The sequence below is a fragment of the Plesiomonas sp. PI-19 genome, assembly GCF_021368255.1.
GTDB lineage: Bacteria > Pseudomonadota > Gammaproteobacteria > Enterobacterales > CAMTGL01 > Plesiomonas > Plesiomonas shigelloides.
This window is the reverse complement of sequence record NZ_JAJNMQ010000001.1, coordinates 3186888-3384982: the sequence shown is the minus strand read 5'-3', so window position 1 is coordinate 3384982 and position 198095 is coordinate 3186888. Positions and strand designations below refer to the sequence as shown.

The 198095-nt window shown below is 54.5% G+C and carries 165 protein-coding genes, 1 tRNA gene, 6 rRNA genes and 1 riboswitch (1 of these 173 only partly in view); of the genes, 85 read left to right on the top strand and 87 right to left on the bottom strand.

The genetic code is table 11. From position 1 onward, the window contains the following. Positions 1–399 precede the first annotated feature (399 nt). Positions 400–3882, bottom strand: a complete 3483-nt coding sequence (locus LQ901_RS15000) for a PAS domain-containing hybrid sensor histidine kinase/response regulator (protein ID WP_233672375.1) — start codon at positions 3880–3882, stop codon at positions 400–402. Between the two features lie 75 nt (positions 3883–3957). Continuing rightward, positions 3958–5091, bottom strand: a complete 1134-nt coding sequence (locus tag LQ901_RS14995) for a 3-phenylpropionate MFS transporter (RefSeq protein WP_233672374.1) — start codon at positions 5089–5091, stop codon at positions 3958–3960. A gap of 234 nt (positions 5092–5325) precedes the next feature. On the opposite strand from LQ901_RS14995, the gene LQ901_RS14990 reads away from it, so the two are divergent. The 5 genes from LQ901_RS14990 (at position 5326) to LQ901_RS14970 (ending at position 11876) form a co-directional block, all read left to right on the top strand. Continuing rightward, on the top strand, positions 5326–7176 hold the full coding sequence (locus tag LQ901_RS14990; protein ID WP_233672373.1) for a DUF294 nucleotidyltransferase-like domain-containing protein: 1851 nt from the start codon (positions 5326–5328) through the stop codon (positions 7174–7176). Positions 7177–7181: 5 nt separating this feature from the next. After that, positions 7182–7805 (top strand): 3'-5' exonuclease, encoded by a 624-nt coding sequence (locus LQ901_RS14985; protein WP_233672372.1) that lies wholly within the window; start codon positions 7182–7184, stop codon positions 7803–7805. Positions 7806–7875: 70 nt separating this feature from the next. Continuing rightward, positions 7876–9837, top strand: coding sequence for an acetate--CoA ligase (gene acs, locus LQ901_RS14980; RefSeq protein ID WP_010864836.1), 1962 nt, complete (start codon positions 7876–7878; stop codon positions 9835–9837). Between the two features lie 72 nt (positions 9838–9909). Then, on the top strand, positions 9910–10221 hold the full coding sequence (locus tag LQ901_RS14975; protein WP_010864837.1) for a DUF485 domain-containing protein: 312 nt from the start codon (positions 9910–9912) through the stop codon (positions 10219–10221). Beyond that, entirely contained in the window at positions 10218–11876 is a 1659-nt protein-coding gene (locus LQ901_RS14970; RefSeq protein WP_047707603.1) for a cation acetate symporter, read from the top strand. The genes LQ901_RS14975 and LQ901_RS14970 overlap by 4 nt, the downstream gene beginning before the upstream one ends. Positions 11877–12214: 338 nt before the next feature. Here the strand turns inward: LQ901_RS14970 and rrf (LQ901_RS14965) are convergent. From rrf (LQ901_RS14965) to btuB, 5 genes are all read right to left on the bottom strand, one after another. Beyond that, a 5S ribosomal RNA gene (gene rrf, locus LQ901_RS14965) occupies positions 12215–12330 on the bottom strand. Positions 12331–12469: 139 nt separating this feature from the next. After that, positions 12470–15373: ribosomal RNA gene (locus LQ901_RS14960) — 23S ribosomal RNA — on the bottom strand. Positions 15374–15564: 191 nt separating this feature from the next. Further along, a 16S ribosomal RNA gene (locus tag LQ901_RS14955) occupies positions 15565–17106 on the bottom strand. Together the 16S, 23S and 5S rRNA genes form the textbook arrangement of a ribosomal RNA operon. A gap of 378 nt (positions 17107–17484) precedes the next feature. Next, positions 17485–18306 carry a glutamate racemase gene (gene murI, locus LQ901_RS14950; RefSeq protein ID WP_064978271.1) on the bottom strand — a complete coding sequence of 274 codons (822 nt, stop codon included), beginning with the start codon at positions 18304–18306 and terminating at the stop codon, positions 17485–17487. Beyond that, positions 18296–20167 (bottom strand): TonB-dependent vitamin B12 receptor, encoded by a 1872-nt coding sequence (btuB, locus tag LQ901_RS14945; RefSeq protein WP_233672371.1) that lies wholly within the window; start codon positions 20165–20167, stop codon positions 18296–18298. The genes murI and btuB overlap by 11 nt, the downstream gene beginning before the upstream one ends. 71 nt (positions 20168–20238) lie before the next feature. Further along, positions 20239–20464, bottom strand: a riboswitch (cobalamin riboswitch). A 105-nt stretch (positions 20465–20569) separates the two neighbouring features. On the opposite strand from btuB, the gene trmA reads away from it, so the two are divergent. After that, positions 20570–21679, top strand: a complete 1110-nt coding sequence (trmA, locus tag LQ901_RS14940) for a tRNA (uridine(54)-C5)-methyltransferase TrmA (protein WP_047709338.1) — start codon at positions 20570–20572, stop codon at positions 21677–21679. Positions 21680–21801: 122 nt separating this feature from the next. Here the strand turns inward: trmA and LQ901_RS14935 are convergent, their stop codons facing one another. Then, positions 21802–22161, bottom strand: coding sequence for a YijD family membrane protein (locus tag LQ901_RS14935; protein WP_010864842.1), 360 nt, complete (start codon positions 22159–22161; stop codon positions 21802–21804). Between the two features lie 90 nt (positions 22162–22251). After that, positions 22252–22878 (bottom strand): HTH-type transcriptional repressor FabR, encoded by a 627-nt coding sequence (gene fabR, locus LQ901_RS14930; protein WP_010864843.1) that lies wholly within the window; start codon positions 22876–22878, stop codon positions 22252–22254. A 258-nt stretch (positions 22879–23136) separates the two neighbouring features. Between fabR and sthA the strand changes: the two genes are divergently transcribed. Next, positions 23137–24546 (top strand): Si-specific NAD(P)(+) transhydrogenase, encoded by a 1410-nt coding sequence (sthA, locus tag LQ901_RS14925; protein WP_064978273.1) that lies wholly within the window; start codon positions 23137–23139, stop codon positions 24544–24546. Between the two features lie 99 nt (positions 24547–24645). On the opposite strand, the gene oxyR is transcribed toward sthA, so the two are convergent. Beyond that, positions 24646–25554, bottom strand: a complete 909-nt coding sequence (gene oxyR, locus LQ901_RS14920; protein ID WP_010864845.1) for a DNA-binding transcriptional regulator OxyR — start codon at positions 25552–25554, stop codon at positions 24646–24648. Positions 25555–25711: 157 nt separating this feature from the next. On the opposite strand from oxyR, the gene LQ901_RS14915 reads away from it, so the two are divergent. The 3 genes from LQ901_RS14915 to LQ901_RS14905 all read left to right on the top strand — a co-directional run bounded on the left by LQ901_RS14915 (position 25712) and on the right by LQ901_RS14905 (position 28614). Beyond that, positions 25712–26443: a glutathione peroxidase gene (locus LQ901_RS14915; RefSeq protein WP_010864846.1), complete on the top strand. Its 732-nt coding sequence runs from the start codon at positions 25712–25714 to the stop codon at positions 26441–26443. 133 nt (positions 26444–26576) lie between these two features. Next, a complete protein-coding gene (locus tag LQ901_RS14910) occupies positions 26577–28025 on the top strand; it encodes a dihydrolipoyl dehydrogenase (RefSeq protein ID WP_152135651.1) in 1449 nt (482 codons plus the stop codon). A gap of 289 nt (positions 28026–28314) precedes the next feature. Further along, positions 28315–28614, top strand: a complete 300-nt coding sequence (locus LQ901_RS14905) for a hypothetical protein (RefSeq protein WP_010864848.1) — start codon at positions 28315–28317, stop codon at positions 28612–28614. A 196-nt stretch (positions 28615–28810) separates the two neighbouring features. On the opposite strand, the gene argH is transcribed toward LQ901_RS14905, so the two are convergent. From argH to argC, 4 genes are all read right to left on the bottom strand, one after another. After that, on the bottom strand, positions 28811–30205 hold the full coding sequence (gene argH / locus LQ901_RS14900) for an argininosuccinate lyase (RefSeq protein ID WP_152135652.1): 1395 nt from the start codon (positions 30203–30205) through the stop codon (positions 28811–28813). Positions 30206–30327: 122 nt separating this feature from the next. Next, complete coding sequence (locus LQ901_RS14895; RefSeq protein ID WP_010864850.1) at positions 30328–31536, bottom strand: argininosuccinate synthase; 1209 nt, start codon at positions 31534–31536, stop codon at positions 30328–30330. A gap of 155 nt (positions 31537–31691) precedes the next feature. Next, positions 31692–32486, bottom strand: a complete 795-nt coding sequence (gene argB, locus LQ901_RS14890) for an acetylglutamate kinase (protein WP_039046822.1) — start codon at positions 32484–32486, stop codon at positions 31692–31694. Positions 32487–32554: 68 nt separating this feature from the next. After that, positions 32555–33559 carry an N-acetyl-gamma-glutamyl-phosphate reductase gene (gene argC / locus LQ901_RS14885; RefSeq protein WP_152136687.1) on the bottom strand — a complete coding sequence of 335 codons (1005 nt, stop codon included), beginning with the start codon at positions 33557–33559 and terminating at the stop codon, positions 32555–32557. Positions 33560–33930: 371 nt separating this feature from the next. On the opposite strand from argC, the gene argE reads away from it, so the two are divergent. The 3 genes from argE to LQ901_RS14870 all read left to right on the top strand — a co-directional run bounded on the left by argE (position 33931) and on the right by LQ901_RS14870 (position 39146). Next, on the top strand, positions 33931–35106 hold the full coding sequence (gene argE, locus LQ901_RS14880; RefSeq protein ID WP_152136680.1) for an acetylornithine deacetylase: 1176 nt from the start codon (positions 33931–33933) through the stop codon (positions 35104–35106). Positions 35107–35250: 144 nt separating this feature from the next. Beyond that, positions 35251–37884 (top strand): phosphoenolpyruvate carboxylase, encoded by a 2634-nt coding sequence (ppc, locus tag LQ901_RS14875; RefSeq protein ID WP_152135653.1) that lies wholly within the window; start codon positions 35251–35253, stop codon positions 37882–37884. A 671-nt stretch (positions 37885–38555) separates the two neighbouring features. After that, the gene (locus LQ901_RS14870) at positions 38556–39146 is read left to right on the top strand and encodes a PadR family transcriptional regulator (RefSeq protein ID WP_010864855.1); all 591 of its coding nucleotides are present in this window, start codon (positions 38556–38558) and stop codon (positions 39144–39146) included. 220 nt (positions 39147–39366) lie between these two features. Here the strand turns inward: LQ901_RS14870 and metF are convergent, their stop codons facing one another. From metF to metB, 3 genes are all read right to left on the bottom strand, one after another. After that, positions 39367–40254 (bottom strand): methylenetetrahydrofolate reductase, encoded by an 888-nt coding sequence (gene metF / locus LQ901_RS14865; RefSeq protein ID WP_010864856.1) that lies wholly within the window; start codon positions 40252–40254, stop codon positions 39367–39369. A 326-nt stretch (positions 40255–40580) separates the two neighbouring features. Further along, on the bottom strand, positions 40581–43022 hold the full coding sequence (locus LQ901_RS14860; RefSeq protein ID WP_152136681.1) for a bifunctional aspartate kinase/homoserine dehydrogenase II: 2442 nt from the start codon (positions 43020–43022) through the stop codon (positions 40581–40583). Positions 43023–43026: 4 nt separating this feature from the next. Then, positions 43027–44184 carry a cystathionine gamma-synthase gene (gene metB / locus LQ901_RS14855; RefSeq protein ID WP_106912124.1) on the bottom strand — a complete coding sequence of 386 codons (1158 nt, stop codon included), beginning with the start codon at positions 44182–44184 and terminating at the stop codon, positions 43027–43029. A gap of 279 nt (positions 44185–44463) precedes the next feature. Between metB and metJ the strand changes: the two genes are divergently transcribed. Further along, positions 44464–44781, top strand: a complete 318-nt coding sequence (gene metJ, locus LQ901_RS14850; RefSeq protein WP_010864860.1) for a met regulon transcriptional regulator MetJ — start codon at positions 44464–44466, stop codon at positions 44779–44781. 133 nt (positions 44782–44914) lie between these two features. Here the strand turns inward: metJ and LQ901_RS14845 are convergent, their stop codons facing one another. Together LQ901_RS14845 and rpmE are read right to left on the bottom strand one after the other, a co-directional pair. Further along, positions 44915–46186 carry a malic enzyme-like NAD(P)-binding protein gene (locus tag LQ901_RS14845; protein WP_152105978.1) on the bottom strand — a complete coding sequence of 424 codons (1272 nt, stop codon included), beginning with the start codon at positions 46184–46186 and terminating at the stop codon, positions 44915–44917. Between the two features lie 205 nt (positions 46187–46391). Next, positions 46392–46601: a 50S ribosomal protein L31 gene (gene rpmE, locus LQ901_RS14840; protein WP_010864862.1), complete on the bottom strand. Its 210-nt coding sequence runs from the start codon at positions 46599–46601 to the stop codon at positions 46392–46394. Between the two features lie 280 nt (positions 46602–46881). On the opposite strand from rpmE, the gene priA reads away from it, so the two are divergent. The 7 genes from priA (at position 46882) to rraA (ending at position 55202) form a co-directional block, all read left to right on the top strand. Beyond that, a complete protein-coding gene (gene priA, locus LQ901_RS14835; protein ID WP_233672370.1) occupies positions 46882–49128 on the top strand; it encodes a primosomal protein N' in 2247 nt (748 codons plus the stop codon). Between the two features lie 211 nt (positions 49129–49339). Further along, entirely contained in the window at positions 49340–50344 is a 1005-nt protein-coding gene (cytR, locus tag LQ901_RS14830) for a DNA-binding transcriptional regulator CytR (RefSeq protein WP_010864866.1), read from the top strand. A gap of 268 nt (positions 50345–50612) precedes the next feature. Then, positions 50613–51521, top strand: a complete 909-nt coding sequence (gene ftsN / locus LQ901_RS14825) for a cell division protein FtsN (RefSeq protein ID WP_010864868.1) — start codon at positions 50613–50615, stop codon at positions 51519–51521. Between the two features lie 85 nt (positions 51522–51606). Next, on the top strand, positions 51607–52137 hold the full coding sequence (hslV, locus tag LQ901_RS14820) for an ATP-dependent protease subunit HslV (RefSeq protein ID WP_047709348.1): 531 nt from the start codon (positions 51607–51609) through the stop codon (positions 52135–52137). 10 nt (positions 52138–52147) lie between these two features. Further along, positions 52148–53482, top strand: a complete 1335-nt coding sequence (hslU, locus tag LQ901_RS14815; RefSeq protein WP_010864870.1) for an HslU--HslV peptidase ATPase subunit — start codon at positions 52148–52150, stop codon at positions 53480–53482. A 208-nt stretch (positions 53483–53690) separates the two neighbouring features. Beyond that, a complete protein-coding gene (locus tag LQ901_RS14810) occupies positions 53691–54593 on the top strand; it encodes a 1,4-dihydroxy-2-naphthoate polyprenyltransferase (protein ID WP_039046057.1) in 903 nt (300 codons plus the stop codon). Positions 54594–54716: 123 nt separating this feature from the next. Further along, positions 54717–55202 (top strand): ribonuclease E activity regulator RraA, encoded by a 486-nt coding sequence (gene rraA, locus LQ901_RS14805; protein WP_010864872.1) that lies wholly within the window; start codon positions 54717–54719, stop codon positions 55200–55202. A 165-nt stretch (positions 55203–55367) separates the two neighbouring features. Here the strand turns inward: rraA and zapB are convergent, their stop codons facing one another. Next, on the bottom strand, positions 55368–55607 hold the full coding sequence (gene zapB, locus LQ901_RS14800; RefSeq protein WP_010864873.1) for a cell division protein ZapB: 240 nt from the start codon (positions 55605–55607) through the stop codon (positions 55368–55370). A gap of 529 nt (positions 55608–56136) precedes the next feature. Between zapB and LQ901_RS14795 the strand changes: the two genes are divergently transcribed. The 3 genes from LQ901_RS14795 (at position 56137) to glpX (ending at position 59914) form a co-directional block, all read left to right on the top strand. Next, on the top strand, positions 56137–56979 hold the full coding sequence (locus LQ901_RS14795) for an MIP/aquaporin family protein (RefSeq protein WP_064978281.1): 843 nt from the start codon (positions 56137–56139) through the stop codon (positions 56977–56979). Between the two features lie 93 nt (positions 56980–57072). Then, positions 57073–58575 (top strand): glycerol kinase GlpK, encoded by a 1503-nt coding sequence (gene glpK / locus LQ901_RS14790; protein WP_036770049.1) that lies wholly within the window; start codon positions 57073–57075, stop codon positions 58573–58575. A gap of 328 nt (positions 58576–58903) precedes the next feature. Further along, positions 58904–59914, top strand: coding sequence for a class II fructose-bisphosphatase (glpX, locus tag LQ901_RS14785; protein WP_010864876.1), 1011 nt, complete (start codon positions 58904–58906; stop codon positions 59912–59914). A gap of 114 nt (positions 59915–60028) precedes the next feature. On the opposite strand, the gene emrD is transcribed toward glpX, so the two are convergent. After that, positions 60029–61237 carry a multidrug efflux MFS transporter EmrD gene (emrD, locus tag LQ901_RS14780; RefSeq protein WP_010864877.1) on the bottom strand — a complete coding sequence of 403 codons (1209 nt, stop codon included), beginning with the start codon at positions 61235–61237 and terminating at the stop codon, positions 60029–60031. A 382-nt stretch (positions 61238–61619) separates the two neighbouring features. On the opposite strand from emrD, the gene LQ901_RS14775 reads away from it, so the two are divergent. Further along, positions 61620–62267: a metalloregulator ArsR/SmtB family transcription factor gene (locus tag LQ901_RS14775; protein WP_064978282.1), complete on the top strand. Its 648-nt coding sequence runs from the start codon at positions 61620–61622 to the stop codon at positions 62265–62267. A gap of 10 nt (positions 62268–62277) precedes the next feature. Further along, entirely contained in the window at positions 62278–63024 is a 747-nt protein-coding gene (locus LQ901_RS14770) for an FAD-binding oxidoreductase (RefSeq protein ID WP_064978283.1), read from the top strand. Between the two features lie 106 nt (positions 63025–63130). Here the strand turns inward: LQ901_RS14770 and LQ901_RS14765 are convergent, their stop codons facing one another. Further along, the gene (locus LQ901_RS14765) at positions 63131–63544 is read right to left on the bottom strand and encodes a DUF805 domain-containing protein (protein ID WP_112866217.1); all 414 of its coding nucleotides are present in this window, start codon (positions 63542–63544) and stop codon (positions 63131–63133) included. A gap of 151 nt (positions 63545–63695) precedes the next feature. After that, positions 63696–64139, bottom strand: coding sequence for a GNAT family N-acetyltransferase (locus tag LQ901_RS14760; protein WP_233672369.1), 444 nt, complete (start codon positions 64137–64139; stop codon positions 63696–63698). A gap of 363 nt (positions 64140–64502) precedes the next feature. Here LQ901_RS14760 and tpiA point away from each other — a divergent pair, with 363 nt between their 5' ends. Then, positions 64503–65267: a triose-phosphate isomerase gene (gene tpiA / locus LQ901_RS14755; RefSeq protein WP_039046063.1), complete on the top strand. Its 765-nt coding sequence runs from the start codon at positions 64503–64505 to the stop codon at positions 65265–65267. Positions 65268–65590: 323 nt separating this feature from the next. On the opposite strand, the gene pfkA is transcribed toward tpiA, so the two are convergent. The 3 genes from pfkA to LQ901_RS14740 all read right to left on the bottom strand — a co-directional run bounded on the left by pfkA (position 65591) and on the right by LQ901_RS14740 (position 68400). Further along, entirely contained in the window at positions 65591–66553 is a 963-nt protein-coding gene (pfkA, locus tag LQ901_RS14750; RefSeq protein ID WP_010864884.1) for a 6-phosphofructokinase, read from the bottom strand. Between the two features lie 276 nt (positions 66554–66829). Beyond that, positions 66830–67741, bottom strand: a complete 912-nt coding sequence (gene fieF, locus LQ901_RS14745; protein WP_010864885.1) for a CDF family cation-efflux transporter FieF — start codon at positions 67739–67741, stop codon at positions 66830–66832. Positions 67742–67887: 146 nt separating this feature from the next. Continuing rightward, positions 67888–68400, bottom strand: coding sequence for a Spy/CpxP family protein refolding chaperone (locus tag LQ901_RS14740; RefSeq protein WP_010864886.1), 513 nt, complete (start codon positions 68398–68400; stop codon positions 67888–67890). A 202-nt stretch (positions 68401–68602) separates the two neighbouring features. Between LQ901_RS14740 and cpxR the strand changes: the two genes are divergently transcribed. The 3 genes from cpxR (at position 68603) to trmL (ending at position 71347) form a co-directional block, all read left to right on the top strand. Beyond that, on the top strand, positions 68603–69289 hold the full coding sequence (gene cpxR, locus LQ901_RS14735; protein WP_010864887.1) for an envelope stress response regulator transcription factor CpxR: 687 nt from the start codon (positions 68603–68605) through the stop codon (positions 69287–69289). Between the two features lie 32 nt (positions 69290–69321). Continuing rightward, complete coding sequence (gene cpxA, locus LQ901_RS14730) at positions 69322–70695, top strand: envelope stress sensor histidine kinase CpxA (protein WP_152136688.1); 1374 nt, start codon at positions 69322–69324, stop codon at positions 70693–70695. Positions 70696–70879: 184 nt separating this feature from the next. Beyond that, the gene (gene trmL, locus LQ901_RS14725) at positions 70880–71347 is read left to right on the top strand and encodes a tRNA (uridine(34)/cytosine(34)/5-carboxymethylaminomethyluridine(34)-2'-O)-methyltransferase TrmL (protein ID WP_010864889.1); all 468 of its coding nucleotides are present in this window, start codon (positions 70880–70882) and stop codon (positions 71345–71347) included. Positions 71348–71506: 159 nt separating this feature from the next. Here trmL and cysE read toward each other — a convergent pair whose 3' ends face one another. The 5 genes from cysE to LQ901_RS14700 form a co-directional block, all read right to left on the bottom strand. Beyond that, entirely contained in the window at positions 71507–72328 is an 822-nt protein-coding gene (gene cysE / locus LQ901_RS14720; RefSeq protein WP_010864890.1) for a serine O-acetyltransferase, read from the bottom strand. Between the two features lie 34 nt (positions 72329–72362). After that, the gene (gpsA, locus tag LQ901_RS14715) at positions 72363–73367 is read right to left on the bottom strand and encodes an NAD(P)H-dependent glycerol-3-phosphate dehydrogenase (protein ID WP_152136683.1); all 1005 of its coding nucleotides are present in this window, start codon (positions 73365–73367) and stop codon (positions 72363–72365) included. Between the two features lie 21 nt (positions 73368–73388). Continuing rightward, positions 73389–73853, bottom strand: a complete 465-nt coding sequence (secB, locus tag LQ901_RS14710) for a protein-export chaperone SecB (RefSeq protein WP_010864892.1) — start codon at positions 73851–73853, stop codon at positions 73389–73391. Between the two features lie 197 nt (positions 73854–74050). Beyond that, the gene (gene grxC, locus LQ901_RS14705) at positions 74051–74305 is read right to left on the bottom strand and encodes a glutaredoxin 3 (RefSeq protein WP_047708939.1); all 255 of its coding nucleotides are present in this window, start codon (positions 74303–74305) and stop codon (positions 74051–74053) included. A 92-nt stretch (positions 74306–74397) separates the two neighbouring features. Next, a complete protein-coding gene (locus tag LQ901_RS14700) occupies positions 74398–74832 on the bottom strand; it encodes a rhodanese-like domain-containing protein (RefSeq protein WP_010864894.1) in 435 nt (144 codons plus the stop codon). A 286-nt stretch (positions 74833–75118) separates the two neighbouring features. Here LQ901_RS14700 and gpmM point away from each other — a divergent pair, with 286 nt between their 5' ends. From gpmM to LQ901_RS14685, 3 genes are all read left to right on the top strand, one after another. Next, the gene (gene gpmM / locus LQ901_RS14695; RefSeq protein ID WP_039046068.1) at positions 75119–76663 is read left to right on the top strand and encodes a 2,3-bisphosphoglycerate-independent phosphoglycerate mutase; all 1545 of its coding nucleotides are present in this window, start codon (positions 75119–75121) and stop codon (positions 76661–76663) included. A gap of 7 nt (positions 76664–76670) precedes the next feature. Continuing rightward, positions 76671–77912 carry a murein hydrolase activator EnvC gene (envC, locus tag LQ901_RS14690; RefSeq protein WP_064978287.1) on the top strand — a complete coding sequence of 414 codons (1242 nt, stop codon included), beginning with the start codon at positions 76671–76673 and terminating at the stop codon, positions 77910–77912. A gap of 122 nt (positions 77913–78034) precedes the next feature. Beyond that, a complete protein-coding gene (locus LQ901_RS14685; protein WP_233672368.1) occupies positions 78035–79129 on the top strand; it encodes a divergent polysaccharide deacetylase family protein in 1095 nt (364 codons plus the stop codon). A gap of 29 nt (positions 79130–79158) precedes the next feature. On the opposite strand, the gene LQ901_RS14680 is transcribed toward LQ901_RS14685, so the two are convergent. Both LQ901_RS14680 and LQ901_RS14675 read right to left on the bottom strand, forming a co-directional pair. After that, positions 79159–79626, bottom strand: coding sequence for a GyrI-like domain-containing protein (locus tag LQ901_RS14680; RefSeq protein WP_152135658.1), 468 nt, complete (start codon positions 79624–79626; stop codon positions 79159–79161). Between the two features lie 141 nt (positions 79627–79767). Further along, positions 79768–80418, bottom strand: a complete 651-nt coding sequence (locus LQ901_RS14675; protein ID WP_010864900.1) for a TetR/AcrR family transcriptional regulator — start codon at positions 80416–80418, stop codon at positions 79768–79770. 107 nt (positions 80419–80525) lie between these two features. On the opposite strand from LQ901_RS14675, the gene rfaD reads away from it, so the two are divergent. The 7 genes from rfaD (at position 80526) to LQ901_RS14640 (ending at position 88055) form a co-directional block, all read left to right on the top strand. Then, entirely contained in the window at positions 80526–81473 is a 948-nt protein-coding gene (gene rfaD, locus LQ901_RS14670) for an ADP-glyceromanno-heptose 6-epimerase (protein ID WP_010864901.1), read from the top strand. Between the two features lie 96 nt (positions 81474–81569). Next, positions 81570–82625 (top strand): ADP-heptose--LPS heptosyltransferase RfaF, encoded by a 1056-nt coding sequence (rfaF, locus tag LQ901_RS14665; RefSeq protein WP_064978289.1) that lies wholly within the window; start codon positions 81570–81572, stop codon positions 82623–82625. After that, positions 82613–83572 carry a lipopolysaccharide heptosyltransferase RfaC gene (rfaC, locus tag LQ901_RS14660; protein WP_064978290.1) on the top strand — a complete coding sequence of 320 codons (960 nt, stop codon included), beginning with the start codon at positions 82613–82615 and terminating at the stop codon, positions 83570–83572. The genes rfaF and rfaC overlap by 13 nt, the downstream gene beginning before the upstream one ends. Positions 83573–83580: 8 nt before the next feature. Next, positions 83581–84519 (top strand): glycosyltransferase family 2 protein, encoded by a 939-nt coding sequence (locus LQ901_RS14655; RefSeq protein WP_178088314.1) that lies wholly within the window; start codon positions 83581–83583, stop codon positions 84517–84519. Then, a complete protein-coding gene (locus LQ901_RS14650; protein ID WP_115150188.1) occupies positions 84516–85739 on the top strand; it encodes an O-antigen ligase in 1224 nt (407 codons plus the stop codon). Before LQ901_RS14655 ends, LQ901_RS14650 begins: the two co-directional genes overlap by 4 nt. After that, entirely contained in the window at positions 85720–86826 is a 1107-nt protein-coding gene (locus LQ901_RS14645; protein ID WP_233672367.1) for a glycosyltransferase family 4 protein, read from the top strand. Before LQ901_RS14650 ends, LQ901_RS14645 begins: the two co-directional genes overlap by 20 nt. Next, positions 86823–88055, top strand: coding sequence for a glycosyltransferase (locus tag LQ901_RS14640; RefSeq protein WP_233672366.1), 1233 nt, complete (start codon positions 86823–86825; stop codon positions 88053–88055). The genes LQ901_RS14645 and LQ901_RS14640 overlap by 4 nt, the downstream gene beginning before the upstream one ends. A 61-nt stretch (positions 88056–88116) precedes the next feature. On the opposite strand, the gene LQ901_RS14635 is transcribed toward LQ901_RS14640, so the two are convergent. Further along, complete coding sequence (locus tag LQ901_RS14635; protein WP_152109725.1) at positions 88117–89076, bottom strand: polysaccharide deacetylase family protein; 960 nt, start codon at positions 89074–89076, stop codon at positions 88117–88119. 156 nt (positions 89077–89232) lie between these two features. On the opposite strand from LQ901_RS14635, the gene rfaQ reads away from it, so the two are divergent. Genes rfaQ through LQ901_RS14620 form a run of 3 tightly spaced genes read left to right on the top strand, consistent with a single transcriptional unit; the run spans position 89233 to position 92550 of the window. Beyond that, positions 89233–90333 carry a putative lipopolysaccharide heptosyltransferase III gene (gene rfaQ / locus LQ901_RS14630; RefSeq protein WP_233672365.1) on the top strand — a complete coding sequence of 367 codons (1101 nt, stop codon included), beginning with the start codon at positions 89233–89235 and terminating at the stop codon, positions 90331–90333. Next, positions 90326–91456 (top strand): glycosyltransferase family 4 protein, encoded by a 1131-nt coding sequence (locus tag LQ901_RS14625; RefSeq protein ID WP_233672364.1) that lies wholly within the window; start codon positions 90326–90328, stop codon positions 91454–91456. Before rfaQ ends, LQ901_RS14625 begins: the two co-directional genes overlap by 8 nt. After that, on the top strand, positions 91453–92550 hold the full coding sequence (locus LQ901_RS14620; RefSeq protein ID WP_233672363.1) for a glycosyltransferase: 1098 nt from the start codon (positions 91453–91455) through the stop codon (positions 92548–92550). Before LQ901_RS14625 ends, LQ901_RS14620 begins: the two co-directional genes overlap by 4 nt. A gap of 125 nt (positions 92551–92675) precedes the next feature. On the opposite strand, the gene LQ901_RS14615 is transcribed toward LQ901_RS14620, so the two are convergent. Then, positions 92676–93440, bottom strand: a complete 765-nt coding sequence (locus LQ901_RS14615) for a glycosyltransferase family 2 protein (RefSeq protein WP_233672362.1) — start codon at positions 93438–93440, stop codon at positions 92676–92678. A 196-nt stretch (positions 93441–93636) separates the two neighbouring features. On the opposite strand from LQ901_RS14615, the gene waaA reads away from it, so the two are divergent. Together waaA and coaD are read left to right on the top strand one after the other, a co-directional pair. Next, positions 93637–94914: a lipid IV(A) 3-deoxy-D-manno-octulosonic acid transferase gene (waaA, locus tag LQ901_RS14610; RefSeq protein WP_233672361.1), complete on the top strand. Its 1278-nt coding sequence runs from the start codon at positions 93637–93639 to the stop codon at positions 94912–94914. Positions 94915–94917: 3 nt separating this feature from the next. Beyond that, positions 94918–95403, top strand: coding sequence for a pantetheine-phosphate adenylyltransferase (gene coaD / locus LQ901_RS14605; protein ID WP_010864914.1), 486 nt, complete (start codon positions 94918–94920; stop codon positions 95401–95403). A gap of 176 nt (positions 95404–95579) precedes the next feature. Here the strand turns inward: coaD and mutM are convergent, their stop codons facing one another. The 5 genes from mutM to radC all read right to left on the bottom strand — a co-directional run bounded on the left by mutM (position 95580) and on the right by radC (position 98805). Further along, complete coding sequence (gene mutM, locus LQ901_RS14600) at positions 95580–96467, bottom strand: bifunctional DNA-formamidopyrimidine glycosylase/DNA-(apurinic or apyrimidinic site) lyase (RefSeq protein ID WP_233672360.1); 888 nt, start codon at positions 96465–96467, stop codon at positions 95580–95582. A 190-nt stretch (positions 96468–96657) separates the two neighbouring features. Continuing rightward, positions 96658–96825, bottom strand: a complete 168-nt coding sequence (gene rpmG / locus LQ901_RS14595; protein WP_010864916.1) for a 50S ribosomal protein L33 — start codon at positions 96823–96825, stop codon at positions 96658–96660. 11 nt (positions 96826–96836) lie between these two features. Next, complete coding sequence (gene rpmB / locus LQ901_RS14590) at positions 96837–97073, bottom strand: 50S ribosomal protein L28 (RefSeq protein ID WP_010864917.1); 237 nt, start codon at positions 97071–97073, stop codon at positions 96837–96839. Between the two features lie 161 nt (positions 97074–97234). Next, entirely contained in the window at positions 97235–98086 is an 852-nt protein-coding gene (locus LQ901_RS14585) for a glycosyltransferase family A protein (protein WP_152135670.1), read from the bottom strand. A gap of 35 nt (positions 98087–98121) precedes the next feature. Then, on the bottom strand, positions 98122–98805 hold the full coding sequence (radC, locus tag LQ901_RS14580; RefSeq protein WP_010864919.1) for a DNA repair protein RadC: 684 nt from the start codon (positions 98803–98805) through the stop codon (positions 98122–98124). A gap of 282 nt (positions 98806–99087) precedes the next feature. On the opposite strand from radC, the gene coaBC reads away from it, so the two are divergent. From coaBC to LQ901_RS14550, 6 genes are all read left to right on the top strand, one after another. Then, positions 99088–100311 (top strand): bifunctional phosphopantothenoylcysteine decarboxylase/phosphopantothenate--cysteine ligase CoaBC, encoded by a 1224-nt coding sequence (gene coaBC / locus LQ901_RS14575; protein ID WP_152135671.1) that lies wholly within the window; start codon positions 99088–99090, stop codon positions 100309–100311. Then, on the top strand, positions 100308–100763 hold the full coding sequence (dut, locus tag LQ901_RS14570) for a dUTP diphosphatase (RefSeq protein WP_152135672.1): 456 nt from the start codon (positions 100308–100310) through the stop codon (positions 100761–100763). Before coaBC ends, dut begins: the two co-directional genes overlap by 4 nt. 96 nt (positions 100764–100859) lie before the next feature. Further along, positions 100860–101450, top strand: a complete 591-nt coding sequence (gene slmA / locus LQ901_RS14565; RefSeq protein WP_010864922.1) for a nucleoid occlusion factor SlmA — start codon at positions 100860–100862, stop codon at positions 101448–101450. A gap of 365 nt (positions 101451–101815) precedes the next feature. Further along, a complete protein-coding gene (gene crcB, locus LQ901_RS14560) occupies positions 101816–102199 on the top strand; it encodes a fluoride efflux transporter CrcB (RefSeq protein ID WP_152135673.1) in 384 nt (127 codons plus the stop codon). Positions 102200–102214: 15 nt separating this feature from the next. After that, positions 102215–102613 carry a CrcB family protein gene (locus tag LQ901_RS14555; protein WP_152135674.1) on the top strand — a complete coding sequence of 133 codons (399 nt, stop codon included), beginning with the start codon at positions 102215–102217 and terminating at the stop codon, positions 102611–102613. An 80-nt stretch (positions 102614–102693) separates the two neighbouring features. Next, positions 102694–103638, top strand: a complete 945-nt coding sequence (locus LQ901_RS14550; RefSeq protein ID WP_178088315.1) for an urea transporter — start codon at positions 102694–102696, stop codon at positions 103636–103638. Between the two features lie 259 nt (positions 103639–103897). Here the strand turns inward: LQ901_RS14550 and pyrE are convergent, their stop codons facing one another. Further along, positions 103898–104551, bottom strand: coding sequence for an orotate phosphoribosyltransferase (gene pyrE, locus LQ901_RS14545; RefSeq protein ID WP_047708917.1), 654 nt, complete (start codon positions 104549–104551; stop codon positions 103898–103900). Between the two features lie 246 nt (positions 104552–104797). Then, the gene (gene rph / locus LQ901_RS14540; protein WP_039046090.1) at positions 104798–105514 is read right to left on the bottom strand and encodes a ribonuclease PH; all 717 of its coding nucleotides are present in this window, start codon (positions 105512–105514) and stop codon (positions 104798–104800) included. 166 nt (positions 105515–105680) lie between these two features. Between rph and LQ901_RS14535 the strand changes: the two genes are divergently transcribed. Together LQ901_RS14535 and LQ901_RS14530 are read left to right on the top strand one after the other, a co-directional pair. Beyond that, the gene (locus tag LQ901_RS14535) at positions 105681–106544 is read left to right on the top strand and encodes a YicC/YloC family endoribonuclease (RefSeq protein WP_010864928.1); all 864 of its coding nucleotides are present in this window, start codon (positions 105681–105683) and stop codon (positions 106542–106544) included. 584 nt (positions 106545–107128) lie between these two features. After that, positions 107129–107332 (top strand): hypothetical protein, encoded by a 204-nt coding sequence (locus LQ901_RS14530; RefSeq protein WP_152135676.1) that lies wholly within the window; start codon positions 107129–107131, stop codon positions 107330–107332. 169 nt (positions 107333–107501) lie between these two features. On the opposite strand, the gene LQ901_RS14525 is transcribed toward LQ901_RS14530, so the two are convergent. Further along, entirely contained in the window at positions 107502–108374 is an 873-nt protein-coding gene (locus tag LQ901_RS14525) for a LysR family transcriptional regulator (RefSeq protein WP_039046092.1), read from the bottom strand. Positions 108375–108508: 134 nt separating this feature from the next. Here LQ901_RS14525 and LQ901_RS14520 point away from each other — a divergent pair, with 134 nt between their 5' ends. After that, on the top strand, positions 108509–109585 hold the full coding sequence (locus LQ901_RS14520; protein ID WP_082935571.1) for an NAD(P)H-quinone oxidoreductase: 1077 nt from the start codon (positions 108509–108511) through the stop codon (positions 109583–109585). A gap of 104 nt (positions 109586–109689) precedes the next feature. Here LQ901_RS14520 and LQ901_RS14515 read toward each other — a convergent pair whose 3' ends face one another. Further along, a complete protein-coding gene (locus tag LQ901_RS14515) occupies positions 109690–111141 on the bottom strand; it encodes a glycoside hydrolase family 1 protein (protein WP_064978303.1) in 1452 nt (483 codons plus the stop codon). Between the two features lie 119 nt (positions 111142–111260). Here LQ901_RS14515 and LQ901_RS14510 point away from each other — a divergent pair, with 119 nt between their 5' ends. From LQ901_RS14510 to LQ901_RS14460, 11 genes are all read left to right on the top strand, one after another. Further along, entirely contained in the window at positions 111261–112139 is an 879-nt protein-coding gene (locus LQ901_RS14510; RefSeq protein ID WP_197665217.1) for a LysR family transcriptional regulator, read from the top strand. 245 nt (positions 112140–112384) lie between these two features. After that, the gene (locus LQ901_RS14505; protein WP_064978304.1) at positions 112385–114268 is read left to right on the top strand and encodes a methyl-accepting chemotaxis protein; all 1884 of its coding nucleotides are present in this window, start codon (positions 112385–112387) and stop codon (positions 114266–114268) included. Between the two features lie 560 nt (positions 114269–114828). Next, positions 114829–115188 carry a YgiW/YdeI family stress tolerance OB fold protein gene (locus LQ901_RS14500; protein ID WP_010864935.1) on the top strand — a complete coding sequence of 120 codons (360 nt, stop codon included), beginning with the start codon at positions 114829–114831 and terminating at the stop codon, positions 115186–115188. Positions 115189–115577: 389 nt separating this feature from the next. Further along, on the top strand, positions 115578–116201 hold the full coding sequence (gene gmk / locus LQ901_RS14495) for a guanylate kinase (protein ID WP_010864936.1): 624 nt from the start codon (positions 115578–115580) through the stop codon (positions 116199–116201). 63 nt (positions 116202–116264) lie between these two features. Then, on the top strand, positions 116265–116540 hold the full coding sequence (gene rpoZ / locus LQ901_RS14490) for a DNA-directed RNA polymerase subunit omega (RefSeq protein ID WP_010864937.1): 276 nt from the start codon (positions 116265–116267) through the stop codon (positions 116538–116540). Positions 116541–116566: 26 nt separating this feature from the next. Continuing rightward, on the top strand, positions 116567–118687 hold the full coding sequence (spoT, locus tag LQ901_RS14485) for a bifunctional GTP diphosphokinase/guanosine-3',5'-bis pyrophosphate 3'-pyrophosphohydrolase (protein ID WP_010864938.1): 2121 nt from the start codon (positions 116567–116569) through the stop codon (positions 118685–118687). A 6-nt stretch (positions 118688–118693) separates the two neighbouring features. After that, positions 118694–119389 (top strand): tRNA (guanosine(18)-2'-O)-methyltransferase TrmH, encoded by a 696-nt coding sequence (gene trmH, locus LQ901_RS14480; protein WP_152135677.1) that lies wholly within the window; start codon positions 118694–118696, stop codon positions 119387–119389. A 3-nt stretch (positions 119390–119392) separates the two neighbouring features. Then, positions 119393–121480 (top strand): ATP-dependent DNA helicase RecG, encoded by a 2088-nt coding sequence (recG, locus tag LQ901_RS14475; RefSeq protein WP_152136695.1) that lies wholly within the window; start codon positions 119393–119395, stop codon positions 121478–121480. Positions 121481–121918: 438 nt separating this feature from the next. Next, positions 121919–123313 carry a uracil-xanthine permease family protein gene (locus tag LQ901_RS14470; RefSeq protein ID WP_039046096.1) on the top strand — a complete coding sequence of 465 codons (1395 nt, stop codon included), beginning with the start codon at positions 121919–121921 and terminating at the stop codon, positions 123311–123313. A 148-nt stretch (positions 123314–123461) separates the two neighbouring features. After that, entirely contained in the window at positions 123462–123755 is a 294-nt protein-coding gene (locus tag LQ901_RS14465; protein WP_010864942.1) for a hypothetical protein, read from the top strand. Between the two features lie 45 nt (positions 123756–123800). Beyond that, complete coding sequence (locus LQ901_RS14460; protein ID WP_152136697.1) at positions 123801–125867, top strand: AsmA family protein; 2067 nt, start codon at positions 123801–123803, stop codon at positions 125865–125867. Here the strand turns inward: LQ901_RS14460 and fabY are convergent. The 6 genes from fabY to typA form a co-directional block, all read right to left on the bottom strand. Next, the gene (gene fabY, locus LQ901_RS14455) at positions 125801–126745 is read right to left on the bottom strand and encodes a fatty acid biosynthesis protein FabY (protein ID WP_010864944.1); all 945 of its coding nucleotides are present in this window, start codon (positions 126743–126745) and stop codon (positions 125801–125803) included. The genes LQ901_RS14460 and fabY overlap by 67 nt on opposite strands. Positions 126746–126856: 111 nt before the next feature. Continuing rightward, positions 126857–127291, bottom strand: a complete 435-nt coding sequence (gene dtd / locus LQ901_RS14450; RefSeq protein ID WP_047706580.1) for a D-aminoacyl-tRNA deacylase — start codon at positions 127289–127291, stop codon at positions 126857–126859. Between the two features lie 46 nt (positions 127292–127337). Continuing rightward, positions 127338–128321, bottom strand: coding sequence for a prolyl aminopeptidase (gene pip / locus LQ901_RS14445; protein ID WP_152144531.1), 984 nt, complete (start codon positions 128319–128321; stop codon positions 127338–127340). Positions 128322–128390: 69 nt separating this feature from the next. Beyond that, positions 128391–129257, bottom strand: a complete 867-nt coding sequence (locus tag LQ901_RS14440; RefSeq protein ID WP_010864947.1) for a virulence factor BrkB family protein — start codon at positions 129255–129257, stop codon at positions 128391–128393. 71 nt (positions 129258–129328) lie between these two features. Continuing rightward, the gene (locus LQ901_RS14435) at positions 129329–129934 is read right to left on the bottom strand and encodes an HAD-IA family hydrolase (protein ID WP_010864948.1); all 606 of its coding nucleotides are present in this window, start codon (positions 129932–129934) and stop codon (positions 129329–129331) included. Positions 129935–130120: 186 nt separating this feature from the next. Next, positions 130121–131941, bottom strand: coding sequence for a translational GTPase TypA (typA, locus tag LQ901_RS14430; protein WP_010864949.1), 1821 nt, complete (start codon positions 131939–131941; stop codon positions 130121–130123). A 536-nt stretch (positions 131942–132477) separates the two neighbouring features. Between typA and glnA the strand changes: the two genes are divergently transcribed. The 5 genes from glnA to add all read left to right on the top strand — a co-directional run bounded on the left by glnA (position 132478) and on the right by add (position 138612). After that, positions 132478–133887 carry a glutamate--ammonia ligase gene (gene glnA, locus LQ901_RS14425; protein WP_010864950.1) on the top strand — a complete coding sequence of 470 codons (1410 nt, stop codon included), beginning with the start codon at positions 132478–132480 and terminating at the stop codon, positions 133885–133887. A gap of 276 nt (positions 133888–134163) precedes the next feature. After that, complete coding sequence (locus tag LQ901_RS14420) at positions 134164–134766, top strand: hypothetical protein (protein ID WP_233672359.1); 603 nt, start codon at positions 134164–134166, stop codon at positions 134764–134766. A gap of 130 nt (positions 134767–134896) precedes the next feature. Further along, on the top strand, positions 134897–135949 hold the full coding sequence (gene glnL, locus LQ901_RS14415) for a nitrogen regulation protein NR(II) (protein ID WP_233672358.1): 1053 nt from the start codon (positions 134897–134899) through the stop codon (positions 135947–135949). 126 nt (positions 135950–136075) lie between these two features. Next, positions 136076–137491 carry a nitrogen regulation protein NR(I) gene (glnG, locus tag LQ901_RS14410; RefSeq protein WP_152113046.1) on the top strand — a complete coding sequence of 472 codons (1416 nt, stop codon included), beginning with the start codon at positions 136076–136078 and terminating at the stop codon, positions 137489–137491. Positions 137492–137604: 113 nt separating this feature from the next. Beyond that, positions 137605–138612 (top strand): adenosine deaminase, encoded by a 1008-nt coding sequence (add, locus tag LQ901_RS14405; protein ID WP_233672357.1) that lies wholly within the window; start codon positions 137605–137607, stop codon positions 138610–138612. 141 nt (positions 138613–138753) lie between these two features. Here add and hemN read toward each other — a convergent pair whose 3' ends face one another. The 4 genes from hemN to LQ901_RS14385 form a co-directional block, all read right to left on the bottom strand. After that, positions 138754–140142, bottom strand: a complete 1389-nt coding sequence (gene hemN, locus LQ901_RS14400; RefSeq protein WP_233672356.1) for an oxygen-independent coproporphyrinogen III oxidase — start codon at positions 140140–140142, stop codon at positions 138754–138756. A gap of 43 nt (positions 140143–140185) precedes the next feature. Then, on the bottom strand, positions 140186–140656 hold the full coding sequence (locus tag LQ901_RS14395) for a DUF2489 domain-containing protein (RefSeq protein ID WP_052242262.1): 471 nt from the start codon (positions 140654–140656) through the stop codon (positions 140186–140188). Continuing rightward, complete coding sequence (yihI, locus tag LQ901_RS14390) at positions 140656–141210, bottom strand: Der GTPase-activating protein YihI (RefSeq protein ID WP_230432871.1); 555 nt, start codon at positions 141208–141210, stop codon at positions 140656–140658. Before yihI ends, LQ901_RS14395 begins: the two co-directional genes overlap by 1 nt. A 535-nt stretch (positions 141211–141745) precedes the next feature. Further along, positions 141746–142372 (bottom strand): cytochrome c, encoded by a 627-nt coding sequence (locus LQ901_RS14385; protein WP_010864958.1) that lies wholly within the window; start codon positions 142370–142372, stop codon positions 141746–141748. A 175-nt stretch (positions 142373–142547) separates the two neighbouring features. On the opposite strand from LQ901_RS14385, the gene yihA reads away from it, so the two are divergent. After that, the gene (gene yihA / locus LQ901_RS14380) at positions 142548–143201 is read left to right on the top strand and encodes a ribosome biogenesis GTP-binding protein YihA/YsxC (protein WP_010864959.1); all 654 of its coding nucleotides are present in this window, start codon (positions 142548–142550) and stop codon (positions 143199–143201) included. A 337-nt stretch (positions 143202–143538) separates the two neighbouring features. Beyond that, positions 143539–143901 carry a hypothetical protein gene (locus tag LQ901_RS14375; RefSeq protein WP_233672355.1) on the top strand — a complete coding sequence of 121 codons (363 nt, stop codon included), beginning with the start codon at positions 143539–143541 and terminating at the stop codon, positions 143899–143901. A gap of 471 nt (positions 143902–144372) precedes the next feature. On the opposite strand, the gene polA is transcribed toward LQ901_RS14375, so the two are convergent. Then, the gene (gene polA / locus LQ901_RS14370) at positions 144373–147174 is read right to left on the bottom strand and encodes a DNA polymerase I (RefSeq protein WP_233672354.1); all 2802 of its coding nucleotides are present in this window, start codon (positions 147172–147174) and stop codon (positions 144373–144375) included. A gap of 569 nt (positions 147175–147743) precedes the next feature. After that, on the bottom strand, positions 147744–148958 hold the full coding sequence (locus tag LQ901_RS14365) for an NAD(P)/FAD-dependent oxidoreductase (protein ID WP_064978316.1): 1215 nt from the start codon (positions 148956–148958) through the stop codon (positions 147744–147746). A 404-nt stretch (positions 148959–149362) separates the two neighbouring features. Here LQ901_RS14365 and LQ901_RS14360 point away from each other — a divergent pair, with 404 nt between their 5' ends. Continuing rightward, positions 149363–150841, top strand: a complete 1479-nt coding sequence (locus LQ901_RS14360; protein ID WP_010864963.1) for an inorganic phosphate transporter — start codon at positions 149363–149365, stop codon at positions 150839–150841. Positions 150842–150896: 55 nt separating this feature from the next. Here the strand turns inward: LQ901_RS14360 and uspB are convergent, their stop codons facing one another. The 4 genes from uspB to fabG form a co-directional block, all read right to left on the bottom strand. After that, positions 150897–151241 (bottom strand): universal stress protein UspB, encoded by a 345-nt coding sequence (gene uspB, locus LQ901_RS14355; protein ID WP_010864964.1) that lies wholly within the window; start codon positions 151239–151241, stop codon positions 150897–150899. Positions 151242–151297: 56 nt separating this feature from the next. After that, complete coding sequence (ftnA, locus tag LQ901_RS14350; protein ID WP_010864965.1) at positions 151298–151825, bottom strand: non-heme ferritin; 528 nt, start codon at positions 151823–151825, stop codon at positions 151298–151300. Positions 151826–151926: 101 nt separating this feature from the next. After that, entirely contained in the window at positions 151927–152967 is a 1041-nt protein-coding gene (locus tag LQ901_RS14345) for an extracellular solute-binding protein (protein ID WP_233672353.1), read from the bottom strand. 348 nt (positions 152968–153315) lie between these two features. Next, positions 153316–154047, bottom strand: coding sequence for a 3-oxoacyl-ACP reductase FabG (gene fabG, locus LQ901_RS14340; protein WP_010864967.1), 732 nt, complete (start codon positions 154045–154047; stop codon positions 153316–153318). Between fabG and LQ901_RS14335 the strand changes: the two genes are divergently transcribed. Beyond that, positions 154042–154272 carry a hypothetical protein gene (locus tag LQ901_RS14335; protein ID WP_152144517.1) on the top strand — a complete coding sequence of 77 codons (231 nt, stop codon included), beginning with the start codon at positions 154042–154044 and terminating at the stop codon, positions 154270–154272. The two genes, fabG and LQ901_RS14335, sit on opposite strands and share 6 nt — an antisense overlap. 241 nt (positions 154273–154513) lie before the next feature. Continuing rightward, on the top strand, positions 154514–154945 hold the full coding sequence (gene uspA / locus LQ901_RS14330) for a universal stress protein UspA (protein ID WP_010864969.1): 432 nt from the start codon (positions 154514–154516) through the stop codon (positions 154943–154945). A 98-nt stretch (positions 154946–155043) separates the two neighbouring features. On the opposite strand, the gene LQ901_RS14325 is transcribed toward uspA, so the two are convergent. From LQ901_RS14325 to prlC, 3 genes are all read right to left on the bottom strand, one after another. After that, positions 155044–155205 (bottom strand): hypothetical protein, encoded by a 162-nt coding sequence (locus LQ901_RS14325; protein ID WP_010864970.1) that lies wholly within the window; start codon positions 155203–155205, stop codon positions 155044–155046. An 89-nt stretch (positions 155206–155294) separates the two neighbouring features. Continuing rightward, on the bottom strand, positions 155295–156044 hold the full coding sequence (rsmJ, locus tag LQ901_RS14320; protein ID WP_052021690.1) for a 16S rRNA (guanine(1516)-N(2))-methyltransferase RsmJ: 750 nt from the start codon (positions 156042–156044) through the stop codon (positions 155295–155297). A 138-nt stretch (positions 156045–156182) separates the two neighbouring features. After that, positions 156183–158246 carry an oligopeptidase A gene (gene prlC, locus LQ901_RS14315; protein WP_047706603.1) on the bottom strand — a complete coding sequence of 688 codons (2064 nt, stop codon included), beginning with the start codon at positions 158244–158246 and terminating at the stop codon, positions 156183–156185. 104 nt (positions 158247–158350) lie between these two features. Between prlC and LQ901_RS14310 the strand changes: the two genes are divergently transcribed. The 3 genes from LQ901_RS14310 to gorA all read left to right on the top strand — a co-directional run bounded on the left by LQ901_RS14310 (position 158351) and on the right by gorA (position 162550). After that, complete coding sequence (locus LQ901_RS14310) at positions 158351–159193, top strand: 23S rRNA (adenine(2030)-N(6))-methyltransferase RlmJ (protein ID WP_010864973.1); 843 nt, start codon at positions 158351–158353, stop codon at positions 159191–159193. 360 nt (positions 159194–159553) lie between these two features. Further along, positions 159554–161167, top strand: coding sequence for an EAL domain-containing protein (locus tag LQ901_RS14305; protein ID WP_152118085.1), 1614 nt, complete (start codon positions 159554–159556; stop codon positions 161165–161167). A gap of 30 nt (positions 161168–161197) precedes the next feature. Continuing rightward, complete coding sequence (gorA, locus tag LQ901_RS14300; protein WP_064978322.1) at positions 161198–162550, top strand: glutathione-disulfide reductase; 1353 nt, start codon at positions 161198–161200, stop codon at positions 162548–162550. A 94-nt stretch (positions 162551–162644) separates the two neighbouring features. On the opposite strand, the gene LQ901_RS14295 is transcribed toward gorA, so the two are convergent. From LQ901_RS14295 to pepT, 4 genes are all read right to left on the bottom strand, one after another. After that, positions 162645–162836 carry a hypothetical protein gene (locus LQ901_RS14295; protein ID WP_039046110.1) on the bottom strand — a complete coding sequence of 64 codons (192 nt, stop codon included), beginning with the start codon at positions 162834–162836 and terminating at the stop codon, positions 162645–162647. Between the two features lie 498 nt (positions 162837–163334). Then, positions 163335–164192, bottom strand: coding sequence for a DUF4396 domain-containing protein (locus LQ901_RS14290; protein ID WP_233672352.1), 858 nt, complete (start codon positions 164190–164192; stop codon positions 163335–163337). A gap of 271 nt (positions 164193–164463) precedes the next feature. Beyond that, positions 164464–165822: a C4-dicarboxylate transporter DcuC gene (gene dcuC / locus LQ901_RS14285; RefSeq protein WP_064978324.1), complete on the bottom strand. Its 1359-nt coding sequence runs from the start codon at positions 165820–165822 to the stop codon at positions 164464–164466. Next, positions 165822–167072, bottom strand: coding sequence for a peptidase T (pepT, locus tag LQ901_RS14280; protein WP_152136705.1), 1251 nt, complete (start codon positions 167070–167072; stop codon positions 165822–165824). Before pepT ends, dcuC begins: the two co-directional genes overlap by 1 nt. Positions 167073–167317: 245 nt before the next feature. Here pepT and LQ901_RS14275 point away from each other — a divergent pair, with 245 nt between their 5' ends. After that, positions 167318–167899, top strand: coding sequence for a hypothetical protein (locus LQ901_RS14275; protein ID WP_156669273.1), 582 nt, complete (start codon positions 167318–167320; stop codon positions 167897–167899). A gap of 91 nt (positions 167900–167990) precedes the next feature. Here LQ901_RS14275 and corA read toward each other — a convergent pair whose 3' ends face one another. From corA to LQ901_RS14235, 8 genes are all read right to left on the bottom strand, one after another. Beyond that, complete coding sequence (corA, locus tag LQ901_RS14270; protein WP_010864982.1) at positions 167991–168941, bottom strand: magnesium/cobalt transporter CorA; 951 nt, start codon at positions 168939–168941, stop codon at positions 167991–167993. Between the two features lie 602 nt (positions 168942–169543). Beyond that, positions 169544–171715: a DNA helicase II gene (gene uvrD, locus LQ901_RS14265; RefSeq protein ID WP_233672351.1), complete on the bottom strand. Its 2172-nt coding sequence runs from the start codon at positions 171713–171715 to the stop codon at positions 169544–169546. Between the two features lie 36 nt (positions 171716–171751). Continuing rightward, complete coding sequence (yigB, locus tag LQ901_RS14260) at positions 171752–172468, bottom strand: 5-amino-6-(5-phospho-D-ribitylamino)uracil phosphatase YigB (RefSeq protein ID WP_233672350.1); 717 nt, start codon at positions 172466–172468, stop codon at positions 171752–171754. Positions 172469–172557: 89 nt separating this feature from the next. Next, the gene (gene xerC, locus LQ901_RS14255; RefSeq protein WP_084977792.1) at positions 172558–173472 is read right to left on the bottom strand and encodes a tyrosine recombinase XerC; all 915 of its coding nucleotides are present in this window, start codon (positions 173470–173472) and stop codon (positions 172558–172560) included. A 111-nt stretch (positions 173473–173583) separates the two neighbouring features. Next, entirely contained in the window at positions 173584–174318 is a 735-nt protein-coding gene (locus tag LQ901_RS14250; protein WP_064978328.1) for a DUF484 family protein, read from the bottom strand. Positions 174319–174345: 27 nt separating this feature from the next. Next, positions 174346–175170 (bottom strand): diaminopimelate epimerase, encoded by an 825-nt coding sequence (gene dapF, locus LQ901_RS14245; RefSeq protein ID WP_039046787.1) that lies wholly within the window; start codon positions 175168–175170, stop codon positions 174346–174348. A 14-nt stretch (positions 175171–175184) separates the two neighbouring features. Beyond that, positions 175185–176438 (bottom strand): diaminopimelate decarboxylase, encoded by a 1254-nt coding sequence (lysA, locus tag LQ901_RS14240; protein ID WP_064978330.1) that lies wholly within the window; start codon positions 176436–176438, stop codon positions 175185–175187. Positions 176439–176530: 92 nt separating this feature from the next. Beyond that, positions 176531–176686: a lipoprotein gene (locus tag LQ901_RS14235; RefSeq protein WP_152135689.1), complete on the bottom strand. Its 156-nt coding sequence runs from the start codon at positions 176684–176686 to the stop codon at positions 176531–176533. 75 nt (positions 176687–176761) lie between these two features. On the opposite strand from LQ901_RS14235, the gene cyaY reads away from it, so the two are divergent. After that, the gene (gene cyaY, locus LQ901_RS14230) at positions 176762–177076 is read left to right on the top strand and encodes an iron donor protein CyaY (RefSeq protein WP_152135690.1); all 315 of its coding nucleotides are present in this window, start codon (positions 176762–176764) and stop codon (positions 177074–177076) included. Between the two features lie 87 nt (positions 177077–177163). Here the strand turns inward: cyaY and LQ901_RS14225 are convergent, their stop codons facing one another. Beyond that, positions 177164–179716: a class I adenylate cyclase gene (locus tag LQ901_RS14225; protein WP_081632909.1), complete on the bottom strand. Its 2553-nt coding sequence runs from the start codon at positions 179714–179716 to the stop codon at positions 177164–177166. A 389-nt stretch (positions 179717–180105) separates the two neighbouring features. Between LQ901_RS14225 and hemC the strand changes: the two genes are divergently transcribed. Genes hemC through LQ901_RS14205 form a run of 4 tightly spaced genes read left to right on the top strand, consistent with a single transcriptional unit; the run spans position 180106 to position 184252 of the window. After that, the gene (gene hemC, locus LQ901_RS14220) at positions 180106–181044 is read left to right on the top strand and encodes a hydroxymethylbilane synthase (RefSeq protein WP_233672349.1); all 939 of its coding nucleotides are present in this window, start codon (positions 180106–180108) and stop codon (positions 181042–181044) included. Positions 181045–181062: 18 nt separating this feature from the next. Beyond that, positions 181063–181806 carry a uroporphyrinogen-III synthase gene (locus LQ901_RS14215; protein ID WP_047708262.1) on the top strand — a complete coding sequence of 248 codons (744 nt, stop codon included), beginning with the start codon at positions 181063–181065 and terminating at the stop codon, positions 181804–181806. A gap of 16 nt (positions 181807–181822) precedes the next feature. Then, positions 181823–183046: a uroporphyrinogen-III C-methyltransferase gene (gene hemX, locus LQ901_RS14210; protein ID WP_052242482.1), complete on the top strand. Its 1224-nt coding sequence runs from the start codon at positions 181823–181825 to the stop codon at positions 183044–183046. A gap of 12 nt (positions 183047–183058) precedes the next feature. Continuing rightward, positions 183059–184252, top strand: coding sequence for a heme biosynthesis HemY N-terminal domain-containing protein (locus LQ901_RS14205; RefSeq protein ID WP_010864997.1), 1194 nt, complete (start codon positions 183059–183061; stop codon positions 184250–184252). Between the two features lie 96 nt (positions 184253–184348). Here LQ901_RS14205 and fre read toward each other — a convergent pair whose 3' ends face one another. The 4 genes from fre to LQ901_RS14185 form a co-directional block, all read right to left on the bottom strand. Further along, a complete protein-coding gene (gene fre / locus LQ901_RS14200) occupies positions 184349–185050 on the bottom strand; it encodes an NAD(P)H-flavin reductase (protein ID WP_010864998.1) in 702 nt (233 codons plus the stop codon). A 163-nt stretch (positions 185051–185213) separates the two neighbouring features. Beyond that, positions 185214–186710, bottom strand: a complete 1497-nt coding sequence (gene ubiD, locus LQ901_RS14195) for a 4-hydroxy-3-polyprenylbenzoate decarboxylase (protein WP_010864999.1) — start codon at positions 186708–186710, stop codon at positions 185214–185216. Positions 186711–186874: 164 nt separating this feature from the next. Then, the gene (gene udp, locus LQ901_RS14190; RefSeq protein ID WP_039046783.1) at positions 186875–187639 is read right to left on the bottom strand and encodes a uridine phosphorylase; all 765 of its coding nucleotides are present in this window, start codon (positions 187637–187639) and stop codon (positions 186875–186877) included. Between the two features lie 165 nt (positions 187640–187804). After that, positions 187805–189376: a sensor domain-containing diguanylate cyclase gene (locus LQ901_RS14185; protein WP_233672348.1), complete on the bottom strand. Its 1572-nt coding sequence runs from the start codon at positions 189374–189376 to the stop codon at positions 187805–187807. A 187-nt stretch (positions 189377–189563) separates the two neighbouring features. On the opposite strand from LQ901_RS14185, the gene LQ901_RS14180 reads away from it, so the two are divergent. After that, complete coding sequence (locus tag LQ901_RS14180; RefSeq protein ID WP_010865002.1) at positions 189564–190934, top strand: sodium-dependent transporter; 1371 nt, start codon at positions 189564–189566, stop codon at positions 190932–190934. Positions 190935–191022: 88 nt separating this feature from the next. Here LQ901_RS14180 and LQ901_RS14175 read toward each other — a convergent pair whose 3' ends face one another. From LQ901_RS14175 to LQ901_RS14145, 7 genes are all read right to left on the bottom strand, one after another. Continuing rightward, positions 191023–192108, bottom strand: a complete 1086-nt coding sequence (locus LQ901_RS14175) for a DUF4056 domain-containing protein (RefSeq protein ID WP_064978336.1) — start codon at positions 192106–192108, stop codon at positions 191023–191025. Further along, complete coding sequence (locus tag LQ901_RS14170; RefSeq protein WP_230405843.1) at positions 192108–193229, bottom strand: BamA/TamA family outer membrane protein; 1122 nt, start codon at positions 193227–193229, stop codon at positions 192108–192110. The genes LQ901_RS14175 and LQ901_RS14170 overlap by 1 nt, the downstream gene beginning before the upstream one ends. A gap of 15 nt (positions 193230–193244) precedes the next feature. Continuing rightward, positions 193245–194174 (bottom strand): hypothetical protein, encoded by a 930-nt coding sequence (locus LQ901_RS14165; protein WP_064978337.1) that lies wholly within the window; start codon positions 194172–194174, stop codon positions 193245–193247. 284 nt (positions 194175–194458) lie between these two features. Then, positions 194459–194574 (bottom strand): 5S ribosomal RNA (rrf, locus tag LQ901_RS14160). A 141-nt stretch (positions 194575–194715) separates the two neighbouring features. Beyond that, positions 194716–197619: ribosomal RNA gene (locus tag LQ901_RS14155) — 23S ribosomal RNA — on the bottom strand. A 129-nt stretch (positions 197620–197748) separates the two neighbouring features. After that, a tRNA-Glu gene (locus LQ901_RS14150) sits at positions 197749–197824 on the bottom strand. Positions 197825–197881: 57 nt separating this feature from the next. Then, positions 197882–198095: ribosomal RNA gene (locus LQ901_RS14145) — 16S ribosomal RNA — on the bottom strand; it runs 1328 nt beyond the window's last position.

The window sequence follows — 198095 nt, the reverse complement described above, 5'->3', positions numbered from 1 at the left end:
GTTTCGCTTCGGGCTTCACCCTTAGCGACAGGACGCGTATTATTCCGCTTTCCTGTTGTGCCGTCAAGCATTTTTTATCATGCTCAACTGCGTTGTTTCGTTGACCACCGACCACTGTGATTTGCATCACTGCTGCCGTGTCAGTGGGGTCGCATTATAGGGATGCTACGGATCTTCGCAAGTAGAAATCTTCGATTTATGATGCGTTTGCACAAATAAACAGCAAGATAGATCCTTTCCCCTCTAGTTCAGGCCTTTTACGCTGTGTTTTGGATCTTTTTTAACCGACACACACTCTCTTCCCTCTCCAATAAGATCTTTTATTGCTTCGCTTTTTTGTCTGCGATCTCCCAAACACCATCCGATCATGCTGAGTATGCACAGTGTTAAGTAGCCAGATCATCGCAGATCGCTCGATTGGTGAAAGCTCTGTTGATAAAAGCTGTTGAGCAGAAGACGCAATTTAAGGGGTTTAAGCGGTTTGGCCAAAAATGGATAACCCGCTTGCTGTACAGCCGTTAATACCTGTTGTGAGCGATCGGCACTTAAGACGGCACCACAGCGAACCGGAAACTGGGCGTTGATGTGGTGTAGTACATCTAACCCGCTTAAGTTTTCCGCCAGATGGTAATCGGTCAGGATCACCTGCGGCTGCCAGCCACTTTGTAGTAACGCTTGGACTTGGTGCAGATCTTCGGCCAAACGCACTTCACATCCCCAGCGGCTTAATAGCGCTTGGAGCGCATCTAAAATGCTGACCTCATTATCAACGCACAAAATACGCATGCCTTGAAATTCAGGCAGTGGCATTTGCTCGGTTGGTTGACGACCGACGACAGTGGCTGCGGGCAGTAATTGGCGGATCCGCGGCACTCGAATACTGAATACCGACCCCTTACCCAACTCGGAGTGCACGGTGATGCCGTGTTCCAATACGCTGGCCATCCCTTTGGCAATCGCTAAGCCTAAGCCCAGTCCATTTTCTTTGGCGGTTCGGCTGTGATCCAAACGGGAGAACTCTTCGAAGATGATCTCCACTTTATCAGGCGGGATCCCTTGCCCGTTATCCCAGACTTGGATCCACACATCTTTGCCTTGGCGACGACAGCCCAAGACCACCCGACCACAGGGCGCGTAACGAAAAGCATTGGTGAGAAAGTTTTGTAAAATGCGGCGCAAAAGCTTTTTATCACTGTTAACCCACATCTGCGTATCCACCACCTCTAAACGCATCTGCTGCGCTTGCGCCAAAATGGTGAATTCACTGCGCAGGTTATCCAGCACATCAAACAGATTAAAATCGGTGCGCCGAACGCTCAGTTTACCGGCCTCAATGCGCGACATATCCAGCAAATCACTGATCAGCTCTTCGGCGGAGGTCATTGCCTCTTCCACTTGCGCCGCCAAGCGCCGTGCTTCACCGGCCGGTAAAATCTCTAATAAAGATGCGTTGAATAACTTGGCGGCATTCAGTGGCTGCATCAAGTCATGGCTAACGGCAGCCAGAAAACGACTTTTGGAGTGCGCGGCTTGATGCGCCGCTTGGGTCGCCGCCACCAGCTGCTGATTGAGTAAGGTCAGCTCGCGAGTACGATCTTGCACCCGCGCTTCCAGTGTTTCGTTGGCCTCCAACAGGGCATTTTCCGCTTCGATGAATGGGGTGATATCGGTAAAACTCATGACAAAGCCGCCGCCGGGCATCGGATTACCTTGCAGCTCGATAACCCGCCCATCGCTGCGGCGGCGGGCCGAGCGATGTGAAGTGCCTTGCTGCATATGCGCGACTCGTCGACGCACTTGGGTTTCAACATCCCCAGAGCCACATAACCCTTGCTGCGCGTTATAGCGAATAATATCTTCAATTGGGCGGCCAACTTGAATTAGACCTACAGGAAAGTTAAACAGCTCCAGATAACGCCGGTTCCATGCCACCAGCCGCAACTGCTTATCTATAACACTTAAGCCCAAATCAATGTGCTCAATCGCGCCTTGTAATAAGGTGCGCGAAAAATCAAACAGCTCGGAGGCTTCATCCACGATGGTGGCCACCTCTTCCAGCTGCATATCACGTCCTTGTAAGGCCGAGGATAAAACCAAGCGTGCTGAGGAGGCCCCAAACACCCCAGCTAATAAACGCTCGCTGTGGCGGATCAAATCCGCCGAAGCCAACGAAGAAGGAGTCAAAATTTGCTGATGTTGATCGGCAAAACGCATAAAGGCGCGCCGCGCGCGAAACTGGCCAAGAAAACGCGCCACCAGCGTTTCCAACTCTTCCACCGAGACTCGGCTCTGGTACAGAGTCTGCGTATCTTCTTCTTGTACCGGCACACCGGTAAAGCCCGCCGCTTGCAAACGCTCACTCAGTGATGCACGCGTCATCAGTGAAACCGCAATATATAAGCAGCTATTCACCAGCAAACTGAGCAATGCGCCCCAATCGGCCAGTGACAGATGCTCTAAATAAGGGATGGCCGGCGGTGTAACCAGCCGCAATAAGATGTTAGTTTCCGCGGTACCGGCTAATAACTGGGTTTGTGCCATCAACGCCAACAGCCAGAGTAAAAAACCACTGCACAAGCCGGCGTACACCCCTTTGCGGTTACCCAAGCGCCAATACAGGCCGCCAATCAATGCCGGCATAAACTGCGCCACGGCCGATAGCGATAAATAGCCAATTTCCGCCAACGCCGGAATGGGATCAATGGTGAGGTAGCACAGCCAAGCCAGTAAAAACAGTACGGCAATGGTCAAGCGGCGGACATTCAGCAGTAAACCAGCAAACTGATGATAGCTACGATGGGAAAAACGTTTTTGCCGCAACAGCAGCGGCAAAATCAGGTCATTGCTGACCATGATAGCCAGCGCAATGCTCGATACGATCACCATCCCCGCCGCCGCCGACGCGCCGCCCAAAAAGGCCAGCAACGCCAAACCGGAATGACCAAATGCCAGTGGCAGATTGATGACGTAAGTATCGGCCGCCACTTGCCCGGGCAACACTGCGGCGCCAATCAAGGCAATCGGCACCACAAACAGACTCATCAACAACAAATACAACGGGAACACCCAGCGTGCCACATGCAAATCTTGCGGATGGCTGTTTTCCACCACCGTGGTATGAAACTGGCGTGGCAAGCAAATCACGGCGCTAACGGCCAACAACAGATGGATCGCAAAACTGCTGAAATTGGTCGGCAGGCTCTGAGTCACTGTCGGCCACTGCCAAGCAATCTCTTGCTTGGCGGCTAACCAGACAATACCAGCCCCTACACCAAGGAAGGCCACCAACTTGACCAGCGATTCAAACGCAATAGCCAAGACCACGCCACGATGGTGCTCGGTAGCATCAATATGTCGAGTGCCAAACAAGATAGCGAACAAGCTCAGTGCAATACCCACCAACAAGGAGAGCTGCCGATCGCTGAGGCTAGCTCGCGCAATCAGATCCGGCGCTAAAATGGTTAAACCGCTGCTGATGGCTTTGAGTTGCAAAGCGATATAAGGCAGCACGCCAGCCACACAAATCAAGGTGACCAACACGCCAATGGTCTGCGCTTTGCCGTAACGAGCAGCAATAAAATCAGCAATCGAGGTGATGTGTTCGCGTTTTGCAATCAGGATCATGCGCCCCAATAAGCGCCAACCAAACACAAACACCAAAATGGGGCCAAGATAGATAGGAATAAAAGACCACAAATCGCGACTGGCCTGCCCGACCGTACCGAAGAAGGTCCACGACGTGCAGTACACGGCGATGGAAAAGCTGTACACCCACGGTCGCCAAGCCGTATTACCGCGGTAGAAGCGGTCACCTAGCCAAGCCACCAGAAACAGCACGCCGAGCCAACCCAGCGTGACCAGTATGACGCCCCATCCCTGCATTGCGCATCCTGCAACATATCAATAACAAACCCCGCCATTGTGGCGGGGTTTCGGCAGGACAACAATCGCTTTTACTTACCCACGTGACGGGCGAAGCATTATCGCCGGAATAGCCAACAAGGCCATGCACCAGAAGACGTTACTGCCCAGACTTTCATACAGATAACCGGAGATGACCGTCATCACCGCAATACCACCACCGGTAACCAGCGCAGCATAAATGGCCTGCAAACGGATCGTATGGCTCTCGGGCTGCTCGCGGATAAACCGAATTGACGCCACGTGACATAAGGCAAACGTAATGCCGTGCATCAATTGCACCAAAATCAGTGCGCCCAAGCTTTGTACTTCAGCCAGCATGCCCCAGCGGATAAACACGCCGATGGCGGAAATCAGCAGCAAAGTACGAATCGCCCAACTGCTGACCACTCGACCGGAGAAGGCAAACACTAAGATTTCGGCCACCACACCAATCGACCACAACATACTGATGGTCGCCGTGCTGTATCCCAACGAACTCCAATAGATAGTGCTAAATGCGTAATAGGCTGCGTGCGAGCCTTGCAGCAAAGTTACGCAGAGCATAAAACGCACGACATTGGACGATTGTAAAACATCCGCGAAACTGACTTGGCTACCGTGGCGCGTCGCCACATCAGCCGGCGCGGTACGTGGACGCATCCACCAGCACAGATTCAACACCACTAAGCTAATCAGTAAGCCCCACAATGCGGCGCGATAGTCGGTGAGCTGAATAACCCAACCAATCAACGTCGAACCGACAATAAAGGCCAGCGAGCCCCACAAGCGGGCGCGGCCATAATCCAACCCCACCTGACGTTGCCAAGTATTTGCCAGCGCATCGCCCAGCGGGATCAGCGGGCCATTGATCAGGTTAAACAGCACCATCACTATAAACAGCCACCACAGGTGCTGCTGGCCGAAGACAAAGCCGCCGGCGGTCACCAAACTCAACCCGCCGAGTAAACGCAGCGCATGGATCAGTAAACCGGCATGCTTAACTCGCGGTGTCAGGCACAGGTTACCGGTGAAACGCGCCGCCAGCCCCGCGCCCAGCAATAAGCCGATACTGTCTGGAGACTGGCCGATGCCGGATAGCCACAGCGACCAAAACGGTAAATAGATGCCATAGGTGAAAAAATAGGTAAAAAAGTAGACTCCCAGCCATAAAGGCGACGACAGCGTCATCGGTGCTCTCCTAGCACAAAATAAACTCGCCCAACAAAGACCGCTACTCTGACAAAGCGCTACTGGGGTTGCAACGTTTTGCGAAGGCTTGCTTCGATTCAGCTCAGCTTTGCGACTAAAGTCGCCTATTCAGCTGCGGTGAAATTGCTCAAACTGAAAAACATTCACCGTTGACCGGTGTCGGATTACCCGCCTCAACAGGTGGTAACGGCACCTGCTGCAGGGATGTATGCCATGACCGATATTCTCAATTTGGCGCGACCACCTTTTGATGTACTCAGCCCCGCGCAGCAACAGATACTGCAACAACATGTGGATCTGACCTATTTTCGCGCCGGTGACGAAATCACGCGCAGCGACCGTCTCCTAGATACACAATCACTGTATGTGATCCTTAAAGGCCGCGTGGCCGAATACAGTGCCGCCCATAGCGAGCCGCACAACGACTATACTGGGGAAGATATTTTCGCCGCCTTTATCCGACCCGATCCCCATACCCTGACCCGTTTTCAGGCCGAAGAAGATACCATCTGCTTTACGCTGCCCTATCGGATCTTCCAGCAGCTGTGCAGCGACAATCCGGATTTCAGCCATTACTTTACCGCGATGCTCACCGCTCGCTCTCCGGATCACGACCCCGCGCTGCCGCCCAGTATGGCGGAATTTATCTTACAACCGATCCAACCGGCCATGCTCAGTGAAGTGCTGACCGTTGACGAACAACAAACCCTTCAAGCAGTCAGCCAGCTGATGTTTGCCCGTAAAACAGACTGCGCCCTGCGCCAGCATCAAGGTCAATGGTATATCCTGACCCGCACCACCTTGCTGCAAGCCCTCACGCAGGAGAATCGACAACTCACCGATCCCATCGCTTTACTGCCGCGCCCAACGCTACAAAAAGTTCAGTTGGGCGATTCGCTGTTTAACGCCATGCAACGTATGATGCGGCATAACATTAAACGGATCGTGGTGGTCGATGAGCAGCAGCAACCGTGCGGGATCTTACACCTGACCCAAATTTTGAGTCTGTTCTCTACCCATACCCACGCACTCGCGCTGCGTATCCGCCGAGCACGCACACTGGAGGAGTTAATCCTCATCAGTGCCCAGCTGCCGATGCTACTCAATACGCTGCACCATAACGATGTGCATATTCGGGTGCTATGCCAGCTGATAAGCGGCTTAAATGAGTTATTAATAGAAAAGACCTTTGCACTCACCATCCCCGAAATCATCCAAACGCAGGTTTGCTTGTTTGTGCTGGGCTCGGAAGGGCGGCGCGAACAGCTGCTCAAAACCGATCAAGACAATGCGCTAGTGATCGCCGATGATCTTAATTGGCCAACCCAGCAGGCCGATCTGGCACGTTTCACCACGGCGCTGTGCCAACTCGGTTATCCGCCCTGTCCTGGCCATGTCATGGTCAACAACCCGCAGTGGGTTAAAACAGTCAGTGCGTGGCAACAGGCCATTCAGCAAGCGGCAGCGCGCGGACAAGCCGATGATTTGCTGTGGCTGGCCATCTTATGTGACATGCAGGCAATTGCCGGTGAAGCAACCTTACTGACGCCAGTACAACAAACACTGCATGAACAATTTCGGACTTACCCTTTATTACCTGCCGGCCTGTGCCGCACCGCGTTGATGTTTGAACCGCCGCTGAATCTGTTCGGACAATTGCGCACCAATGAACAGGGCGTGGATCTCAAACGGCGTGGGCTGTTTCCATTGATGCATGGGGTACGCGTACTGGCAGCAGAAGCCGGATTGGAAAGCCACAACACTCTTGAACGATTGCAAGCGCTCACCAGTCTTAGCGTGCTGTCGGCCGATTTTGCCGATGATATAGCGGCCGCCTTTCGCTTACTGTTGCGTTTACGCCTGCATGCCCAGCTGCACGCCGCGTCATCCTCCTCGGCCGAACAGAGCACAGAGCTGGCATCCCCACACACTGCAACCTCACTTTCCACCGCGCTCCAACCGGCACAATTGCGCCATCGCGAGCGTGATCTGCTGCGCCATGCCTTTCAGGTCGTGCATCTTTTTCAACAGTGGCTGGCTCGCCGCTATGCCATTCAGGTCTGACGATCATGGGTTTGTTGCAGCGCTTGTGGTTACAACACCGATTCCGATATAGCGAGCATGCACAACTGTTCGCGCCGCCACTGCCGGATGAATGGGTTGCGCTGGATTTTGAAACCACCGGCCTCAATCCCCAGCGCGCCGAAATCGTGGCTATCGGTGCGCTGCGTATCCGGCATAACCATATTTTACTCAGCGAATCGCTGAATCTACGCCTGACGCCACCGGCCAGTTTGCAGGCCGATTCGGTGGTGATCCACCAACTGCGCCATCAAGATTTGCAGCAAGGCTGCAGTATCGAGCAAGCCTTAGCCCAGCTGCTGGCCTTTATCGGCAATCGCCCCTTGGTCGGTTATCACATTCGTTATGATGCGCATATTCTCAATCGCTACTGCCGCGAGCTGTACGGTTTTAGCTTGCCGCACCAACAAATCGAAGTCAGTACCCTGTATCACGATCGCGTCTTTCACCAATTACCGGATGCGTTGATCGATTTGGGGCTCGACAACATCTGCCGTCATCTGGGTTTACCTCTGCTGGCTAAGCACGATGCGCTGAATGATGCGCTGACCGCCGCGCTGATTTTCTTGCGCCTGCGCTACGGTAGCCGGATCTCTCATCCCAAAGTCTAATTGTCTAAGCGCGCCTTTAAGTTCACATTTTATTAACACGCAGTATGTGAATGTTGCCAAGGAGAGCGTTATGAGTCAGGTCCAGATCCATCCGGTTATTCCCGAGTTCGCCCGCACCGCACTGGTTACCCGTGCGGATTATGAGACCCTGTATCGCCAGTCCGTGAGCAATCCGGACAGTTTCTGGCGTGAGCAAGGCAAAATCCTGGACTGGATCCGTCCATACCAGCAGGTCAAAAATACCTCCTATGACTCCGGCCATATCAGCATTCGCTGGTTCGAGGATGGCACCCTGAATTTGGCCGCCAACTGTCTGGATCGGCACTTAGCCGAGCGTGGCGACCAAACCGCGATCATCTGGGAAGGCGACAACCCAGCCGAAGACAAAAAAGTCACCTATCGCGAACTGCACCAACAAGTCTGCCGCTTTGCCAACGCCCTGAAAGCACAAGGGATCCGCAAAGGCGATGTGGTCACCATTTACATGCCGATGGTCGTCGAAGCCGCAGTTGCCATGCTGGCCTGCGCCCGCATTGGTGCCATTCACTCCATCGTGTTTGGTGGGTTTTCGCCAGAAGCTCTGTCAGGACGCATCATTGACTGCGGCGCGAAGCTGGTGATCACCGCCGACGAAGGCGTGCGTGCCGGTCGCAGTGTGCCGCTGAAAAAAAATGTCGATGAAGCACTGACCCATCCAGATGTCAAAACGGTGGAAAAAGTGATTGTTTACCGCCGTACCGGTAACCCCATCGCTTGGCACGAACACCGTGATTTGTGGTGGGATGCGCTGACCCAACAAGCGTCCGATGACTGCCCGCCAGAAGAGATGAATGCCGAAGATCCGCTGTTTATCCTCTACACCTCCGGCTCCACCGGCAAGCCCAAAGGCGTACTGCACACCACCGGTGGTTACTTGGTGTATGCCGCGATGACCTTCAAATACGTCTTTGACTATCACCATGACGAGATTTACTGGTGTACCGCCGATGTGGGTTGGGTCACTGGCCACTCCTATCTGGTCTATGGCCCCTTGGCCAATGGCGCGACAACATTAATGTTTGAAGGGGTGCCCAACTACCCTGCGGTCAACCGCATGGCGCAGATTGTGGATAAACACCAAGTCAATATTCTGTACACCGCGCCAACCGCTATCCGCGCTCTGATGGCCAAAGGTACAGCCGCTGTAGAAGGCACGTCGCGTCAAAGTCTGCGTCTGCTCGGCTCGGTCGGTGAGCCCATTAACCCAGAAGCGTGGGAGTGGTATTCCCGTACCATCGGCGACAACCGTTGCCCGATTGTCGATACTTGGTGGCAAACCGAAACCGGTGGCATCCTGATCACCCCATTGCCAGGAGCAACCGATCTCAAGCCCGGCTCCGCCACCCGTCCGTTTTTCGGCGTGCAACCGGCTATCGTCGATAACATGGGCAATATTCAAGATGGTGAGTGCGAAGGCAATCTGGTGCTGTTAGATGCATGGCCAGGCCAAGCCCGTACCCTGTATGGCGATCATGACCGTTTCGAACAAACCTACTTCTCCACCTTCAAAGGTATGTACTTCACCGGTGACGGTGCGCGCCGTGATGCCGATGGCTATTACTGGATCACCGGACGAGTCGATGACGTACTGAACGTTTCCGGCCACCGTTTGGGTACCGCCGAGATTGAATCGGCACTGGTCTCACATCCAAAAATTGCGGAAGCCGCAGTCGTAGGTGTGCCGCATGACATCAAAGGCCAAGCCATTTACGCCTACATCACCCTGAATGCCGGCGAAAACCCCAGCACAGCCCTGCACGCGGAAGTTCGTGATTGGGTACGCAAAGAGATTGGTCCGATTGCCACCCCAGATGTCCTGCATTGGACCGATGGGCTCCCCAAAACCCGCTCCGGCAAAATCATGCGCCGGATCTTGCGCAAAATCGCCGCCGGTGAAACCAGTAATTTGGGGGATACCTCCACACTGGCCGATCCAAGTGTTGTTGAGCGCTTAATCGAACAAAAACAGGCGCTGTACGCCGAAGCACAATAACTGACCAGCCCTGTCGTCGATAGCCTCCGCGCTCGGCAGGGCAATCCCCCTACAACAAGAAGAGCAAACACCATGAACGATAACATCTACCAGAAAATTGAAAGCAACCCACGCTTTCAGGAGTTGGTCAGCAAACGGCAACGCTTCGCCTGGTTGCTGTCAGCCATCATGCTCGGCTTTTACCTCGGCTTTATTTTACTGATCGCCTTTGAGCCAACCTGGCTTGGCGCACCGATCAGTGAAGGATCCAGTATCACTCGCGGGATCCCCATTGGCATGGGCATCATCATCGCCGCGTTCGTATTAACGGGTATTTATGTCAAACGCGCCAATGGCGAATTTGATCAACTGAATCAGGAAATTATCCGTGAGGTGCAATCATGATCCTGCGCCCAATCCTACTGCTGGCCGCGCTCGGTTTACCGACGCTCAGTCAAGCCGCCGATGCCATTACCGGCGACGTACAGCGTCAACCAATCAATGTCTCGGCCATTGTCATGTTCTTGGTGTTCGTTGGCGCAACACTGATGATCACTTACTGGGCCTCGAAACGTAACCGCTCCGCATCTGACTATTACGCCGCAGGCGGCCGGATCACCGGCTTTCAAAACGGGTTAGCCATTGCCGGCGACTACATGTCTGCCGCCTCATTTCTGGGAATTTCCGCACTGGTGTACACCTCCGGCTATGATGGCCTGATTTACTCCATCGGCTTTCTGGTTGGCTGGCCGTTGATCCTGTTCCTGATCGCCGAACGTCTGCGTAACTTGGGGAAATACACCTTTGCGGATGTGGCCTCATACCGCCTCAAGCAAAAAGACGTACGTATTTTGTCGGCCTGTGGCTCTCTGGTTGTCGTGTCGTTATACCTGATTGCCCAAATGGTAGGAGCCGGTAAGCTGATCGAGCTGTTATTCGGTCTGAACTATCACGTCGCCGTGATCTTAGTCGGCGTGTTGATGGTGATGTACGTACTGTTTGGCGGCATGCTAGCGACCACCTGGGTGCAGATTATTAAAGCGGTTATGCTGCTCTCCGGTGCTAGCTTTATGGCCATCATGGTACTCAAGCACGTAAACTTCGATTTTGCCTCTTTGTTCAGCGAAGCGATCAAAGTGCATCCAAAGAGTACCGCAATCATGAGCCCGGGCGGTCTGGTCGCCGATCCTATCTCTGCCATCTCACTGGGTCTGGCATTGATGTTTGGTACTGCCGGTTTACCGCATATTTTGATGCGTTTCTTTACCGTCAGTGATGCGAAAGAAGCACGTAAGAGCGTGTTCTACGCCACCGGTTTTATCGGTTACTTCTATATCCTGACCTTTATCATCGGTTTTGGCGCGATTTTGTTAGTCAGCACCAATCCGCAATTTAAAGATGCCACCGGCGCACTGATTGGCGGTAACAACATGGCCGCTATCCATCTGGCTGATGCCGTCGGCGGTAGCTTGTTCCTCGGCTTTATCTCCGCAGTCGCCTTTGCCACGATTCTGGCTGTGGTCGCCGGTCTGACGCTGGCCGGTGCCTCTGCGGTTTCCCATGACCTGTATGCCAACGTGCTGCATAAAGGGCAAGCGAACGAAGCTGAAGAGATCAAAGTCTCCAAACTGACCACGTTAGTACTGGGCTTAGTCGCCATTGGGCTGGGAATTTTGTTTGAAAAACAAAATATTGCCTTCATGGTAGGTCTGGCATTCTCCATCGCCGCCAGCTGTAACTTCCCAGTACTGTTCCTGTCCATGTACTGGTCAAAACTGACCACCCGTGGTGCTGTAATCGGTGGTTGGGCCGGCTTAATCACCGCTGTCACCTTAATGATCTTAGGCCCAACCGTCTGGGTAAAAGTACTCGGCCACGCCGAAGCGATTTTCCCGTACGAATATCCGGCACTGTTCTCCATGGCGGTCGCGTTTATCGGGATCTTCTTCTTCTCCATCACCGATAAATCACGCTCGGCACAAGAAGAGCATGCTAAATTCCTGCCCCAGTTTGTGCGCTCACAAACCGGTATTGGCGCAGCGAAAGCCAGCTCGCATTAATCATGTAGCGCAACACGCTAACATCCCTTATCAAAACCCGCTTCGGCGGGTTTTTTATTTGCCGCTTAAGTTGATTCTGCAGTTCAAGATGGCTCGTTTTACGAGGAAATTTGCGAATATGGGCTATCTAAGTAAGAGAAATGAGCAAAATAAATGAGCGCTGAGGGATAGAAAAAGAATCCGCATAGTCGAGAAGAATAGCCGGAACAGAAAAACACGTGGGGAAGGTAAGAAAAGCAAAAGATAAATAAGGAAAAATACAGGGAAGGAAGACGAAAATACAAAACCTAAAAACGAAAAAAGCCCATCCGTTAGGATGGGCTTCTCACTTATTTGATGCCTGGCAGTTCCCTACTCTCGCATGGGGAGACCCCACACTACCATCGGCGCTACGGCGTTTCACTTCTGAGTTCGGCATGGGGTCAGGTGGGACCACCGCGCTATCGCCGCCAGGCAAATTCTGTTTCTCTATCGCGTACACTACTTGTGTCTCGCGCCAGAGTTAAAATCTAAAAACAAGCTAAATAACTGATGTATTGTTCTTTGAACAAGTAACTCGTGACTTCATTCATCCAACATCACTTTGGCGTTGTATGGTTAAGCCTCACGGGCAATTAGTACAGGTTAGCTCAACGTATCGCTACGCTTACACACCCTGCCTATCTACGTCGTAGTCTCCAACAACCCTTTAGGAGGCTTTAAGCCTCAGGGATGACTCATCTCGGGGCAAGTTTCGCGCTTAGATGCTTTCAGCGCTTATCTCTTCCGCATTTAGCTACCCGGCAATGCCACTGGCGTGACAACCGGAACACCAGAGATGCGTCCACTCCGGTCCTCTCGTACTAGGAGCAGCCCCCCTCAATCATCCAACGCCCACGACAGATAGGGACCGAACTGTCTCACGACGTTCTAAACCCAGCTCGCGTACCACTTTAAATGGCGAACAGCCATACCCTTGGGACCAACTTCAGCCCCAGGATGTGATGAGCCGACATCGAGGTGCCAAACACCGCCGTCGATATGAACTCTTGGGCGGTATCAGCCTGTTATCCCCGGAGTACCTTTTATCCGTTGAGCGATGGCCCTTCCATTCAGAACCACCGGATCACTAAGACCTACTTTCGTATCTGCTCGACCTGTCCGTCTCGCAGTTAAGCTAGCTTCTGCCTTTGCACTAACCGCATGATGTCCGACCATGCTTAGCTAACCTTCGTGCTCCTCCGTTACTCTTTAGGAGGAGACCGCCCCAGTCAAACTACCCACCAGACACTGTCCGTATCCCGGATTACGGGACAACGTTAGAACATCAAACATTAAAGGGTGGTATTTCAAGGTCGGCTCCACGCAAACTGGCGTTCACGTTTCAATGCCTCCCACCTATCCTACACATCAAGGCTCAATGTTCAGTGTCAAGCTATAGTAAAGGTTCACGGGGTCTTTCCGTCTTGCCGCGGGTACACTGCATCTTCACAGCGATTTCAATTTCACTGAGTCTCGGGTGGAGACAGCCTGGCCATCATTACGCCATTCGTGCAGGTCGGAACTTACCCGACAAGGAATTTCGCTACCTTAGGACCGTTATAGTTACGGCCGCCGTTTACCGGGGCTTCGATCAAGAGCTTCGCTTTCGCTAACCCCATCAATTAACCTTCCGGCACCGGGCAGGCGTCACACCGTATACGTCCACTTTCGTGTTTGCACAGTGCTGTGTTTTTAATAAACAGTTGCAGCCAGCTGGTATCTTCGACTGATTTCAGCTCCATCCGCGAGGGACTTCACCTACCATCAGCGTGCCTTCTCCCGAAGTTACGGCACCATTTTGCCTAGTTCCTTCACCCGAGTTCTCTCAAGCGCCTGAGTATTCTCTACCTGACCACCTGTGTCGGTTTGGGGTACGATTTCTGGTAACCTGATGCTTAGAGGCTTTTCCTGGAAGCGTAGTATCAGCTACTTCAGCACCGTAGTGCTTCGTCATCACGCCTCAGTGTTAATGAAAGACCGGATTTGCCTAGTCTCTCCACCTTCACGCTTAAACCGGGACAACCGTCGCCCGGATAGCCTAACTTTCTCCGTCCCCCCTTCGCAGTTACCACAAGTACGGGAATATTAACCCGTTTCCCATCGACTACGCTTTTCAGCCTCGCCTTAGGGGTCGACTCACCCTGCTCCGATTAACGTTGAACAGGAACCCTTGGTCTTCCGGCGAGCGGGCTTTTCACCCGCTTTATCGTTACTTATGTCAGCATTCGCACTTCTGATACGTCCAGCATACCTCACAGTACACCTTCAACCGCTTACAGAACGCTCCCCTACCCAATAACACCTAAATGTCATTGCCGCAGCTTCGGTGCATGGTTTAGCCCCGTTACATCTTCCGCGCAGGCCGACTCGACTAGTGAGCTATTACGCTTTCTTTAAATGATGGCTGCTTCTAAGCCAACATCCTAGCTGTCTAAGCCTTCCCACATCGTTTCCCACTTAACCATGACTTTGGGACCTTAGCTGGCGGTCTGGGTTGTTTCCCTCTTCACGACGGACGTTAGCACCCGCCGTGTGTCTCCCGGATAGCACTCTACGGTATTCGGAGTTTGCAAAGGGTTGGTAAGTCGGGATGACCCCCTAGCCTTAACAGTGCTCTACCCCCGTAGGTGTTCGTCCGAGGCGCTACCTAAATAGCTTTCGGGGAGAACCAGCTATCTCCCGGTTTGATTGGCCTTTCACCCCCAGCCACAAGTCATCCGCTAATTTTTCAACATTAGTCGGTTCGGTCCTCCAGTTAGTGTTACCCAACCTTCAACCTGCCCATGGCTAGATCACCGGGTTTCGGGTCTACACCTTGCAACTAATTCGCCCTATTAAGACTCGGTTTCCCTACGGCTCCCCTATTCGGTTAACCTCGCTACAAAATGTAAGTCGCTGACCCATTATACAAAAGGTACGCAGTCACACCACGAAGGTGCTCCCACTGCTTGTACGTACACGGTTTCAGGTTCTATTTCACTCCCCTCACAGGGGTTCTTTTCGCCTTTCCCTCACGGTACTGGTTCGCTATCGGTCAGTCAGGAGTATTTAGCCTTGGAGGATGGTCCCCCCATCTTCAAACAGGATACCACGTGTCCCGTCCTACTCATCGAGCTCACAGCAATGCGTCTTCGTGTACGGGGCTATCACCCTGTATCGCCGGACTTTCCAATCCGTTCCACTAACGCATCCACTGATTCAGACTCTGGGCTGCTCCGCGTTCGCTCGCCGCTACTAACGGAATCTCGGTTGATTTCTTTTCCTCGGGGTACTTAGATGTTTCAGTTCTCCCGGTTCGCCTCGTTAAGCTATGGATTCACTTAACGATACCTAAGTTATCTTAGGTGGGTTTCCCCATTCGGACATGGTTGGCTATAGCGCTCCATCCCAGCTCACCAACCCTTTTCGCAGGGTAGCACGTCCTTCATCGCCTCTGACTGCCAAGGCATCCACCGTGTACGCTTAGTCACTTAACCATACAACCCAAAATAATGTCGGGCTGAATGTCAGTCACTAAACTGGTCGTTGCCAGTTTCTCAAGTCGCTTGTTCTCAAGAACTTCAGTTATTTTTCAGCTTGTTTTCAAATTTTTAAAGAGCAGTTGTGCATCCGAAGATACATCAAACAATCTGTGTGAACACTCAGCTTAAGCGCCAAATATCTCAGGTAAGGAGGTGATCCAACCGCAGGTTCCCCTACGGTTACCTTGTTACGACTTCACCCCAGTCATGAATCACAAAGTGGTAAGCGCCCTCCCGAAGGTTAAGCTACCTACTTCTTTTGCAACCCACTCCCATGGTGTGACGGGCGGTGTGTACAAGGCCCGGGAACGTATTCACCGCGGCATTCTGATCCGCGATTACTAGCGATTCCGACTTCATGGAGTCGAGTTGCAGACTCCAATCCGGACTACGACATACTTTATGGGATTCGCTCACTATCGCTAGCTTGCCGCCCTTTGTATATGCCATTGTAGCACGTGTGTAGCCCTACTCGTAAGGGCCATGATGACTTGACGTCATCCCCACCTTCCTCCGGTTTATCACCGGCAGTCTCCTTTGAGTTCCCGACCGAATCGCTGGCAACAAAGGATAAGGGTTGCGCTCGTTGCGGGACTTAACCCAACATTTCACAACACGAGCTGACGACAGCCATGCAGCACCTGTCTCAGAGTTCCCGAAGGCACCAATCCATCTCTGGAAAGTTCTCTGGATGTCAAGAGTAGGTAAGGTTCTTCGCGTTGCATCGAATTAAACCACATGCTCCACCGCTTGTGCGGGCCCCCGTCAATTCATTTGAGTTTTAACCTTGCGGCCGTACTCCCCAGGCGGTCGATTTAACGCGTTAGCTCCGGAAGCCACGCCTCAAGGGCACAACCTCCAAATCGACATCGTTTACAGCGTGGACTACCAGGGTATCTAATCCTGTTTGCTCCCCACGCTTTCGCACCTGAGCGTCAGTCTTTGTCCAGGGGGCCGCCTTCGCCACCGGTATTCCTCCAGATCTCTACGCATTTCACCGCTACACCTGGAATTCTACCCCCCTCTACAAGACTCTAGCTTGCCAGTTTCAAATGCAGTTCCCAAGTTGAGCTCGGGGATTTCACATCTGACTTAACAAACCGCCTGCGTGCGCTTTACGCCCAGTAATTCCGATTAACGCTTGCACCCTCCGTATTACCGCGGCTGCTGGCACGGAGTTAGCCGGTGCTTCTTCTGCGAGTAACGTCAATGCCACTAGGTATTAACTAGTGACCCTTCCTCCCCGCTGAAAGTGCTTTACAACCCGAAGGCCTTCTTCACACACGCGGCATGGCTGCATCAGGCTTGCGCCCATTGTGCAATATTCCCCACTGCTGCCTCCCGTAGGAGTCTGGACCGTGTCTCAGTTCCAGTGTGACTGGTCATTCTCTCAAACCAGTTAGAGATCGTCGCCTTGGTGAGCCATTACCTCACCAACTAGCTAATCCCACCTGGGTTCATCCGATAGCATGAGGTCCGAAGAGCCCCCACTTTGGTCCGTAGACGTTATGCGGTATTAGCTACAGTTTCCCGTAGTTATCCCCCTCTATCGGGCAGATCCCCAGGCATTACTCACCCGTCCGCCGCTCGTCACCCAAGGAGCAAGCTCCTCTGTGTTACCGCTCGACTTGCATGTGTTAGGCCTGCCGCCAGCGTTCAATCTGAGCCATGATCAAACTCTTCAATTTAAAGTTTGTCGCTCGAATAAACTGGCAAATAAATTGTTCAGTCACTCGTTTAACTTAATATCTTTTGGATATCAGCATTCTCAAACGAGTGCCCACACAGATTGTCTGATTAACTTTTTAAAGAGCGTTTCGCTACCGAAGCAGCGACAGGAAGTGAATTATTCCGCAATCCTGTTTCGCTGTCAAGAAAATGTTTTGCATTTTCTCAAGAGCCGATATTCATTACTGCAGGTCAATCAGTGATTTGCATCACAGCTGCCGTGTCAGTGGGGTCGCATTATAGGGCGTTAGGCGCGCTTAGCAAGGATAAATTAGACCTTTTAGTTCAAGCGCGTGTTTTTACATCGATCCGAGTGATAATGCGGCGATTATTGCCGTTTATACCGGCAGTAGCTGTAATTGCCCCAGATTTTCACGGGCAAACAAGCTGGCTAAGGTCGCGGTTTTATCATCCCAATGGGTGCAATAGGCGCGATTAGGCTCAGGCAGCCCCTGCGCAGCAGCCAGCAACTCATCACTGAACAAGCTTTTTACCCGGCGCGCGACTGCTTGCCCGGAATCAATCAGTTGCACACCAGTAGGCGCTAGTTGCTGTAGCTCGGCTTTTAATAAAGGAAAGTGGGTGCACGCCAGTACCCAGACATCCGGACACGGCCTGGCATCTAACCACGGTTGCAATACTGCGCGCAGACGCTCTTTATCGATTTCCTTTCCCTGCATCTTCTCTTCCGCCAGCTGTACCAACTCCGCAGAACCAAGCAAGCGCACATCACAAGTACTGGCAAACTGCTTTATTAAGGTATGCGTATACGGACGCTTGACGGTAGCCCGAGTAGCCAGCAACCCGACCACACCATTACGGGTAGCAGCGGCTGCCGGTTTAATGGCCGGTACGACGCCGACAATGGGGAAACTGAAGGTTTTACGCAGCGCCGGTAAGCTAATGGTGCTGGCAGTATTGCAGGCAATCACGGCCATGCACAGCGGATGACGCTGATGCACCGCAGCGACGGTGCGCAGTACGCGCTCTACAATCAGCTCTTGCGGCTGCTCACCATAGGGGAAACAGGCATTATCAAAGGCATAGATATAGGGTAAATCCGGCAGTAACTGCCGGATTTCCTGATACACGGAAAGACCGCCGACGCCCGAATCAAAAATCAGAACGCGGGGGATCAGCGGATGTTCATCAGAAGTCATAACTCAAGGTCAGATAGTAGGCGCGCTCAGCCGCCGGATAACCGTACGCAGTTTCGTACTTTTTATCAAACAGGTTGGCGATTCTACCACGGGCGGTCAGGCTTTGCGTAATAGGATATGACGCGGCCAAATCCCACAGGCTGTAGCTTGGCAACTCACGCTTATTGGCATAATCGTCATAGCGCTTGCCAACATAGTTGTAGGCCACATCGATTTGCGTATTGGCAATCGCGAAATCCAGCGCATAGCGGAAATTATGCTTAGCGCGGCGCGGCAACTGCTTGCCATCAGAGCGTGTCGGGTCAAGGTAATCAAACGACAGCGTATGCATGAAGGCCGCGGTACTGAAGCTGGCTTCCGTTTCAATGCCTTTAATAGTGGCAGCTTCAATATTTCGATACTGATTCACATCGTAGTCAATCAGGTTATCGATCTGGTTACGATAGGCCGATACACGCCAGTTGAGGGCCTGAACCTGTCCGCTAAAAGCCAGCTCCAGATTGCGTGAGGTTTCCGGTTGCAGATCTGGGTTACCCACGGTGTAACCGGCACCATACAGTTGCCCTAAGGTTGGCGCTTTGAACGCGGTGCCATAGGACAAAATGGCCTGGGTGCTATCAATAAAGCGCCAGCCGAGTCCCCCTTGCCAAGTAAAGTTATCACCGTAGTCTTGGTTGTGATCTTGGCGCACCGCACCTTCGAGGGTCCAATCCCCCACTTGCTGCTGAGTGGTCAGGTACACACCGGTATTATCCACCTCACGGCCGACATCAGCGCCCTGCTGTACTGGCTCAATGCGGTTGCGATACCAATCAACACCTGCGCCCACTTGACCATAGCCAACCTGATAGTTGTTCATCCACTGCAAAGAGGTCTGGTTATAACGCGCACGACGCTCGTTGCTCTGCTGCACGTTGGCACCAAAGTTATGGCTATCCGTATCTTGGTAGCTACCCAGCAGCTGTGAGGAGTACTTATCCTGATGATAACGCGCCCCAGCATCATACTGGCGAGTATAGAAGCGACTTTCGTTCGGATAGTAAGTAGCCCCCGGCGCTGGAATGCCCGCATCGTAATCGGTGTGGTTTGCGGTAACGGAGGTACGCGCAAACGCGGTCATCGCCTCGGAGAAATCATGCTCCAATGCGGCCCAACCAAAACGACCACGGAATCCGTCGCGATCGGTTTCCGCACCAGAGTAGGCATTCGGATAACCGGCCACAGCATCATAACCACGGGTTTCAGCAAATTGGCCCGCCAATGAGACGCGGGTATGCTCGCCTAAGGTTTGGCGCACGCTACCTTGATAGTTCTGATAGCGATTGCTGCCAAAACTCGTTTGTAACGTGCCGCCATCCGTTTCACGACCGGTAATGATGTTAATCACCCCGCCAATCGCATCCGCACCAAAGGTCGAGGAGCGAGGGCCGCGAATATATTCGATGCGTTGTACCAAACCTAATGGGATCTGACTGAAATCCACCGAGCCGGTGAGATCTGCCGCTTGTGATACGCGAATGCCATCAATCAGGATCAGCACATGCTTGGATTCGGTGCCGCGGATAAACACACTGGATTTTTGTCCCATGCCACCGTTTTGTGCAATCTGCAGCCCTGGTAGGCGACGCAGCGCTTCGGTCACGGTGGTCACTTGCCAGCGCGCCAGCTCTTTTTGCGTCACCACTTCCACCGGTGCCAACACTGAAGAGACGGGCTGAGCAAAACGGTTGGCACTGGTGATCACAATGATCGGTGAGCCATCGGCGGTGGTTTTTTCGCTGGAGGAGAAAGTTTGCGCGTAAGTCGCACCAGAAAACAGCACAGCCGCAATCGCGCTGGCTAACAACGTTGGGTTATTCATCTAATTATCTGCCTTGCAAATCGAGCAATTGCCGCCGTTAGCAGGCCGCATCCCGCGGCGTACCTGATAACAACAGGCTCGTCAGTTCCGGCAGGTCTTCGGACTTGAGGGCTGTCTGCCTACAGTAGCCGACTTCCCATTGTTACGCGGGGTGAGAAAGTGTCACCCGACATAAGAAACAGTGTCTGCAGTTCATCTGCTTGCTACCTTCGTTCCCTCTTACCGCTGCGCGTCAGTTTTGGATTTGCACCAAATTCCCTTTTCACTCAGGTAGAGACCGGAGGCGCTATACTACTGGCTGTCAGTTTAGATGTCTAGATTGCTAAATGCGGCGCGGCTGGACTTCAAGCCCCGTTTGCCTACAATTCCCTCCTAATATAGAGATGTCTTCGGAGATACAGCATGACCCCCGGTACTTTACCCGTCGAACAATACGATGCGCAGCTAGCGGAGAAAACCTCGCGCCTGCAGGCGCTGATGGCCGAATTTACCCCGCCGGCACCGGAGGTGTTTGCCTCGGAGCATCAACACTATCGCATGCGGGCAGAGTTTCGGATCTGGCATGACGGTGATGATCTGTACCACATCGTCTTTGATCAAGAGACCAAACAGCGTATTCGGGTGGATCAATTTCCTGCCGCCAGTAAGCTGATCAATCGCTTGATGCCAGCGCTACTGGATCAGCTACGCCACAATCCGGTGCTACGCAATAAGCTGTTCCAGATTGACTACCTGTCCACCTTAAGCAATCAGGTGGTGGTGTCTTTGCTGTATCACAAAAAACTGGATGAGCAGTGGCAACATGACGCACGTCATCTGCGCGATGCACTGCGCTGTGAAGGCTTTAACCTGCAATTGATTGGCCGCGCCACCAAGCAAAAAATCATGCTGGATCACGACTACGTAGACGAAACCCTGCTGGTGAAGGGCAAAGAGATGATCTACCGTCAGGTGGAAAACAGCTTTACCCAGCCGAACGCGGTCGTGAACATGCACATGCTGGATTGGGCGGTGGATGTCACTGCGGGCGCACAAGGTGATTTGCTGGAGCTGTACTGCGGCAACGGTAATTTCTCTTTGGCCTTAGCACGCAACTTCAACCGCGTACTGGCGACCGAGATTGCCAAGCCGTCAGTAGAAGCGGCGCAGTTCAATATCGCGGCTAATAAGCTGGATAATGTGCAGATTATCCGGATGTCGGCGGAAGACTTTACCCAAGCGATGCAGGGCGTGCGTGAATTTAACCGCCTTAAAGGCATCGACCTGAAAAGCTATCAGTGCAACACCATTTTCGTCGACCCACCGCGTAGCGGACTGGACGATGAAACAGTGAAGCTGGTGCAAGGGTATGAGCGGATCTTGTATATCTCCTGCAATCCAGAAACCTTGCGCGATAACCTGCGCGTACTGAGCCAAACCCATGAGATCCAACGTTTGGCCCTGTTTGATCAGTTCCCGTATACCCATCATATGGAAAGTGGGGTGCTGTTGGTGCGCCGTAGCGCAGCATAAAGCGCGGCCTTTTAACCACAACAATAAAAACCCGATAAAAAAATGCCGGCAGATGCCGGCATTTTCTCAATTGATGATTCACTGGTATGCGCGCGTAAGTTCAGCAGAACGTGTCACAGCGCTTATTTTTTACGGTTAATCAAACCCATCTTGTACAAAATCCAGAACAGCAGTGCCATGCACAGCATCAGCGGGACAAAGTTCGAGCCAATCTGCGGATGCTCAACCCGCACCACCACGGAATAGGCCAGCACGCCGAACAGGAAGCTCAAGCCACTCAGCAGCGGGGTCTCATTTTGCAGCGGCGCCGCTACATAACGCTGATACAGGCAATACACGGACAAGCCCAGCGCAATCAGCGGAAACAGGCTAAAGGTCACATGGCTGTTAAACAGAACGCCCACTGACGCATTGCCGCAAAATCCGGTCAGTAACGCAAAAAGCAACGGTTTCAGTTCTTTCTTCTGAGTTTGCTCGTTCATTGTTCTACCCTATTTTCTCTTCGGCTTTTTCTTCGGCATCCGCGTTATGCGTTCTTTTGCCTACTTAGCATAGCGTAATTGGTAGCAGGCTTACTGTGCGGCAGCACGCTTTTCCTGCTCCTTACGATACCAGTATGCACCTTTAGCGATCATGCGCAATTGCAGTACCAAACGCTCTTCCAGCAAATCGCGGTGATGCTCATCCATGTCCAGCGCATCCGCGCCGGCGGTAAATACCAAGGTCACCATCGCCTCGGCCTGCGCATTGGCAAACGGAATCGGCATCTTGGTGTGCTGCACAATGTATTCCGACAGCTCGGCAATAAAGTGCTGAATTTCGCGCGCCACTGCCGCACGAAATGCAGCCGAGGTCCCGGAACGTTCTCGTAATAACAAGCGAAAGACGTTCGGGCTGTTGCAGATAAACTCCATAAAGGTTTCCACCGAAGTGCGCACCACACTGCCGCCGGTGGCAATGCGCTGACGCGCCTGACGCATCAGCTGACGCAGCATCAGACCGCTTTCGTCCACCATGGTCAGCCCCAGCTCATCCATGTCACGAAAATGGCGATAAAACGAGGTCGGCGCAATGCCGGCTTCACGCGCCACTTCGCGCAAACTGAGGCTGGAAAAACTGCGCTCGACACTGAGCTGGCTGAAAGCCGCATCAATCAATGCACGGCGGGTACGTTCTTTTTGTTCGGCGCGAACACCCATAATCGGTTTATCTACTTTGGTCATGATGCAAATCGTTCACTCTTGGTCTTTTCAGTCTACCGTGATCCGCCGAAGCTGCCCATCCGCTTTGTCGGGTTTTCTCCCACCGCGTCATCTTGGTACGGCCGTACAGGCAGCGCGGCCAACAAAAATGCCATTTTGCTCACGCTTTGCTCGTCCTCCCACAAAAGGATGTTGGGCAGGGGTTCGCAACACGTTACCATATTGTTACAACAACCAAAGGATGCGGACGCGGCGATGCAAACAATAACTTCAAGCTGTGATGTGGATGTGGTGGTGATCGGCTCCGGCCCAGCCGGCGAAGGTGCGGCGATGGGGCTGGTCAAACAGGGCTTACAGGTGGCGGTGGTAGAGCGCCACCCCAGTGTCGGCGGTGGTTGCACCCATTGGGGGACCATCCCTTCCAAAGCACTGCGCCAAGCGGTCAGCCGGATCATCGAATTCAACCACAATCCGCTGTACTGCGACAATACCGTGCCACTACGCAGCAGTTTCGCCCGTATTCTAGCCCACGCCCAGCAGGTGATTGGCCAGCAAACACGGATGCGCCAAGGCTTTTATGATCGCAACCACTGCCGATTGTTCTTTGGACAAGCCTCGTTTCTCGATCCGCACACCATTCAGGTGCAACCGACCTCGGGCGCGCCGCAGGTGCTGCGCACCCGCTATGTGGTGATTGCCACCGGCTCCCGCCCGTACCATCCGCAAGGGGTCGACTTTAACCATCCGCGTATTTATGACAGCGATTCGATCCTTTCTTTGCAACACGATCCGCGCCACGTGATCGTGTACGGTGCTGGGGTGATCGGCTGCGAATATGCGTCAATCTTTCGTGGATTAGGGGTCAAGGTGGATTTGATCAACACCCGCGATCGTCTGCTGGCGTTTCTCGATCAGGAGATCTCCGACTCACTCTCCTACCACTTTTGGAATAGCGGCATTTTAATTCGCCACCAAGAGGAGTTTTCCCATATCGAAGGCACTGACGATGGGGTGATTCTGCACCTGCAATCAGGCAAAAAGATGAAAGCCGACTGCCTGCTGTATGCCAACGGACGCACCGGCAATACCGAAGCGCTGGCACTGGAAAATACGGGCCTCAGCGCCGATAGCCGCGGTCAGTTGGCGGTGGATGATAGCTACTGCACCGCCACCGAGCATATCTACGCGGTGGGCGATGTGATTGGCTACCCGAGCCTCGCCTCCGCCGCCTACGACCAAGGGCGCTTAGTGGCACAAGCGATTGGTAAGCATCCTATTCGGCGCAAACGGGCCGAGAACATTCCTACCGGCATCTACACCATCCCCGAAATCAGTTCGGTGGGGAAAACCGAGCAGGAGCTGACCGCGCAGCAGATCCCGTATGAGGTGGGGCGCGCCCAGTTTAAACATCTGGCTCGCGCGCAGATTGCCGGTATGAATGTCGGCAGCCTGAAAATCCTGTTTCACCGTGAGACCAAAGCGATTTTGGGCATTCACTGCTTTGGCGAGCGGGCCTCAGAGATTATCCACATCGGACAAGCGATCATGGAGCAAGAAGGTAGCGCCAACAGTGTGGAGTATTTTATCAATACCACCTTCAACTACCCGACCATGGCCGAAGCCTATCGGGTGGCGGCGCTCAATGGTTTGAACCGATTGTTTTAAGCGTCATAAATTTAAGAATGGCCAAGGCGTGCAGCCACTGCGCTGCACGCGGTTAAACCCCATTTTTAGCTACAACCGTTCTTTGCTTATGAGCGCGGCTTACGAGCGCGACTGCGCTATCACCGTTTGCATCTGCTGGCTGATGGCCTCGGCCAGTTTTTCATAGCGCGCCTTGAGCGGCGAGCCCGGACGATAGACCAAACCGATGGTACGACGCGGCTCAGGATTGTGGCACGGCAAGTAGCAAACCCCGTCGCGCTTGCGCTCCGGCGGCACAGCCAATTGCGGCAGCAAAGTCATCCCCGTACCGGCGGCGACCATGTTACGCAACGTCTCCAAACTGGTGGCGCGAAAATGGGTATCTTCATCAGCGCCGGCGGCAAAGCAAAAGCCCATCGCCTGATCGCGCAAGCAGTGGCCATCTTCCAGCATCAGGATATGTTCACCGGACAAATCGCGCATGTTGATGCTGTCTCGGCTAGACCACGGGTGATCGCAGCACACAGCCAGTTGCATCGGCTCATCAAACAGCGGAATTTCCACAAACGCTTCGGTCTCTTTGACCAACGCCAGCAACACGCAATCCACCTGACCGGCATCCAGTTGCGCCAGCAATTGATGGGTCTGGGCTTCGTGCAGATACAGCTCTAATTTCGGGAAGGTGTGACGCAGCATCGGCACGATGTGCGGTAACAGATAGGGGCCGAGCGTTGGGATCACGCCCATATGCAGCGGGCCGGACATATCTTCGCCCTGCACGCTGGCCATCTCCTTGAGCACTTTCACTTGCCGCAATACCTTGCGCGCCTGCTCCACCAGCAGCAAACCGGACTGGGTAAACAACACCTTACGGCTGGTTCGCTCCAGCAGCATCACGCCCAGTTCATCTTCCAACTTACGGATTTGTCCACTCAAGGTGGGCTGACTGACATAACAGGCCTCGGCCGCTTTGCGAAAGTGTTTATGCTCCGCCAGAGCCACCAGATATTCCAGATCACGAATGTTCATGCGCTTCCAGTTGATAGTGAGAACCTATCGGTAGAATAGCGACAAGTAATTAGATCTATCAATCACCGGATCACATAATGCAACACATCAGATGACGGACACACCGTCATACACCAGAACAGTAAAAGACACACCACGTTATTAGGGGAACTACCGTATGTTTACTGCACGCGAAGGACAAGCTGTACCACAGGTTACATTCCACACCCGTCAAGGCGATCAGTGGGTGAATGTCACCACCGATGAACTGTTTAAGAACAAGACCGTGATTGTGTTCTCGTTGCCAGGCGCATTCACACCAACTTGCTCTTCCAGCCATCTGCCACGCTACAACGAGCTGGCTCCGGTATTTGCCCGTCTGGGTGTGGATGACATCCTGTGTGTTTCCGTCAACGATACCTTCGTGATGAACGCCTGGAAAGATGACCAGAAAGCCGATCGCATCACCTTCATTCCTGATGGTAACGGTGAATTCACCGCGGGCATGGGCATGCTGGTCGAGAAAGAAGAGCTGGGCTTTGGCAAGCGTTCATGGCGTTACTCCATGCTGGTGCGTAACGGCGTGGTTGAGAAGATGTTTGTTGAGCCAGAAGAGCCGGGCGATCCGTTCAAAGTTTCTGATGCAGACACCATGCTGAAGTACCTGTCACCGGAGTATAAAGTACAAGAATCCGTATCCATCATCACCAAGCCAGGCTGTCCATACTGCGCCAAGGCCAAGCAGATGCTGATGGATAAAGGCATCGCCTTTGAAGAGATTATTCTGGGTAAAGACGCGACCACCGTTAGCCTGCGCGCCATCTCTGGCCGCACCACGGTTCCGCAAGTCTTTATCGGCGGTAAGCACATCGGCGGCAGCGACGATTTGGAAACTTACCTGTTCAAGTAATTCCTATAACTCCATACCCGAAAAGCCAACGTAAACTTTTGGCGGGGATTTATCCCCGCCTTTTTTTACCCGCTATTTCGGTAATGCCCCGAATTACCAAGAATAAATACAGCATTAAGGCAAGGATATTTCCATGAAACAATTACAGGTTGATGTGGCTGTGATTGGCGGCGGTACCGCCGGTTTAGGCGCCTATCGCGCCGCTAAAGCGCATACCGCAAGCGTAGTGATGATTGAAGGTGGCCCATACGGCACCACCTGTGCGCGCGTTGGCTGCATGCCATCCAAATTGTTGATTGCCGCAGCAGAAGCGGTACACCACATTGAAAAAGCGCCGGGCTTTGGGATTCACCCTAACGGCAAGCCGCAGATTAACGGCGTGGAAGTGATGGATCGCGTTAAGCGCGAGCGTGACCGCTTCGTCGGTTTCGTGCTGGAAGGCGTCGACAGTATTCCGGCCGAAGACAAAATTGCTGGCTATGCACGCTTTATCGATGCGCACACGTTGCAAGTCGATGACCACACCCAGATTCAGGCCAAGCGGATTGTGATTGCGACCGGTTCACGTCCAAGCTGGCCGGCGGCGTGGAATAGCTTAGGCGATCGCCTGATCATCAACGATGACGTGTTCAACTGGGATACTCTGCCACGTTCGGTGGCCGTGTTTGGTCCGGGCGTGATTGGGCTGGAGATCGGTCAGGCGCTGCACCGTCTGGGCGTGAACGTGGTGATGTTTGGCATGGGCGGTCTGGTGGGCCCACTGACCGACAGCGCGATCCGAGATTATGCTGAGCGTGCGCTGAATCAAGAGTTCTATCTGGACGCCGATGCCAAGGTCGAGCGTATGGAGCGTGAAGGCGAGCAAGTGTTTATCCGCTATCAGGATAAGCAAGGCCAGATGCAGGAAATCCTGGTCGATTACGTGCTGGCCGCCACCGGTCGTCGTCCTAATGTGGATAATCTGGGGCTGGAAAATACCGCGCTGGAATTAGACAGCCGCGGCGTGCCACAGGCCGATCGCTACACCATGCAAACCAGCGTCCCGCACATCTTTATTGCCGGCGATGCCAGCAACCAGCTACCGCTGCTGCATGAAGCATCCGATCAGGCCAAGATTGCCGGTGACAACGCCGGACGCTTCCCAGATCTGCGCGCTGGCCTGCGCCGCAGCGCCATCTCGGTGGTGTTCTCCGATCCGCAAATTGCGATGGTCGGTAGCACCCACCGTGAGCTGACCGCCCGTTACGGCAGCTGCGGCTGCTTTGCCACCGGTGAAGTGTCCTTTGAAAATCAGGGCCGCTCACGGGTGATGCTGCGTAACAAAGGGATGCTGCACGTCTATGGCGAACAAGGCACCGGCCGCTTCCTCGGCGCCGAGATGATGGGCCCCGATGCTGAGCATATCGCGCACCTGCTGGCGTGGGCACATCAACAGCAGATGACCGTAAGCCAAATGCTGGATATGCCGTTCTACCATCCGGTGATTGAAGAAGGGCTGCGCACCGCTCTGCGTGATCTGCAAGCCAAACTGAAACTGGGCCCAGAGATGGTGGCGCACTGCCAGACCTGCCCAGGCGAGTAAGCCTCTGCCCGCCAGCGGGTCAAGTAAGTTAAGACCGTGGCCTACCGACGTTATCCCCTCACTGACGTGGGTAGGCCTCTGAATCAACAGCTGAAATGACCCGTACGGCACTCGCCACTTGCAACCCAACGGTCGGATTTCCCCTAATCTGGCCGTTTTTTCTTATCTACGCCCTGTTATTTCTCATTCAAAAGACTTGAACTGCGCTGTCAGAATTCCTGAATAGCCGCACTGCCAGCCCTTTGCCACAATAGGCATGTCTTAAAAATATTCACTTCGGGGGCACGTCATGATCCCAGCTGCTCATGCACTGATTTATTCCCTGCAACGCTGTCAGAAATTTCAACCCGGCGATCGTTTAGGGATTTTCAGTTTCAAAAAAGACCGCGGCTACTGGCTGGAAAAGTTGGATGACGCTGACGGCTGCTTCAGTTTGGAAGTGTTTGGCTTTATGGATCAGAAAATCCGCTGTCCGTATTCCCAGCTGCGAACAGTGTTAAAACCGGTCATTGCCCGCGAGTTTCCACGCAGCAATAAACTGCACGTTAAGTTTATCCCGGCAGAAGCGCAGCTCGCTTTAGCGTTATAAATTGACGTCATAAGTTGGCCTGAGCGCGCATCAACATAACTCACCGTCTGCCCTGACCTGTCGTAAACCTAACCACAGCAGATCAGCCAATAAAAAAACACGCCCTCTCTTACGCGACGGCGTGTTGTTCGTTGCTTAGTTGCTCGACAGTGCTGTCTATCGTTTTCTTTACTCTTAGCGCGTGACGAATAACGCGTTACTCACTCATAAAGACACGACTGCGCGCTTCTGCAAGCGCGGCTTGAATTTGTGCCGCCGAGACTCCGCCTTTGGCCACGCGCTGATTCAAGCATGCATCCAACGACAACGCAGGATAAACATCGGCGCCAATCAGCGGACAAAAACGCTGTAACTGCACCAACGCCATCTCTTCCAGCGGTACCCCAGCGGCAATGGCCGCCAGCACCACTTCGCCCACGATATGGTGCGCTTCACGAAACGCTATGCCCTTCGCCACCAGATAATCGGCCAGCTCGGTGGCATTGGCATAACCTTGCTGCGCCGCCTCAGCGGTGCGCACCGCGCGCACATGAATGTCTTCCAGCACCAATGCGGCCATATCCAAGCACGTCAGCCAAGTATCTAAAGCATCAAACAGGCCTTCTTTGTCCTCTTGCATGTCTTTGTTGTAGGCCAGCGGTAAGCCCTTGATGGTCATTAAAAAAGCATTGAGCGCGCCACATACCCGACCGGTTTTGCCGCGGATCAGCTCCAAGGCATCGGGGTTTTTCTTTTGTGGCATCAGCGAAGAGCCAGAAGTGACTTTATCGGCCAACTCCACAAAACCGGCCTCTCCACTATTAAAGAAAATCAGATCTTCGGCAAAGCGCGACAGATGCACCATGCTCAGAGCCGCAATCGAGAGCAGCTCCACCACATGATCGCGATCGGCCACCGTGTCCAAACTGTTACGAGTGGCACTGGCAAAGCCCATCAACTGCGCTAACTGCTCACGATCAATGGCATAAGCGGTACCGGCCAGCGCCCCACACCCCAGCGGACTGACATCCATCCGACGCAGTGCATCGCCCAAACGGCTGTGGTCGCGCTCCAACATTTCGACATACGCCAAACACCAATGACCAAAGGTCACCGGCTGCGCGCGCTGTAAATGGGTATAGCCCGGCATCACGGTGTGGGCGTACTGCTCGGCAGTCACTACCAGCGCCTGTTGCAGATGGCGTACCGATTGCTGCAGCAAGGTCGTTTGTTGCTTACACCACAGTTTCAGATCGGTAGCAACCTGATCGTTACGGCTGCGTCCAGTATGCAGTTTTTTGCCCAGATCGCCCACCGCTGCAATCAGCTCCCCTTCCACCCAGCTGTGGATATCCTCGGCGCCAGACGCCAAGATTTGCTTGGGATCAGCTTGTACCCGCGCTTTGAGCGTGCGCAGTGCGCTGTCTAAACGCTGCTGCTCTGCGGGAGTCAGCACGCCAACCCACACCAGTGCCTGCGCCCACGCCAGCGAGCCGTCGATATCCTGCTCGGCTAAGCGATAATCAAAACGCAGGGAATCATTAAACTGTTTAAAGCGCTGATCGGCGCCCTGACTAAAACGTCCGCCCCATAATGCGCCGGTCTGCGTCATCGTCGGTTCCTTTTCCAATGGTCGGTTCTGCTGTGCGATGTGCTGCACTCGTTATTCTCATCGCTATTCTCATCGTTCGCCCAACCTACGTCGGGCGAACGGTCCAGACTCACGCGCCGAACTTACTGGCCGCTCAGAGCCTTGATGCGCGCCGAGAGCGAGTACAGACGGATAAAGCCATCGGCATCACTGTGGTCATACACCTGATCGGCGCCAAAGGTGGCATAGTCTTCGGAATACAGGCTGTTCGGTGAGCGTTTTTGAATGGCGCTGCAGTTGCCTTTATACAGCTTCAGCACCACTTCACCGTTCACATCTTCGGCCAGCACTTTAGCTGCCGCCACCAGCGATTTACGCAGTGGCGTAAACCAACGGCCGTCATACACTACGTGTGACATCTCCAGCCCCAACTGCTCACGCCACTTGAAGCTGTCTTTGTTCAGCACCAGTTGCTCCACCGCGCGCAGTGCCGTCACCATGATGGTGCCGCCCGGGGTTTCATAGCAGCCACGGGACTTCATCCCCACCAGACGGTTTTCCACGATATCCACTCGGCCGATGCCGTGCGGAGCGCCTTTATCATTCAGGTAAGTCAGGCACTGATACGGGCTCATGGCTTTACCATCGACCGCCACCACTTCACCTTTTTCTACCTGCACGGTGACATATTCAGCTTTTTCTGGCGCTTGCTCAGGATCGGTCGTCCATACCCAGCAATCGGCGTTCGATGGATTCCAAGTGCTTTCCAGCACGCCGCCTTCGGTCGAGATGTGCCACGCGTTGGCGTCACGGCTATAAATTTTGGTCAGTGATGCGGTGGTTGGAATATTACGCTCCGCCAGATAGTCAAGCAGCGCTTCCCGTGAGCGCAGATCCCACTCCCGCCATGGCGCCACCACTTTCAGTTGTGGTGCCAGTGCAGCAAAGGTGGTTTCAAAACGCACTTGGTCGTTACCTTTACCGGTACAGCCGTGTGACAGCGCATCGGCGCCAATTTCTAGCGCCAGCTCGACCTGCGCCTTGGCAATGATCGGACGTGCCATCGAGGTACCGAGCAAATAAGTGCCTTCATACAGCGCGCCGGTTTGCAGCGTTGGATAGACATACTCTTTGATGAACTCTTCGCGCAAATCTTTGATGTAGCAGGCAGACGCGCCAGATTTCAGCGCTTTTTCTTCAATCCCGACCAGATCTTCACGCTCTTGGCCGACATCGGCCACAAACGCGATCACTTCGCAGTCATAGTGCTCTTTAAGCCATGGGATGATCGCCGAAGTGTCTAAACCACCGGAGTACGCCAGAACAATCTTGTTGATGCCGCTCTTTTTCATGCTGAATTTCCTTCCGTTGAATTGGCAAAAATCGTGAGTTTTCATCGTGTGGCCACGCCGTGCGCCGCCGGCCACCCGCTAAAGCAAATCTGGTGACGCAGGAAATGCGTCTTATCTGTTCTTACTCTTTGGGCTTGCGCCCTGTGATTAGTCGGCTATGACTCGGCGCTGATCCGAGTACCAATCGCCTCACCATCAAACAGGGCAGGCAGCAGCTCTGGGTAGCGCCAGCTGGCGATATCTACCGGACGCCCCAGTGTTTGCGCCGCGTCCAGCGCGGCACGCACTTTCACGATCATGCCGTCAGTGATGATGCCTTGAGTGATCAGATCCTGCGCCTTCTTGCTCGACAGGTGCGCGATGCGCTGGCCCTTACCATCGAGAATGCCGCTCACATCCGACAGCATCACCAGATCGGCGTGCAGCGTTTCGGCAATCGCGGTAGCCGCTTGGTCAGCATTCACATTCATCAGCTGGCCGCTGGCATCAATACCAATCGAGCTGATGATCGGCAGATAACCGCCACCGAGCAGCAGGTGCAGTAGCGCCGGTGAGCCGGGTTTGGCATCACCCACGCAGCCCAACTCTTCGGCCAACTGGGTCACTTGAGTGATCCCGCCATCGGCGAGGCTCAAGCCCACCGCCGGTAGCTGCTTTTTCACCGCCCATGCCAGTAAGGTCTTATTGGCGGTACCGGCTAACGCGCCGGTGATAATGCCAATTTGCTCCGGCGGGGTGACCCGCAGCCCTTGTTTTTTCTGCACGGGCAGCGCCAGCTTTTTCATCAGGTCATCCACCAAATAACCGCCACCATGCACAATCACCAGCGGACGCGGATGAGTCTGGTGGTAGGTCACCAAGGCGGAAAACAGTTTTTGCAGGGCTTCTTCGCTATCGAGAAGTACGCCGCCTAATTTAATCACTAGCGGGGTTGTGACCGGTGCCGTCATGCTGTGCTCCTTGCTCTCTAAACTGGGTCAATAATTACCGGGAATGGGTCATCGTTAACCGCGACCGGTTACAACAAAGCCTGCGTCTGGCTAAAGCCATAACGCAGATTCAGACACTGCATGGCTTGCGCCGCGGCGCCTTTCAATAAATTGTCTTCGGCCGCCACCACAATCAGATGCTCACCACCACGGGCATAGCCGATATCGCAGTACGGAGTACCAGCCACTGCGCGCACTGACGGCCAACCGCTGTCATACAGCCGCACTAACGGCTGCGCGGCATAGGCGCGATTAAAGGCATCGGCAATCTGCGCATCACTCACCTGCGGCAACAAACGCGCCGTAATAGTGGCGACAATCCCGCGTGGGAAATTGCCCAAATGCGGGGTAAAAATCACCGGAATGCCCAAATGCGCGGCGATCTCCGGTTGATGGCGGTGAGTAAACACGCCATAGGGCTGCAAACTGACCTCACACACATTGCTGCCCAGCGCCGCTTTGCGCCCCGCGCCACTGACCCCACTCACCGCATTAATCACCGGCCACATCTGTGGGTCTAACAGCCCCGCTTCCACCAACGGTTTTAATGCCAATTGCGACGCGGTAGGATAACAGCCCGGCACGGCAATTAACTGCGCGCCAACCAATTCACTGGCCTGCCACTCGGCCAAGCCATACACCGCCTGCTCCAGCCACTGCGAATGCTGATGCTCAAAGCCGTAATAACGGGGATAAAACCCGCTGGCACGCACCCGAAACGCCCCCGACAAATCCAGCACCACACAACCGGCGGCTAAAAATTGCGGCGCTAAGTCATGGCTCACCTCGTGGGCGGTGGCCAAGAACACCACATCGGCGCTGGCCGCCACTGCGGCGACATCACTCAGTGGTTGTAATGGCACATCCAGCACGCCTTTAAACTGCGGATGCAGCGACGACAACAGGCGACCGGCATCTCGGCTGCCCTCAGACACAAATAAACCACCTAAAGTGAGATTTGGATGGCGCAGCACCATGGCTGCCAGCTCTGCACCGGTGTACCCGCTGGCACCGATAATCAGGGTGTTAAGCATCACAACGTTTTCCTGTATCGAAAGAGAAAAAAACAGATTAGCTGGCTGCGGAAGGGATCAATTTCATCGTGCAGAAAATAAGCTGCCGAGGTAAGTTAACGGTATGCACCGTTAGATCCTGCCGCACGAACGGGCTGACTCATCGTCGGAGCGAAGGGAAGGAAATAGACAGTGGTGAGGAGAAAACAGTCCCTATCATAGTCGCGGTCATCCACAAAAAAAGCATTCGGGTTATGACGGTGCCGCACCGGTTTGCCTGTCCTTTTTAGGCTCACCTTGCTTGGCGCATTATCGATTCACATCGAATTTATATTCACATATAGTGCATTAATATATCGATACCATTCAATCAAAGGACTGTCAATCACTGTATGAAATTTCCCCATTTTCTTGAAACGTACCGGGCTCTGATCGCCACGCCGTCCATCAGTGCCAACGACAGTACGCAGGACCAAAGCAACCACCAGTTGATCAGTTTGCTGGCCGACTGGTTCAGTCATTTAGGCTTTACCGTTGAGGTGCAGCCGGTTCCTAATACCCGGCATAAATTCAACCTGCTGGCCACCCTCGGTAGCGGCCCGGGCGGGCTACTGCTGGCCGGTCATACCGATACCGTACCGTTTGATGATGGGCGCTGGAGTAAAGATCCGTTCACCTTAACGGAGGAAAATGGTCGTTTGTATGGATTAGGTACCGCCGACATGAAAGGCTTTTTTGCCTTTATTCTGGAAGCGGTGCGCGAGCTGGATCGCTCGGCGTTGCAGCGCCCACTGCGCGTATTGGCCACCGCCGATGAAGAAACCTCGATGGCCGGTGCTCAGCTGTTTGCCGCCACCACCCAGATCCGCCCGGATTATGCCGTGATTGGTGAGCCGACCTCACTGCGCCCAATTCGCGCCCATAAAGGTCATCTGTCGAACGCCATTCGCATAACTGGGCAATCGGGCCACTCTAGCGATCCCGATCGCGGCGTAAATGCCATTGAATTGATGCATGAAGTGATTGCCTGCCTGTTACCGCTGCGCGATCGGCTGCGTGAGCGTTTTCAGCATCCGCTGTTCACCATTCCCTACCCAACCATGAACCTCGGCCATATTCATGGCGGCGATGCGGCCAACCGCATTTGTGGCTGCTGCGAACTGCATATGGATATTCGCCCGCTGCCGGGGCTGAGTTTGGGTGAGCTGGATGCCTTGTTGCTAGAAGCGCTGCAACCGGTGCAAGCACGCTGGCCGGGACGCTTGTCGATCAGCGCCTTGCACGATCCAATCCCCGGCTACGAATGCCCACCGGACGCGGAGATTGTACGTAGCGTGGAGCGGCTGCTCGGAGAGCCATGCGATAGCGTCAATTATTGTACCGAGGCACCGTTTATCCAGCAGGTTTGTCCAACGCTGGTGCTGGGCCCCGGCTCTATCGAACAAGCGCATCAACCGGATGAATATCTGTCGACCGACTTTATTCTGCCAACCAAAACCTTACTGACGCGCCTGATCACCGAGTTTTGTATCAGTGCCGGCCCCAAGGTAGAAGATGGCGTAATTTAATTTCACATTACCTTGATTTAGCACAAAAGTATGACCTAAGTACGGGCGACGGGCTATTTGACGAACGCCCGACTTCATGGCTAGATAACAGACAGCGCTGTCTGCGTAACGGATGTAGTAAAATTACCAAATGGATGGAGAGCCATGAACGCACAATATGCCGCCATGCGCAGCAACGTGAGTATGCTGGGCAAGCTGTTGGGGGAGACAATCCGCGAGGCCGGAGGTGAATCCCTGCTGGAGCGGGTAGAGACTATCCGCAAATTATCCAAATCCTCTCGTGCCGGCAATGAGCAAGACCGCCGTCAGCTGCTGGAGACCTTGCAAAATCTGTCCAACGACGAATTACTGCCGGTCGCCCGCGCGTTCAGCCAGTTTCTGAATCTGGCCAACATCGCCGAGCAGTACCACACCATTTCACGTAACTGTGAAGCCAATATTTTCTGTCCTGATGCCTTCGATACCCTGTTCAATCATCTGAAAACCGAAGGGATCAGCGAAGACAAGATCCAAGCTGCCGTGGCCCAGCTCTCTATCGAACTGGTGCTGACCGCGCACCCGACCGAGATCACCCGCCGCACCCTCATCCACAAGCATGTGCAGATCAACCGCTGCTTAGATCGCTTAGAGCACGACGATCTTTCCGAGCGTGAGCAAAGCAAAATGCAAAAGCGCCTGATGCAGCTGATTGCACAGGCATGGTACACCGATGAGATCCGCAAAGAGCGTCCAACCCCGCTGGACGAAGCCAAATGGGGTTACGCCGTGGTGGAAAACAGTCTGTGGCAAGGGGTGCCGGAATTCCTGCGTGAATTCGACAGCCGCCTGAAAGAAGCCTTTGGCAGCGGTTTGCCCATTGACGCTATCCCGATCCGCTTTAGCTCGTGGATGGGCGGCGACCGTGACGGTAACCCGTTTGTGACCGCTGACATCACCCGCAAAGCGATGCTGCTCAGCCGCTGGAAAGCCGCCGATCTGTTCTTGCGCGATGTGAATGACCTGATTTCTGAGCTGTCGATGACCGAGTGCAGCCCAGCGCTGCGCGCCGAAGTAGGAGCCGAGGCCGCCGAGCCGTACCGCGTACTGCTCAAGCAGCTGCGTCGCCGTCTGCAAAACACCTTGGATTATCTGGATGCGCGCCTCAAAGGCCAACACGCGACCCCAGATGACATCATCGATTGCAACGAACAGCTGTGGACGCCGCTGTACGCCTGTTACCAGTCACTGAAAGACAGTGGCATGGCCATTATTGCCGACGGCCTGCTGCTGGATACCCTGCGCCGGATCCGCTGCTTTGGCATCCATCTGGTGCGCCTCGATATTCGCCAAGAGAGCACCCGCCACACCGATGCAGTAGCCGAAATTACCCGCTACTTAGGTCTGGGCGACTATGCCCAGTGGAGCGAAGAGGACAAACAAGCGTTCCTGATTAAGGAGCTGACCTCGAAGCGTCCACTGCTGCCACACAGCTGGCAGCCAAGCGCCGACACCGCAGAAGTGATTGAGACTTGCCGCGCGATTGCCGAACAACCGGCCGGTGCGCTGGCCTCCTACGTGATCTCGATGGCCCGTCAGCCATCTGATGTACTGGCCGTCCACCTGCTACAAAAAGAAGCCGGTTGCGCCGTGCACCTGCCGGTCGCGCCGCTGTTCGAAACCCTCGACGATCTGAACCGTGCCGATGAAGTGGTGCGTGCGCTGCTGAATATCGGCTGGTATCGCGGCTTTATTCAAGGCCGTCAGATGGTGATGATTGGCTACTCTGACTCAGCCAAAGATGCTGGCGTGATGGCCGCCTCGTGGGCGCAGTACCGCGCACAAGAAGCCTTGATCAAAACCTGTGAAGAAGCCGGTATCGAGCTGACCTTGTTCCACGGCCGTGGCGGTACCATTGGCCGCGGCGGTGCGCCAGCCCATGCCGCATTGCTGTCGCAGCCGCCAGGCTCGCTCAAAGGCGGCCTGCGCGTGACCGAACAAGGCGAGATGATCCGCTTTAAACTCGGTCTGCCGGAAGTGGCGGTGAACAGCTTGTCGCTGTACACCAGTGCCATTTTGCAAGCCAACTTGTTGCCGCCGCCAGAGCCGAAGCAAAACTGGCGCGACACCATGGATGTGCTGTCAGACGAGTCTTGCCGTGTGTATCGCAGTATCGTGCGTGAACAGCCTGACTTCGTACCGTACTTCCGCGCCGCCACGCCGGAAGGGGAGCTGGCTAAGCTGCCACTGGGCTCGCGCCCATCCAAACGTCGCCCTGATGGTGGCGTAGAAAGTCTGCGCGCGATCCCGTGGATCTTTGCCTGGACCCAGAACCGTCTGATGCTGCCCGCTTGGTTGGGTGCCGGTGACGCACTGCAAAAAGTGATCGACCAAGGCCAGCAAGGCATTCTGGAAGAGATGTGCCGCGATTGGCCATTCTTCTCCACCCGTATCGGCATGCTGGAGATGGTGTTCGGTAAAACCGATTTGTGGCTGACCGAATACTACGATCAACGCTTGGTGGAGCCAGCATTGTGGCCGCTCGGCGAGCAACTGCGTCGTATGCTTAAGCATGACATCGGGGTGGTGCTGGCGATTGCCAATGATGACCATCCGATGGCCGATCAGCCGTGGCTGAAAGAGTCCATCGGCCTGCGTAACATCTATACCGACCCACTGAACGTGTTGCAGGCTGAATTGCTGCATCGCTCGCGTCAGCTGACCGAGTCCGATCCGCAAGTGGAGCAAGCGCTGATGGTGACCATTGCCGGTATTGCCGCCGGTATGCGTAACACCGGTTAAACGCTCGCCGCAGAGCCTGTGGCATTAATCGCTAACCCCGGCATTTTTATCGCCGGGGTTATTTTTTATATATTATTTTATTCCTAGCAATCCCTCGCTTTAGGCAGAAAATTATTCTCTGCTAAAACGCTGCTTATTTCATCACACGATTTTGAGCGTAAAAATATATATCGTTTAAAACGTAATATGTAATATAAATATTTTAATAAATATGCACTGCATTCCAAACTTAGCGCGAATAAACAACGTAAAATAGCCGTAAAAAACAGTTCGATTTTAAACAACACCTTGTAAACAGCGGTTTTCACAGCCTTGTGACGCAATGACAATTATTTGTCGGCACAGTCTCATTTTGTTATCTACAATATATTTTATAGATGAATATCTAATAACTTCATGCTATATCACACGCTGTGCTGTGCATATTCTACATAACACCCATTGCTAAGATTTTGCAATTCGTTGTATGTCATCCTAGTTGCTTATTGACGGAATAACCGATAACCGGCGGTGGATGCTGGTCGGCCAGTTTCGCAATAGGATTTTGTCTACTCAGCATGTTGCCAGACGGGAAGTATCTCGTCCTTCCACGCCAGGGATTTTGTGGAAGTTATTCATAGATATAAGTTGCAGTCAGCGACAGGGAAGCACCAAGAGCAAATGAGGAAATTATGGCTCTCTCACAGGTTATTCTGACACTCCTGAGTCGTCAGGACGCCAGTGGCTATGACATTACCAAAGAATTCAGCCGAGTGGTTGGATTGGTATGGACAGCCAGCCACCAGCAAGTGTATCGCGAACTCAGCCGTCTTGCCGAACAAGGCATGGTGACCAGCCAACTGATCCCGCAAGAAGGCAAACCTGATCGCAAAGTTTACAGCATTACCGATTCTGGCCGTCAGTGCCTGCAAAACTGGCTCAGCACCGCGGTGGAAGAGCGTCCACAGCGCGATGAGTTGCTGGTGCGGATGTTGGCCTGCAGCCACTACCCGATTGCGCCGGTACGTCAGTCACTGACTCAGCAAACGCATCTGCATAACGAGCGTCTGGAGAAATACCAGCTGCTGGCCAACGAGCAATTTGCCGATCCGGACAGCCTCAGCTTGGAAGACAAGCTGACCTATCTGACCCTGCGTCGTGGCATGCTGCAAGAGCAAGCATGGTTGATGTGGGCGGAAGAGGCGCAAAACCTGTTGGCGGAGCTGGAGCTCAATGCCACTCGCGCCCGTCTGGAAAAAGAGTTGGAAGAAAGCTGCTACTAAGCACGGCTGCTACTAAGTACGAAGGGTGCGATGCCCTGTGCTCGCTGATTGCTGCATCCCTCTCTGATCTCGTCCCCTCCGGCAGTTGCTTTAGCAACTGCCGGTTGTTTTATCCGCAGGCAGGATAATTCCCTCTATCTATAATAGCTTGTCTATTAGATCAGCGATTAGATTAGCTATTGGCTCAGCAATTATGTTAGCGCCCCGCGTCACATCCTGTTCACGCCGCAGGACGCACGCCCAGCGTGTGGCAGATGGCGTAGCTGAGCTCAGCACGGTTTAGCGTGTAGAAATGAAAATCCTTCACCCCTTCACGGGACAGCACTTTCACCATGTCCATCGCAATGCTCGCGCCCACCAGATTGCGGGTCGCCGGATCGTTATCCAGCCCGTCATACATCCGCTGCATCCAGTTCGGTACTCGCACGTTGGTCAGGGCGGCAAATTTGGTCAACTGCTTGAAGTTGGAGACCGGCAAAATCCCCGGCACGATTTCCACATCAATGCCGATCGCCGCGCAGCGGTCGCGAAAACGCAAGTAGCTGTCAACATCAAAGAAAAACTGGGTAATGGCGCGGCTAGCACCGGCATCAATCTTGCGCTTTAAATGCAGCAGATCGGCCTGCGCACTTTTCGCCTCTGGATGCACTTCCGGATAGGCCGCCACCGAAATATCAAAATCCGCCACCTCGCGCAGCAAGGCCACCAGATCGCTGGCATACAGCGCCGGTTTTTCCTGTCCGGCCGGTAAATCACCGCGCAGGGCGACAATCTGACGGATCCCGTTGTTCCAGTAATCTTTGGCAATGCAGCGCAGCTCTTGCTCGCTGGCATCGATACAGGTCAGATGCGGCGCGGCGCACAGGCCGGTTTGCTCTTTGATGGCTTTGATGATGGAGTGGGTGCGATCGCGCTCACCAGAGTTAGCCCCGTAGGTCACCGACACAAACTTCGGCCGCAGCACGCTTAAGCGCTGAATCGACTGCCACAGGGTGTTTTCCATCTCTTCACTGCGCGGTGGGAAAAACTCAAACGAGACATTAATGCGCCCGTCGAGCTCGGCCACGCTCTGATTTAAGGCTTCCAGTTGATGGGCATGGTAACTCATGGGCGCTCCTTGTCGGCCCTGCTGGCCGCTCGTGCAGGCCACCGTAAGCGGTGGCTAATTAATCCGTTAATTGACGTCCATACGTTTAGATGGCTAAACACAAGATGACCCAAGTCTACGCCCCTGTCAACGCTCAAATCAAGCAACCAAGGTATCCACTGCCAATGCGGCAATTAGCTGGTTTATCCTGCGTTATTTGCTCACCTCGCCACGATAAAATTATGCCTTCCCACCAAACCCTGCTCGCCTCGTCGGGCTGGCAAACGCGCATAAAAAAAGGAAGACCCGACGGTCTTCCCTTGCTGATTCGTGCTGCGTTTCGCGGATTACAGCAGCTGTGCCAAGCGATTAAGATCGGATTGAATCGCCCCCGCGGTCACATCGCGACCCGCACCTGGGCCACGGATCACCAGCGGATTATCCCGATACCAACGGCTTTCGATGGCAAAGATATTGTCGCCCGGCAGCAAGAAGGCCAATGGATGATCGGGGCGCAACGCCTCAATCCCCACCCGCGCCTTACCGCCGGCTTCAAAACGGGCCACGTAGCGCAGCACCAAGCCCGCTTCGCGCGCCGCCGCCAAACGCTGCGCCATGTGCTGATTGAGCGTCTCGCCCTGATCAAAGAAGTTATCCAGCGACAACTCAACCAACTCGGCGGGCACCAGTGACTCCACCCGCACCTGCTCAGGCTCCAGCGGATAACCGGCCTCGCGAGCCAAGATCACCAGCTTGCGCATCACATCTTGCCCAGACAAATCTTCACGTGGATCGGGCTCAGTTAACCCTTGCTGCCACGCTTGCTCCACCAGCGCAGTAAACGGACGGCTACCATCATATTGCTGGAACAGCCACGACAGCGTGCCGGAGAAAATCCCGCTCAGCGACAGCAGAGTATCGCCACTTTCGCGCAGGTCACGCACCGCATAGTTAATTGGCAACCCCGCCCCGACCGTGGCGTTATACAGCCAATGGCGACCGGTTTTTTCAAATGCATCGCGAATGCGGCGGTACTCGCCCGCGCCCGAGGCACCGGCTAACTTATTGGCGCTGATCACATGGAAACCATACTCGGCAAACTGGCGGTAACGACCGGCCACCTGCTCGCTGGCGGTCACATCCAACACCACCAGATCGTCATACGGATGCTGACTCATCCACTGCACCAGAGCATCATCTTCATGCGCCACCGCTTCATCGTGGAAGAAGGCCAACGCACGGCTGGCATCAAGGCCATCATAGTGCAACCAGCTGCGGCTACTATCGACTACCCCAGCCAGCACAAACTCAAAGCCGGAGCGCGCCGACAAGTTACGCTGCTCACGGGCAAACAGCTCCAGCCAACGTGAGCCGATATTGCCTTTACCAAACAGCACCAATCCGATGCGTTTTTGCGCTTGGAACAGACGGCGATGCAGCCCTTGGATCAAATACGCGGTTGGCCCTTGGCGCAATACCGCCAGCAAGCTGATCCCTTCTGGAGACTGCCAGACAAACTCCACCGGCTGATCTTGCAGTTGTTGGTAGAAACGGTGGCTGTGTAGCGGGTTGTTACACACGCCAGCCCCCACCAGCGCCACCATCGCTAACCCTTCGCGCAGGCGTAATTCCGCCGGTAAGGTGGCTTCTTGCAGCAGCAAAAAGGCGCTATTGACCACTTCGGCGGTGTAGCACAGTTGCAGCAAGTTACGATCATGGTGCGCCATGTAGGCAATCGGCTGCACTTGGACGCGGTTGAGCAAACGCAGCACATCATCACGCAGCGCCTCAAAACGTGCACTCTCTTGGGTACTCACTTCAATCAAGCACACATCATCGTGACTGGTGACGATTTTGGCGCCAGTACCGCTCGCCAGTACCCGTTCGATTTTAGTCGAGCCTTGATCCGGCTGATAACTGCAACGCAACTGCAAGTCCAGCTCGCTGCCAGACACCGGCTGCAAAGTACGGGCGTGCAGCACCGGCGCGGCCAGACGGGCCAGCTCGCTGGCTTCATCCAAACGCAGCAATGGCAACAGGCAAGCATCACTGACTTTGCGCGGATCTGCGCTGTACACCCCGGCCACATCACTCCAGATAGTCACCCGTTGCACACCGGCTAAGGCGCCGATTTGGGTCGCGGAGTAATCCGAGCCGTTACGACCGAGCAAGACGGTTTCGCCAGCTTCATTGCGGCAGATAAAACCGGTCACCACCAGACGGCGCTGCGGATGCTGCTCCAGTAAGGCTTGTAGCAGTGGCCAAGAGCGCCCTTCATCCACCTGCGGCTGAGCGGCACGCTCGGCGCGCATAAATTGACGCGCATCCAGCCAAGCAGCATCCACATCGCGCTGGTTTAAATACGCCGCCATCAGACGCGCCGACCAAATTTCACCGTGGCCGACCACTTCGGCATACACCGCTTCGCTGTAAGGGGTTTGCAGCAAGCGCGCGAGCGTGTCTAAATCGGCCAGCAGTGCTTGGCGCAGTACTTCGGCATGCGCCTCCGGCAGCAGACCGTCAATCAGGCTGCACTGGTAACGGCGCAATTCCTGCTGCGCCTGATGGGCGGCCAGCGTATCGCTATACGCCAACTTCAACCACGCAATCAGCTGATTGGTGGTGCTACCGGCCGCCGATACCACCATCAGGTCACCGGGCTGGCTGTGTTCAATCATGATGTTGGCGACCCGCTGATAACAGCTCGGATCGGCCAGACTGCTGCCACCAAATTTGTGCAGCTGTCGCAGTGGACGCCGCTCCTGCCCAGCTCCGCTGTATACGCTCATTCGGTTACCTCTCCGCCACGACCCGGAACGCCTGCTCCAGATCGGCAATTAAATCTTGTGCATCCTCAATGCCCACGGAAATGCGCAGCAACTGATCGCTGATCCCCGCAGTACGGCGCGCTTCCGGCGCCATCCCGGCATGGGTCATGGTCGCCGCATGGGAAATCAGACTCTCCACACCGCCCAGTGACTCTGCCAGAGTAAACAGCTGCAATTGTGCCACAAAATCGGCCACATCCCCTGCCAATTCAAAGCTCAGCATGGCGCCAAAACGCTGCTGCTGCCGGCAAGCAATTGCATGGCCGGGATTTTCGGGTAAAGAAGGATGATATAAACGACTCACCAACGGCTGTTGGCGCAAATATTCCACCAACGCATCGGCATTTTCTTGGTGCTGGCGCATACGCGGCGCCAAGGTGCGTAAACCGCGCAGTAATAGGTAGCTGTCAAACGCCGAACCGGTGACACCGATATTGTTGCCCCACCACGCCAGTTCGGTATACAGCGCCGGATCGGCAGCGATCACGCATCCAGCCACCACATCGGAGTGCCCATTGAGGTATTTGGTACACGAGTGCACCACCAAATCGGCGCCCAATGCCAAAGGTTGTTGGCCCAGCGGAGTCATGAAGGTGTTATCCGCCACCACCAGCGCCCCCACCGCATGAGCTTGCTGACAGATCTGGGCAATATCCACCACCCGCAGCAGAGGATTGCTCGGCGTTTCCACCAATACCAGTTTCGGTTTTTCGGCCAGTGCCGCAGCCAGCGCCTCGGGATCCGCTTGGTCGACAAAAATCACGCGGTACGCGCCGCGCTGATGCTGGCTGGCAAACAGCCGATAGCTGCCGCCATAGCAATCATGCGGAGCAACCAGCACATCGCCCGGGCGCAGCAGTAACGTGCAGACTAAGTGGATGGCCGCCATGCCGCTGGCGGTCATCACCGCACCCACACCGCCTTCGAGCTCAGCCAGCGCCTGCTGCACCACATCGCGGCTGGGGTTACCGCGCCGTGAATAATCGTGTACCCGCGGCTGGTTGAATCCGGTAAAATTGTAGGTGGATGACAAGTGGATCGGCGGCACCACGCAGCCGAACTGATCATCGTTATTCAGCCCGCTACGAATGGCGGCGGTGGCCGGTTGGTAGTGTTTGCTCATGCTGGTCATGCTCTCCCTGCGAAAACCCAACACATGCCTACGATTTCCCTCGTGCATGCGATGCTTCAATGTAGCGGCTTTTATATATAGCCGTCAATACATCTGGATGTCTAAACATCTTTGCGTTTAGATTGTAAGACCTTACATAACCCGTTAGAATTATGCGCAGGTATATCTCAATCTTCTCTGATAGCACGACCACGCTGACTTTACGCGAGAACTGTACGCGAAAACTTTACGCGCTAAGTGTCGTGCCGCGACCCAAGTACAAGGTGTTTTATGGCTAAGTGGAACGGCGAATACATCAGCCCTTATGCAGAACATGGTAAAAAAAGCGAACAAGTAAAGAAAATTACCGTGTCGATCCCGCTTAAAGTCCTGAAAATTCTGACCGATGAGCGCACCCGCCGTCAGGTCAACAACCTGCGTCATGCCACCAACAGCGAGCTGCTGTGTGAGGCCTTTTTGCACGCCTTTACCGGTCAGCCGCTGCCGACCGATGATGATCTGGGCAAAGAGCGCCATGACGAAATCCCAGTCGAAGCCAAAGAGCTGATGCGTCAGATGGGGATCAACCCCGATGAGTGGGAATATTGATGACCATTGCCGGTCAGTGGCTAGCGCGCAACTAAACGCGCGCGCTGTTCAGGCCACGTAATACCGAGAAAAATACCGACATAAAAAAACGCCGCGATTGCGGCGTTTTTTATGACTCAGAGGAGAGCAGAGCTTAAGCACTCGCCGCTTCAGTGTGACGCGCGCGCTCCGCAGCCGATACGGCCTGTGCACTGGCCACGCCTGATGCAATTGCCGCATTGGCCACCGCCTGCGACACTTTTTCCAGCAAACGGGAATCCATCGGTTTTGGAATGATGTAATCACGACCAAACGCCAAGGCCGCAACACCAGCCGCTTGCAACACGTCTTGTGGCACTGGCTCTTTCGCCAGCTGACGAATCGCCTCAACGGCGGCCAGTTTCATCGCATCGTTAATGGCACGTGCACGCACATCCAGCGCGCCACGGAACAGGAACGGGAAGCACAATACGTTGTTAATCTGGTTCGGATAATCTGAGCGGCCGGTGGCCATGATCAGATCGCTGCGAGTAGCAAACGCCAGCTCCGGCGTGATCTCAGGATCTGGGTTAGCACAAGCAAACACCACTGGATTTGGCGCCATCAGTGCCAACGCATCGGCTGGCAACAAATTCGGGCCCGATACGCCCAAGAACACATCGGCATCGGTCAGCGCATCATGCAAAGTGCGCTTATCGGTTTGACGCGCAAAGCGCGCTTTAAATTCGTTGAGATCGCCGCGATCGCTGTGGATCACGCCTTTACGATCCAGCATCAGCATGTTGTCCGGCTGTGCGCCGCATTTAACCAACATATCCATGCAGGCGGTGGCCGCCGCGCCCGCGCCCAAGCACACAATGCGCGCTTGGCCCAAGGTTTTGCCCTGAATTTCCAAGGCGTTGAGCACACCGGCCGCCGTCACAATCGCGGTACCGTGCTGATCATCATGGAAGACCGGAATATTGCAGCGCTCAATCAAACGCTGTTCAATCTCAAAACACTCCGGCGCTTTAATATCTTCAAGGTTAATACCGCCAAACGAGTCGGCAATGCGCGCCACAGTATCGACAAACTCATCGACCGTATCATGGGTCACTTCGATATCAATCGCATCGACCCCAGCAAAACGTTTGAACAGTAAGGCTTTTCCTTCCATCACCGGCTTTGACGCCAGCGGGCCGAGGTTGCCCAAACCCAAAATTGCGGTACCGTTGGAAATTACCGCCACCAGATTGCCTTTACCGGTATAGCGGTAGGCATTTTCTGGATCGCGAGCAATCTCGCGCACCGGCTCAGCCACACCTGGGCTGTAAGCCAGCGCCAGATCGTGCGCCGTATCGGCAGGTTTGGTCAGTGCGATGGTGATTTTGCCCGGCATCGGGTAGGCGTGGTAATCCAGTGCTTGTTGACGTAAATCGGCAGACATCAAAATTTCCTGCATTTATAACATTATAATTAGATGAGGGTAGTGGAGCACAGGGGATGATAATCAATCTCAGGCGGGATGCCCAGCATAACCGTGGCCGGATAATGCAGATCCGATCAGCGCACGATCGTCAGATCCGTGCCCAGATCACAGAAACAAAAAAAGCACCCGTAGGTGCTTTTTTTCGTGGTCGTCCGAGTAAAAATTACTTGGAAGCCAGTGCGCCGAAACGCTTGTTGAAACGGTCAACACGGCCGCCGGTAGACACTTCACGCTGCTTACCAGTGTAGAACGGGTGGCATTTGCCGCACACGTCCAGGTTCAGGTCGTGACCGGTAGAACCGATTTTGATTACGTTACCGCAAGAGCAAGTTGCAGTAATTTCTTTGTATTCTGGGTGGATACCTTGTTTCATGGGGAAACCTCAAGTAAAGGCCGTGTCGCTATTTGGTCTCAGCTACTGCCAGCCAAACACCACACGAGGGTTAATAACTCAGTTATAAGGCGCAGAATGATACGGCATTCGCCTACCCCTTTCAAGCCATCTGCCGTCTTTTTCACCGCTCCCGCTCGCCTTTTTTTAGCGCGCGCGCCTCACGCGCCAACGCCGCCCAGCAGGCGACAAAAGCGCGCCAAAGCCGTACACTGCCAACACCAGCTTACACTTTGAATGATAACGGATCAGCGACCCTTCGATGAGCGATACTCTAGTTCGCGTGGCCCTTCCTGTGCCACTGCCCCGCCTGTTTGATTACTGTTTGCCACACTCTTGGCAGGCGCAAGCTCGCCCTGGTGTACGGGTTCGGGTGCCGTTTGGCAAACGTGAGCTGATTGGTGTTATCGATAGTCTGCCGGATCACACCGAGATCCCGCTCGATCAATGCAAACCTGTGCTGGCCGTGCTGGATCAAGAGCCGCTGTGGCCAACCCCGATGTGGGATCTGCTGCACTGGGCCGCCAGCTACTATCAACATCCGCTGGGAGATGTGTTTGCCCAAGCAATGCCCGTTCTGCTGCGCCAAGGGCACAGCGCCGAGCCCGCCGCGCAAACCGTGTGGCAACTGACCGACAGCGGTCGCCTGTGCACACCTGAGCAGCTCAAACGCTCGCCCAAGCAATGGCAGATCATTCAGGCGCTGCGCCACGGTGCGTTGGAAAAAAGCGCCCTGCAGGCCGAAGGCTGTAGCGACAGCGCCTTTAATGCCCTGCGGCAAAAAGGCTTGATTGACCAGCAACTGCGCCAACCAGAGCTGACCGACTGGCGGCGTAGCTATCCCGCAGCGCACGCCAGTAGCACCGGCGTGCTGAGCCACAACGGCGCCGAGCCGCCGCTGCGCCTCAACACCGAGCAAGCCACGGCGGTTGCCGCCATCAATGCACAAGACGGTTTTTCCGCGTGGCTGCTCGATGGCATCACCGGCTCGGGGAAAACCGAAGTCTATCTGAATGTGATTGAGCGGGCGCTCAGCCAAGGCAAGCAAGCGCTGGTATTGGTGCCCGAAATTGGCCTGACACCGCAAACCATCAACCGTTTTCGCCAGCGCTTTGCGGTACCAGTAGATGTGCTGCATTCCGCGCTCAATGACAGCGAACGCTTGGCCGTCTGGCAGCGGGCGCGCTGCGGTGAAAGTGCCATTGTCATCGGTACCCGCTCGGCGCTGTTCACCCCCTTAGCGCGCCCTGGGGTGCTGGTGATTGACGAAGAGCACGACGCGTCTTACAAGCAGCAAGATGGCTGGCGCTACCACGCCCGCGATCTGGCGGTGATGCGCGCCCATGCCGAGCAAATTCCGATTATCTTAGGCTCGGCCACCCCATCGCTGGAAAGTCTGCTTAATGCACGACAAGGGAAATACCACCTCTTAACGCTGGCCAGCCGCGCCGGTAATGCCCGCCCGGCACAGCAGCATGTGATAGATATGCGCGGTCAGCCGGTACAAGCGGGACTGTCCGCTGCCTTACTGGCGCGCATGCGTCAGCACTTGCAGAAGGGCAATCAGGTGATGCTGTTTCTCAACCGGCGTGGTTTCTCACCGGCGCTGCTGTGCCATGAGTGCGGTTGGGTTGCCCACTGTCCGCGCTGTGAGCGTCCGTATACTTTCCATCAGGCCACCCGCGACCTGCGCTGTCACCAGTGTGATAACCAGCATCCGGTGCCGCACCAATGTCCGCAGTGTGGCTCCACACAGCTGGTGCCGGTCGGCGTTGGCACCGAGCAGGTCGAACACACCCTAGAGCAATTGCTGCCGGAATTTGCCATCAGCCGGATTGATCGCGACAGCACCCGCCGTAAAGGCGCGCTGGAGCAACATCTGGACGATATCCGCGACGGGCGCAGCCAAATCTTGATCGGCACCCAGATGCTGGCCAAAGGCCACCACTTTCCCGATGTCACGCTGGTTGCCTTGCTGGATGTGGATGGCGCGCTGTTCTCCGCCGATTTTCGCGCCGCTGAGCGCTTTGCTCAGCTGTATACGCAGGTAGCGGGTCGTGCCGGTCGTGCCGGTAAAGCCGGTGAAGTGTTACTGCAAACCCACCAGCCTGAGCACCCATTGCTGCAAACCTTGCTACAAAGCGGCTATGGCGCCTTCGCCCAGCAAGCTCTGCTCGAGCGCCAAGCGGCGTGGTTACCACCTTATACTTACCATGTATTGATCCGCGCCGAAGATCACCAAAGCGATCCGCCCGCCCAGCTGCTGACGCAACTGCGTACCATCCTCGAAGCCAGCCCCTTGCTGGACAGCGATTTTTGGCTACTGGGGCCTGCTCCAGCACTGCAAAGCAAACGCGCGGGACGCTTTCGTTGGCAACTGCTGTTACAGCACCCATCGCGGCGTAAATTGCAGCAGATCTTGGCGATCGCCAGACCCGCCTTTGAAGCATTACCGCTAGCGCGCAAAGTGCGCTGGAACATCGATGTCGATCCGATTGAGATGATCTAAATCGGGATGATCCAGAGGGCTGCGCAAACCTTTGCTCTAAAAGGCGAACTGCATCACGAAAAGAATGTAATTTCCGCAAGCAAACGAGTTTGTCCTCCTGCCACAGCTGTTTACAATATTGGTTGTTCGGCGGCTGACTTTTTGGCTGCGGATTTTGGCAGCCTGTTGCCGACAGGGAGAAAGTCAATTTCAGATGTAGGAGAACCGTTTTATGGCAACAATGAAGGACGTTGCCCAGCTTGCAGGTGTATCTACCGCCACGGTATCACGTGCGCTGATGAACCCGGATAAGGTTTCAACAGCGACCCGACAACGTGTTGAAAAAGCCGTGGTTGAGGTCGGTTACTCTCCGAACTCACTCGCCCGCAATCTGCGCCGCAACGAATCAAAAACGATCGTGGTGATCGTGCCGGATATCAGTGATCCCTTCTTTGCCGATGTGATCCGTGGTATCGAGGAAACCGCCACCGAAGAGGGCTATCTGGTATTACTGGGCGATTGTGCTCAGCAAAATGCCCGCGAGCGTTCTTTTGTCAATTTGGTGTTCACTAAGCAAGCCGATGGCATGCTGCTGTTGAGCTCCAACCTGCCGTTTGATATCAGCAAACCGGAGCAGAAGAACCTGCCACCGATGGTGATGGCCAATGAGTTCTCACCGGAGCTGGAGCTGCCGACCGTTCATATCGACAACCTGACCGCCGCCTTTGACGCCGTGCACTACCTGACTCAGTTAGGACACAAGCGTGTGGCCTGTATCGCCGGCCCAAGCAGCATGCCACTGTGCAGCTATCGCACCCAAGGCTACATTCAGGCACTACGCCGCGCCGGTATTGCGGTGGAAGAGCGTTACATGACCTACGGCAACTTCACCTTTGAAGCCGGTGCACAAGCGGTATCGCAACTGATGGCACAACCGTCGCCACCGACCGCGATTTTCTGCCAAAGCGATGTCATGGCGATTGGTGCCTTGCAGCAGGCGAAAAAACTGGGCTTTCGCGTGCCACAGGATTTGTCGATCATCGGGTTCGATGACATCAAGTTCTCGGAGTTCTGCGATCCGCCACTGACTACCGTCAGCCAACCACGCTATGAAATTGGCCGTCAATCCATGACCTTACTGCTGAACATGCTCAAAGGTCAGGATATCGGTACTAGCTCGCGTCTGCTGGAGGCCAAGTTGGTGGTGCGTGCCAGTGCTGCGCCGCCACGTCGTTAAACCGAACGTGACTCGTCACACCGGGGATTAACCGGACATGAGGTCTGTATGCTGTGGCCTGATGTCCTTCCCCTTAGCCGGTGCACGCCACCAGGCTACATCTACCCCGCGACATAGAGTGGCTGACGTAAAAGCAAGACCCAGATCAACGCCAGCGAGGCGATATGCCTTATTTCCGCATCGAGCCGCATAAAATGCCGTTACCGATGCCCCAATCTGTGTAACTTTTGCACCGGGTAACTGGTCAACACTGTTCCACTTCAGTAACATGCTTAACTTACCTGTTAACCCGTCAGATCTGATACTCACTGTGGCACAACGAGACTATGTATCCCGCGGTAAACGTTCCGCTCCGGCGCGAACCCGCCGTAATAACAAAAAAGCCCGTAAGCCGTTGCCTGTTATGGCAATCGGTCTCGCCGTGCTGCTGATCGCTGGCCTTGCCGGTGGTCTGTATTATCTTAAGCATCGCTCCGCCGAACAAGCGCAGGCTCTGCAGCAACAGCCGCATAAAAACGGCCTGCCGGTCAAACCGGAAGAGCGCTGGAGCTATATTAAAGAGCTGGAAAACAAAGAAGTGGTGGTCACTGACCACAATCCGGTTCAAGACAGCACGCCACCAACCCAATTGAGCCCCGAGCAACAGGCGATTTTGAGCCAGTTGCAGGCCGAGATGAAGCAAGCACCAATCACCTTGCCGCAAGCGGATCGGAACGGCAATATCGATGGTGAAACGCGGGTGAATCCAGATAAACCGCTGTATACACCGCCAACGGCCAGCACAGGGCAAACCGCGCGCGTGGAGCAAATTCCACCCCGTCCGGCAACGCCACCGACACCGCCAAGCAAACCGGCGCCTAGCGTGACCGAAGCCAAACCGGTACTGGTGCAGCCGCCACCGATCCCGCGTAACAGCGAAACCAGCAAGCCGGCCGAAAAACCTGCCGAAAGCAGTCAGAAATGGCTGGTACAGTGCGGTGCCTACCGTACTTCATCACAGGCCGAAGAAGTTCAGGCTACACTGGCTTTTCAGGGGATCGAAAGTAACGTGCGTACCAGCAACAGCTGGCATCGCGTGGTATTAGGGCCGTACAGCAGCCGTGCCGCGGCCGATAAACAGCAATCACGCCTTAAAGGCAGTGGTATGTCCTGTTTAATTCTTCCGGTCCAGGGTTGAAACTTACTTTCCCCATCCCCATCTAAGAAAATATGAGCCCTGCATCCTGCAGGGCATTTTCTATTCCCACGCTGAGGACCACACAGTGACAACCATCGTAAGTGTGCGCCGTAACGGCAAAGTAGTAATTGGTGGTGATGGACAGGTTTCTCTGGGCAACACCGTAATGAAAGCCAACGCCCGTAAGGTGCGCCGTCTGTATAACGATCAGGTGATTGCCGGTTTCGCCGGTGGTACCGCCGATGCTTTCACTCTGTTTGAGCGCTTTGAGCGCCAGCTGGAAATGCATCAAGGTAATCTGGTCAAGGCGGCGGTTGAACTGGCCAAAGACTGGCGCTCCGACCGCGCACTGCGCAAGCTAGAAGCCTTGCTGGCAGTGGCCGATGAGAATGCCTCGCTGATCATCACCGGTAACGGTGACGTGGTTCAGCCAGAAAATGATCTGATTGCGATCGGCTCCGGTGGCCCATTCGCGCAATCTGCTGCACGCGCTCTGCTGGAAAATACCGATCTGTCCGCCCACGAAATCGTGGAAAAAGCGCTGACTATCGCCGGTGACATCTGTGTGTACACCAACCAGCACAAAACCATCGAAGAACTGCCAAGTAAGAGCTAAGGGCCTGACCATGTCTGAAATGACTCCTCGCGAAATTGTCCACGAACTTGATCGCCACATTATCGGTCAGGACAAAGCCAAACGTGCCGTCGCCATCGCTCTGCGTAACCGCTGGCGTCGTATGCAGCTGCCTGATGCGCTGCGCCATGAAGTTACCCCAAAAAATATTCTGATGATTGGCCCAACCGGGGTCGGTAAAACCGAAATTGCCCGTCGTCTGGCCAAACTGGCTAACGCGCCGTTCATCAAAGTTGAAGCCACCAAGTTCACCGAAGTGGGCTATGTGGGTAAAGAAGTGGACTCCATCATCCGCGATCTGACTGATGCCGCGGTGAAGATGGTGCGTCTGCAATCTATCGAGAAAAACCGCTTCCGCGCGGAAGAGCTGGCCGAAGACCGCATTCTCGATGCACTGCTGCCGCCAGCGCGCGATCAGTGGGGCCAGACCGAAAAGACTGACGAGCAATCACATACCCGTCAGATTTTCCGCAAGAAACTGCGTGAAGGTCAGCTGAACGATAAAGAGATCGAAATCGAAATCTCTGCCGCCGGTAACGTAGGCGTGGAAATCATGTCCCCACCGGGCATGGAAGAGATGACCAACCAGCTGCAATCGATGTTCCAGAATCTGGCCGGTCAGCAGAAGAAAAAGCGTAAGCTGAAAGTTGCCGAAGCGATGAAGCTGCTGATTGAAGAAGAAGCGGCCAAGCTGGTGAACCCAGAAGAACTGAAAGAGCAGGCTATCCACGCGGTTGAGCAAAACGGCATTGTGTTTATCGATGAGATTGACAAGATCTGTAAGCGCGGCGAAAGCTCTGGTCCTGATGTGTCCCGTGAAGGGGTGCAGCGTGACCTGCTGCCATTGGTCGAAGGTTGTACCGTCTCCACCAAGCATGGCATGGTGAACACTGACCACATCCTGTTCATCGCCTCCGGTGCCTTCCAAGTTGCACGTCCATCGGATCTGCTGCCAGAGTTGCAAGGTCGTCTGCCAATCCGCGTTGAGCTGGAAGCGCTGACTACCGGTGATTTCGAGCGTATTTTGTCCGAGCCAAGCGCTTCCCTGACCGAGCAGTACAAAGCACTGCTGGCCACCGAAGGGCTGAACGTGACGTTTACCGATGAAGGGATCCGCCGTCTGGCCGAAGCCGCGTTCCAAGTTAACGAGCGTACCGAGAACATCGGTGCTCGCCGTCTGCACACCGTGATGGAGCGTCTGTTCGAGGAAGTGTCCTTTGAAGCCAGCGAGCGTCAAGACAAGACACTGACCGTCGATGCCGATTACGTCAGTAAGTACTTGGGCGAGCTGGTCGAAGACGAAGACTTGAGCCGCTTTATCCTGTAAGTGCTGCCCGTCAGATGACGGCGCGCATGTTGTCGCGCTCATCGGGTTGGACTGGGCGCCGTCTGCTGACGGCGCCTTTATTTTATCTGCTGTTTAGGGTCTGCCGTTGATTATCGGCGACGCCACTACCCAAAAACAGGCATACCCGCCGCCGACGCTCTGCGGTAAACTAGCACGCTCATTTTTTAACTAGCCTGAAGCCATATCCATGAGTAACTCTAAATTTGCCATCTGGCTGGAAGCCGCCCGACCGCGTACGCTGCCGCTGGCCCTGGCCTCCATTGTCACCGGCGCTGCGGTTGCTATGTGGCAAGGACGCTTCCATGCAGGGATCACAGTACTGGCACTGCTGACTGCGACTCTGCTGCAAATTCTTTCTAATCTCGCCAATGACTATGGCGATGCCGTCAAGGGAACTGACAAGGACAGAGTCGGCCCACGACGTGCGGTACAAAGTGGCTTGATCACGCCGCAGGCCATGAAACGGGCCATGCTGCTGGTACTGCTGCTGACTTTACTGAGCGGTGGGGTGTTGATCCTGCTAGCCTGCCAAAAGCCGGAAGATATTCTCGGATTTCTGGTGATGGGCGTGCTGGCGATCGTGGCTGCCATTACCTATACCGTGGGTAACAAGCCGTACGGTTATATGGGGCTCGGTGATATTTCGGTACTGATTTTCTTTGGCCTGCTCGGCGTGGGCGGCACCTACTATCTGCAAACCGGCCACTTTGAAGCCATGGTGCTGCTGCCAGCGCTCGGCTGTGGTCTGCTGGCTACAGCGGTGCTGAACCTCAACAACCTGCGTGACATCGATACCGATCGTCAGTGTGGCAAAAACACCCTGGCCGTGCGCATGGGGCCACTGTGGGGCCGTCGCTACCATCTGCTGCTGTTAGGTGGCGCGCTGCTGAGCTTGGCGCTGTACGCGGCCTTGGCAGTGCATACGGCGGTGATCTGGCTGTTCCTGCTGGCTAGCCCGCTGCTGCTGCGTCACGGTGTGGCAGTGTGGAAAGAGCCCAATGGCGCTGCGCTGCGTCCTTTGCTGGAGCAAGTGGTGAAAGGCGCGCTGCTGACCAACGTGCTGTTTGCCGCCGGACTGGTACTCAGCTGATCCTCGTGGCCGCTTTTCGGCGGCCGTCCTGCTTGCAAAATCACACGCTGTCAGCTGGTGATTTTGCAATCACCCCAGACGGGGTTATACTTCGTACAATTTCAACAACTAAAGCCTTATCCTATGAAATACGATACCTCCGAACTGTGCGATATCTATCTGGACCAAGTTGATGTGGTTGAGCCGATGTTCTCCAGCTTCGGCGGACGGAGTTCTTTTGGCGGCAAAATCACCACCATCAAATGCTTTGAAGACAATGCCTTGCTGCGTGATGTGGTGGAAGAGAACGGCCTTGGCCGGGTGCTGCTGATCGATGGCGGTGGTTCACTGCGTCGTGCACTGCTCGACGGCGAACTGGCGCGCCGCGCAGCCGAGAACGAATGGGAAGGCATGATCATTTATGGCGCGGTGCGTCAGGTTGATGAGCTGGAAGAGTGCGATATTGGCATTCAGGCGCTGGCCTCCATTCCGGTAGGCGCAGACAGCAACGGCCACGGTGAAACCGATGTGCCGGTCAACTTTGGCGGCGTGACCTTCTTACCGGAAGACCACGTGTACGCTGACAGCACCGGTATCATCCTGTCGCCAGAAGCGTTGGATCTGGAATAACACCGCTGTTAACGCGTAGCGTGCAACGTTCGCCATAAAAAAACAGAGCATAATGCTCTGTTTTTTTTATTGATATTGTAATAGCTTTGATGTGAGCACGTGCAGCGACCGAAGCAAACTCGCCTAGCGAGACTGAACCGGTTACACATCCCCACGGCGGGCCAATTACACTTCTTCCATTTTGCCCAGCAGCATGCGCAGGCGCTCTTGCCAGCCTTGATGCTCAGCGCGCAGTTGTTCATTTTCACGCAGCATCGCTTCACGTTCTGCCGCATTCTGCTGCACTTGTTGTTCCAGTGCTTGGTTCTGTTCTTTCAGATCTTCCATTTCCATCTGCAGCAGTTGGATGGTATCTACTGCTTGTTGTACTTTGGCTTCCAGCTTCTCAAATACTTCAAAAGACATAAATAAGGACTCCCTTAAACATCGCCTCATCGCGATCGGTGTGCATTTCCTTGTACTCTACCACCGGCTGCGAGCCAGCGCTATCCGGCGAGCCGCAGGATTTGCGCTGTAACCGACCGATGTTCCATATCGCGCATTGTGCACTGAGCAACGACCTGACTTAATCACGCCCGACTTTCTGCTCTCGCAATAAATCGCAATAAAACGCCATGCCACAGTCTGATTTTTGCGTTAACCATCAATTAACACTCATTACATTCATGCAAACTCGCAACCTTTCTTTCGCTTAATTGATTCAGCTATCAGAAAAGGGCTTAGCAGCAGATTACTCTGCACACGCCCAATTTTTGAGCCTGTTCACTAAATAATGAGCATTTTCTCTAAAATTTTGACCAATAACGCACATTCACCTTTTGCTGTTTTTCGTATTCGCGCTTTAACGTTACATTTACACCATTGACCAGCCAACTGGTCGAACCAGATAGTGTTTCCGATAACGTACCCCACAATAAATTCAAGGACAGCACGTATGAGCACAACGACCCAGCCCTCATTGACCGGGCAGTGTATCGCGGAATTTATCGGCACCGGCCTGTTAATCTTTTTCGGCCTCGGCTGTGTGGCTGCGGCCAATCTGGCCGGTGCAGCCTTAAGCCTATGGGAAATCAGTATCATCTGGGGTGTCGGGGTTGCGATGGCAATTTACCTGACCGCCGGAGTTTCCGGTGCCCACTTAAATCCAGCGGTCACTATCGCCCTGTGGCTGTTTGCCTGTTTTGAACGCAAACGTGTGCTGCCATACATCCTCGCCCAAGTGGCGGGCGCGTTCGCCGCGGCTGCACTGGTGTACTTCCTGTATGGTAATCTGTTCGCTGAATATGAAACTGCGCACAATATCGTGCGTGGTAGCGCCGAAAGCCTGAAAACTGCCGGAGTCTTCTCTACCTATCCACATGCGGCCATTTCTGTTGGCCATGCCTTTGTGGTGGAGATGGTGATCACTGCGGTGCTGATGGCCCTGATCATGGCGCTGACCGATGATGGTAACGGTCTGCCACGTGGCCCAATGGCTCCACTACTGATTGGTTTGGTGATTGCCGTAATCGGTGGCGCAATGGGTCCACTGACTGGCTTTGCGATGAACCCAGCGCGTGACTTTGGTCCGAAACTGCTGGCGTTCTTGGCGGGTTGGGGCGACATGGCCTTAACCGGCGGACGTGATATCCCTTATTTCCTGGTGCCAATTGTGGCGCCGATTGTCGGTGCCTGCCTGGGTGCTGCGGGCTACCGCGCCATGATTGGTCGCAACCTGCCATGCAATACCTGCCGCCTGTCTGATGAAGACGAAAGCGCGCAAACCAAGCAAGCCTGATCCAAAGTGGTGCGGGGAAACTCGCACCCCTTGATGAACAATACGCTAAAAACCACCACAATAAACATTACCTAGGGTAGAACAATGGAATCGATGATGACTGAAAAAAAATACATGGTCGCGCTGGACCAGGGTACGACCAGTTCCCGCGCCATAGTCCTCGATCACAATGCCAATGTCGTTAGCGTATCGCAGCGCGAATTTACCCAGCATTACCCGCAAGCCGGCTGGGTTGAGCATGACCCAATGGAAATCTGGGGTACCCAAAGTGCGGTACTGGTGGAAGTTCTGGCCAAAGCCGGTATTACCTCAGATCAGGTGGCCGGTATCGGGATCACCAACCAGCGTGAAACCACCATTGTGTGGGAAAAAGAAACCGGTAAGCCGGTCTACAATGCCATCGTATGGCAGTGCCGTCGTACCGCACCGATTTGCGAAGACTTAAAAGCGCAAGGTCTGGAAGAGTACATCCGCCACAACACCGGTCTGGTGGTTGACCCGTACTTCTCCGGCACCAAAGTAAAATGGATTTTGGATCACGTGGAAGGTGCCCGTGAGCGCGCCAAGCGTGGTGAGCTGCTGTTCGGTACCGTCGATACTTGGCTGGTGTGGAAGATGACCCAAGGCCGCGTACACGTGACCGACTACACCAACGCCTCCCGTACCATGCTGTTCAACATCCACACCTTGGATTGGGACAGCAAGATGCTGGAGGTCTTGGACATCCCGCGTGAAATGCTGCCACAGGTACGTCCATCCTCTGAAGTGTACGGCCAAACCAACATTGGTGGTAAAGGCGGTACCCGTATCCCAATCGCTGGTATTGCTGGTGACCAGCAAGCCGCGCTGTTCGGCCAAATGTGTGTACAGCCGGGCATGGCGAAAAACACCTACGGTACCGGCTGCTTCTTGCTGATGAATACCGGTAAGGAAGCGGTACGCTCCCGTCACGGTCTGCTGACCACCCTGGCCTGCGGTCCAAAAGGCGAGCCAAACTATGCCTTGGAAGGTGCCGTGTTTATCGGTGGTGCGTCGATTCAGTGGCTGCGTGACGAGCTGCGTCTGCTGGGCGACTCGTTCGATTCTGAATACTTCGCCTCCAAAGTGAAAGACAGCAACGGCGTGTATGTGGTGCCGGCCTTTACCGGTCTGGGCGCGCCTTACTGGGATCCGTATGCCCGTGGCGCCATCTTCGGTCTGACCCGTGGCGCGAACCGTGACCACCTGATCCGTGCGACCTTGGAATCCGTGGCATACCAAACCCGTGACGTTCTGGATGCGATGCAAGCCGACTCCGGCACGCCGCTGAAAGCGCTGCGCGTTGATGGCGGTGCGGTGCAGAACAACTTCCTGATGCAGTTCCAGTCTGACATTCTGGGCACCACCGTTGAGCGTCCAGTGGTGCGTGAAGTGACTGCGCTGGGTGCCGCCTATCTGGCCGGTCTGGCCATCGGCTTCTGGAAAGATCTGGACGAGCTGCAGTGCAAAGCGGCGATCGACCGCGTGTTCGAGCCAGGCATGTCCGAAGGCGAACGCGCCCGTCTGTACAAAGGCTGGCAAAAAGCGGTGAGCCGCGCCCAGCACTGGGAAGATTGATCGTCACCGTATGCTGACCCGCTATCACACTGATAGCCCTCTCCACCCTATGACAAACCGCGCTTCGGCGCGGTTTTTTTTATCCCTCGAGCGCCTTTGCTGTTTTCTATCGCCCTTTCATCTACGCGATACCATTGCTCTGCGCCATAATTCATCCACCGCACCTCAATGCTCGCTGTTGCAGCCGAGTGTCATCCGACAAATGTATCCTGCATCACGCTTTTATTTTCCATTACGCAAACGGTTACTTTGACTTTTGTGATACCATCAGCGGCGTTTTTTGATCCTTAGTCTTTTTGTTCAATCTCTTGCATACAGGTTTGCTCCCATGAAACGTGAATTAGCCATTGAGTTTTCCCGGGTGACTGAAGCAGCGGCACTGGCCGGGTACAAGTGGCTGGGTCGTGGCGATAAAAATACCGCCGATGATGCGGCCGTCCGCGCCATGCGCATCATGCTCAATCAGGTCGACATCGCCGGTGAAATCGTGATCGGTGAAGGGGAAATCGACGAGGCGCCGATGCTGTACATCGGAGAAAAAGTCGGGACAACCAAAGGCGATGCGGTAGATATTGCCGTCGATCCGATTGAAGGCACCCGTATGACCGCAATGGGACAAGCCAACGCACTGGCGGTACTGGCGGTTGGCGAGAAAGGCACCTTCCTGCGCGCCCCTGACATGTACATGGAAAAACTGGTGGTCGGCCCAGGCGCCAAAGGCGTGATTGATTTGAACCGTTCACTGGCTGACAACCTGATGCGCGTAGCCGCCAAGCTGGATAAACCGCTGAGCTCGCTGACCGTGATCACCTTGGCCAAACCGCGCCATGAAGCGGCGATTGCCGAGATGCAAGCCTTGGGCGTGCGCGTGTTCGCCATTCCTGATGGCGATGTGGCCGCCTCAATCCTGACCTGTATGCCCGAGAGCGAAGTGGATGTGCTGTACGGCATCGGCGGCGCGCCAGAAGGGGTGATTTCTGCGGCGGTGATCCGCGCGCTGGATGGCGATATGCAAGGCCGCCTGCTGGCCCGTCACGACGTGAAAGGCGATAGCGCCGAAAACCGCCGTCTGGGTGAAAGCGAGTTGGCGCGCTGCGCCGAAATGGGCATTGAGGCCGGTAAAGTGCTGAGCCTGTCCGATATGGCACGCAGCGATAACGTGATTTTCTCCGCCACCGGCATCACCAAAGGCGACCTGCTGGAAGGTATTCACCGTCAGGGCAATGTGGCGACCACGGAAACCTTGCTGATCCGCGGTAAATCGCGCACCATCCGCCGTATCAAATCGACCCATTATCTGGATCGTAAAGACGCCGCCATCTGCCAAATCATTTTGTAAGGCTGCGCGTTGAGCGCCTTGCCACTCGGCCATGCGCTGCGAAACCGCAAAACCGCACAAACAAAAACGGCGCTCATGATGAGCGCCGTTTTTATTGGTCGTGTCAGCCACCGCTTAGCCAATCCGGCGACTTACCAGCATCTGCTCATGCTGACGCGCCCGCCACACAATCAGTGCCCAGTTCAGCACAATCAGCACCGCCATGCTCAGCATCAACAGACCCAACGTGGTCTGGCCGTGCATCGGCAAACTGGCTGACAACCAAGTGGTGATCCCCGAGCCCATATTTTGCAAACCGCCCACCAGCGCACCAGCGGTACCGGCCAGCAGTGGGAAGGGGTTCAGCGCACCGGTGGTCGCCAGCGGGAACAGCATGCCACCAGCGAAGAAGAACATCGCCGCTGGGATCAGCAAACTATACACGCTCAGCATGCCCAGCACGCCGCACAGCCACATGCTAAAGCCAGCCAGCAGCGCCGCGCTAACGGCAATCCACATCAGCTGATGCAAAGAGAAGCTTTTTTGCGATGCCAGCCACGAGCCAACAAACGCCGCCGGTAATGGCAGAATAAACAAAATGCTGACCGTCACTTCGCTCAGGCCCAGCTCGTTGCTCATCAGTACCCCTGCACTGGCTTCAAATACTGCGATCCCCGCCAAGGCAAACACCATGATCAGCACGTAACCGAGGAAATCAGCATTGCCCAGCAGGTGCCGATAGCTGCGCACCAGTCCCATGGCATTGTTTTTCGCCGCTTCCGGACGGGTCTCCGGCAGCAAGGCCGCCATCGCCAGCCACACGCCCGTTCCCAGACACAGCAGGAACACAAAGCACGCGCGCCAACCAAAGTGAGTCGACAGCACACCACCCAATACCGGCGCCAGCAGAGGGCTGAAAATAATCCCCATACTGATCAGGCTATTGGCGCGGCGCAGTGCCGCGCCTTCAAACAGATCCCGCGGTACGGTACGGATCATCACCCCAGCCACCCCGGTACCCATGCCCTGAATGGCACTACCGGCCACCAGCATATCCAGTGACGGCGCCAGCAGCGCAAACACGCAGCCGAACACAAACACCAATAAGCCGGACAACACCATCGGACGACGGCCAAAGCGATCCGACAGCGGACCATACACCAACTGTGATAAACCGTACGTCAGCAGATAGGCAGCCATCACCGCCTGCACTGCCCCCGGGCGCACCATCAAGCCGCTGGCAATCTGCGTCATTGCCGGTACGTAGATGGTCTGGGTCATCTGCCCGACCGCTACCAGCAAAATCAGCAGCAATAACATTTTATTTTCTTGTGCTTTATTCATTTTAATCAGGCTTCAGTTACCCTGCCGGAGCCCCACCGGCTGCGAGCAGACAGTGTGAGATGCAGAGTTTACTTCTTGGTATTAAGGGAAAATCAGATGGAAAAACGACCGAAATGATCAGACGCGATACGATAGCAAAGTCGTGAGCTTGCTCACAACTCCTTATCCTGTAACGCCTTGGGGCGTCTGTACAAATAACCCCGCACCGAATGGAAATAAAACTTTACATTTATGCTCTACCGCCTCCACAGCATGCCTGCACGCTGACTCTGTGCACAGCCTACGCCTTGCCATTCGAGTTAAGTAAAGCTATTGCTTTATAAACAACAGGGGGCATAATACACAACATATTAACAATTTCCGTCACCCAGTGAGTCATGAGATGAAAACTGCGGATATCATCCTGCACCGCCTGAAAAGTCAGGGGCCGCTGCCGGTCAAGGCGCTGGCCGAGCAACTCGGCATGACCACCATGGGCGTGCGTCAGCATATGCAGCAACTCGAGCAGCAAGCGCTGGTGCGCTACGAAGATCAGCGGGTCAAAATTGGCCGTCCGGTGCGTTACTGGAGCCTGACCGCACAAGGGCATGCCCAGTTTCCCGATCGGCATGCCGAACTCTCCGCCCATCTGCTGCTGGCCGTACAGCAGCAATATGGCGAACAGGCGCTACCCTCGTTGCTGCAAACACGGGAAGATCAGCTGGCTGCACAATATGCGCAGGCGATGGTGCACGCCACCACCCTCGAAGCGCGGCTCAGCGCCTTAGTGCGCCTGCGTGAACAAGATGGCTACATGGCATCGCTGCAAGCGCAGGATGACGCCTTTATCCTGACCGAGCAACACTGCCCGGTGTGCCACGCCGCCAGTCAATGTCAGGCACTGTGCAGCAGTGAACTACGCTTATTCCAGCGCCTGCTGGGTGACGACTGCCACATTGAACGAACCGAACATATTGTCGGCGGTGACCGGCGCTGTACCTACCGGATCACCCCACGACACGCCTCTTGCTCCCCCCTCTCGCCCCAATAAGGAGTCAGCCATGACTGAATGGGTTGCAGGCACCGTGATCAGCAACACCCGCTGGACTGAGCGGTTGTTCTCATTACGAGTACGGGCTGATATTGCCCCGTTTCAAGCCGGTCAGTTCACTAAACTGGCGTTGGATCTCGATGGTGAGCGCGTGCAGCGCGCTTACTCATATGTCAATGGCAGCGCTAATCCGGAGTTAGAGTTCTACATTATTCAGGTGCCGCAAGGGCGTCTTTCACCGGCGCTGCAACGTCTGCAGCCGGGCGACTCCCTGTGGTTAACCCGCGATGCCAATGGCTTTTTTGTCCTCGATGAGATCCCGCCCGCGCGCGATTTGTGGATGCTAGCGACTGGCACCGCCATCGGCCCTTACCTGTCGATCCTGGCCGACCCGAGCGCGTTAACACGCTTTACCCATCTGCGCCTGATCCACGCCGTGCGCCGGCAAGAAGATTTAAGTTACCTGCCGCAGATGCGCGAGTTAGAGCAGCGTTACGCTGGCCGCCTACGCTGCCTGACGGTGGTCAGCCGCGAAGCCAATCCTGATGGGCTGGAAGGACGGATCCCAGATCTGCTGACCAGCGGCGCTCTCGAGCAGGCCGCCGACTTAGCGATCAGTGCCGAGCACAGTCACCTGATGCTGTGCGGAAATCCACAGATGGTACGCGACACCCAAGCCTTACTGAAAGAACAATATGGCCTGAGCAAGCACCTGCGTCGCAAGCCAGGGCAGATCACCAGCGAGCATTACTGGTAAGCGAAGCTTCGCTCCGCATGCCGGATCAAAAAAGTGGCCACGGTGGGCCACTTTTTTTATGTTTTCTGATGTTGTTTTCTGTTGTCGGTTTGCGCTGTCGCCGTGCTTATCCACGCCAGCGGATTGCGGTTGGCAGGTCACCAAAACGATTAGCTTGCGGCTGACCACGAAACACCCCGCAATCGAGCACCAACACCACCAGCACAAACAGCGGCATAAAGCGTGCAATCGCCCATTGCCAGAACGGATCGGTCACATGCGGCGCTAAACCGGGAAACAAAATAGGGATCAGCAGCAGAGCCGAAAAGCCCGCCGGTTTGCCACGATCGTGCAGGCGTTTACTGATCACCGCCAGCAGCGGCCACAACAACACCAATACCCACGCATCACGCAGCAACGGATAAGCCGATAACAGCGCCGTGCCCAGCATCAGTAGCAGCAGACAGACTGCAATACCCAGCCAGAATCCTCGACGATCCAGTCGTCCCTGAAATGAAAACAACCACGTGCTTATCGGCATAACTCACCTTTGTATCCAGTCACTCTATCAGGCCGCACATTATCCTGCTTCCAACGGAACTTCCCAGCAGTAAAAGTGCAAGGCGTGCGAAAGCACACAACTTTAGCGCCTACCACGTGCCACATCCACGCCGCTGATAGCTCACGCGAAGCTACAAGGTCAACGCATACAGCAGGCGATTATCCAGCGGTTGGTAACCCAAAGACTGATACAGTTGCCGCGCCGGATGATTGGCAAACTCGGTATCCAACACCAACGCCCCGGCGTTAGTGTATTCGGCAAACTCGCGCGCTTTTTCCATCAGCGCCCGCCCTACCCCTTGTTCGCGAAACGCATCATCCACGTACAAATCATTGACCAGCCACGTGCGCTGCACATCAATGGAAGAAAGCAGCGGATACAACTGCACAAAACCCAGCAGCTGCGACTCCTCTTGGACCGCGACAAAAATGATGCTCTCATCAAAGCGGATGCGATTTTTCAAAAAGACCTGCGAACGCTTCAGATCCGGCTTCCCGCCAAACAGCACTCGATAACGCTCAAATGACTCGGCCAGTAACTCCAAATTCCAGATTTCGGCTTTAAACAGACGCATGCCCTCTCCTTAGGCCTTTTCAATCCTCTGTTTCAACGTTAGCCTACTCGGGTTAAAAAATCGACAGCGGGACGTGGCTTTGTCCCACTCTCGCCCAACTATTACGCATACTTGCAGTCAGGATCACCGCCAGCCAGCCTGAGTGGTGCGCAGCAAAAGTCTGATACTCGATTGCGTATGGTGCTGAGTTACTGGCTTTCGTAAATAGGCAACAAAAAATGCCGATGGAAGCACAAATCTATGATGATTCTCTGATAAATCGATTCAGATAACTGTTATATTTTTTCGGATATGTTTAACAGATCAGCGGCGGTAGCCCAGTGCGGCTATTCAGATCGCTCTATATTGACTGGAGAGTAAAGCATGCGTCGTCCATTAGTTATGGGTAACTGGAAGCTGAACGGCAACAAAGCCATGGTACAAGAGCTGATTGCTGGCCTGAAAGCCGAATTGAACGGTGTGGACGGTTGTGGCGTGGCGATTGCGCCACCAGTGATGTATCTGGCCGAAGCGCAAACGGCGCTGCAAGGCTCTGCCATTGCTCTGGGTAGCCAGAACGTTGACGTAAACCTGTCTGGCGCGTTCACCGGCGACATCTCTGCTGACATGCTGAAAGAGTTCGGTGCTGAATACATCATCATCGGTCACTCCGAGCGTCGTACTTATCACAAAGAAAGCGATGCGTTCATTGCGCAAAAATTTGGCGTACTGAAAGCTGCCGGTCTGATCCCAGTACTGTGCATCGGTGAAACCGAAGCCGAAAACGAAGCTGGCCAAACTGAAGCGGTGTGCGCTAAGCAGCTGGACGCAGTACTGAACACTCTGGGCGCCGAAGCGTTCATGGGCGCAGTGATTGCCTACGAGCCAGTATGGGCTATCGGTACTGGCAAGTCTGCCACTCCAGCACAAGCGCAAGCCGTGCACGCGTTCATCCGTGGCCACGTGGCTAAGCATGACGCCAAAGTTGCTGAGCAAGTGATCATCCAGTACGGCGGCTCCGTAAACGCCGCTAACGCCGCTGAGCTGTTCACCCAGCCAGACATCGATGGCGCGCTGGTTGGCGGTGCTTCCCTGAAAGCGGATGCCTTTGCGGTGATCGTTAAAGCAGCAGCGCAAGCCAAAGCCTAATTTTTCGCGTCGCATTTATTGATGTCTCATTGATATTGATGCCACATTGATACGGCGACGCCAGCGAGCACCTCGCAGCATTCAAAAATCCCGGCTCACAAGGCCGGGATTTTTTATATCCATACCAGCTCGGTATCGGCACAACACGCGTTTTTCCACACTACTCGCTCCACTTGCCTATCCACTGCCTCCCCCCACTTTGCCGTGCGCTAGCCACAGAATTCCGGCCATAAAAAAACGGCCACCGTAGTGACCGCTTTTTAAGATGCGCTTCGCCATACCGATAAGCTATGGCCAATACGCCTCAGAGCACGGGTTGCGTATCAGAACAGTTTTTTCGCTGTCGCCAGCCAATCGGCTTTGAATGGACGCTTCATGTTCTCGATAGCATCGATGATGTCATGATGCACCATCTTCTCGTTCTGAATACCGACACAGCGGCCACCGTAACCTTCCAGCAGCAGCTCAACTGCGTAAGCGCCCATGCGGGAAGCCAGAATACGGTCATACGCCACTGGCGCACCGCCACGCTGGATGTGGCCCAAAATGGTGGCGCGGGTTTCACGGCCGGTTTCTTTCTCGATGAACTTGGCCAGCTCGTTCACATCACAGATGTGCTCGGTGATCGCCACGATCGCGTGCTTCTTACCTTTACTGATCCCGGCCATGATCTCTTCCACCAGCTCTTGGCGGTTGAATTCCACTTCCGGCAGCACGATGAACTCACAACCACCGGCAATCGCCGCGGCCAGTGTCAGGTCACCACAGTGGCGGCCCATCACTTCTACGATAGAGATACGCTGGTGCGAAGATGAGGTATCACGCAGACGGTCAATCGCTTCCAGCACGGTTTCCAGTGCGGTGAAATAACCGATGGTGTAGTCAGTACCGGCCACATCGTTATCAATTGTGCCCGGCAGACCGATGCATGGGAAACCCATTTCCGTCAGCTTCTTAGCACCCATGTAGGAGCCGTCACCGCCGATCACTACCAGAGCATCGATGTCATGACTGCGCAGATTGGCCACCGCCTGTTCCCGCACTTTTTCATCACGAAATTCTGGGAAACGCGCTGAACCGAGGAAAGTACCACCACGGTTGATGACATCGGACACACTCTGACGATCCAGTTTACGGATACGGTTCTGGTGCAGACCCAGATAACCATCCATCACACCGTAAACTTCCAGCCCTTCACTCAATGCTGCCCGAACCACACCGCGAATGGCAGCGTTCATTCCCGGTGCGTCACCACCACTGGTCAATACGCCAATCTTTTTAATCATGACAACCCTCTGACTTTCGGAAGTTAGTTACTGCTCAGACTGCCCACCCGGATCCACATCCCCCAATGTTCTGATCCGAATGCCATTGCAGCTAAACTCCGGCATCTTACCCCAAGTTATGCGGACATAAGATGACAGGAAAAAATAAGTACGTGATGAGTATTACAATTTTGAAAAAAAACTAAATTGATACGCATCACAGTAACTCATCACACCCACTGCAAGGGCAAAATCGATCGGCTTACTCCTTTCAGCATGAAGGATTGTGATAAAAGTTTACGAGATTTGGCTCACAGCACTGTTTTTCATTTCCAATGGCACCGCCGATACCGGATCTTGGTGAATGATCACATCCGCCCCCGGGAACAACGCCATCAGATCGTGCTCTACCCCATCGGCAATCCGATGAGCGTCGACCAACGGCAGGTTATCGTCTAATTCTAGATGCAGCTGGATAAAGCGGGTAGGCCCGGCGCGACGAGTACGCAGTTGATGCACACCACGCACGCCCGGCGTTGAGCGCACACGCTCTAAAATCTGGGCGCGCTCTTCTTCCGGCAGCGCCTGATCCAGCAACGATTGCACCGCATGGTAGCCCATCACCACCGCGCTGATCAGGATGTAGCAACCAATACCGACGGCAAACAGTGCATCCGCCATACCGATGCCCCACCAGCTCAGGCCGATAGCCAGCAAAATCGCCCCGTTCATCAACAAGTCACTTTGGTAGTGCAGCATATCGGCTTTGATGGCCTGACTGCCGGTACGGCGCACCACCTGACGTTGAAACGCCAGCAGCGCCAGAGTCACCAGCAGCGCAAACACGGTGACGCCCATTCCTAATCCTGGATCGGTCATCGGCTGCGGGTTAATCAAACGCTCGCCACCTTGCAGCAACAGGAAAAAGGCTGAGCCGGAAATAAACATGCTCTGAGCCAACGCCGCTAATGACTCGGCTTTGCCGTGACCAAAGCGGTGCTCTTCATCTGCCGGTTGCAGTGAGTAGCGGATCACCAGCAAATTGGTCAGTGAGGCCGCAATATCCAGCAGCGAATCCACCACCGAAGCCAACAGACTGACAGCGCCGGTCTTCCACCAGGCCACGATTTTGACCAGTAGCAGCAAGGTCGCCACCGACGTTGAACACAACGCCGCCAGTTTGACCCAGTGCCCGTATTCCTTGTTCATTTGAATGTACTCCGCCTTCATTTGTATGGACGATTGGCACTGCTCAGTATACCGGTTTCAACGCCGCTCTGCGTCGCACAATGAAAAACCCCAGCCTGCACAGTAATGCAGACCGGGGTGAGACAGGCTATTTTGTTGTTATAAAATCAGTTGCTGGCGGGAGTCGCCGGAGCAGCCGCTGGAGCTGGTGTCGCTACAGGCTGGCGCGCCGCAAAACGCTGGTCAACTTTGGCTTTCTGCTCTGGTGTCAGCAGGTTGTACATTTGATTGTGCACCTTGGCACGCTGTACTTGCTGCTCGATACGCTGAGTATTCATTTTTTCAAACATGGTGCGCGCCGCAGCTTCATCAAATTTTGGCGCGGTCATGATAGCGTGCATCTGGGTACGCATTTGCGCGTCCATCATTGGCTGGCGATCCAGCTGAGTGCACAGCTCGGTAAACTGTTTTTGTTGCGCTTCGGTCAGGTTCAGACCTTTGGTGGCGAAACCGGCACAACGCATGCCGCGGCCTTGACCGTTGTGATGCTTTTGCATCATGCCGCCGTCCATCATACCTTTGCCCATCATCATGGTGTCATTTTGACCACCTTGTGCAAATGCCATGGTGGAAGTCAGAGCCACAACAGATGCGATCATCACTTTGTTCAGTACACGCATGGTTATCTCCTCAAAAAAACAGTGCGATATATGTCGAGTGCAACGCCAAGCGCGTTACTCTCTGGTGCAATGTGTCTATGGATTTAAGTGTACGCCGTCTCCTGCAAAGTGCTGTCAGTAGATGTAAAGCTGTGTAAAGGCTAATAGCCCTGCTGCGTGGGATCCCTTACCTTATAAAGCATAACTGATGGAGACTGTTCCCATGACCCGATTACTGTTGGTAGATGACGATCTGGAGCTCACTGATCTGTTGTCCGAATTGCTGGATATGGAAGGCTTTAGCGTCACGGTCGCCCATGATGGCGATCAGGCTCTGGCGATGCTCGATGCCTCTATCGATATGATTTTGCTGGATGTGATGATGCCCAAACGCAATGGGCTGGAAACCCTAAAAGCCTTGCGTCTAGAGCACAATACTCCGGTGTTGATGCTGACCGCGCGCGGCAGCGAGCTGGATCGCGTGCTGGGCCTCGAGCTTGGCGCCGATGACTATCTGCCCAAGCCGTTTAACGATCGCGAACTGGTGGCGCGCATTCGCGCTATCTTGCGCCGTACCAGCCGTCCGGTCGAGGAAAAGACCAGCGATACCCTCCACTTTGACCAACTGGAACTCTACCCAGGGCGGCAAGAAGCGCGCTTTGCGGGCACCTTATTGGAGCTAACCGGCACCGAGTTTAGCCTGCTGCAACAACTGGTACAGCATCCGGGCGAGATCTTGTCGCGCGAGAGCCTGAGCCTCGATATTCTCGGCAAACGCTTGTCGCCGTTTGACCGCTCAATCGACATGCACATGTCCAATCTGCGCAAAAAACTGCCTGACCGCCAAGACGGTCTACCGTGGTTTAAGACCCTGCGCGGACGCGGTTATCTGCTGGTGGCCGCCTCATGAATGCGCGTCGCCTGTGTGCCTCCACATTCGGGCTGTGTAACAGCTTGACCGCACGTATCTTCGCCATCTTCTGGTTTACGCTGGCGCTGGTGCTGTTGGTGGTGCTGATGTTGCCACGTTGGGACAGCCGTAACGCCTCGGCACTGTCAGAGCGCGAGCAGCTGAACTACCAGCGCTTTGTGACCCAAATTGCCGAACGCCTACAAGCACTACCGAGCGACAGCCAAGATCAGCAGATTCGCCAAGCGCTGCGCAACAGCGATCACAGCCGACTGCGCATCACCCTACAACGGGCCGATGGGCTGCTGCTCAACACCAACCACATGGGCGTGCGTGAGATGAATAACTTCATCGCCCTGTCCGAAGAGCTGCAAGCGCCGCGTAAGAAACTGTATAACCAACGGATGGTGATTGGCCCGTTTCTGATCCAAGTCCACGGCGAGCCGTTCCGGCTGTTTTTGTCTCACCCAGCCAGTAGCAAGGCCGGTTTTCTCAATTACCTGCTCGATCACCCGCTGACGTTGCTCGGGGTGACCATGCTGATCAGTACGCCATTTTTACTCTGGCTCGCTTGGAGTCTGGCTCGGCCGGCGCGGCGTTTACAGCAAGCGGCCAACAAAGTGGCGCGCGGTGAGCTAACCCCCGACCCGCAGCTTGAGCGCGGCGCCAAAGAGTTTCGTGCTACTGGCCGCAGCTTCAATCAGATGATTTCGGCCTTGGAGCAGATGGTGGGTAATCAGCAGCGTTTGCTATCGGATATCTCCCATGAGCTGCGCACGCCACTGACGCGCCTGCAATTGGCCACCGCGCTGGTGCGCCGTCGCCAAGGGGAAAGTCACGAACTGGCGCGTATCGAAACCGAAGCCCAGCGCCTCGATGCCATGATTGGCGAGCTGTTGGCCTTATCGCGCTTGCAGCTCAATAGCCATTTGGAGCGCGAAACCGTGCCGGCCGATGAGCTGTGGCTGCCGGTGTTAGACGATGCCATCTTCGAAACCGAACAAAGCGGTAAACAGCTGACCATCAGCGAAGCTCCGGGCCCTTGGCTGCTGTCTGGCAATCGCGCGTTGCTGGAAAGTGCGCTGGAAAATGTCATTCGCAATGCCCTGCGCTATGCGCACCATGACATCCATGTCAGCTTCTGCCGTACCGCCTTGCCCGACGGCGGCCATGAGCTCTGTATCACGTTGGATGACGATGGCCCGGGCGTGCCGGAAAGCGAGCGCGAGAAAATTTTCCGCCCGTTTTATCGCACTGATGAAGCGCGGGCGCGCACCTCCGGCGGTACCGGACTTGGCTTAGCGATTGTCGATAATGCCCTGCGTCAGCATCAAGGCCATATCGAAGCGGCCACCAGCCCGCTGGGCGGACTGCGTCTGATCCTGCGCTTGCCGCTGCTTGCCTAAACCGCCGCGCACATCTCGCGGCCCTCACACACCAAAGCGCTGACCGATACCGCCAGTCAGCGCTTATTTCCACCACAACGTAGCTTCACCACGCCGCCGGTTGTACCCCATCACCGCAATCGGGTATCCTGCTGCTCATTCGTTTATCCGCCGGCCTTCGCGCCCACGCTGACATACCACTATCATGCTGAATATTGTTCTGTACCAGCCGGAAATTCCGCCTAATACCGGCAACATCATCCGCCTGTGTGCCAACACCGGCTATCGCCTGCATCTGATTGAACCGCTCGGTTTTGTGTGGGATGACAAGCGCCTGCGCCGCGCCGGTCTGGATTATCACGAGTTCACCGAAATCCAGCGTCACCATGACTACGCCGCCTTTTTGGCCAGCGAACAACCGACGCGTCTGTTTGCCCTGACCACCAAAGGTACCCCTGCGCACAGCGACATCCAGTACCAAGCCGGTGACTATCTGCTGTTCGGCCCCGAGACGCGCGGTCTACCGCCGGAAATTCTCGATGCGATGCCACCCGAGCAGAAGATCCGCTTACCGATGTGTCCAGAAAGTCGCAGCATGAACCTGTCCAACACCGTTGCGGTGGTGGTGTTCGAGTCGTGGCGACAGCTTGGTTATCCCGGAGCCAAGCGATAAACAACAACGCCCTGCAACCAATCGGTGACAGGGCGTTTTCCAAAGACGTGACGGAAGATTATTCAGCACCGCATTTTGGCGGTGCGTGATCATTTTGGCGGTGCGTGATGTAGTCGTTCGCGATGAGTCATTCGTGGTTTGTGATGAGAGACGCGCGGCTCAGATCCCATCACCGTGGGTAAACTGCTGAATCAAGCCACTGAAGTCCTGATCCATCTCAAGCGATGGTTTGTCACAACACGGACGCCCCACCACCCGCGCCGGCACCCCAGCCACCGTGGTATGCGGCGGTACCGGTTGCAAGACCACTGAACCGGCACCAATTTTAGCGCCGCAACCCACTTCGATATTGCCCAGCACTTTCGCGCCCGCGCCAATCATCACCCCTTCGCGGATCTTCGGATGACGATCGCCAGACTCTTTACCGGTACCGCCGAGGGTGACGTTCTGCAAAATCGACACATCATTTTCCACCACCGCGGTTTCCCCGATCACAATGCCGGTGGCGTGGTCGAGCATGATGCCGTGACCGATGCGCGCCGCCGGATGGATATCCACCGCAAAGGCGACCGAAATCTGGTTTTGCAGATACACCGCCAGTGACGTGCGCCCCTGACGCCACAACCAATTGGCTACCCGATAACCTTGTAGCGCATGCACCCCTTTGAGGTACAGCAATGGCGTGGTACAGCTACCGACTGCCGGATCGCGATCACGCACCGCCTTGATATCCAGCGCCGCGCTAACAATCAGCTGCGGATCGCTTTCGTGGGCTTCTTCAACAATTTCACGCACCGAAATCGCCGGTACGGTGGCGGTGGCTAACTTGTTGGCCAGAATATAGCTGAGCGCACTGCCAAGGTGGCGATGCTTTAAGATGGTGGCATGGAAAAAACTGGCCAGCATCGGCTCGCCGTCAACCAGACGACGCGCCTCTTGTTGGATTTCTTGCCACACCAACTCCAGTTCCGGTTCAGACATGCAAACCGACTCCAATAGATGATGTCATTAACCTTTATTCGCTCTTACTGGCGCGCGCCAGTAGAGCCACAGCTGCTTCACGGGCATCTTTGCCGCAATACAGCACCTGATAAATCTGCTCGGTGATCGGCATTTCCACCCCCAGACGCTGGGCCAGCACGTACACCTCTTTGGTGTTGCGATAGCCTTCCACCACCTGCCCGATGCTGGCCTGTGCCTGCGCCACATCATGCCCTTGGCCGAGCATCATGCCGAACCGGCGGTTACGCGATTGGTTATCGGTACAGGTCAGCACCAGATCGCCCAAACCGGCCATCCCCATAAAGGTGGCCGCTTCGGCGCCCAGCGCCACGCCCAAACGGGTCATCTCCGCCAGACCACGGGTGATCAGCGCGGTGCGCGCATTGGCCCCGAAGCCCATGCCATCCGACATCCCCGCGCCAATGGCAATCACGTTTTTCACCGCGCCGCCCAGTTGGACGCCGATGAAATCTGGGCTGTTGTAGACACGGAAACTCTTGCCGCAGTGAAACAGTTGCTGCAAATCAGCGGAAAATTGCGGGTCGGAGGCCGACACCGAAATCGCCGTCGGCATACCCACCGCCATCTCTTTAGCAAAGGTGGGGCCGGACAATACTGCCAGCGGAATAGTGTCACCCAAGACTTCGCGCGCCACATCCTGCAACAGACGACCGGTCTCAGCTTCTAAGCCTTTGGTCGCCCACACCAGACGGCTGTCTGGGCGCAAATACGGACGCAGTTGTTGCAACACCTCGCCAAAAACATGACTCGGTACCACCACCAAAATATCGCGGCTAGCGGTCACGGCTTTGGCCAGATCTGCTTCAATGTGCAGATCCGGCGGAAACGGGATCCCCGGCAAAAAGGCCGCATTTTCCCGCTCCGCCGCCAGACGTGCCATATGCTGCGGATCATGGCCCCACAACACCACGGGGTGCTGATTACGCGCGAGCGTCAGGGCTAAAGCCGTCCCGTAAGAGCCGGCACCGATCACTGTCATGGCTACATCTGGTTTCATTGTCTTTACTCTTGGTCTGAATTATTCAGCCGCTACGCTCTGGTCTTGTTGCGCCTGCTCTTGCAGGTAGTTCATGAACAGCGCATCAAAGTTTACCGGAGCCAGATTCAGCTGCGGGAATGTACCGCGGGCAACCAGGCTGGTTACACACTCACGGGCATACGGGAACAGAATGTTCGGGCAGTATGCACCCAGACAGTGTGCCATTTGCGCACCATCAAGACCAGCCACGGAGAAAATACCCGCCTGCTGCACTTCACACAGGAACGCCACTTGATCGCCTACGTTGGCGGTCACGGTCAGACGCAGAACCACTTCAAAAGCGTTGTCACCCAGATCAGTTGACGCAGTGTCCAGATCCAGTTTCACTTCTGGCTGCCACTCTTTTTGGAAAATCACTGGTGAGTTCGGCGCTTCGAAAGACACATCTTTGGTGTAAATGCGCTGGATTTGGAACAGGGTTTCGTTTGGATTTTGTTCAGACATGACTCTTACCTTTTGGTTTCTGGTTCCTTGAAAACGGAATATTCTTCCTGAAAAGGCAACCCTCAGGATACCCGAGCGTTACCATGCGAATGCGTCAGTGGCTAGCCACTCATCAATGACACAACTTAAATTACGCACGCAGAGCGCAGTGACTCAGATTAGTGACCCCAATCCGTGCGCAGTGCGCCAAAGTCGCGTTAGCGGGCCAGCAGCGGATCCAGGTTACCGGCAGCGTCCAGTGCATGCAGGTCATCACACCCACCGACATGTTGGCCGTCGATAAAAATCTGTGGAACCGTCGTACGGCCACTGCGTTCAATCATCACTGCGCGCGCCTGTGCATCGTTATCGATAGCTATCTCGTCAAAGGCTGCGCCCTTGCGGGTCAGCAGCGCCTTGGCGCGGATACAAAAAGGACAGGTCGCTTTGGTGTAAATTTCAATTTGGGCCATCACACACCCCACCGGATTCACTGTTGTCCCACATCTTAGTGCCGTTGCCACAAGGGGGTTATCCCGCCGAGTACCAATGCACCAAGACCGAATTATTTGCCCTGCACCAATGGCAGATGCGCGCCGCTCCAGCCCGCAATGCCTTCACGCAGTACGTGTACTTGGGCAAAGCCTTGCTTGCTCAGATCTTCTGCCACAGTTCGCGCGGTCATACCGGTTGCGCACACCACCACCACAGGCTGGGTTTTGTGCTTTTCCAGCTCGCCCAGATTGTTGGCTTTAATCGCGGATGGCAGCAGATTCAGGCTGTCTACGATATGGCCTTTGCGGAACTCATCCGGCGAACGGATATCCACCAGCACACCGTTGGCCTGGTTGATCAGACGGGTCGCCTCGCCGTTATCAATGCTCTTCACCGCAGAAAAACGGCTCTTGAAGGTCATTACGATCACGGCTACAAACAGGGCAATCCACGCCATGCTCAAAATGGTGTGACTTTGAATAAAAAGCATCACTTGTTGCTGCATAGAATTTCGCCATCAAAAAATCGGTGAAAGAAAGGTGATTGAGTATACCTGCGTGCCACACCAATTACAGCTTTAAGCCCCGCCTATCACAGTAATATGTGGAGTAACGCAAGCGATGGGTTACTCTATGATCAGAGATTATTGCAGGTAAGCAGGCAACCAGGGTGCTGTGAGTCACACATTCTGGCGCAATCATTAGCTGACACGAGTCAGTAATGTAGTAAAATTCCTCAACACTGCACTATCAATACACAGCTATTCTTTTATTATCGACGAGAGGTCTTACATGACTACCGCGAAGAAACCGATGGTTCTGGTCATCCTTGATGGCTATGGCTACCGCGAAGATAAGCAGGACAACGCCATTTTAAATGCTAACACCCCGGTCATGGACAAGCTGTGGGCCGAGTGTCCGCACAGCCTGATTTCCGGCTCCGGCCTGGATGTCGGCCTGCCTGACGGTCAGATGGGTAACTCTGAAGTCGGCCACGTTAACTTAGGTGCCGGCCGTATCGTGTATCAGGATCTGACCCGTTTGGATAAAGAAATCAAAGATGGTGATTTCTTCCACAATACCGTGCTGACTGGCGCTGTCGACACCGCTGTCGCCGCCGGTAAAGCCGTACACATCATGGGTCTGCTGTCACCGGGTGGTGTACACAGCCATGAAGATCACATCTTGGCGATGATCGATCTGGCCGCCCAACGTGGCGCCGACAAGATTTACCTGCACGCCTTCTTAGACGGTCGTGACACCCCACCACGCAGCGCCGAAGATTCACTGGCACGCGTGGCGCACCACTTTGCCGAGCTGGGTAAAGGCCGCATCGCCTCGATGGTTGGCCGTTACTACGCCATGGACCGCGACAACCGTTGGGATCGCGTACAACTGGCCTACGATCTGCTGACCCAAGCCAAAGCGGAATTCCACGCCAGCAACGTGCTAGACGGCCTGAACGCCGCTTATGCGCGCGAAGAAAATGATGAGTTCGTCAAACCAACTGTGATCCGCGCTGAAGGCGAAGCTGATGCTGCGATGCAAGATGGCGACGCACTGATTTTCATGAACTTCCGTGCCGACCGTGCGCGTCAGCTGACGCGTACCTTCATCAACGCAGATTTCACCGGCTTTGCCCGTGAGAAAGTGGTTAAGTTCAGCAACTTCGTAATGCTGACCGAATATGCTGCTGACATCAAAACCGCCTGCGCCTATCCGCCAGAGAATCTGGAAAACACCCTGGGTGAGTGGCTGTCTAAGCATGACAAAACCCAGCTGCGGATCTCGGAAACCGAGAAATATGCGCACGTCACCTTCTTCTACAACGGTGGCGTAGAAGAGCCGTTCCCAGGCGAAGATCGCATTCTGATCCAATCGCCACAAGTGGCGACCTATGATCTGCAACCGGAAATGAGCTCTGCCGAGCTGACCGAGAAGCTGGTCGGTGCAATCGAAAGCGGTAAGTACGACACCATCATCTGTAACTACCCGAACGGCGACATGGTCGGCCACACCGGTGTGTTCGATGCAGCAGTGAAGGCCGTTGAAGCGCTGGATCACTGCATCGAGCAAGTGGTGGCCGCCGTACGTAAAGTGGATGGTCAGCTGCTGATCACCGCCGACCACGGTAACGCCGAGCTGATGAAAGACCAGACTACTGGTCAGCCATTCACCGCGCACACCAACCTGCCAGTGCCACTGATTTATGTTGGCAAACCGGCTGAAGTGGTCGCCGGTGGCAAGCTGTCTGACCTGGCACCAACCATGCTGACCTTGATGGGCATGGAAATTCCAGCAGAGATGACTGGCAAGCCGCTGTTTATCGTGAAATAATTTTCACATGCTAAATACATACGGCTCACGTATCAGTCAATGGTGTACCGGTGCTCTTTGCACCGGTATGCTGCTGTGCGCGCCGTATGCCCCTGCAGCACCCCAATCGGCGCTGCAGGGCGTGCAACAAGAAATTGCCCAGCAGGCCAGTAAAGTGGCCGCGCAACAAGATCAGCGCCAGCAACTGCAACAGGCGCTACGTAAGCAAGATCAGTCCATCAGCTCCGCCAGCAAAGCACTGCGCCAAACCGAGCAGCGGCTGACTCGCTTAACCCGCGATCTCAAACGCCTGACTAGCTCGATCAGCGAGTTGGAAAAGCAGCAGCAACAGCATCAACAGCGTTTAGCGGCCCAGTTAGATGCCGCCTATCGACAGGGTAAACAAGGCCAATTGCAGGCCATGTTGTCCTCGGATGATCCGGCCCGCGCCGAACGCATGCTGCATTACTACCGTGCCATCAATGAAGAACGCCAAGCCGTGATGAACGAGATCAGCGTGAATCAGCACGAGTTGCAGCAGCAAAAAGATGAGCTACAAGCTAAACAAAAAGAACAAGCCACGTTGCTGGGAAGTCAAAAACAGCAACAGGATAAATTGCAGCAAGCGCGCACCGAGCGGAAGAAAACCTTGAGTGCCTTAGAAGCCGACCTGCAACAAAACCAGCAAAAGCTGGCACAACTCAAACAGAACGAACAACGCCTGCGCGATCAAATCGCGCGCGCTGAGCGTGAAGCCAAAGCGCGCGCCGAACGTGAAGCGCGCGAGCTAGCACGCAAACAAGCCGCAGAAGAAAAACGTACCGGTAAACCGTATGTGCCTAACGATCGCGAGCGGGCCTTGATGGCACAAAGCGGCGGTCTTGGCCGGCCGGCAGGTCAACATATCTGGCCGGTACGCGGCAGTATCCTGCATCGTTTCGGCGATAGCCAAGAAGGCGAACTGCGCTGGAAAGGAATGGTGATCGCCGCGCCAGAAGGCAGCGAAGTACGCGCCATTGCCGACGGCAAAGTGCTCTTGGCCGACTGGCTGCAAGGCTACGGTCTGGTGATGGTGGTCGAGCACGGTAAAGGCGACATGAGCCTGTATGGTTATAACCAAACCGTGTTATTCCAGCCGGGCGATAACGTCAAAGCCGGTCAGCCGATTGCCTTAGTCGGTGACAGTGGCGGTCAGGGTAGTGCCGGTCTGTACTTTGAAATTCGCCGTCAAGGGCAAGCGGTCAACCCGCGCCCATGGCTAGGTGGCTAAGCGGCGTGTCCAGCCCGTCCTTGCTGTTATCCCGTCTTTCACTGGCTGCCACTGCCGTTCTTTCGGCTGCCAGACGTTGTTTATCCGCTCGCCCTTGTCTATTCGCTTGCAACAGGCTGACCTTGCAACCGAGTCGTCTCGTACGCTTAAACCTCACTCGTTTGAGCCTCACGTTGCTGGTTGGCGGCACACTGACTGGCTATGCCCATGCCGGCAAACTGGCGATTGTGATTGATGATGTCGGCTACCGCCCTGCCGATCAGGCGGTAATGCGTTTGCCGTTACCGGTGACGGTGGCCATTTTACCGGTCGCCCCGCATGCCGCCCGCATGGCCGAACAAGCGGCCAAGCAGCAGCGCGACGCGCTGATCCACATGCCGATGCAACCGCGCGGTAGCACGCGTGTTGAAGCCGGCGCCCTGCACACCGGTATGGATGCCGCCGCGGTACGTCGCACCCTAGAACAAGCCTTACAGGTGGTACCGCACGCGCGTGGGATGAATAACCACATGGGCAGTGCCGCTACCGCCGATCCAGCCTTGATGCAGCTGTTGATGCAAGAGCTAAAAGCTCGCCATCTGTTGTTTCTCGATAGCCGCACCACAGCGGCGACCGTGGCTGAGTCTACCGCGCGTCGTTTTGGGGTGCCCACGCTGCGGCGCACAGTGTTTTTGGATGACAACAACAGTTTGACCAAGGTACAGGCCGAGTTTCAGCGTGCGGTGAGCATGGCGCGCCACAAAGGCTGGGCGGTCGCCATCGGCCATCCACGGCCCAATACCTTGAAAGTGCTGCAAGAGGGCCTCGCCCATTTGCCAGCTGATGTGCAATTGATCAGCTTACGCGCATTGATCGCTGAGCTGCCGGCCGACGGTAAACAACCTGCGCCTAGCACAGGCACAGGCACAGGCACAGGCACAGGCACAGGCACAGGCACAGGCACAGGCACAGGCACAGGCACAGGCAAGCATAACAGCGCCCCATCATCGAGTCTGCGCCAACCGGGGCCGATTATAGAGCCTACGCGCACTAGCACGCCGGCGGCAACAGAGGCGAACTCGACTGCCGAGCCTTCAACCGCCCCTAACAAACCAAACCTCACACCAAGTAACGAGACCGGTGTAGTCGGACTTGAGCAGCTGGACTTGCTGCCAGCACCAACCTCGGTGCCTCCGTATCGCCATTTGCCACTGCTGCGCGGTCAACGCGAAGAATGACCGCTAGCCACACCGACACAGCGCCGAGATTAGCGCACCGGAATGCAGATGCTCACATCATAACTAGCCGCCTGCGGCCCGCTGTGATGATAGAGCTCAAAGCATGGGCGCTCATCCCACTGTAACCCCGCTTGCTCCAGCTCTTGCATCAACTGTTGCCATGCTGCGCCATACTGCTCTGGCGAGGCAATCTGGCAGCGCAAGGTGGCATAACGCCCGCCCGGTAAACTGATGCGGCTAATCGCCTCACTGGGCGCGACCGCCTCTGGCTCGGCCAGCGTAATGCAGCAATCGGTACGACATTGCTCAGGTGCGGTGGTATTCGGATCGTCATGATAGATAAAAATCACTTCGCGCGTTGCGACCCCATGCTGATGCACCCATTGCATCAAATGCTGCATGGCGGCCTCGTAACCTTGACCATACGGCCCTGTCACGCGCACCCCAGCTAACTCACAGGCAGCCAAGTCTTGTAATTGCATAGATGGATTTGACACGATGCTTCCCTCTCACCGGCTAGAGATGATCACGGCATGCCACCGTGACCGACTCAACCGGTATAGACCGCCGCTGACTAAGTCGCCACAACTGTATATAAAAACAGCGATCTCGCTAGAGAAAAATCGTGGTCGCCGGCGTTACTCGTGCAACTCGCGCTCGAGCTGTTCGCGGTAATGGGCACTGAGGCGTTCAATTCGCTCTTTACCCACCGGCGTCATCATCGGGCGCATCAGATTCAGCATGCTGAGCACGCCCTGATACACCACCTGACGGGTAATCAAGGTTTGCGGGGATTGGGTACTCTGGTAGGGGATCCAGCAGGTGACAATCAGCTTCATGGTATGCACGAACTCTGGCAACGCTTCCGCCGACATATCCAGCAAACCGCTAGCGTGCATGTTGCGCATGATGGCGATCAGCTTTTGGTCAAGATCTGCCTGCGCCGCCAAGTACTGCCGCTGCAGACGCTCATCGCGCCCTAACAAGTCGGCCAGATTGGCATAGAAGAAACGGTAGCGCCACATGGTGTAAAAGATGGCATCCAGATAGCCCATCAGCACATCCAGACTGAGCTCAGATTGCTGTTTAGGCTGGAAGGCCAGCGCCAAATGGTCTGCATACTCGCACAAAATGGCGTGTATAATGTCTTCTTTATTGCGAAAATGATAATACAGGTTGCCAGGGCTGATCCCCAGATGTGCAGCGATATGGTTGGTGGTTACGTTGCGCTCACCGCGTTGATTGAACAACTCCAGACTGGTCTGAATAATACGATCACGGGTTTTCATCTGCACAACGCTCCTCAACAAAGGCTCCAGCTTGAGCCGTTTGTTATGATAACGGACTCAGATCCAAGGGCAATCACTCTGTAGTGTAAACAAGAAGGATTCCATCCATGATTATCGTCACTGGCGGCGCCGGCATGATCGGCAGCAACATCATTAAAGCGTTGAACGACATGGGACGCAGCGACATTCTGGTGGTCGATAACCTGAAAGACGGCACTAAATTCGTCAATCTGGTTGATCTTGATATCGCTGATTATATGGATAAAGAGGACTTCATTACCCAGATTATGGCCGGCGATGACTTCGGCGATATCGATGCGGTATTCCACGAAGGCGCTTGCTCTGCCACCACGGAATGGGACGGCAAATATGTCATGCTCAACAACTATGAGTATTCCAAAGAGCTGCTGCATTACTGTCTGGATCGCCAGATCCCATTCCTGTATGCCTCTTCGGCAGCCACTTACGGCGGCCGTGACCACGACTTTATCGAAGAACGCCCTTATGAAGGCGCGTTGAACGTCTACGGCTACTCCAAGCAGCTGTTCGACAACTATGTGCGTCGTTTGTGGCAAGATGCCGAAGAACATGGCGAAACACTGTCGCAAATCACCGGTTTCCGTTACTTCAACGTTTACGGACCACGTGAAGGCCACAAAGGCAGCATGGCCAGCGTCGCGTTCCACCTCAACACTCAGATCAACAAGGGTGAAAATCCTAAGCTGTTCGCCGGTAGCGAAAACTTCAAGCGTGACTTCGTGTATGTCGGTGATGTCGCCGCCATGAACCTGTGGTTCTGGGAAGCCGGTGTGTCTGGCATTTTCAACTGCGGTACCGGCAATGCGGAATCTTTCCAAGCGGTTGCCGATGCAGTCACCGCCTACCATCAAAAAGGTCAGGTGGAATACATCCCATTCCCTGAACATTTAAAGGGCCGTTATCAAGCCTTTACCCAAGCCGACTTGACCAAAGTACGCGCGGCTGGCTATAACAAGCCATTCAAAACCGTGACCGAAGGGGTAGCGGAATATATGGCGTGGCTGAATAAGCGTTAATTGCGGCCTGCCATGCCCGACTGCTGCGCACGGCAAATGTCGTGCGCCATCTTCTGACGAGTAACAACGGTTGCTCGTTTTATTTTTTGAGGACACATGAAAATCCTGGTGATAGGCCCTTCGTGGGTCGGTGACATGATGATGTCACAAAGCTTATACCGTACGCTGAAAGCGCAGCATCCCGATTGTGTAATTGATGTCATGGCACCCGCTTGGTGCCGCCCGCTGCTCGAGCTGATGCCCGAGGTTCACAGCGCAATTGCAATGCCGATTGGTCATGGCCGTTTTGCCCTGACCGAGCGCCGGGCACTGGGTAAGCAGCTACAAGCGGAGGGCTATGATCAGGCGATTGTGTTACCTAATTCGTTTAAATCCGCACTGATCCCATTTTTTGCCTCGATCCCAACCCGTACCGGTTGGCGCGGTGAAATGCGCTATGGTTTGCTCAATGATCTGCGTGTGCTGGATAAAGCCGCCTTTCCCTTGATGGTTCAGCGCTACGTTGCGTTAGCCTACGACGGGCAAATTAGCCGCGCCGAACAGCTGCCCACGCCACTGCTGTGGCCGAAACTGGTCATTGAAGATACCGAGATTGCCAACACCTGTGCGGCCTTTGATCTGAATGATGAGCGTCAAGCCATCGGCTTTTGCCCTGGCGCTGAGTTTGGTCCGGCCAAACGCTGGCCACACTATCACTATGCAGCACTGGCCGAGGCGCTGATCCGCCAAGGCTACCAAGTACGTCTGTTTGGCTCAGCCAAAGATAAAGACGCTGGTGAGCAGATTATCACCAGCTTGCCTGCCGAGTTGCAGGAGCACTGCATTAATTTGGCCGGTCAGACCGAACTGGCGCAAGCCGTGGCGCTGATTGCCGATTGCCAAGCGGTGGTCAGTAATGACTCCGGTTTGATGCATGTGGCCGCCGCACTCGGTCGTCCGCTGGTCGCCCTGTACGGCCCGAGCAGCCCAGACTTCACGCCGCCGCTGTCAGATAAATCAACGGTACTGCGCCTGATTAGCGGTTACCATAAGGTGCGCAAAGGGGATGCCGATGCCGGCTATCACCAGAGTCTGATTGATATTACGCCACAACAGGTATTGGATGCGCTGCAGCCGTTACTGAGTCAGGAGCAAGCGGCATGCGCGTGTTAATGGTCAAAACTTCCTCCATGGGCGATGTGATCCACACGCTACCGGCGCTCACCGATGCCAAGCGGGCAATCCCCGATTTGCAGGTGGATTGGGTCGTCGAAGAGGGCTTTGCTCAAATCCCAAGCTGGCATGTTGCCGTCGACCGCGTCATCCCGGTGGCGATCCGCCGCTGGCGCAAAAATTTGTTGAGCCCACAGACCCGTCAAGAATGGCATGCCTTTCGCCAGCAATTGCAAGCGCGAACCTATGATGTGGTGATAGACGCACAAGGGTTACTGAAAAGCGCGGCGCTAATCACCCGCTTAAGTCACGGCACCAAGCATGGCTTTGACCGTCATAGCGCGCGTGAGCCATTAGCCAGTCTGTTTTATGACTGCAAGCACCCAGTGGCCACTCAGCAACACGCGGTCGAACGCACTCGGCAACTGGTCGCGCAAAGTTTGAACTACCCAGTGCCGACACAGCTGGGCGATTACGCCATTGCCCGTCACTTCACCAGCACGCTACCGGCCGATGCCGGCCAATATATGGTCTTTCTGCATGCTACCACCCGTGATGATAAGCACTGGCCGGAGACACACTGGCGCGAATTGATTGATTGGGTCGGCAAAAATACGGCACTGCGTATAAAATTACCGTGGGGAGCGCCGCACGAACAAGCACGAGCAGAACGCTTGGCCGCAGGCTTTTCCCACGTCGACGTTTTGCCCAAGCTAACCTTGGCACAAGTTGCCTCCGTACTGGCCGGTGCCAAGCAAGTGATTTCCGTCGATACCGGTCTCAGCCATCTGACCGCCGCACTGGATATCCCGAATATCACGCTGTATGGACCAACTGATCCGGGATTGATTGGTGGGTATGGGAAGGGGCAGGAATCAGTAGTTGCCAACGATAATGATATGGATAGCATTAATGCATCCAACATTATCGATATATATATTGGATGAATTGCATCATGGAACAGATTATTTTATCCGTAATTATTGCCGTGCATAACACTGAAGAGTATGTTGAGCAAGCTCTAAAAAGTTTAGATCAAGCTCTGCATGGCTACAAATTAAGTTCGACAGTTGAAGCAATCATCGTTGATGATGCATCGTCTGATAACTCAGTATCAATCATCAATAACTATAAACCAGATAACTTTAAAAAAAGATTTTTCTCTGTTAACTATAATAACGTCGGAAAAGTAAAACGTTTTGCATTTAAACAATGCCAAGGCAATTACATCACTATTTTAGATAGCGATGATGCATTTCGAAATAACGCATTAACATTAATTACAAAAACCCTCGCCTCAAATAAATACGACATGGTAATAACACCCATTAGCGAGGTATATAATAACTTTCAGGTTGACGCAATAACACATTTAACTCAACAAGAAAAAATCAGTCAAGATAATGCAACAAAACTATTTCTGTCGCATAAAAAAATAGAAGGACACATTGCTGGAAAGTTTATTAAACGTTCACTATTAACAGATGATTTTTTCCCTGAAACACTCTGCTATGAAGATATAATCACCATTGGCCACGCCATATCAAAATCAACCGATATTTTATTTTGCAATAGCCACCTCTATCTTTATAGGAAAAGAACTGGCAGTATATCTAATGATAAGGGCGGTGAAAAAATTGCTATGTTATTCGATGCATTAGAAAAAATCGAAAACATTTTCTCACCTCAACTAAAGTATGCCAATATCGTTAATGCCCTATGGGTAAAATGCATATCAGATCTTGTTGCTCGAGGCAAAGGTAGACTACCTATTCCTGAGAATGCAAAAAGAAAACTTAGCACTATAAACACTCTTAGCTTCGTTCTAGATCCCAAAGTAAGATTAAGTAGGAAAAGAATGCTACTAAAACTTAAGGTAATGAATGTAACATGAATAAAAAAGAACTACTGCCTAATACGACAATATTATTTATTTTCGCGTCTATTTCCTTAGCGATGTTTAACATAGCATATTCTCGTGATACTTTTTATATTGCAGGATATCTATCTATCATTTACTTTTTAACAAATATCAACAAGCAGACTATTATCAGTAATGCATTACCTCTATCGATTTTACTCCTTGGACTTTCAAAAATAATCTGGTCAATGTACTACGAACCAAGTAGTTCCAACTTCAGTAATGTTTACAACTCTTATTTTGATGTAGGAAAAAGACTTGTCATAGCATCATTCCTTGTCTCATTTGCAATCAATACTGACAGTGTACATAAGGAAAAGCTAACGAACATCATTCGGCTAGTTATGCCATTTGTCGCTTTAGCTATCGCTGTATACTCAGCCTATCAGTTTCATATTCTTGGCTTAGCACGCACTGAATTATCAACAAACAGAGCAACAGCAACCGCCTATATGTTGACACCAGTTCTATTACTTAGCCTATTTTGCTGTATAAAAGAAAAACCCTCACTGAATAACATTATATTTTTAGCCTTAGTATTCGGAGCTTGCCTCTACTCAATCCTATTAACACAAACACGCGCTGCAATATTAGCCTTTACATTTATCGCATTACTCATGCTCATGTTTAAGCTAAAAAATGAAATAAGAAAAACCGTTTTGCTATCGCTTGCAACCATTATTTCAGTAGCTACCATTATAAACTATGACGGTATAGTTAAGCCACGAGCAACACAAGCGTTCACAGAGATTATAAACTTCGACCAAACAAAAGATAATGGTTCCCTTGGCAACCGTTTTACTATGTGGATCGCAGGTGCTAAATCAACCTACTCTCATCCCCTCGGGCAATCAGCGGAGCAACGCTATCAATCGATAGATAGACAAATTAAGGAAAATATCATCAATCCCATGATTTATCGATACGTAGATGTTCACCTGCACAATGAGACGATTGACACAATATCTCTACAAGGAATTACCGGATTTTCAGCATTAATATTATTCTATCTATTTACAATAAAATTCAGTTTGAAAGAAAAAAACTATTTATTGCTGTCAATCAGTTTAACTATCATTCTTTATGGTCTTAGCGATGTTCTATTCTTCAGCCAAGAAGTCACTGTTACTTATATGTCAGCACTAGCACTTGCGATCATGATCGGAAATCAACATGAAAATAGCTCACTTTGAAACCTCCATGGATTGGGGTGGTCAGGAATTACGGATCGTAGAACAGACCGAATGGCTGAATCAGCATGGTCATCCTACATGGATTGTTGCCCGTCCAGGTGCGGCGATCATTAAAAAAGCGCGCGAAAAAAACTTGCCCGCATTTGAATTGCGCGTGCGAGGTTCGGTACATCCGAGCACCTTAAAAAGTCTGCTGCAATTCCTCAAACAAAATCAGATCCAACTCTTAGACTGTCACGGCAGCCGAGACAGTGTTTATGGTGCGTTGGTCAAGGCATTAAGCGGCATTAAAGTGATCCGTTCACGACATGTCACTGACCCCATTAAAACGTCCGGATTACACGGGTTGGTTTGGCGGCATGGCAACCACGGCATCATTACCACCGCAAAAAAAATTCAGGATATGCTAGAGGAGCTTGGGATCCCGAATCGTGATAAGACGCTGGTCGCCCCTGCCGGCGTAGATCCTGCGCGATTTACTGCCTCGCTGGATAGCCAAGCTCTGCGCCGCGAACTGGGTATTCCTGCCGAGCATATGATAATTGCCAACATCGGTATGATCCGCCCGGATAAAGGGCAGAACTATTACATCGACGCCTGTAAAACCCTGCTAGATAAAGGGCTCCCCCTGACCTGTATCCAAGTGGGTGAGGCAACCGGTCAAACGGCAGAATTTAAAGCGCAAGTACTGGCCGCTGCTCAACCTTATCTGGGGCAACAAATTCGTTTCCTCGGTTATCACAATGATATTGAAAACTACCTAGCGTTAGCCGATATCGTGGTGATTGCCTCGGTAGCCACCGAAGCGCAAACCCGCTTGGTCGCGCAAGCCTTCTTTATGCAAAAGAATATCGTTGCCACCACCACCGGCGGGCTGCCAGAAATGATCCAGCATGAAAAAACTGGTCTACTCTGCCCACCACGCGATGCCAATGCGCTAGCACATGCTATCGAGCGCCTAGTAGAAAATCCGTCACTGAAAACTGAACTCCAGCAACATGCCTTGCAGCATGCTCAGCAATTTATGACCTTCGATTATATGATGCAGGAGATGGTTAACTTTTATCAGGACACGCTGCAACGATGAGCCGCACGCCTTCTGATACCTTGCACATCTTGCACCTGATCGACCTACGTAAAGTCGGTGGGGTTGAGACAATGTTTTGTGACTTTGTCCGACAGCCTGCCGCCCTGGGCGCGGTGCGGCACTCGGTCTTAATGGATCATGCCGCGATTGCAGCGCCCTTACAGCCACGCTTAGCCACCCAAGCAGCGCTGCAGGTGCAAGATATTAAGCGTCTGTCATTTCTGAAATTACCTAACCGGCCAAAACTGTTTCGTGCCTGGAATCGACTACGCATGATCCATGATATTCAGCCGGATGTAATTTTAGTCTGGAATCAGTTCACTGAGTGGCATCTATCTGCCAAACAGGTGCAGCGCTATTTGCCCTGCCCCGTGGTTTACTATGAGCATGGCATGTCATGGTATCAACATCGTCCAACGCTACCTCAGCGCTTTTTTGCCCACGTTGATCATTGCATTGCCGTCTCTCATGCCGCCAAAAGGATGTTGGAGCTCAAACATAAAATATCGGTGCCGATTGACGTTGAGTTTAACGCACCGCGTTTACTCCCCGCAATGCAACCCACCAAGCCATTGCAACCCGGTAAACCACTCATCTTTGGTAGCGCAGGGAGAATGGTTCCACTCAAATGTCTTGGTCTATTACTGTTCACCATCGTAGAGCTGAATAAACTCGGTAATCCTTGTCATTGTTATATTGCAGGTGATGGTCCAGAAAGAAACTATCTGGAGCAAACCATCGCGGCGCTGGGTATCAGTGAGCAAGTCACCCTACTCGGTCATGTAGATGATATGGCGAGCTTTTACCGCCAACTGGATGTGTATGTGTGCCCGTCAATGCATGAAAGTGTATCGCTAACGAGCCTTGAAGCCGCAGCGTATGGCATTCCGACCATCACCAGTAATGTCGATGGATTACCTGAAGCCGTAATCAATCAACAAACCGGACTATGCCTCAGCCCAGAATTAAGTGTCGAACAATATGCAGCGCTAACAGGGGCTTCAACCGCATTTTCACCGTTGGTATATCGCCCAGATCTGGATTGTTTAACCGCACCAACCATGTTGGCTCCGCAGCAAATCGCACAAGCGGTATTGCACTTATGCGAGAATCCGCAACGTTACGCAGAAATGTCCCGTGCAGCGCAGCAACACGCGCAACATAGCCGTAGTTTTGCGGAATTATCCACGGCTCTGCTACAACGCTTGCGCAGCCTAGCCGGCCGCTAAACGGCCGGACTTATCTTGCCGCAGACAATTAAGATAGCGCGACCATGCCTAAAACTGCCCGTTAACGGGCAGTTTTATATTGGTAATATTCCGCCAGCGTGGCACCTTGGGTGCGCTGTGCAAGCCAAGCAAAGGTCTCTTCCAGATCGCGATACAACTGCTCGATATCCTGCTTGGTTTTGAACGTTGGGCTACCTCCAGGCATAAACTCGGAAGAGTGCAGCATAAACTCCACGTAATCACTGCCTTGGCTAAGGTATTTTTTCGCCACCCGCTGCATCTCGGCGCTATTACCACCGCGCGGCCTCACCCAGCTGACCGATGGCGCACGTCGTTTACCACGTAAACGATCATATCCACCTTTCAGTACGTTATACCAGCTAGGATGCTTCAAGCAGGTGCTCATCGGCACTTCCAGCAAACGCGAATCACCGGCTCGTTCAATGTGGGTTAAATCCATGAAGTAAGCATGTGCGGGGAAATGGCGGTAATCAGTCCCCCCTTGCCCATGCGGATTGCCTTTCGCCCCACGCCAATCGACATGTGGTGTGACGGAACAATCCACTTGATAACCGTACTCCACCAACAACTGCGCATAGAAGCTATTAAACGCCCAACGGCCGGCGCGGTGACTCAGCATCTTGGTCTGGAAGTTATCTTCCAAGAGCTTGGTCATCACATCGACCTTGGCGCGCATCACATCTTGCGGATATTCAATCAAATACGGTTTATGTACCAGATCATCTCGGGTCAATGGCTGCAACGGCGGGTTGTTCCAAGCATGCAGGTGCATCCCGACCTCACCTTGACCCCGGCGGATCACATCACGGGCAAACTCAACATAGGCCGGATCCGAGGCCATTTCATAGTTTGTCAGATAGACCGGCTTGAACCCGTACTTTTCACACAACGCCTGAAAGCGTGGCAAGTAGTGGGTATTTTTGGTCGTGATCTGCTGGCTGTTCTGCCATAAATTATCCCCTTCGGTATCGATGGTGATAATAAAAAAAGGTTTGTTCATTCGAATGCTCGCAGGAGTAAGCGCGGACCGTACCGCCGTATAACTGGTTATATGGTATAGTAAGCCACAATAGTGACCAACGAGCCAACGCCTGTTGCCTCGCATACAAAGCGTTAGTTTACGCTTTTTTGTCATGTCTCACAGTGATGATTTTGCATGCCTAACTCAGCACACACGACCGAATCTGCACGCCAAGCTCATACTAACTCTATTGAGCGGATCTTGGTGATCAAACTGCGCCACCATGGCGATATGCTACTGCTGACGCCGGTCATCAACACCTTGCACGACAATTATCCGTCTGCACAAATAGATGTACTGCTGTATAGCGAAACCCAGCCAATGCTGGCACAACATCCGGCCATTCATGCGTTGCGAGTCATTGATCGGCAATGGAAAAAATTGGGGGTTCGTCGACAACTGGCGGAAGAGTTCGCGTTGCTGCGCCAAGTGCGCCGTCAACGCTACGATTTGGTGCTTAATCTAGCCGATCAATGGCGCAGTGCCATACTGACCGCCGTTACCGGTGCGCCGCAGCGAATTGGCCTCGATCTGCCTAAACGTCGTGGCTGGCTGTGGTCACACTGCCACACCACTTTGATTGATTGCCAGCCACTGCAGCAGATGCACACCGTGGAGCAAAATCTGGCTATCTTGGCCCCACTACAACTGCCCACACAGAACGCACAAGTCACCATGGCGTATGCGCCTACCGATAGTGCCAAGGTTGTCGAACGCTGCCACGCCTTAGGGATTGATAAGCCGTATGTGGTGATCCAGCCTTCTGCACGCTGGTTTTTTAAATGTTGGCAAAATGCTCGCTTTGCCGAAGTCATCGATGCGCTCCAGCAAGATGGTTATGCTGTTATTTTAACCAGTGGTCCTGATGCCCGTGAACAGCAGATGGTGCAGGAGATCCAAGCCCTGTGCCGACAGGGGCAGCCTTATAGCCTCTCCGGCCAACTGACCTTACCTCAGCTCGCCGCCCTAATTGACCGCGCCGCGCTGTTTATCGGTGTTGATTCCGTGCCAATGCACATGGCCGCGGCGCTACAAACGCCGCTGATCGCCCTATTTGGACCGACTAAACTACACTTTTGGCGTCCGTGGCAAGCCAAGGGGAAAGTCTTCTGGGCCGGAGATTACGGCACCTTGCCAGATCCGGACAGCATTGATACCCATACCGAACAACGTTATCTGGATCTGATCCCCAGTCAAGATGTGATCCAGGCAGCCAGAGAGCTTTTACATGGATAATTTCCGCCTTGCCCTCGTCCGGCAAAAATACCGTCCTGATGGCGGCGCTGAACGCTTTGTGGCACGCGCCCTGACCGCGTTATCGGGACAAAACATCGAACTCAATGTGATCACCCGCCAGTGGAATGATGCCGTCAATCCTAACTGGCACATTCACATCTGCAATCCCCCAAAATGGGGCCGGATCAGCCGCGAACGTGGATTTGCCCATGCTGCGCGGGCGCTATGGACACAGCAAGGCTTTGATTTGGTGCAAAGCCATGAGCGCATTCCCGGTTGTGGCTTATACCGAGCAGGCGATGGCGTCCATCGTCGCTACTTAGAACAGCGTTGTCGTACCCTGCCCGGCTGGCGCGGCAAACTGCTGTACGCCGACCCCTATCATCGCTATGTGTTGCAGGCCGAGCGCGAGATGTTCACCGCTCCAGAGCTGCAAGCGGTGATTTGTAATGCCGAAATGGTCAAACGAGAAATTATGGCCGATTTTGGGGTGGCGGATGAAAAAATCCACGTAATTTACAACGGCATTGATAGTACGCGCTTCGTGCCCGCCACCGAGCTACAACGCCAACAAGCCTTAGCCCACTTAGGGCTGCCAAGTAAGCCTAGCTATTTAATTTATGTCGGCTCCGGCTTTGAGCGCAAAGGGCTCGCTACCGCTATCGCCGCGCTACAAGGCAGCCAACGGCATCTTTTGGTGATTGGTAAGGACAAAGCTGAACAACGTTACCGCGCCCTCGCGCGCAGCTTGGGCCTTGAGCATCAAGTTCACTTTTTCGGTATGCAGCGCGATGTCTTAGCTTTTTACCACGCAGCCGATGCATTGTTACTGCCGACACGCTATGACCCGTTCCCTAACGTGATCCTCGAGGCGATGGCCTGCGGTTTACCGGTCATCACCAGCACACATTGTGGTGGCGCCGAATTTATTCAAAACGGCCAACAGGGTTTTGTGACCGATGCGTTGGATACCGCCGCGATTCAAGAAGCCATCAGCCAATTACCGCCGCGAGCGCTCGGCTCAAACATGGGTGAGGCCGCACGCCAGCAAATACTGGATTGTTCACCACAAAAGATGTCCGAAAAGCTGATCAACTTGTACCGAGAGCTGCTACATAAATGAGCCAGAATATTCTGTTTATTATTGATGGATTACCGGGGGGCGGCGCCGAACGTGTGGTGCTGACCTTAGCCGAAGGCATGTTGGCTCAAGGGCATAAAGTGACGCTGATTTCCCTGCGCGATGTGTGTCACTACTCTCTTCCTGTAGGCCTTAACTATCAGGTCGTGGCAGATCAGGCTCGCGGCCCACTACACAAACTCGGTGAATTACGCCGCCGCGCCAAACGGCTAGATCATGCCATTACCCAGCTACAAGCGGATTTGGGGTACTTTGATCGCGTATTTTCCAACTTGCCGAAAACTGACCGAATTGTATCTCTTTGTCATAGTCTACAACCGCAACAGCTATGGTTCTGCATCCATAGCATGCTTTCTCTGTCTTATCTGGCACACAAGCAAGGCTTCGCCCGTTGGTGGAAGCGGTGGCGCATGGCCAGAACCTATCAACATAAGCAGTTAATCGCCGTCTCCCAAGCAGTGCTGGATGACTTATGCCAAGAGTTTGCGGTGGTACCGGCCGCGCAAAAAGTGATCTACAACCCGTTTGACTTCGACAGCATCCGCCAGCATGCCGCCGCGCCTTGTCCACTGGATGGCGAAGATTTCTTGCTGCATGTCGGCCGTTTGCACCCACAAAAACGCCACGACCGACTGCTCGACGCTTATGCCCAAAGTGGTTTATCACAACCGCTGGTGTTATTGGGCAACGGCAGTGACGAGGCCGTTCAAGCCATCAACCAACAAGCCGAGCAATTAGGTATTCGCGAAAAAGTACGCTATCTGGGCTTTCAAGATAATCCATACCGCTACCTGCGCGCCGCACGCGCCTTAGTGCTAAGTTCCGATTGTGAAGGGTTTGGCAACGTGCTGGTTGAAGCGCTCGCCTGCCAGACGCAAGTGATCAGCTCACCTTGCCCAGGCGGGCCAAAGGAGATTTTAGTCGGTGACTTACAGCGCGGCCTGGCCAGCGACATGTCCGCCGCGGCATTGGCTAACGCGATGCGAGAAATAGTGGCGCATCCGGTAGACTTATCCACGGTAGATCTTAGCCGGTTCACTCGCACGCAAGCGTGTGAGCAATATTTAGCGTGCTAAAGGTACAAAAACCGGCGTTGAATTTTTTCTAATTTCTCATAAAAAACGGGGAGCATCCGTCTATGCTCCCCGTTTTTTTACACTATGAATACGCCATGAAGATGGACAAAAAGACTGCCGCTATCTTATCTGTTCGTCTGTTGCTCGGTTTGCTGTAATTCCCACGCTACGGCATATTTGAGGTATGAACTCACCGCTTTGGCTTTGGCGATAGAAAAACCATCTAACCCCGCTAAGAAACCGCGCTTAATCACGTATAAACGGATGAACGTCCACCCCCCGTGTACCACCGGCTGCCAGCCTTGTACCCGCTTACCACGCTCCGCCAGCGTACGTCCTTGCCAGTGACCGTATTTGACACAACGGGCAAACATATCCTGATAATCGGCATACGAATAATGGATTACGTGCTGATCAATCTTGCGCGTGTTACGCGCCATAATGCGCGTGTGAGTAAATACCGGGGAAAAATCAGTACGGGTGCGGTTAAAAATACGGCAAATATAATCAGGATATTGACCCGCATATGGCGTTGTCCGTTGCCCAATATAGTTCTTACGGCGGTTTTCTATCGCATCTACACCCAGCGCAGACACATCGGTGCTCTGCAGATAGGCCACGAGATCACCATCTAAACGTTCATCGGCATCCAGATTTATCACCCAATCATGCTGACAAAACGGCAAGCCATGGCTACGCTGTGGTCCATCACCGAGAAACGGCACGCTGGTCACCACGGTCGCACCGGCGGCCCGCGCTAATTCACAGGTGCGGTCCTGACTGCCGGAGTCCACCACCACGATGTCATCACACACCTGCTGCAACGAGGCCAAGCAGGCCTGAATATTTTTTTCTTCGTTAAAGGTGATGACCAATCCGCTGAATTTCATGGTGTTCCTGTCTTTTATTACTTATCTATACTGGCGTATCGTTATGTTATCTCACGTACGTTACGCACACCCACTCGTACCCATGATACGCAGGCACCGGAGGTTGAGGCATAAATCACGCCTTCCCAGTGGCTTATTGTACCTTATAATTGATCACCCTGATATTTTTACCCCGGTCACCAACAACAGGTACTCCATGCTCCGATTTTGCTATTCCTTGCTGCTCTATGTGCTCCAGCCGCTGATTGGATTGCGTCTGTGGTGGCGTGGTCGCCGAGCACCGGCGTACCGCCGCCGCTGGACCGAGCGCTATGCCCTGTACCGAACTCCGGTATCACAACACGGCATTATTTTGCATTCGGTATCGGTCGGCGAAACACTGGCCGCAGTCCCTTTAGTTCGAGTGCTGCAGCAGCGTTACCCACAATTACCGATCACAGTCACCACCATGACGCCGACCGGCTCAGAGCGCGCCCGCGCAGCATTCGGTGACAGCGTGCAGCACCTGTACCTGCCGTATGATTTACCGGATGCCATGCACCGTTTTTATCGTCATCTACAACCTAAATTAGTCGTCGTGATGGAAACCGAGCTGTGGCCAAATATGATTTGGCATGCCCACCGACGCGGGATCCCGTTAGTGATTGCCAATGCACGGCTGTCTGCACGTTCGGCCCGAGGTTACGGAAAAATCCGGCGCTTTATGGCGCAATTATTACCCAGAATTGCCCATGTCGCCGCACAAACACCTGCCGATGGTGAGCGCTTTATCGCGCTCGGTCTGCCCGCAGCGCAACTAACCGTAACCGGCAGCATCAAGTTTGATATCAGCGTCACTGCGGAGCAACAAAACGCCGCCTCCACGCTACGAGCACAATGGGCGGCGCAGCGCCCCGTATGGATTGCCGCCAGCACCCATGACGGCGAAGAAAGCGCGATCTTGCAAGCCCATCAAGCACTGCTTGCTGCATTTCCAGATCTGCTGCTCATTTTAGTCCCCCGTCATCCCGAGCGCTTTACTGCCGTGCATGAATTAGTAAGTAAGTACCAACTTTCAAGTGTCACGCGCAGCAGCCAAGCGCCGGTCATGGCGACAACGCAAGTAGTGGTAGGTGATACCATGGGCGAAATGATGGTGCTGTATGGCGTGGCTGATCTGGCCTTTGTCGGCGGAAGCCTGATTGAACGCGGCGGACATAACCCGCTCGAACCCGCCGCCTATGGCTTACCGGTCTTAATGGGGCCGCATACCTTCAACTTTGCGCAAATTTGTCAGCAATTGGAAGAAGCCGGCGGCTTAACACGCGTCAGTGATGCGCGTAGCTTACAGCAAGCCGTCACCGAGCGTTTGCAACAGCCTGAACTGGCTGCCCGCCAAGGTAAGCAAGCACTCACCTTCATGCAGCAAAATCAAGGTGCGCTGTCGCGACTATTAACTCTATTGGATACCGCTTTGTCTGGTAGCGAGAAATAAATGATGAGTGTGAACGTTATCTATCCCGGCACTTTTGATCCGGTCACCAATGGCCATCTGGATTTAATTCAACGCGCCAGCCGCTTGTTTGGTCATGTCACCGTGGCCGTAGCGGCCAGCCCGAGCAAGCAACCGTTATTTACGCTGGATGAGCGGGTTGAACTCCTGCGCCAGTCTGTAGCCGCACTCCCCAATGTGACGGTTATCGGCTTTAAAGGCTTGCTGGTCGATTTGGCCAAAGCGCAGCACGCAACGGTGCTACTGCGTGGCGTGCGCGGCGTCACCGACTTTGATTACGAGCATCAATTGGCCAATATGAACCGCCGTTTGATGCCCGAGTTGGAAACCGTTTTTCTCACACCAAGCGAACAGTGGTCGTTTATCTCTTCCACTCTGGTGCGTGAAATCGCCTTACACGGCGGCGATGTCAGCGAATTTGTACCGGCGGCCGTCCTTGATGTTCTGCGCCATAAACAAACTTACCGCTAAGCCGTCTCGATACTCGAACACCTGCACGTTAAATCCACGACGACCTCACAACGGCGGAGCATGACTGGCTCCGCCGCGTGCCCGCTATGTCTGAGCGCCACCTGACGTTAACATGACCGATAAACTCGCTCACACGAGCTACGCGGTCACTTATCCGTAAAGACGTTCTCTGTAGATCATTTTGCTGTCGATGCTTTAGTGACCGGCGCTTTCGTTACAGGCGCTTGCACCGGTTTCGGCTGACAATGTGGACAATAAAAACTGTTGCGCTGGCCGATCCGCATGCTTTCAATTGGGGTACCACACACGCGGCAGGGTTCACCCGCGCGGCCATACACTTGTAAGGTTTGCGCAAAATAACCGGGGCGACCATCGGGCTGAGTAAAATCACGCAGCGTCGTGCCACCTTGTTCAATCGAGTGCGTCAGCACGGATTTGATAACGCCCACCAACTGTTCACATTGCGCCAACGTCAGCGAATGCGCCGGTAACATGGGATGCAAACGGCATTGAAACAGGGCCTCATTGGCGTAGATATTACCCACACCAACCACCACCAGATTGTCCATCAACCACGCCTTCAGTGCAGTACGCCGTTTACGGCTACGTTGATACAAATACTCGGCATTAAATTCCGGACTCAGCGGCTCTGGCCCCAATTTAGCCAATAATGCATGTGAAAGCGGCGTCTCACTCCACAACCAGCACCCAAAACGGCGCGGATCGTTATACCGCAATACCCGCCCATTGCTCAGTTGTACATCCACATGATCATGCAACGCCGGCGGCGTACCGGCCGGCACCACACGTAAACTGCCCGACATGCCCAAGTGGATAATGATCCATCCGACCGCCTGCAAGGTGGCTGGCTGACTGATTTGCAACAGCAGATATTTGGCTCGCCGCTCCACTGCCGTCACGCACAGGCCAGACAACTCCATGATCTCAGGAGCCACCGGCCAGCGTAATTTCGGCTGCCGCACCACCACCTGTACAATGGTTTGCTGTAAAACATGCGGCAAAATGCCGCGGCGGCTAGTTTCGACTTCCGGCAACTCTGGCATCACAACGATCCTTTTTCACGCGACCACTTATCATCCAAGGTATGGATAACATAGGTGCAAACAACATGCGCCCTATCTTAGCAAACCCATCATAAAGCGCACGCCACACGCAAATGTTCCCCGTAGGCCAAATCGCAGACATAAAAAAACCCAGCCGAAGCTGGGTTTTTGACAAGTCAGAGAAGAAAAATTATTTAATTTTTGCTTCTTTGTACACTACGTGCTGACGAACAACTGGATCGAACTTTTTCAGTTCCAGTTTTTCAGGCATAGTGCGCTTGTTTTTAGTAGTGGTGTAATAGTGACCAGTGTTGGCAGAAGACACCAACTTGATCTTTTCACGAATACCTTTAGCCATGAGTCAGCTCCTTACACTTTCTCACCGCGGGCACGCAGTTCAGCAAGAACAGCTTCAATACCCTTTTTGTCGATGATACGCATACCCTTGGTGGAAACACGCAGGGATACGAAACGTTTCTCGCTTTCTACCCAAAAGCGATGAGTGTGCAGGTTCGGCAGGAAGCGACGACGAGTCGCATTCATCGCGTGAGAGCGGTTATTACCGACTGCCGGACGCTTGCCAGTTACTTGGCATACTCGGGACATGTCAATTCTCCAAAAATCAAATCAGCTCGAGCGTCGTTAGGTTAAGGCTACCTCGTCAGGCAACGTGCCTTACCCGTGATTCTCAAAGGTCGGGGATTGTACAAGATATCTTGCCATTGCTCAAGAGGCAGTCACCCTCAGGATCAAGAAAGGATCTGCCGTTAACGGGCAAGATACCCCGACAAGTATCTAAACCACCAAAGATGCTTCCACAATTTGTGGGATGGCTTTACTGGGGCTGGGCGTAAGAATACCGCTTTCACGTGCCAAGTAAAATTTAAAAACAGTCGACTGTGGCCAAATTCCCGTCCGTGTTGCTCAATTTCCTGCTTTTTACGCGCATCCACCGGCGTATTGTAGACCAAACTGCGGTTCAAACTGTGGTAGGAGGTCTTGCGGTTTAATTTTTGCCGCTCAAAACAGCGATACCGCGCCGGCAAATAACGTTGCCGCGAGCCGTGGTGCTTTTGAAACTTCACGAAGCGGTAATCTTCCGCCCCATAGTGACCGGCAAAATCTTCGTCATAGCCAAAAAAACGCATGAAGCGTGCGCGTGACATGTAAAATAAATTAGAGTGGCCGGTCTGCCGCTGACCCTGCTCATCGGTTCGGTATACTTTAAAAAAGCTGCGCCCCGGATGACGACGGTACGCCATATAATGCAGTGTTTCAGGTGGGAAAATATGGTCTAAATCAGACAGTACAATCCGATCGGACTTCGCATAGGTGACCCCCAGATTGCGGGCACCGGCCTGATTCCACTGGATATCTTCATTGATACGCAGCCAAGTGATGTTCAGATTCAGCTGCGGGATCTCGTATTCAACCGGTGAACCATCATCCACAATCACAAATTCAATCACATCCAGCAAGGCCGGATCATACTGCTCATAATGGCGCAGTAGCTCGGTAACCGAGTCAATATTGGTTTGGTTGCAGTAAAAGTGCGTGATATATGACAGACGAATATGAGATTTATCATATGGATGTGGCTGATGCTGATTATCAATCATGCAATTTTCCATGCTCTTTTTATTATTAATTTACGCTAAATCCACCCCCGCTCCGCAAACGAAACGGTTTCACCGGTGCCAACCACCACATGATCGAGCACCCGGATCTCCACCAATGCACAGGCATCTTGAATCTGACGCGTAATTTGCCGATCAGCTCGACTGGGCTCAGCAACGCCAGAGGGATGGTTATGCGCCAAAATCAGTGCCGCCGCATTACATGCCAGTGCCGCTTTGATTATTTCACGGGGATGCACGGTGGCGCTATTAAATGTTCCGGCAAATAACTCCTCTTTTTTGATCACCCGATGCTGATTATCCAAAAACAGGACCAAAAAAATTTCGCGCTCACGGCTGCTTAAGCAACTTTGCAGATACTGCTGAGTGTCTTGCGGGCTACTCAAGGCACTGTCGCGCTGCAACTTCTCGGCCAAATAGCGGCGTGACATTTCGATGCTAGCCTGCAGCTGCACATATTTGGCTTCACCTAAGCCGTGCTGGCGACAAAACGTCAGCTGGTCTGCCGCCAGTAAAGCGCGCAGCGAACCAAAATCGCGTAGCAGACGCCGCGCCAGTTCGACCGCGTTACAACCTTGAATACCGGTGCGCAGGAAAATAGCCAAGAGCTCGGCATCGCTCAGCGCACCGACGCCCTGTTGTAATAATTTCTCCCGTGGTCGCTCGGCCATCGGCAATGCTTTTAATGGAACATGCGTCATCTGTGGCATTCCCTGCATCGGTGAAAATACGCGTCTTGACGATATACGGTTAATACTGGCCGTAATCGGTCGCTGATAGGTTGTAGAAGATCTCGACTGCGTGTGCGATCGGCGCGGCAAAAAGCTGCGAGACTGACCGCAACTTGCGCCCAGAGAGCCGCCCACGTACGCGGCTTCACGGCGCAAGCCCGGTGGGCGAAGCGCAAACACCGACGGATGTGGTAAAGTGTGCCGCATTGAGTCAACGTGATGTAGCCAATTTGCCAGAGGCGGAAATCGGCCATGAGTGCATTAACCAATAAACGAGTCCTGCTCGGGATCAGCGGCGGGATTGCGGCGTACAAATGTGTGGAGCTGGTACGCCGTCTGCGTGAGCAAGGCGCAGAAGTGCGGGTGGTGATGACCGCCGCCGCCAAAGCTTTTATTACCCCACTGACCTTACAAGCCGTCAGCGGACATCCTGTGGCTGACGACCTGCTAGATCCGGCTGCCGAGTCCTCCATGGGGCATATCCAGCTGGCCAAATGGGCCGATCTAGTGTTGCTGGCACCGGCCACCGCCGATCTGATGGCGCGCATGGCGGCGGGTATGGGAAATGACCTGCTAACGACCTTGTGTCTGGCCACCAGCTCGCCACTGGCGATTGCACCGGCCATGAATCAGCAGATGTATCAAGCGCAGGTCACCCAAGAAAATATCGCCAAACTGGCCGCTCGTGGTGCGCTGATTTGGGGGCCAGCCGAAGGGGCGCAAGCCTGTGGTGATGTCGGCCCAGGCCGCATGTTAGAGCCGGCCGAGCTGTGCCAACGTGTGAGCCAGCATTTTGCCCAGCAGCAAGATTTAGCCGGCATCGCGGTGCTGATCACCGCCGGCCCAACTCGCGAAGCGCTCGACCCGGTGCGTTTTATCAGCAATCACAGCTCTGGCAAGATGGGGTATGCGATTGCCGCCGCCGCCGCCGCACGTGGCGCGACGGTCACGTTGGTCAGCGGACCGGTCAATTTGCCAACCCCAGCCGGGGTTAAGCGCATTGATGTGGAAAGCGCGTTGCAAATGCAAAGCGCGGTGATGACCGAAGTCACACATCACCAGATTTTTATTGCCTGCGCTGCCGTGGCCGATTATCGTGCCGCCTGCGTCGCGCCGGAAAAGATCAAAAAAGCCGGTGACGAAATCAGCCTGACGCTGGTCAAAAATCCTGACATTGTGGCCGGCGTTGGTGCAATGACCACCCAGCGCCCCTTTGTGGTGGGGTTTGCGGCTGAAACCCAGAATGTGGAACAATATGCGCGCGACAAGCTCGCCCGCAAGAATCTGGATCTGATCTGTGCCAATGACGTATCCCTACCGGGACAAGGCTTTAACGCCGATCAGAACGCCCTGCATCTATTCTGGAAAGACGGGCAACACTCACTGGCGCTGGACAGCAAGGCCGCTCTCGGCCAGCAACTGATGGACAACATCGTCCGGCTCTACCGGCATACAGCAAATAATACGCTCTCATGAAAAAAATAGACCTGAAAATTCTCGACTCTCGCATCGGTAACCAATTTCCGCTGCCGTCTTACGCCACTGAAGGCTCTGCGGGTCTGGACCTGCGTGCCTGTCTGGATGATGCCATTACGCTGGAGCCTGGCAACACCGTGCTGGTGCCCACCGGTCTGGCGATTCACATCGGTGACCCGTCATTAGCCGCCGTGATCCTGCCGCGCTCTGGCCTTGGCCATAAGCATGGTGTGGTGCTCGGCAATCTGGTCGGTCTGATTGACTCCGATTATCAAGGGCAGCTGATGGTATCGGTGTGGAACCGTGGCCAGCAGACCTTTGTGATTGAACCGGGTGAACGTCTGGCACAGCTGGTGTTCGTGCCGGTGGTGCAGGCCGAATTCAATCTGGTCACCGATTTTGCCGAGAGTGAACGTGGTGCGGGTGGCTTTGGCCATACCGGTCGTCAGTAACACTGACACCACCGTACCCGGCCTTACCCTGGTGCTTTGATTTTCAGCCATCTGAGGCCCATCAGATGGCTTTTGGTCTTAAGGGAACCGCGATTAATGGCAGGAAATAATAAGAAAAACCGTCGAGAAGAGATCCTTCAGGCGCTGGCCCAAATGCTGGAGTCCAGTGAAGGGTCACAACGGATCACCACCGCGCGCCTTGCGGCGACGGTCGGGGTTTCGGAAGCGGCGCTTTACCGGCATTTTCCGAGTAAAGCCCGGATGTTTGAGGGGCTGATCGAGTTTATTGAAGAGAGCCTGATGTCGCGGATCAACCTGATCCTGACAGATGAAAAAGACACCCTGCTGCGCCTGCGCTTAATCGTTCAGCTGCTGCTAGGCTTTGCCGAGAAAAACCCGGGGCTGACCCGTATTTTGACCGGTCATGCCCTCATGTTTGAACAAGACCGGCTGCAAAACCGGATCAATCAACTGTTTGAGCGCATTGAAACCCAGCTGCGTCAGGTGATGCGCGAGCGTAAACTGCGCGAGGGCAAAGGCTTTGCTCAAGACGAAGGTCTGCTGGCTAGCCAGTTACTGGCGTTTTGTGAAGGTCTGATGTCACGCTTTGTTCGCTCGGAGTTTCGCTATCTGCCCACGCAAGATTTCGACATTCGCTGGCAACTACTGACCGCGGAGCTCGGCTAAGTCCACGCTACGCGCCTGCGCGAACCTCTGCACCGGCGGCCTCCCGCCGGTCACGTCTCCCTGCGAGATACGTACACGCCTTCCAGGCTACCTATCTACCGCACCCGCCTCTCTGCCACTGTTGTTGGTGTCTTATCCTCGACTGACGAGCTATTTTCCCCCACATCCATGCTTAGGCTCTCAATTTTGCGCACGAGGTTTGCCGCGCGTTGTATTTGATTACTAATTTTAATAAACGGATACAGGTTTCACGTCGCTATCGCCGCCGCCACACCAAATAATACTCAGATTATTCTTGGGCATCTGTGTCAGCGGTCTGTACATGCTGTTTCTCGCCTGTATGCCATCACTTCGAGGAGCATTTCGTGACTGCATTCGACATGATGTGGGTCGGCTTAGGCGGCGGCCTCGGCGCGTTATTGCGCTACGTGTTTAGCGTGCAAATTAAACGCCGCTACCAGGGGATCTTTCCGCTAGCCACTTTCACCATCAATATTTTTGGTGCCTTTGTGATTGGGTTTCTCAGCGTGTTATTTGGCGTTGATTGGGTTTCGCGTATTGGTACGCCAGTGAATGCGGCCATCATTACCGGTTTTTTGGGCGGTTACACCACTTTCAGCAGTATGCAGCTGGAAGCCTCACACCTGATTCAAAATAACAAAACGCTGCTGGCATTGACCTATTTAACGGCCTCCACCGCACTGGGTATGGCTGCCGCCGCGCTGGGTGCTTGGCTGGCGATGCCATAAGAGGGAAACGCAACCATGATTAATCTGGTGATCCTGATTTTTGTCGGTGGCGCGTTCGGTGCCATGTGCCGCGAATTTTTTATGCTGGGGTTTCCGACCCACGCCGGTGATTTCCCATTGGCGATTTTCCTTGCCAATGTGCTGGCCTCATTCTTACTCGGTTTGTCCACCGGCAGTCGTCAGCGCCTGCGGATCCACGAACATGTGCACCTGCTAGTCGGCACTGGCATCATGGGCGGGATGTCCACCTTCTCCAGCTTTGTCTATGCCGCGGTGACCTTGGTGCAAAATTCGGCCACTTTTCGCACGGCCCTGTGCTATATCGCGGCCAGTTTGCTGGCCGGATTAGCTGCCGCCGGCATTGGCACCTTACTCGGACAACGGCTCACTCAAGGCGACGAGCAAGAGCCGTAACATCACCGTGATCGACAGTTATGGTGGCGCAAAGCTGGTCTTTGCGCCTTTTTTTGGTCAACACCCAACATGTGAGCATCATGTTCAATCAGTTTCTTCGTACCCTACTGCGCGGTGCTGGACAGGTCTTTTTTGCCGGCAATGCCATCACTGGCGCCTTTTTCTTACTCGCCATTGCCTTTGCGGCGCTGCAAAACGGCACCCCTTATACTCTCCTTGGCGCGATCGTTGGCCTCACGGTATCTACCTTGATGGCTACCCGTTTGCACTTGGACGATAACGACATCGCGCAAGGGTTGCACGGCTTTAACGGTATCTTGGTTGGGATCACGGTGACCACCTTTTTCATCCCGTCACCACTCATGTGGGTGCTGCTGATCTCCGGCGCGATGCTTTGCCCGATAGCCGAATGTGCAATTAAACAATCGGTCACCCGCAGCTGGGGCGTGCCCGGCTCTACCTTGCCGTTTGTGCTGATTAGCTGGATGCTGTTGCTGGCCGGTTATAACCTCTCGGGGGTGCATCTGCATGTGTTATCCGCCGCGGTGCAGCATCCCGATGAAAGCCATGTCACTCTGTTGATGCTGTTTCAGGCCAGTATCCGTAACATTGCCCAAGTCTTTTTGCTCAACAATACTGTCAGTGGCGTGCTGATTTTAATTGGCTTGGCGTGGCGCTCACGGGCGATGGCGCTGACGACGCTGGGCGGAGCGATTTTGGCCACCACCGTGGCACGCCTGTTTGGTGCCGATACCTATTCGATTTTGACCGGCCTGTACGGCTTTTCGCCGGTACTAAGTGCGCTGGCCATTGGCCGCGTCTTTTATCTGCGTTCGCCAGTGCGCTTATGGTTAGCCATCTTCGCCACCTTAGTGACGGTACTGGTGCAAGCGGCGCTCAATCGCCTGTTCACCCCATTAGGGCTGCCCACCTTCACCGCGGCTTATCTGCTGACCTTGGCGATTTTTATGTTGGCGCGCCCCGCTCTGCAACCGCCATCAACCGTGGCGAATACCTCTGACTAATGCATCAAAATAAGGCACTAGCATCAACGGTACTGCGCGAAGGCTTCGCCTAAACCATGGCGTCCCCGCCTTCACGCCAGCCGTAATAAAAAAAGCAGCCCATCGGCTGCCTTTTTTATTTTATACCCTTCCTACTTGAAGCTGCAGCGGTGTTGGCTACGTTCGTTCACCCCAATCACATAGTTTGCCTATGCTCATGGGGATTCACTCACTTGCCGCCTACCTGCAACTTCACGTTGTTTGGGTATACATACGTGAGTTACACACCATATTCTGCGCGATAAGCCCGCACCGCATCCAGATGGGGGGCTAACTCTGGCTGGCTGGCCACTTGCTCTTCGAGGTAGCTAATCAGATCGTTTAGGGTAATGATGGCAATCACCTGACAGCCATAATCACGCTCTACTTCCTGAATCGCTGACAACTCGCCTTGGCCGCGCTCCATACGGTTCAACGCGATCATCACCCCAGCCAGCGACGCCTGATTAGCGGCAATGATTTCCATCGATTCACGGATCGCGGTACCGGCGGTGATCACATCATCCACCAGCATGACGCGGCCTTGCAGCGCACTACCGACCAGATTGCCGCCTTCACCGTGGGTTTTGGCCTCTTTGCGGTTAAAGCAATACGGCACATCGCGATCGTAGTGATCGGCCAGCGCCACGGCGGTGGTGGTGGCAATCGGAATGCCCTTGTACGCCGGGCCAAACAGCAAATCAAACTCGACGCCTGATTCATTCAACGCTGCCGCATAAAAGCGCCCCAGCTGCGCTAAATCACGACCGGTGTTAAACAGCCCAGCGTTGAAGAAGTACGGGCTCTTGCGACCGGACTTGAGGGTAAACTCACCAAAACGCAGTACCTGCTTGCGCAGGGCAAATTCAATAAACTCACGCTGATAGGCTTTCATGCTCTTTCCTTGTTACCGGTTACGATGTTGATGTGATGCTCGGCCACAGCCGCCTGTCGGCGCTGCGCCTGAATAATTCATTACAAAAGCAATAGTTCATTTCAAAAACAGCTGTCGCGCTGTTTGCTAGCTCTAACGCGGCACATCGGCCATAGCCCCGATATACCAGAGCTCGATTTATCAGGCCGTTATTTATCAGACATAGCAACAGGCGAAAAAAAAGCGGCTATCAAGCCGCTTTTCTTATTATTCGCTGAGCGCCGCTTTCTGCGCGGCGATAATGTCAGCAATGCCAGCCTTGGCCAGCGCCAGCAAGCTGAGCAACTCCTCATGGGAGAATGGCTCGCCCTCGGCGGTGCCTTGTACTTCAATCATGCGGCCATCTTCCATCATCACCACATTCATATCCGTTTCGGCGGCGGAGTCTTCCACGTACTCCAGATCGCACAGTGCTTCGCCATCCACGATGCCCACTGACACCGCAGCCACCATCCCTTTCATTGGATTGGCTTTCAGTGCGCCTTTAGCCACCAGCGCGTTCAGCGCATCGGCCAGGGCCACACAAGCACCGGAAATCGAGGCGGTACGGGTACCACCGTCGGCTTGGATCACATCGCAATCCAGAGTGATGGTGTATTCACCGAGCGCGGTCAGGTCTACCGCCGCACGCAACGCACGCGCAATCAGACGCTGAATTTCCATGGTACGGCCGCTTTGCTTGCCTTTGGCCGCTTCGCGCTGGTTACGGGTGTGAGTCGAGCGTGGCAGCATGCCGTACTCAGCAGTAACCCAGCCCTGTCCTTTGCCTTTGAGGAAACGAGGGACGCCTTCTTCCACGGTCGCGGTGCACAGCACTTTCGTTTCACCGAACTCCACCAGCACCGAACCTTCGGCATGTTTGGTGAAATTGCGGGTCAGGGTAATCGGTCGAACCTGCGAAGCCAGTCGGTTTGCCGGGCGCATCGCGTCCTCCTTAATCGGGAATCAGGTATCAGGGGAAATCGTTTGACCGCGCATTATACGGATTTGTGGCGCCGATGCCTAATCCCGCGCGGAGATTGGCACTGACGCCTTAGAGCCACTGGGTTATAATCGCCTGACATTCATTTTGATGACGAGATACACGCGCATGATCCGTAGTATGACAGCCTTCGCTCGCAACGAAGTTAAAGGCGACTGGGGCACCGCCGCCTGGGAGATCCGTTCCGTAAACCAGCGCTATCTGGAAACTTACCTGCGCCTGCCGGAGCAGTTTCGTTCTCTGGAGCCGGTACTGCGTGAGCGTATCCGTCAGCGTTTGACCCGCGGGAAAGTAGAGTGCGCGTTGCGCTTTGATGCCAACCCAGCCGCGCAAAGCACCCTGACCATTAATGAAGAGCTGGCGCGTCAGCTGATGGCCGCCGCAAAGTGGGTACAGCAAACCAGTGGTGAAGGCACCATCAATCCTCTGGAAGTGCTGCGCTGGCCGGGTGTTATGGCCGCCGCCGAACAAGATTTGGATGCGATTTCGGCCGCCCTGATGGCCGGCTTTGAACAAGCAATGGATGAGTTCGTGGCCGCCCGTGAACGTGAAGGTAGCGCACTCAAAGCACTGATTGAGCAGCGTCTGGATGGCGTCAGCGCCCAAGTGGCAATTGTGCGTAGTCATATGCCGGATGTGCTGCAGTGGCAGCGTGAGCGTCTGCAAAGCAAGATGGAAGATGCGCAAGTGCAGGCCGACAACAACCGTCTGGAGCAAGAGCTGGTACTGCTGGCCCAGCGTCTGGATGTGGCCGAAGAGCTCGACCGCCTCGAAGCGCACGTGAAAGAAACCCGCGCGATTTTGAAAAAGAACGAAGCCGTGGGCCGTCGTCTGGACTTCATGATGCAAGAGTTCAACCGCGAAGCAAATACCTTGGGCTCAAAATCCATCAATGCTGAAATCACCGGTTGCAGCGTCGAGCTGAAAGTGCTGATTGAGCAGATGCGTGAGCAAATTCAGAATATCGAATAAGCCAAGCTGTTTTGATATACCCAAAAAAAGCGCCAGTAAGGGCGCTTTTTTATTTCCCGTAAGACAACCTATTCATAATTGCCCCCATTCATAATCCCCCCAAATAGTGCGCCGATAAAACGCAATAAACGTGAGCAAAAATCGACACTAAAATCTAAGCCAAAATCGCATTTTGACCGCCCGTTTTTTAAAACATTCCCACCCGAGAACATTAATTTTTCTGGCCTCATTCTGCCGGCTATTGAGTTGTAAATTTTGCCGCTACGCCGGAAACACCTTTAATGCAGCAGCACTGCATAGCCCCAGCTTGATAAATAAAGCACTTGGTAAAAAGCGTGAGCTAATTAGGCTATTCATCCTGCATAAATCCGAAAATGCGAGTCGTTATCAGTCAAATATCGACATGCAGGGTTACAGTCCGACATCAATATTCGCGTGCAGCTAAGCAACCGAGCGCATACATTCTCGCCGTTGCCAACACCGAGCGATCGCCGTGTTCGCAACCTCGCAAGAAGACGTAAAAGCAAGAAGACGTAAGAAGAGCAGTTTTATTTAACAATAATATTTCGCATAAGGCTTCAAAGATGAAAAAGATTTACTTAACCGCCGTTGCCGCCGTATTTGGTCTGTCTTCCGCCATGAGCTTTGCCGCCACTGGCTCAGAGAAAATGCCAGAAAAAGCGCCAGCCCATACGACGCATCACAGCGCGGTGGTAAAACACCACAAAACCGCCACGCATAAAAAAGTGCATCAAGCCAAACTGAATACCGTCGCGGCCAAAAAATAAGCCTCGTGGCTCACGGGATAATTTGACGCCCTGACTTCTTGTTGATGGCACACACACTAAGAACGTTAATAAGGCGACTCTCATCATTATTACTATCATGTAGTGATGCCATGTAGAGTCACCTTTTAACTGCACTAAGCGCCTCATTAAATACAAACCATGACGGCGTTTAGAACATAGCCGCAAATGATACTTCAATGGCCTTAATGACCGCCCGAACCCGCGCGGCATGCTGCACATCACGATGCATCACTAACCACACCTCATAAGGCTTTTGTAACTGTCTTTCTGGCCAAACACGCACCAAACCGACTTGCTCAGCCAGCGGTACCGCAATTTCACCTAGCCCCAATCCCGTCATCAGCGCGTGACGCAGCATTAAGCTGGTGTTAACGCCAGCGGCAATTTTCGCCCCATCCGCCGGTTCATCAAGCATCGTTAGTGCGCGAGAGTTCTGCCAATGTGGCTCGTAAACCACCAGCGAATGGCCAGCAAAACCATTGCCTTGCTCAGGCATTCCTTGACGGGCTAAATACTCGGCCGAGGCATACAAACCTATCGGCCAAGAGGCCAGTTTACGAATGATCAGATCGGGATTGGTTGGTTTCACCGAGCGGATTGCAATATCAGCCTCACGCAAGGTCAGATTGGCCACCTGTGTCGAAGTATTGAGGATCACCCTGATATCTGGATGATGCCGATGTAACTCACGCAGTGCAGGCAGTAAAAAATCGATACCGAGCGTATCGGTGGTCGCAACATTCACCTCCCCCACCAATCGGTTATCCACCCCTTGAGCGGCTCGGACAAAATCCATAGCCGCCAACTCCATCTGCTCGGCACTGGCTAATACCGTCTCTCCCACAGGGGTCAACACATAGCCTTGCGAGGTGCGCAAAAACAATGTGGCCGCCAATCCATGCTCCATCGCCGCAATACGCCGACCTATCGTCGCTTGATCAACCCCCACGACACGCGCCGCAGCGCGCAAACTCCTTTCACGATATAGCGCCAAAAAAATCTTGGCATCATCCCAATTCATTACATCTCCTCGTCAAGATGCATTTTTGCATTATCGGTTAGGGCTAATACTGCGTTTATTCATCGGTAGTTTCTACTATCGTCGTCTACCAACGAGATCCCGTTACCGCGGTCGAATTACTATCGGAGCCCACTATGTACCCACAATCGCATCCACAATCTTTTACTCTTCCCGCCACGATGTACGCCGTAGAAATTACCCAGCCGGGCGGACCTGATGTCTTGCAATTAACCACTCGCCCGACACCACAGCCCAAAAGTGATGAAGTGTTGATTCGCCATTATGCTGCGGGGATCAATGGTCCTGATGCTATGCAACGCAAAGGGTTGTATCCGGCACCGGCCGGCGTCACCGATATTCCAGGATTAGAGGTATCTGGGATCATCGTGGCCAAAGGTGATCGCGTCTCTCATCTCAATATCGGAGATAAGGTCGCGGCGCTGATCCCAGGCGGTGGATATGCACAATACAGTGTTGCCCACGAAAGCAATACGATGCCGCTTCCTGCTGGAATGAGCTTTGTCGATGCCGCCGCATTACCTGAAACATTGATGACCGTATGGACCAATATGTTTGAACGGGGTCAATTTAAACCCGGTGATACCATTTTGATTCATGGTGGTGCGTCAGGCATTGGCACTACAGCGACCATGCTCGCTAAAGCTTTTGGTGCGGCCAAAATCATTACCACGGTGGGTTCACCGGAAAACAGAGATGCCAGCCTAAAGCTCGGTGCCGATGTCGCCATACTTTATAAAGAAGAGGACTTCGTTGAGGCCGTACTCCATGCCACTGATGGCCATGGGGCCGACATCATTCTCGATATTATTGGAGGTGATTATGTTGCGCGTAACTATGCCGCTGCCGCCATGCATGGGCGTATCATCCAAATCGGCATCGTAGCGGGCGCCGCTCGCCAACTCGATCTGTTCCCGTTACTGCAAAAAAGGCTTACCCATACAGGTTCAACGCTGCGCTCTCGTACTCCACAAGAAAAAGCGGCACTGATTGCGCAATTAAAACAACACGTATGGCCACTGCTCGAAAGTGGACAAGTTAAACCACAAATTTATCAGACCTTCCCTCTGCATGAGGCGGCGGCCGCGCATCAATTGCTCGACTCAGGGCGTCATTTTGGCAAGATCGTCTTCGACTTTGGATCTCTTACAGATCACACGTCACTACCGTGCACCGATAAAGCCATATGCTAAAAAAAGCCCCGCCGGGTGGCGGGGAAAAATAGCCTGTTGAATCAGGCCACATACTCATTGGTAGAGATCATGCTCATGGGCCGACTGCGCTGCGTGAATAGGGGTCACTCAACACGGTCATGTAATGCTGCGCCCGCGGATTGGATCACCTTCTGATACCAGAAGAAGCTGTCTTTACGGATCCGGCGCAAGGTGCGTGGCGACTGCTCATCCCGATCCACATACACGAAGCCGTAGCGTTTTTGATATCCATTGAGCCAACTCAAAATGTCGGTAAATGACCAAGCGCAGTAGCCAAGTAGCTGCACGCCATCTTGCATCGCTTGCTGACAAGCCAGCAGGTGACTGCGCAAGTAATCGATGCGGTAGTCATCGTGGATCTTGTCATCCGCTTCCAGCTTATCGAACTCACCCAGACCGTTTTCGGTGATCATCATCGGCAAGTGATAGCGCGAGGCCAAACGGCGCAGCGCAATGCGCAGACCGGTCGGATCGATGGCCCAATCCCAGTTACTGGTCTCCAGATGTGGGTTCGGCGTGGTGCGATACAGCCCCGGCACACCGCTAGATGGCGTGGTACCTTTGCGCCCAGTGTTATTGATGCGCTGCAGCGTCTGCCCATCGAGCGGGTTATCGGTATAGGTCAGGGTATAGTAGTAATTGACCCCGATATAATCCGGCTTACCTTCGGCCAATAGCTCTAAATCACCCGGTAAAATCTGCGGCGCCTCACCGCGCTCACGCAGCCACGCCAACGAAGCCTGTGGATAGCGGCCATAGCAATACGCATCCAGCCACCAGTAGTTAGTCATCTCTTCAGCGTTTTCATAAGCCAGAATATCTGCTGGCGCCGCCGAGGCCGGATAGGCCGGCGAATAGGCAAAGCTAGGGCCTATCAAACCGTTCGGCACATGCTGGCGAAACGCTTTGATCACGGAGGCATTGGCTAAAAACGCAATATGGTTGGCGGCAAAGAAGCGTTTCCTATCTTGCACCGCTGGCGGATGGGTTCCCAGCAAGTAGGCATTAGTCAGATTAAAATTCTGCTCATTGAGCGATACCCAATATTTCACCTTGTTGGCAAAGCGGCGGTACAGCGTTACGCAATAGTGCTCAAAATCGGCAATGATGCGCCGATCTTCCCAGCCACCGTATTCATCTTGCAGCGCTTGCGGCAGATCCCAGTGATATAAGGTCAGCACCGGCTCAATGCCGTGCGCCAGCAGCGCATCAATCAGGCGCTCATAAAATGCTAAACCGGCTTCATTCACCGCACCGCGCCCGGTCGGGAAAATGCGTGGCCAGCTGACCGAGAAACGGTAGGCTTTCAGGCCCATTTCGGCCATCAGCGCCACATCTTCTTCCATGCGATGATAGTGATCGACCGCCACATCGCCATTACTGCCTTGAAACGTGGTGCCGGGAATTTTGGTGAACAGATCCCAGACCGATGGCCCTTTGCCATCTTCATTCCACGCCCCTTCCACTTGATAGGCGGCGGAGGCGGCGCCCCACAGAAAATCGGTGGCAAACGGCTGCAGGTGAGAGTGATGCATTCAAAAGCTCCTTGTCACAGTGCGGTCACAGTACAGATCGTGCTTGGCAATAAGCATCGCCCAGACCTACAATTCCGTCCAATGACATTTAATCTGCTTTTTCATTCCACAGAGGAATGATGGGGGAAGCTATGGAACTGCGCGATCTGCGAGCCTTTGTCACCTTAAGCGATGTCCTGCATTTCAGTCAGGCAGCCGAACGGCTGCACATTACCCAATCGGCGCTCAGCAAGCAGATTAAACGGCTGGAGCAAGCGCTCGGCGGCGCATTACTGGCCCGCAGTGCCGGCGCTACCACGCTTACCCCACTTGGACGGGCATTGCTGGATGAAGCGCGCGACATCGTGCGCCGCAGTGAGCAATTACCGCTGACTGCCCAAGATGTGCTGGCCGGCAACCGTGGCCTGCTGCGAGTCGGCTTTGGTGTGGCGACCAATCGTCTGGTACCGGCGGCGGTGGCGCGCTTTCGCCGTGAGCGGCCACTGGTTAATATTGAACTGCACGATCTGTCCACCCATCACCAAATCTTAGCCTTAAGCGAAAATCGTCTCGATCTGGGGTTTTGTCGTCTACCCGCCCCACGCGGATGGTATGCTATGCCGGTGGTGCAAGCCAACTTTGTGGCCGTACTGCCGGCTGACTACCCGCCCGTCCACGCCTTAGATGAGTTGGCCGCCTACCCGCTAGCGATGTTACGCCGCGATCGCGCGCCTTCTTTTTACGACAACTTGATGCACTATTTGGCGCAAAGCGGGCTACGTTTTCAGCGCCTGCATTATTTGAATGATTTTGCGGCCGGAATTGCCACCGCCGCCGCCGGGATTGCATGGACTATTTTGCCCTCGTCCACCTTGGTCGATCATCCGGCGGTGCGGGTATTGCCCCTGACCGAGCCCGCGGCGTGCTGGACAATCGGACTCGTCTGCCCAGCCGCGCCGACCACGCCACTGCTGCAAGAATTTTGCCGCACGGTGGCCGAGTTCAGTGAGATCCGCTAACCCATCGCCCCTCAACGTGGCGCGTACCCAAGCCAGTGTGATGCATCCCGCAGCTTGCACTCGACGCGCCCAATTAACCGCACGAAATGTCGCTTAATTTCACAGAATTTACATTCTGGCTATGATAAGCACGACTCGGTCACAAAATAGAACATTGCGCTTTCAGATTTCGCCTGCGACGCCGCTAGCCAAGATGATCAGTAATCCGTCCGCGCCGTATGCAGGAGCAATCAGGAAGCACGCCTATGAAGACGCTATCACTCAAACACAAAATTCTCCTTTCGGTCACTCTGGCACTGACGCTGGTGATCGCCTTGTTATCTTGGCGCAGCTACTCGGCGCAAAAAGCCATTTTGTTGCAAGATGCGCAAGAACAAACCGAGCGTCTGGGCATTCAGCAAGCGGAGCGCATTCGCGATTGGCTGTCAGCGCGACGTGATGTAATTCAGGCCATGGCCGGTAAAATCTCCGCCCAACCCCTGACGGTACTGCAACAAGCTCAAAACTCCGGTCGCTTCCAGCTGACCTATTTTGGTCAAGCCGATGGCGTGATGCACGATGCCGACCCGACAATCGATCGCAGTCAGTACGATCCGCGCTCGCGTCCGTGGTATCAGGAAGCCAGCCAACAGGGCAAGATGATCACCACCAAACCCTATCTGGGCGTAGCGGCAGAAGGCACTATTTTGACCATTGCCCAGCCGGTTAACACTGGCCTTGTCAGTGGGGTCGTGGGCGGCGATCTGGCGATTAACACGATCGTGGAAGATATCAGCAAGATGGTGCTGCCCGCCGACGGTTTTGCCATTTTGATGCACAAAGACGGTACGGTGATCGCGTATAAAGATGCGGCCAAGGCGATGCGCTCCGCTTCGGAAATCGATAACGATCTGAACAACCAAACCATCGAACAGAGCAAAAACGGCCATACCCTGACGCCGCTGTATTTCGAGCAAGAGCAGCGCGACAAGCTGGTGTGGGCTACCAACATTCCCGATACCGATTGGGAGCTGGTGTTGGTGCTGGATAAAGACACGCTGGAAGCACCGCTGCAAAACCTGCTGTTGACCCAACTGGGGCTGGCACTGCTGGTGTTGGTCGGCAGCATCGGGGCTATCTCGTACCTGATTGGCGTGCTGCTCGGCCCACTGGGTAACGTGGCGCGCGCGCTGGCACGCATTGCCGACGGTAACGGCGACCTGACCCAACGCATTGTGGTTAACACTCAAGATGAAGTCGGCCAACTGGCAGACAGCTTCAACCGCTTTGTCGGCAGTCAACATCAACTGATCACCCATATCCGCGCCTTGGCCACCGAATTGAACGCCGATGCCGAGCGTAGCTTGGTCATCAACCAAGAAGCGGTCAGCGAATTACAGCGCCAGCAGCAAGACGTCACCATGGTCGCCACCGCCGTGACCGAAATGGCCAGCGCCACCCAAGAGATTGCCAACAGCGCCGAGCAAACGGCTACCGCCGCTCAGCAATCCACCGCCAGCAGCGAGCAAGGCAAAGTGCTGGTGAATAAGACCCGTCAGTCCATCAATAATCTGGCCGATGAAGTCAGCGAAGCCACCGAAGTGATCGGCGCGCTGAGTCAGCATGCGCAGGCGATTTCCGGTATTTTGTCCACCATTCAGGGCATTGCCGAGCAAACCAACCTGCTGGCACTGAACGCGGCGATTGAAGCGGCGCGCGCCGGAGAGCAAGGGCGCGGTTTTGCGGTGGTAGCTGACGAAGTACGGGTATTGTCACGCCGTACCCAAGACTCCACGCAGGAGATCCACTCCACCATCGATACCCTGCAGCAAACCACCGCCCGCGCGGTGAGTCTGATGCAAACCAGTCAGGCGCTGGCCGGTAACAGTGTGGAGGATGCCGATGCCGCGGCGCGAGCGTTGGAAGAGATCACTCATGCCGTAGCGCTGATTTCCGATATGGCCAGTCAGATTGCCACCGCCGCCGAGGAGCAAACCCAAGTGACGGGGGAAATCACCCAGAACACCACCGCGATCAAAGATGTAACCGACGAGATCACCGCCGCGGCCATGCGCGATCTGGATCAGGCGCAAGCCCTGAAAGGTCGCGCCAGCAATCTGAGCCAGCAAGTATCGACCTTTATTTTATAACGGTCATTTTATAGCGGTTATTTTATAACTGTTGTTATCACTGCTTTTTATCGCCAGAACTTGGCTCTATTAGCGGCATAAATCAGGGCGACACCAGTCGCCCTGATTTATTTTCTTTTGGCAGAACTCAAATGCCGCCTTGATATTCAACTTTATTCTTATCGCCGCAGAACATATCCGATATAACACATCCGAAAATAACCTAACCCCTATTTTTAGGGTTAGCCTACTTTTAATAACCCACCGACCAAACCACGCAGACAAAAAATAAATTTACCGCCAAGCATTTAATAAAATAGTGCCGAATAATTAATGAGTTAAATAATTATTGGTGTGATAAATGGCCTTGTTTTTGTTAGCGCACCTGTAACCAATGGTATCTAACTACGCCAAACCAATAAAAACAGAAACTGACTTTTTCATTCATCCCGCATTCAGAAAATTGGCGTTATGATTCATTCCATCGTTAAGCAACACCTATCGTTATGACGGATACCGCGTATCCCGCTCACTGAATTGTTAGCTTAACTTAATTGGCTTAACCATCTACCGAGGTCGTTATGAACAAAATGCTGAAATTCGTATTACCACTGGCGCTGTTTTCTGCTCTGTCTGCGGCCCCGGCCATGGCAGCCTATACCGGTACTCCAGCCGCAGCTCAAGTCAGCGTAAAAGATCTGGCTAACCAGAAAAATGATGCGTGGGTAACCCTGCAAGGCAAACTGGTTTCTCAAGTTAGCCATGACAAATACCTGTTCTCTGACGGCAGCGGCGAAATCCAAGTCGAGATCGATCAGAAAGTGTGGAATGGCGTGAATGCCGGCCCGAACGACACCGTAAAAATTACCGGTGAATACGATCGCGAGTGGGGCATGGATAAAAACAAAGTGGATGTGAAATCCATCTCGTTAGTGAAATAATTTTGTTCAGCCACCTAAGCAACGCGTCTTAGGTGGCTGTATTTGCATGCCTAGATGTACCGTCTTCCCTGTTTCCCTTTCCGATAACAGTTTCAGATAACCTCTTCAGACAATACGCGTTCATCGGGCACCTCACTCATGAGGCTAACGCAGATCCTGACAATCCTGACGACAGCCTGAGCAATTTGGGCTAAAATGATCGTTTACCCGCCGTCAGTTGCCGCTCGGTTAGCCGTAAAGGCACCGCCGCACACTGACAGCCTGTCGTCCCGTAATCCCCGGCCTTTGCCCGTATAGCGGCGGTCACCGACTTCACTGCTCGGCACCCGTACCGGGGTACCTGTAACTGGATGCCTGTAACCGTATACCTGCAACTGTATAGTGACATTATGCCCAAAGGTACTCTGTATATTGTTTCCGCTCCGAGCGGTGCTGGTAAATCCAGCCTTATCAATGCATTGCTGAAAACTCACCCAACCTACGACATGCAGGTTTCGGTGTCGCACACCACCCGTGAACCACGTCCGGGCGAGAATAATGGTGAGCATTACCACTTTATCAGCGTGGATGAATTCAAAGCGCTGATTGAGCAGCAAGCGTTTTTAGAATACGCGGAAGTATTTGGTAACTATTACGGTACTTCCCGCCCGACCATCGAAAAAGTGTTGGATCAGGGCATCGATGTCTTCTTGGATATCGACTGGCAAGGTGCACGTCAGGTGCGTGAGCAAATGCCTCAGGCACGCAGCATTTTCATCCTGCCACCGTCACGGGAAGAGCTGGAGCGCCGCCTGCGTGGCCGCGGTCAGGACAGTGATGACGTGATCGCCAAGCGCATGGCCAAAGCGGTCAGCGAGATGTCGCATTACGATGAGTATGACTATCTGATCGTGAACGACGATTTCGATCAAGCGCTGGTTGATCTGAAGAACATTATCCGCGCCGAGCGCCTAAAACGAGAGCGTCAGGGGCTGCGCCACGGTGCGATGATCAGCAAATTGTTGGCAGAGTAAGCTCGGATTGAGTATCATTTCTAGTCATTTGTCTTTTCCCTATTGGATCCATTGGAGTCGTTCATGGCCCGCGTAACCGTACAAGACGCCGTTGAGAAAGTTGGTAACCGTTTTGACCTGGTACTGGTCGCTGCACGTCGTGCGCGTCAGATGCAAACCCAGGGTAAAGATCCGCTTGTCCCGGAAGAGAACGACAAGTACACCGTGATCGCCCTGCGCGAGATCGAAGATGGTCTGATCAACGCTGACATTCTGGATGCCCGTGAGCGTCAAGAACAGCAGGAGCAAGAAGCGGCTGAACTGCAAGCTGTTGCAGCCATCGCTGAAGGCCGTCGTTAATTCTGTTACAGAGTGCGCCTTAAGCCTTGTATTTATTTGAGAGCCTGTACCAAGTTGCACAGCGCTACCTGCCTGAGGATCAGATAGATCGCCTCAGGCAGGCATTTATTGTTGCGCGTGATGCACACGAAGGACAAACCCGCTCCAGCGGGGAGCCTTACATCACCCATCCGGTGGCGGTGGCCTGTATTCTGGGCGAAATGCACCTCGATCACGAAACCTTGATGGCAGCCCTGCTGCATGACGTGATTGAAGACACCGATATTACCCATCAAGATCTGCAAGAGCGGTTTGGCAAAAGCGTGGCCGAGCTGGTCGAGGGCGTGTCCAAACTCGATAAGCTCAAATTCCGCGATAAGAAAGAAGCCCAAGCCGAAAACTTTCGCAAAATGATCATGGCGATGGTGCAAGACATCCGCGTCATTTTGATCAAGCTGGCCGACCGTACGCACAACATGCGCACCTTAGGCTCACTGCGCCCTGATAAACGTCGGCGTATTGCGCGCGAAACGCTCGAAATCTATAGCCCGCTGGCCCACCGTCTGGGTATTCATCACCTGAAGACCGAGCTGGAAGAGCTAGGCTTTGAAGCCCTGTACCCGAATCGTTTTCGCGTCCTCAAAGAGGTGGTGAAAGCGGCGCGTGGCAACCGTAAAGAGATGATCCAAAAGATCTTATCCGAAATTGACGGTCGCCTACGTGAAGTGGGGATCAGCGCCAAAGTCAGCGGACGAGAAAAACACCTTTACTCCATCTACAACAAAATGCGGCTCAAAGAGCAGCGTTTTCACTCGATCATGGATATCTATGCCTTTCGGGTGATCGTCAAAGATGTCGACAGCTGTTACCGCGTGCTCGGTCAAATGCACAGTCTGTACAAACCGCGCCCTGGTCGCGTCAAAGATTACATTGCCATTCCCAAAGCCAACGGCTACCAATCCCTGCACACCTCGATGATCGGCCCGCACGGCGTACCGGTTGAGGTGCAGATCCGTACCGATTATATGGATCAGATGGCAGAGATGGGGGTGGCGGCCCATTGGGCCTACAAACAGCAAGGCGAGTCGGTCTCGACCGCGCAAATCCGCGCCCAGCGCTGGATGCAAAGCTTGCTGGAGCTGCAGCAAAGTGCCGGTAACTCGTTTGAGTTTATCGAGAGCGTGAAATCCGATCTGTTCCCCGATGAGATTTACGTGTTCACGCCGGAAGGCCGCATTGTCGAGCTGCCGGCAGGCTCCACACCGGTGGACTTTGCCTACGCGGTGCATACCGATATCGGCCACACTTGTGTTGGCGCACGGGTTGATCGCCTGCCATTCCCGCTGTCGCAAGCCTTAAGCTCGGGGCAAACGGTGGAAATCATCACCGCACCGGGCACCCGGCCAAACGCCGCGTGGCTCAACTTTGTGGTCAGCTCCAAAGCGCGGGCCAAAATCCGCCAGATGCTGAAAAACCTCAAACGCGATGACTCGGTCAGCCTTGGCCGCCGCCTGCTCAATCACGCCTTAGGCAGTGTGAAACTGCAAGATATCGCGCCAGAGAAAGTCAAACGCGTGCTGGATGACCTGAAACTGCACACGCAAGATGACCTGCTGGCCGAAATTGGCCTCGGTAATGCCATGAGCGTGGTGATTGCTCGCCGTTTGCAACAGGAAGTCAGTGAGCCGCAACCGGAGCCAAGTGGAAAAGCCTTACCGCACAAAAAGCTGCCGATCCGCGGTGCCGATGGCATTTTGCTGACCTTTGCCAAGTGCTGCCGACCGATTCCGGGCGATCCGATCATTGCCCACGTCAGCCCAGGTAAAGGCTTGGTGATCCACCATGAGTCTTGCCGCAACATTCGCGGCTATCAGAAAGAGCCGGAAAAATTCATGGCCGTCGAGTGGGATAAATCCGCCGCTAGCCAAGAGTTTATTACCGAGATCAAAGTCGAGATGGTGAACCATCACGGCGCGCTCGCTGATCTGACCGCGGTGATTGCCACCACTGAGTCCAATATTTACAACCTGACCACCGAAGAGCGCGATGGCCGCGTGTACAACATTTTCATCCGGTTAAGCGCACACGACCGGGTTCACTTGGCCAACATCATGCGCAAAATCCGGGTAATGCCGGATGTCATCAAGGTCAGCCGTAACCGTTACTGATTAATCATGACTCCAGAACGTTTTCAACGGATCCAACAGATGCTGGCCTTGCGCCAGCCTGATCTGACTGTCTGCATGGAACAAGTGCACAAGCCGCACAATGTGTCGGCGGTGATCCGTACCGCCGATGCGGTCGGCGTACACGAAGTGCATGCGGTATGGCCAGGCGATCGGATGCGCTCGTTGGTGTCTACCGCCGCCGGTAGCAACAACTGGGTGGAGATCCGCACTCACCGCACCATTGGCGCGGCAGTCGGCCATCTCAAAGCGCAAGGCATGCAAGTGCTGGCCACCCACCTGTCCGATAAAGCGGTGGATTTTCGCAGCATCGATTACACCCGCCCAACCTGCATTTTGCTTGGTCAGGAAAAAACCGGTATCAGCGAAGAAGCGCTGGCGTTAGCCGATCACCAGATCATCATCCCGATGGTCGGTATGGTGCAGTCGTTGAATGTGTCGGTGGCCTCGGCGCTGATTTTGTACGAAGCCCAACGTCAGCGTCAGCTGGCGGGCATGTATGACAGCTGCGCCGCCAGTCGCCTGAGCGAAGAAGAGCAGCAACGTCTGCTGTATGAAGGCGGCTATCCGGTGATTGCCAAAGTGGCGCGCCGCAAAGGGCTGCCGATGCCGCAGATTGACCAATACGGTGAAATCGTGGCGCCGCCCGAGTGGTGGGCGGCGATCCAGGCGGCGGATAACTAAGTGATGCGCGGGCGTCTGCTCGATGCACTGCCGCTGACCGCCCTGTCTGGGGTGGGCAGCAGCATGGCCGGTAAGCTGGATAAGCTTGGCCTGCACTCGGTGCAGGATCTGCTGCTGCACCTGCCACTGCGCTATGAAGACCGTACCCGCATCACACCAATTGCCGGCTTGCTCCCGCTGGTGCATGCCAAAGTCGAAGGCACCATCCAAAGCTGTGAGTTAACCGGTGGTCGGCGGCGCATGCTGCTGTGCCGGATTAGTGATGGCTCAGGCATCCTCAGTTTGCGCTTTTTCCACTTCACCGCGGCGATGAAAAACTCGCTGGCGGTGGGGCGTCGCATCAGTGTCTTTGGTGAAGTCAAACGCGGACAAATTGGCCCCGAGATGATGCATCCCGAATATCGCTTGCTCGGTGAGCAGGCCGATAGCAGCGTCGAAGAGACGCTCACCCCGGTTTATCCGGCGACCGAAGGGCTCAAGCAAGCCAGCTTACGCAAACTCACCGATCAAGCATTAGCGATGCTCGATAGCGTCGCCATCCCCGAGTTACTGCCTGACAGTCTCAATCATCGCCAGATGGGCATTGTGCAGGCATTACACCTGCTGCATCGGCCTACGCCCGATATCAGCGCCGAGGCGCTGGAGCATGGTCGCCATCCGGCGCAGCAGCGCTTGATCCTTGAAGAGCTGTTAGCCCATCACTTGAGCATGCTGCAAGTCCGCGCCGGAACCCAAGCGCATCAAGCACCGAGCTTACCGCCATGTCAGCAGGCCGCGTTGTATCAGCAGTTTCTGGCCGCCTTGCCGTTTTCGCCGACCAGTGCCCAACAGCGGGTAGTGCGCGAAATCGCCACCGATTTGGCCAAAGCGCAGCCGATGATGCGTTTGGTGCAAGGGGATGTTGGCTCCGGTAAAACCTTGGTGGCCGCTCTGGCGGCGTTGCAAGCCATCTGCGCCGGTCAGCAAGTGGCCTTGATGGCACCGACCGAGCTATTAGCCGAGCAACACGCCACCACCTTTCGCAGCTGGTTTGAGCCGCTGGGTATTCGAGTCGGCTGGCTAGCCGGCAAGCAAAAAGGCAAAGCGCGAATCGCGGAGCAACAAGCGATCGCCGATGGCGAGGCCATGATGGTGGTCGGCACCCACGCGCTGTTCCAGCAAGAAATTCACTTTGCTCGCTTGGGCCTCATTATCATTGATGAGCAGCACCGCTTCGGGGTGCATCAGCGTCTGACCCTGCGCGAAAAAGGGGCCAGCAACGGCCTGTATCCACATCAGCTGATCATGACCGCCACCCCTATCCCGCGCACATTGGCGATGACCGCCTATGCCGATCTCGACACCTCGGTGATCGACGAACTCCCGCCCGGACGCACGCCAGTCACCACGGTCGCCATCCCCGATACCCGACGCGCCGATATCATCCGCCGCGTCAGCGATGCCTGCCAGCAAGAGCGCCGTCAGGCCTATTGGGTCTGCACCCTGATTGAAGAATCCGAGCAGCTTGAAGCACAAGCCGCCGAAGACACCGCCGCCGATCTGCGTCTGCAGTTGCCGGCACTGCGCATCGGTTTGGTGCATGGCCGCATGAAAGCGGCGGAAAAGCAGGCGGTCATGGCCGAGTTCAAAGCCGGCGCGTTAGACTTACTGGTTGCCACCACGGTGATTGAAGTGGGGGTGGATGTCCCGAATGCCAGTTTGATGATCATCGAAAACCCTGAACGACTGGGCTTGGCGCAGTTGCACCAGTTACGTGGCCGGGTTGGCCGTGGCGCGGTCGCCTCGCACTGCGTACTGCTGTACAAGACCCCACTCACCGCCACCGCGCAAAAGCGCTTGAGCGTGCTACGTGACAGTAACGATGGCTTCGTGATTGCCCAGCGAGATCTGGAAATCCGCGGCCCCGGTGAGCTATTGGGGACTCGGCAAACCGGTTTGGCTGAGTTTAAAATTGCCGACTTGCTGCGCGATCAAGCGCTGATCCCTGAGGTGCAAAAACTGGCCCGTCACCTGCACGAGCGCTATCCCGAGCACGCCGCCGCCTTAATCGAGCGCTGGCTGCCACGGCGAACCGATTACTCTCAGGCTTAATCTCGCGGCACACTGCGGTGTACTCCCGCATCCACGCCAACTGGCTCGCCAGATAGTCCTCTGCGTTCTTGCACTGTATTTCCCGAGATATTCTCCGAGATATCCATCGCTATGCAGCCACACGCATGTCGCGGCAAAAAAGTTACCGCCATCACAAGCAAACGTTTGCTTTTTGGCGAAAGCTGGCTAAAATGCGCGCCATTATCTGCTTAACGTGCACACCAGCCAGTACTGAACTTACGGTTGCTTCCGCTATTACTGGAATAACTTATCGCCGGATAAGAGGAAAAGACGCATGACCTGCCGTCTTGCCCGCCGACACGATAAGAAGGCGCAGACGCCGCACCGATACCGAACGCACGACCACCCGCACGGCGAGCCATCGCCTTGGTCACAGCAGTTAACCGAATCCTTTTACTCTGACATTTTGGAATCAGCATGAGCTCACAAGCTATCGAAACGGAACACCTCGATACCACTCCTGCCAGCACTTCCCGCCGTAATCCGGATCTGGTTTACCGCCTTGACGACCGCCCGCCACTACCGCAAACCCTGTTTGCCGCCGGTCAGCATCTGCTGGCGATGTTCGTGGCCGTGATCACCCCGCCTCTGCTGATTTGTCAGGCGCTGGGCCTGCCTGCTGCCGATACCCAACGCATCATCAGCATGTCACTGTTTGTCTCCGGTCTGGCCTCCTTCCTGACCATCCGGACTTTAGGCCCGATTGGCTCCGGTCTGCTGTCGATTCAAGGCACCAGTTTCAACTTTTTAGGCCCGATCATCGCCGGTGGCTTAGCGCTCAAACAAGGCGGCGCCGACGTACCGACCATGATGGCGGCGCTGTTTGGCACCATCATTCTGGCCTCTTTTAGCGAAGTGCTGTTATCGCGCATTTTGCACCTAGCCCAAAAAGTGATCACCCCGCTGGTCTCCGGCATTGTGGTCACCTTAATTGGCCTGACGCTGATCCAAGTGGGGCTAGTCTCCATCGGTGGCGGCTATGGTGCGCTCGGCGATGGCAGCTTCGGTAACCCGAAAAACCTGCTGCTGGCCGGTACCGTGCTGGGCATTATCGTCCTGCTCAATCGTCAGCGTAATCCGTACCTGCGCGTGGCGTCACTGGTGATTGCCATGGGCGCGGGCTGCCTGCTGGCGTGGGCGCTGGATATGCTGCCAACCACCAGCCACGATGCACCGCTGCTGATGATCCCGACCCCGCTCTACTACGGTCTGAGTGTCGATTGGAGTTTGCTGCTGCCGCTGGTGCTGGTATTTCTGGTCACCTCACTGGAAGCGATTGGTGATATCACTGCCACCTCGGAAGTGTCCGAACAACCGGTGTGTGGCCCGGTCTACCTGCGCCGTATCAAAGGCGGCGTGCTGGCCGATGGCTTGAACTCCGCGCTGGCCGGCCTGTTCAACAGTTTCCCGAACTCCACCTTCAGCCAGAACAATGGCGTGATCCAAATGACCGGCGTAGCCAGCCGCTACGTGGGCTATGCCGTGGCCGCCATGCTGGCCCTGCTGGGTCTGTTCCCGGTTATCGCGACCTGGGTGCTGAGTATCCCTGAGCCGGTCTTAGGCGGCGCCACTATCGTGATGTTCGGCTCGATTGCCGCTGCCGGTGTGCGCATCATGGCCCGTGAACAACTGGATCGCCGCGCCGTGCTGATCATCGCTATCTCATTAGCGATGGGGCTGGGTGTGGCGCAGCAGCCGCAAATTCTGCAGTTTGCCCCTGAGTGGCTAAAAAGCGTGCTGTCATCTGGCCTTGCCGCCGGTGGCCTGACCGCGATTGCCCTGAATCTGATCCTGCCTGCCGAACCACGCTGATCCCACCTCACCGGCCACGTCAGTGGCCGGTGTCTGTCACATCCGATGAACGTGATCTGTCTGACAAGTTATTGGGCTACCCTCTAGTAAGGCTGCTCGGAAACAGGCAGACTGCTATATCAGGCAGCCATCTGCTCATGGAGGAGTGATGACCGACAATTTCCGCCTGCTCAATCAGATCCTGCAACAACGCCGTCCAGAAGAGCTGTTATTGCTGGCTGCGTTACTAATCGAGCAAGATATGCTGCATCCGGCCTTACGCTGTCTGGAAAGCGCCCATCAGCAATTAGGACCGGTGCCCGAGCTGTTGCAGCACATGGCGCGCCTGCGTCAGCGCTGCGGCGGACTGACTATCGATTGGCTGCCCGAGACTGCCACTCCGCTCGCCACCGGCGCGGCCCGCCGTGACGCGGAGAAATGTAACGATCTGCTGTTATCCTGACGGCGGAGATCGTAATGGCGCGGACCCAAACGAGATGCATGGCCTATGAAATTACTGAGCAAATTTCTGTGCACCCTTCTGATTTTGCTGGCTCTGGCGCTGGTTCTCGCCTATGCCTTGCTGCAAACGCCAACCGGTGCTGGCTGGCTCAGTGATCTGCTCTCGCGCCGCAGTGGGTACCAGATAACCATTGCCGGCGTACAACACAGTCCGCTTAATCCTGCCGAAATTCGCCTACGTGAAGTGCGCCTCAGCCGTGGGAGTGAACCGCTGCTGGATGCCGGAACGGTCACCCTGCGCATGGGCTGGTACACCCTGACCCATCCGCGCCACTGGCAACAAATTCGCCTGCAAGACGGTGAACTGCGCCTACCGGCCGTATTACAGCCACAAACTCAACCTCCATTGCAAGCGCGCCAACTGCTGCTGCAAAACATGGCGCTCAGTACGCCACTCGATGGTCGTTTACTGGTGGCACATCCGGTCAGTGGCGGGATCACCCCGTTTATTCCCGGTCCCGGCGGCTGGCTCGGCGATGATTCACGGTTTGAACTCAGCGCCCAAAGCCTGACTTATGGCGAACTGGAATTGCAGCGGATGTTGCTGCGCGGCCGCTGGCAACAAGGTCGGTTACTGCTGCAAGATTTTGGTGCCGATATGCTGCAAGGCCAAATCAGTGGCCGCGGCGAGCGTAGCCGCGACGGCCACTGGAGTCTGCGCGATCTGCGTCTAACCCGCTTGCGCTTGCAAGATAACCGTCTGCCGCAAGTCCTCAGTCGTCTGTGGCAGCGTTTACCGGCCATCACCTTACACAATCTGGATCTGGTGGATGCGCGCTTTGAGGGCAATGATTGGTCGGTTAACGATCTGGACTTGAGCGCCGAAGACCTGCAACTCGGCCAAGGCCGCCTGCAATCCCGCGATGGCTTGCTCAGTCTGAATGCACTCGATCTGGTCTACCGCGATGTACACCTGCGCGATCCGGTACTCAAGCTGACCTTCACCCCTGATGGCATTACGCTGGATGATGTCAGCACCCGCTTTGAAAACGGACTGCTGCGCACCTACGGGCGTTGGAATGCCGCCCAACACAGCCTGCAGCTGGATGAAGTGGGGATCAGCGGTATTGAGTACACCCTGCCTGATAGCTGGCTGCACTGGCTCGCCCAACCGCTACCGAGCTGGCTGCAACAGCTGAATGTGCTGCGCCTCGATGTAAATAACAACTTACTGGTGGATATCCGTCCGCGTTTTCCTTTCCAGTTCACCGCGCTGGGTGCCAGTGGCAGTAACCTGCAACTGATCCGTGACCAGCACTGGGGGCTGTGGCAAGGCAGTCTACGTCTGAATGCTCGCGATGCCACCGTCAACAAAGTGGACTTACGCCACCTGCTGTTAGACCTGCAGGCACAAGACGGTCAGTTGACCTTGCATGAGCTGAGCGCCTTTGGTGGACAAGGTTTGTGGGAAGGGAGTGGCAACTTGCAGCAACAAGGGGCATGGCCGTTCACCTTAAGTCTCACCGGCCAGCAAGTGGCCTTAGATAGCCTGCAGCGCTGGGGTTGGTCAGCGCTGCCATTACGTGGCTTTGGTAATATTCATCTGGAACTGGCCAGCAGCGCACGTGCTCCAGAGCAAGGGTTACGCCCACTCAGTGGACAACTGACCGTCAGCGCCGAGCAAGCGATGCTGCAAAATACGGCGGCCGCCGGACTGTTTGCCGAAGCCAAAGCCGGTGACAACCCACGGCGCTGGTTGGATCTGAGCCAGCAAGAAGGGCAAATGACCTTGCTGCGTAATCTGCAACTGCGCCTGCGCGCCGCCGGAGGGATGGTGAACATTGAACAAGCCAGCGCCGCCGGTCAGCTTCCCTTTACCCTCACCGGTCGCTATGCGCGCACCGTCAGCACGCCAGATGCCGTCCAGAGCACCCAGTTGCAGCTGACGCTCTCCAATCCCGGCTTGTGTGAGCGCCTCATGCGCTACTGGCAATCCAGCACGCCATCGAACGCTGTCGCCGACGGTTCCGTAGCAGCCCCGCCGCTTCAAAGCAGCGTCGACGTCACGCCGTTACCGGCATGTGGTCCACAACCGGCCGGTAATACCAAATAAGTCCCGACGAACACCGCGCCGGGACTGTCATCCGACAGCAACCGCACTTTCATCTGAACGCGAGCCTTGCGTCCGCGCCCTAAACGATCCAAATCACCGCCCAAATCGTTCAAATCGGCCACCGCCCGTGGTCGATTGCCCACCGGATGCGGATAGCGAATATGGGCATCGGCCAGAATAATCTCACCACCCAGATTACGCTCACGCAGCAGCAACCAAATCAAGCCCCAGCCGGTTAAGGTCGCCAGCGAGAACAGGCTTCCGGCAAACACGCTGTCATACGGATTTTGATTAGCCGCCAGCGGCAAGCTGGTTTCAAAGCGCTGGCCGGTGTATTGCATGATTTTGATCCCCATCTTTTCGCTGATCGGGATCGACTGATACCACGCCTGTTGCAGCTGCAAACACCAATCTGGACGGTGCAAGATAGTCTCGAGGTCGGCCAGCGGCTTGATCATCAGAAAATGGCGCACCGGCGTGCTGCTGGCGGTCTGCAACTCCCCCTGATTCTGATAGCCCAATTGGGTGAAAAAGGCCACCGCCTCTTCGCGTGCACTACATACCACACGACGCGCGCCTTCTTGCCGTGCCACCGACTCCAGCGCCATGGCCACTAGCGTGCCCAAACCGCGCCCGCGTAAATCGGGATGCACCGCCATAAAACGGATCGCCGCCTCATCATCGGCATTGATATAGACCCGCCCGATGGCCACCGGATTATCGTGCTCATCCACCACCATCTGGTGATGCGCACCGGCGTCATAGCCATCGCGCTCTGATCCGGGCGGTTGGTGCAGCGGTGCCCGCAGCATCTGCCAGCGAAAGTGATAATAGCGCGCCAGCGCCTCATCCGTGGTGGGGGTACTTAAGCGGTACATCCTTGTACTCCTTGCAATCCATCGCTCTGACATCTATCAAACTGAGATGTATCGGTGAGAGACTCACCCAGTGCACCGGTCTGGCCGGCGCAGCAAAGAAGAGCTTGCCGGTTACACCTGCAACCAGAAGGTCACCGGACCGTCATTGACCAGTGCCACTTTCATATCGGCGGCAAACCGGCCCTCTTCGGTCGGCAATTGGCCGCGGCAGTAATCGGTAAAATAGCGATACAACGCTTGCGCGTCATCGGGCGCTGCGCCGCGGGAAAAGCTGGGGCGCAGCCCCTTTTGGGTGTCTGCCGCCAAGGTAAACTGCGATACCACCAGCACACTGCCACCGGCTTGTTGCACGTTCAGGTTCATCTTGCCCTGCTCGTCTTCAAAAATGCGGTAACCCAACACTTTATCCGCCAGACGGCGCGCCTTGGCTTCATCATCCCCTTGCTCAACACCGAGCAACACCAACAAGCCCGGGCCGATAGCGCCGGTCACTTCTCCGTCAACGGTCACACTGGCTTCACTGACGCGCTGAATCAATCCAATCATTTACTGCAACTCCTTGTGTACAACCTACTGCTGATTTTCTTACGATTTACGAGGCCGACTCCGCGTCAGCTGCCGCGCTGTGCAACGCGCGGATCAACGCATCAGTGATCCCCGGCTCTAACGCCGAGTGCCCGGCATTCGGCACCACCTGCAACTGAGCATGCGGCAACGCTTGCTGCACCAGCCAGGCATTTTCTAGCGGGCAAATCATGTCATAGCGGCCATGCACCAGATACAGAGGGATCGCCGCCAAGCGTTCGGCATTGAGCAAAATATGATTATCCGGTTGCCATAACCGATGGCGGAAGTAATGGCACTCGAGGGTAGCCAGCGCCACCGCATGCTGCAAACTGCCCATCTGCTCTAAGATTTGCGGATCGGGCAGCAGCTGTATCAGATGCGCTTCCCACAGCGCCCAGCTCCGAGCTGCCGCGCTACGCTCCAGCTCATTATTTGAAGTGAGCAGTGCCCAATAGCCTTCCAGCACTGTATCGGCCGACAAACGTGCATTGCTCTCATCAATGTCTGGCATCAGCGGCGCAATGAAGTGCCGATAATGCTCAGGGAACATCTGCGCCGCGCCATGTGGCCCATACAGCCATTCCAGATCGCGCTGACGCCCCAAGAAAATCCCGCGCAACACCAACGCTTGCACCCGCTCAGGGAAGGCCTCGGCGTACAGCAAGCTCAGCGTACTGCCCCACGAGCCACCAAACAGCAGCCAGCGTGGGATCTGCAGCTCTTCGCGGATCGCCTCGATATCGGCTAACAGATCACTGACCTGATTATCGTGCCACTGCCCATGCGGCAATGATCGACCACAACCGCGCTGATCAAACAAAATGACCCGAAAACGCTGCGGATCGAAAAAGCGCCGGCTGGTCTCATTGCACCCCGCCCCCGGTCCACCATGCACAAACAGCACCGGCAGACCCTGCGGATTACCGACCTGCTCCAGATAAATCTGGTGCTGACCGCGACGGATAAACCCGCTGTAATACGGCTGAATGGGCGGATACAGATGAAACATAAGCCTTCCCTCCTGCGAATAGGTGCCGAGCTATATGTACCGGCCTGATAGCGGCCAGCGGCTCACGATTTATAACGTGGGTGACGGCTCATCTTGCAGCGCCTGTGTCCGTCGCCATTCACCCAAGGTTGCGGTCACTTCGGCACCAAACAACACAATACACCAGCTTAAGTAAACCCAGACAAATAAAATCGGGATCACCGCCAGCGCACCGTAAATCACCTGATACGATGGGAAAAAGGTGATGTACAAGGTGAAGACTTTTTTGCTGATCTCAAACAGTAACGCCGCGATCAATGCGCCACTGAGCGCATGTAGAGTCGGTACCCGCTCGGTAGGCACCACGCTGTACAGCAGCCAAAACGCCAGCGAGGACAACACAAACGGGAACAGCAGCAGCAAGTTGTCGAGCACCCCGTTAATCCCCGTATCAGTAAGTAATTTCAGGGATAACAGATACGAGCTGGTCACTAAGCTGGCTCCGGCCAACAACGGCCCCAGCGTCAAAATCATCCAATAAATGGCAAACGACACCACCGCCGGACGACGCCGCTGGCTGCGCCAAATGTGGTTCAGGGTTTTATCCACCGCCGAGATCAGCAGCAGCGCCACCACCACCAAAGCGATGATCCCCACCGCACTCATCTTGCTGGAGTTAGAGACAAACTCGTCCAGATAGGTTTGCACCACATCCCCGGTCGCTGGGACAAAGTTGCTGAAAATAAAGTGCTTCACCTTGTCGGTCACCCCGACAAACACCGGAAAAGCGGTAAAGACCGAAAAGACCACCGTCACCAGCGGCACCAACGACAGCAACGTCACATAAGCTAAATAACCGGCCGTCACCGTCAGGCGGTTTTCATTGCTGCGCGCCAATAGCAGACCGGCAAAGGCCCGTACTTGCGCCCAACTGCGCACAAAAGATGGCGTATCCATGACAATGTCCTTCTCACTGTATCAATCACGTTGTATTAATCAGTGCCTATAGTAACGATCCTGTTGCCGAATTACGCCCCGAGATCCCGCTGCCGGAAATATTCCAAGACAGTTTGCGCATCTTTTACCCACACGCTCTCAATACCTAAGGCGCGCGCGGCGGCAATATTGTCGGCATTGTCATCAAAAAAGCAGCTTTGTGCCGGCGTAAATCCGGTATCTGCCAGCACCTGCTGATAAATTTGCGGCTGTGGTTTACGCCATCCCATCTCGTTGGACAGATAGACCCGATCGGCGCTGTGCGCCACTTGTGGGTACAGACTCGGCCATAACTCACAGTGCAGCGCATTGGTGTTTGACAGCACCACCACCGTCTCACCCGCCGCGCGCAGTTGCTGCATGCGCTCAATCACCGGCATACGCAGCGCGCCAAAAATCGCCTGCCACCCTTCGGCAAACTGGGCAAAACTCAGTTGCATGCCTAACACTCGGTTCACCGCTTCGGCAAACTCGGCATCACTCAAGGTCCCGCGCTCGTGCTCGCAAAATGCCGCATCATGGGTAAAGCGCGCCTGCAAAGTGGCCACCGGCACCCCACTGTGCTGACTCCATACCTGTAGCACGCGCTGAAAATCGATATCGATAATCACATTGCCCAAATCAAAGATATATAACACCCGCTCACTCCTTGCTGTTGTCTTAAATATCGCCAGATGTCTAATCAGTACCTGCTGGGGACAAAAGCCAATCACAGCTATAACGCACTGATAAAAAGCATAAAAAAAGGGAGCCAACCGGCTCCCTCTTTGGATTATTCGACAGAAGGCTTAATGCCTGCGGTCTTTTTATACTAGCGTGACAAATTAGTCTTTGCTGCCGCGATGCGCACGCTTACGATCATTTTCGGTCAGGTGTTTCTTACGCAGACGCACGCTCTGCGGAGTCACTTCAACCAGTTCGTCATCATCAATGAACTCCAGTGCTTGTTCCAGAGTCATCTTGATTGGGGTAGTCAGCGTGGTCGCTTCGTCAGTACCAGAAGCACGCATGTTGGTCAGCTTCTTACCCTGCAGACAGTTAACGGTCAGGTCGTTAGAACGGCTGTGGATACCGATGATCTGGCCTTCGTACACTTCGGTACCGTGACCCAGGAACAGACGACCACGATCCTGCAGGCTGTACAGCGCGTACGCCAGAGCCTTACCGGTACCGTTAGAGATCAGAACGCCGTTGATGCGCTGACCGATTTCACCTGGACGCACGTCATCGTAGTGGCTGAAGCTGGAGTACAGCAGACCAGTACCGGAAGTCATAGTCATGAACTCGGTACGGAAGCCGATCAGGCCACGGCTAGGGATGATGTAATCCAGACGGATACGGCCTTTGCCATCTGGGATCATGTCGCGCATTTCACCCTTACGCAGACCCATCGCTTCCATCACGGAGCCCTGGTGCTGCTCTTCGATGTCCAGAGTCACTTGCTCGAACGGCTCTTGTTTACGGCCGTCGATGTCACGGAAAATTACTTTCGGACGGGATACCGCCAGCTCGTAACCTTCACGACGCATGTTTTCGATCAGAACGGACAGGTGCAGTTCACCACGACCTGATACACGGAATGCATCCGGGTCTTCGGTTTCTTCAACACGCAGCGCCACGTTGTGTACCAGCTCTTTGCGCAGACGGTCCAGGATCTGGCGAGAAGTCACGAATTTACCTTCGCGGCCGCAGAATGGAGAGGTGTTCACGCAGAAGAACATGGTTACGGTTGGCTCATCCACAGTCAGCGCTGGCAGCGCTTCAACGGCAGATGGATCGCACAGGGTATCGGAGATGTTCAGCTCACCCAGACCGGTGATTGCGATGATATCGCCCGCTTCACACACTTCCGCTTCGATACGTTGCAGACCCATGTGGCCCAACACTTTACCGACTTTACCGTTACGACGGTTGCCTTCGCTATCCACGATAACGATCTGCTGGTTTGGCTTAACAGAACCACGCTTGATACGGCCGATACCGATAACACCTACGTAGTTGTTGTAGTCCAGCTGAGAAATTTGCATCTGGAATGGGGCTTCCAGCTCAACTTTCGGCGGCTCAACGTGCTTAACGATAGTTTCGAACAGTGGCGTCATGTTCTCAGCCATCTCGTCCGCTTCCAGACCGGCAATACCGTTCAGAGCAGAAGCGTAAACGATAGGGAAGTCCAACTGCTCGTCAGTTGCACCCAGGTTCACGAACAGGTCGAACACCTGATCCACCACCCAGTCAGGACGCGCGCCCGGACGGTCAACCTTGTTGATAACCACGATCGGACGCAGGCCGTAAGCAAAGGCTTTCTGCGTAACGAAACGGGTTTGTGGCATAGGACCGTCCATTGCGTCTACCAGCAACAGTACGGAATCTACCATCGACATCACACGTTCTACTTCACCACCGAAGTCGGCGTGACCTGGGGTATCAACGATGTTAATGCGGTATCCATTCCACTCGATGGCCGTGTTTTTAGCCAGGATGGTAATCCCACGCTCTTTTTCCAGATCGTTGGAGTCCATTACACGTTCAGTGGCGTCGCTACGATCTCCGAGGGTACCGGACTGTTGCAGCAACTTATCAACCAGGGTGGTCTTACCGTGGTCAACGTGGGCAATGATGGCGATATTACGCAGATTCTCAATCACAGATGTGGTCTCTGGGGGTTAACAAATTAGCGGATATTGTACACAGCTTGAGCAAAAGACTAAACAGATCACAGCAAAACATTACTGGCAAGTTTAGCTGACTGCCGGCGTGAGCCGTTTCACAAGCTGCACAATCAAAGTGTGAACATTATTACAGAAGAATCGTAATTTTGCTGCCACATATCGCAGGCAATATGATCTTTACGGCAGGGTTGCGCTTTCTGCGCATAATTTTGCTGAAGGATTATACAACCAACCTATTATAGAGGATATCAATTCCTGCATTGCACCAAAATGGTGCAATGATTCCCCATCACGGTGCAAAAAATGGCAACGCCTCTGTGGATACCGCGCCGTTGCACCCTGACCAGCCGCAGCCGCACGCGGCAAAACAGGTTTTGAAAACTTGGCACACTTCTCGCTATATACCCCATGAAGGTCCGCAGCGGCCTAGTGACCAAGACCTACATCGCTACAAAGTATTTTTGGCAGTCCACGACAACATAAAACATTGCGACAACATCGGAGGTTACACCATGTCAGCTGAACACGTATTAGCTATGCTGCAAGAGCACGAAGTGAAATTCGTTGATCTGCGCTTTACTGACACCAAAGGCAAGGAGCAGCACGTTTCCATTCCTTCTCACCAAGTGAATGCCGACTTCTTCGAAGAAGGTAAAATGTTCGATGGCTCTTCCATCGAAGGGTGGAAAGGGATTAACGAATCTGACATGGTTCTGATGCCGGATCCGGCAACCGCAGTTTTAGACCCATTCACCGATGACAGCACCCTGATTATCCGTTGTGACATCTTAGAGCCAGGCACCCTACAAGGTTACGATCGTGACCCACGCTCTATCGCCAAACGCGCCGAAGACTACATGCGCAGCACCGGCATCGCCGACACCGTGCTGTTTGGCCCAGAGCCAGAATTCTTTGTGTTCGATGACGTGCGCTTCAAAACCGGGATCTCCGGCTCCTTCTTCCAGTTGGATGATATCGAAGCGGCATGGAACACCGGCACCGAATACGATGGCGGTAACAAAGGCCACCGTCCAGCCGTGAAAGGCGGCTACTTCCCTGTGGCACCGGTTGATTCTTCCCAGAACTTGCGCTCTGCGATGTGTCTGGTGATGGAAGAGATGGGTCTGGTGGTAGAAGCTCACCACCACGAAGTGGCCACCGCCGGTCAAAACGAAGTGGCGACCCGCTTCAACACCATGACCATCAAGGCTGACGAAATCCAGATTTACAAGTACGTGGTACACAACGTAGCGCACGCCTACGGCAAAACCGCGACTTTCATGCCAAAACCACTGTTCGGTGACAACGGCTCCGGCATGCACTGCCACCAGTCACTGGCGAAAAACGGCGTGAACCTGTTCTCCGGTGACAAGTACGCCGGCCTGTCTGAAATGGCGCTGTACTACATCGGCGGCATCATCAAGCACGCTAAAGCGCTGAACGCCTTCACCAACCCAACCACCAACTCGTACAAGCGTCTGGTACCAGGTTATGAAGCGCCAGTCATGCTGGCTTACTCAGCGCGTAACCGCTCCGCGTCTATCCGTATCCCTGTGGTTGCGAGCCCGAAAGCGCGCCGTATCGAAGTGCGCTTCCCGGATCCAGGTGCTAACCCATACTTGGCCTTTGCTGCTCAGCTGATGGCCGGTCTGGACGGTATCGCTAACAAGATCCACCCAGGCGATGCGATGGACAAGAACCTGTACGATCTGCCGCCAGAAGAAGCCGCTGAGATCCCAACCGTGGCCGGCTCTTTGGAAGAGGCCATGAGCGAGCTGGATGCCGACCGTGAGTTCCTGACCCGTGGCGGCGTCTTCACCGACGACTTTATCGATTCCTATATTGAGTTGAAACACGCCGATATCGACCGCGTGCGCATGATGCCGCACCCAGTTGAGTTCGAAATGTACTACAGCGTGTAATACGCCGCGTCATTTCAACGGCAGTGCGTGTAACAACCTTTTTTGTTGCCGTGGAAACTTTCAGCCCGCCTCACAGGCGGGCTTTTTTATGGTTGCCGCCACGGCCCCCGAGCATCGACACTTAGCGCCATAACTTATGGCTCCATAATTTAGACGCCATCATTTAAGCACCATTATTTAAGCATCATTGTCTGAGCGTCCAACCGCGTCCGCCCGATTGTCTGGCTGTACGCGCTACTCGCTCGACCATTTCCTTTTTCATCTGCGGAGAACGTCATGCGCCTGTTTTGCCTGACACTGCTGTTTGCCACCCTGTCGGCGTTTGCCAGTGAGACTCGGCTGATCTGTTCATGGACCGATGCCAACGGCATTACCCACTTCAGCACTAACCAGCCCAAAGGGGCCACCTGCCGTGAAATCACCCCGGCCGCCCCCATCAAATATGACAGTGGCAAGCTACCCTCGACGCGCCTGAACAATAACGCGAACGCGCCCGCGCGCAGTACCCGCAGCAGCACTAACGCCGGCCCCACACTCGCGGGCAACGTGGCAACCCAGATAGCCATCTTGTCACCAATTGATGAAGCGACCGTGCGCAACAACAGCGGCAATATTGATGTCACCGTGATGGTGGTGCCGAAATTGGCCGAGCAGCAAACCATTCAGCTGAAAATCGATGGCCAAGCGGTAGGAGAACCGAGTCGCAGTATCCAACAGCAACTTCACAATATCGATCGCGGCTCGCATCAGCTGAGTGCGGATTTGCTGGAAAACGGCAAAGTGATCGCCTCCGCGCCGCCTGTCACGGTATTTTTACACCGCGCCAGCATTTTGAACCGCGAAGCGCTCAACCCGCCGATTCAGCCGCGCGCCAAGTAAGGCCTATCATGCAGCGCCAGTGCCGACCGATACCGATAAGTTAAGGTGGCAAAGGCCGCCTGCTCGATTATAGTGACAGACAGTTTCCGTGCGCCGACCACCCGCGACGCACCTTTGCTGCCAAGGAGCCATGATGGAGCCGGATATTGCTCAATCCCTGCTGCACAACCTGAAAACCGGCGTCTTGTTGCTGGATAACAGTCTGAACATCCACTATGCCAATCCGGCCGCCGAACAATTGCTGTCGCACAGCGCCCGCAAGCTGATTGGCGTGCCGCTGCCCGCCTTGATTGAATATATCTCGCTGGATTTGACGCTGATGCGCCACGCATTGGAGCAGCAGCAAAGCTTTACCGATAACGAAGTCACGCTGGTGATTGACGGCAAAGCCAGCATCGTCGAACTGACCGCCCAGCACCTGCATACCGGTACTCAGCACACCGTGCTGGTGGAGCTGCACCCGTTGGATACCCATCGCCGCCTAAGCCAAGAGCAGTTGCAACAATCGCAACAATCGGCAGCGCGCGAGCTGGTGCGCGGGCTAGCGCATGAAATCAAAAACCCGCTCGGTGGCCTGCGCGGCGCGGCGCAGTTACTGGAGCGCGCCTTGCCCGATCCGGCACTGACTGAGTACACCGGCATGATCATCGCCCAAGCCGATCGCCTACGTAATCTGGTCGACCGGCTACTCGGCCCGCAGCGCCCGGGCGTGCGCAGCGAACAAAATCTGCATGTGGTACTGGAGCAAGTACGCAAGCTGGTGGAGCTGGAAACCCCCGCCCACATCACCTTAATTCGTGATTACGACCCCAGCCTGCCGGAGTTCGAGCATGATCCTGAGCAGCTTGAGCAAGCTATCCTCAATATTGTGCGCAACGCCGTCCAAGCCCTCGGTGAGCAACCCGGCACTATCACCCTGCGCACCCGCACCGCCTTCCAGCAAACCCTGCACGGTGAACGTTACCGACTGGCGGTACGGCTCGATATCATCGACAGCGGCCCCGGAATTCCGGCGCAGCTGCAAGATACGCTGTTCTACCCGATGGTCAGCGGACGCGAAGGCGGCCACGGCTTAGGCCTATCGATTGCCCGTAATCTGATTGACCAACATCGCGGCAAGATTGAGTGCAGCAGCTGGCCAGGGCATACCGAATTTTCCATTTACCTGCCACTGCGCAAATAGCGGCATCAAATTGGCATGAATTTAGCTCGAATATTGGAACGCTAATTCCCAGCGGCTTACACTAAGCCCACGCGATAGCCTAATATCGCGACATAGACCAATCAGCAAGTTCACGAGGCGCACGGCATGACGAAAGGACGGGTATGGGTGGTGGATGACGACAGCGCCATCCGCTGGGTACTGGACAAGGCCCTCAGTAGCAGCCAGATCCGCTGTGAAACATTCGACAGCGCCGCCGCCGTGCTAGACGCGCTGCAACAGAGCAAACCGGATGTCCTGCTCTCTGACATCCGCATGCCGGGCATGGACGGCCTGACCCTGCTCGGTCAGCTGCAACAGCAAGCACCGCAGCTGCCAGTGATCATCATGACCGCCCACTCCGACCTCGATGCCGCGGTCAGCGCTTATCAGCGCGGAGCCTTTGATTACCTGCCCAAGCCCTTTGATTTAGATGAAGCGGTGGCGTTAGTTGAACGCGCCTTGCAACACAGCCTTGAACAGCACCAACAACGCACGCCAGCCAATGAACAGGTACGTGGCGCGCAATCCGAAATCATCGGCGAAGCGCCGGCCATGCAAGAGGTGTTTCGCGCTATCGGTCGTCTATCACGCACCGCCATCAGCGTGCTGATTAATGGCGAGTCCGGTACCGGTAAAGAGCTGATTGCCCATGCCCTACATCGCCACAGCCCACGTGCCAGCGCGCCCTTTATCGCCCTGAATATGGCAGCCATTCCGAAAGATTTAATTGAATCGGAGCTGTTTGGCCATGAGAAAGGCGCCTTTACCGGTGCCGGCGCGGTACGTCAGGGGCGCTTTGAACAGGCGAACGGCGGCACCTTATTTTTGGATGAAATCGGCGATATGCCACTGGATATCCAAACTCGCCTGCTACGGGTCTTGGCCGATGGCCAATTTTACCGCGTTGGCGGCCATACCCCGCTGCACGTGGATGTGCGCATCATCGCCGCCACCCACCAAGATCTGGAAGCGCGTGTGCGCGAAGGGCTATTTCGCGAAGACCTCTTCCATCGCCTGAATGTGATCCGTTTACAGCTGCCCGCCCTGCGTGAGCGACGCCAAGATATCGCCGCGTTAAGTCGCCATTTCCTGCTCAGTGCCGCACGCGAACTGGGGGTGGAAGCAAAAACGTTGCATCCGGATACCCTACGGGTCATGAGCGAGTTTCACTGGCCGGGCAATGTGCGACAACTGGAAAACATCTGTCGTGGTTTGACCGTCATGGCCGCCGGTAAGGAGATTTTTGTCTCCGATTTACCGGCAGAATTGACCCGCCCCGCCAGCAGTGTTGATACAGCCGCCTCGGCGCTAAACTGGCAGCAACCGCTGCAACAGTGGGTGTTACAACAACTGGCGCGGGGTCAGGAGGATTTACTCACCACTTTGCAACCGGAGTTTGAGCAATTACTGCTCGATGCTGCCTTGCAACACACCCGGGGTCACAAACAAGAAGCGGCCCGCCTGCTGGGCTGGGGGCGCAATACCCTGACCCGTAAACTGAAGGAATTAGGGATCCACTGACCACGGCAAATTAAAGCGATATTCGTCACACTTTTAACCGTAACAGGGTTAGGCTATTTTCACCCCAGTGTCTATACTGTCACACCAACTAAAATACACTGGGGAGCCTTTGCATGATTGCACGCGATTTACCGTTGACCGACTTACACCGTCATCTGGACGGCAATATTCGTCCATCGACCATTTTGGAGCTGGGTCAACAGCACGGCATCATGCTGCCCGCCGATAACCTGCCGGATCTGCTGCCGCACGTACAAATCACCGATAATGCCCCAACACTGGTCAGCTTCCTGCAAAAGCTGGATTGGGGCGTGGCAGTACTGGCCGATCTGGATGCCTGCCGCCGCGTCGCCTATGAAAACATGCAAGATGCCGATAACGCCGGTCTGGATTACACCGAGCTGCGCTTCTCACCATACTACATGGCGATGAAACACAACCTGCCAGTACAGGGCGTGGTGGAAGCGGTCGCCGACGGCATTGCGCAAGGCCGCCGTGACTTTACCGTGAAGGCCAACCTGATTGGTATTTTGAGCCGTACGTTCGGCACCGCCGCCTGCCAGCAAGAGCTGGATGCGCTGCTGGCCTGCCGCCAACACTTAGTCGCTATCGATCTGGCCGGTGATGAACTCGGTCAACCGGGTGAGCTGTTTGTGCCGCACTTTAGCCAAGTACGCGATGCCGGCTTACACATCACCGTGCATGCCGGAGAAGCGGCGGGCTCAGCCAGCATGTGGCAAGCGATTCAGCAATTGGGCGCAGAGCGAATTGGTCATGGCGTAAAAGCCATCGAAGATCCGCGTCTGATGGATTATCTGGCCGAGCACCGCATTGGCATTGAATCAGCCCTGACCTCCAACGTGCAGACCACCACGGTCAGCGCGCTAGCCGCCCACCCACTGAAAACTTTCTTGCAGCACGGCATTGTCGCCAGCATCAATACCGACGATCCGGCAGTAGAAGGTATCGAAATTGCGCACGAATACAATGTCGCCGCACCAGCGGCGGGTCTAACTCCAGCGCAAATCCGCCAAGCGCAGGAAAACGGCATGCATCAAGCGTTTTTAAGCGATAGCGATAAAGCCGAACTGCGTGCGCAAGCACGTGCGCGCAGCATGTAATACATCGCGCGACGCAGCGCCACAGCAGTGCGTATTGCGTTCAAGAAAAAAGCGGCCAAAGGCCGCTTTTTTTGTCCTGAATTTACTGTACTGAGAGCTTGTCGTACTCACGCGTACTCGCAGCTGACACAGCCGCAGGTTTTAAATCACGCGCGAGAACTGCTGGCGACGCGCTTGCTGGCGCAGATAAGTATCAAAGCACATGCAGATATTGCGGATCAGTAAGTGACCTCGCGGCAACACTCGAATGCCCTGTGCGTCCATCTCCAGCAGCCCATCGGCAGCCAATGGCGCTAACAGCTGCAAATCTTCGGCAAAGTGCTGGTTGAAATCGATGCCATACTGCTGCTCGATATCGGCAAAGCGCAGTTGGAAGTTACAAATCAGCGCTTTAATCACATCACGGCGCAGACAATCTTCGTCGCTCATGCGTAGCCCCTTGGCTAAGGCATGACCGTGCGCTTCAACCTCGGCATAATAATGCTTCAGCTCACGCTGGTTCTGCGCATAGTGATCGCCCAGCATGCTGATCGCCGAGACCCCTAATCCCAACAGATCGCACTCCGCTTGGGTGGTGTAACCTTGGAAGTTGCGGTGCAACTCGCCGTTACGCTGCGCCACAGCCAGCTCATCTTGCGGCCGGGCAAAGTGATCCATCCCAATAAACTGATAACCGGCCCCGCACAGCATCTGGATACTCTCTTGCAAGATAGCCAGCTTTTGCACCGGAGAGGGCAAATCTTCATCGCGAATTTTGCGCTGCGCAGCAAAGCGCGCTGGCAAATGCGCATAGTTAAATACGCTTAACCGATCCGGATTGAGCTCAATCACTCGCTGCAAGGTAAACGCAAAACTTTCCGGCGTCTGCTTCGGCAGGCCGTAAATCAAATCGATGTTGGTGGAGATAAAACCCAGCTCACGCGCCCGCGCCATCAGAGCAAAGATAAACTCTTCATCTTGCTCGCGGTTGACCAGACGCTGCACTTCCTTGTTAAAGTCCTGCACCCCCATGCTCATGCGATTAAAGCCTTCGCTGCGCAAGTGATCCAGCATATCCAGCTCGATTTCACGCGGGTCCAGCTCAATACCAATTTCAGCCTCAGGCAGGATGTGGAAGTTATCCCGCAGCAGCGCCATCAGGCGGGAAACCTGCGCTTTACTCAAGAAGGTCGGCGTACCGCCACCCCAGTGAATTTGCGTCACCTGACGTCCGCCAAACAGCTGGGCACGGGCGCGGATCTCTTGCTCCAGCACGTCCAAATAGTGGTCGGCTTTATGAGCATGACGGGTGATGACTTTATTGCAGCCGCAGAAATAACACAGCTTATGGCAAAACGGGATGTGCACGTACAACGAAAGTGGACGCTCTGGATAACGGGCGGCCGCTTCGGCAAAATCGCTGTACTGGTAGCCCTCGTGAAACTCAAGAGCGGTCGGGTAGGAGGTGTAACGAGGCCCAGAATAGTTATATTTTTGGATGAGATCTAAATCCCACTGCGTTGGGTTCGTCACTGACACTGACTCAGACATGCTTTAATTCCTTCCACATGGCCGCCGCTCCAGCGACGGCACTTTATTCAGGGTATTTGGCGCACCATGCCAGCAACTGCGGCAGCTCCTGTTCAATGGCGGGCTGCAGGCGCTCTTCGGCCCGGACTCGCTCCAAATCCCATTTCATTATTTGATTGCGCTTGTGTTGCTTGCGAGCGTCATGGGTCGGCATTTCTGCCACGACCTGATACAGCTCCGCCATCGCCGGAAAGTCGCGCGCCAGTTCCGGTTTGTCCTGTTCCACCAACAGCTCCAGCAGCCGCCCAATGCGCAGCACGCCTTCAGCCAATTCACACTGCCCGCTTTGCATCGCCCGTGCGATGGTACGGATGCTATCGAGCATATGCTGGCGACGATGCGCCGCCAGCGCAGCCTGTTGCTGACGTTGCAGCTGCCCCTGACGCCAGAGGCGTCCGAGCAGCCAGCCGGCATACAGACCGAGCGGCAGCAGTACCATGACTGCTGCCAGCACTAATCCCTGTTGCCACGCCATCAGAATGCTTTCGGATCGCTGTTGTTAAAGCGCTCCCACAGATCTTCTGGGCTGTTGCCCGACGCCTGTGAGTCTTGTTCTGCACTCTCTTCCTCATCGGTCAGACCGAGGATTTGCATCAGCTCATCCACGCGATCCAGCGCGTTATCCACGTAGGATTGCTCTTCGCTGCTCAAGCTTTCGCCAGCATCGACGCGATCCAGTAACAGGTGCAGACGCTCGTCATTTTCCAGCATCGCCAACTCTTCTGCCGGGGTCAGTTTTGGTTTCGCTGGCGCGGCAGCAACCGCCGGTTTTTTCGGCTGACGGTTGACAAATTCCACCATCAACGGCACCGGCTTTTTACTGCCGATACGTGGGTCTTTTACGGCGCGACCTTCATTTTGCTGGCCTTGCTCAGCCACATTCTGGCGTGAGCCAGAGCGCAGACCTTTACGCTTTTTCAGACGTTTTTGCTCACGGGAGAGCTGATCAATTTCAGCGCGGCTCTTTTTCGGCGCACGAGGGGCACTTTTCAGAGCAGGCACTTTACGGGATTTCTTTTCGCGGGTCATATCAACACCAATTGTGATGCGGGATCAGTAAACAACATTATGCCAGTGTTTACGCTCAGAAATAGAGCATTCTGGAATATAAGCGCCGGAATCTAGCAAAAAGAGGGTAAATAGCAAATAAAAAAGGCAGCGTTCAACGCTGCCCATGAAAGAATCGTGTCTTCTTTTCATCTGGGGATAACAACTCTCCCCGAGTGCATCCTAAACTGGTCTGTCCGCTTTCCCTGCGCGTAAGCTCTTGCTATCACACCATCCTGATGTTTTCTATCATCCGTGCAATCTTTGATGTCCACCACGGCGTCCTGCCGCTAACCCCACTCACCCACTGCCTGACAGCAGCGTCGGTGGTGACGCATTATCTGGCACGGCATTCCCGCCATACCGGTTCCACTGCCCCAGCTAATCTACGCGTCCGTACTGCGCAGGCAATCGTAAGGCCCAGTGATTGTGCGCCACTTCACAGTAAAAAAGCGGAAAATTTGACCACTGCGCGATTTGCTCACCGGCCAGAGAATCTGGCCAGCGAGCAACACGGTCAGTGCAAGCCACCAACATAACCGGCCAGTGCTTTGATTTCTGCATCCGTCAGATGCGCAGCCACTTGCCGCATCATCAAGTTCGGATCATTTTGTCGCTGTCCAGCGCGAAACGCGGTCAACTGAGCGCTGATATAGTCAGCGTGTTGGCCAGAGATTTTCGGAAAGCCCGACAAGCCGGTGCCATTACCACGCGGACCATGACAGGCGACACAGGCCGGAATGCCGCGCTGCTTATCACCGGCCATGTACAGCTGTTTGCCAAGCTCAACACTGGCTTTATCGGTATAGGCAGGTGCCGAGACTTGCTCGGAGAACCAAGCGGCCAAATCTTGCATATCCTGCTCAGACAAGGCCGCCACTTGACCTTGCATGATGGCATTCGCGCGCCCCTGCTTACCGCCGGAGTCCGCCGCCAGTTTGAATTCTTTTAGCTGCTTGAGCAGATATTTGTTATGTTGTCCGGCCAATTTTGGATTGACGGGGATGGTACTGTTCCCGTCAGCATTATGGCAGGCCACACACACCGCAGCGGCGATCTTCTTACCCGCTTCTGCGTTTCCCTGTGCCTGCGCAACACCGCTGACACCCAGCATCATTGAAATCACGAGCGCAAATTTTTTCATGGCGTTCCATTTAGCTATATGATTGTTGTTATGCCAATAACGGATAATCCTGTCCGTTACCGTAAGGTTTCGGCGGTCAGCGCAGTGCCTTACGCACTATTACAACAGATATTTTACACATTTTCACATAAAAGAAATCATCACACCACATTTGACTTAAGGTGGAGATCGCTCCGTGGCTCAATTTAATTATCACGTTACCCATTTTGTTACTAGCGCACCGGATATCCGTCACCTTCCGGTGGACAACGCCATCGAAGTGGCCTTCGCCGGCCGTTCGAATGCGGGCAAATCCAGCGCGCTCAATACCCTGACTAATCAGAAAAACTTGGCGCGTACCAGTAAAACCCCTGGCCGTACTCAGCTGATTAACCTGTTTGAAGTGGCCGAGCAGGCACGTCTGGTCGACTTGCCAGGTTACGGCTATGCCGAAGTACCGGAAGAGATGAAGCGCAAATGGCAGCGCGCGCTAGGTGAATACCTGCAAAAACGCGAATGCCTGCGTGGTCTGGTGGTGCTGATGGATATCCGCCATCCACTCAAAGACTTGGATCAGCAGATGATTGCGTGGGCGGTAGAATCCGGCCTGCCGGTGCTGGTGCTGCTGACCAAAGCCGATAAGCTGGCCAGTGGTGCCCGTAAAAATCAGGTGAATCTGGTACGCGAAGCCGTGCTGGCGTTCGAAGGTGATATTCAAGTCGAAGCGTTCTCCTCCCTGAAAAAACTGGGTGTGGATAAGCTGCGCCAGAAGCTGGATACCTGGTTTACCACCGAGATTGATGCCCTGAATCAGGCTGAACTGGATGCGGACGATAGCGACGCAGAATAAAGTTCGGTGATCGACACGTTGCCTGTCACGTTATTCTAGGTCGACGCGAGATGGGTCGCGAAAAGGGAAATAAGTCCCCACCGTACGGTGGGGCAACGGGAGAGAAATAGGAGGTTTTTATTGTTATGCCGTTAAGGATCTTCGATCCTGCGCGGTTTCGCAAGATCTTTGTGTAAGATCGCGCCATCATACATAAGTTTGCGCTGCACTCTTGATTCCCCTCACGAATACGCACATTACTTCATAGCAACTTGTCTGATAAAAGCCCGATTTAGCAACGATAAGTCAGATCCTGCCGCGATCTAACACGACAGTGTTATGTTTGGCGCATAACCGAATGCGCCCGACCAATTCTGTTTCCCTGTTCTGCTTCTCTGTCCTTTTCCCTGCTCACGGCCACACCTCTTCGTATTCACAACCGGTGGTGCGAATCTCTCTTAGCAAACCCATGCCGCACTATGCTTGTGCGGCGCTTGTGCAGCAGCACGCGCAACAGCGCAACAGCGCAACAGCGCAATTTGATTTTTCATCGAGAAATAAGTGTGGGCAAGCTGTAGCTTTACAACAAATTGCTGGAGAAGGTGGGCAGCGGGTAGACAGGCAACAAAAAGGCCGGCAAAAGCCGGCCCGAAAAAAATACGTAAGCAAAAATGTGAGTCTGGTGACAACGCCGCCATCACACAGACAAAAAATAAGATAAACAAGAAGAGCGAAATGATTATATCGCACTTAGAAACATTTTAAAGTAATTACTCTAATTCTTAGGCGATAAAATCGGCGACCGCGCTCACAAAAACGACGCAGTGTGAGAAAAAAAGCCAGCATCAACGGGAAAAAGAGTAACCCGCAGCGGGAAAAACGGTAACAAGGGGCGACGTTGTGGGGAAAAAAGCGGCAAAACGCAGATAAAAGAACGCCCCGCTCTAACGAGCGGGGCGGCTAAAAATTCAGCCAAATCCGATTACGTGAAGTAAAAGGTCTGAAAGATAGAACATCTTACCTCTGTACCCTACGCGAAAAACTGTACAACAATTCGACGGACGAGGAAAGCAATTTTTGTAGTTTGTTTTCACTTTTATGTCGCACTTCACTACTGACGGTAACATTAGCCCGAGGTTATTTTTCTCAGTGAAAATAGCTCAGGCTCAGTGTGAGTCGCGGCAGCACCCGATCAGTGTGCCTGATCCCAGTTATCACCCACGCCGACCTCAACCAGCAGCGGCACATCCAGCGTGGCACTGTGCTGCATCAGCTCACGCACCTTGGCACTGCACAGCGCCACTTTCTCTTGCGGCACTTCGAAGACCAATTCATCGTGTACCTGCATGATCATGCGAATACCGTCTGCCTCTGGCGTCGCCAACCATGCATCCACTGCCAGCATAGCGCGCTTGATGATGTCAGCCGCTGTGCCTTGCATTGGGGCGTTGATCGCCGCGCGCTCAGCGCCTTTGCGCCGCATCGCATTGCGCGAACGGATATCCGGCAACTGCAAACGACGACCAAACAGGGTTTCAACATAGCCTTGCGCATGCGCCTGCTCACGAGTGCGCTCCATATAAGTCAGCACGCCCGGGTAGCGCTCAAAGTACAGATCCATATAGCGCTGAGCATCGTTACGGCCAATACCGAGCTGACGCGCCAGACCAAAGGCGCTCATGCCGTAAATCAGACCGAAGTTGATAGCCTTGGCACTACGACGCTGTTCAGCGCTCACCTGCTCCAGCGGCAAGCCGAACACTTCGGCAGCGGTGGCGCGGTGGATATCCTTGCCTTCGCTAAAAGCGCGCAGTAAACCGGCATCGCCCGACAAATGCGCCATGATGCGCAGCTCAATTTGCGAGTAGTCGGCCGCGATAATCTGATTCCCTGCACCAGCAATAAAGGCCTGACGAATGCGCCGCCCTTCTTCGTTACGCACCGGAATATTTTGCAGGTTCGGATCGGTGGATGACAGACGACCAGTAGCGGTCACCGCCTGATGATAGGAGGTGTGCACGCGACCGGTCGCCGGATTGATCATCTGCGGCAGTTTATCGGTATAGGTTGATTTGAGCTTGGCCAGCCTACGGTACTCCAGCAGCACTGCCGGTAATGGGTAATCCAGCGCCAACTCGGCCAACACCTCTTCGTTGGTAGATGGCGCGCCGCCCGGGGTCTTCTTCAGCACCGGCAAGCCCAGCTTCTCGAACAAGATCCCCTGCAATTGCTTGGTAGAGGCCAAGTTAAACGGCTCACCGGCCAGCTCATGGGCTTTGCTTTCCAACTCCGCCAGACGCGTGGTCAGCTCCATGGAATGCCGTCCCAGCAAAGCCGGATCAATCAACACGCCGTTGCGCTCCATCCGCGACAACACTGACAGCAGCGGCACTTCCATCTCTTGCAGCACCGAGGCTAGACCGACTTCTTGCTCCAGTTGTGGCCACAGCACTTCATGCAAGCGCAGGGTGACATCCGCATCCTCGGCGGCGTAGGTGGCCGCTTGCTCTAGCGGGATCTGGTTAAAGGTCAGCTGGTTTTTACCTTTGCCAGCCACTTCCTCAAAAGTGATGGTCTGGTGACCTAAGTGGCGCTCAGACAGGCTATCCATATCATGACGACCAGCCACACTGTTGAGAACATACGACTCCAGCATGGTATCAGACCAAATACCGCGCAGCTCGATGCCATAACGCGCCAGAATGCTCTGATCAAACTTCAGGTTTTGCCCAACTTTGCGCGAATCGGTATCTTCCAGCAGCGGCTTCAGGCGCGCTAACACCGTATCGCGATCCAGTTGATCCGGCGCATCCAGATAATCGTGCGCCACCGGCAAATAGGCGGCCTCACCAGCGGCGGTGGCAAATGACAAGCCAATCAGGTTGGCGGTCATGTAATCCAGCCCGTCGGTTTCGGTATCCAGCACCCAGTAAGGCGCCGCGCGCAGCTTATCCAACCATGCGTCCAGCTCGCTCATCTGCAAAATGGTCTGGTAGGCACTGCGATCCAGCGTCACCGACGCCATGGCCGCTGCGGCAGGTTCGGCGCTATCGCTCACCGAGGCGGTTGGTCGGGCGCGTGGCGCAGCCGCTGCCGGATTAGGCGTCAGCATATCGCCGCCATCAAGCAGCTCAGCCAACCAACGTTTGAACTCATAACGGCCAAACAGGCTAATCAGGGTGTCGGTATCGGCGCTTTGGCGCGTCAGTGGAATGGGCTCCAATTCCACATCAGTTTTGATGGTGGCCAGTGCATAGGAGAGATCGGCATTGTCACGGTGCAATTCCAGCTTGGCCGGCAGCGTTTTCGAGCCGCGAAAACCGAGAGCGGGCACCGCATCCAGATTGGCGTAGATCTCACGCAGACTGCCGATCCCAGTCAGCAGCGCCAGCGCGGTTTTCTCGCCCACCCCAGGCACGCCCGGAATGTTATCCGATGAGTCGCCCATCAGCGCCAGAAAATCGATGATCAGCTCCGGCCCGACCCCGTATTTCTCGCGCACTTCCTGCGGCCCCAGCACCGTGTTGTTCATGGTGTTGATCAAGGTGATCTTATCGCTCACCAGCTGCGCCATGTCTTTATCGCCGGTGCTGATCAGCACGTCGCGCCCATTAGCGGCAGCTTGTTTGGCCAGCGTACCAATCACGTCATCGGCTTCCACCCCCGGCACCACCAACAGTGGCAAGCCGAGTGCGCGGATCATCTGATGCAGCGGCTCAATTTGGCTGCGCAGCTCATCGGGCATCGGTGGGCGATGCGCCTTGTACTCGGCAAACATCTCATCACGAAAGGTTTTGCCTTTGGCATCAAACACCACCGCCATTTCGGTCGGCGCAAATTGGTTAAGCAGGCTTTTCAGCATGTTCAATACGCCATACATGGCGCCGGTCGGTTCACCACCAGCATTGGTCAGCGGTGGGAACGCATGAAATGCACGATAAAGATAAGAAGAGCCGTCGACCAGAATCAACGGGTTGGGCGCTATCTGGGCCATAATTACACTATCCGGTCAGTCATCATCCCTAAAGGATGCCACAGCCAGCGGCAGAAACGAATTTACCGGTCGGGATTTTTGTCCCACTACGTATCTGGCGCGCCCCCCATTCCTTCCTACCGATGACGCGTAGCCTGTGGATAACTTTGTGAACAATAAAACGAGGGGATGTGATCGTTTGGCGTTAGCAGGTGAATGTATGGTTAATTACCATTAAATTTCATTAGGTTACGCAAGCGCACCCTGATCGGCGCGCGATCATTTGATGATCATCTGCTGTGGATACCATTTTTAGACTTGACTTTGCTGGAGCGCAGACGGGGCAAGGCGCTGGCCGCGATCGCCGTCTCTCCACCATACCTACTCGGCGTGTAAGCGGTGGACAACCGGTGTAAGAGAGGCAAAAAAATACCGGTTCACGACAAGGAGAACCGGTAGAAGATATGTGGAAGCAATTGTGAGCAATGTCGTGCGTGCAAAGCTTTCCTTCCCGAGGCGCTCTGCCAGCCAACAAACGATAACGATTATCATTATCCTTGTAAAGCCAAATCGCAGAATTCTTGCGCGTTTTATTCCACCGCCGCCTCGGGCAGTGGTAATGACTGCGCACAGGCATAGGCAGAGCTCCACGCCCACTGGAAGTTATAGCCGCCCAACCAGCCGGTCACATCCACCACTTCGCCGATAAAGTACAAGCCCGGTACGCTGGTCGCCTGCATGGTTTTCGATGACAGAGCGCGCGTATCTACACCACCGAGCGTGACTTCTGCGGTACGGTAGCCTTCGGTGCCGTTCGGGCTAATGCGCCACTGCTGCAGCGTCTCACACACCGCCTGTTTTTGCGCATGGCTCAGTTGAGCTAAGGTCGGACTCGGCAAGCGCTGCTGCTCAATCCAGCACTCCACTAAGCGCTTAGGTAACCAGCGCGTCAGGGCATTTTTCAGGCTTAAATTAGGCTGACTGCGGCGCAGCTGCTCCAACTCATTATCCAGATCGCAATCCGGCAGCAAATTGATCTCCAGCGTTTCCCCCGGCTGCCAGTAGCTGGAGATTTGCAAAATCGCCGGACCGGAGAGGCCGCGGTGGGTAAACAGCAGGTTTTCACGAAACTGTGGGCCACGGCTGGTGCTCACGGTGACGGGAACGGCAATCCCCGCCAGTGACTGCTGCGCTTGCAGCATCTCTTTATGTAAAGTGACCGGCACTAAGCCAGCCCGCGTTGGCTGCACCGGTAAACCAAATTGTTCGGCAATGCGGTAACCCAAAGGCCCAGCCCCCAGTCCCGGCATCGACAAACCACCGCTAGCCACCACCAGTGAGTGCGTCTGCACCTCACCTTGCGCGGTAGTCAGGGTGAACAGTCCGCTATCGCTACGCGCGACACTTAACACTTCGGTGCGTAAACGGATCTGCGCGCCGGCTTTATCGCACTCGCTCAGCAACATCTCGACGATCTGCTCGGCGGAGTCGTCACAAAACAACTGGCCTAACGTTTTTTCATGATAGGCAATCCCGTGCGCCGCCACTAAGGCAATAAAATCCCACTGGGTATAACGCGACAGTGCCGATTTGCAAAAATGCGGGTTGGCAGATAAATAGGCGGCCGGTTCAATATAGAGGTTGGTGAAATTACACCGCCCACCACCGGACATCAGAATTTTTCGACCAGCTTTTTTGCCGTTATCCACCACCAAGGTATTGAGCCCGCGTGCGGCGGCTTGCGCTGCACAAAATAATCCGGCTGCCCCGGCGCCGATAATGACCACATCAAATGCTGATTTCACCGTTTACTCCCGGCCGCTGTAAAAACGCCGGCGATTGTAAAGGGCTTTGCTGCAGACAGCCAGTATTACCCGGTTTTAGTTGACAGCTGGATAGCTTGCATACGCCTTTTGCAGATAAAACAGACAAAGCAGATAATTGTGTCAAATCCGGCACAAAATACAGTTCAAATCGCCGTGCGATTAGCGCAACTGAATGCGCGCCATGTCTCATTTCTATATTGTTTTTAAATAATCTTTTAAATCATTAGGTTATACAAATTTTATTCGCAAAGTTACGCGTAACAAACCAGATTATCGCGGCAAATTATTCGCACTTTTTGCAAAATAACTGGAATTTCCCCTTTCTAGCGACTGTATTTATATCGATAATGCGCCGGTCTGATGACGGTTTTATGGCTTATTTTATGTTTGATATATTTACCGGTCTTGATGCCCATATCGCCATTCTGCTTGGTTTGGCGTTATTGTTTGTTTTGGCTTATGAATTTATTAATGGATTCCACGACACTGCCAACGCTGTTGCCACGGTAATCTATACCAAAGCGATGCCGGCGCAGCTGGCTGTGGTGCTGTCTGGAATTTTTAATTTCTTCGGGGTGTTATTGGGAGGATTAAGCGTAGCGTATGCCATCGTGCATCTGCTGCCTATCGACCTGCTTGTTAATATCAGCTCGACTCACGGTCTCATCATGGTGTTCTCCATGTTGTTCACCGCGATTGTCTGGAATTTCGGTACCTGGTATCTGGGTTTGCCGGCTTCCAGCTCACATACACTGATCGGTTCTATTCTGGGCGTGGGTGTGGCAAACGCACTGATGACCCATACCTCTATCAGTGATGGCGTTAACCTCAAAAAAGCGGTTGATGTCATGCTGTCACTGATCGTGTCTCCTGTTGTCGGCTTGCTGCTGGCGGGAACGGTGTTCCTGCTGTTAAAGCGGTTATTCCCGACCTCACACATGCACCTGAATCCTGAAGAGCGCCAATTGCTGGACGGGAAAAAGCATCCGCCATTCTGGGCGCGTACTGTGTTGATCCTCTCCTCTTTCGGGGTGAGCTTTGCACACGGCTCGAATGATGGACAAAAAGGGATCGGCCTGCTGATGCTGGTACTGATCGGGATTGCGCCGGCCAAGTTTGTGGTCGACATGAATGCCAGCCAGTATCAAATCGCGAAAACCGCCGATGCTGCGCAGCATATTGCCGCCATTTACGAGCGCAACCCAACCGTGCTGGATGCCTTTATTGCCTCACATCCAAAAGCGCAGGATAACGCTATCCCGCAAGGTAAGTTCCATTGCGATGTGGCCAATACACGTCAGTCACTGGATGGGTTAAGTTCGCTACTGAACGGCGTATCAGATTATGCACAGCTGGATACCGACCAACGCCGGATGGCGCGTCGTTTGATCCTGTGCATTGACGATACTGCCAAGAAAGTAGCCGCGGCGCCGGGAATGTCCAAAGCCGATGCCGCAAGCCTGACGACCTTCCGCCATGACCTGAACAGCACCACCGAATACGCCCCGACTTGGGTGATCGTTGCGGTGGCGATGGCTCTGGGCTTGGGTACCTTGGTCGGCTGGCGCCGGATCGTGGTCACCGTCGGTGAGAAAATCGGTGAGCGCGGGATGGGCTATTCACAGGGGATGGCAGCGCAAATTACCGCCGCCTCTGCAATCGGTATTGCCAGCGTCACCGGTATGCCGGTTTCCACCACACATGTGTTGTCTTCAGCGGTTGCCGGCTCAATGCTGGCAAACAAAAACCGTCTGCAGTCTGGTACGGTTAAAAGTATCCTGATGGCATGGATTTTCACCTTGCCAGCAACCATGTTGCTTTCCTGTACGCTGTTTTGGGTTGCTAGCTATATCCTGCTCTGACAGCCCCATTCCTACCGTTATCAGTTCAACCACGATACCCGCCTTCGGGCGGGTATCAGTGGGTCACCCCCGGCATCACCCATCCCAGTACTAACACCACCAGTGTTAACAGTAACAACGCACTGCTCAGCACAAACTGCTGACGTACCTGCACACACTTGGCGATAAAGCGCGGATCATGATGCGAAACATAACGCTGTTCACGCAGGTAGTGAAACAGCCGGATCTGCTTTGAGATCACGCCGGTCGGTCGGAAAAAACCGCGGCCATCCACCAGCAAATACAGGTAGGGATCACTGTCGCGCATGATAAACAACAGCACCCGCAAACTGGACAGATAGCGCGCAATATTCAGCGCGCTCATCAGCAGCAACACCCAAAAGACGATATTCAAATCCATTCCTGCTCTCCTAAGTATCCTTACTCAGGGTAGTTCAGTTGTACGCCAACAGCGATTTACTGATTGCTGGCAGCCAACGATGCCTGCTCGCCCTGAGCGGCCAGTGCACGCAAGTCTTTATCGATAAAGAACAGCGCTTTACCATCTTCGCCCACCAGCTCGATTTTATCCAGAATGCTTTTGAACAGCTTCTCTTCTTCATGCTGCTCTGCCACATACCACTGCAGGAAGCTGAAGGTGGAGTAATCTTGAGTACTGAAGGCCACATGCACCAACTCATTAATCTTGCGCGTGATCAGCTGCTCGTGGCTGTAGGTTTTATGAAACACATCGGCCAATGACTGATAATCACTGTCCGGCGCCTCAATGGCACCAATCAACGGCAGCGCACCGGTTTCGCTGACATAGGTGAACAAACGCTGCATATGCTGCATCTCCTCTTGCGCATGCTGGCGTAAGAACAGCGCCGCGCCATCAAAGCCGTGATGATCACACCAAGCGCTCATCTGCAAATACAAGTTGGATGAGAAAAATTCCAGATTCAACTGCTCATTGAGCTTATCGGTCATGGCTTGCGATAACATAGCGACTCCTTGTTATGTATTCGGTGACGGTGCAGAGTTTGCCCCTCTGCTGACACAATAGCGCGTCGGGCCGGGAATTCAATCCCGGCCCCCGTAACGGATTATTTCCCCGTCCGCAGTTTATTCCAGTACTCTTCGTAGATCTGAACCGCATCGCCCACATCCGCTTGGAATTGGCCACGTTGTTTGGCGTCTTCTGGCGGGAACAGGGTTGGGTTATTGACCATCTCCGCCGGCAGCAGTTTAAGCGCAGCCTGATTCGGTACCGAATAACCGAGCTCTTTGATGATGGCGGCAGCACTTTCTGGGCGCAGCAAGAAATCGATGAAGCGATGCGCGGCGGCTTTGTGCTTGGCCGCTTTCGGAATGGCGAAGCTATCCATCCAGAAGATCGCCCCTTCCTTTGGATAGACGAACGTTAAATCCGGGTTTTCTAAGCTGGCGCGCCACGCCGGCCCATTCCAGATCATGCCCACCGAAACCTCATCTTGCAGATACGGCACGTCTGGCGCATCGGAGTTAAACACCCGCACGTTCGGCATCAACGGCTGCAGCTTTTCATAGGCCTGCCGGATGTCATCGGGATTTGTGGTATTGGGCGATTTGCCGTTGACCAGCAGCGCCATGTGGAACACTTCGCGCGAGTCATTGGTCAGCAACAGGCGATCTTTAAACGCCGGATTCCACAGGTCAGCCCATGAGGTCACCGTGGCCGGATCAATCTCGGATTTGTTGACCGCAATCCCAGTCACACCCCACACATAAGGGACGGAGTAGGTATTTTGCGGATCGAACTCGCGATGCAGTAATGCGGGGTCAAGATTAGCGAAGTTTTTCAGCTGGCTCTGATCGATTTCCTGCAACAATCCTTCGCGGGCCATCTTGCTGATATAGTACGTGGAAGGAACCACTAAATCGTAGCCGGCACCCTGAGTGAGTTTCAGTTTCGAGTACATCTCCTCGTTACTTTCAAACGTGGAGTAGATGACTTCAATACCGGTTTCCTTGGAGAACTGCTCCAGCAACGCGGCCGGAATATAATCAGTCCAGTTATACACATACAGTTGTTCTTGCGCGGCGCCTGCGCTGCTCATGACGGCAGTCGCGCTCAGAACCAGGCTTTGCACCCACAGCTTACTCATCGTCGTTGTTTCCTCCCATGATGTCCCGCGGACATCGAATTCGGGTGATTATTCCGCAAGGCGCACACCATTAGCCTACGCCTTGCCCGGTGACTGGCCATGCCCAAACGCTCTGGCATGGCCGCCGGTCGCCTTGGCGCCGGTTACCCGGCGATTGTAACTAAACTCACTGCCGATACGATCTTTTCTGGCCTTGTTGCATACGCCGATCCCGCAGAGCGAGATCGCACGCACAAAAAAAGCCCCGACCAGCGGGGCAATAGATACACAGAACTGACTTTCTTGTGCTTATGGCTTATTCGGGTGCATGGCCTCTGACGTGGCCGTAGCGCGAGTGGGTTTCTGGTGTTATATCGTCAGCCCACCATCGACACGTAATACCTGTCCGGTAATGAACGCCGCCTGCTCACTGACTAAGAACCGCACCGCGTTGGCGATATCCTCCGGCGTACCCATCCGCCCCAAGGGGGTTTTGCTGACCATGTGATCGATGACTTTATCCGGCACCACCGCGGTCATCGGGGTGCGGATAAATCCTGGCGCAATCGCGTTAACACGCACCACCGCGCCTTTACGGGTAAATTCTTTGGCCCAGGTTTTGGTCAGTGCAATCACCCCGCCTTTACTGGCGGCATAGTTACTCTGACCGATGTTGCCATCCAGCCCCACCACCGACGAGAGGCTGACAATCGCGCCACTGCCTTGCGCCATCATCACCGGCGCGATGGCTTGGGTGAGGTTAAATACCCCTTTGAGGTTGATATCCAGCACCAGATCCCACTCCGCTTCGCTCATGTTCTGGATTAAGTTATCGCGGGTAACACCGGCGTTATTGACCAGCACATCGATGCGGCCAAACTCCTCCACCACCGCCGCCACGAATGCTGGCATGCTGTTACGGTCACTGACGTTCAGTAATTGGCCGCGCACATTAGCGCGTCCGTTGACGGTCTCTTCTAAGGCGGCCGCATCCAGATCGCAGGCAATCACCATCGCCGCCCCAGCGTCAGCCAGCGTATTGACTATCTGGCGACCAATCCCACGACCGCCACCGGTCACGACACAGATTTTATTTTGCATACCACTACTCCCGCTCAGTTTTACCGTCGTAAGACTTTGGGCTTTGCCCTTGCTGTCACCGTGGCACGGGTCACCATGTCCGGTCAGATACTGCAATCAATGGCACCAGAAATTCATCGCGGCAAATTTTTAGCTGTCAGTTACGGTGAAGTTTTATGGCAAGAAAAAGGGCGCAAGCAGACCGACAAACCAACGGTAATACTTGCAACCTCGCAGTTACGCTAACGCTGCGCATTTTTTCAACCGAAAATTTTTTTTGTGACAAGGAAAAGTGCCCCGATTTTTACGGGTTAATGACCCCCAACGCATTAGAACGCGCTGAAGCTAAAATGGCGGCTTTTATAGCCTTTTGTGAGGGCATTTTGTGAGGCTGGCAATGGCGGTACGGGCTGTGATCCACTGAACATTTCGCCATCTATACTAATGTTAGTATCCGAGTATGGAAGAATGGAAAAGGAGCAACATCATGGCATATCAACATCTTCTGGTCGCTGTCGACCTGTCGCCGGAAAGTCACTATCTGCTGAAAAAAGCCATCGGCGTCGCCAAGCGTAACGATGCCAAAGTTTCGCTGATCCATGTTGATGTCAATTACTCAGACCTGTATACCGGCCTGATTGATGTCAACCTTGGGGATATGCAGCAGAAGATTTCCGAAGAAACCCATTCTGCCCTGCGTGAACTGGCGCTGAATGCCGGCTATCCGATCACCGAAACCTTAAGTGGCAGCGGCGATCTGGGACAGGTTCTGATGGATGCGATCAAGCAATATGACGTGGATCTGCTGGTGTGTGGTCACCATCAGGATTTCTGGAGCAAGCTGATGTCATCTGCGCGCCAGCTGATTAACAATATCCCAATTGATATGCTGATTGTGCCGCTGCGCGACGAAGACTAAGCTCAGCAGAGCCCGATAGCGCGCATCGCCAACGCGCGTTTTGAGCATTCATACAACTCCCGCCCACGGCGGGAGTTTTCATTATTCATCTCGATTCATCACTCGTCGCGTTTACGCGGCTTGCACAGATAACGCTTTTTGCGCGCACTGCGGCCACAACGCTCACAGGTAAATTTCGGCTTACGGGTGATCTCGCATAGCAAGGCGAAGTGCTCGCTGTATTCATCCCGCCCCCATTTGCATAACCGGCGAATTTCCACCTTGATGACCTCCGGTGACTCTCTAGACCAGACCACCGTGGCTGGCCGTTTTCTACACGCTGGCACACCGGCGCGATAGCGTCAATCGGTTAACTGGCAGCAGGCGTAACATAAAGATCGAAACGGTGATTTTTGGTGCTGATGGCCGCGCTCGCCGGTTGATTGGCTAACGGCTCGGCGTAATCCGGCCGCTTAACCACCACCCGTTTACGTGCCACGGCGCGCGCTGGGGTCAACAAATCATCGGCATCCAGATCCGCGCCCACCAACGACTGAAATACCCGCATCTCTTTTTTCACCAAGGCCGATTTGGTTTTGTGCGGATACATAGGATCGAGATAGACCACATCTGGCGCAGGCGACAAAGTGGCCAACACCTCGATGCCCGAGGCGTGCAGCAGTTGCATGCGCTCGCGCATCCAGCCACCGATTTCTGGATCGGCATACGCCCGTTGCAAACCATCATCCAACAAGGCGGCGACTACCGGATGACGCTCTAACAAACGCACCCGACAGCCGATACTGGCCAGCACAAAGGCATCGCGGCCAAGGCCGGCGGTCGCATCCACCACATCCGGCAGATAGCCTTTTTTTACGCCGACCGCTTTCGCCACCGCTTCACCGCGGCCACCACCAAAGCGGCGACGGTGCGCCATAGTACCACCGACAAAATCCACGCAAATCGCGCCCAGCTTTGGCTCATCGCGTTTACGCAGCTCCAGACGCTCGGCGGTCAATACCAGCGCAAACTGCGCCTCTTCATCATGCTGCAGCTGCCAGCGCTCAGCTAAGACGGCCAGCTCAGGCGCACGCGCCGCAACGTCAGTGGACAGGTGGATCGAATACAAAGCTCAACTCCCGCAGGTTGGCAGCGCCGCATACTTAGCGCCGGCAAGAAAAAAGGGTGCAATTATGCACCCTTATGATACTACATCTCACGCGCGGTATTTCACGCTACACGCGAGTTAACGCAGCCGTTAACCGGCAATGCCTTTATGACGCAGTAAGGCATCCAGCTGTGGCGCGCGACCACGGAAACGCTTAAACAGCGCCATTGGCTCTTCCGAGCCGCCACGCTCTAAAATGCAGTGCAGGAAATCTTGTCCGGTTTGCGGGTTGAAAATGCCCTCTTCCTCAAAGCGGGCAAACGCATCAGCGGACAGCACTTCCGCCCACAGGTAGCTGTAGTAACCCGCGGCATAGCCTCCGGCGAAGATGTGGCTAAAGCTATGCGGCATCCGCTGCCAGCTTGGCGCTTGCAGTACCGCCACTTTGGCTTTCACATCGTGCAGCATCTCCAGCACCTTGGCGCCCTCGGCCGGAGAGTATTCGTGGTGCAGACGGAAATCGAACAGCCCGAATTCCAGCTGACGCAGAACAAACATCGCTGCCTGATAGTTTTTCGCCGCCAGCAGTTGGGACAGCATTTCCTGTGGCAGTGGTTCACCGCTTTCATAGTGACCGGAGATGAACGCCAGCGCTTCGGCTTCCCAGCACCAGTTCTCCATAAACTGGCTTGGCAGCTCGACTGCATCCCATGGCACGCCGTTGATACCGGACACCGCGCCCGTATCCACTTCGGTCAGCATATGGTGAATGCCGTGGCCAAATTCGTGGAACAAGGTGGTGACTTCGTCATGGGTAAACAGCGCCGGCTTATCGCCAACCGGTTTGTTGAAGTTACAAGTCAGGTAGGCAACCGGTTTTTGTAAACTGCCATCGAGGCGACGATTACGGCCGATGCAATCATCCATCCACGCCCCGCCGCGCTTGTGTTCACGCGCGTACAAGTCCAGATAGAAGCTACCGCGCAGCTCGCCTTGGCCGTCAATCAGCTCAAAGAAACGGACACTCGGATCCCACACATCCACACTACCCGCTGGCAGCTCGCGTGCTTCGATACCAAACACCCGACGCAGCACTTCGAACAAGCCGCTGATCACGCGATCTTCTGGGAAGTACGGACGCAGCGCCTCATCGCTGATGGCAAACAGGTGCTGCTTTTGTTTTTCGCTGTAATAAGCGATATCCCACACTTCCAGCGTATCGACGCCACACTGCTCACGGGCAAACGCGCGCAGCTCCGCCAGCTCTTTTTCCCCTTGTGGGCGAGCGCGGTTGGCCAGATTGTTCAAAAACTCCAGTACTTGCTGTGGGTTTTCCGCCATTTTGGTGGCCAGCGATTTATCGGCATAGGTAGCAAAGCCCAGCAATTGGGCCAGCTCATAGCGCAGCGCCAGAATTTCAGCGATCAGTGGCGAGTTATCCCACTGGCCGGCATTCGGGCCTTGATCGGAAGCGCGGGTGGCATAGGCCTGATACAGCTCTTGGCGCAGCGCTTGGTTATCACAATAGGTCAGCACCGGCAGGTAGCTCGGGATATCCAGCGTCAGCAGGTAACCCTCTTGGCCTTTGGCCTGCGCGGCGGCGGCCGCCGCTTGCAGCGCGCTCTCTGGCATCCCTTGCAGTTCGTTCACGTCAGTGACCAGCTTGCTCCAGCCCATGGTGGCATCCAGCACATTGTTGCTAAACTGGTTCGACAGCTCTGACAGGCGAGTCATGATCTCGCCGTAGCGTTGCTGCTGCTCGGCGGGCAAGCCGATGCCAGACAGCTCAAAATCACGCAAACTGTTTTCCACCGCTTTGCGCTGGGCGGGAGTCAGACGGCTGAACTCTTCACTGTCATGCAGCGCTTTGTAGGCTTGATACAAACCGGCATGCTGGCCCATCCAAGTGCCGTATTCGGATAACAGCGGCAAACACTGCTGATAAGCTTCACGCAATTCGGGGGAGTTTTTCACTGCATTTAAGTGACCGACCGGTGACCACAAGCGGCTCAGGCGGTCATTCACCTCTGCCAATGGCTCACACAGGTTCGCCCACGTGTACGGGGTATCCTGCGCCAATACGCGCTCAACCTCGGCACGGCAGTCGGCAATGGCCTGCTCCACCGCCGGCAGCACGTGCTGTGGCTCGATTTGTGAGAACGGTGGTAATCCGGTGAAGCTTAGCAGTGGGTTGGAAGACTGCAGGTTGCTCATGGTCAGTTATCCTTAAAATGTATTATCTCTATTAAGATGGCGATCCTGCAGGCGAAATTCAATGCTCACTCAGGCATAATATGCGACCTAAGAGAGAGGTCACCATGCTCAGCTATCGACACAGTTTTCATGCCGGCAACCACGCCGACGTTTTAAAGCACACCGTTCAGGCGCTGATCATCGACGCCCTGAAACAAAAAGATAAGCCGTTCGTGTATCTGGATACCCACTCCGGTGCCGGTCGTTATTACCTGAAAAGCGACCATTCAGAGAAAACCGGTGAATATCTGGAAGGCATTGGCCGAATTTGGCAGCGCGATGATATTCCCGAGCTGCTGCAGCCTTACCTGTCGGCGGTGAAAGCGGTTAACCGCGGTCCGCAGCTGTTTTATTATCCGGGCTCGCCGCTGATTGCTCAGCATCTGCTGCGCGATCACGATCGCTTGCTGCTGACCGAACTGCATCCGACCGATTTCCCTCTGCTGCGCCATGAGTTTCGCGAAGACCCACGCGCCTCAACCAAGCGCGGTGACGGTTACCAGCAGCTGAAATCTCAGCTGCCACCGAAAGAGCGTCGCGGTTTAGTGCTGATTGACCCGCCGTACGAGCTTAAAGATGACTACCAGCAGGTCGTGACCGCCATTACCGAAGGCTACAAGCGCTTTGCGACCGGTACCTATGCCATCTGGTATCCGGTCGTGCTGCGTCAGACCATCAAGCGCATGCTGCGCGATCTGGAAGCCACCGGCATTCGCCGCATCCTGCAAATCGAGCTGGGCGTGCGTCCGGACTCCGATCAGCGCGGCATGACCGCCTCCGGTATGATTGTGATCAATCCACCGTGGAAGCTGGAAAGCCAGATGCAAGAGCTGCTGCCATGGCTGACCGAGGTGATGGTGCCAGAAGGCACTGGCCATCACAGCGTGACTTGGGTCGTTCCTGAATAAACGCCGGAAAAAGCGCTGGCATAAACTCGGCTCCCCATTTCCCCTTGGGGAATGTCACGAGTAAGTAAGCACTCCGGTGCACTGCGCCGTCCTGACTGGGCGGCGTTTTGTCATCTGCGCTAAATTCCCCCGTGGCAATCTTAGACCTTGGCCGCAATTTCACACTGCAAGCATCCACCTAAGCAGGTTTTCAGCGCGCAGTCAGATATAGTGAAATCAAATAGCGTCACTCGGGTATAGCCAACCGCGTTTTTACACATCGCACATGAACCTGACGCTCAGTGAAAGCATCAACAGGAAGTTGGGCCACGTCAGCAATCACCTGACCCACACAACGGCCATCAAGGATGAGGCAGCACAGTGCCAGTACGCACCACCGCAACTTGCAGCTTATTGCGCCAGCGTTATCTTTTGCACCGTGGCGGGATCGCCTTGGTGGCGGGCATCGTGTGCGCGCTATTGTCGTTATTTAGCAGCTACCAACAACTGCGCCAGCAAGCCTTACAGCAACAGCAGAAAGCGGTTCAACAACTGCGCGATTATTTTGAAACCCAGCAGCCCTTTAGCCGTAACTGGCAAAATCGGTTACTGACCTTAAGCCACTACCCGTGCGCACAGGTGCAACCGCAGCTGCAACAAGCGGCCACCCAAGATCACAGTGCGCGTAGCTACTTACTGGTTCAGCAAGGCCAAATCCACTGCTCCTCGTCCACCGCCGATGAAGCGCGCATGTTACAGCCGTACCTCGATTTACTGTTGCAACACCCACGCACGCCGATGTTGCTCAAAGAAATGGCCGGTAGCGCGCCAGTGCTGGTGTACTGGTGGCCGCACAGCAGCCAAGCCGAGCAAGGGGTGCTGTACGTGCAAGATATCTACCCGCTCACCCATATCCTGTTGCGTCCACAGCTGCCGTATATCACCGGTCTGAGTATGGATGTGAGCTACCCCTATCCACAGACCTTGCGCAGTATCGCGCCCGATGACGCCACCTTCGCCACACCAAAAGCCCGCTGGCAAGACAGCGCCCATCACGTCACCCTCAACGTGTATGGCCCAGAAGGGTGGCAGCTGGTGCCGCTACTGAGCGGGATGCCGGTCTCCGTTGCCCTGTTACTCGGCTTGTGTGTGTTTATGCTGGTGTTCCATCTGTACAGTGACCGCCACCATTTCAGCCACGATCTACGCGCGCTGATCCGACAGAAAAAACTGCGCATGCATTATCAGCCGCTGATCGACTGCCAAAGTGGTCGCTGCGTCGGGGTGGAAGCCTTGCTGCGCTGGACACCACACGGCATCACCCAATCGCCGGATGCCTTTATCAGCCAGCTGGAGCAGCATCATCTGATGCCGCATCTGACCCATCACCTGATGCAGCTGATTGCCCAAGACATGCAGCGACTGCCGCTGGATAACCTGCCCGCCGGTTTTCGGGTCTCCGTGAATATCTCCCCCGATCACTTCAACGAGCCGGCGCTGCTGGATAACACCCGCACCTTACGCCAAGCGCTGCCGACACAAACGCGCTTGATTTTGGAGATCACCGAGCGCAGCCCGCTGCATTTCAATGCCAGCCAAATTCGCCAGCTCGACGCGTTACAAGCGCTGCCGGATGTGCACCTAGCACTGGATGATTTCGGCACCGGCCACTGCACACTGGGTTACTTAAACCAACTGCGCCCTGATTACCTGAAAATCGATAAACGCTTTACCGCCAGCATTGATGCCCAAGGGATGGATACCGTGGTGCTCGACAGCATTATTGCGCTGGCGCAGCGCCTAGGGATCGCCTTGATTGCCGAAGGGGTCGAAAGCGGGGTGCAGGCCATGTATCTGCGCCAAAAAGGGGTGCAAACCCTGCAGGGATTCTTGTTTGCCCGCCCGATGCGGATTGAGGAACTGCAGGAGTGGCTACAAAACCCGATGCAGAAATTTGCCGGAGCCTGCCCTCTATCGCTAGAATCAATCCATTAGAGCAAGGCTCCTGACAATGGACGGCAAACAATGACCAAACATTATGATTATCTGGCAATCGGCGGTGGCAGCGGCGGGATCGCCTCGGTCAACCGAGCAGCAATGTACGGCAAGAAGTGTGCCCTGATTGAGGCGAAAGCCCTCGGCGGTACCTGCGTGAATGTCGGCTGTGTGCCGAAAAAAGTGATGTGGCACGGCGCCCAGATTGCAGAAGCCATGCACCGCTACGCAGCAGACTATGGCTTTGATGTGGATGTAAAACAGTTCGACTTCCAGCAACTGATCGCCAGCCGCGAAGCGTACATCGATCGCATTCATCAATCCTACGAGCGGGTTCTGGGCAACAACAAGGTTGACGTGATCCAAGGCTTTGCCCGTTTTGTCGATGCCCACACCGTGGAAGTCAACGGCGAGCAAATCACTGCCGATCACATCCTGATTGCTACCGGTGGCTATCCAACCCGCCCTGCCATTCCCGGAGCCGAATACGGGATTGATTCCGATGGTTTCTTTGCCCTGCGCGAGCTGCCAAAACGGGTCGCCGTGGTTGGCGCAGGCTACATCGCGGTAGAGATTGCCGGCGTGATGCATGCCCTCGGCGCGGAAACTCATCTGGTGGTGCGTAAGCACGCCCCGCTGCGCAGCTTTGATCCGATGTTGGTCGATACGCTGCTGGAAGTGATTAAAACTGAAGGCCCAGAGCTGCACACTCAAGCGGTGCCACAGCGCGTAGAAAAACACACAGATGGCAGCTTAACGCTGCATCTGGAAGATGGCCGCAGTCTGCACGTCGATTGCCTGATTTGGGCCATTGGCCGTAAACCGGCTACCGATCGTCTAAATCTGGATGCCAGCGGCGTGGAGCTTGACGATCGCGGTTATATCCGCGTTGATATGTACCAGAACACCAATGTGCCGGGCGTGTATGCGGTAGGGGATAATACCGGTCGCATCGAGCTGACACCGGTTGCGGTAGCAGCGGGTCGTCGTCTGTCTGAGCGTCTGTTCAACAACAAGCCGAACGAGCACTTGAACTACGACAACGTGCCGACCGTGGTGTTCAGCCATCCACCAATCGGTACAGTGGGCTTAACCGAGCCACAGGCAATCGAACAGTATGGCGAAGCCAATGTGAAGGTCTACACCTCGTCCTTTACTGCCATGTACACGGCGGTCACTCAGCACCGTCAGCCGTGCCGGATGAAACTGGTGTGTGTCGGTGCCGAGCAGAAGATTGTTGGTATCCACGGCATCGGCTTTGGTATGGATGAAATCCTGCAAGGCTTTGCTGTCGCCATGAAGATGGGCGCGACCAAGCGCGATTTCGACAATACCGTGGCGATTCACCCAACGGCAGCCGAAGAGTTTGTGACCATGCGCTAAGGCGCAATGCCAAGATCTACTGATGCGGCCACCGCAGGTGGCCGCCTTTTACTGTCCGCTACCACTGCTCGCCGCTCTCACATTATCCAGCCAATTAGCTTAACGGCTCACACAACGCCTGCAGCATTTCCTCATCTTGGCCGGGCCAATAATTAAACGGCGAATCCATCATCAAACGCATCATGACACGTAAAATGCCGCCGCGATAATTAACTAACAGATAATCCACCAGCACATCGAATAAACACAAACTGGCGATAATAAAAATACCAAGGAATAAAATCATCCTGATTTCATACGACATGAGGCCTACCACCCTACATCCTGCAAGTTTGGCTAAATGGTGCTATAGCAAGGCGAAAAAATATATTTGTTTCGCAAAACAATACGTTGTGATCACGGTTAAAATCGTAAAGAAATATAAGACATAAACAAACCACTACAAACCATTCGCAACTGATACGCAACAGCACTCACTGCATCTAAGACTGACTTTCAGCTAGCATTGTTCTGACCGAACCGCGCATCCACCGAATCGCAAATAAAAAAATTCCCACATCGCCCCACAGCAAAGCGCAGGAAAAATGCAGGAAATCTCTCGCCCACCGCTTAAATATCGCAGGCGGATATATACCCAAACAACTTGAAGTTGCAGGCAGGCGGCAAGTGAGTGAATCCCCATGAACATAGGTAAACTATGTGATTGGGGTGAACAAACGTAGCCAACACCGCTGCAGCTTCAAGTAGGAAGGGTATAGCGCGCCTCATCAGGCAAAAACACCGCTTACATAGCGTGTTTGATGCCTTTTTTCACCAGCCACCAGTTCATCGGATAAGCGGTAAAAAAGCCGGCCACCATGGCAATTTGCATCATGAACCAGTACACCGCACTGAGGCGTGGCATATCGGGGGCAAACAAACCAAACAGCACAATCGCCATCCAGATATACATCCCAATCTGCCAACAGATCAGGGATAACACATCCGCCTTGATGGCGTTTTTCAACGCCGCCGCCGGGGCCATACCCATCTGACGGGCAGGCAGATACTGAAAGGCAATGCCAAGCAGTAATGCCAAGCAAAAATCCAGTGTCCAACTGCCAAATATCGCGCTGCCAAACAAGGTTACCGGCACACACAGAACCCACACTTCACCGATAATATCGGCCAACGTACAGCCAGTGCCGCAGTGGGTGCTGGTTTTAAACACGTTTTTCCAAGTCACTTTGCCGTGATGCATCATCATCATGCCATGCATATCGTGCATATCGTGCATATCGTGCATATCGTGCATATCGTGCATATCGTGCATATCGTGCATATCGTGCATATCGTGCATATCGTGCATATCGTGCATATCGTGCGCAGTGTGTTCGCCCGCCGGCGCGTTTGTCATCCCCGGCATGGTATGAGAATGCACCATGGCATGCGCGCCCTTCGAAACTGCATTGGCACGACCAAACCAAAAATAGGCGATTAATCCCAATAAGCCGAAATACAAGGCGTTAATGGGCCACGCAATCGCCATGATCGACATTGCTTGCGGATGATGTCGAATATCCCAATAAATAATGACGGCGCTCACCAAAGCACTGAGCAGCCAAAACCAAGCCAGCGTCTGCAACCATGCGGGAAATAACATACAGCAACTCCTTGTGCGCATCGGCCCCGTAATAACTCTAGTCAAGAACGCTTGAATAAGAGACGACCAAAATAGCAAACGGCGTCATGCACGATAAATGAACAGTAGTAAAACGGTAACACAGCAGGATGTTGCAAACGGCAAGAATGCGTTTCAGTGGAATAATTGGTCAATTAACGATAGCAGGAGCGTAAACCGACGCACTTGGTGCGCCAATAAAAAGACCGGCAATGCCGGTCTTTTTCAGAGGGAATTCACTTAGCGCAATCAATTAATAAAACACACCAATAATAATGGTATGGATCACTAATCCCGCCACAACCGGAACCATTGTGCGTTTAACTACCGCAAATGGTGTTAAATGCGCGGCACTGGAAACCGCAATAATGACACCGGAGACCGGTGATACTGCGCGCCCCATATGTGATGCCTGCTGCATAGGCAGGATCATGCTGACCGCATTAGCACCCATGCTGCTGGCAATTTGCGGGATCAACTCAACGAATGCCAAGAAAGGCGCATTACCAGAGCCCATGACCATTGCGGCGGCAAACGTCACAATGGCAAACACCACAGCCATGGCAAATGGCGGCAAACCAACATGCAGCGCCAATTCAATCAACACATCTATTGCACCACACACCTTAATTCCATGAGCAAAGACACCTGCAGCAACCAATAGCCCAACCACGCCGGTAAAGGCTTGCCCCATCCCTTTAAGGAACACATCAAATCCAGCACAGACCTGCTTGGCATCTCGTAACCGAATCAACTCCAGTAACATACAGATAGCCATACTGATCAGCACGATAGTGGTGACATCCAACCGGATCCCTTGCACAAATAGCTGCGATGAGCCGACAGCCATCACAATCGGCAGCATTGGCAAACAGGCATATAACGCTGGCGCGCCTTGTTTTTCACCCTCAGAAACAGCGGCGGGCTGCGGCACAAAACCTTCCTGACGGTCGCAATGACGCTGCCAGAAAATATGCACGATCCCCATCAGCAATACGGTGACCAGTGCCGCCGGCCCCTGACTGAACAGAACATACTGCACCACATCTTGCTGCACCGCCGCCGCACCTCGGATCGCATCAATCGCTGTCGGCGTATATGCCACCGCCAACGAAGTTGCAATCACGCCAGCCGCGGAGCCCGCCGACAACCCCAGCCCCAGCATGATCGGGAACATCGTGCCCATCAATAGCACAGCCAGACCTGTTGCCGAAGGGATTGCCAATTGCAACGCACTGGCCAGCAGATATGAGCAAAACAACAGTGCGTAGGGTGAACGAAGGTTTTTCAGTGGCTTAGTGGCAACCCGCACGACGGCCGCATTGGCACCAATGTGATCCATATAATGGGCAAAGCCCATCAGCGCCATGATCATCATGCCTAACTGCGCTGCCCGACTGCTAAACAGATCGCGGATGACTTCAAATCCATCTAATGCCGCAATACCGGTTGATGGCACGGAGGACTGTAAGATCTTACCCCAGCCGAATAACTGGGTTGCTGCCATCAGCAGCAACCCGGCCAAAAGCAAAACTGGCTCCGCTTTATAACCGCGCAGGATCAGACGGGCGACCACCAGAATAACCAGCAGTGCCAGAATAATCTGAAACATTACGCCTCCTGCGGAGCAAAGCACTGAGCGGTCACTTGCACCACTTCGGCCACCACGCGGCTAGCGGCTTGCAGTGAGTTCACCGGCAGGTATTCGTAGATGGAGTGGAAGTTATGGGCGCCGGTAAAGATATTCGGGCATGGCAGACCATTTTGCGACAACACGGCGCCATCATAGCCGCCGCGCATTGGGATCACTTTCGGCTCGATACCCTGATTGCGATAGGCTTGCTTCACGATCTCAATCGGATAGGCGGAATCGCCCTGCAGGCTATTGAAAACGTTAGCGTAACGGTCAGCCAGCTTGCACTGCACACTGCCTTCGCCCCACAATCCTTCACAGCTTTCGCTCAGCTGACGCAAAAACTGCATGCGCTTCTCATAGCCTTGCTGCGTGAAATCACGCACATCCATCTTCAGCACGGTGCGCGCGCTGTTGCCCTGCATCGTCTTGACCCAGTAGTAACCTTCACGCCCTTCGGTGTACTCCGGCGCTTCGCCGCCCGGCAGCATGGCGATAAATTTATGCGCCATCAGCAGGGAGTTTTTCAACTTGCCCTTGGCTGACATCGGGTGCGCCGACTGACCGGTGAACACGATTTCCACATCGCCGGCGTTCCAGTTCTCATACACCAGCTCGCCAATGCCGCAGCAATCCAGCGTATAAGCAAAGTCGGCGCCGAAATTGGCCACATCAAACGCTTTGGCGCCGCGCAGCCCCTGCTCTTCATCCGGCACAAAGCCCACTTTCACCGTCCCGTGTGGGATATCAGGGTTGGCTTGCAAGAATTGCAACGCATCCATAATCGCGGCTAACGCCGCTTTATCATCGGCGCCTAGCAAACTGGTGCCGTCGGTGACGATAATGTCCTGACCTTGGTAGTTGGCCAACTCAGGAAACTCCGATTGGCGCAAATGGATATCCAGCTCGGCATTGAGGCAGATATCGCCGCCTTGATAGTTCACCACCTGCGCGTGGGTATCAGTATTGAGCTCGGCGCTGGTATCTAAGTGACCGAAGAAGGCCACGGTCGGCAATGGGTACGCCACATTGCTCGGTAAGGTAGCAGTCACAATGGCGGTATCGCGCACTACCACATCAATCAAGCCCAGAGCTTCGAGCTCAGCGCCCAGCTTTTTGGCCAGCACCAACTGATTCGGGGACGACGGCATGATCCCCGCTGCACCGTTTTCACGGTTGGTGGTGGTGTTAATCTCGGTATAGGCAATAAATCGGTCAACAATATTCATCATCACATCCATCCCGACGACAATAAATTCGGTTATTATTCTGCTTACGGCCGTCTGAACGCGGCCACCGGCGCACAGCATGCGGATAAGCGACGCACTTTTCAGTAAGTCCGCGTCTGTTTTGTGATGTCACAAAGCGTTGTGACACAGATGCAACCAGTTTGCTGCCGACCTGTTTTACCGTGACCGGCCGCCCCATTCACGCCGGTGCATATTCCGATCAACTGAACATTTTTGAGAGAACCATGACCGAACTGGGCACCCTGTTTCCTGCCTGTCGCACCCTGCTGGGTGTTCCTGAATTTGATGCGCTGTGCCAGACGCATGCCCTCACGGCCGAACCAGCCGCGAGCACTGCGGCGCAGCTGATCGCGCTATTACAACAGCAAGAAGCAGACAGCCCATGGCTGGCCGACTTGGCCGAATTAGAGTGGGCCATTGAGCAGGCGGTGCAAGCCACGCCGAGCCCTGCGTTTGATTTGGCCGCGTTGCAGGCGTTATCCGCCGATGAGTACGCCGATCTGGTCTTCACGCCTACGCCGGGTATGAGCCTGATCCAGTCCGACTTTGCGGTGTTGGCGTTGTATCAGCAGGTGTTGGCCCCGCAAGAAGGCAGTGTGCTCGAGCTTGAGCAGCCGTGTCAGTTGGCCGTGGTTCCACGTAACGGACAAGCGGCGCTGTTGCCGTTGGATGATTTTGCCTTTGTCTTACTGGCCCACTTTGAGCAAGGTGGCACCTTAGGCCAAGTGCAAGCGATGGATCCGAGCCAGCTGCTGCCGGCCCTGATTGAACAAGGCCTGCTGTGCGGTTTTACGCTAGCGCGTTAACTGCCGAGAAGAGAGGCAAGACTAGCTGAATCGGTAGGCCAAATCGGTAGGCCAAATCAAGAGGAAAGTCGGGAAAATAGCGCGGGGCTGGTTATAACCAGCCCTTGCGTTTGAAGTACAGGTACGGCGCTAAACCGGCCAAAATCATCAAGATTAAGGCATACGGATAGCCGAGCTCCCAATGTAGCTCAGGCATAAACTCAAAGTTCATCCCGTAACTGGACGCCACCAGTGTTGGCGGCAGGAACACCACGGAGACCACCGAGAAGATCTTGATGATCCGGTTTTGTTCGATGTTGATAAAACCCATCGCCGCATCCATCAGGAAGTTCACTTTCTGGAACAGCGATTCGTTGTGCGGCTGCAAAGATTCGATATCGCGCAGCACCTCACGCGCCTGCTCCAGCTCATTTGCTGGCAGACGGGCTTTGCGCACCAAAAAGCTCAAGGCGCGCTGAGTATCCATCAGACACAAACGCACTTTCCAACCGGCATCTTCTTGCTCCGCCAGATTAGACAACGCCTCATCGAAATCATCGCCCTGCTTGCCTTCCAAGATCACCTTACCGATGGTCTCCAGCTCGCTATAAATGTTCTCAATGACATCGGCCAGCTGCTCGATTTTGGTTTCGAACAAGTCCAGCAGCAGCTCGTAGGCATTGCCTTCTTGTAGACGCTGAGTCCGCGCCCGCATCCGATACAAACGAAACGCCGGCAGCTCACGCTCACGCAAGGTGAACAAACGCCCATCACGGATGGTAAACGCCACCGTGGCGTTGCTGGCATAGTCTTCGTTGTCTTCGTAATAGAAGAAGGAGTGAATGTGCAGGCCATCTTCGTCTTCGAAGAAACGCGCACTGGCCTCAATGTCTTCCAACTCAGGACGGGTCGCCAACCCTTGTCCCAGCTCATGTTGTACCCGATCCCGCTCTTCTTCGTCTGGCTCGATCAAGTCAACCCACAGTGCTGAGGTGAGTTTATCCTGCTCGTCCAATTCCAGACGCTGTAAACGGCAATCGTCAAGTTTAAATGCGCTCAGCATGTGTCATACCTCCCCTTGCGGTTACGATATGAACAACGCTTTGAAGCACTGCCAGAAGCACGCAGCTTCCACCAATTCAAAACTGGTGCAATGAGATTTAATCAGATGCAGCGGACTTCAGGTAATGATGACGCGGTGCTTGCTGACAGCCAAACTCTGTCAACTCACACGCAGGAGAGGACAGGTTAACGGGCAAAAATCTCATTCCAGCATCGACTGGGTGTGTCCAAGGCGGTGTCCTCTCAAATGATAGTGCGCGAATGTTACGCCTGACAGGAAAAGACTGTCAACCGCGCAACCGGTCTGTAACGGATAAATTTTGTCCGCTCAGCGGTACAGGATGGCCGTTATCTCAGACAGTTGAGTAAAATAAGCCGTTTTTTTGCGCTTTCTGGGTAAAATCCCGCCATTAAGGGCGAAAAATAGCGCCATGCTGTCAACATGCTCACCGGCTCACTCTCGGTTTACAACCCCCAAACCACAGCTTGGCGGACGACCATGACACACGGATGACAGGCTTCGCAATGGCACTGACCGGGCACCATTGCGAAGTGTTATAACAAATGAAGTGTTGTAGCGGATTCCGCCCACAAAGGCAGTCGTTAGAGCGGACTCAAATTGGCGAACGCCACCACCAGCCACTTGATGCCCGCGCCATTAAAGGCCACTTGCACCCGCGCATGCTCACCGCTGCCTTCGGTATTGATGATGGTACCTTCACCAAACTTGGCATGCTGCACCCGCTGACCAAGGGAAAAGCCGCTGTCATTGCTGCGCATCGCCGCCGGCGCGCTACTAAAGCGCGTCTGCGTAACCGGACGCGACACCGTGGCGCGCAGGCGCACCTCTTCCACACACTCATCCGGCAGCTCTTTGAGAAAGCGCGATGGACGGTGATATTGCTCTTTGCCGTACACTCGCCGCGACTCGGCATAGGTTAAGGTCAGCTTTTGCATGGCGCGGGTCACGCCAACATAGGCCAGACGGCGCTCCTCTTCCAGTCGCCCGCTCTCTTCGGCGGACATTTGGCTCGGGAACATGCCCTCTTCCATACCCACAATGAAGACCTGCAAGAACTCCAAGCCTTTGGCCGAGTGCAGGGTCATCAGCTGCACCGCATCGTCATAGGCATCGGCTTGACCTTCGCCAGCTTCCAGCGCCGCATGGGTCAAGAAGGCCTGCAGCGGCGTCATCTCGTCGGCCTCTTCTGGCACTTCGAACTGACGGGTGGCGGTCACCAACTCTTCCAAGTTTTCGATGCGCGCCTGACCTTTTTCACCTTTTTCCTGCTCGTACATCTGCCACAGACCGGAGTGCCGGATCACATGATCTGTCTGGCGATGTAAGTCCATCTCCCAGGTTTCGCTTTCCAGCGCGCGGATCAACTCGGTAAAGCGCAGCAATGCGCCAGCTGCGCGACCGGCCAACACATTTTCGCGCTGCAGGTATTCCGCCGCCTGCCACAGGGTCTGCTGCTGATCGCGCGCCGCTTGGCGCACTAAATCCAGCGTGCGATCGCCAATGCCACGGGCTGGGGTGTTAATCACCCGCTCAAACGCCGCATCGTCATTGCGGTTGGCGATCAAGCGCAGATAGGCCAGCGCATCTTTGATCTCTTGGCGTTCAAAAAAGCGCATCCCGCCATAAATACGATACGGCATACTGGCTTGCAATAACGCCTCTTCCAGCACCCGCGATTGGGCGTTGCTGCGGTACAAAATGGCGCAATCACCGAGCGCGCCGCCTTTGTCTTGCCAAGCTTTAATCCGCCCGACCACAAACCGCGCTTCATCTAACTCATTAAACGCGCAGTACAGGGAAATCGGCTCGCCGCCTTGACCATCGGTCCACAACTTTTTGCCCATCCGCTCACTGTTATTGGCAATCAAGGCGTTGGCGGCGGCCAGAATGTTGCCGGTGGAGCGATAGTTCTGCTCCAGACGGATCGTCTCGGCGCCAGCAAAATCATGCAGGAACTGCTGGATATTCTCGACCCGCGCTCCGCGCCAGCCGTAGATCGACTGGTCATCATCACCCACGATCATCACTTTGCTCTCATCGCCGGCCAGCATGCGGATCCACGCGTATTGAATACGGTTGGTATCTTGGAACTCGTCCACCAAAATATTGGCAAAACGGCTGCGATAATGCTGCAAAATCGCCGGTTTGTGCAGCCACAATTCGTGGGCGCGCAGCAGCAATTCGGCAAAGTCGACCAGTCCGGCGCGATCACAGGTTTCCTGATAAGCCTGATAAATTTTCAGCCATACCGCTTCGGTTGGGTTGCCGTAGGTTTCAATGTGCGCAGGGCGCAGCCCCTCGTCTTTCTTGCCGTTGATGTACCACGCAGCCTGACGCGGCGGCCAATGCTTCTCATCCAGATTCATGGCTTTGATCAGGCGCTTCAGTAAGCGCAGTTGATCGTCCGAGTCGAGAATTTGGAAGTCTTGCGGTAAGCCGGCATCCAGATGGTGTGCGCGCAACAGACGGTGCGCGATGCCGTGGAAGGTGCCAATCCACATGCCGTTTTGCGCGGTGCCGACCAGCTGTTCAATCCGGTGGCGCATCTCGGCGGCGGCCTTGTTGGTAAAGGTCACGGCCAAAATGGAGTACGGCGAGCTGTGCTCTACCGCCATCAACCAAGCGATCCGGTGTACCAGAACGCGGGTTTTACCACTGCCGGCACCGGCCAGTACCAGCAAATTGCTGCGCGGCGCGGCAACCACGGCGCGCTGTTTGTCGTTCAGGCCGTCGAGCAGAAGGGACACATCCATCGGGAAACCTACTGTGTTTTTATACAATATGAGGGATTATAACAGCTCACACAGCGAGGCCAACCGACGGATTTCCAAGGTCGGCAGGGTGCGGCTGTGATCGTCGCTGCGCAGCTGCCGCTGATGATCGTTCAACCAGCACGCTTGTGCGCCGGCATGGATCGCCCCTTGCACGTCCGTTTGCAGGTGATCACCAACGTGCAGCAAGCTTTCTGGACGAATGTCGAGACGCTGCGCCGCCAGCTGGAACATATCGGGATAGGGCTTGGCGCGCCCATCGGGGCCGGCGCGCAGACAAAACTGAAAGTACGGCGCCAGACCAATCAAGGCCGGATCGGCATTGCCATTGCTAATGGCCACCAGCGGCCAACGTTCAGCCAACGCCGCCAACACTTGCAAGGTTTCTTGCGGTACGCGAATGCGATTTCGCAAGCGGATAAATTCGGCCATCCCTTGCTGCGCGCCGTGTTCAGCCTCACTTTCCGCCATGCCGTGCGCCACCAGCTCGGCGGCAATGGTCGCCCCACGTAGCGCCGTCATATCATGCTGCAACGCCGGCTCGCGTTGGGCGCGCAGATGGCGGCGTGCCGCCCAATCGGCGGCGCTCAAGTGCGCTAACTGCGGATAGCGACGCCCTAACGCGGCCGCCGCATCCTGCTCGCAGGCGAGCATCACCGGATCGTTGTCGTACAGGGTGTCGTCAAGATCAAAGCTGAGGGCCGCAATCGGCCGCAGCGGACGGAAAAACTGCATATCATGCTCCCGTAATACGCTGCCGCAATGCCCGCCGCCCAGTTAGCCTCGTGAGTTAGCCAAGTGAGGTCGTGGCTATTGCCGCCGCGTTATGAATCAGATTCACGTTTAGCGCGTGGATGCGCCGCATCATACACCTTAGCCAGATGCTGAAAATCGAGGTGGGTATAGATCTGAGTGGTCGATAAATTGGCGTGCCCGAGCAGCTCTTGTACCGCGCGCAAATCGCCGCTCGACTCCAGCAAGTGACTGGCAAAGGAGTGGCGCAGTTTATGCGGATGCACGTGACTGCTGACTTCCTGCTTAATGCCCCATTCGGCCATCCGTTTTTGCACGTTGCGAGTACTGATGCGCGTGCCGCGCTGTGAGACAAACAGAGCCTCATCGTGCGGCGCAAAACTTGGCCGCAGCGCCAACCAGCGCTCTAACCATGCTAATGCAGTACGGCCAAACGGCACCCGCCGCTCTTTGCTGCCTTTACCCAACACCTGCACCTCGCCACCGGCCAGATCCAGCATGTTGCAATTAAGACCAACCAGCTCCGACAAACGCAGTCCAGCACCGTACATCAGCTCCATGATGGCGCGATCGCGCACCGCCAGCGGGTCGCTGTCGTTGACGGTCAGCAGATGACCGACCTCATCCACATCCATGTTTTTCGGTAATCGTTTCGGCTTTTTCGGCGCCGCTATGCCACGCGCCGGATTAGCCGCCAACTCGCCGTGCAGCACCAAATAATCGAGAAAACTGCGCAGCACCGACAATCGCAGCGCCTGCGCACTCTCTTTAAGCCCTTCGCGTTTAGCGCGTGCCACCAACTGGCGGATCCATGCGGCATCCAACTGTGGCCAGCTACGCAGCCCTACGCCCAACATCTGTTGCTGGATCACGCCTAACTGGCGTTGGTAGCTTTCCAGCGTTTTCGGGCTCAGTTGGCGCTCATTGCGTAAAAAGTCCAAGTACTGCTGCGCCAAAGGATGCAGTGGGTTGTCATCGACCGACAAATTGGTCGGCGTCGTAGACACCGCAGAGGATGCAGTAGAAGGTAACGTGGTTCGCATCAGGAATGTCCGTTTATCAGGCAGGTACGTGAGGCGAATACCTCACGCGCCAGTTTAACTCGGTGCGCGCAGCGCTACCCACGCAGGCAACGCGTGCTCCACCATCGTCGCCACCTGCTGTAACAGGTGGGTAGCCATACCGGGCTGGAAATGCTGTGGATCGCGACTGGCAAACACCAGTACCCCCCATTCGCGCTCGACACCCAACCGCTGCAGGGCGACCGAGCCCACCCGCACCACATCCGGTAACAGCAGTTGCTGCTCGACGGCATTCAAGGGGCCCAAGTAACTGGCCCCCGGGAAGAAACATTGGCCAAAGCGCTGCACCCGGATCGGCTCAAACTGCAGCTGACTCAATGCCAGCTCATGAGCCGTGCTCGGCGCGGTTAGCTGCCAGCTGTCACTAAAGAGGCGTAAACCACAGGCCAATAAGCCTTGCGCGCGGCTCCATTGCTGCAGCGCCTGCAGTCCGTCGGCCAAGGTCGGTGCCTGTAACAGCTGACGTTGCAGTGGTAACAGACTGAAAAACAAACGTTCGTTTTCCGCGGCACGCGCCAACAGCTCACGCTGCTGCTGTTGTAAGTCACTGACTTGCTGACGCAAGCTCAGCAGTTGCAACTCCACCAACGACACCGCGCCGCGGCTGTAATGCGGGATCTGCAAACTGTTCAGTAGCGTCGGCTGACGGATAAAAAACTGCGGCTGGCGCTGTAAATAGTCCGCTACCTGACGGTCGGTCAACGCCGGCGCCTCGGCCACCGGCCGCTCACTGATACTGGCATCACTCATGCCGGAGTTACTCCCTCTCAGCCCCTCTTACAGGGTGACAAATCCATCAAAAACGTGGGTCGCTGGGCCCGTCATGTACAACGGCTGACCGGCGCCGCGCCAGCGAATCTGCAGACTGCCCCCCGGTAGGTCGACTTGCACCGACTCGCCAAGCAGCCCTTGCATGATGCCAACGGCCACTGCCGCGCAAGCGCCACTCCCGCAGGCCTGAGTTTCCCCCGCGCCGCGCTCGTATACCCGCAAACGGATATGCTCACGGCTGACCACCTGCATAAAGCCGACATTCACCCGCTCAGGGAAACGCTCATGACTTTCCAGCAGCGGCCCTAAGGTTTCCACTGGCGCGCTATCGGTACTCTCCACTTGCAACACACAGTGAGGATTGCCCATCGACACCGCGCCGTAAAACACGGTTTGCTCGCCGGCGCGCAGGATATAGGTTTTTTCCTCTTTCACCGCCCGCAGCGGGATGCGCGACGGTTCAAACTCCGGCACTCCCATGTTGACGGTGATCTGCTCGTCGTCTTGCACTTGCAAAATCATCTTGCCGACTTGGGTACTGACCCGAATTTCGCGCTTATTGGTCAGCCCTTTTTGCCGCACAAACGCAGCAAAGCAGCGCGCGCCATTGCCGCACTGCGCCACTTCGCTGCCATCGGCATTGAAAATCCGGTAGTGAAAGTCCAGATCCGGATCGTACGGCGGCTCGACCACCAGCAACTGGTCAAAGCCGACCCCCCGATGGCGATCCGCCAATTTGCGGATCAGCTCCGGTGAAAAAAACAGGTTCTGGGTCACCGCATCCACAACCATAAAGTCGTTGCCCAGTCCATGCATCTTGGAAAATTGCACGCGGTTCTCCGTTATCACGGCAGCAGGTGCTCCCCGCGCCATAAATCGCTTAAAGTTTCTCGCTCTCGGATCAGGTGAAATTCGGTGCCGTCAACCAGCACCTCAGCCGCCCGTGGCCGAGAGTTATAATTCGAGCTCATGCTAAAACCGTAGGCCCCAGCTGAGCGCACTACCAGCAGATCGCCTTGGGCGATGGCCAGTTCTCGCTGCTTGCCGAGAAAATCACTGGTTTCGCACACCGGCCCCACCACATCGTAGCAAGCGCTCGGGCGTACTAAGGCGCGATCGGCAGGCAGGATTTGCATCCACGCCTGATACAGTGCCGGACGCAACAGGTCGTTCATCCCCGCATCCACAATCGCAAAGTGACGATCGGCGGAGGCTTTCAGGTATTCCACCCGTGTCAGCATCACCCCAGCATTGGCGACAATCGCACGACCGGGCTCAAACACCAGCTCCAACTCAGGTCGTCCGGCCAATTTGGCCAGCAGCGCCGCGGCATACTCCGCCGGTTGCGGCGGGGTTTCGCTATCATAGCGCACCCCAAGGCCGCCGCCGACATCCACATGGCGTAAATGGATGCCATCTTCCGCTAATGCGTCAATCAGCAGCAGTAAACGGTCTAATGCGTCCAAAAACGGGGCTAATTCAGTCAATTGCGAGCCGATATGGCAATCAATGCCCACCACCTGCAGGTGCGGCAGATCGCGCGCGATACGGTAAATGCGCCGCGCGTCTTGATGACTGATGCCAAATTTATTCTCTTTCAGACCGGTGGAGATGTATGGATGGGTCTTGGCATCCACATCGGGGTTTACCCGTAACGAGACCGGCGCGCGGCAACCGCGTTCACCGGCAATCTGATTGAGGCGCTGTAATTCGGCTTCCGACTCCACGTTAAAGCAGCGGATCCCGACCTCCAAGGCGCGCTCGATATCGCTGCGGCTTTTCGCCACTCCGGAAAACACCACTTTGTCTGGCGCACCGCCAGCGGCTAATACACGCTCCAGCTCACCACGAGACACAATATCAAACCCCGAGCCCAAGCGGGCCAGCAGATTGAGCAGAGCCAAGGTGGAGTTGGCTTTGACCGCATAGCAAATCAGATGTGGATGACCGGCTACTGCAGTATCAAAGGCGTGCCAGTGACGCTCCAGCGTCGCGCGGGAATAGACATACAGCGGGGTACCAAACTGCGCGGCCAATGCAGGCAGTGCCACGCCTTCAGCATATAACTGCTGATCGTCCTGATAGTTAAAATGATCCAACGTGCCCTTCCTTGAGTTGTGCAATCAAGCTCTGCTTGCCGGGAGCTGGGATGCTACGCCGCCTCGCGTCCGTCGCGATGCGGCGTGGGCGATTACGCTGCCGGTGAGGTTTCCGCGGCTGGTGCCGCTTGTGGCGCAGTCGGCGCCGGCTTTTCTGGCGCTGGCATATACAGTGGACCTTTTACGCCACAACCCGCCAACGTCAGTACCACACCCAGTGCCCATGCACGGCAAAGAGAATTCTTCATGAGATTGCCTGTTATTTACGATAATAAGACTTCTATAATCGCAGCTCGATCATGAAAAGCAATAGGATAGCCACCATGAATGACACTGAATTTCATCAGGCCGCAGACGCCATCTGGCTGGCGCTGGAAGAGAAACTGGATGCGATCGATACCGATATCGATTATGACACCCAAGGCGGGGTGATGACCCTGACCTTTGAGAACGACAGCAAAATCATTCTCAACCGCCAGCAGCCACTGCATCAGATCTGGGTCGCCACCAAATTTGGCGGCTTCCATTTCAACTTTGTCGACCAAGAGTGGATCTGCGATCGCAGTGGTGCGGAGTTCTGGGATTTTATGTCGGTCGCCTGCACTCGTCAGGCCGAGGAAGAGGTGGAGCTGCGCTAAAGCGCGTTATTGACCGTTACCCACGTTGCCTGCGCCACTGACTCTATGGCGCATAATGCGGTAACGGTCAATCAGCCGCCGTCACGCTTACGCCTGTGAGCGGCTGTGCTGAAACAGCGCCTCGGGCGTCCAGGTCGTATCCTGATTGGCCGCCGTATCACGCGGCGCACCGCTGCGATACGGCTCTATCTGGGTCATCCCATCGCGCTGCACCATCAGATAAAACTGCGGCAGGTTGAAGTTGATAATGCTGGCACCGAATGTCAGCTTGTCATGCGACGCCGCGTAGAAGCGGTTCACATCCTGCACCAGCTCATCTTTGTTACCTTCGCAGTTCTGATACACCTCGATGCGGTTAGACTCATCCAGAATGTAGATATTAAAACCGCGTTCGCTGTCTTCGAAGAAGAACTGAATGATCCCTTCGCTGGCGTAAGCATCGACAATCGGCGGCAAATTGGGCTCTTCGCTACCCAGCATCAGCGGGAAGCCGTGCAATTTGGTGTTGGAGATACAGCCGTAGAAATCGACGCCATTTTCCAACTTTTGCACCGAGACACCACGCCGCTCGAAGAATAAGCCCCAAGTCTGACCGGCAATGCGCAGCGATTTAAAGCGTTTCGGCTCTTGGCGCTCACTGGACAAGCGCAGATCGATACACTCGGCCACCAGCTGCGAGACTCGGTTGCGGATAATCGCCCGCAGATGACGGCTGTAGCAGAACACTTCGACCGCTTCCGGTAAGGCCGCATCCTGATGCATCTTGCCGAGGATGGTTTTAATCGCATCCAGCAGGCACTCTTCGCCACGAAAATGCAGGGTCCGCACTTCGTTCCACGAATTGCGATACAGCAGATCAACGCTGCCGACTAAGCTTTGCTGCTGCTGACCGAAGCTGAACACATCGGTTTGGCTAAAATCAAAACGCACCGCCGTGTTGTTAAAATCAGCGGTGGGATCGACTTCCAGATTGATGATGATGCCGAGGTGGCGAATTTCGCACGGGCTATACAGCTCTTTCTGGCTCGGCATCGGCCGCTTAATCGGGAAGTGGCTGCGAATATCTTGCACCAGCTGACACAGCTTGGCGGTATCACAGGCACTGCCGCCCTGCACATGCAGCCGGGTTTGCGGCGTCAGCAGACCATTAAAATAGGTCCACGCCACCAGCTTACTCAGGTAGCGGTTGTATTCCAGATTCGGTCGACCAGCAATTTCAAACAGCAATGGCGCCTTGTTATACAGATACCAGCCTTTGGCATTACTGCGACCATCCGGTACCTGAATAAAGGTCAAGTCACGCTCGGATAAGTCCGGCGAAATTTGCGGGTTCACCAAGGTGACCTTGCCCGGCAGCACTTCGAATGCGGCATACAGTTTACGGGTCAGCACCCCGATATCTTCAGGGCTGGCACTGACACTGAGGTTGTGGCGACGGGCAAAGCGGATCAGGTTGCGATAGCTTTGCATCAACGCTTCCAGCAGCTCATTGTGCGCTTCGCGAACCTGCTCGATTTTCCAGTGCGCGCGGTTATCTAGCTTACGGATCTTGGCCGCATCCCAGCCCCACTCGGCCACTAAGCCTTGCAGCACTTCACGCCGCCAGCTGATCACGGTCGGAGTCTGCGATAATTTCTCGCACACTTTGAGATAAAAACAGCGGCGCGCCAGATCAAGACGCGTTTCGTCACCGACCGAAGTCAGGTAACGGGTCACCCGCCCCAGCATCATGCTGTAAGCATCCAGACCGCAGCTGATAATGTCGCCGGAGTGCAGACAACGCTTCATCTCCAACGCCAGTAATTCGGTTTCGGGGTATTCGCAGGAATAGGCTTCCAGCAGCAAGCTTTTCAACACCGCTTTGTACGGCGAGTCGATACTCTTGTACAGCTGCCACAAGCTGGCGCCGTAATATTCCGCCGCCGACAATTTGCCTAGGCCGCCTAAGTCCAACCACTCGTTGGCGTTGAGCGCCCCTTGTGCGTACAGCAGCAAGACATACTCGTCATACTGCTCTTCCATCTCCACCGGCACCATATTCCACAAAATCCGCTTACCGGCTAAACGCACCGCGGTGCGGTAAAACTCATCCAGCAGCAACAGGTGCTGCATCGAGCCGCAGTTTTCGGTACTTAAGGTGTCGTATTCGTTGTGACGGAAGCGATTTTCATCAATCAGGAAGAAGCTGATGTCCACGCCACGCGAGCGCGCCCATTGCTCGAGCAAAGTGCATTTATCCAGCAGACGCTGACGCTCATCGCGATCCAGCCACGACTGGTGACAGACCCAGATATCCAGATCGGAATCGGCACTTTGACCCACGGAAGAGGTACTGCCCATCGAATAGATGGCGGTGATCGGAAGCTCGCCTTGATGCGGCTCACTGAGTGGCTGCCCCCAAGCGCGGGAGCAGTCGTCGATGAACTGCTGTTGCATTTCATCAGGCGTAAACAGGCAGACGCCATGCGGCACCCCATCATCGAGGTAGCCCGGCATCATCGGGTGGTTGTAATTTAACAAAACGGGCAACAGGCTGTAGACCTGATGAAAAGCAGGCCCCATCGCCGCCAACGCACGTTCAACGCGCAGCTGGTTTATGGCATCCATTCGCCGTTTGAGTGTCTCAATATACAGGTACAATACGCATTGCCTGACATTAATACCGGAGCCCCGGTAACCTACCCACCGACACCATGCACATCCGTGTCTTACCCAAGCCTTGTGCTGTTACTTTTTGATGATGTCGAAAACGTGATCAATTTAACATTTTCAACGGTCACCGTAAAGACAACAAGGTTAATCCAGCCACGAAATCCTGTTGCACGTCAACCACCACAGTGAAAAAAGCAGGCCGTCGTGAAACCCAGATCAAGTTCACAAATTATTTACATTAAATAACGAAAAACGCAATAGCTCTCACAATTATGCCGCCGAATATCGCCGCCAAACGCACAGAGTGCGATCCGATGCGCTGACACCTGCTACCGCCCGGTGGTAGGATTAGCTATCTTCGTCATACGGTTAACAGCATGTCCAAACAGCTTATTCGCATCGCCACCCGTCAAAGTCCGCTTGCCTTATGGCAGGCCGAGCATGTTCGCCAGTTACTGTGTGCCCAGCACCCAGATCTGGAGGTAACGCTGGTGCCGATGGTTACTAAGGGGGATGTGATCCTCGATACCCCGCTGGCCAAAGTCGGTGGCAAGGGGCTGTTTGTCAAAGAGCTGGAATTGGCCCTGCTCGAACAGCGCGCCGATATCGCCGTGCATTCGATGAAAGACGTGCCGGTCGAATTCCCAGACGGTTTAGGCTTGGTCTGCATCTGCGAGCGCGATGATCCGCACGATGCGCTGGTATCCAATCACTATGACTCGCTGGATGCGCTGCCTCAGGGCGCCATCGTCGGCACCTCCAGTTTACGCCGCCAATGCCAGCTGCGCGCCGCGCGCCCGGATCTGCACATCAAAGATCTGCGCGGCAATGTCGGCACCCGCTTGAGTAAGCTGGATAACGGCGAATATGACGCCATCATTCTGGCCGCCGCAGGCCTGCGCCGCTTGGGGCTGGAAGCGCGTATTCGCGCCCGTTTGAGCGTGCAGCAATCGCTGCCGGCGGTCGGTCAGGGAGCTATCGGCATCGAATGCCGACTGGATGATGCGCGGGTTCGCGCGCTGTTAGCACCACTCAATCACGCCGACACCGCTGATCGCGTCGTGGCCGAGCGGGCAATGAACAACCGCCTGCAAGGTGGCTGTCAGGTGCCGATTGGCAGCTATGCCGAACTGACGGGCGATCAGCTCTATTTGCGCGCACTGGTTGGCGCGCCAGATGGCTCGCGCCTGTTGCAAGCTGATATCTGCGGCCCGCGCACGGAAGCCGAACAGCTCGGCAGCGCACTGGCAGAACAACTGCTGGACGCCGGTGCAGGTAGTATCTTGTCTGCCGTGTACGGCCATGTAGTGAAGTAACGGAAGTAGCACAGCGGCATGACCATTTTAGTCACCCGGCCCGATCAGGCCGGCATCGAATTGACCACCGCCTTGTCCGCCGCCGGACGAGCGGCGATCCATGCACCGTTATTTACACTGGCCGCCGGCAGTGAATTGAACTTGCTGCCGGGCTATTTCAGTCGCTTAAATCCTGGTGATTGGATTATTGCTGCGTCTGGGCACGCGGTCAGCTATGCTGAGCAAACGGTTGAGCAAATTGGTGGCCGCTGGCCACACGTGCAGTATGCCGCGGTCGGACGTAGTACCGCCCTGCATCTGCAACAAGCCTGTGGGCAACCGGTGTTGTTCCCGGCGTGCGATGAGACCAGCGAAGGGCTGTTACAGCTGCCTGCCCTGCAAACCGTGAGCGGTCAGCAGGTACTGATTTTACGCGGCAATGGCGGTCGACCGTTATTGGCGCAGGTGCTGCGTGAGCGCGGTGCCGAAGTGAATTTTTGCGAATGCTATCAACGCGTTCCTTTGGAATATTGCGGCGCGCAACAGACCGATATCTGGCAGCGCGCCAATGTAAATCTGCTGGTGATCACCAGCGGCGATATACTGCAACAACTTGTTGCACTGGTACCTGACACTGCCCATCACTGGCTGACATCCTGCCGGTTAGTGGTTGTCAGTAAACGTATTGCTGCAATGGCCCGGGAGTTTGGCTGGCAGGAAATCGTGATTTCCGACCGCGCCGATAACCGATCGCTGATTGCCGCAGTTGAACAATTTGAATAACTCGGGACGAATCTCAATGACGGATCAAAAGCCCCAGTCATCTCCCGCTGCGGATGAACAAGCCTCCTCTACCCCTGTACCAGAGACAGCAGCTTCCCAGCCGGTCACTCAGCCCGCACCGGCCAAGCCGGACACTGCCGCTCCTGCGCGCAGCGGGGGTCAGACGCTGGGCGCGATCGCCATTGCGCTGGTGATTGCCCTCGGCGGCGGCTTGTACTACCACGGCCACCAGCAAAATCAGAGTCAGATGAGCGATCTGGCCCAGATGCGCCAACAGGTCGATACCTTGAGCAGCGCCCTCACTCAGGCTCTGGATAACCAGAAAAAACTGGCCGGTGAGATGAGCAGCGAAATGAATCAAACCTTGGAAAAGGCGCGCCAAACCCAAGCGGCCCAAGAAGAGCAAATCCGCACCCTGCAGCGTCAGCTGACCGAGGTTGCCGGACGTCGCTCGAATGACTGGCTGCTGGCCGAAGCTGACTATCTGGTCAAAAACGCCGGTCGCAAACTGTGGATGGAGCAAGATGTCACCTCCGCCGGTGCCCTGCTGAAAAGTGCCGATCTCAGCTTGGCGCAGATGAATGACCCCAGCCTGCTGCCCATTCGCCAAGCATTGAAAGATGACATCAGCGCCCTGGCCGGCATCAACAAAGTGGACACCGACGGTCTGATCCTCGAGATTACCAGTCTGGCCAATCAGGTCGATAACCTGAAGCTGGCCGACACCCAACTGCCACCGGCAGAAGGGGCGACCGAAGATCTGACTCTGAGCAGCTCGATTAACGACTGGAAATCCAACCTGATGAAGAGCTGGGACAGTTTCGTGAACGACTTCATCACCGTGCGTCGTCGCGATGGGAATGTCGAGCCACTGCTGGCACCAAATCAGGATTACTACCTGCGGGAAAATATCCGTCAGCGCCTGCAAATGGCCGCGATGGCTATTCCTCGGCACCAGAACGAGCTGTATAAGCAGTCACTGGAAAAAGTGGATACCTGGGTTCGCTCCTACTTCGATATGCAAGACAGCAGCACCCAAGCGTTCTTAAATGAGCTGGAAGCCTTGAGCCAAGAGTCTATCTACATGGACTTGCCAACCACGCTCAAGAGCCAGCCGCTGCTTGAAGATGCGCTGCAAACCCGTGTGCGTAACCTGCTGGCTCAGCCTGGCGTCAATGCCGCACCGGCTCCGGTGACCAGTGCACCGGCCAATGCGGCACCGGCACCCGCCACTAACTAACCGGGAGTTGTCATGACACGTATTTTTATACTGCTTGCCATCATCATCGGCGGACTGGTGATCGGGCCGGAATTTGCCGGTCATCAGGGCTATGTGCTGATTGTGGCCGGTCCGTATACCGTGGAAATGAGCCTGACCAGCATGATCATCTTGGTGATCTTGACGCTGGCCGCGCTGTTTATTCTGGATGCGGTACTGCGCCGTCTGCTGCGTATTGGCTCATCCACCCACGGCTGGTTTGCGCGCCGCAAACAAAACCGCGCCCGTAAACAAACCCTAGCCGGTCTGCTGAAACTGACCGAGGGTGATTACCAACAGGCCGAGCGCCTGATGGCGAAGAGCGCCGAGCATGCCGATCAACCGGTAGTGAACCTGCTGATGGCCGCTGAAGCGGCGCAGCAACGCGGCGATAACTTAAGCTGCAACCAGTATCTGCACCGCGCCGCCGAGTTGGCCGGTAACGATACCCTGCCGGTCGATATCACCCGCGTGCGCCTGCAACTGGCCCAAGGCGAGATCCATGCCGCTCGTCATGGCGTCGATCATCTGCTGGCCGTCGCGCCACGTCATCCACAGGTGCTGCGTTTGGCCGAGCAAGCCTATACCCAAGCGGGCGCGTACGCCGCGCTGCTGGATCTGCTGCCACAGCTGACCAAATCCGGCTTGTTTCCAGAACAAGAGCTGGAGCAAATCGAGCTGAATGCCGAAGATGGCCTGATGAACAAGGCGATGAAGGAAAACGGCAGTGAAGGCTTGATGGCGTGGCTGCGCAATCAGCCACGTCGTCGTCGCACCAATCCGCGTACCTTAGCGCTGCTGGCCAACCATCTGATTGAGTGTGATGATCACCATCACGCGCAAGAAGTGCTGCTGAGCGGTCTGCGTAAATCGTCCGAGCCACAGCTGCTGACCGTGTTGAGTCGTCTGCACCCGACCGATCCTGCTGCGGTGGAAAAAGTGCTGCAGCATCTGATGAAAAAAGAGCCGGAGAACGCACTGCTGAACCGCGCGCTGGGTCACCTGCTGGCGGTACAAGGCCAATATCCGGAAGCAGAAAGCGCACTGCGCAAAGCACTGGCACAACAGCCGAACGCCGCTGACTATGCGCTGCTGGCTAACGTGCTGGAAAAAGCCGGTCATCCGCAAGATGCCGGTGAGATGCGCCGCCGTGGTCTGGCATTGGTCGATGGTGAGCACCACGCCTAACTCGGCCCCATCACTAGCGTACCAATAACAACGGGAGGCTTAGCCTCCCGTTTTTTTATGTCGCGTTTTTATGCCTAGCGCTTAGCGCAGAGCAAATTAGATAAAGGCAAACGCATCACCGTACAGGTGCGCGGCATCGGCATCACGCTGCTCGCAGAACAGCTCGCGCGCCACTTTGGCCATCTCAAACCGTCCCGCAATATAGATGTCATAACCGGCCAAGGAAGCAAAATCCTGCATCACGGCGGCCAACACGGTGCCACTGCGTCCAGACCAGTTATCCGCAGGCTGCTCCACCACCGGGATCACCTGCAAGTTACGGTGCTCGGCGGCCAGCGCCTGCAACTCTGGCAGGTCATACAGGTGGGTCAGCTCACGGCCGCCCCAATATAAAGAGACCGGACGCTGCGGCTGCTGCGCCAACAGATCCAGCACGATAGAGCGCACGTAGGAAAAACCGGTGCCACCAGCAATCAAGATCACCGGTGCTTGGCTATCGGCGCGATACCAAGCCTCACCGAACGGCATTTCCACCGTCACCGGCTCGCCGGTTTTAATCTTATCCATCACCGCCATGGCATACGGATTATGCTCGGAAGCGCCGATATGCAGCTCAATCTCATGGCTATTGTCCGGTGTCGATGCAATGGAGAACGGACGCTTATCGCGCTCCCCCATGACCACCATCAGATACTGACCGGCACGAAAACTGACCGCCTGATCCGGTTGCAGCCGGACGCGATAGACGGTTTCGGTGATCGGCTCAACCAGCGACACTTTACAGCAAAACGTTGTCATGACTTTTCCTCTACCGCCCGAGCGGCGTTTTTCTTGTCTGTTGTTCGTGTTGGATCTTGTTATCGTACTCAGCAAGGGCTAATCGCCCTTCCTCGTTGACCACATCGGGCAAGCGATGAGCCTGTGACCAACGAGATGCACGTTTATTGATTACCGCAACGCTTTATTTTTGCGCCGCAGCCTCTGACGCCGGCTGATCCAGCTGTAAGCTGTCCCAGATCGCATCGATCTTGGCCACCACCGCGGGATCGCGTGCAATCGGACGGCCCCATTCACGATCCGTTTCCCCCGGCCACTTGCTGGTCGCATCCATCCCCATCTTGGAGCCTAAACCGGAAACCGGCGAGGCAAAATCCAGATAATCGATTGGGGTGTTTTCCACCAGCAACGTATCACGCGCCGGATCCATCCGCGTGGTAATCGCCCAGATCACATCATTCCAGTCACGGGCATTGACGTCATCATCACACACAATCACAAATTTGGTGTACATAAACTGACGTAAAAACGACCAGACCCCCATCATCACCCGTTTAGCATGCCCCGGATACTGTTTCTTCATCGTCACCACTGCCATGCGGTATGAACAGCCTTCCGGCGGCAAGTAGAAATCGACAATCTCAGGAAATTGCTTTTGCAGCAGTGGCACAAACACTTCGTTCAACGCCACCCCAAGCACCGCCGGCTCATCTGGTGGCCGTCCGGTGTAGGTGGAGTGATAGATAGCATCGCGACGGCGGGTCACGCAGGTGACGGTAAAGACTGGGAAGTTATCCACTTCGTTATAATAACCGGTGTGATCGCCATACGGCCCTTCCGGTGCCAGTTCACCCGGCTCGATGTAACCTTCTAGCACGATTTCCGCCGACGCCGGCACTTCCAGATCGCAGGTTAAGCATTTCACCACTTCGGTCTTAGTACCGCGCAGCAAACCGGCAAACGCATATTCTGACAGGGTATCGGGGATCGGTGTTACCGCCGCCAAAATAGTGGCTGGATCGGCGCCCAATGCCACCACCACCGGAAAACGCTCACCAGGATGGGCCTGCTGCCACTCTTGAAAATCGAGCGCGCCACCACGGTGCGATAACCAGCGCATGATCAGTTTGTTACGACCGAGCAGTTGCTGACGATAGATGCCAAGGTTCTGCCGCTCCCGCACCGGACCACGGGTGACCGTCAGCCCCCATGTCACCAACGGCGCCGCATCTTCGGGCCAGCAACGCATCACCGGCAACGCGGTCAAATCCACCGCCTCACCTTGTTGTACCACTTCCTGACATGGGGCGCTGCTGAGGCGCTTGGTCGGCATATTCAACACCTGGCGAAACTTGGGCATTTTTTCCCACAGGTCACGAAATCCCTTCGGCGGCTCTGGCTCTTTGAGAAAGGCCAGTAACTGGCCGACATCGCGCAAGGCACTGACATCATCTTGCCCCATCCCCAGTGCGACTCGCTGCGGCGTACCGAATAGATTGCACAGCACCGGCATGGTATAACCGGTCGGATTTTCAAACAGCAGAGCCGGGCCGCCCGCGCGCAGTACGCGATCAGCAATCTCGGTCATCTCCAAATCCGGCGATACCGGTACCCGGATGCGTTTTAACTCACCTCGCGCTTCCAGCAAGGCGATAAATTCTCGCAGATCTTTATATTTCATCGGCAGTCCTTTTCTCGGCGGCGTCCGCCATTATAAGCATTCTGGCGGTTAAAGCCGAGCCACCACCGCGCGGTGAATCACAGGCATAAAAAAACGCGGCCATCGCCGCGTTTTTTCGTCCACGCCCTGCAGAGCCGCAGGCGGTACAGAAGGGGTCAGAATGCTTAATCCAGCAGACGACGCGCCGCTTCAACCACGATCTGCACCGCATCACTTTCGGTCGCTTTCATGGTTTCGGCGTTCGGGATTTCCTGTTGGGTGCGGTTTACGATCACGCCCGCCACCATACCCGCGCGCCAGCCTTGGCTCGCACACATGGTCAGCAAGGTCGCGGATTCCATTTCGTAGTTCATCACGCCCAGATCCTGCCACTCTTGCATCGAGCCTTGGAAGCGACGCACCACACGGCCAGAAACGGTGTCATAACGCTCTTGACCTGGGTAGAAGGTATCGGAAGAAGCGGTAATACCGATATGGGTCTTCGCACCGCGCTCTTTCGCTGCCGCAACCAGCGCAGTCGTACAATCAAAGTCAGCCACCGCAGGGTATTCCATTGGCGCAAAGTGCAGGCTCGCACCGTCCAGACGTACCGAGGCGGTAGTGACCAGCACGTCACCAACATTGATGTGTGGCTGAATGGCACCGGTGGTACCTACACGCAGGAAAGTACGCACGCCCAGTTGTGCCAGCTCTTCCACGGCAATCGAAGTAGAAGGACCGCCAATCCCAGTAGAGCAGATCACCACTGGCTTGCCGTCCAGTTCGCCCAACCAAGACGTAAACTCACGGTGACTGGCCAGATGAACCGGGTTATCCATCAGCTCGGCAATTTTCTTCACACGCTCCGGGTCGCCCGGAACAATCGCCAAGGTAGCGCCTTTCAGGTCACTTTTAGTCAATCCAAGGTGGAATACATCTGATTTCGCCATGGTCATGGCTCCTTCTTTTAATCGAATGGGTCAGAATACAGGAGGCGAGTCCTTGCACTATTAAGTCATTACTGTAGCGAAGAGCCGCCTGCTGATATGTGACGAATGCCAAATCTAGGCAATTAACATACAACATATTACCTAAATTATGTGATGTATATCAGGCTATGGCGCGAGTCCGTTCATATATTGCACATATTGTACGCAACATCCGCGCCCACGCTGTTTCGCCGCATACAGCGCCTGATCGGCACAATCTTGGATCTGATCGGGGTTTTGTCCAGCCTGATACACCGCTGCGCCAAGGGTAATGCTCAGATGAATTGCCTGCTGACGGAAACTGAATACCGGCTCACGCACCGCCAGCAACATTCGCTCGCCAAGACTTTGCACCGCATCGCTTTGGGTCACCGGCGTCATCAGCGCAAACTCATCGCCACCAATGCGCGCCAGATAAGTTCCGCTGCCGGCGGCTTGCTGCAAGCGCAGCGCCACCTCAATCAACGCCGCATCCCCCGCCGCATGGCCAAAGCAATCATTGATGCGCTTAAAATAATCCATATCGATCATAAACAGGGTGAACGGCCGGGTACTCTGGCAAAACTCCCCCAGCAAGCGATCATAAGCGCGGCGATTGAGCACCCGCGTTAAGTGATCATGCTCCAACATAAACTCTAGCTCGCGCGTGCGCTGTTGCAGCAAAAACTCATACAGACCGGTACGGTTTACCGCATAACCGACAATCAAGCTCACCAACAGGGAAACCACCAGCCCGCCCCACCACAAAATCTTCAGCAGCAGGCGATTTTCGGCGTACAGCGCCCAATGGCCGGTTACCGAAACCTTCCAGTGTCGATCACCTTGGGCAATATATTCCACGTGCTGCATGAGCGGCCCTGCCGAGCGCGGCGCAGCAACAGCGGCGGCTGAGTGATACAACACAATTTCTGAGCTCGATGAAACGTCACTGATTTGAATCGCCATCCCTGGACGTGGATTAATGGTGTTTATTACATGAGAAAAATAAGCATAGCTGTTAATCACCGAAACAAATATGCCATCTAAACTTTTATCGCGGATATTACGCACCGCGTTGATCACCAAAAAACCATTTTTCCGATTGTTATTTTTGCTCTGTTGATTCCATAGCCGAATCGGGTCAGTAATTATTTGCTCTGCCCCCGCAATAATATCGGCCAAATAACTGTCACGTTTTTCGCCGCCAAATAACAAGCCTAAATATTGCTGATTTTGCTCGCTAGCCGGATAGACAAACGCTAATGGAAAGATATACGGCTGTGCCAATAGAGTGTCGAGCGGCGTATTGTCACTAAATAACCATCCTTGATAATGATAGGCCGGATAAATATTGCGCATCTGCTGTAAAAAAGGAGCCACTTGGTCTTGTGTTACCAGCGGAAACCACTCTAACTTGACGGTTTGTGGCGCACTTAAGCGCATGCTCTCGATATAGGCCTGAATATCGCGCAGTGGCACGTAATTATTGAGCCGGAACCCTAAGGATAATGACGTCAATAATTGCAGATCGGTTTTGATAGAACCGCGGACTTTCGCAACATACGCGCGAGCTTCAGCGGCAAAGAATCGCTGTTGCTCAATTTTATTCTGACGCGACAACTCGTAAAACGCGCTGACATCCACGAAGAATAACAGAATAAAAACAAAAAAAGTCCACCGCCATACCTGCCAGAATGCCCGCGGTTTGCGTTTTTCCATGTAATCTTAACTCCTGCCTTGGCTCAAATACGGCACAAAATAGCCTTGGCGTGAAACTTGGGCATGATGTCGATGATTGGGTTAGTATAAATCAGACAAAAAGCTCTTGGCTATAAAAGGCAGGATAGAACAATCTCACGTGCACTCATGGTTTATGTATCATAATAAAACAGGAATATTCTGATTTATGAGTAATGCGACTCCCAAACCCGCGCAGCGCGATGGTTTCACCTCCAGTTTTGGCGTCATTGCCGCCACGTTAGGCTCTGCGGTTGGACTGGGCAATATCTGGAAATTTCCCTATCTGACCGGTGCCAACGGCGGTGCCAGCTTCCTGCTGGTGTACCTGCTCGCCACCTTGCTAATTGGCCTGCCGATCATGATTGCGGAGCTCACCTTAGGCCGCGCCGCCAAAGCCGATGCCATTACCACCTTCGTCAAACTCGCCCCGCGCCGCTCAGCGTGGTGGGTGATTGGTCTGCTCGGCGTTATTTGCGCCTACTTGATCATGGGTTTCTACTCGGAAGTGGCCGGCTGGGTCTTTGCTTACATTTTCAAATCCGCCGACGGTTCATTGCTCTCGAGCAGCCCGCAAGCGACAGGCGCAGCCTTTGATGCGCTGATCCACAATCCGTGGCAAGCCCTACTGTGGCAATGGTTAGTCCTGCTGGTGATCGGCGGGGTGCTGATTATCGGGGTATCGAAAGGGATTGAGGCGGTAACCAAAAAACTGATGCCGATTTTGTTTGTGCTGCTGGTGATTATTGCCGTGCGCAGCCTGACTCTGCCGGGTGCGGCAGAAGGCTTAAGTTTCCTGTTTAGCCCCGATTTTAGCAAAATTGATGCTGGCGTGATCCTGACCGCAATGGGCTTGGCGTTTTTCAAGCTGTCGATCGGGATGGGCACCATGCTGACCTACGGTAGCTACTTTCGCGATGACCAGAATATCCCCGCCACCGCGTTACGCGTGATGACCGCCGATCTGTTTGTCTCGATGCTGGCGGGGATCGCTATCTTCCCAGCGGTCTTCAGTTTTGGCTTTACCCCATCCGCGGGCCCATCGCTGCTGTTTATCACTATCCCAGCGGTATTTGCCCAGATGCCATTCGGCCATTTGCTGATGGTGGTGTTCTTTGTGCTATCGGCGATCGCGGCAACCGGCGCTATGCTGTCGATTCTGGAAGTCCCAGTATCGGTGATCAGCGAGCGCTTTAAGATTAGCCGTACCCGTTCGGTGCTGATCAACGTGTTGTTCTTAGCCCTGATCGGCTCCACCTGCGCCTTGTCTAACAGTACCTTGGCCCATGTCACCGTGGCTGGGTTGAACATGTTTGATCTGTTCGACGCCCTCAGCTCGAAGGTACTGATGCCACTGGGTGGGATCTTGCTGAGTCTGTTTGTCGGCTGGGTATGGGGACGCCAACACTTGAGCCAAGCGGTCAGCAATCACGGGCAACTGCATAACGCCTCACTGACACGTATCCTGTTCCTGCTACTGCGATTTGTCTCGCCGCTGCTGGTACTGATCGTGATGCTCAAAGGGTTGAATCTGTTCTAACCCCTTCTAATACGGCTCATATGCTTAATTTGAGCTTAATATAGACAACAGGCGACCAGATGGTCGCCTGTTGTTTTTTCTCTTCGCGTTAATCCTGCTCACTTTGTGCCAGCCAAGTTGCCTCTCGCTGCTCGGCAGCAGTTGCAAAATGGACAAAATCATCGCGCGTCCAAAAGGTCTGCGGCAATACCGCCTTCAACGACGCAGGGGTCGATTTATCCGGCCAAATCTGCAGCTGTACGTATTCACTCAGCGGTTGCCCCTGCCAGCGACTGGCCAACCACAAACGGCGTCCCGGTGCCGGCCAATTGGGCGGTAACATCGGCGTTCGCACCCAACCCAACTGATAATTACGCTGCAGCACTAAGCGCCGATCTGGCAAGCGCCGTGTGCTATCCCACCACACACCATCCAATTGCTGTAACGCCTGACGCGCTTGCGCCTCAGGATAAACACCGGCCTGCGCTAAATACATTCGCAACGCCCGATCAAAGCGGTGATTAAAATCCTCCGCCGACACCGGCGCCCCCGGCTCACGCAACAGCTCAGAGCTGAGCCGCGCACCGAGTAAGTTAGAGTACAGATCCTCTGGCGAAAACGCCGATACCGTCTCAGCCATCGCCGGTACCGAGCGATAACCGTACCACTGCGCTATCTCATGCCATTCCGCCAGCTGGAAGGCGATTAAAGCCGCCATACGCGCGGCCAGTAAGCGCCGATCCGCCATCGCACTAGGTGGGGTAAAGGGACGCAGCACCACATGGCGCTGGCCTAACTCAGATGCCAGTACCAGCGAGAATGCCTGGCCTAAGCGCGGTAAGAGGGTTTGGTAAAGATAAAAGGTATTATCGGCGGTATCTCGGATGTGCGCGGTATCTAAAATTCCGCCATCGTGGGTAACCAAAAGACCATTTTTCTCATCGCCTAAGCCTAGCACCGCACCTGCCGAGCGCATCACGCTATCGTTATAGTGATGATGACCGAGTGATTGGGTGTCCAACACATTAGGGATCCGATACCAGGGTAGCGGCACACCTAACAGCGAAGTACGTAAATCCATGCCTAGCGCACAGCAAGGCCGCAGCGCATCCGGTGCCACCGGTGCGCTTTGTGCCGGCAGCGGCAAGCCGCCCATCCCCCAGACCAATAACAGTGGGACCAAGCCGCGTTTCATCAGAAAGCCTCATTCACCTGAAAATAAAAACCAGATGTGTTGCGTCCAACACCCCAATCAAGACGAATATTGACCCGTGGCTTAAACGCAAAGCGATAGCCGACCCCAGCATTTGGCAGCCAATGGGCCTCCGCATCCAGCAACTCACGAGCATGGGCAGTCACGGTTCCCGCACCAGCCCACAGCGCTACGCCGTGCCGCCCACTCAGCTGCTGACGCAATTCCAGTTGCGTCGTCAGTAAATTGCGGTCGGTATATTGCCCTTCGTAATAACCGCGCATCCGCTTATCACTACCGAGCTGGGCCAACTGATTCCACGGCACATCACCGTGAGTAAAATAGCCATACACCTCAGAGGCCAAAATGGTGCGCGCGCTTAATTGCCAGTAGTAGCTATAACGCGCCTCTACGGTGGAAAAATCAGCATCACTACCCAGCGCGGGCAAATAGCGCGTGTATTTCACACTGGCTACCTGACCACGGTAAGGATTGGGCAGAAAATCACGGCTGTCATACGACAAACGCGCACTCACACCGATACTCTGATTACGCTCACCGCCTGGCAATGCGGTAAACAGCGGTTCGTCGCTCTCCGTGCTTAACCGGACCAAAGAGCCGCCCAGCGCCGCATACAAGTCAGGTGCCACCCGATAGGCCAGCTCTGGGGTCAGCTCCAACGCCTTGGCGGTATACTCACGTTTATTACAGTCCTGACTGCCTGCGGCATAGCCGATTCCCCAAAACGAGGTCGGTACATTTTTCACCGCGCCTTTGAGAAACAACCGCCAAGCATCTTGCTGCAAAAAGGTGTTGTTCTCGAAACCCACCCCAAAGGCACCGGTTGAACTGGCAAAACCAGTAAATGACAGTGTGGAGTATTGCGTGTCCCGATCCTGCTTATCGACGCGGTATAACCCAATGGCCGCCGCGCCAATGCCCACGCCCATCTCTGGGTTATAAAACGGCCCCGGCAGTACCCCCCAATCAATCGGCTTACTCTCATCAACCGTCTCGGAAGAGCCTAAATCCTCCAGAAGGGAATCCACCCACTGCGCTGCATACAACGGCGGCGTCATCAGCAGCGTACTCAGCATCAACAGGGAAAAATGAGTCTGTCGCATCAGCAAACGCCTCCGTTAAAAACGCATATCCAAAGTGAAAAATGCACTGGTGCGTTTGCCGAGACCCCATTCGGTCAGCAACAGCAAATTCGGTGTGATCTGATATTGAGCACCCAGCAAAGTATTCCATGGAGATTCCAGATGCTGCTCAACATGGAATTTGCCACTCTTGCTTGGGTCGACCAGCAGTAGCATCTGTTTGAGATTGGCGGGCAATGCCAGGTCAGCAATATTGCCACTAAATGATTGGTCAATGCTCTGGTACATACCACCGGCCCAGACCCGCAGCGGACGATCGAGCACGGAAAACTGATAGCCAACTCGCGGTGATGCGACTAAGGCATCAATTTTGCCATCCAGAATATCCATCTTAGTTTGGGTATAACTGACATCGGTGAGCGCAAACCAGTTGCCGTAACCGCCGGCCAAGACAAAGCCGAGGCCAAAAGTATCACCATGAAATTCCAGAGGGAAATGGATATCTTTAATTTCGATTGGTACAGGGATAGAAAGCTTATGTAACTTCACATCCAGTGAGCCCTGCATATCAAGAATAGAATCAGTTCTACCGTCGGTTTTTCCAACTAAGCCATAAACATTTAGAAAGGGGAAAACCCACATATCAGCACGTAATGTTGAAGTATCTGAGCGTTGTTTTGTCTCTCGAACAGTAGGCGCTAACTTGATATTTTCAGCAGCAATTCCAGGCATAATCGCTACTTTAGGCAATAAACCAGAAAAGCTAATGGAATCGACTTGGATCCCTTGCTTTACCTGCATATGGCTAATATTCAGGCCAAATGGCTCAGGGATTTCATACCCAGCAGCTTTCGCCTCTTCACCCCAGATAGGAAACATCCGAGCCGAGTCTTGTGCATAAGTCGGAACCATCATTCCCGACCACAACACCATTGCTGCCGTCAGTCCACTTCGCCATGTTTGCATGCTATTTCCACGTGCTACTAAAGAAAAGCCCGCACTATAAAGCAAACAAATTTATGAATCGGTGCAAAATGTGCGACAAGTAACACTTTTAAATAACTTATCTACTTGTAACGGTTAGAAAATTAAGAAATAAGATCTATCGATACCCATCAGAAGGCAGGGAAAAGATTGAGGAAATAGGTATAGGGATAAAAAGAAAATAGAAGAAAAAACAGATAAGAAAAAACCAAACTCTCAAAACACAAAAAGCCCATCCGTTAGGATGGGCTCTTCACTTATTTGATGCCTGGCAGTTCCCTACTCTCGCATGGGGAGACCCCACACTACCATCGGCGCTACGGCGTTTCACTTCTGAGTTCGGCATGGGGTCAGGTGGGACCACCGCGCTATCGCCGCCAGGCAAATTCTGTTTCTCTATCGCGTACACATCTTGTTGTGTCTCGCGCCAGAGTTAAAATCTAAAAACAAGCTGTATAACTGATATGTTGTTCTTTGAACAAGTAACTGTGACTTCATTCATCCAACATCACTTTGGCGTTGTATGGTTAAGCCTCACGGGCAATTAGTACAGGTTAGCTCAACGTATCGCTACGCTTACACACCCTGCCTATCTACGTCGTAGTCTCCAACAACCCTTTAGGAGGCTTTAAGCCTCAGGGATGACTCATCTCGGGGCAAGTTTCGCGCTTAGATGCTTTCAGCGCTTATCTCTTCCGCATTTAGCTACCCGGCAATGCCACTGGCGTGACAACCGGAACACCAGAGATGCGTCCACTCCGGTCCTCTCGTACTAGGAGCAGCCCCCCTCAATCATCCAACGCCCACGACAGATAGGGACCGAACTGTCTCACGACGTTCTAAACCCAGCTCGCGTACCACTTTAAATGGCGAACAGCCATACCCTTGGGACCAACTTCAGCCCCAGGATGTGATGAGCCGACATCGAGGTGCCAAACACCGCCGTCGATATGAACTCTTGGGCGGTATCAGCCTGTTATCCCCGGAGTACCTTTTATCCGTTGAGCGATGGCCCTTCCATTCAGAACCACCGGATCACTAAGACCTACTTTCGTATCTGCTCGACCTGTCCGTCTCGCAGTTAAGCTAGCTTCTGCCTTTGCACTAACCGCATGATGTCCGACCATGCTTAGCTAACCTTCGTGCTCCTCCGTTACTCTTTAGGAGGAGACCGCCCCAGTCAAACTACCCACCAGACACTGTCCGTATCCCGGATTACGGGACAACGTTAGAACATCAAACATTAAAGGGTGGTATTTCAAGGTCGGCTCCACGCAAACTGGCGTTCACGTTTCAATGCCTCCCACCTATCCTACACATCAAGGCTCAATGTTCAGTGTCAAGCTATAGTAAAGGTTCACGGGGTCTTTCCGTCTTGCCGCGGGTACACTGCATCTTCACAGCGATTTCAATTTCACTGAGTCTCGGGTGGAGACAGCCTGGCCATCATTACGCCATTCGTGCAGGTCGGAACTTACCCGACAAGGAATTTCGCTACCTTAGGACCGTTATAGTTACGGCCGCCGTTTACCGGGGCTTCGATCAAGAGCTTCGCTTTCGCTAACCCCATCAATTAACCTTCCGGCACCGGGCAGGCGTCACACCGTATACGTCCACTTTCGTGTTTGCACAGTGCTGTGTTTTTAATAAACAGTTGCAGCCAGCTGGTATCTTCGACTGATTTCAGCTCCATCCGCGAGGGACTTCACCTACCATCAGCGTGCCTTCTCCCGAAGTTACGGCACCATTTTGCCTAGTTCCTTCACCCGAGTTCTCTCAAGCGCCTGAGTATTCTCTACCTGACCACCTGTGTCGGTTTGGGGTACGATTTCTGGTAACCTGATGCTTAGAGGCTTTTCCTGGAAGCGTAGTATCAGCTACTTCAGCACCGTAGTGCTTCGTCATCACGCCTCAGTGTTAATGAAAGACCGGATTTGCCTAGTCTCTCCACCTTCACGCTTAAACCGGGACAACCGTCGCCCGGATAGCCTAACTTTCTCCGTCCCCCCTTCGCAGTTACCACAAGTACGGGAATATTAACCCGTTTCCCATCGACTACGCTTTTCAGCCTCGCCTTAGGGGTCGACTCACCCTGCTCCGATTAACGTTGAACAGGAACCCTTGGTCTTCCGGCGAGCGGGCTTTTCACCCGCTTTATCGTTACTTATGTCAGCATTCGCACTTCTGATACGTCCAGCATACCTCACAGTACACCTTCAACCGCTTACAGAACGCTCCCCTACCCAATAACACCTAAATGTCATTGCCGCAGCTTCGGTGCATGGTTTAGCCCCGTTACATCTTCCGCGCAGGCCGACTCGACTAGTGAGCTATTACGCTTTCTTTAAATGATGGCTGCTTCTAAGCCAACATCCTAGCTGTCTAAGCCTTCCCACATCGTTTCCCACTTAACCATGACTTTGGGACCTTAGCTGGCGGTCTGGGTTGTTTCCCTCTTCACGACGGACGTTAGCACCCGCCGTGTGTCTCCCGGATAGCACTCTACGGTATTCGGAGTTTGCAAAGGGTTGGTAAGTCGGGATGACCCCCTAGCCTTAACAGTGCTCTACCCCCGTAGGTGTTCGTCCGAGGCGCTACCTAAATAGCTTTCGGGGAGAACCAGCTATCTCCCGGTTTGATTGGCCTTTCACCCCCAGCCACAAGTCATCCGCTAATTTTTCAACATTAGTCGGTTCGGTCCTCCAGTTAGTGTTACCCAACCTTCAACCTGCCCATGGCTAGATCACCGGGTTTCGGGTCTACACCTTGCAACTAATTCGCCCTATTAAGACTCGGTTTCCCTACGGCTCCCCTATTCGGTTAACCTCGCTACAAAATGTAAGTCGCTGACCCATTATACAAAAGGTACGCAGTCACACCACGAAGGTGCTCCCACTGCTTGTACGTACACGGTTTCAGGTTCTATTTCACTCCCCTCACAGGGGTTCTTTTCGCCTTTCCCTCACGGTACTGGTTCGCTATCGGTCAGTCAGGAGTATTTAGCCTTGGAGGATGGTCCCCCCATCTTCAAACAGGATACCACGTGTCCCGTCCTACTCATCGAGCTCACAGCAATGCGTCTTCGTGTACGGGGCTATCACCCTGTATCGCCGGACTTTCCAATCCGTTCCACTAACGCATCCACTGATTCAGACTCTGGGCTGCTCCGCGTTCGCTCGCCGCTACTAACGGAATCTCGGTTGATTTCTTTTCCTCGGGGTACTTAGATGTTTCAGTTCTCCCGGTTCGCCTCGTTAAGCTATGGATTCACTTAACGATACCTAAGTTATCTTAGGTGGGTTTCCCCATTCGGACATGGTTGGCTATAGCGCTCCATCCCAGCTCACCAACCCTTTTCGCAGGGTAGCACGTCCTTCATCGCCTCTGACTGCCAAGGCATCCACCGTGTACGCTTAGTCACTTAACCATACAACCCAAAATAATGTCGGGCTGAATGCTAGTCACTAAACTGGTCGTTGCCAGTTTCTCAAGTCGCTTGTTCTTAAGAACTTCAGTTATTTTTCAGCTTGTTTTCAGATTTTTAAAGAGCAATAAGTGGCGTCCCCTAGGGGATTCGAACCCCTGTTACCGCCGTGAAAGGGCGGTGTCCTAGGCCTCTAGACGAAGGGGACGCAACTAAATTCAAACAATCTGTGTGAACACTCAGCTTAAGCGCCGAATATCTCAGGTAAGGAGGTGATCCAACCGCAGGTTCCCCTACGGTTACCTTGTTACGACTTCACCCCAGTCATGAATCACAAAGTGGTAAGCGCCCTCCCGAAGGTTAAGCTACCTACTTCTTTTGCAACCCACTCCCATGGTGTGACGGGCGGTGTGTACAAGGCCCGGGAACGTATTCACCGCGGCATTCTGATCCGCGATTACTAGCGATTCCGACTTCAT

Excerpts from the sequence above, each read along its gene's own strand:
- glpK (WP_036770049.1), top strand. The coding sequence starts at position 57,073 with ATGATGACTGAAAAAAAATACATGGTCGCGCTGGACCAGGGTACGACC.
- LQ901_RS14290 (WP_233672352.1), bottom strand. The coding sequence starts at position 164,192 with ATGTTATTTCCCGCATGGTTGCAGACGCTGGCTTGGTTTTGGCTGCTC.
- LQ901_RS14775 (WP_064978282.1), top strand. The coding sequence starts at position 61,620 with ATGAAAACTGCGGATATCATCCTGCACCGCCTGAAAAGTCAGGGGCCG.
- LQ901_RS14375 (WP_233672355.1), top strand. The coding sequence starts at position 143,539 with ATGCGCCCGACCAATTCTGTTTCCCTGTTCTGCTTCTCTGTCCTTTTC.
- LQ901_RS14585 (WP_152135670.1), bottom strand. The coding sequence starts at position 98,086 with ATGATTGATAATCAGCATCAGCCACATCCATATGATAAATCTCATATT.
- LQ901_RS14525 (WP_039046092.1), bottom strand. The coding sequence starts at position 108,374 with ATGAATTGGGATGATGCCAAGATTTTTTTGGCGCTATATCGTGAAAGG.
- emrD (WP_010864877.1), bottom strand. The coding sequence starts at position 61,237 with ATGAATAAAGCACAAGAAAATAAAATGTTATTGCTGCTGATTTTGCTG.
- hemC (WP_233672349.1), top strand. The coding sequence starts at position 180,106 with ATGTCCAAACAGCTTATTCGCATCGCCACCCGTCAAAGTCCGCTTGCC.
- LQ901_RS14555 (WP_152135674.1), top strand. The coding sequence starts at position 102,215 with ATGATTAATCTGGTGATCCTGATTTTTGTCGGTGGCGCGTTCGGTGCC.
- LQ901_RS14870 (WP_010864855.1), top strand. The coding sequence starts at position 38,556 with ATGGCTCTCTCACAGGTTATTCTGACACTCCTGAGTCGTCAGGACGCC.
- LQ901_RS14635 (WP_152109725.1), bottom strand. The coding sequence starts at position 89,076 with ATGAACAAACCTTTTTTTATTATCACCATCGATACCGAAGGGGATAAT.
- LQ901_RS14860 (WP_152136681.1), bottom strand. The coding sequence starts at position 43,022 with ATGAGCGTATACAGCGGAGCTGGGCAGGAGCGGCGTCCACTGCGACAG.
- acs (WP_010864836.1), top strand. The coding sequence starts at position 7,876 with ATGAGTCAGGTCCAGATCCATCCGGTTATTCCCGAGTTCGCCCGCACC.
- LQ901_RS14310 (WP_010864973.1), top strand. The coding sequence starts at position 158,351 with ATGCTCAGCTATCGACACAGTTTTCATGCCGGCAACCACGCCGACGTT.
- uspB (WP_010864964.1), bottom strand. The coding sequence starts at position 151,241 with ATGGATTTGAATATCGTCTTTTGGGTGTTGCTGCTGATGAGCGCGCTG.
- LQ901_RS14760 (WP_233672369.1), bottom strand. The coding sequence starts at position 64,139 with ATGCGTCTGTTTAAAGCCGAAATCTGGAATTTGGAGTTACTGGCCGAG.
- pyrE (WP_047708917.1), bottom strand. The coding sequence starts at position 104,551 with ATGAAAGCCTATCAGCGTGAGTTTATTGAATTTGCCCTGCGCAAGCAG.
- argC (WP_152136687.1), bottom strand. The coding sequence starts at position 33,559 with ATGCTTAACACCCTGATTATCGGTGCCAGCGGGTACACCGGTGCAGAG.
- prlC (WP_047706603.1), bottom strand. The coding sequence starts at position 158,246 with ATGAGCAACCTGCAGTCTTCCAACCCACTGCTAAGCTTCACCGGATTA.
- LQ901_RS14175 (WP_064978336.1), bottom strand. The coding sequence starts at position 192,108 with ATGAAACGCGGCTTGGTCCCACTGTTATTGGTCTGGGGGATGGGCGGC.
- pepT (WP_152136705.1), bottom strand. The coding sequence starts at position 167,072 with ATGAATATTGTTGACCGATTTATTGCCTATACCGAGATTAACACCACC.
- dtd (WP_047706580.1), bottom strand. The coding sequence starts at position 127,291 with ATGATTGGATTGATTCAGCGCGTCAGTGAAGCCAGTGTGACCGTTGAC.
- LQ901_RS14995 (WP_233672374.1), bottom strand. The coding sequence starts at position 5,091 with ATGACGCTGTCGTCGCCTTTATGGCTGGGAGTCTACTTTTTTACCTAT.
- rpmG (WP_010864916.1), bottom strand. The coding sequence starts at position 96,825 with ATGGCTAAAGGTATTCGTGAAAAGATCAAGTTGGTGTCTTCTGCCAAC.
- gpsA (WP_152136683.1), bottom strand. The coding sequence starts at position 73,367 with ATGAAACCAGATGTAGCCATGACAGTGATCGGTGCCGGCTCTTACGGG.
- LQ901_RS14765 (WP_112866217.1), bottom strand. The coding sequence starts at position 63,544 with ATGCCGATAAGCACGTGGTTGTTTTCATTTCAGGGACGACTGGATCGT.
- LQ901_RS14625 (WP_233672364.1), top strand. The coding sequence starts at position 90,326 with ATGGATAATTTCCGCCTTGCCCTCGTCCGGCAAAAATACCGTCCTGAT.
- pfkA (WP_010864884.1), bottom strand. The coding sequence starts at position 66,553 with ATGATTAAAAAGATTGGCGTATTGACCAGTGGTGGTGACGCACCGGGA.
- corA (WP_010864982.1), bottom strand. The coding sequence starts at position 168,941 with ATGCTGAGCGCATTTAAACTTGACGATTGCCGTTTACAGCGTCTGGAA.
- trmH (WP_152135677.1), top strand. The coding sequence starts at position 118,694 with ATGACTCCAGAACGTTTTCAACGGATCCAACAGATGCTGGCCTTGCGC.
- fabR (WP_010864843.1), bottom strand. The coding sequence starts at position 22,878 with ATGGGTGTTCGCGCCGAACAAAAAGAACGTACCCGCCGTGCATTGATT.
- fre (WP_010864998.1), bottom strand. The coding sequence starts at position 185,050 with ATGACAACGTTTTGCTGTAAAGTGTCGCTGGTTGAGCCGATCACCGAA.
- argH (WP_152135652.1), bottom strand. The coding sequence starts at position 30,205 with ATGACGCAGACCGGCGCATTATGGGGCGGACGTTTTAGTCAGGGCGCC.
- rfaC (WP_064978290.1), top strand. The coding sequence starts at position 82,613 with ATGCGCGTGTTAATGGTCAAAACTTCCTCCATGGGCGATGTGATCCAC.
- LQ901_RS14165 (WP_064978337.1), bottom strand. The coding sequence starts at position 194,174 with ATGCAAACATGGCGAAGTGGACTGACGGCAGCAATGGTGTTGTGGTCG.
- LQ901_RS14185 (WP_233672348.1), bottom strand. The coding sequence starts at position 189,376 with ATGGAAAAACGCAAACCGCGGGCATTCTGGCAGGTATGGCGGTGGACT.
- hslU (WP_010864870.1), top strand. The coding sequence starts at position 52,148 with ATGTCTGAAATGACTCCTCGCGAAATTGTCCACGAACTTGATCGCCAC.
- gpmM (WP_039046068.1), top strand. The coding sequence starts at position 75,119 with ATGACTACCGCGAAGAAACCGATGGTTCTGGTCATCCTTGATGGCTAT.
- metB (WP_106912124.1), bottom strand. The coding sequence starts at position 44,184 with ATGAGCAAACACTACCAACCGGCCACCGCCGCCATTCGTAGCGGGCTG.
- dcuC (WP_064978324.1), bottom strand. The coding sequence starts at position 165,822 with ATGTTTCAGATTATTCTGGCACTGCTGGTTATTCTGGTGGTCGCCCGT.
- LQ901_RS14650 (WP_115150188.1), top strand. The coding sequence starts at position 84,516 with ATGAATAAAAAAGAACTACTGCCTAATACGACAATATTATTTATTTTC.
- recG (WP_152136695.1), top strand. The coding sequence starts at position 119,393 with ATGCGCGGGCGTCTGCTCGATGCACTGCCGCTGACCGCCCTGTCTGGG.
- argE (WP_152136680.1), top strand. The coding sequence starts at position 33,931 with ATGAAATTTCCCCATTTTCTTGAAACGTACCGGGCTCTGATCGCCACG.
- metF (WP_010864856.1), bottom strand. The coding sequence starts at position 40,254 with ATGAGTTACCATGCCCATCAACTGGAAGCCTTAAATCAGAGCGTGGCC.
- priA (WP_233672370.1), top strand. The coding sequence starts at position 46,882 with ATGAGCGATACTCTAGTTCGCGTGGCCCTTCCTGTGCCACTGCCCCGC.
- waaA (WP_233672361.1), top strand. The coding sequence starts at position 93,637 with ATGCTCCGATTTTGCTATTCCTTGCTGCTCTATGTGCTCCAGCCGCTG.
- LQ901_RS14295 (WP_039046110.1), bottom strand. The coding sequence starts at position 162,836 with ATGATTTTATTCCTTGGTATTTTTATTATCGCCAGTTTGTGTTTATTC.
- trmL (WP_010864889.1), top strand. The coding sequence starts at position 70,880 with ATGCTGAATATTGTTCTGTACCAGCCGGAAATTCCGCCTAATACCGGC.
- coaBC (WP_152135671.1), top strand. The coding sequence starts at position 99,088 with ATGAGTGCATTAACCAATAAACGAGTCCTGCTCGGGATCAGCGGCGGG.
- yihI (WP_230432871.1), bottom strand. The coding sequence starts at position 141,210 with ATGACCCGCGAAAAGAAATCCCGTAAAGTGCCTGCTCTGAAAAGTGCC.
- rfaF (WP_064978289.1), top strand. The coding sequence starts at position 81,570 with ATGAAAATCCTGGTGATAGGCCCTTCGTGGGTCGGTGACATGATGATG.
- LQ901_RS14845 (WP_152105978.1), bottom strand. The coding sequence starts at position 46,186 with ATGTCTGCCGATTTACGTCAACAAGCACTGGATTACCACGCCTACCCG.
- add (WP_233672357.1), top strand. The coding sequence starts at position 137,605 with ATGATTGCACGCGATTTACCGTTGACCGACTTACACCGTCATCTGGAC.
- LQ901_RS14275 (WP_156669273.1), top strand. The coding sequence starts at position 167,318 with ATGACCGAACTGGGCACCCTGTTTCCTGCCTGTCGCACCCTGCTGGGT.
- hemX (WP_052242482.1), top strand. The coding sequence starts at position 181,823 with ATGACGGATCAAAAGCCCCAGTCATCTCCCGCTGCGGATGAACAAGCC.
- LQ901_RS14795 (WP_064978281.1), top strand. The coding sequence starts at position 56,137 with ATGAGCACAACGACCCAGCCCTCATTGACCGGGCAGTGTATCGCGGAA.
- cpxR (WP_010864887.1), top strand. The coding sequence starts at position 68,603 with ATGACCCGATTACTGTTGGTAGATGACGATCTGGAGCTCACTGATCTG.
- LQ901_RS14505 (WP_064978304.1), top strand. The coding sequence starts at position 112,385 with ATGAAGACGCTATCACTCAAACACAAAATTCTCCTTTCGGTCACTCTG.
- metJ (WP_010864860.1), top strand. The coding sequence starts at position 44,464 with ATGGCTAAGTGGAACGGCGAATACATCAGCCCTTATGCAGAACATGGT.
- polA (WP_233672354.1), bottom strand. The coding sequence starts at position 147,174 with ATGGCCCAGATAGCGCCCAACCCGTTGATTCTGGTCGACGGCTCTTCT.
- argB (WP_039046822.1), bottom strand. The coding sequence starts at position 32,486 with ATGACGGCACCGGTCACAACCCCGCTAGTGATTAAATTAGGCGGCGTA.
- zapB (WP_010864873.1), bottom strand. The coding sequence starts at position 55,607 with ATGTCTTTTGAAGTATTTGAGAAGCTGGAAGCCAAAGTACAACAAGCA.
- LQ901_RS14470 (WP_039046096.1), top strand. The coding sequence starts at position 121,919 with ATGAGCTCACAAGCTATCGAAACGGAACACCTCGATACCACTCCTGCC.
- LQ901_RS14935 (WP_010864842.1), bottom strand. The coding sequence starts at position 22,161 with ATGAACGAGCAAACTCAGAAGAAAGAACTGAAACCGTTGCTTTTTGCG.
- sthA (WP_064978273.1), top strand. The coding sequence starts at position 23,137 with ATGCAAACAATAACTTCAAGCTGTGATGTGGATGTGGTGGTGATCGGC.
- LQ901_RS14500 (WP_010864935.1), top strand. The coding sequence starts at position 114,829 with ATGAACAAAATGCTGAAATTCGTATTACCACTGGCGCTGTTTTCTGCT.
- glnL (WP_233672358.1), top strand. The coding sequence starts at position 134,897 with ATGATGGAGCCGGATATTGCTCAATCCCTGCTGCACAACCTGAAAACC.
- LQ901_RS14895 (WP_010864850.1), bottom strand. The coding sequence starts at position 31,536 with ATGAAAAAGAGCGGCATCAACAAGATTGTTCTGGCGTACTCCGGTGGT.
- gorA (WP_064978322.1), top strand. The coding sequence starts at position 161,198 with ATGACCAAACATTATGATTATCTGGCAATCGGCGGTGGCAGCGGCGGG.
- gmk (WP_010864936.1), top strand. The coding sequence starts at position 115,578 with ATGCCCAAAGGTACTCTGTATATTGTTTCCGCTCCGAGCGGTGCTGGT.
- LQ901_RS14385 (WP_010864958.1), bottom strand. The coding sequence starts at position 142,372 with ATGAAAAAATTTGCGCTCGTGATTTCAATGATGCTGGGTGTCAGCGGT.
- LQ901_RS14615 (WP_233672362.1), bottom strand. The coding sequence starts at position 93,440 with ATGAAATTCAGCGGATTGGTCATCACCTTTAACGAAGAAAAAAATATT.
- LQ901_RS14345 (WP_233672353.1), bottom strand. The coding sequence starts at position 152,967 with ATGAGTAAGCTGTGGGTGCAAAGCCTGGTTCTGAGCGCGACTGCCGTC.
- btuB (WP_233672371.1), bottom strand. The coding sequence starts at position 20,167 with ATGAATAACCCAACGTTGTTAGCCAGCGCGATTGCGGCTGTGCTGTTT.
- slmA (WP_010864922.1), top strand. The coding sequence starts at position 100,860 with ATGGCAGGAAATAATAAGAAAAACCGTCGAGAAGAGATCCTTCAGGCG.
- LQ901_RS14215 (WP_047708262.1), top strand. The coding sequence starts at position 181,063 with ATGACCATTTTAGTCACCCGGCCCGATCAGGCCGGCATCGAATTGACC.
- LQ901_RS14530 (WP_152135676.1), top strand. The coding sequence starts at position 107,129 with ATGAAAAAGATTTACTTAACCGCCGTTGCCGCCGTATTTGGTCTGTCT.
- dut (WP_152135672.1), top strand. The coding sequence starts at position 100,308 with ATGAAAAAAATAGACCTGAAAATTCTCGACTCTCGCATCGGTAACCAA.
- ubiD (WP_010864999.1), bottom strand. The coding sequence starts at position 186,710 with ATGAAATATAAAGATCTGCGAGAATTTATCGCCTTGCTGGAAGCGCGA.
- LQ901_RS14990 (WP_233672373.1), top strand. The coding sequence starts at position 5,326 with ATGACCGATATTCTCAATTTGGCGCGACCACCTTTTGATGTACTCAGC.
- LQ901_RS14620 (WP_233672363.1), top strand. The coding sequence starts at position 91,453 with ATGAGCCAGAATATTCTGTTTATTATTGATGGATTACCGGGGGGCGGC.
- rpoZ (WP_010864937.1), top strand. The coding sequence starts at position 116,265 with ATGGCCCGCGTAACCGTACAAGACGCCGTTGAGAAAGTTGGTAACCGT.
- fieF (WP_010864885.1), bottom strand. The coding sequence starts at position 67,741 with ATGAACAAGGAATACGGGCACTGGGTCAAACTGGCGGCGTTGTGTTCA.
- LQ901_RS14810 (WP_039046057.1), top strand. The coding sequence starts at position 53,691 with ATGAGTAACTCTAAATTTGCCATCTGGCTGGAAGCCGCCCGACCGCGT.
- rraA (WP_010864872.1), top strand. The coding sequence starts at position 54,717 with ATGAAATACGATACCTCCGAACTGTGCGATATCTATCTGGACCAAGTT.
- uvrD (WP_233672351.1), bottom strand. The coding sequence starts at position 171,715 with ATGGATGTGTCCCTTCTGCTCGACGGCCTGAACGACAAACAGCGCGCC.
- tpiA (WP_039046063.1), top strand. The coding sequence starts at position 64,503 with ATGCGTCGTCCATTAGTTATGGGTAACTGGAAGCTGAACGGCAACAAA.
- LQ901_RS14460 (WP_152136697.1), top strand. The coding sequence starts at position 123,801 with ATGAAATTACTGAGCAAATTTCTGTGCACCCTTCTGATTTTGCTGGCT.
- rpmB (WP_010864917.1), bottom strand. The coding sequence starts at position 97,073 with ATGTCCCGAGTATGCCAAGTAACTGGCAAGCGTCCGGCAGTCGGTAAT.
- grxC (WP_047708939.1), bottom strand. The coding sequence starts at position 74,305 with ATGGCCCAAATTGAAATTTACACCAAAGCGACCTGTCCTTTTTGTATC.
- LQ901_RS14770 (WP_064978283.1), top strand. The coding sequence starts at position 62,278 with ATGACTGAATGGGTTGCAGGCACCGTGATCAGCAACACCCGCTGGACT.
- LQ901_RS14640 (WP_233672366.1), top strand. The coding sequence starts at position 86,823 with ATGAGCCGCACGCCTTCTGATACCTTGCACATCTTGCACCTGATCGAC.
- LQ901_RS14515 (WP_064978303.1), bottom strand. The coding sequence starts at position 111,141 with ATGCATCACTCTCACCTGCAGCCGTTTGCCACCGATTTTCTGTGGGGC.
- LQ901_RS14440 (WP_010864947.1), bottom strand. The coding sequence starts at position 129,257 with ATGGATACGCCATCTTTTGTGCGCAGTTGGGCGCAAGTACGGGCCTTT.
- LQ901_RS14655 (WP_178088314.1), top strand. The coding sequence starts at position 83,581 with ATGGAACAGATTATTTTATCCGTAATTATTGCCGTGCATAACACTGAA.
- radC (WP_010864919.1), bottom strand. The coding sequence starts at position 98,805 with ATGACGCATGTTCCATTAAAAGCATTGCCGATGGCCGAGCGACCACGG.
- murI (WP_064978271.1), bottom strand. The coding sequence starts at position 18,306 with ATGACTTCTGATGAACATCCGCTGATCCCCCGCGTTCTGATTTTTGAT.
- cysE (WP_010864890.1), bottom strand. The coding sequence starts at position 72,328 with ATGTCTGAACCGGAACTGGAGTTGGTGTGGCAAGAAATCCAACAAGAG.
- secB (WP_010864892.1), bottom strand. The coding sequence starts at position 73,853 with ATGTCTGAACAAAATCCAAACGAAACCCTGTTCCAAATCCAGCGCATT.
- LQ901_RS14180 (WP_010865002.1), top strand. The coding sequence starts at position 189,564 with ATGAGTAATGCGACTCCCAAACCCGCGCAGCGCGATGGTTTCACCTCC.
- pip (WP_152144531.1), bottom strand. The coding sequence starts at position 128,321 with ATGTTTCATCTGTATCCGCCCATTCAGCCGTATTACAGCGGGTTTATC.
- LQ901_RS14675 (WP_010864900.1), bottom strand. The coding sequence starts at position 80,418 with ATGAAAACCCGTGATCGTATTATTCAGACCAGTCTGGAGTTGTTCAAT.
- LQ901_RS14905 (WP_010864848.1), top strand. The coding sequence starts at position 28,315 with ATGATCCCAGCTGCTCATGCACTGATTTATTCCCTGCAACGCTGTCAG.
- coaD (WP_010864914.1), top strand. The coding sequence starts at position 94,918 with ATGAGTGTGAACGTTATCTATCCCGGCACTTTTGATCCGGTCACCAAT.
- fabG (WP_010864967.1), bottom strand. The coding sequence starts at position 154,047 with ATGCAAAATAAAATCTGTGTCGTGACCGGTGGCGGTCGTGGGATTGGT.
- LQ901_RS14970 (WP_047707603.1), top strand. The coding sequence starts at position 10,218 with ATGATCCTGCGCCCAATCCTACTGCTGGCCGCGCTCGGTTTACCGACG.
- ftsN (WP_010864868.1), top strand. The coding sequence starts at position 50,613 with ATGCTTAACTTACCTGTTAACCCGTCAGATCTGATACTCACTGTGGCA.
- oxyR (WP_010864845.1), bottom strand. The coding sequence starts at position 25,554 with ATGAACATTCGTGATCTGGAATATCTGGTGGCTCTGGCGGAGCATAAA.
- glnG (WP_152113046.1), top strand. The coding sequence starts at position 136,076 with ATGACGAAAGGACGGGTATGGGTGGTGGATGACGACAGCGCCATCCGC.
- LQ901_RS14235 (WP_152135689.1), bottom strand. The coding sequence starts at position 176,686 with ATGAAGAATTCTCTTTGCCGTGCATGGGCACTGGGTGTGGTACTGACG.
- trmA (WP_047709338.1), top strand. The coding sequence starts at position 20,570 with ATGACCCCCGGTACTTTACCCGTCGAACAATACGATGCGCAGCTAGCG.
- LQ901_RS14985 (WP_233672372.1), top strand. The coding sequence starts at position 7,182 with ATGGGTTTGTTGCAGCGCTTGTGGTTACAACACCGATTCCGATATAGC.
- LQ901_RS14520 (WP_082935571.1), top strand. The coding sequence starts at position 108,509 with ATGTACCCACAATCGCATCCACAATCTTTTACTCTTCCCGCCACGATG.
- LQ901_RS14975 (WP_010864837.1), top strand. The coding sequence starts at position 9,910 with ATGAACGATAACATCTACCAGAAAATTGAAAGCAACCCACGCTTTCAG.
- glpX (WP_010864876.1), top strand. The coding sequence starts at position 58,904 with ATGAAACGTGAATTAGCCATTGAGTTTTCCCGGGTGACTGAAGCAGCG.
- glnA (WP_010864950.1), top strand. The coding sequence starts at position 132,478 with ATGTCAGCTGAACACGTATTAGCTATGCTGCAAGAGCACGAAGTGAAA.
- LQ901_RS14910 (WP_152135651.1), top strand. The coding sequence starts at position 26,577 with ATGAAACAATTACAGGTTGATGTGGCTGTGATTGGCGGCGGTACCGCC.
- LQ901_RS14420 (WP_233672359.1), top strand. The coding sequence starts at position 134,164 with ATGCGCCTGTTTTGCCTGACACTGCTGTTTGCCACCCTGTCGGCGTTT.
- fabY (WP_010864944.1), bottom strand. The coding sequence starts at position 126,745 with ATGTACCGCTTAAGTACCCCCACCACGGATGAGGCGCTGGCGCGCTAT.
- LQ901_RS14740 (WP_010864886.1), bottom strand. The coding sequence starts at position 68,400 with ATGCGTGTACTGAACAAAGTGATGATCGCATCTGTTGTGGCTCTGACT.
- envC (WP_064978287.1), top strand. The coding sequence starts at position 76,671 with ATGCTAAATACATACGGCTCACGTATCAGTCAATGGTGTACCGGTGCT.
- LQ901_RS14510 (WP_197665217.1), top strand. The coding sequence starts at position 111,261 with ATGGGGGAAGCTATGGAACTGCGCGATCTGCGAGCCTTTGTCACCTTA.
- rfaQ (WP_233672365.1), top strand. The coding sequence starts at position 89,233 with ATGCCTAACTCAGCACACACGACCGAATCTGCACGCCAAGCTCATACT.
- rfaD (WP_010864901.1), top strand. The coding sequence starts at position 80,526 with ATGATTATCGTCACTGGCGGCGCCGGCATGATCGGCAGCAACATCATT.
- LQ901_RS14915 (WP_010864846.1), top strand. The coding sequence starts at position 25,712 with ATGTTTACTGCACGCGAAGGACAAGCTGTACCACAGGTTACATTCCAC.
- udp (WP_039046783.1), bottom strand. The coding sequence starts at position 187,639 with ATGGCGAAATCAGATGTATTCCACCTTGGATTGACTAAAAGTGACCTG.
- LQ901_RS14535 (WP_010864928.1), top strand. The coding sequence starts at position 105,681 with ATGATCCGTAGTATGACAGCCTTCGCTCGCAACGAAGTTAAAGGCGAC.
- LQ901_RS14550 (WP_178088315.1), top strand. The coding sequence starts at position 102,694 with ATGTTCAATCAGTTTCTTCGTACCCTACTGCGCGGTGCTGGACAGGTC.
- LQ901_RS14395 (WP_052242262.1), bottom strand. The coding sequence starts at position 140,656 with ATGGCGTGGCAACAGGGATTAGTGCTGGCAGCAGTCATGGTACTGCTG.
- cytR (WP_010864866.1), top strand. The coding sequence starts at position 49,340 with ATGGCAACAATGAAGGACGTTGCCCAGCTTGCAGGTGTATCTACCGCC.
- uspA (WP_010864969.1), top strand. The coding sequence starts at position 154,514 with ATGGCATATCAACATCTTCTGGTCGCTGTCGACCTGTCGCCGGAAAGT.
- LQ901_RS14700 (WP_010864894.1), bottom strand. The coding sequence starts at position 74,832 with ATGCAGCAACAAGTGATGCTTTTTATTCAAAGTCACACCATTTTGAGC.
- LQ901_RS15000 (WP_233672375.1), bottom strand. The coding sequence starts at position 3,882 with ATGCAGGGATGGGGCGTCATACTGGTCACGCTGGGTTGGCTCGGCGTG.
- hemN (WP_233672356.1), bottom strand. The coding sequence starts at position 140,142 with ATGTCTGAGTCAGTGTCAGTGACGAACCCAACGCAGTGGGATTTAGAT.
- rpmE (WP_010864862.1), bottom strand. The coding sequence starts at position 46,601 with ATGAAACAAGGTATCCACCCAGAATACAAAGAAATTACTGCAACTTGC.
- LQ901_RS14205 (WP_010864997.1), top strand. The coding sequence starts at position 183,059 with ATGACACGTATTTTTATACTGCTTGCCATCATCATCGGCGGACTGGTG.
- cyaY (WP_152135690.1), top strand. The coding sequence starts at position 176,762 with ATGAATGACACTGAATTTCATCAGGCCGCAGACGCCATCTGGCTGGCG.
- LQ901_RS14250 (WP_064978328.1), bottom strand. The coding sequence starts at position 174,318 with ATGAGTGATGCCAGTATCAGTGAGCGGCCGGTGGCCGAGGCGCCGGCG.
- LQ901_RS14465 (WP_010864942.1), top strand. The coding sequence starts at position 123,462 with ATGACCGACAATTTCCGCCTGCTCAATCAGATCCTGCAACAACGCCGT.
- ftnA (WP_010864965.1), bottom strand. The coding sequence starts at position 151,825 with ATGTTATCGCAAGCCATGACCGATAAGCTCAATGAGCAGTTGAATCTG.
- rph (WP_039046090.1), bottom strand. The coding sequence starts at position 105,514 with ATGCGCCCGGCAAACCGACTGGCTTCGCAGGTTCGACCGATTACCCTG.
- mutM (WP_233672360.1), bottom strand. The coding sequence starts at position 96,467 with ATGCCAGAGTTGCCGGAAGTCGAAACTAGCCGCCGCGGCATTTTGCCG.
- ppc (WP_152135653.1), top strand. The coding sequence starts at position 35,251 with ATGAACGCACAATATGCCGCCATGCGCAGCAACGTGAGTATGCTGGGC.
- LQ901_RS14170 (WP_230405843.1), bottom strand. The coding sequence starts at position 193,229 with ATGCGACAGACTCATTTTTCCCTGTTGATGCTGAGTACGCTGCTGATG.
- yigB (WP_233672350.1), bottom strand. The coding sequence starts at position 172,468 with ATGCAGTTTTTCCGTCCGCTGCGGCCGATTGCGGCCCTCAGCTTTGAT.
- LQ901_RS14360 (WP_010864963.1), top strand. The coding sequence starts at position 149,363 with ATGTTTGATATATTTACCGGTCTTGATGCCCATATCGCCATTCTGCTT.
- LQ901_RS14645 (WP_233672367.1), top strand. The coding sequence starts at position 85,720 with ATGAAAATAGCTCACTTTGAAACCTCCATGGATTGGGGTGGTCAGGAA.